The following is a 230,686-nucleotide window of genomic DNA, read 5'->3' on the forward strand; positions in this document are numbered from 1 at the left end:
CACACCACAATTTAGTGGCTACAAACGGTGGTACAAAAGAGGGCTGATCACCCGGAACCACAAGGAACCAGGGCGATCAGCCCACGTAACTTCGGGTTAAACAGAAGAACCGGGGCTGCAGAGGTTGGGGGGCTGTGCAGCGCCGGTTTTTCCGTCTCAGGCCTCTCGTTCAAAGACCCGGGATCAGACGAAGCGGGCTTCTTCCCAAGCCCGGCTTCCTCCCCTAGCCTATGCAATGGCAGATAAAACCGCGATGGGGAGAACTACCCATCGCGTCCGCTTGACCTCTGGCATGAATGCTGGCAGGACGGAGACAGCGCCAGATCCAGCACGCAAGCAAGGAGCCTCCATGCCGGCCCACGAACCATACGGGCAGCCACGGCGCCAGACGACTGTGCTGCGTCATCGCTACGATGAACGCGCTTTCCCCCTCCCACGCACATTGGCCGGTCCGGCGTCCGCTGCTCAAGGAATGTTTATCACGGCTGGAAGCCGACGTATATGCCCTGCAGGAAATCGATGCCACCGGAACCCCAAACGCAGCCGGCAAACTCATTGGCCCCGGGTACTACATCGTGCGGCACAACAGGAGGGCCCTGACGGCACAGCTGCTGTGGTTGCTTCCCGATGGCCCATGGTCGTGTTTCATGAGCTGGACTCGGATGTTTCGCCACGCACCTCTGCTGACAGCTGGTACTCGGCTGTGATTGCCGAAGTCCACGCTCCAGCGCCCGGGCAATTTCCTCATGGTCCATCACGAGCCCGTTTGGCAGGTCGGCGACGAACATGAACGTGAACTACAGGCAGTGGTGACCGCACGCGAGGTGGAAAGGCTGCTGGAGAGCACACATCGCCATGTAATACTCGCCGGAGACTTCGACGCCGCAGCGGACTCTGCCAGCATCAGGTTTTGGACCGGTATGCAGTCCTTGGAAGGGGTCAGCGTCGCCTACCAGGACTCCTGGACCGTAAGACATCCGCACCAAGCCGGCCACACATTCAGCCCGCACAATATTCCGGTCCGCCAAGGAGATATGCCGTTGGATCCGGCCGACGGATCGTTACATCATCAACCGGTTCGGCCTCCATGGTCGGTCCCTGGCCGTACCCCATTGCAGGCGGATAGCGGAGCCAGACGCCGCAAGGCAGCCAAGTGACCACTACGCCCTGTCCACGGACTGCCAACTTCCCGTGCGGCCCGTTGGCACTCCCCCGGTATAGCAGCAGGACGCAGGTCTCGCACTGACACCGTCAGGGATGCAACCATCCGCGGTGCCAGACCAAAGACGGGCGGGCTGCTGCGTGGAGATCCGCAACAGCCCGCCCGCCTTCGTGATCCGAGGACTTCTAATTCTGGCGAGCCTCAGGATGCTTCTGCAGGTATTCCCGGTGCGCTTCTTCCACGCGCAGATTGGTACCCTTGGTTTCCTTGACCACAGACACCGCCACCAGCGAGATCACACACAGCACCGCGATGTAGATTCCGATGGAAATGGTGGTGCCGGTCCACCCCAGCAGCAGCTCGGCGATCAACGGAGCGAAAGCGCCACCCAGAATCGCGCCGATGGCGTAACCGATCGAGACACCGGAGTAGCGAACGTTGGCAGGGAACATCTCCGCGTACAGTGCCGATTGGGGGCCGTAGGAGAGGCCGAGCCCGATGGTCAGCACAAAGGCGGCCACAGTGAACCAGATGATGCTGGCGGTGTCGATCAGCAGGAACATCGGAACGGCCCACAGCAGCACCCAAACGTAGCCAATCTGGAAGGTGCGGATCCGTCCGATCTTATCGGAAAGGATGCCGCCGTACATGGTGAAGGCCAGCCAGCCGAACGCGGCCAGGGTGCTCGCCAGCAGCACGGCGGAGCGGTCCATGCCCAGCCCGCCATCGGCGATTTCTTTGGTTGCGTAGGAGGCGAAGAAAGCGATCAGCAGGTAGCCGGCAGCGTTGTTGGCAATGAAGATCAATGCCGTCAGGATGACCTCTTTCCAGTTGTGCTTGAACAACTGGCCCAGAGGGGCAGCAGATTCCTTCTTGCGCTCCTGCATCTCCTTGAAGACCGGGCTCTCGTCAACTGTCCGGCGGATCAGATAGCCGACAACAATCAGCACCACGGAGAACAGGAACGGAATACGCCAGCCCCAGGTCAAGAAGGCTTCCTCCGTCATGAACGTGGTCAAGAGCCACATGACACCGGTGGCCAGGATCATGCCGCAAGGAACACCGATCTGGGGGAAGGCGCCGAAAAAACCACGCTTGTTGCGTGGAGCATGCTCCACAGACATAAGGGCGGCACCGCCCCATTCGCCACCCGCAGAGAAGCCCTGCAGGATCCGGAGGAAGACCAGGAGGATCGGGGCCCAGATACCGATCTCAGCGTACGTCGGCAAGACACCAATGAGGGTGGTAGCCAGACCCATCAGCAGCAAGGTGAAGACGAGCATCAGCTTGCGCCCCAGCCGGTCACCCAAATGGCCGGCAACGATGGCACCCAGCGGCCGGAAGAGGAAGCTGATGCCCAGTGAGGCCCAAGCCACAATCTGGGCGAGGCCCTCACTCTCCTGCGACAGCGGGGCGAAGTACAGGCCTGCCAGCACCATGCCAGCCGCTTGGGCGTAGATAAAGAAGTCGTACCACTCGATGGTGGTGCCGACCAGCGTTCCGGCAAGAACCTTCCGCTCCTCGTGCCGCGTGGCGGGAGGAAGGTTGCCAGCCAGTTCTTCTGACGTTGACATGAGAATCTCCGATTGTCCGAGCGAGAACATTACTTACAGAACGGTCGGTAATGTGACTCTGGCAATATTACACGACGGTGACCTAGAGCACAGGCCGGCGCCTAACGATTCGGCAACGGCGTTTTCCCCAAGCCCTGCCTGCGGATGAACGATGGCAGGCAACACCCGCGAGGCGACCGTCGGAACTTGCGGCTCCCTTGCGGGAAGGGGTGGGGAACCTTCGGGCACCAGTTGCGTGCCACCTATGGCATTCATCGAATGGCTGCTTGGAGTTCTATATTTAAACATCGCGTCCTGATATAGAACAATAAGAACGTGAGTACAGACACGTCCACTGTGTTCTGGTTCTGCCCGACAGAAAAGAAGATGTTCTGATGAATGAGCCTCGTATTGCAGCACCTGCGGATTCCGCTGTTCCCTCGGCGCGGGCGGAAAGATCCGCAAAAACCCCCGCCCACTCGCAGACTTTATCCCGCGGGATTCGAGCTCTTGAGATACTGGCCGAGGCGCGGTCCCCGATGACGATCGCTGAACTCTCGGAGGCTCTCGGCGTCCACCGTTCGATCGCCTACCGGATTCTGCGTACGCTGGAGGACCATGCGCTGGTGCTGCGTGATTCGGCCGGGCGGGTCCAGGCCGGACCGGGTCTGGCCGCACTGGCACGCGGGGTCTCCCGTGATCTTCAATCGGCAGCGCTTCCGGAGCTGACTGCCCTGGCTAATGGGCTAGCCATGACGGCGTTCCTCGCCGTATGGGACCAGCGAGACTGCGTCACGCTTATCACGGTGGAACCGCGCCATGCTTCAGCTACCTTGGCTCAGCGGCCGGGCACGCGACACTCCTTCAGCGCAGGCGGTCCAGGTATCGCCATCCAGTCCGCCCTAACCGAAGAGCAATGGGAGCAGCTGGCCTCGGGACAGCCGTACCGTCTCGAGGCCAGGAAAGCCCGCGAAGTCGGTTACAGCGTCAGCCACGAGGAGGTCATACCGGGAACCTCATCGGTGGCGGCGCCCATCCGCATTCCGGGACAGTTGCCGGCTGCGGTCGCCGTCGTTTATGTCCGAACTGACAAGCCGGAAGCTGAGTTAGGGGCAGAATTGATCCGGGCTGCTGCCGCAATAGAGGACGAACTCCGCTGATTAGCTCCGTTTGCGGACCAGCATGGCACCGAGACTGCTTACGGCCAGCATGGCCACGGATGCTCCGACGGCGACCAGGAACGCCCCTTGGTAGCCGTAGGTTTCGGCAATTGCCCCGGCTACTCCGGAGCCCAGAGCCGAGCCAAGCACTACTCCGCTTGCCAGCAGGGTCATGACTGTCCCCAGCCGCTCGTCCGGAGCGACCTTGCCTCCGATGGTGAAGATGGTGACCATGGTGGGTCCGACGGGCAGACCCACGAGCAGCAGGACAACCAGCATCGGCACCACTTCAGTGGGCAGGAGTAACAGCAGGCTCAGGACGGCCATCGCTGCCGCACTGGCGATCCAGCGCGAGGCATGGGAAAACGTCTCCGGCCAATAGGCCACAGACAACGCCGTCACCGCCGAGCTCAGGCCGAGCACGGCGTAGAGCAATCCTGCCGTGTCCGCCGCTCCAAAGCTGCCGCCGAAAGCGTTCAATGCATTCTGGGAGGCCCCGAAGAATGTCCCCATGGCGATCATCCCGGCCACTGGAATAATGACAACGCCCCAGTTCACTGGAGTCTTCGCCGCCGCGGCCGCCGCCTGCGGGTGCTGTTCTACCAGTTGCCGAGTCACCGGCTGCACAGTGCGGTATGTGGGGTGGACGGCGAAAGCCGAAACCATGACGATGGTCAGTGTCGCCGCCAGCGCAAACGGCAGCCAGGGTGCTACCAAGGCAGCCAGCAGTCCGACCAGTGCCGGACCCAGGACGAAGGTCAGCTCGTCGGCAGTACTTTCGTAGGACAGGGCCGTATCGAGTTCCTGCTTGTTGTTCCTCGTCATCGCCATCCACCGCACGCGCGCCAGCGGACCCACTTGCGGGCAAGTGGCTCCCATGAGCAGCGAAGCGCCGAGGGCGAAAAAGATTTCCGGCCCGTCGAAATTGGCGGTGAGGTAGGCGGCGACAAGGACGAGGCCAATGCTCAGTGTGTGGGCAACAGCCGAAATCAGCAGGACCGGGCGTTGGCCTGCTCGGTCGGCGAAATAGCCGATCGCCGGAGCGCCGATGGCGGATCCGATACCGACTGCGCCGGCGGCGAAGCCACCGATTGCGTAGGAACCGCTAACTGCGGTGAGCAGAGTCAGCGCTCCCACCGTGAGCATGGCCACGGGAAGCCGTGCGAGGAAGGCAATAGGCAGGAAGCTTGGTCCCGCCAAGGCTGGCAGGCGGGCGTAGCGGCCGAAAATGCTGCCTGACGATGATGCTTCCGGCACGTCGCCCGTGGCCTCAGCCGCTGGGGCGTTGGGAGTTGGAGTGGAGTCCGCACTTCGTGTCATGTCATTTTCCGATAGCAAGAACCGCGCATCGTCCCGCCTCCCGATGCGCCCAACCCGGATAACGGCCTAATCCTACACCGGTTGCAGGATGGGCGATTCCGCCGTCATCATCCGCACGGTGGAGCCATCGCGGCCTTTGCTAATCTGCAGCTGCGCTCCGATGCGCTGCTTCATTTCGGCCACATGGCTGACCAGTCCTACGACCCTACCGCCGTGGCGGAGGCCTTCGAGGGCGTCCATCACCTGTTCAAGGGCCTGTTCGTCCAGGCTGCCAAATCCTTCGTCCACGAAGAGGGTTTCGATATCGACTCCGCCTGCCTCAGCCTGAACCACATCCGCCAGCCCCAGGGCAAGGGCAAGCGATGCCATGAAGGATTCACCGCCGGAGAGCGTCGAGGTGTCGCGGCGTTGTCCGGTCCATTCGTCACTGACATGGAGCCCAAGACCCGACTTCTTGTTGCCCGACTTCGAGTCGTCATGGACGAGCCGGTAGCGCCCGTCCGTCATGGCATTCAGACGTTCCGAGGCCGCCGCGGCGATCTGCTCGAGCCGGGCAGCAAGGACATAGGTGGTGAGCGTCATTTTCCGTTCATTTTCGCCTAGGCCACGGACCGTGTCGGCAACGGACTGCACCAGTTCGAAGCGTGCCCGGACCGGCTCCAACGACACTGCTGCCGCCTCCAGCCGCCGGCAGTAGCCGAGCAGCTGTTCCGCGGAATCCTGCAGCACCCCGTGCCGCACTGCCACGGTCTGCAGTTCCTTTTCCAAAGCCAGCGCCTTGTGGCGAAGGTCCTCCAACTCCGCTTCGTCCGGCAGCGGTTCCCCATCCTTTTGGGCTTGGCGTGCACGCGCTACCCGGTCCGAGGCCTGCAGCAGTTCGACCCGCTGGCCGAGGGAGGCATATGTACGGTCCTGCAGCTGGGCCTGTTCCAGCTCGCGTGCCGAGAGGAGAGCGGCCAGGACGTCGGCTTCCGAGCCGAAATCCGAACCGGCTATGGCGTCATCAAGCTCACTACTGCACCGTTCCAGAGCGGCCAGCGCGTAGCTGTACTCGCCCAGCGACTGACGGCACTGCTTGAGCAGTCCGTCCAATGCACTCAACCCCTCCGCCAGCTCCTGCAGCGTGCCGCCCGACGGCAGAACCGATGCGATCTTGTGCGCCAGTTCGTCGGCCTGCCGGGCCGCTGCCTCGGCATCTGACCGGGCACCGGCAGCAGCGACCGCCAGTTCCGATCCCTGGCTCAGCAGTTCCGCGAGCTCGTTCCGGGTCTTTTCGATCAGGCCGCTCAGACGCTCACGGTTTCGCTCGGCCTCCTGTGCCTGGCCAAGGAGCTCCTGCAGCTCCTGTACAGCGGCAGCAGCGACGTCCGGGTCGGTTTCCCCGCCTTGGGCCGCCAGGGCCGCCAGCTTATTCTCAAGGGCAGCGCAGCTTTCCTGCTTCTTCGCGTAAGCGGTCTCGGCCCGGGCATGCTCCCGACGGGCTGCGGTTTCCTCCTCCCGGCTGACCATGGTGTTGCTGTCCGCCGTTGCCAGCCGGGGATGTTCGTCAGATCCGCAAACCGGACACGACTCACCTTGTTCGAGTGTGCGGGCAAGCTCAGCCGCTGATTGCTCCAGCCGCCGCTCCAGAAGGTCCAGCCAGTCCTGTTTCAGCTGCAGTTGCAGTGCACGGGCGTCATCCCGCGCCCTCTTGGCTGAGTCGACCCGGGAGCGGCATACCCTGTAGGCGGCCACCGTTTCTGCGACCGCTTCTGCGTCTTTCAACCGCTGCCCGAGCCGTTCGACGTCCGAGCCCGTACCGTCGGCAGCAGCCAGATCGACAGCGAGCTGTTCGCCGGCGGCGCGGGTAGCGTCTGCCTCGGCACTGATCTTTTCGTAGCGGCGGTCTAGCTGATCCGCAGTTTGCAGCAGCCTGTCCGCCTGGACCCTTGCCTCCTTCAGACGGGCTTCCTCGGGCACGAGGGCACGGATCCTGCCCAGTTCCCGGCCGATGGCGCCGCCAGCAAGTTCGATCAGCTCCTGGGCCCGGTCAATGCCTGTAGCCGGCAGTTCCAGCTGTCCGGATGCAAAATCCGGTGCATAAACGCCGCATAGCCGATGGCGCATTGCACGTTCGAAGGCTGTCTGTGCCGATTGAAGGCTTACCTCGGTCCTCGACGAGGCCTGGTCCCGGTGCCGGATGCTGGATTGCAGCAGTTCAGCGGCGCGGTGGTCCTTGAGTACCCGGGCGCGTCGGCTGGATCCGTCCGCCCCTGCCGCCTGCTCCGCGTCCAGCCTCTGCAGAAGCAGCAAGTCCGTGTGGTCCGCCAGGCGCATTTCCTGACGCGCAATTCTGCTCCTGAGTTCATCGAGTGCCGTGCGGCCGCTTCCGACGACGTCCCCTGCCTCCTGCGCCAGCCGCTCGACGGACGAGTGCAGATGCTGCAGCTTCTCGGTGGCCGGCACGCTGTCCTCCGGCAGTTGCTCCGGCGCCAGATGGCGGTTCGCTTCTTCCTCCGCTCGACGCAGCAGATGTCCCAGCTCCGATTCGGCGGCTGAAAAAGCGGTTCGTGCCGCTGCGGCGTCGGCAGCCAGGGATTCTTCGATCAGCTCATAGCGGTCCGTGTCGAACAGACGCTGCAGCAGCGGACGTCGTTCTTTGGCGTCCGCTCTCAGGAAGGCCGCGAATTCGCCCTGCGGCAGCATCACCACCTTGGTGAACTGGTCGAGGCTCATGCCCAGCACGTCGCCAAGTTCGACGGCGGCCTCGTCATTCCTGGCCGATTTCTCGATCCAGCTGCCGTCCACGAGTTCCCGAAGATGGGTACGCGCCTGCTCGGTAACACTGCCCTTGCTGGACCTGGTGGACGGCCGGTCCCATTGCGGCGAGCGCGTGACTTCAAAACGGCGGCCTCGGGCGCTGAATTCGCACACTACTTCCGGGGCCAACGCCGGGTCCGCGTGGTCGCTGCGCAACCGTTTGCCGGACTGCCGGGCACCGGGTACGGATCCGTACAGTGCGAAACATACCGCGTCCAAAATGCTGGTCTTTCCCGCGCCGGTTTTGCCGTTGAGCAGAAACAGGCCGTGGGCACTGAGCTCGTCAAAATCCACGCTCTGGCGTTGCGCGAACGGGCCGAAGGCCTGGATCTCCAGCCGGTGCAGTCTCATGCGGACACCTCCGCGGTCTGGACCTTGGCCAGGGTTTCCATCAGCAAGCCACATTCCGCATCCCCTGCTGACCGGGACCGCACATGGTCAAGAAAACCGCAGCAGACCTCCAGGTCATCCTGTGCTTTGGCGATACGTTCGCTGTAGGTCAGGCGGTCCGACCGCGGGCCTCCTTCCGGCTCGAAAGCGAGGACAAGCGTATGGGCGAAACGGGTGCGGAGCCGTTCCATCGCTTTCAGCGGCCGCTCTGCATCAGTGACGGTGATCTGGCAGTAGGAGTCTTCTGCGGCGGCGTGCTGGTCCGATTCCAGCAGGTCCGCCATGGTGCCGCGGAGCACTGCGAGCCGGCGCCCGGTGTCCCAGCTGATGTTCTCCGCTCCAGCCAGGCCCTCCTGGTCAAATTCAAGCAGGATCCCGCCCTTGTGGTGGCCTGCTTCGGAAAACGAATACGGCAGGGGCGAACCGGAATAGCGCACTGAACGGCTCAGCTCCTGGCGCCCATGTAGATGCCCCAGCGCCACATAGTCGAGGCCGTCGAAGAGGTCCAGCGGGATTGCCCCCACTCCGCCGATGCTCAGGTCCCGCTCACTGTCCGAGGTCAATCCGCCGCTGGCGAAAGTGTGTGCCATGACCAGCGAGCGGACCGGCCCGTGTGCCCTGCGGCTCTCCAGATCATGGTGGACACGTTCCAAGGCGGCACGCATCACGGCAGTGTGCGTGGGCGCGGCTGCCTCCAGTTCCCCCGCCGTCAGCCGCGGCTCCAAGTACGGGATACCATAAACGGCCAGGGTGGCGCCGGCCAGCTCAAGTTCCACTGGGGTGGCCAGCTCGGCAATCCGGGTCCTGAGGTGGACGCCGCCGTGGGCCAGAATGGCGCTGCCGAAGCCCAGGCGCGAGGCTGAGTCATGGTTGCCGCTGGTCAGGATGATCCGGGCGCCGGCCGACCGGATCCTGGACAGTGCGTCCGAAAACATCGTGACGACGTCCACCCCCGGCAGGGCACGGTCGTAGACGTCACCGGCAATGAGCACGACATCCACGCTGCGTTCCCGGACCGTGTCCACCAGCTGGTCGATAAAGTGCTGTTGCGCTCCGAGCATGCCGACGCCGTGGAAAGACCGGCCCAGGTGCCAGTCCGATGTGTGCAAAAGCTTCATGGCTTCAAAGCTACCTGCCGGCTCTGACAGTTTTTCGCAGACCTGCCGTTATCCACAGGTGTCCTTTTACACAGCTGTGTCCCGCCCCTGCGGCAGGGACGGGACACGCCTTCTCAAAGCGGGCGGTGGTAAGGCCTTACTCGGCGGAGTCCTTGCGGCCGGCGTCCTTGGGAGCCGGCTTCTGGTCGAAGAAGTCGCGGGCCTCTGCGGCACCGAGGTCGTCCCGGGCAGGTTTACCGTCGGTAGTGTTCTGGTTATCGTCGACAGTATCGACCACCGCATTGCCCCCGGCGACGCCTTCGCCGGGCGTGGCGCCCGTGGGTGTACCGGTAACGGAACCGGCAGCGGAGGTATCGGCAGCCGCCGAAGCCGGCCGTCCGGCGTCGTCCGCATTTTTAGTCTTGCCGGCAGGCGCGGTTTCAGCACTGCGGTACAGCAGCCCGGCAATGACCGCGCCCAGCACCGGAGCGACCCAGAACAGCCACAGCTCGCCCAGGGCGGCCGGTTCGGCGAAGTAGACCGCGGCTGTGGAGCGGGCCGGATTCATGCCCGCGTTGGAGATCGGCAGCAGGGCGGCCGTCAGCACGGCGAAGGCCAGACCCACGGCGTAGGGTGCGCTGCGCAGCCGGTCGCGCGAAGAGGTGGCACCGAGGTAGATAGCCACGAGCATCGCGGTGCCGATGGTTTCCGCGAGGAAGACGCCGGCCATCGTGAAGCCGAGGTCTTCGCCGGAAGCATACCCATTGGCAACGGAGGAGAACACCTGGGCGGCCTGGGATCCCACCGGGTGGCTGCGCATGATGACCCACAGCACGACGGCGGCCAGCGATGTACCGACCAGCTGGGCGATGATGTACGGCAGGACGTTCTTCCAGCCGGTCCTGCCCGCGAGCGCACTGCCCAGCGTGATCGCCGGGTTGAATTGTCCGCCGGAGATGTGGCCGAATGCCAGCATGCCGGCGATCACGGCCAGGCCGAAACCGAACGGCACGGCGAATCCGCCCTGCGGGTTGAACATGCCGATGCCCAAGGCACCGAAGAACAACAGAAAGGCACCCGCAATCTCGGCGGCGATCCGCGCCGACATCCCGTAGCCCTCCCCTAGCCGTGGAGGCAGTTCCCTCGCCGCCAGCGGTGCGGGACGTGGCTGGGGGTTCTCAGCCTGCTCTGTCGACATCTGGTTATTACCTCCTTGGGCCGGTGCTGGACCGGCGTCCGATCACAAAACGACTACAGCGTTTCACCTGATGCTGGGAATAAGCTGAACGTTTGCTGAATCGCCTGGGCGGCCATTGCCGGGGACCCGCTCCGGCACGCCGAACGGGAGTGGGGGCGCGGATAAGCTGGAGGGGTGACTATTGACTTCGCTTCCCGCGTCCGCGGCTGCCTGCTGGGCGGTTCCCTCGGCGACCAATTGGGCTATGCCGTTGAGTTTTCCAGCTGGAACCAGATCCAGGAACGCTTCGGACCCGACGGACTGCGGGATTTCTCGCAGCTGGACTTCCCCGGCCACATCTCCGACGACACGCAGCTGACCCTTTACACTGTGGATGCCGTGGTCGAGGCGTTGGAGTGGGCCAACGACGGCACGGCTGCTGACGAGACAGCCCTCCTGTGGCTGGCCTACCTGCGCTGGTATGCAGGCCAGGAAGGCGGCTTTCCCGATTCCGCCCCGCAGCCGGCGCCGCGCTGGATCGACGCCCAGCCGGTTCTTAAGCAGCGTCGCGACCCGGGCAAGGCACGTTTGTCGGGGCTGGCCACCGGCGAGATGGGGACACTGGCCCGGCCGGTGAATCCGCAGTCCAAGGGCTGCGGATCCGTGGTGCGCTCCGCTCCGTTCGGGCTGCTGCCGTTCGTCACCCCGGAGACCGTGTACACCTTCGCGGTCAACGGCTCGGCCCTAACCCATGGCCACCCGGCAGCCCACCACAGCGCCGCGGCCTTCGCCTCCCTCATCAGGCTGCTGGTCCACGAGAACGCCTCATTCTCCGACGCCGCAGCTGCCGTACTCACCCGCGCCGAGCAGGAAACATCCGTCCCCGAGCTCGCCGCCAGGCTCCGCGCGGCCATCGGTCTGGCGGAGCAAGGCGTCATCGCACCGGCGGAACTGCCCGCAGCGCTGGGTGAGGGCTGGGTCGCCGAGGAGGCACTCGCCGTCGCTCTTTATGCGGTCCTGGTTACCGCCGGGAGTACGACGCCGGAAGAGCACTTCCGCAGCGCCCTCACCATAGCCATTAATCACGACGGCGACAGCGACTCCACCGGGAGCATCGCGGGGAATATCCTCGGGGCGTTCTATGGGGAGGCGGCGCTGCCCCCATCCTGGGTTGACGCGGCAGAAGCGCCGGGGGCGGTCCTCGGCATGGCGGCCCGCTTCCTGACCCAGACCCAGGCCCCGGCTTAAGCAGCCGGAGCGGCCGATACGCTGGTTTCATGACTCAGGACTGGATCCCCAACGCATTGCCGCCCTTGCACGGAAAAACGGTGGTCGTCACCGGCGGAAACGCCGGCCTGGGTTATTTCGCCTCCGAACAACTGGCCGAAGCGGGCGCCGAGGTCATCATCGCCGCGCGGAATCCGCAGAAAGCCAAAGCTGCCATCACCGCGATCAAGGCCCGCATTCCGGAAGCAGACGTGACCTACCAGCATCTAGACCTGGCGAGCCTGGCCTCGGTGCGGCACGCGGCCGCGCAACTCTCGGACTTGGAGCACATCGACACTCTTGTGGCCAATGCCGGCGTTATCGGCTCTTCGCTGCGGCAGAACACTGTTGATGGCTTCGAGCTCCAGTTCGGCACGAACCATCTGGGCCATTTCGCGCTGGTCGCCGAACTGATGCCCGCGCTGGCCGCCCATGGCAGCCGCATTGTTCACGTGGGCAGCGTCAGCCACCGCTGGGTGAGGCCGGACTTCACCACGGCGGCGCACCCTCGCAAGTACTCGAGCTACCACTCCTATGCCCTGTCCAAGCTGGCGGTGATGAGTTTCGGTTTCGAACTGGCGCACCGGCTCGAATTGATGGGCTCTCCGGCCACCTCGATTGTGGCCCATCCCGGCTATTCCCGCAGCATGTTCACCCCGCGGCGGCCCGGTGTGGCCACCTATCGGCCAGCCTCGGCCGTGCAGCAACGGTTCAGCCGCCCCTTCGCCCAGGGCAAGGACGCCGGCGCCTGGCCGCTGGTGCGTGCCGCCGTGGACGATGAGGTCCGCAACGGGGACTACTGGGGGCCCGACGGGCCGTTCCAGCTCCGGGGACGGCCCGCACTGGTGCGGCCGCAGTCCCATGCCCTCGAACGGAACGCCGCGTCAAGGCTGATCGACCTGTCCCAGGAACTGACCGGGTTCCGGCTGGACCTTTAATACGGGATTCAGGCTACGCGGTTTCGGCTACCCAGCTTCAGGCGCTGGTGGACGGCCATTCGCCGCCGAGCATCTGCAGGAACTCTCCCTCGGAGAGGACCTCCACCTGTTGGCCGCGGCCGTGCAGCGCCAGGACCTTCTGTGCCTTGGTAGTGATCCGGCCCCGCTTGAGGTCCGCCGCGACGAAGCCGTCGCCCACCACGAGGACGCTGGTCTTGCGCGTCACGGTGCTGGCCGGCTGGGCGCCGAGCGCAGCTGCCCGGATCTTGGCCTGCTGGCGTTCAATCCCCAGGTTGCCGGTGAACACGATGGTTTGCCCGAACAGCGGATGTGTCTCGTCCGCTTCCGGATTGGCCGGCGGATTGGAGCCTTCCTGCGGCCAGTAAGTCCAGGCGGTGCTCGGCGCCGCTCCCCCGGCTGCGCCGGCCAGCTCCTGGCGGGTGCGGGCGTTGACTGTAGGTTTGGAGAGGCCGTCGCGGCCCGGGACGTATTCCTGCAGCCGCGACGCCGGCAGCTGCATGGAGACCAGAAGTTCGGCAATGCTGGCCGCCGAGTTCCGGGCGGCAATGTCGACCATAATGCCGGCGCACGCCCGGGCATCGGCAACCGCATCGTGGTGGTTCAGTAGCGGAACGCCTGCGGCTTCGGCGACGAACGGCAAAGAATAGGACACCAGCGAGTAGCTGCGCCGCGAAAGGATGACGGTGCACGCGTAGTCATAGGCAGGCCCGGAGAGCTCCGAGACTTCCAGCGCCGAACGGATCACGCCCATATCGAACGCGGCATTGTGTGCCACCAGGACATCCGCACCGATAAAGCCGGCCATCTCGGGAAAAATCTCCCCGAAACGCGGGCTGCCGGCGACCATATCAGCGGTGATGCCATGGATCTGGACGTTGCGCGGATCGAAGTGGTCGAAGCCCTCCGGCGGACGCATCAGCCAGGAGGCTTCTTCCACCACCTGCCCGTCACGGACCTTGGTCAGACCCACAGAGCATGGAGAGCCCCTGAACCCGTTTGCTGTCTCAAAGTCTATGGCCGTGAACTCGATTCCCACGCCCTCAAGAGTACCGGCCCGCCAGGACAGTTCCTGCCATAAACACGACCCGGCTGCCGGCACCAAGGCCGGCAACCGTCGTCGTTATTTTGGGTGTTCGCTGGAGCGTAGCTCAGTTCCCTACGGCTCGGCCCGCCGCAGTGTGAGGTAGGAACCCGCGGCGAGGACGGCGCAGAATAGCGCAACCCAGCCGGAGACACTCAGCGGCGTCTGCGCAACGAACCAGGCGCCGACCGCGGGCCACCAGCCCTGCCATGTGGTCAAGGCCACCAGGCCCAGCAGCACCAAGGCAATCGCGATCCAGACGATCAGCATGCCCGTAGCCCGCCAGCGTTTGTAGATGGTGGCGAACCAGAAGCCGACCATAAACAACGCCAGCATGGCGATGAAGTAGAACAGGATCTGGACCACGGCGTGGCTGCCCGCGACCCAGCCCAGGGCGTAGAGTTGCCCGTTCTGGCCCCAGCCGTTGGTCGCCACTTCGATCAGGCCGAGAATGTAGTAAAGAACACTGATGGCCAGGGCGACGACGGCGAATAAGCCTACGGTGCCGATGTAGAAGGTCCGGCGGCTGACACTCATGGCCTGCGAGAACGGGAAGGTGAGGGTCAGCGACTGGATCCCCAGGGCCAGGAAGTACCACATGACGGCCTGTGCAGCTCCGGAGTACACAGTGGGGCCGCCGTCCGGGATCAGTACCCAAATGAGATAGGTGACCAGGAAGGCGCCCGCCAAGATGACCGCCGGGATGCCCAGGAAGGTCCACTTATTGATGAGCTGCATCCGGGCGACGTTGACAATGCGGTTCACGGTGAGACCTCCAGTTCGGTAGCCGCCCCGTTCATGGACAGTTCGGGGCCAGGATCCATGGTCCGGCGGACGATGAGTTGCTGCAGGGACACCGGCGCCACCTCCAGGCCGAGCTCAGCGGCTTCGGCCCGCTCGCCTTCACTCAGCCGGCCCTGGACACTCACCGAAGCCAGCGAGGCCAAGGATTCCCGGTGGAGGATCTCGCGGCCGGCGGTAAAGGCGGCGACCCTGGTGCCCGTGCCGACTACGGTGAACGCCGAGCCGCGGATGGCCTCGGCGTCGTCGTCGATCATGATCTTGCCCTTGTCGATCACGATCACGTGCTCGAGCAGGTTCGCTACCTCATCGATCAGGTGGGAGGAAAGAATGATGGTGCGCTGATGCTCCGAATAATCCTCGACAAGCCGGTCGTAGAAAATCTGCCGGGCCACGGCGTCGAGTCCCAGGTATGGCTCGTCGAAGAAGGTGACTTCCGCCCGCGAGGCCAGGCCGATAATGACTCCGACGGCGGAGAGCTGGCCGCGCGAGAGCTTCTTGATCCGGCGCTTGAGCGGCAGCTGGAAGTCATCCGCCAGCCGTCGGGCAAAGGCCTTGTCCCAGTTGCTGAAGAACAGTGCGGCCGAGGCGAACGCCTGTTCGGCGCTGAAATCGTCCGGGTACTTCTGCGACTCCCTGATGAAACAGATCCGGCTCAGGACCCTGTCGTTTTCATAGGGATGCTCGCCAAAGACCCGGATCTCGCCGGAGGTCTGGAAGCCCTGTGCGGTCAGCACCGACATCAGGGTGGTCTTACCGGCTCCATTCCGGCCGAGCAGACCGTAGATCTTGCCGCCATAGATGTTCAAGCTGACGTCGTCGAGGGCTGTGGTGTCCTTGTAACGCTTGGTGACATTGCGGATTTCGATGATGGTCGACTCGCCTGGGGCCGTCACTGTGCCACACTCCTTTCACTGGTTTCTGTGCCTGTCTCGCTGCGGCTGAGCATTTGCGCCAGCTGCTCCTTGCCGATGCCAAGCTTGCGGGCCTCCCGGGCCAGCGGCTGGACATACTGGCGGAAGAATTCTTCCCTTCGCCTGTCCAACAGCAGAGCGCGCGCGCCGGTGGCCACGAACATGCCGATACCCCGCTTCTTGTAAAGGATGCCCTCGTCCACCAGCCGGTTGACGCCTTTGGCCGCCGTCGCGGGGTTGATTCGGTAGAAGGCGGCAAATTCGTTGGTGGAAGGAACCTGCGCCTCTTCTGCCAGTGCCCCATCGACGATGTCGTTCTCGATGAGCTCGGCAATCTGCATGAAGATCGGGCGCGATTCATCGATCACCTGGCCACCTGCCCTTCCAACCTCCATCTGCGTCGGCGAGGTTACGGGGTTCATTACTCATGTAGCTAACCATACAACACCTCCTGCACCGGCGGTCAAGAGATGTGGCTGGGGAAATGCGGAGGAGAAGCTTAATGAAGTGTTTACACTGGAGCCCTTAGAAGCCGGCAGGCGCAGCGCTACCCTTGAGACATGGCTACTCTCACCCCCGTGCCGCAGTGGTATCTGTTCGACTACGGCATGGTGATTTCCACCGCCCCGGAAGAAGCGGATTGGCTGGCGCTGGAAGAGGCGGCAGGCCTGAATCTGCGGCATACGGACAGCGCTTACTGGCTTCACCGGCTGGAGTATGACGAGGGTCGGCTCTCCTCGAGAGAGTACTGGGCACGGGTTGTCGGCTCGGCAGTCTCCGAGGGCAGGGCAATGGAACTGGATTCACTGGACGCGATCCAGTGGTCACACCTGAATCTGGACACGCTCGATGTCCTGGATCTGCTCAGTTCCCGCACCGCGCAGCTGGCAGTGCTGTCCAATATGCCGCTGGCCATGGCAGACGAATTCTCTTCCGCAGCATGGACCCGGTACTTTTCGCAGTGCTTTTACAGCTCCCGGATCGGCAAGGTCAAGCCCAATCCCGGCGCCTTCCAGCACGTGCTCTCAACCTTGAACGCGGATCCGTCCGCGATCGTCTTCATCGACGACAAGGCCGAAAACATTGCGGCCGCCGCCTCGCTTGGAATGATCACCGTGCACCACATCCCGGATACCGACCTGCTGCGCGAGCTGGGACTTTAGCTAGGAGTCAGGAAGCGGAATTCCGGCTGTTGCGGATCTTCACAATCTTGGAAATGAGCCAATAGGCACCCAAAATGACCACTGCGGCAATGACGATCTTCTGGAAGATGTCCGCGTACTGCTCCACAAAGTGCCAGTTTTCGCCGAGGTAGAACCCGGCAAGCACAAAGATAGTGTTCCAGATCAGGCTGCCGGCCGTGGTCAGGAGCAGGAACTTCCACACCGGCATTCGTTCAATACCGGCCGGAATGGAAATCAGGGACCGGAAGATCGGGATCATCCGACCGAAGAAGACTGCCTTGTAACCGTGCCGGTTGAACCAGGCTTCTACCTTTTCGACATCCTCGACGTCGACCAGCGGCAGTTTGTCCGCAATGGCATACATCCGCCGGCGGCCCAGCCAGGCGCCAAGCCCGTAGAGCAGCCAGGCCCCGAGCACAGAGCCCAGTGTGGTCCACAGCAGCGCCTCGATCAGCGTGAAGTTACCCCGGCTGGCGGTGAAACCGGCCAGCGGCAGGATGACCTCGCTGGGAAGCGGCGGGAAGAGGTTTTCCAACGCGATGGCCAGACCCGCACCGGGAGCCCCGATGGTCTCCATCATGTTCACGGCCCACTGGGCCACGCCCGTGAGGTTCGCGGCGGAGTCGGTGGACTGGGCGGAAACAGCGGCGGGGAAATGGATGCTCATGATGCCTTCAAGTGTGCCCTACGCTTCTCCGCTTCGCCGAACGCCACATCTGTACCGTGACGAAGACCACGGACTCAGCTCAGGGCTTTGACCAGGTGCGGCAGCAGTGCCCGGAAGGCCTGCCCGCGGTGGCTGATGGCGTTCTTTTCCTCCGGCGACAGTTCGGCACAGCTGCGGTCCATGCCCTCGGGCTGGAGGATCGGGTCATAGCCGAAGCCGCTGGCGCCGCGCGGTTCGGTCAGGAGCGTTCCGCGAAGCCTGCCCTCCACCACGGCGTTCATATCGGCCGAGACAACGCTCGCCGCGCAGACGAAGGACGCCGCGCGGTGTTCCGGTCCGATGTCTTCGAGCTGGGCCAGCAGGAGCTTCAGGTTGGCGGCGTCATCGCCGTGCAAACCGGCCCAGCGGGCCGAAAAGATGCCCGGAGCCCCGCCGAGGACATCGACTTCAAGGCCGGAATCATCGGCGACGGCGACCAACCCGGTCGCTTCCGCCACGGCCCGTGCCTTGAGCAGGGAGTTCTCTTCGAAGCTGACCCCGGTTTCCTTCACATCGGGCACGCCGGCGGTGGCTGCGTCGATAACCTGGGTGTCGACGTCGAGACCGGGGACTTGTCCTCGCAGCAACTCACGCAGTTCACGCAGCTTGCCGGGGTTCCTGGTGGCCAGGACCAGGCGGGCTGCACCTTCGTGCTGAGCCGAGCCGCTCATGCACTCTCCCCTAGCGTCTCGCGCTGGATCTGAGCCAGTTCGACGGTGCCCGCGAGAGCGAGATCCAACAGGGCGTTCAATTCGTCCCGGTCAAACGGCGCGCCCTCCGCGGTGCCCTGGACTTCGACGAACTTTCCGGACCCGGTAACGACGACGTTCATGTCCGTCTCGGCGCGCACATCTTCCACGTAGGGCAGATCGAGCATGGGCACGCCGTCGATGATGCCCACGCTGACTGCTGCCACCGTATCGATCAGCGGCTGGGCATTGCGGGCCACGAGCTTGTTTTCCTTGGCCCAGCGCAACGCGTCGGCCAGCGCCACATAGGCCCCGGTGATCGCAGCGGTACGGGTTCCGCCGTCGGCCTGCAGGACGTCGCAGTCCAGCACGATGGTGTTTTCGCCCAGGGCCTTGAGGTCAATGATGGAGCGCAGGGAACGGCCGATCAGCCGCGAAATCTCGTGGGTGCGGCCGCCGATCTTGCCCTTGACGGATTCGCGGTCGGAGCGGGTGTTCGTGGCACGGGGCAGCATGGCGTATTCAGCGGTGACCCAGCCACGGCCTTCGCCCTTGAGCCAGCGCGGCACGCCTTGGGTCAGGGACGCGGTGCACAGCACCCGCGTGTTGCCGAATTCGATCAGCGCCGAGCCTTCGGCCTGGTTGGACCAGCCCCGGGTAATGCTGATGGGCCGCAGCTGGTCCGGTGTGCGTCCATCGGCACGGACGATGGCGGTGGGCAGGGCTGAGCTCGAATCAACTGAAGTCATGAATCCAGCTTATCCGCACGGCCAACGCTCAGACGACGTAGCTGACTCCGGCCACGGCCACGGCCAAACCGCCCGAGTAGGTCTCACGGGCTTCTTCGACCGTGCGCACGGAATCGTTCCACACCGGCAGATGGGTCAGCAGCAGCCGGCTGACATTGGCCTTGGTCGCCGCGGCACCGGCCCGCTTTCCCGTCAGGTGGATTCCTTCAATGGCGTCATCTCGGCCCTCATGGTAGGCCGCCTCGCAGAGAAACATATCCGAATCCTGAGCCGCTTCGACCAGTGCGTCGCAGCTGTCCGTGTCGCCGGAATAGGTCAGGATCTTTGTGACCGGACCGTTGGGGCCCGGCTCGGTGGCCTCGACGCGCATGGCGTACGCCTCGTCCACCGGGTGGCGCACGGCGTACGGGGTGATGGTGAAGGGGCCCAGCTTAACGCTTTCCCGGTCCGTCCAGTTGTGAAAGTCGAACTCTTCGTGCATGCCCGGGTCCAGCTCGAGTCCGTAGGCTGTGGCCATACGGTCCGCGGTGGCGGCCGGCCCCCACACCGGGATGCGGCCCTTTGACCAGCCGTCCGGGTTCCAGCGCACGGCAACATGCAGTCCGCACAGATCCATGCAATGGTCCGGATGCAGGTGGCTCAGGAAGATCGCGTCGATGTCTTCCAAGTCCATGTAACGCTGTGCCGTTCCCAGCGCACCGTTGCCCAGGTCCAGCAGGATCCGCCAGGTCCTTTCGCCGTCGTGAGCCGACACCAGATAGCAGGAAGCAGGTGACAGCGGGCCCGGGAAGGAACCGGTGCATCCGATAATGGTCAGGTTCATATCCCCGAGTCCTCACGTCCGGCCCCGACGAAATGCGACAGTGGGGAGCTCCCGTTCCTGCCGTTCCTGGACTTCGCCGCAGCGATCATCTCGTCGGTGATCCGCGCCATGGCTCCAGTGGGGTATTGCGCCGCCACGCGGTCCACGTGTTCCACGGTGCGGACCTCGGGCCCCAGGAAGCGTCTGGCCAGAACCTCGAACGCGGCCGCGTCGCCGGTGGCAATGAAGTGGTGCTGCGGGGGCAGGCCATCCTGGCGAAGGAGGTCGTGGCGCACCAGCGCACGGTACACGTCCTTGGCGGTTTCCTCGGCGCTGGAGACCAGCGTGACGCTGTCCCCCATCACATAGGAGATGACGCCGGTCAGCAGCGGATAGTGGGTGCAGCCGAGCACCAGGGTGTCGATGTCCGCCGTTTTCAGCGGCGCAAGATACGCCTCGGCCGTGGACAGGAGCTGGTCCCCGGCCGTGACGCCGGCTTCCACGTATTCGACGAACCGCGGGCAGGCGACCGACGTGACATCCAGATGCGGCGCGGCGGCAAAGGTGTCTTCGTAGGCGCGGGAGCCGACGGTTGCGGAAGTACCGATGACGCCGATCCGGCCGCTGCGGGTCGACGCCACGGCGCGGCGGACCGCCGGCTGGATGACTTCGATCACCGGAATTCCGTAGCGGGTGGTATAGCGTTCCCGCGCATCGCGCAGCACGGCCGCGGAGGCCGAGTTGCAGGCGATGACCAGCAGTTTGACGCCGGAGTCCACCAGTTCATCCATCACGCCCAGGGCGTTGGCCCGCACTTCGGCGATCGGCAGCGGTCCGTAGGGGCCGTTCGCGGTATCCCCGACGTACAGCACAGACTCCTGCGGCAACTGGTCAATAACAGCACGCGCAACCGTCAGCCCACCGACTCCCGAATCGAAAATACCGATGGGGGCAGAGGGTTGGCTGTTCTTCAAAGTCGCACTCACGTCCGGGCTCATGATCTAACGAGGATAAGTCCTGGCCGTGCTATTGCAGAACTTCCGTGCAACAGCTGTAAGCCATCTCACAGTCCGATGACGCTGCACGAAGCCCGCCGGCGGACCTCAACTGCCCGATTCGGGCCTGCCCAGCCCGTCCAGCAACGCCTGCATCAAGGTCTCCTGCAGCCAGGTCATGAAGTTGTAGACCAGGGCCAGGTAGGTGTCCAGATCCTCGGCCTGGGACCAGTCGTCAATGCCGTGCAGGGCCTGGGCGTCTTCATCCGTTTCGATCTTGAGCCGGTCCGCCAGCACCAGCCGCACATCATTGACCGCGCGGGCGAAGAGCCGGGCCTGCTCGGCAGTCAGCTGGACGTGGCTCTGCTCCAGCAGCAGCGAGCTGGCGCGCAGCGCCGCCACTTTGTCTTCCCGCAGGGAACGTTCGGTGAGCCGGCGGAACTCGAGCGCCTCGCCGTCGTCGTTCTTCACCGCATCCGGCAGCAGGCGCAGCAGGGCGCTGTCCTCGGGCTTGACGGCCTTGCTGTCCAGCCCGACCATTGCTGCCAGCGGGTCCTCGTCGGCGATCCCCTCGCGCTCAAGCATGCTGATGATGTCCTCGAACAGGCGGCGGATCAGATCCCGCTCCGCTGCTTCCAGCTCGCCGGTAATGCCCTTGCGCGTGTTCCTGAATGCCTTGGCCATACTTACGCCTGGTCCGCCTTCTGGTACGTGGCCCATAGGCCGAATGAATGCATTGCCACGGTGTCCCGCTCCGCCTTTTCCCGGCTGCCGCTGGCCACCGCCGACTTGCCCTGCTGGTGCACCTCGAGCATCAGCTTGTTGGCCTTGGCTTCCGAGTAGCCGAAGTAGCTTTGGAAGACGTAGCTGACATAGCTCATGAGGTTGACCGGATCATTCCAGACAATGACCACCCAGGGCACGTCCGTTGCGGAGAGCTCCTCGACTTCGGCGTCCCGGGCAGTTTCTGCTTCGGCGTCGACGATAGTGTTGACCACCACCGCGGGCAGGGCGAAATCAGGGTAAATGCTCGACGTCATGACTTCCATTGTAGGCTTCACGACTCCCCGCGCCGCTTTGGCCGTGCCGGGTACTCAGACGGCGAACACCGGATTAGAGTTTGTGATGTGAGTACCGAATCCGGCTGGGTTCCTCCCAGCACGTCCTTGTATACCGACCATTACGAGCTGACCATGTTGCAGGCCGCCCTGCGCTCCGGAGCTGCCCACCGGCGCTCCGTCTTCGAAGCGTTCGCCCGCAGGCTGCCGGACGGCCGCCGCTACGGCGTGGTTGCCGGCACCGGCCGGATTCTTGAGGGCATCCAGAACTTCACTTTCCCCGAAGCCCAGCTCGATTTCCTGGCCCGTACCAACGTGGTCGACTCCCCCACTCTCGACTGGCTGGCGGATTTCAAGTTCAGCGGGGACATTTACGGCTATGCCGAAGGGGAAGCCTACTTTCCGTACTCGCCCATCCTCATCGTCGAAGCTTCCTTCGCCGAAGCCTGTGTGCTCGAAACCTTCATCCTCTCCGCACTGAACCATGACAGCGCCATCGCCTCGGCAGCGTCCCGGATGACCAGCGCGGCCGGCGCCCGGCCCTGCATCGAGATGGGTTCGCGGCGCACGCAGGAAGAATCCGCCGTGGCCGCGGCTCGCGCAGCGGTGATCGCGGGGTTCGCCAGCACCTCCAACCTGGAGGCGGGCTTCCGCTACGGCATCAAGACCGTGGGAACCGCTGCCCATTCCTTCACCCTGCTCCATGACAGCGAGCGGGCGGCCTTTGAGGCCCAACTCGCTTCCCTTGGCAAGGGCACCACGCTGCTGGTGGATACATACGACGTCGAAAATGCCGTCCGGACGGCCGTTGAACTCGCCGGCCCGGAGCTCGGCGGCGTGCGGCTGGACTCCGGCGATCTGGTCACCCAGGCCCAGTGGGTCCGCAAGCTGCTGGACGATCTGGGCAACCACAACACGCATATCACCGTCACGTCTGACCTGGATGAGTTCGCGATCGCGGCCCTGGCCTCCGCCCCGGTGGACTCCTACGGTGTAGGCACGGAACTGGTCACCGGTTCCGGAGCCCCGACGGCGAGCATGGTGTACAAGCTGGTTAGCCGCGACGACGACAACGGAAACCCGGTGCCGGTGGCAAAGGCGGCCAAAAACAAGGTCTCCGTCGGCGGACGCAAATACGCCCTGCGCCGGCTCAATGAACGCGGCACCGCCACCGCGGAAATCGTCGGCATCGGCCACCGGCCGAAGGACGACGGCAATGACCGCGCGCTGATCGAACAGTTCATGAAGAACGGCGAGCTGCTGCCGGGCTGGACCGGTGCCGAAGGCGTCGAACGTGCGGCCGAGCGGCACCACAAGTCAATGGCCGAGCTGCCCGGCACCATCCGCCGCCTGCAGCGCGGCGATGCGGTAATTCCCACTGAGTTCGAGGAGTTTGAGGAGGAATCATGACCCGTGCACTGGTAATTGTGGATGTGCAGAACGATTTCTGCGAAGGTGGCTCGATGGGTGTCGACGGCGGCGCCCGGGTTGCTGCGGACCTGAGCGAGCATCTTGAGGCCCACGGCATCAACTACGACTTCGTGGTGGCGACCCAGGACTGGCATATCGATCCGGGGACGCATTTCTCCGAAACGCCGGACTTTGTCGACAGCTGGCCGCCGCATTGCGTGGCCGGCACCAAGGGCGCGCAACTGCACCCGGACCTGGACACCGACGAGATCGACGCCTACTTCCGCAAGGGCGCCTATGCGGCGGCCTACTCCGGCTTCGAGGGCCTGCTTGCCCCGGAAGACGAGGTGGCCACCGGCGACCTGGAGGACGACGGCGACGAGGACGATGCGGAGGTACTCAGCCTGGATGACTGGCTGCGCCAGAACGAGGTGGACGAAGTGGTGGTCGCAGGCATCGCCACGGACTATTGCGTCCGCGCCACCGCCCTGGACGCTGTGCAGGCCGGCTACTCGACGTCAGTCCTGCTGGATCTGACGGCGGGTATCAACGAGGAGCGGGTGGCCGAAACCATCGCGGAGCTCGAAGACAACGGTATCGAGGTAGTCCAGGAACAGGTTCAGAACTGACCCTGCCAGCAGGGCCTACCTGACGCCTGCTTGCTACTTGCGGCCGATAAACCAGTCCTGGAGCTTCTTCAGCCGCTTGTTGAGCTGTTCCTCATTGGCCTGGGCCACTGCGGGGCCGCCGCAGATCCGGCGCAGTTCGGAATGCACCATGCCGTGCGGCATGCCGGAGCGTGCGGACCACGCCGAAACGTTCTTGGCCAGCTGGCCGCGCAGTTCCGTCAGCTGCCGGTGGTCCACCACCTGCGGCTCGGGTTCCGCGGCGCCACCGCTGCGCAGGCGTTTGCGGGACTGCTGCTCCTGCTGGCGCTGGCGCAGCAGCGTGCCCACCTGCTCCGCGTCCAGCAGTCCGGGAATGCCGAGGAAGTCCAGCTCGTCCTCGGACCCGATTTCGCCGCCAGTGCCGAATTCGCCGCCGTCGAAAAGCACCCGGTCGAACGAAGCCTGGGACTCCAGCGCCTCGTACTTGCCCTTGGTCAGCGAGTCCGAAGCCTTGTCCTCCCGGTTCGCGGCCTCCATCAGGCCTTCTTCGGGAACGAAGCCCTCGTCATTGTCTTTGTCCGGACGGTCCAGCGCGTGGTCGCGCTCCAGTTCCAACTGGTTGGCCAGGGCCATCAGGTTGGGCACGGAGGGCAGGAACACCGATGCGGTCTCGCCGCGCGTCCGGGCACGCACAAAGCGTCCGACAGCCTGGGCGAAAAACAGCGGCGTCGCGGTGGAGGTGGCATACACGCCCACGGAGAGGCGCGGCACATCAACGCCTTCGGACACCATGCGCACGGCTACCATCCAGCGGCTGTCCGAGGCAGAGAACTCTTCGATCTTCTCAGAGGCCCCCGCATCATCGGACAGGATCACGGTGGGCGATTCGCCTGTGATACGGCTGAGCTGTCCAGCGTAGGCACGGGCGTCCTCGTGATCCGTGGCGATCACCAGTCCGCCGGCATCCGGGACGGCGCGGCGGACCTCGGTCAGGCGCTTGTCGGCCGCCGCCAGCACCGAGGGAATCCACTGCCCCTGCGGGTTCAGCGCGGTCCGCCAGGCCTGCGCAGTGATGTCTTTGGTGACAGCCGCCTCGCCGAGAGAGGCCGCGTATTCTTCGCCCGCGCTGGTACGCCAGCGCATCTGACCGGAATACGCCATGAACATCACCGGGCGGACCACATGGTCGCGCAGCGCATTGCCGTAGCCGTAGGTGTAGTCGGACTTCGAGCGGCGGATGCCGTCCTTGTCCTCGGCGTATTCGACGAACGGGATGGCCGCCGTGTCCGAGCGGAAGGGGGTACCGGTCAGGGCCAAGCGGCGCGTGGCCGGTTCGTATGCCTCGCGGATGCCGTCGCCCCAGCTGAGCGCGTCGCCGCCGTGGTGGATTTCGTCCAGGATGACCAACGTCTTGGCGGCCTCAGTCTTGGCCCGGTGCAGCATCGGCTTCATCGCCACCTGCGCATAGGTCACAGCGACTCCGATGAAGTCGCGGCCATGGGCGCCGTCGGAATTCTTGAAGTTCGGATCGATGGACAATCCCACCCGCGCCGCGGCATCGGCCCACTGGCGCTTCAGATGGTCCGTCGGGGCCACGACGACGATGCGGTTGATCGTCCCGCGCTCCACAAGCTCGGTCGCAACCCGGAGCGCAAACGTGGTCTTACCGGCGCCGGGAGTAGCAACCGCCAGGAAGTCCTGCGGCGCCATGGAGAAGTACTTCTCCAGCGCTTCGGCCTGCCACTGGCGCAACTTGGGTGCGGTACCCCAGGCAGCCCGTTCGGGGTAGGCGGGGGGTAGCGCCGGTCCGGAACCGAAGAGAGTGTCTTGGCTCATACTTTGCGAAACTCCTTGCGGTTTGCAGCTAATGGATCCTGTTCAGCACTGCGCCAGCCAGTGTACATGGCGGCCGCGGCGAAGACGGCCAGTGCGAGCCAGATCACCACGTACACGCCGGTGTCCGCAGGGTTGTCCGGGTTCCGCAGCAGCGCGAACAAACTCCCGGCTCCCGCGGTGCCGACCACGCCGCCCAGCTGGTCCGCCAACTGCAGCGACGCCGAGTTCCGGCCCCGCTCGGCCGGAGCGGACATCTTCAGAATCATGACCGACGTGGTGGACAGCGCCACGCCCATGGAGAAACCGGCGATTCCCCACACGAGAATGAGCAGCCAGAACGGTGCCTCCGGGTTGGTCAGCAGCGACATCAGTCCCATGGCGGCCGCGAGCACGCCGGAACCGATGACCAGCAGCCAATGCCTCTCTGTCCGCACCCGCGCCTGCACGAACGAGCCGATGCTCCAGCCCACCGCGCCCGAAGTCAGCGCCAGGCCTGCCGTCGCCGGCGAGATGCCGTGGGAAGCAACCAGCATCAGCGGGATGAAAGCCTCGGCGCCGAAGAACGCGAGGTTGATGAACCCGCGGGTGGCGACGACACTGGGCAGCCCGCGCTTCAGGCGCAGTGTGCCGGCCGGCATGAGACCCGGCAGGGCCAGCAACGCCAGCACGGTACCGACGGCCGCCACGGCATAAAGTGCCGCGGCCGTTCCTGCCTCCGGCGTCTGGACTGCGCGGTACAGCGCCCATTGGGCCAGGAACACGCCGCCGGCCAGGACCAGTCCGCGGACAGCCTGCTGCTTGCCCAGGCGCCGGTCCATGGTCGGCTCTTCCGGCGCTCCGAGATGGCGCACCGAGGGCCAGATCACCAGCACCGCCAGCAGCACGATGGGTGCCACGCCGTAGAAGACCAGCCGCCAGGACAAGTACTGCGCCAGCAGTCCGGCCACGTAGGGACCGATCAGGGACGGCACCACCCAGGCCGCCGCGAGCCAGCCGAAAATGACCGGCTGCACCTGCTGGGGGTACGCCTGCCCGATGATCACGTAGACCGCCACGATCAGGAAGCCGCCGCCGAGCCCGGCAACGGCCCGCCCGGCGGTGAAGAGCCAGAACGTATCCGCCACGCCGGAGAGCACCAGGCCCGCCACCATCAGCGCCAGGCCAATCCCCAGCGAGGGCGTCGGGCCTCTGACGTCACACCAAATGCCCGCGATTACTGTGGCCAGCAGCGAAGCGGTCAGGAACATGGAGAACGCCAGCCCGTAGCTGGACTGCCCGTGCAGTTCCTGCGCGACCACCGGCATCGCCGTGGCGACCGCCATCGCTTCGAACGCGGTCAGCGTGATGATGGCCAGCAGCCCAATAGTCAGCGGCCGGTAGGCGGCGGACATCGCTCCCTGTGCGGCGGCGGGTGGTTCGGTCATCTGGTAATCAGTACATGCTTTCAGGCAGCGGGCAACGGCCGCCGGAAGGAACCTCCGACGGCCGCAGGTGAATCGAGGACAGGCTTACTTCTTGCCGGAATCGTCTTTTCCGGAACGCAGTCCTTCGTAGATTTCCTTGCACTCGGGGCAGACCGGGAACTTCTTGGGGTCGCGGCCCGGCGTCCAGACCTTGCCGCACAGGGCAATCACCGGCTCACCTGAGAGCGCGGACTCCATGATCTTCTCTTTGCGCACATAGTGGGCAAAGCGCTCCCGGTCTCCGGGCTCGAGTTCCTCGCGCTGCTCTTCGCGTTCAATGGTTGCGGTGGAACCGCCCGGCCCCGAAGGATCGCGGTACGGGTCGTTTTCGAAGGGATCAGGAGGCAAAGTCATGTGTCCATCTTACCCGCCGCTTCCCCGCACCCGAGGTGCTAACGACGGCGAAACCCAAGGCCCCGCCGTCGTTATTTGGACTTTTCCGTCCAGCGGAGGCTACTTGTTGACGGCCACGGCCTGCAGCAGTTCGGGGGCCCGGCGGTCATACCACTTCCCGCCGGCCCGCAGCCCGACAAAGAGCAGCACGGCACCCAGCAACAGGCCGACAGCCAGCGCCGCCCAGCTCCAGATTGCGTCGCCGGTGAGCATGGCGGCCAGCAGCAGGCCGGCCTCCGGGAGCACCAGCAGCAGCTGGACCGCCATGCCGCCCATCTGCACGATCATCATCCGGGCCGTCGAGCCGGGCGGAGTCTTGAAGGGGCTCTCCCCCGGCAGCGGGACGTTGTAGGTGTAGCGGGCCGACACCACGCTGGAGAGCCCGAAGCCGGTCAGCAAGGTGCCCAGCGACAGGCCCAGCACCCCGGGCAGCAGCTCCCAGCTGCCCAGCCAGAAGAAAGGCATGACGGCGAAAACCAGCGTCACCGGCAGCGCAAAGACCGCGCAGGCCACCACGCGCCCGGCCCGGTCCGCGAGGCCGCTGACGCCGGTGGTCAGGTGCAGGGCGAAGGCGGTGTTGTCATAGGAGATGTCGGCCGAGATGCCGAAAGCGAGCAGGAACGCCATGATCGGGCCGAGCCACATCATGAAGCTGAAATCACCGCCCTGCGAGAAGGCGAAGAACATCACCACGGGGATCAGCGGAACGGAGATCAGCGAAGCGCCGTAGCGCGGATCCTTGAACCAGTAGGTGAGGGCCCGTGCCGCGATGGCACCGGTGGGCGTGCCGGGAAAACGGGAGAAGAAGCCCAGACGGCCGCCGGCCCGGCGGGTGACCGCGTTGTACGGCGGCGTCACCAGCGCACGGGCCAGGCTGATTTTCCACAACCAGGCGATCAGGGCCAGGAACGCCGCGCCGATGGCGAAACGGGCCGCCGCCACGCCCCAGTTTCCCAGCGCCAGGTCGCCGGGCACTGCCCAGATGCTGCCCAGCGGCGTCCACGCGAGCGTTTCGGCCAGTGAGGGGAGGAAATCGCGGGAGCTCTGCAGTCCCTCGGTGACGCCGATGATGATGGGGCCCAGGAGCATCAGCGGAATGATGCCGATAATGCCGCTGAGGTCTTTGAACCGGCGTGAACTGGCCAGCGTGGTTGACGCTGACGTTGTTAGCCGGGAGAGCACAATGCAGGTCAGAACTGCGACGGCGGCGCAGGGTATGGCCGCGATCATCGCCACGGGCTGGCGCCACCACATGGCAGCCTGGCCCAACGCCGCCAGCAAGGTGACCAGGCCCGGAATACCGATAACACCGCCGATGGCCAGTCCCAGCAGCAGCTGCCGCATGGGCACGGCGAACGTGACAAAGCGGGCCGGGTCCAGTGTCATGTCGACGCCGGTGGCCACCATGGGGATCAGCGCCCAGCCCAGGAACGCGGCCGCACCGCCGAGGATGACGGCCATCCGTCCTATCCCTGGTTCGTGCGTGGCCAGCAGGACCAGCCCGGCGATGAGCAGCACCAGGACGCCCAGCGCATAGAGGCCGCCGAGGATGACGCCGACCAGCTGCCAGGGGCTGCGCTTGAAGCCGTTGCGCAGCAGGGTCAGCTTGAGCCTTACGAGGTGCGCAACCACTCGAGTCCCTCCGCCTGGTTCCGGCCGCCGACCAACTGCACAAACCGGTCCTCCAAGCTGGCCCCGGCCCGGACCTCGTCCACGGTGCCGGCTGCCAGCACGTTGCCGTTGGCGATGACGGCAACGTGGTCGCACATGCGCTGGACCAGGTCCATCACGTGACTCGAGACAATCACCGTGCCGCCCGAATCCACGTAATCGTGCAGAATGTCCCGAATGTTGGCCGCCGAGACCGGGTCCACCGCCTCGAACGGCTCATCCAGCACCAGCAGCTTCGGGGCATGGATCAACGCCGAAGCCAGCGCGATTTTCTTGGTCATGCCCGCCGAGTAGTCGACTACCAGCGTGCCTGCATCATTAGTCAGGTCCATCGCCCGCAGCAGGTCCGCGACCCGGCCGGCCACGGTTTCCCGGTCCATCCCGCGCAGCAGGCCCGCATAGGTGACCAGTTGCTCGCCGGTTAGGCGGTCAAAAAGCCGCACACCGTCGGGCAGCACCCCCATCAGCCGCTTGGCTTCCAGCGGCTGGGCCCACACGTCGACACCATGCACCCACACCTGGCCGTAGTCCGGACGCAGCAGCCCCGTTGCCATGGACAAAGAGGTGGTCTTACCCGCACCGTTGGGCCCCACCAGGCCGTAGAACGATCCCGTCGGCACATCCAGGTTCACGCCGTTGACGGCGATCTTCTCGCCGAAGCGCTTCGCCAGACCGCGGACGGCAAGAGCCGGTGCGCGTGGTGGAACCGAGGCTGTTTCGGCCGGCTGGACCGGCTCGGGATAGTCAGATGGTGCGGGAGAAGCCGTGCCGGAATCGGCAGGCGGCCAGGCGTCGGGGGATGTCATGAACCCACGGTAACAACGCCGGTTCCCTGTTCACATCATCCGCAAGGACTAAAAATTCTCCCGCACGGCTGCACGCTGGTACTGCGGGGCCCAGGGCAGATCATGACCGAGTTCCACGGCGGCGCGCTGCCACCAATGCGGGTCACGCAAGGCGGCGCGCGCGATCAGGACGGCGTCCGCGTCGCCGTCGGAAATAATGTGGTCGGCGTGGCTGGCCGAGGAAATCAGCCCCACCGCGCCGACGGGCAGCCCGGTCCGCTGCCGGAGCTCTGCGGCGAAGGGCACCTGGTAGCCGGGAGCCAGCGGAATGCGGACACCGGGCACGGCGCCGCCGCTGGAAACATCGACGAAATCCACCCCGTGTTCGCGTGCGGCCGCAGCCATCCGGGAAACCGACTCCGGGTCCAGCCCGCCCGGGGCCCAGTCCGAGGCCGAAACACGCAGCAGCAGCGGCATAGCATCGGGGATCACGCCGCGGACTGCGTCGATGACCGCAAGCAGCAGCTTTGACCGCTTCAGCTCGGACCCTCCCCAGGCATCGTCCCGGTTATTGACCAGGGGGCTGAGGAACTGGTGCAGCAGGTAGCCATGGGCGCCGTGGATTTCGATGGTGTCGAAACCGGCCCAGACGGCACGGGCCGCGGCATCCCTGAAGTCCGTAATGACCTGTTGGATTCCGTTTTCGTCCAGTGCCTCCGGTGCGTCCAGTCCGCCGAACGGTTCGCTGGTCGGGGCGAGAGTCTGCCAGCCGCCTTCCGAGCGCGGGACACTTCCACGCTCGACGGCGAAAGGCCAGTAGGTGGAGGCCTTGCGGCCGGCGTGGGCAAGCTGAATGCCGACCTTCGCACCGGCTGCCCCGTGCCGGTGGACAAAATCCGTGATCCGGCTCCAAGCATCTGCCTGCGCGTCGGTCCAGATGCCGGTGTCACGGCCGCTGATACGTCCTGCGGCGCTTACCGCCGTGGCTTCGGTCAGGATCAGTGCCGCTCCCCCCACCGCGAACTGGCCCAGGTGCATCAGATGCCAGTCGTTGGGCACACCCGGCGCATCCGCGCCGTCCACGGAGTACTGGCACATCGGTGCCACCCATCCGCGGTGCGCCAGCTCCAGACCCCGCAGGATGATGGGGCTGAACAGTCCCGTTGTTCCGTCGGCAGCCACCGGGCCCGCCTTTAAAAAAGTGCCCGGGCCAAGGCCTGGCGGGCTTTGGAAACCCGCGGGTCCGTCGCCCCGACAACCTCGAACAGGTCCACCAGGCGCGCGCGTGCCGCTTCGCGGTTATCGCCGGCGTTCCGGGCGACAAACTTCACCAGCCGCGCGAACGCATCTTCGATATGGCCGCCGGATACATCCAGGTCCGCCACTGCCAGCTGTGCTGCCAGATCATCCGGGTTCTCCGCCGCGGCGGTGCGGATAGCTGCGCCATCGGCACCCTCCAGGCGCTGCATCAGTTCAACCTGCGCCAGCCCGGTCTTGGCTTCATGATCGGCGGGCTGCTCGGCCAGCGCCTTGCGGTAGGCGGCGGCAGCGGCAGCAAAGTCACCGGCTTCGATCGCGTCGAACGCCTCCTGATGCAGAGGCGGCAGCGGCGGTTCGGCCGGGGCTTCCTCCTGTCCGTCGGCAGAACCGGCACGCCCGGTCACTCCGTTGGCTTCAGCTACCTTGAGCAGTTCCTCCACGAAGGAGCGCAGTTCCTCTTCGCTGGCGAGGCCCTGGAACAGCGGAATGGGCTGGCCCTTCAGCAAGGCCACGGCCGCAGGCACGCTCTGCAGCTGGAACGCCTGCCCGATGCCGGGGCTGGCCTCCACGTCAACCCGCGCCAGGATGAACCGGCCGGCGTATTCGTCCGCCACCTTCTTGAACACGGCGGACAGCTGCTGGGCGATGTCGCTGTATCCGGCCGTGAGTTCCACGATCACCGGAACCTGCGCGGAAAGCTGGACCAGGGACGAGAAGCTTTCCTGATTGACGTCCACGATGTAGGGTACGCGTGCGCCGTTGCCGTCCTCACCGGCGGGCGCCGCCGTACCGGGCGCGTTGCCCGCCGGTGGCTGCGGCCGCTTAAGCGCGGACAGATCCACGGCTCCGCGGAGATTAAGGGATGACGGCGCAGGGCCCTGCCCTGAAGCTGGAATGCTCATGACATCACACTAATACGGATCCTCGGGGCCTTCCGAATTCGGCGGGCAGGTGTTCGGACTTACTTCAGGCGGACGTCCACCAGGTCCTGGGCCACGCCGATAACGGTGATCGGCTCCTTGGATCCTGCCGGCGGAACATAGATGGCTACGGACTCACCGTAAGTGACGTCCACGCCTTTCGTGGTGGTCTGCTCCCCTGCCAGCGCCGCGAACTCATCGGAGAGTCCAACGGTGGCACCCGGCTCCGACGGAACGCTGCTCATAACGTTGCGCATGTATCCGTAGACCATGGCCCCGCCGTCGGCCGTCTTCAGTGCCCGTACGGATTTCCCGTCGACGCTGCGGCTGAAGGAGATGTCCGCATTGTCGTTGGACGCGACCTGGTCCTTCTGGAAGGACGTGATCTGTTCAGCGAAGGTATTCTCCGCGACGGCTTCCTTGTTCTTGCCGTCCGTCAGATGGCCGGCCAGCAGCTTCAGGGCCTCTTGCGGCGCGTGCAGCAGGCCGTCCTTGCTATCAGCCGGCACCGAGGGGGAGCCGCCCTTTTCGGTGGAGACCTGGGGGAAAGTTGTTCCGGGCAGCATCTGCACCGCGTGGACCATCTTGTAGTTCTCCCGCGGCGTTGCCTGGGAGAGCACCACTACCTGCGGAACCGGGTTGTCGTCGCCCCGCGTCACCGCCACAACGGTCCGGGGCCACTCCGGGCCGCTGTCGACCATGGAGGTCAGAACCGGATCCGCGGCAACGGGCACGAGTGCTGCCACATCGCCATTCTCTGCCCGGACCTTGTAGTTGGCCTCACGCAGTGCGAGTGCTGCACCGCCGACCCGGGCGTTAAGTTCGCCGGCGTCGCGAGCAGCGTCACCCGCGGTGACAGCTCCAGCCACTGCATCCATGATGCAGTTCAACTGCCCGTCCAGCACGACGGGGTAGGCAGCCGCTGCCGCCTCGGGCGAAGCGGCAGGCTCGCCGGCGTGCGCCGGCAGGACCTGCGCGGTCAGCGCCGTACCCGCAGCGAGCACGACGGCCAAGGCTCCAGCGCCGGAACGTCGTCCATCGGTACGGGATTCAGCCCTTCCGGCGGAGGCACCGGAGCCGCCCCCTGCTGCCACGCGGCGGCCGCTGACAACTGCGGTCTCGTCCAGGCTGCCGGCAGGCCGGTCACCAGGCCCACCGGCCGGGGCAGCTCCGCCACCGCGGCGGGAAATGATGGCGATGGCCAGTCCGAGCACTGCCAGCAACGCGCCAATAATGATCAGGGCGATGCTCCCGGGAGATGTGGTGTCGTTCGGCCAGCTGACCGTAACGTTCGTGGGGGCGGGCTTGGTACCGTCTGCAGCCAGCAGAATGGACCACTCGCCCTCGGCAGGTGCGATCCACCGGTGCTCGGTGCTTTGCGCGGCGGTCTCTTCGCTGACCCACAGATCCGATCCTGCGGGGTTGGGAACCTTCGCGTCTCCCTCTACCGCGCTGCCCTGCAGTTGCCCGTCCGCTACGGCGGAAATTGACGTATGCGCGGCTTCGCCGATCCAGGCATCAACGTCGCCGGCACGGCCCACTGCCAGGAAGAACTCTCCCTCGCCTTCAACCGTGATATCCACGCGTTCATCATCCACGCCAAGCACGCCGGGCTCGATCACCGTCACCGGCGCCGTGGATTCAGCTGCTGAATAGCTCGCGGAAACTGTCTCCGGAGGTGCCCAGACGGTTCGCAGGGCGATTCCGAGCACCACGGCGAGGAGGCCGGCTGCAATCAGGGCCACTGCAATTTTTAAACGCACAAAAATACCTATCAATCGTCGCTGCGGGGCATGACGCCCGCGTCAAACCGCGGCGGAACGGGGTCAGTCCGCGGGTGGAAATGTCATCGCTCGTCATCGGCCGATCTTTTATAACCCTATGGTAACGAAAAAGGCTGTTAGAGTGCCTTCTTGGTGACAGCCGCCACCCGGGCACCGGCGTTCGGCCCTGCCACCCGTGGTTGCTGCTGACAACCGCTGATACTCTTCGACAAAGTCCATCCCGTCTACGTTCGCGGGCTGAGGGAAACAGGTTCATACGCGTGAGGGAGCATACAGGAAATCCGGCCGGTGCCGAAGGCAACGATAACTCCAGCGAGCAGGAGGCCGCCCGCCCGGTTCCGGTCACGCCTGCCCGCCGGAAATCCGTCCTGACCGCCCTCGGCCGGATCGGCGCCTCCATTCCCCGCGCCCAACCGCGTCTGCGGTTCGAAATGCCGCCGGAAGCCCGGACACCTGATGAGGCTGACGACGTCGAACCGCCGCCTCCCGCCGCCGTCTCCGGTTATACCGCTGCACGCCACCCCATCCACTTCGGTTTCATGGCGACCGTCGGTGTCGGAATGGCGCTGCTGTTGTATTTCATCCTCACCAACATCGGCGAACTGCTTGGTTGGATCGCGGCCGCACTCTTCATCGCGCTCGGCCTGGATCCGGTTGTCCGGTGGCTGGAGCGCAAGGGCTTGCCGCGGCCGGCCGGAGTTGTCGCCGTCGTCCTTGCCTTGGCCGGGCTCCTGGCGGCGTTCTTCTCCACGCTCATTCCGACGATCGTCAACCAGACAACGCAGATCGTGGCCAACGCGCCCAGATACGTCGACGAATTCCTGGAGTCGCCGGTTTTCCAGTCCATTGACGAACGCTTCCAGGTCCGCAACCGCGTGGATGAGGAAGTGGCCAAGTTCTTTGCCAACTCCGACGCCGTTACCGGCATCTTCGGCGGCGTGCTCGGTGTCGGTAGCAGGGTCTTCCAAGGAGCCTTCGGTGCACTGATCGTGCTGGTACTGACCTTGTATTTCCTCGCCTCGCTGCCGGCGATGAAGGTCTGGGCCTACCGGCTCGCGCCGAGATCGCGGCGGCAACGTGTGCAGTTCCTGGCCGAGGAAATCACGGGAAGCGTGGGCAGTTATGTGATCGGGCAGGCCTGCGTTGCCCTCGTCAACGCCGTGGTGGCCTTCATCGCCATGTCCATCGCCGACGTCCCCTTCAGTGTCTTGCTGGCGTTCCTGGTAGCGCTGCTGGCCTTCATACCGCTGGTCGGCGGCATGATCGCCGGCATCATGGTCTCGCTCGTGGCGCTCACCGTGGACTGGCAGACCGCGGTGCTCTTTGCCATCATCTACTTCGCCTACCTGCAGTTCGAGGCGTATTTCGTCTCGCCCCGGATCATGCAACGGGCGGTCGCCGTGCCGGGTGCCGTGGCGGTCATCGCCGTCATTGCCGGCGGCCTGCTGATGGGCGTCCTCGGTGCCCTCATGGCGATCCCGGCAGCGGCCGCGGTGATGCTGCTGATCAAAGAGGTCATTATCAGCCGGCAAGACCAGCGCTAGCCTGCCGCGGGAACTCCCCGGCTAGCGGTAACGGAAACTCCGGGTCTTCCAGCAGTGCGGGTGCCAGTGCCGCCGTTCTGCCAAGGCTGTTTCCGCCCCGAAGAGCGAGTCCTGCCGCCATGCCACCAAGTGTTCCACTCCGGGACGGATCATCTGCCCGCACCCCGGGCAGGTGTAATCCTTGGCAGCGCTGCCCGGCGTGATCCGCCGCACGTTCCACTCCCCGTCCGGCGCGCTCTGCCGTTCCGGGATGCCCGCCCGGGCGCGGTCCAGGTCAAGCTCGGCGCCCTGCGCCCATTTACGTGACGCCGTCCCAGTGTGGCGGCGGGGTCGGTTTGAACGGGGCATGGATCAATTCTGCCCCACCACACAGGTGCCTGCACAAACTAACGTAAAGTGGCCTACTGTGCGTTTAGTTATTGCCCGCTGCTCAGTTGATTACATCGGCCGTCTCCGCGCCCATCTGCCGCTGGCCACACGCCTGCTGATGGTCAAGGCGGACGGCTCCGTTCTCATCCATTCCGACGGCGGCTCCTACAAGCCGCTTAACTGGATGAGCCCGCCCGCCAGACTCCGTGTCGAGACGCCGGACGAAACGGACGCTGCCGACGGCGTAGCCGAAGTCTGGCACGTCCAACATGCCAAGAGTGACGACCGGCTGGTCATCCAGATCCACGAGCAGCTCCACGAGTTCAGCCACGAACTTGGCGTGGACCCGGGACTGGTCAAGGACGGTGTCGAAGCCGACCTGCAGCGCCTGCTGGCCGAGCAGATCCACACCCTCGGCGAGGGCTACAGCCTGATCCGCCGGGAGTACATGACCGCCATCGGTCCGGTCGACATTCTGGCCCGCGATGCCACCGGCGCGACCGTGGCCATTGAACTCAAACGCCGCGGCGATATCGACGGCGTGGAGCAACTGACCCGCTATCTTGAACTGCTGAACCGCGATCCCCTGCTGGCCCCGGTGAAGGGGGTCTTCGCGGCCCAGCAGATCAAGCCGCAGGCCCGGGTGCTGGCATCGGACCGCGGCATAGACTGCCTCACCTTGGATTACGACGCCATGCGCGGGGTTGACGACAGCGAAGCACGCTTGTTCTGACCTCCGCCCGGCCGCCTTTGAATGAGTGCACCGCCTACCCGCAACCGCGGGAAAACATTTGCTTAACAAACGATTGAATGCCCCCACAGGCCGTTGACCTGCCCTTTTACGTATGTGATGCTTAACGCAGTCTTTGTGTATGTGTGTTTTTCATGCTCGCAGGACATGTTGCGAGTGTGAAGCTCCTCACCGCTTCGGCAACCAGCCGGACATGAGGTCTTCCACGGAGTGACCCCCGGTCCGGTACGAGGTGTGCCGGGCTAAAAAGTTCCACTATGAGGAGAAATAAATGGCACAGGGGACCGTCAAGTGGTTCAACGCTGAAAAGGGCTTCGGCTTCATCACCCCGGATGATTCCGACGGCGATGTTTTTGTTCACTACTCTGAAATCCAGACGGGTGGTTTCAAGACCCTGGACGAGAACCAGCGTGTGACCTTCGAGATCGGGCAGGGCGCCAAGGGGCCGCAGGCAACCGGCGTAACCGTCATCTGAGGTTTCGAATACCACCTCGCGGCACCGCTGCGACGGACTTGCACAGAGGTCCCCGGAGGAATCCGGGGACCTCTGACGTTAAGCCAACCTGCCGGCCAGCGCTCCGGGCTCCGGTTCGCTCCCCTGCCGGGCTACGGCAGCCCCCAAAGTACGCAGCTTCTCGTCGAAACGCTCATAGCCACGGTCTATATGGTCTACGCCCCGGACCTCGGTCACGCCGTCGGCTACCAGTCCGGCAATCACCAAGGCAGCGCCGGCACGGATGTCATTTGCCACTACAGGCGCTCCGGACAGCTGCGGCACTCCCCTGATCAAGGCATGATGCCCATCCAGCCGGACCACGGCACCGAGCCGGGCCAGCTCAGAGGTAAAGCCCCAGCGCGCCTCAAAAACGTTTTCGGTCACCATGCCGTTGCCATCCGCTACCGCGTTCAGTGCTACTACGAACGGTTGGAGGTCCGTGGGGAATCCCGGATACGGCAGCGTGGAGACGTTGATCGGAGCGGGACGGCCGTTGCCCTCGACGATGAATCCGTCCGCCCGGGTGGTGATTGTGCAACCGGCCTGGGCCAACTTGTCCAGCACCACGGACAGATGCTCCGGAACCGCATTGCAGACGTCCACGCACCCGCCGCTCATTGCAGCGGCAAACGCCCACGTGCCCGCAACGATCCGGTCCGGAACGGTCCGGTGCGTGACCGGATGCAAACGTTCGACGCCGGTTATCACCAAGGTCGGCGAGCCGATCCCTTCGATCTGCGCTCCCATGGCCACCAGCAACTCGGCTATGTCGCAGACCTCCGGTTCCCGTGCCGCGTTGTCGATGGTCGTGACGCCGTGGGCCAAGGTGGCCGCCATCATCAGATTCTCGGTTGCCCCTACGGACGGAAACGAGAGCCGATGGTGGGCCGCATGCAGGCCGTTGGGTGCACGCGCGACAAGATAGCCATGCGCAATGACTATTTCCGCCCCCATCAGCTCCAGGCCGCTGCGGTGCATGTCCAGGCCTCGGGAGCCAATGGCATCTCCACCGGGCAGGGCCACCTCTGCCTGGCGGCAGCGGGCGACCAGCGGTCCCAACACCGATATCGACGCGCGCATTGCCCGGACCAGGTCATAATCGGCCTGATGGGCGGGCTCGGCAGGAACGTCAATGTGCACGCAGGACGCATCGACGTCGTAATCAACGGTGCAGCCAAGCCTTCGCAACAGCTCCGCCATGATCCACACGTCCTGGATATTCGGCACGTTGGTGATCGTGGACTTTCCCTCGGCCAGCAGCACGGCGGCCATCAGTTTCAAGACACTGTTCTTCGCCCCGGCCACCTCAACACGCCCCGACAGGGTGCTGGGTCCGTTGACGACGATCACATCTTCCATAGTCCCCATCCTAATGAGCGGTCCGTAAAGAACAGCGGCGCGGCTCCGGTGAGGAGCCGCGCCGCGAAAGCATTTTCATCGCCAGGTACCGATCCCTATCACCGGACCGGCCTCCAACCAGGAAGACAGACCCGCGTAAACATCGAAGCTCATGGCGAGCAGCAGTTCCTGCTTGTCATGGCGAAGCATCACCACGATGGCCCCGGGCTGTATTTTCGCCCGCTCGGCCTCCGTAGGTTGGCGCCACCCCTGCAGCTCCAAAGCGCTGCGCCGGAATCTGTAGCGCGGCCTGGGGCTCAGGGAAAAGAGCCGCAGCCATTCCAGGTGTTTGTCCGCATAACGACAAACCCCCATCTGCCAGCTGCCAGGCAGCATGCAGATGGAGGCGTCAAAAGTGCCAAGGGCGCGCCGCAGTTGGTAGCGGCGCACCCCGAAGGCAAGCAGCGTCAGTAGCAGCAGCAGGAACAGTGCCGCCAGAATAGCGAACGTGTAACCGACTTCTTCCACTGGCGCCGCTAGCTGTACCTAAGCCGTGGCCAGGTCATTGACCGTGGCATTATCCGCCACGATGACCACGCGGTTACTGTCGACGGAGAAGAATCCGCCGTCCACGGTCACGTTGATCCGCTCGCCGTTGACCGGGTTGATCCCCAGCTCGCCGGGAGCCAGAATAGCCAGCACCGGCGAGTGGCCGGGCAGGATTCCGATCTCGCCTTCTGCGGTACGAGCCTTGACCAAAGTTGCCGCACCGGACCACACGAAATGGTCCGCCGCCACAATCTCTACTTCCAGTTCAGCCGCTTCGTTAGCCATTGGCTTACTTGCTCTGTTCCTGGATCTTGGCCCACTGGCGCTCTACGTCGTCCAGGCCACCGATGTTGAAGAACGCCTGCTCCGCAATGTGGTCCAGCTCGCCGTCGCAGATGGCCTTGAAGCCTTCAACGGTGTCCTTGATCGAAACGGTGGAACCCTCCACGCCGGTGAACTGCTTGGCGGTGTAGGTGTTCTGCGACAGGAACTGCTGGATACGGCGAGCACGCGCCACAACAATCTTGTCCTCTTCGCCCAGTTCATCAATACCGAGGATGGCGATGATGTCCTGCAGTTCCTTGTTCTTCTGCAGGATCTGCTTCACGCGGACGGCGACGTCGTAATGCGCCTGGCCGATGTACTGCGGATCCAGGATTCGCGACGTGGAGGTCAGCGGATCCACAGCGGGGTACAGGCCACGGGAAGCGATTTCACGGGAAAGTTCCGTGGTCGCATCCAGATGCGCGAACGTGGTTGCCGGAGCCGGGTCGGTGTAGTCATCGGCCGGGACGTAGATCGCCTGCATCGAGGTGATCGAGTGGCCCTTGGTCGACGTAATACGTTCCTGCAGCAGGCCCATTTCGTCAGCAAGGTTCGGCTGGTAACCAACGGCGGAGGGCATACGGCCCAGCAGCGTGGAGACCTCGGAACCTGCCTGGGTGAAACGGAAGATGTTGTCGATGAAGAGCAGCACGTCCTGGTTCTGCACATCGCGGAAGTATTCCGCCATGGTCAGCGCCGACAGTGCCACGCGCAGACGCGTTCCCGGCGGCTCGTCCATCTGGCCGAAAACAAGTGCCGTGTCCTTCAGAACGCCGGCTTCTTCCATTTCGACCCAGAGGTCGTTACCTTCACGGGTACGCTCGCCGACACCGGCGAATACCGAGGTACCGCCGAAGTTACGGGCAACACGGGTGATCATTTCCTGGATCAGCACGGTCTTGCCGACACCGGCACCGCCGAACAGGCCGATCTTTCCACCCTTGATGTACGGGGTGAGGAGGTCAATGACCTTGATGCCGGTCTCAAGGATCTCCGTGGAGCTTTCCAAATCGGCAAAGTTGGGAGCCTTGCGGTGGATCGGCCAGCGCTCGTTGATCTCCAGTTCGGAAGCTTCAACGTCGAGCGGTTCGCCCAGCACGTTGAAGATGTGACCCTTGACGCCATCACCAACAGGCACGGTAATGGGCGAACCCGTATCCGTAACGGTGGTGCCGCGGACGAGACCGTCGGTGGCCTGCAGGGAGATAGCACGAACGAGGTTGTCGCCAAGGTGCTGCGAGGTCTCGAAGGTGATGGTGTGGGTGTCGCCGTTGAGCGTGATCTCAGCGGTCAATGCGTTGTAGATGCCGGGGATGGCGTCAGCCGGGAACTCGACGTCGACAACCGGGCCGATCACACGGGCAATACGGCCAGTGGCGCCCGAGCCGACGGAACCGGTTCCGTGCTCGATAGTTTGGGCAGTCATCTCTCTCACTTCATTCAGTTAGATGGCGTGGGTTAAAGTTTACTTTGGCCTGAGGCGCCTTCGACGCCGAAGGTCAGGACGCGCTTAGCGCGTCCGCACCGCCGACAATCTCGGTCAGCTCCTGCGTGATTTCGGCCTGACGTGCGTTGTTCCGGAGCCTTGTGTACTTCTTGATGAGGTCCGAAGCGTTGTCGCCGGCAGATTTCATGGCCCGCTGGCGGGCGGCAAGTTCACTGGCGGCGGACTGCAGCATGGCTGCAAAGATACGCGACTCAATGTAGCGCGGCAGCAACGCATCCAGTACCTGCTCAGGTTCCGGCTCGTACTCGTACAACGGCAGCAGATCCGATTCCGATACAGCCTCCTCCTCCACGACTTCCAGGGGCAGCAGACGAATAACCGTCGGCTCCTGGGTCACCATGGACTTGAAGCGCGTGTAGACAACGTGGATCTCGTCGACACCGCCCTCTTCATAAGCAGTGTTGAAGTCTGCGAGCACGGCATCGCCGATCTCGCGGGCAACCTCGAAGGCCGGCGCATCTGTGCCGCCGGTCCACACCTGCTCGTACGAAAGACTGCGGAAATCAAAGTAAGCCTGCGCCTTGCGGCCAACAAGGTAGTGGCGCACTTCCTTGCCGTCTGCCCGCAGCAATTCGGTCAGCGACTGTGCCTGCTTCAGAATCGACGCAGAGTACGCTCCTGCCAGACCGCGGTCGGAGGTCATTACCACGACGGCCGCGCGCCGGATCTGCTCCGGCTCGGTGGTCAGCGGGTGTTCGATCTCCGACTGTGACGACACAGCAGAAACGGCACGGGTGATCGCATTGGCGTAGGGCAGTGACGCAGCCACACGAGTGCGGGCCTTTCCAATGCGCGAGGCAGCGATCAGCTCCATCGCCTTGAAGATCTTCTGCATCGACGTGGTCGAAGCAATCTTCTGGCGGTAGACCCGAATCTGGGCTCCCATACTTTTCCTTTCCTAATCCTCGCTGATTGAGCGAAGTCGAGTCCTATGCATGACGGCGTCAGGATTTCGACCCCGCTCAATCAACGAAAATGAATTAGCGCTTCTGCCGGACGATCTTTTCCTGATCCACGGCTTCCTCGGCCAGGGCGTCATACTCTTCTCGGCCTGCACCGACAAGCTGGTTGTCGCCTTCTCCGAAGAAGCCCTTCTTGAATTCCGTGATCTGCTGATCAAGTTCCTGGACCGTGGAGTCCTCAAGCAGGTTGGTCTGCGCGATCGTGGTCAGGACCGACGAGCGGTGACGCAGATGCTGAAGGAACTCGGTTTCGAAACGGTTGATGTCTTCGATCGGAACTTCATCCAGGTGACCGTTCGTACCGGCCCAGATGGAGACAACCTGGTCTTCGACCGGGAACGGCGAGTACTGTCCCTGCTTGAGCAGTTCGGTCAGTCGCGCACCACGGTTGAGCTGCTGCTTGGTAGCAGCATCGAGGTCGGACGCGAACATCGCGAACGCCTGCATGTCGCGGTACTGCGCCAGTTCCAGCTTCAAGGTACCGGAGACCTTCTTCATGGCCTTGACCTGCGCCGAACCACCCACGCGGGAAACGGAGATACCCACGTCGACAGCAGGACGCTGGTTGGCGTTGAAGAGATCCGACTGCAGGAAGATCTGTCCGTCGGTGATCGAGATGACGTTCGTCGGGATGTACGCCGAAACGTCATTGGCCTTGGTTTCGATGAGCGGCAGACCGGTCATCGAACCAGCACCCAGCTCGTCGGAGAGCTTCGCACAACGCTCCAGCAGACGCGAGTGCAGGTAGAAGACGTCACCCGGGTAGGCTTCACGTCCCGGCGGACGACGCAGCAGCAGCGACACGGCACGGTAGGCTTCAGCCTGCTTGGAGAGGTCATCAAACACGATCAGAACGTGCTTGCCGCCGTACATCCAGTGCTGCCCGATGGCCGAACCGGCATAGGGCGCCAGGTACTTGAAGCCGGCCGGGTCGGAAGCCGGAGACGCCACGATGGTGGTGTACTCCATCGCGCCCTTCTCCTCCAGCGACTTACGGACTGCAGCGATGGTGGAGGCCTTCTGGCCGATCGCGACGTAGATGCAGCGGACCTGCTTGTTGACGTCGCCGGACTCCCAGTTGGCTTTCTGGTTGATGATCGTGTCGATCGCGATCGCCGACTTACCGGTCTGACGGTCACCGATGATCAGCTGACGCTGGCCACGGCCGATCGGGATCATGGAATCGATGGCCTTCATGCCGGTCTGCATGGGCTCGTGGACCGACTTGCGCTGGGTCACGCCCGGTGCCTGCAGTTCCAAAGCGCGGCGGCCTTCGGATTCGATGGGGCCCATGTCATCCAGGGGCTCACCCAGCGGATCGACAACGCGGCCGAGGAAGTTGTCTCCCACGGGAACGGACAAAACTTCACCGGTGCGGTGAACTTCCATGCCTTCGACGATGCCGGTGAAGTCACCGAGGATGACGACACCGATTTCGCGGGTGTCGAGGTTCTGGGCGAGGCCCAGAATGCCGTTCTCGAAACGCAACAGTTCGTTGGCCATTACCGAGGGAAGACCCTCAACACGGGCAATGCCATCACTGGCGGTTGTTACGCGGCCAACTTCAACGCGCTCGGCGCTGCCCGGTTCGTAGGACGCCGCGAACTCGTTCAACGCATTACGGACGTCGTCGGCGTTGATGGTCAATTCGGCCATCTGCAGTCCCTGCTCTCCTATGTTGTGATCATCGCGTGGGCGACGACCGGTGTGTATATCAGTCTGTATTGAGGCTTCCGGCTCCAGCTCTTCGTCCCCGAAGGGACGAGTGCTAGGCCGCGAGCTTCCGACGAAGTTCGGACAGGCGGGTGACGACCGAGGAATCAACCACTTCGTCGCCTACCTGCACGCGGACTCCGCCAACTAGTGATGGGTCAACGTTGACATTGATCTTCAGCTCGCGGCCGTACAACCCATTGAGCCCTGCCTGCAGACGTGAGATCTGCTCCTGGGTCAGCGGACGGGAAACGCTGACGTTGGCGATCCAACGCTGCTGGCGCTGGGCAACCAGTTCCACAAAGCGCCGGACCAGAGCGGTCGGCTTGAGCCCGCGCGGGGCAGTAACTGCCTGGCGGATCAAGACCTGCGCCTCGGGTCCGACGTTCGGAACCAGCTTCAGAGCCAGAGCCGATTTAGCCTCGGCCGATGCCTGCGGTTCAACCAGCGCGCGCTGCAGATCGTGATCTGCCTCGACGAGCCGGATGAAATGGAACAGGTCGTTCTCCAGACCTTCGAGTCCGTCAACTCCAGCGCCCTTGCTCTCCGCAACAGCGATAGCAGTGGTAGCCGCGAGGGTTTCCAGAGCGTCACCAATGTCACGTGCAGAGCCCCAGCGGGATGCGGCCAGGCCTTCGGCTACGGCCCGGGCATCAGCCGAAACCTTGCCGCCGACCAACTGGGAAACCAGCTGCGCCTTGTCCTCGCCGCTGCGTGCCGGGTCCGTGAGGCTCCGACGCAGTCCGGCATTGCTGTCCAGCAGACCCAGAATTGCAAAGAGTTCCTCTGCCAGGGACAGCGGAGCGGTGGGAAGCTTTGCTTCCAGCTCCTGCTGTGCCGCTTTCAGTGACTCGCTCGATACACCTGCCATTAGTTCGAAGCACCTGCATTCTGGGATGCCGGAGCCGAAGCTTCAAGATCGGCCAGGAAGCGGTCAACAACACGTGCGGAACGCGCGTCATCGTTGAGAGATTCCCCGACAATCTTGCCGGCCAGTTCGGTAGCCAGCACGCCGACTTCGCTGCGCAGCGAAGTAACGGCTGCCTGGCGCTCGGCTGCAATCTGCACCTGCGCCTGCTCGCTGATGCGGTTGGCTTCAGCGGCGGCCTTGTCCTTCAGCTCTGCAAGGATCTGGGCACCTTCGGCGCGCGCGTCCTCACGGATGCGGTTTGCTTCGGTGCGTGCGTCCAGCAGCTGCTGCTTGTATTCGTCCAGGGCGGCGCTGGCCTCGGCCTGGGCGGCCTCGGCCTTGGCAATTCCGCCCTCAATAGCTTCGGCACGCTCTGCATAGGTCTTTTCGAAGGCCGGAACGACCTTCTTAGCGACGATATACATGAGGATGGCGAAGCCAATGAGCGTGACCGCGATTTCCCAGATATTAGGGACCAGAGGGTTGACGCCCTCTTCGGCGGCGAGGATAACTGCCTCTTTCATATCTCACCCGTCCTATCTACTCGGTTTGGAAAGTAAGCGTTGTCTGCTAGAGAACGAACGCGAACACCAGGCCGAGGATGGCGAGAGCTTCAGTCAGCGCCAGGCCCAAGAAGGCGATCGGCTGCAGCACGCGCTGTGCCTCGGGCTGACGGGCGACACCGTTGATGTAAGCGGCGAAGACGAGTCCCACGCCGATGGCACCGCCGATTGCGGAGAGACCATAACCTACGAGGTTGATATTGCCTTCCATTATTTTCCTTTCAAGATGCCCAGAGGGCAGGTTGTTTGGTTCAGGGGCTTCCCCAACGGGGAAATCTAGTGTTCCTCGGCCAGGGAGCCTTGGATGTAAATCGCTGTCAGCAGGACGAAGACGTATGCCTGCAGGACCTGGATCAGGATTTCGAAGAAGTACATAGCCACGCCACCCGCAATGGTGAGGACTCCAAGAGGCTTGAACCAGAAGTCGGCGTCCATAAGCAGGAATTCGGAACCCGCCGCGGACAGCATGATGATCAAGTGTCCCGCCAGCATGGTGGCGAAAAGACGGAGGCTGTGAGTGACGGGCCGAACCAAGAAGGTAGAGATGATCTCAATGATGACGATCAGCGGCAGAATCGCCTTCGGGACGCCTGCCGGTACCACAGCGAGCTTGAAGTAACCGATGCCGTGCTTCTTGAGGCCCAGCACGATCCAGGTGATGTAGACGATCCCGGCCAGAGCGTAGGCCGTGCCCACATGGGACGGAGTCGGAATCTGCAACAGAGGAACAGATCCGAAGAAGTTGTTCACCAGGATGAAGAAGAACAAGGAGAACAGCAGCGGCACAAATGGCCGGTAGTCCCGCTCGCCGATAATGTCCTTGCCCACGGAGTTGCGGACGAAGTTGTAGCTCATTTCGCCCAGGTGCTGAAGCTTGCCTGGCACCAGCTGACCGCGGCGTGACGCGGCCAGGAAGAACCAGGAAATCAGTGCAACAGAGAGCAGGACCAGCAGCATCTGCTTGCCGAAACCTGTTCCGTACTCGGCAGCCCAAGGGAGAATCTCCGGAAGGTGCATATCTTCGAGGGTCGGTGGGACGAAGCCACCTTCATTAGCGGCCGCCGGACGCGCAAGCGCGATCAACGCGTTTCCTCTCTGCAGTGTCCATCATTGGGCGTTTCAGGGTGGATTGCCGTCTCGGCACGCCACCGTATGAAGTTGTCTGACATTTAGATGTTGTTCCCTTGACCGTCCCCATGGCGGCGCTTAGCGCTGCGGGTGAGGTTGTGTTTTCGGGCCAGATAATATCCGCCGCCAGCGCCTAGAACGGCACCGACGATGAACAGCCACCGGGTATTCAACAGATAGTCCAGCCCCCAGCCTATCAAACCCCAGGCTATGATCCCGCCAACTATATAGGTCAAGACCGTGTTGCCGCCCTGGTAGCGGGAGTCGCCGCTGCCAGGATCTGAATTGCGGGAATTCTGCGCAGGCATTAACGGGCTTCCTTCCCGGCTGTAGAGCTTTCGCCGTCTTCCGGATCGTCGTAAATCTGGTATCGAACGCGGGAGAATGCGAAAACTTCCGCAATCTGCCACACCACAACACTGACGACGGCAGCAATGAAGAACCAGGTCGTTTCCAGCCAGTCCGGCGTGCCGATAATAAAGAGCGCAGCACCGAAACCAACAACCTTGAGCACGTAGGTGGCGATGAAGGCACCAATCGCGCCGGACGGATTTCTCCGCCCGACGACATGGCCGATCAAAAGGCTTATGGCGAAGAAAACTACTACCAGCACTGAACCGAGCACAGCGCTAAGGGCGCCCACACCCCCCGCCACGATGAATGCCAGCACTACCACCAGAAGAGTGGCTGCAGCGGCACCAAGGGACGAGGTCTTCAGGATCTTCAGCCATGGAGTGGCCGTGGGACCGGAGACAGGTACGGCACTGCCAGCGGCACTGTTGCCGTTGGAATGATGCGTGCTCATAGCTGTCCGATCGGGTGCACATGCGGGGATGATGACCGGTAGACCGGCCGACAAGAATTCTACACGAGATAGAAGTCAGCCTGTGAATGCATGTCCTGCTCCTGACGTTATCCGGTCGCGGCGTCGGCTGCGCGACGGCCGAAGATGCGTGGGGAGCGCAGATAGAAGAGTACGACGGCGGCGCAAACCAGCAGCGCAGATGCCTTGCCCGGTACGTTGCTGGCGGCAGCCACGAGTCCGCACAACCCGGTCAGCAGCGAGCAAGCCGCGACCAGCAGGGCCGACTGCACATGGCTGAGCCCAGCGTCCGTCAACCGTTGGTAGACGTGCTGACGATGCGCCGCGTACCACCGCTCCCCCGCACTGATCCGGCGCAGCAAAGTGGACATCGTATCGGCAAGATAGATGGTCACCGGCCCCAGCAAATACTCCGGTTGGACTCCGCTGAGAAAACCCGCCGCCCCCAGGACGGCCAGCGAAGCGCCCAACAAATAACTGCCGACGTCGCCAAGGAAATTGCTGCCGGAGAGGTTCCAGGGCAGAAAAGCCGCAAACGCGACGGCAACCACAAGCCCCGAGACCATCAGCCAGTCAAGCGATGACATCATTCCGGCCACTGAAAACAACAGTCCCACGACCAGCCCATGCAGGCCCGATATACCGTTGACCCCATCCATGAAGTTCGCAACATTGATGTAGCCGGCAATGGCCAGCGCGCCGACCGGAATCCATAACCAGGAGGTATCGGTCAGGACCACGATGATGGCTGTACCGGTGGCGCCGATTCCCAACTGCAGCAGGAAGCGTACGGAAATGGCCACACCGCGGAAGTCCTCCAGCCAGCCCAGTACAGAGGCGGCTGCGCAAACGCCGGCCACAGTAGCGATGATCGCCACGCCATCGGCAGCGGCCCCGGTCAGCACTGCCGTGAGCAGCCCGCCAAGAACGCCGACCGCCACAGTGATGCCCATGCCGCGGACAACTACTTTTGTGTGGGACGATCTCTCGTTTGGTATGTCCAGCACGCCCAGCTTGAGCAGCAGTGGTTTCAAGGCCAGGGGCAGCGACAGGCTGATGACGAAGGCAACAGCGGCTGAAAGCACTCCGGTCATTTGGCCGACTCCGGCTCGTTACTGGCCAGTGGCAGGTGCTGCCGGTTTTTCCACTCCTCAAGACTCATCTGGTGCGGATCCAGTGCGTCAATGGAAGCATGCGAAATCTTCGGGTGCAGCGGACGCGAATCGTCTTCACCGATACCGATGAGTTCTTCGTGCAGCTTTTCACCTGGACGCAGGCCGGTGAAGACGATATCAATCTCTTTGCCGGACATCGCGATCATGCGCTGGGCAACGTCGAGGATCCGTACCGGCTCGCCCATGTCCAGAATCAGGACCTCTCCCCCGCGTCCGATGGCTCCAGCCTGAATGACCAACTGGCACGCTTCCGGAATCGTCATGAAGAAACGGGTTGCGTCCGCATCGGTCACCGTCACCGGTCCCCCGTTGCGGATCTGCTGGTTGAACAGCGGCAGCACGGAACCGCGGCTACCCAGAACATTTCCGAAACGGACCGAAACGTACTTCAATCCGGTTTGTTGCGCGAGCCACGCCGTGATTTTCTCGGCAACCCGCTTCGAATGTCCAAGCACCGTCGTCGGATTAGCCGCCTTGTCAGTGGAAATATTGACGAACGTCTGAACATCGGCCAGCCGGGCGGCTTGGAGAACGTTCAGGGTGCCCAAGATATTCGTTTTCCAGGCTTCCTCGGGATACTGCTCCAGCAGGGAAACGTGTTTGAGCGCCGCTGCGTGGAACACCACCTCGGGTTTCCGATCCAGGAAGATCTCGTCCAGGGCAGCTGCGTCGCGGATGTCGGCCAGAACCGTGTCTTTGCCGTTAAGCAATCCTTGGCCGGTAATCGATATCTGGGTGGACTGCAGCCCGGTTTCGTCTCGGTCCAACATGATCAATTCACGCGGCTCGAATTCGTTGATCTGCCGGCACAGTTCCGATCCGATGGAGCCGCCGGCCCCGGTGATCAGCACGCGCTTTCCCTTGACATAATGAGCGATCTCATCAACGTGGATGTCGACGGGCTGCCGTCCAATCAGATCCTCGATTGCCACTTCGCGGAAGGAAAATTCGGACCCGCCGGTCAACATGTCCTTCAGCGGCGGGACAACCAGAACCTTGATGTTCAGGCCCGCGACTGCGTCGGAGATCCGGCGGACTTGCTTGGCATCGATGTCCGCTATGGCGATCAACAGGACCGTGGCGTTTGTCCGGGCAACGATGTCCGGCAGGTCCTCCATCCGGCCGAGCACCGGAACACTGGCAATCCGCAGGTGCTTCTTCGCTGGGTCGTCGTCAATCAGGCCGACAGGCAGCCAAGGCGACTGCGGGTCGTTGCACATGCGGCTCACGATGGACTTTCCCACAAAACCAGCGCCGTAGATCAGGGTCCTGGCGGCCTCTTCGCCGGGTTTGGCCTTGCTCTCAACGTACATCCGCTTCAGGTAACGGATAGCGGCCATGAAAAGGCAGGCGAACGGGAAGGCGATGATGCCTGTACCACGGGCGATACCCATGGAGATACCAAAGAACAGCAGGGCGACCGTGGTGATGGCCGAAACCGCCACCGTCACGATCACAAGCAGCTTTGCCTCATGGAAGCTGCCAAAGCTGTACCGCCCCTTATACAGCGCGAAGGCTGAACCCACTGCGAACTGTGCGGCGATCGCAATGGCGCAGAGGACGATGATGCCGGGGATCTTCGATGGATCCAGTACCATCTCGTACCGCAGGAAGACGGCCAGGACGATCGAAACAATCCAGGCGGATGAATCCAGCAGGAACTGCGACCAGAGCCAGAGTGCCTTGTCGCTGCTGGCAGTCTTACCGGATGCGGGGCCACGTCCAATGCTCATAGCTGGCTGCTCTCCCCTGGCGTCTCCGCTGCAAGGTCCGGCGTTAGCCCGGCCGGTTCCTCCCCAATGCCGAGGATGTCCGGCACGATTTCCCGCAACCGGGCAACGGGTATGGCTCCGTCACGGACCACACGGAAGGGTTGCGAAGTGCAGTCGACGATAGTCGACGGCAGGGACTGGCTGTCTTCGGTATCACCGCGCAGTCCGTCTTCCAGGTAGACCTCCACGGATTCAGCAAGCTGCACGTGGGCTTCGGCGGCTGTCCGGGATGCCGGCTGGCCGGTGCGGTTCGCGGACGAAACCGCCAGCGGGCCTGTCACCGCGAGCAGGTCCAGCGCCAGAGGGTCATCCGGCATCCGCAGGGCCACGGTGCCCTTGGTGTCACCCAGATCCCAGGTCAGCGACGGCTGGGCATGGAAGATCAGAGTCAGTCCGCCGGGCCAGAATTCGTCCGCCAGGCGCCGGGCCTGCTCGGCGATATCCACCGCGAGCCCGTCCATGGTCTGCGGACGGGGAATGAGGACCGGAGGGGGCATGGTGCGGCCACGGCCCTTGGCTGCCAACAGCGTGGCAACCGCCTGTGGCGAGAACGCGTCCGCGGCGATGCCATACACCGTGTCCGTCGGCATGACAATGCACTGTTTTGACGCGATCGCCGTCTGCGCGGCGGCAAGGCCTTCACTACGTTCGACATCGTCCGTGCAGTTGAATGTGGTGGTCACAGAATCATTCTTTCATTTCGGGGCAGCGCTACCGCCGGACGGCGGCGGTGGCCCGTTCGCGTCCGGTCAAATCGTAGACTGTGGCAACATCGTTCCAGCACCCGCCACTGTGCAGCAGGTGCGACACAGCTTCAGCCTGGACTTCCGCATGTTCCATGATGAAGTAGCCGCCGGATTTCAACAGCCGCGCGGCGGTGCTGGCCGTGGCGGCTGGCAACTGGAGACCGTCGGCGCCGCCACCATACAGGGCAATTTGCGGGTCATGTTCCGCCACTTCCGGGTCCCGCGGCACGGCTTCGGCGGGAATGTACGGAGGATTGGAAACAACGACGTCGAAGGTTCCGTCGTGTTCGGTAAGCGCGGTACGTAGGTCTTCCTGGACCAGGGTCACGCCCCACGGCTCCAGGTTGCGTGCCGCCCAGGCGTGGGCCAGATCACTCAGTTCCACGGCGATGACTTCCGCTCCGGGAACTTCCTGGGCAATGGACGCCGCAATGGCACCCGACCCGGTACCAAGATCAACGACCTTTGCACGCGGGATTTTCACAGCGCGGTCGATGGCGTACTGGGCAACGGTCTCCGTCTCCGGCCGCGGGATAAAGACTCCGGGCCCAACCTGCAGTTCGAGGTGGCGGAAGTACGCCTTGCCCGTAATGTGCTGGAGCGGAACCCGACGGGCCCGTTCCGCCACGAGTTCACCGAACTCCGGCGGGACCGTTGCACCGGTCAGGGCCAGCGATCTGATCCGGCCTAAGGACTCAGCCATGAGGTGAGCCGCCAGAAGCTCGGCATCCACGCGTGGACTGGGCACCCCCGCCCGCGCCAAAATCTGAGTTGCCTCGGCGAGAGCCTCGGCAAGCGTTTCTCCGGTCACTGGTGCCTAATGATCCTCGCCGACCGCCTCAAGCCGCGCCTGCTCGTCGGCCTCGATGGCCGACTGGATGACGGGCTCCAGTTCCCCGTTCATGACCGCATCCAGGTTGTAGGCCTTGTAGCCGGTGCGATGGTCCGCTATGCGGTTTTCCGGAAAATTGTACGTGCGGATGCGTTCAGAGCGGTCCATGGTCCGGATCTGCGACTTACGGGTCTCTGAGTTGGCTGCGTCGATCTGCTCCTGCTGGTGCGCCAACAGGCGGGCACGTAGCACTCGCATGCCCGCTTCACGGTTCTGCAGCTGGGACTTTTCGTTTTGCATCGCGACTACGATCCCGGTGGGAATGTGCGTGATGCGGACGGCGGAATCCGTGGTGTTGACGGACTGCCCACCTGGCCCGGAGGAGCGGTAGACATCGATCTTCAGGTCGTTCTGGCTGATGTCGACTTCTTCCGGCTCGTCCACTTCCGGCAGGACCAGGACACCTGCGGCGGAGGTGTGGATACGGCCCTGGGATTCGGTGACCGGAACACGCTGGACCCGGTGCACGCCGCCTTCGAACTTCATCCTGGCCCAGACGCCTTCTGCGGGATCGTTCGATGAACCCTTGATCGCCATGGACACGTCCTTGTAACCGCCCAGATCGGACTCGGTGGCGGAGATGATTTCGGTCTTCCAGCCGCGTTGCTCCGCATACCGGGTGTACATACGCAGCAGATCACCGGCGAACAAGGCGGCTTCGTCGCCACCTTCACCGCCCTTGACCTCGATGATGACATTGCGTGCGTCGTCCGGATCCCGCGGGATCAACAACCGGCGCAGTCTTGCCTGGGCTGTCTCGAGATCAGCTTCAAGCGCAGGGATTTCGGCAGCGAACTCGGGGTCCTCGGCAGCCATTTCCCGTGCCGCGCCCAGGTCGCCCTCCAGGTGGCTCCAGCGGTTGTATGCCTCGACAATACCGTTCAGCTGCGCCGACCGGCGGCCCAGCTTGCGAGCCAGTCCCTGGTCCGCGTATACGGCCGGATCGCTCAGCCGCTTTTGCAGCTCTGCATGCTCTGCGAGCAATCCCTGTACGGACTCAAACATTTCTCAAACCTCTTTCGACTTCTTCAATAAGTCTAGATAAGACACCAACCGGCCGCTTAAACAACGAACCGCCCAGGTTCCGCCGGTCCCGCATTGCGGGACCGGCGGAACCATGAGCGGTTAGGGCAGCTACTTGTCGTTGTCGGACTTCGCGCCCAGCGTCGTCTTCTGTACCTGCATCAGGAACTCGACGTTGGATTGAGTGTCCCGGATCTTGTTGGTGAGAAGCTCAAGCGCCTGCTGCGTATCGAGTCCGGAAAGAACCCGGCGCAGCTTCCACATGATCTTGACTTCCTCCGAGGAGAGCAAGTTCTCTTCGCGACGGGTACCGGAAGCGTTGACGTCCACGGCAGGGAAGATCCGCTTGTCCGCCAGATTGCGGGACAGGCGAAGTTCCATGTTGCCCGTGCCCTTGAACTCTTCGAAAATGACTTCGTCCATCTTGGAACCGGTTTCCACCAATGCGGTTGCCAGGATGGTCAAAGAACCGCCGTTTTCGATGTTGCGTGCAGCACCGAAGAAGCGCTTCGGCGGGTACAGCGCGGAGGAATCCACGCCACCGGAGAGAATACGTCCGGAAGCAGGAGCAGCCAGGTTGTAGGCGCGTCCCAGGCGGGTCATCGAGTCGAGCAGAACGACGACGTCCATTCCCATTTCCACCAGGCGCTTGGCGCGCTCGATGGCGAGTTCGGCAACCGTGGTGTGGTCGTCGGCGGGACGGTCGAAGGTGGAGGCAATGACCTCGCCCTTGACCGTGCGCTGCATGTCGGTGACTTCTTCGGGACGCTCGTCAACCAGAACCATCATGAGGTGGACCTCAGGATTGTTGATCGTGATGGCGTTGGCAATGGACTGCAGAATCAGCGTCTTACCGGCCTTCGGCGGCGACACGATGAGACCGCGCTGGCCCTTGCCGATCGGTGCTACCAGGTCGATAACGCGGGGGCCGATCTTCTTCGGCTCCGTTTCGAGGCGCAGGCGCTCCGAGGGGTAGAGCGGAACCAGCTTGGTGAAGTCGACCCGGTCCTTGTTATCTTCGGCAGGCTTGCCGTTGACGGAGGTCAGGCGCACCAAGGCGTTGAACTTCTGGCGGCTGTTCTGGTTGGCGTTTTCGCCGTCCCGCGGGGCCCGGATGGCACCAACAACGGCGTCGCCCTTGCGCAGGTTGTACTTCTTGACCTGTGCCAGCGAGACGTAGACATCGTTCGGACCGGGCAGGTAGCCGGAGGTGCGCACGAACGCGTAGTTCTCGAGGACGTCGAGGATGCCGGCCACGGGCAGCAGCACGTCATCGTCGGTAACCTCGGTATCGTCCACGTCCGGGTTCTGGCCGCGTCCGCGGCGGCGCTCGTTGCGGTCACGGTACCGGTTGCTGGTGTCCGTGTCGCGGTCGCGGCGGTTCCGGTTGCGGCGGTTGCGTCCGCGGCCGCCATCGTCGCCGTCGTCGCTGCGGTTGTCACTCCGGCTATCGCTGCGGTTGTCACTCCGACTATCGCTGCCAGCGGACTCGTTGTCGCGGCCGCGGGTCCGGCTGCGCTCACGCCGGTCATTACGGTCGCTACGGTCGCTGCGCTCGGTCTGGCCTTCCTTCGCGCCCTCAGCAGGAGCTTCGGACGGCTCCGCCTTGTCAGCGGGCTTTTCGGCCTGCTGCTCCGGCTGGTCCTCACGACGGCTACGGCCGCGGCTACGACGGCCCTCACGGCCGCCTTCGGACTCCGGCTTCGCCTCGGCGGGCTGCACTTCGGCTGGCTGCGCGTCGACGCGCTGTGCCTCTGCAGCCTTGGAACCGGCAACTTCGCCGTCCGTTGCCGTTTCGGCTGCAGCGGGTGCCTGCGCCGCTTCCGGCGCCACGCTGCCGTCGCTGGTCGCGCGACGGTTGCGGTTGCGGGTCCGGCTCACGCGTTCGGCGGCCTTGTTCAGGTCGCCGCTGTCTTTCGCGTCCGCCTTGTCCGCAGTATCAGCAGCAGGCGCTGCAGGGGCCGCGGGCTCTTCGGCTGCGGGAGCAGCTTCTTCTTTGGCACTTGCACGGCCGGTGGTCTTCTTGGCAGGACGGTCAGCTACTGCGGAACCACGCTGGTGGTCCGAAATAGCCGCCACCAGGTCGCTCTTGCGCATCCTGGAACCGCCGGTGATGCCGAGCTGGCCGGCCAAGGCCTGCAGCTGGGCAAGCTTAAGTCCGGCAAGTCCTGCGCTCTTCGGCGCAGCAGAGTCTGATGATGTATCCACACCTGCAGCCAGGTCAGTGGTTTCAGTCACGAAGGATCCTTCCCCCTCGTCGGGCGGTCCGCATGTGAAGTGGACCGCGTTGTTTGCGTCCCGGCCGATGCATAAGAAACAAGGCCGGGTCGGGGTTGCCCAAGTGTGAGACCAGGCAACGCCGAGTGACATGAGAAAACCTTGAATGGATCTCGTTCACCATGGTCTTAGGGATATGCTGCCCGCACTCTTACGCGCATTTACAGCACTCAGTAATTCCGTGACGGATCCTGGAAGGTTGCACCGATCTTTGGTTCGCTGCCGGATGTTGTATGTCCACGGTGGGACTTTCGACAGATCGCCAAGCCGGTTATTTCCGGCGGTGCACTTCCACTTTAGCACCATCTGTGTCAACCGTCAGTTTTAGGACACGCCAGCCATCCGGCATTTGCGACGACTCCAACGTGGCAGCAATATGCTGCTCGACCTCATCCGCCTGCGCGTGCCCTGCGGCCAGCGTCATCACGGTCGGCCCGGCACCCGAGACAACAGCAGCGAAACCGGACGCGCGAAGCGATTGCAGCAGTGCAGCGCTCGGTGCCATGGCTGGCGCCCGGTGGCTCTGGTGCAGCTCATCCACGGTGGCCGCGAGCAGCAGTTCCGGGTCACGCGTCAGTGCCTGAACCAGCAGGGCCGCCCGTCCGGCATTGGCCGCTGCAATATGGTGCGGTACCGAGACCGGCAGCAGGTTCCGGGCCATTTCGGTCGACAACTCATAGGAGGGAATGGCCACGACCGGGACAATCTCCGTCGCGACATCAACGGCAGTGCTGAAGAAAGAACCCGCGGTTTCCCAGGAGATGGCGAGCTTACCCGCCAGCGCCGGCGCCACGTTGTCAGGATGCCCTTCCTGGGCGGAACAAAGCTGCAGGACTTCCTGGGCAGTGAGCCTCGCAGCCGCGGGCAGCAACGAGTTGGCCAACAGCACCGCGGAGACGATGGCCGCAGCAGAGGATCCCAGTCCCCTGCCGTGCGGAATCACGTTCTCGGCCTGCAGCCGCAAGCCCTCCGCCCGGTAACCCGCACGTCCCAGCGTGTCCTGAATGGTGCGGATGATCAGATGGCTTTCATCCGTGGGCAGGTTGGCGGCGCCCTCGCCGGAGATCTCGGCATGGAAAACGCCGTCGTCGGTGGTTTCAACACTGACCGTGTCATACAGGCTCACGGCCAGGCCGAGGCTGTCGAAGCCGGGCCCGAGGTTAGCGCTGGTCGCCGGGACCCGGACGCTGACGCGCTGTCCGGGCACTACCGCGGTACGCTCTGCGGTCCTCACGGCGGTGTTATTCGAGACCAAGGGCTGCAGCCACGCTCACGACGTCGAAATCAACCTTGACGGGCGTAACCTCATGGCCGTCTTCGGTCTGCAAGGCCCATTGCGGATCCTTCAGGCCGTGGCCGGTCACCGTGATCACAATGGTTTTGCCCGCCGGGACTTCTCCGGCAGCGTGTTTCTTGATGAGGCCGGCAACGCCCGCTGCAGAACCCGGCTCGACGAACACGCCTTCCTTGGAGGACAGCCAGCGGTGCGCCTTGAGGATTTCCTCGTCGGTCACCGAATCAATTAGGCCGCCCGATTCGTCACGGGCAGCAATGGCGGTGTCCCAAGATGCGGGGTTGCCGATCCGGATGGCGGTGGCGATAGTTTCCGGCTCCGTGACCGGGTGTCCCAGCACCAGCGGTGCCGCACCCGCGGCCTGGAAACCCCACAGCGTGGGTGTTTTGGTGGCGACGGCTTCGAGGGTTCCGGCCGTTTCGGACTCGTAGGGCTTGGCGTACTCCTGGTAGCCCTTCCAGTAGGCCGTGATGTTGCCGGCGTTGCCCACGGGCATCACATGGATGTCCGGGGCGTCTCCCAGGAAGTCGACAGTCTCGAAGGCAGCGGTCTTCTGGCCCTGGATCCGTGCGGGGTTGACGGAGTTGACCAGGAAAACCGGGTACGCTTCCGACAGCTTCCGGGCAACTTCGAGGCAGTTATCGAAGTTGCCGTTGATCTGGATGATCTCCGCGCCGTGGGCGATGGCCTGGCTCATCTTGCCCATCGCAATCTTCCCGGCGGGCACCAACACGGCGCACTTCAGGCCTGCCTGGGTGGCGTACGCGGCAGCGGAAGCCGACGTGTTGCCTGTTGAGGCGCACACTACAGCCTTGGCCCCGGCTTCCACGGCGGCGGTGATGGCCATGGTCATCCCGCGGTCCTTGAAGGAGCCGGTGGGGTTCATCCCCTCCACCTTCAGGTACACACTGGAGCCGGTTAGCTCGGAGAGGGCCTTGGCATGGACCAGCGGCGTTCCGCCTTCACCGAGCGTGATGATCTCGGTCTGGTCCGTGACGGGCAGACGTTCGGCGTATTCGCGGATAACGCCGCGCCATTGGTGGGCCACTTAGACTCCTTCTACTCGCAGTACGGAAGTAACTGAATTAACAATGTCGAGATCCTTGATGGCTTCCACCGTTGCGGCCAGCGATTTCTCCGTGCCGCGGTGAGTGATGATGCGCAGCTCCGCAGATGCGGTTCCGTCCGCTATTGAGACCAGGTCTTCCGTGTGCATCGTCTGGCGCATGACTTCGATCGACACTCCATGGTCTGCGAAGACGTGGGCAATCTTGGCCAGGACGCCGGGCTGGTCGGCCGCGTCGATGCCGATGTAGTAGCTGGTGAGGATGCTGTCTTCGCCCAGGACCGGCAGGTGCTGGCCCGTGGTTTCGGTGCGTCCCCGGCCGCCGCTGACCATGCGGCGTGCGGCGCTGACCACGTCGCCGAGCACGGCTGAGGCCGTTGGACGTCCGCCTGCACCCTGTCCGTAGAACATCAGTTCGCCGGCGTTCTCCGCCTCGACGAAAACGGCGTTGAAGGCGCCGTGGACGGCGGCCAGCGGGTGGGTACGCGGCAGCAGGGTCGGATGCACACGCACGGACACCCCTTCGCCGCCGTCCTTGGTCGGCTGCTTCTCGGCGATTGCCAGCAGTTTGATGACGAAGCCGGTGTCTTTGGCCGCGTCGATGTCTGCGGAGGTGATGCCGGTGATGCCCTCGCACTTGACCGCGTCCAGCGGGAACATCGTGTGGAAAGCCAGCGAGGCAAGCAAGGTGCCCTTCGCCGCCGCATCCAGCCCCTCGACGTCGGCTGTTGGATCCGCCTCTGCATAGCCGAGGACCTGCGCGGCCTTCAGCGCGTCCTCGAAGGCTGCCCCGGTAGTGTCCATCTGGTCGAGGATGTAGTTGGTTGTGCCGTTGACGATGCCCAGCACCCGCTTGATCCTGTCCCCGGAAAGACTGTCCTGGATGGGGCGCAGAATCGGAATGGCTCCGGCCACGGCGGCCTCATAGTAGAGTTCGACGCCCGCGGCGGACGCCTTCTCGTACAGGGCGGGCCCGTCGGCCGCGAGCAACGCTTTGTTACCGCTGACCACCGAGGCCCCGTGCTCGATGGAGCGCAGAATAAGCGACCGAGCCGGCTCCATACCGCCCATGAGCTCTATGACTATATCCGCGTCCTTGACCAGCGTCTCGGCGTCGTCCGTGAAGAGATCACGGGGCAGGTCAACGTCACGCGGCGCGTCGACGTTGCGGACGGCGATTCCGGCAAGCTCCAGCCGGGCTCCCGAACGCGAGGCCAGTTCAGCGGCGTCGTCCAGGAGAATCCGGGCCACCTGGGATCCGACATTTCCGCATCCCAAGAGTGCCACTTTCAGCGTGTTCATTGCTGTTCTAACTCCCAAAGCCATTGTTGTTTCCAAAAAATCCGCCGCCCCGGAGCGGACGATCGGGCCTCAGCCCAGGTCGCGGGCCAGAAGATCCTCTTCTGTTTCGCCGCGGACAATCAGCCGTGCCTGGCCGTCACGAACCGCAACTACCGGCGGCCGCGCCACATAGTTGTAGTTGCTGGCCAGCGCCCAGCAGTACGCTCCGGTGCCCGGCACCGCCAGCAGGTCCCCGGCAGCTACGTCGCCCGGCAGATAGACGTCCCGCACTACAATGTCACCGCTTTCGCAATGTTTGCCAACCACGCGGGAAATAATCGGGTCTTCATCCGTCACACGGGAAGCCAATACCGCCGAATAGTCGGCGTCGTACAGCACGGGGCGGGCGTTGTCGCTCATTCCGCCGTCTACGGAAATGTAACGCCGCGGATAGGTCCGTCCGTCCTCGCTGTCCACGTTCACGGTCTTCAGCGTTCCCGTTTCATACAAGGTGAACGTGCTCGGCCCCACGATGGCGCGCCCCGGTTCGATCGAGATCCGTGGAACCTGCAGCTCCAGCCTGCGGCAAGTGGAACTAACGACGGCGGCCATCGCCTCCGCGAGTTCGGCCGGCGGGCGGGGCGTATCGGCCTCGGTGTAGGCAATGCCGTAGCCGCCGCCCAGATCCAGTTCGGGGAGCTCGACGCCGTGTTCGTCACGGATTTGGGCGACGAAGGTCAGCAGCCGCTCCGCCGCCAGGGCGAAACCTTCGGGCTCGAAGATCTGGGAACCGATGTGGCAGTGCAGTCCCAGCAAATTGATGGACTCGGATGCCAGGGCCTCGTTGACTGCCCGTGCGGCCGGGGAGTTGCCTGCGGAAGGCGACGCCCCGCCGTCGTTCGCTGTGCCGGACTCCGTGTCCGCTGCTGCCATGGAGAGGCCGAACTTCTGGTCCTCGTGCGCGGTGGCTATGAATTCATGCGTGTGGGCGTGCACACCGGGCGTCAGGCGCAGCATGACATTGGCCTGCTCGGACCGGCTGGCGGCAATGGCTGACAGCCGCCGGAGTTCATCCAGGCTGTCCACCACGATCCGGCCCAGCTTCATGTCCAGGGCACGGTTCAGTTCCGCATCGGACTTGTTGTTCCCGTGGAGGCCAAGCTTCTCACCGGGAATGCCGGCGCGGGCAGCCACGGCCAGTTCCCCGCCGGAGCAGGTATCCAGCCGCAGGCCTTCCTGCTCCACCCAGCGCGCTACCTCGATGCAGAGAAAGGACTTTCCGGCGTAGTAGACGTCCACTCCCCCGCACAGGTCGGCGAAAGCGGCGTCGAAGGAGTCCTTGAAGTCCCGGGCACGGGCACGGAAGTCGTTCTCGGACATGACGAAGAGCGGCGAGCCGAAACGGGCCTTGAGGTCGCTGACGCCAACGCCGTCGATCTCCAGCTCGCCGCTGGCACCGCGGGCCACGCCGCGGGCCCACATCTTGGGCTGCAGTTGGTTGGCGTCTTCCGGATAGCTCAACCACTGGGGAGCCAGCGGGGATGATTCGCGAATTGTTGAAGTCATGCTTACATCCGTTCCGGCGCGCTGACGCCCAGCAGGCCCAGGCCATTGGCCAGAACCTGCGTGGTTGCGTCATTGAGCCACAGTCGGGTGCGGTTCAGGTCGGTTACTTCGCCATCGCCCAACGGCGTCACGCGGCAGGAGTCGTACCAGCGGTGGTAGGCGCCGGCGATGACTTCCAGGTGGCGGGCCACCCGGTGCGGTTCGCGCAGCTTGGCAGCCGTGGCCACGACGGACGGGTAGGCGCCGAGATGGGCCAGCAATTCGTTTTCGGTGGCATGGTCCAGCAAGGACGCGTCGAAGGCGCTGCGGTCCACCCCTGCGGCTACCGCGTTGCGTGCAACGGCACAGGTACGGGCATGCGCGTACTGCACGTAGAACACAGGGTTCTCGTTGCTGCGCTTGGTCAGCAGGTCCAGATCGACGTCGATGTTGGAATCCGCGTGCGACCGGGTCAGCGCGTAGCGGGCCGCGTCAACACCAACAGCGTCCACCAGGTCCTCCATGGTGACCACCGTGCCGGCGCGCTTGGACATCCGGACCGGCTTGCCGTCCTTGACCAGGTTCACCATCTGGCCGATCAGGACCTCAACGCGGTCTGCGCTGTCGCCCATGGCGGCGGCAGCAGCTTTCAGCCGCGCCACGTAGCCGTGGTGGTCGGCTCCGAGCATGTAGATGCACAAATCGAAGCCACGGTCGCGCTTGTTCTTGAAGTAGGCGATGTCGCCGGCAATGTAGGCGGCGTGGCCGTCCGACTTGATGACCACCCGGTCCTTGTCGTCGCCGAAGTCCGTGGACTTCAGCCACCAGGCGCCCTCGTCGAAGTAGAGGCTGCCGGAGGTCTTGAGCTGTTCCAGCAGCGCGTCGACGGCGCCGTCTTCAAAGAGCGCATTTTCGTGGAAGTAGACATCGAAATCGACGCCGAACTCATGCAGCGATTTTTTGATGGCAGCAAACATCAATTCCACGCCGTGGCTGCGGAATTCTTCCTGCGGGTCTGCCGCGGAGAGCGCGTCCGGATTCTCGGCCAGCACGGCGTTGGCAATATCCGCGATGTAATCGCCGCCGTAACCGTCCTCCGGGGCCGGCTTGCCCTTGGCGCTGGCGAGCAGGGACCGGGCAAAGCGGTCGATCTGGTTGCCGTGGTCATTGAAGTAGTACTCGCGCGTAACGTCCGCCCCCTGCGCCTGCAGGATACGGGCCAGCGAATCCCCCAAAGCAGCCCAGCGTGTCCCGCCCAAGTGGATGGGCCCGGTGGGATTGGCGGAGACGAATTCCAGGTTGATCTTGGTGCCGGCGTACTCCTCACCGGTTCCATAGCTATCGCCGGTTTCGACGATGGTCTGGGCCAGTGAACCCGCGGCCGCGGCGTCCAGCGTGATGTTCAAAAACCCGGGACCGGCGATGTCAACCTTGGCAACGCCGTCGATCTTGGCCAGCCGTGCGCTGAGGATTTCGGCGAACTGGCGCGGATTCATCCCCGCCTTCTTGCCCAGCTGCATGGCCACATTCGTCGCCCAGTCACCGTGCTCGCGGCTCTTCGGTCGCTCCACCCGCACCTCGCGGGGCATCTCGACGGTGAAGTCACCTGCGTCGACGGCATCCTGCAGGCAGGCGGTAATGGCAGCGGAAAGTTCTTCTGGAGTCACTCGTTAAGCATAAGTGCAGTGCAAACCGGATTCTGCCGCCGCCCCGTGGCCTGTGGCTGCCACCACGGAAGACCTGGCGCACAGGTACGGTCACATGGTTTCTCCCACGGGTTTTCCAACGAGGTGGGCGTTCGCCGGATCCAGGACGCTGTCCTCGGATACTGACGGTTTGTGTCTGTGGGGGTAGTTCCTGATAAGCTCATTGACGTCCCAAAAAGGTGCTGGAAGATTTACCCGGTGCCGCGCCCTCGTAGCTCAGGGGATAGAGCGTCTGCCTCCGGAGCAGAAGGCCGTAGGTTCGAATCCTATCGAGGGCACCACAGAAAGCCCCGCCGCTGGAATAGCAGCCGGCGGGGCTTTTCCGTTCCGGCTGGCAGGCGGTACGTCTGGAGCCCGTCGCCGTTAATGGACAGCCATGGCCGCGGAGCTTCCACGGAATGTCCGGCGGTAGGCTGCAGGCGAAATGCTGAGTGCTTTAACGAAATGATGGCGCAGCAGCACCGCCTGCCCGAAGCCGGTGGCGCGGGCAATCTCGTCGACGTTCAGGTCAGAGGTCTCCAGTAACTCCTGGGCCAGCAACACACGCTGGGCATTGATCCAGGCAGCGGGCGTGGCACCGGTCTCGGCGCGGAACCGCCTGGCGAAAGTCCGTTCCGACATGTGCACGCGTTGGGACAGTTCCGCGATGGAGACCTCGCGGTCAAGATTCTCGCTGAGCCAGACCACGAGGTCCTTGAGCGTGCTGCAACCTTCCAGCGACAAGGGCCGCGCGATGTACTGGGCCTGGCCACCCTCCCGGTGCGGCGGCACCACCATGTCCCGGGCAATGGCTGCCGCCACTCCGGCACCGAGCTCCGTCCGGACCAGATGCAGGCAGGCATCAATCCCGGCCGATGTACCGGCGCTGGTGATGATCCGGTCATCCTGGACGTAGAGCACATTCTCGTCGACATGGATCTGCGGGTATTGCTGGGCAAGCTGCTGCGAGTACTGCCAGTGCGTGGTGGCGCGGCGGCCGTCCAGCAAGCCGGCTCCAGCCAGGACAAAAGCACCCGTGCACAATGACATCACCCACGCTCCACGAGAATGGGCGCGGCGCAGGGACTGCTTAACGTTTTGCGGCACCGGTGCGTCCCATTGATAAGGCGCCACGATAAGCAGATCCGCGTCCTCGGCCGCTTCCAGCCCCAGTTCGACGTCGATGGAAAACCCGGTCTTGGTGTCCACCTTCCCCGGCGTAGGTGTGCAGACCTTGAAGTTGAAGGCCGGTACCCCGGTTCCACGGGCGGAACGGTCAATGCCGAACACCTCGCATGCGACCCCGAATTCGAACGGCGAGGTACCCGGAAGTACCAGCACAGCTACGTTTTTAAGCATGGGTCCATTATGGCAGTTTTTTATCGTTAGTGGTCGTTTCTGCCACTCTTTTTTTGGTCCGTACCGGCGCACCATGAAGTCATGGAACTTCTTCTAGCTCTGGCTTTCATCCTCATCCTCGTTGCCACCGTCGCCATCATCCCCAGCGATGGACACGGCCATACTCCGGAGGAGCGGTCCCTGCAGGACTGGTCCGACGGCGTCCTGCCCAGCCGCCCGTTTTCGCAGCTGATGCGCTGGTAAGCGCCGCACTCCCCCAGTCGAAGACGACGCTGCCGAAACCCTCTACTGCCGGTGGGCAAAAAGGTCCCGCAGCAGCGCCACTTCGGCAAGATGATGGATCATTTCGCGGTTGATGTGCAGTACCAGCGCCGCCATGGAACGGTCCGCAAACTGCCCCTCTGCCGCCCCGCAGGGTTTCTCCAGGCCCGGCTCGCCCAAGGAACTCACGCCGTCGATCCAGCGGGCATAGTATTCGTCCAGCAGCGCCAGCGCACCGTCAGCGGTTCCCGGATAGTCAAAGCTTTCGTAGTCGACGGCCGGCCCGCCGAAGTGCGACGCATTCCTGGTTCCCAGCACTCCGACCAGGATATGGCCGAGCCGCCAGGCGATGGTGGTGACCGGTGCCGGATAGGGTTCGGGTATGGCGAAGTCGATCGTGTAATCACCCGAACCTACGGACATCGGCGCATGGCTGGTCCCGCGGTGGCGGACGTTCCAGCAGTCTTCCCCCGGTTCCCAGAAGTACTCCTCGTCGGTCAGCCCCTTTAGCCGCGGTCTGGCCTGGTTTTCCCAGTGCCACTGAACCTGGTCCAGCAGTTCGAATTCAGCGTTGAACACCTTTTTCCGCGCCCTTTCCCGATCAGCTCCGCCCACCGCGGCGCTGCAGCTTGTCTGGTTCCATCATGTCTGGCCGCCGCCGGTTTGCCCAGAGAATTCAGGACGGCCACTGTCCGCATTCGGGCGTAGATTTGTGTGCATGCTTGAAACGTCGGCACGGCTGCTTCAACTCTTGTCCCTACTCCAGATGCGGCGCGAATGGACGGGTTCGGCTTTAGCTGCGCGCATGAGTGTCACAGAGCGGACCGTCAGGCGGGACATCGACAAGCTGCGCAGTCTCGGCTACCCCATCAACGCGTCGCCCGGCGTGGCCGGCGGCTATCAGCTCGGCGCCGGCGCGCAGTTGCCGCCGCTGCTGCTGGACGATGACGAAGCCCTGGCCGTTGCACTGGGGCTCAGCGCCGTCACCGCCAGTCCCGTCTCAGGTGTTGCCGAAGCGTCGGTACGGGCGCTGACCAAGCTTGAACAGGTACTCCCGTCGCGGCTCCGGCCCAAATTCACCATGCTCAAGAACGCGGTCACCACATTGAGCAGCCCGCGGACTGTAGTGAACCCGGAGACGCTGACCAGCGTTTCCGCCGCCATTTCCGACCGCCGAGTGGTGGCGTTCCGTTACGCCAAGCCGGACAGCGAGTCCTCCCGGCGGATGGCCGAGCCGTACGGCCTGGTGGATACCGGACACCGCTGGTACCTGGTGGCCTGGGATCTGGGCCGCCAGGACTGGCGGACTTTCCGCGTGGACCGGTTCGAAAGCGTTCCTTCCGCACGGGAACGCTTCACACCCAGGCCGCTGCCGCAAAAGGATCTGGCAACGTATGTCCAGCGCTCGATCACACGCTCGCCCTACCGTTATGACGTCGTCGTACGCATTTTCGCACCGCTTCAAACGGTGGCCGAACGGATACCGCCCCAGGTCGCGGAGCTAACTAATGACGGCGGCAGTACTGTTCTGCATTCGGGTTTCGATTCGCTGGACTACCCCTTGATGCAGCTGGCCGCAATGGGGTTCGAGTTTGAAATCCTCCAGCCCGCCGAATTCAAGGACCGTGCGCTGGAGCTGGCGGGAAAACTGGCGAAGGCCGGACGCTAATGCGTCCGGCCTCCATCAATTCCGCCCAAACACTGGCCCGCAGCCCGTGTTCCGGCAGACCTACTGCAGCATGGTGCGGTCGTCCAGCGCGCCGCCCTTGATCTTTTCGAACTCGTGCAACAGGTCCTGGACGGTGGTTTTGCGCTTCTGCTCCTGGCCGATGTCCAGGATGATCCGGCCTTCATGCATCATGATCAGCCGGCTCCCGAGGCGCAGGGCCTGCTCCATATTGTGGGTGACCATCAGGGTGGTCAACTGGTGCCGTTCCACAACCTCCGCGGTCAAACGGCTCACAAGGTCAGCCCGTTGCGGATCCAGCGCGGCCGTGTGCTCATCCAGCAGCAGGATTTTCGGGCTGCTGAAGGTGGCCATGAGCAGTGAGAGCGCCTGGCGCTGCCCTCCGGAGAGGAGGCCCACTTTGGCTTTGAGCCGGTTCTCCAGGCCCAGTTCGAGCGATTTGAGCTCTTCCTGGAAGAATTCCCGCTTCTTCTTCGTGACACCGGGGCCCAGGCCTCGCGTCTTACCGCGCTCGTAAGCCATTGACATGTTCTGTTCGATCGTCATGTCCGGGGAGGTCCCGGCCATTGGATCCTGGAAGACCCGGCCAATGAATTTTGCCCGCTGGTGGTCCGCCAGTTTGGTCACATCGTTGCCGTCGATCCTGACCGAACCGGTGTCCGGTCGGAGCTTGCCCGAAGTGATGTTCAGAACCGTCGATTTCCCGGCGCCGTTGCTGCCAATCACCGTGACGAACTCGCCCGGCGTGAGCGATAGGTTGATCTCCTTCAGCGCCACCCGCTCATTGACAGTGCCGGCGAAAAAGGTCTTGTGCACATTAGTTATATCCAGCATGTCAGCCCTTAGCTCCCGCCCCGGTCAACGACTTCCTCATGTTGGCCAGTCCGCCGATCCGTTTGAAGAACTTCCATTGTGGCAGCACCAAGGCGGTGACCACCAGCACTGCGGAGATCAGCTTCATATCGTTCGGGTTCAGACCCGCCTGGAGGGCAAGCTGGATGACCACGCGGTACAAAACGGAGCCGAGAACTACGGCCAGCGAGGCAATGATGATGAGCCTCGAGCCGAAGATCGCCTGACCGATGATGACTGACGCCAGGCCAGCCAGAATCAGGCCGATGCCCATGCCGATGTCGGCGAACCCCTGATACTGGGCAATGAGTGCCCCGCACAGGCCGACCAGCCCGTTGGAAAGCGCGAGACCCAGGATTTTCATCCGGTCGGTGCTCACGCCGAAGCTGCGGATCATTTCTTCGTTGTCACCGGTGGCCTGCATGGCCAGACCAACGTCTGTGTGCAGGAACCAGTCGATAACGAACTTGACCGCCAAGGCAAACAGCGAGAAGACCACCACTGACATAGCGGTGCCAAGCAGACCGGCGTCGCGCAGGGGCGTAATGAGGGTTTCTTCGCGCAGCAGGGGCAGGTTTGCCCTGCCCATAATGCGCAGATTTATCGAATACAGGGCGATCATGGTCAGAATGCCGGCCAGCAATCCGTTGATCTTGCCCTTGGTATGCAGTATTCCGGTAATCCAGCCCGCAACCAGTCCTGCACCGAAAGCAGCGATGGTGGAGACCACGGGCGAGAAGCCGTTGATGATCATGATCGAGGCGACGGCAGCTCCGGTGGTGAAGCTGCCGTCAACCGTCAGATCGGGAAAATTCAGAATGCGGAAGGTCAGGTAGACCCCCAGAGCCATGATCGCGTAGATCAGGCCCAGCTCAACCGCGACAATCATGTGTCGGTATCCTCAGGTTCTACTCGATGACGCGGTCGGCGGATTCCAGCAGGGAAGCCGGAATCTCGACGCCCATGCGCTCAGCGGCTGCGGGGTTGACGACAACTTCCAGTTCGGAGGCCGTCTGGATCGGCATTGTTGCCGGGTCAGCGCCTTCGAGAACCTCGATGGCCATCATGCCCGTCTGGTAGCCCAGGTCCTCGTAGTTGATGCCCTCGGTAGCGACGGCACCGCCTTCAACGCTGGCGGCATCCGAGGCGATCACCGGGATCTTCTTGGATTCCGCAACGCCGATGAGCGACTTCAGGGCAGAGACAACATTGTTGTCCGTCGGTACATAGAACGCGTCGACATCCAACGACTGCGCGGCCTGCTGGACCTCGCTGGAGTTGCTGACCGTGGCTTCCTTGATTTCCAGCCCCATCTCGGCGGCGACCTTCTTCGCCAGGTCAACCTGGACCTGTGAGTTCACCTCGCCTGAGCTGTAGACGATGCCCACGCTCTTGGCGTCCGGGACCAGTTCCTTCAGCAGGCCCAGCTGTTCCTTGACCGGATTGAGGTCGCTCGTCCCGGTGATGTTGCCGCCGGGTGCCTCAAGTGATTCGACCAGACCAGCCTCGACCGGATCAGTAACGGCGGTGATGAGGATGGGGATGTCCTGGATGGCCTGGGCTGCTGCCTGGGCAGTCGGAGTGGCGATCGCGAGGACAAGGTCCTTCTGGTCGGTAGCGAACTTGCCGGCAATCGAGGTCGCAGTAGCCTGGTCGCCCTGTGCGTTCTGCTCGTCGTAGGTGACATTTTCACCCTCGGTGTAGCCGTTCTCGGCCAGGGCCTTCTTGAAGCCCTCCCGCGACGCATCCAGCGAGGGGTGGGAAACAATCTGCGTGATGCCGATTTCGACCATTTCGCCGGCTGCCCCGCTCTCGCCGGATCCGGCCTCGCCGCCGCCCCCGTTGCCACACGCTGTCATCAGCAGGGCCGAGGCGAAAAGCGACGCGCCCATGGTTGTGTATGTTGACCGTTTCATGCCAGTGATTCCTTTCAAATCGCAAACGTGCCGGATGCTCCCGGCCCGCTCCCCCAAGTCACAGCCGTCCATGCGCTCCACCACGTTGCTGACGGTGGAATTTGCCACTTGCCGGCGGCGTCATTACCCGGCTGCGGACACGGACAGTCATTCCCTGCGGAAAGTCCACTCTGATAGTACCTGTGAACAGCGTCACATTGTCTAATCTTCAGTGCAGGCTTAGGACAAGAGTCCACTCATACGGGCCTAAGAACGGACGATCCGTATCGAAATGCCAGTTCGGCTACGGTTCTGTCCATGGATGTGTGGATGCTTGGGAACCGATAAACTGGTGCGCAATCATGACACTGAAAATCACCTATCCCGAGATGTTGCCGGTTTCGGAACGGCGGGATGACATCATGGCGGCCATTGCCGCCAACCAGGTCACCATCATTGCGGGCGAAACCGGCTCGGGGAAGACCACCCAGATTCCCAAAATGTGCCTTGAGTTGGGGCTCGCGGAGAAGGGCTTGGTCGGCCATACCCAGCCTCGCAGGCTCGCCGCCCGCACCGTTGCCGAGCGGATTGCGGAAGAACTTGACGTCAAGCTGGGCGAGGAAGTCGGCTTCCAGGTGCGATTCACCGGTCAAGTCGGCCGCAGCACCCGGGTCAAGCTCATGACGGACGGTATTCTGCTCGCCGAAATCCAGCATGACAAGCTGCTGAAGAAATACAGCACCATCATCATCGACGAGGCGCACGAACGAAGCCTCAACATCGATTTCATTCTGGGCTACCTCAAGCGCATTCTGCCGCAGCGCCCCGATCTGAAAGTCATCATCACCTCCGCCACCATTGATCCGGAGCGCTTCGCCAAGCATTTCGGCGACGATGAACCGGCGCCGATCATCGAAGTTTCGGGCCGCACCTACCCGGTGGAAATCAGGTACCGCCCGCTCAACATGCCGGCCGGCACCATCGACTCGGACGACGAGCTGGAGGAGGACCGCGACCCTCTTGACGCGGTCTGCGATGCCGTGGACGAACTGGCCGGCGAAGCCCACGGGGACATCCTCGTCTTCTTCTCCGGGGAGCGGGAAATCCGCGACGCCGCGGACGCCTTGCGGGCTCGGGTGCAAACCAACCGCCGGTTGGCGGGAACCGAGATCCTGCCGCTCTATGCCCGGCTCTCCCTGGCCGAACAGCACAGGGTCTTTTCGCCCGGCACCGGCGGGCGTCGCCGGATCGTCCTGGCCACCAACGTGGCGGAAACGTCGCTGACTGTACCCGGGATCAAATACGTCATCGATACCGGCACGGCCCGCATCTCAAGATATTCGCACCGCACCAAGGTCCAACGTTTGCCGATCGAACGGATCTCCCAGGCCTCCGCCAACCAGCGCTCCGGCCGCTGCGGCCGTGTCAGTGACGGCATCGCGATCAGGCTGTATTCGGAAGAGGACTTCGAGGCCAGGCGCGAGTTCACCGATCCCGAAATCCTGCGCACCAATTTGGCCGCTGTTATCCTCCAGATGACAGCCATGGGTGTGGCCCGCAGCCCGAAGGACATCGAGAATTTCCCGTTCGTCGAGCCGCCGGAGACCCGGGCGATTAACGACGGCGTCAACCTCCTCCGCGAGCTGGGCGCCCTGGCTGACCCGGGCAATCCGGCGGACGCGGTCCGCGAACCGCAAGCCTCCGGCCGCGGCGGCGGCCGCGGCCCGCGCCGCGAACCCGGCCTGACCGCCGTCGGGCACCAGCTAGCCCAGTTGCCGGTGGATCCCCGTCTGGGCCGCATGATTGTCGAAGCAGGCAAACGCGGGTGCGTCCGCGAGGTCATGATCCTCGCTGCGGCACTGACCATCCAGGATCCGCGTGAACGGCCGTCTGCGGACAGCGGCAGCAAGCAGCAGCAGGCCGCCGAACTGCACAAGCGCTTCGTGGACGAGAACTCGGACTTCACCGGCATCCTGAACCTGTGGCGCTACGTGCAGGACAAACAGAAGGAACTTTCCTCCACCCAGTTCCGCAAGCTCTGCCGCACCGAGTTCATCAACTATCTGCGGATCCGTGAATGGCAGGACCTGTTTGCCCAGCTGAGGCAGCTCGCCAAGCCGCTCGGCATCACGCTCTCCGCCGGCAGCGAAGTAGACCCTGTGGGCAAAAATGACGACATCCACAAGAGCCTGCTGGCCGGCCTGCTCAGCCACATCGGCGCCTACGAGGAGCGCAAACGCGAATACGCCGGTGCCCGCGGCACCCGCTTCGCGATTTTCCCCGGTTCTGCCTTGTTCAAGAAGTCACCGGAATGGGTCATGGCGGCCGAGCTGGTGGAGACGTCCCGGCTGTGGGCCCGGGTAGCTGCCCGGTTCGATCCCGTGTGGGCCGAGGAAATCGCCCCGCAGCTGCTCAAACGAACCTATTCCGAGCCGCACTGGTCCCGTCGTCTGGGTTCGGTCATGGCCTATGAGAAGGTCACGCTTTACGGCGTCCCAATCATCCCGCAGCGGCGCATCCAGTACGGCAGGATCGACCGTGAACTTAGCCGGGACCTGTTTATCCGCCATGCCCTGGTTGAAGGTGACTGGCGTACGCACCACAAGTTCTTCCACCGCAACCGCGCCCTGCTGGCCGAGGTCGAAGAGCTGGAAACGCGTACCCGCCGACGCGGCCTGCGCGTGGATGATGAGGCGCTTTTCGAGTTCTACGATCAGCGCATCGGCGAGAACGTGGTCTCTGAACGCCACTTCGACAAGTGGTGGAAGGCGGCACGGCAGGAAAATCCAGCGCTGCTGGACTTCGACCCCGATGCGCTCCTGACCGAAGAAGCCGAAGAGCTCGATGCCGGTGCCTTCCCGAAAATTTGGCGCCAAGGCTCGTTCGAGCTACCGCTGAGCTACGAATTTTCGCCGGTAGCTCCCGGCGGCACACCCAATCCCTCGGACGGTGTCACGGCGGAAGTCCCGGTGCTGTTCCTGAACCAGCTCGATCCGGCGCCTTTCCGCTGGCAGATTCCCGGCCTGCGGGCAGACCTGGTCACCGCCTTGATCAAGTCCCTGCCCAAGCAGGTGCGCAAGAACTTTGTGCCGGCCCCCGATGTTGCCCGTACGGCTGCCGCGGCTCTTGCCGAGGAGTTTGTTCCGGAAGAAGACGGGCTGGAGCCCTCGCTGGAGCTGGTGCTCCGCCGGCTCAAAGGACACGTTGTCCCGCCTGGTTCATGGAACTGGGAGGTAGTGCCGCCGCACCTGCGGATGACGTTCCGTGTGGTGGACTCGCGCGGAAAAGTCCTCGGCGAAGACAAGGACCTGGCCCGGCTGCAGGAAGAACTTGCACCCCAGACCCGCCGCGCCATCGCCGAATCACTCGGTGCCACCCCCAAGACGGCCAAGCCGGCAAAGCAGGCGAAGGCATCGACGCCTGCTGCTCCTCAGACCACGGGGATCAGGGAACAGACAGGGCTGACCGAGTGGGCGGGCGGCACGCTTGAACGCGAGGTCAAGCGGTTGGTAGCGGGCCACACGGTCACCGGCTATCCGGCGTTCGTGGATGAAGGCCAGACGGTCGCGCAGCGGATCTATCCCAATGCCGCGGAGCAGGAGTCCGCCATGCGCTCCGGCGTCATCCGGTTGCTGGCGCTTCGGGTGCCGTCCCCGCAGCGCTACGTGCTGGACCATTTGAACAACACCGAGAAACTCACCTTCAGCCAGAACCCGCACGGCTCCGTCGCCTCGTTGATCGATGACTGCACGCTGGCGGCCATCGACAAGCTGGTGCCGCAGGAGCTGCCCTGGTCCAGGGAAGAATTCGACCGCCTGTATGAGGTAGTCCGTGCGGAACTGATCGACACCGTCTTCTCCGTGACGGCCGTCGTCGAAAAGATTCTCTCCGGCAACCGGCGGATCCAGAAATCGCTCAAGGCCAGCACGAGCCTGGCCCTGATCAGCGCGCTGAACGATATCAAGAGCCAACTCGAGCAGCTGGTCTACCCCGGTTTCGTCGCCCGCACGGGCTATGCCCAGCTGAGCCATCTTCCCCGCTATCTGGCCGCGATCGAGCGCAGGCTGGAGAAGCTGCCAACCAACGTGGCGCGGGACGGCCAGCAGATGGCGGCCGTGCAAAAGCTTGAAGACGAGTACGACGACGCCGTGGCGGCTCTGCGTCCCGGCTCGCGGCATCCCGGGGCGCTGCGTAAGGTGCGGTGGATGCTCGAGGAACTGAGGGTCAGCTTCTTCGCCCAGGAACTGGGAACGGCCTATTCCATTTCGGAGAAGCGCGTGCGTGCTGCCCTGAACGAGGCCCTCGGCCAGTGACGCCGGACGGACGGCCCGGCGTCACTGGCTAATCTGCCGGGACGAATTCGCCGTAGCCGGCGTCGCGCAGTCCCGTGCGCAGTTGCCGGGCGTTGTTCTCCATACGTTCGGGATCCGGGTTCTGCTCTGCCCGCTTGAAATCGAACTCGGCTTCCGAGCTGGCCGGCCACACGTGGAGGTGGAGGTGGTCCACCTCGAACCCGGCGATGATCATGCCTGCCCGCGGCACGCCGAACGCCTCAACCTGCACCTTGCCGATGGTCTGGGCAACGGCCGTCACCTTCTGCCACAGCTCCGCCGGCGCGTCCGTCCAGCGGTCCACTTCCTGACGCGGAACCACCAGCGTGTGGCCATCGGCCAGCGGGCCGATGCTGAGGAAAGCAACGACGTCGTCGTCCTTCCACACGAATTTGCCGGGGATCTCACCGTTGATGATTTTCGTGAACAGGGTGCTCATGCTGTCTCCTTCACAGATGCTATATCCAGGACAAACCGGTACTGCACATCACCGGCAACCATGCGGTCGTACGCGTCATTGAGCTGGTCGGCGGTGACCATTTCGATATCGGAAGTGATGTTGTGTTCGGCGCAGAAATCCAGCATCTCCTGGGTCTCGGCGATCCCGCCGATCATGGAGCCGCCGTAGGCGATGCGCTTGCGGATGAGCGCGCCAACCGGAACCGGTGGCATGTCATCCGGTGGCAACCCCAGCTGGATGAGCGCGCCATCCCTGCGGATGGTCCGCAGGTAGGGACCGAGATCGTGGGCAGCGGCGACGGTGTCGATGATCAGGTCGATGCTGTCCCGGACGTGCGCCATCGCGGCGCGCTCCGAGGAGAGGACTACCCGGTCTGCCCCCAGTACGCGGGCTGCCTCGGCCTTGCCTTCCGACGTAGTGAACACCGTGACCTCGGCGCCCATGGCCTTGGCGAGCTTGACGGCCATGTGCCCGAGGCCGCCCAGACCCACAACACCCACCGAGTCGCCGGCCTCCACGCCGAAGTACCTCATGGGTGAGTAGACGGTGATGCCGGCACACAGCAGCGGGGCGGTGGCCGCCGGGTCGAGGCTCTCCGGAACGCGCAGACAGTAATTTTCGTCGACGACGATCGAGGTGGCGTAGCCGCCCTGGGTAGGCTCGCCCCCGCGCCGCCGATCGGGCACACCGTACGTACCGGTGGAGCCGTTCTCGCAGTACTGTTCCAGGCCCTCTTCGCAGCTGACGCATTCGCGGCAGGAATCCACCAGACAGCCCACGCCTACCAGATCACCGATCGCGTGGAGCGTCACGTCCTGTCCAATCCCCGTCACCCGTCCGACGATCTCGTGGCCGGGCACCAGCGGATACCGCGACGGCCGCCACTCGCTGCGCACAGCATGCACATCCGAATGGCACAGTCCGCAGAAGGCAATCGCGATTTCCACGTCGTGGGGTTCGGGCTCACGCCGCTCGATCTGCAGGGGAAGAAGCCCCGACGTCGGCGATGTCGCGGCATAGGCCTGCGCGGTGCTCATGGATCTCCTTGGATTCGGCGCTGGCAGGGGCTGGCCCAACGGCGGCGGTTGGGGGCGGCCAAGACTCATACAGCGACGCTACCCTGTTGCCGCATCAGCCTGCCAGTTGCGAACGCGGCGCTGTCCCTGGTTCAGAGGTGGCGTCGACCGCGTGCCCGCCCGGCTCGCTTCCCAAAGCCACTGGCAGTTCCGAACGTTGCGACCACTGCGACCAGGAACCGGGGAACAAGGCCGCCTCGAGGCCGGCGTGGGCCAGCGCGGCAACCTCATGGGCCGCCGTAACGCCAGACCCGCAGTAGACTCCAATCGCCCGGCCCGGCAGCACACCCAGCTCGCCGAATCTGGCGGCCAGCCGTTCCGGGGGCAGGAACCTGCCCGCTGCATCCAGATTGGAGCCGGCCGGAGCGTTGACGGCGCCGGGGATATGACCCGCCTTCGGATCCACCGGTTCGTTCTCGCCGCGGTACCGCTCCGGTGCCCTGGCATCGAGCAGCAGCCCGTAGCTGGTAAACTCCGTGACTTCGTCGAGTTCCAGCACGGGCATGTGGCCCGGCTTCAAGGTGACGCAGCCGAGGCTTGGCATTTCGTCGCCGCGATCGGTTTCAAAGCCCGCATCCCGCCAGGCTGCCAGTCCGCCGTCGAGCAGGAAGACGTTGACAAAGCCGCCGTCTTTGAGCAGCCACCACAGCCGTGCGGCGGATAGCCCGCCCACATTGTCATAGGCGACCACAATATCCCCGTTGTTAATTCCCCATTCCCGTGCTGCTTCCTCGAAAGCGGCAGCGTCCGGCAGCGGATGGCGCCCGGCCCGCGGGGACGGCGGTGCGGCCAACTGCGTTTCCAGATCGACGTAGACAGCGCCGGGAATGTGCTCGCCAAGATAGTGTTCGCGGCCGTGGGGGTCGCCCAGCGCCCAGCGGACATCGAGTACAACCGTGCGGAGGCCGGAGGTCATCCGGTCCTGCAGGGTCCGTACGTCCATCAGAGTCCTCATGAGATCTCCTCCTGAACTGTTGCCGGCCCCGTTGCCGGCGGATGTGCTGCTGCCCAAGGGTTCGGGCAGCTGGGTTTTCACACTGTGACGCTCTGCCCCGGCTCCAGATGCTCGTAGCGCGTGCCGTACCGTTCGCCGAAAGACGTCACATGTTTTTCGACAATACCCTTGCCCGCGCTGTTCAGCAGGCCGTCATGAATCGGGAACGCCCGCTCTGCGCGCATTGCGGTGACAAAATCGATCACCTCACCGACTTTGGACCAGGGGGCGTGGATCGGCACCAGTACCGTTGAAACCTGCAGGCCATGGGGCACGATAAAGGAATCCCCCGGGTGGTACACCTCGTCATTAATCAGGTAACCAATGTTGGCCACCACGGGGATGTGCGGGTGGATCAGGGCGTGCTGCCCGCCAAACGTGCGGATGTCGAAGCCGGGGATCGAAAACCGGGTTCCGGAGTCCGATGCATGGATTCGCGCGGCGGCCTCGGGCACCAGCGCACGCAGTTCCTCGGCCACACCTGACGGGGCGTAGACCTGCAATTCCGGCATGGCAAGGATGGCGGAAGGCAGCCGCTCCCGGTCGACATGGTCCTCGTGTTCGTGAGTAATCAGGACGGTGCCGGCACCGTCCAGAGCCTGGTCGACTTCGGAAAGGTTTCCGGGATCGAGGACCAGCACCTGGCCGTCGCGCTCAAGCCTGACACATGCGTGGGTGTACTTGGTTAGCAGCATGGTCCCAGCCTACCCAGCCGGTGCCATCCGGCAACCGGTCCCGGGCCGGCTGATAGGCTGGAGATCAGCCTTCAGGCCGCACCACCCGCTGTCAAGGAGACCTCCCACGCAATGTCGACCCCCTCTGCCGATTCCCAGGCGCCCCGCCGCGGTTCCGAGCAACGAGTGACCCGGCAGCGGCTCGCCGTCAGCGGCGCGCTGGACAGCCTCGATGATTTCGTCAGTACCCAGGAACTGCACCGGCTGCTGCACGGCCGCGGTGACTCCGTCTCGCTGGCTACCACGTATCGGATTCTGCAGTCCATGGCCGAGGACGGGCAGGTGGATGTGCTGCGCAAGGACGACGGCGAGGCCGTGTACCGGCGCTGCGCCGTTGAGCACCACCATCACCACCTGCTCTGCAGGGACTGCGGCAAGGCCGTGGAGATCGAGGCGCCGGCAGTGGAACAGTGGGCCTCCCGTGTTGCGGCCGAACACGGCTACACGCAAGTCGCACACACCGTGGAAATGTACGGGCTCTGCCCGGAATGCAGCGCTAAGCGGCAGTAACTTTCACCGCAGCGATGTCCAGGGAAGCACTTCGACGTGTCCTGCCCAGCTTGTCGCGCCGTGCACCGATCAACCGGCAGACCAGGTAGATCAGGAACGAGATCGTGGTGACGTAGGGGCTGATCGGAATCCGCCCGCCCAAAGCCAGCAGAATGCCACCCACCACGGAAACCAACGCGAAGATTACGCTCAAGCCGACCACCAGGCGAGGCGAAGCGGTGACCCGAAGTGCGGCAGCAGACGGTGTGATGACCAACGCCAGCACCAGCAGCGCGCCCACTATCTGGATGGACAGGGCGACCGCCAGGCCCAGCAGGAACATGAACCCGATGGCCAGCTTGCCCACGGGCACTCCCCGGGCTTCGGCAAGATCCGGATCCGCGCTGGCAAACGTCAGGGGCCGCCAGATCGCCAGCAGGGCCACGATGACGAACAGCGAGCACCCCAGCATCACATTCAGTTGCACGGTGTCTACCGAGACGATCTGCCCGGTGAGCAGGCCGAACTTATTCGCGGACCTGCCCTCGTACAAGGACAGGAAAAGAATGCCCAGGCCCAGACCGAACGGCATGATGACCCCGATGATGGAGTTCCTGTCCCGTGCCCGCATGCCCATGACGCCGAGGATGACAGCGGCAACCACGGAGCCCAGCAGCGAGCCGAAAACCACGTTGGCGCCGATGAGGAGCGCGAAGGCGGCGCCGGCGAAAGACAGTTCGGCGATGCCGTGGACGGCGAAGGCCAGATCCCGCATCATGACGAAGGTTCCGATGAGCCCGCCGACCAGGCCGAGCACGGCTCCGGCGATGAGCGAGTTGGTCACCAGCGGAAGCAGCTGCGAGTAGTCTTCGAAGTTGAAGACCGCGTTCATGAACTCGTTGAGGTCCATGCTCAGTCCTCCCCGCCGTGGTGATGGGTGGTGGCGTCCGGCAATCCGACCACGATGATGCGGCCCTCGTTATGGATGACTTCGACGTGGCTGTTGTACATGTCCGACAGGACTTCGGTGGTCATAACATCTTCAGGCGCCCCGACCCGGAACTGGCCGCCCGCCAAATACAGCACCCGGTCCACGTAATCGATGATCGGGTTGATTTCGTGCGTCACGAACACCACGGCGCTGTTCTGCTCATGGCATTGCGTATTGATCAATGCACTCACTGCCTGCTGATGGTGCAGGTCCAGCGACAGCAGCGGCTCATCGCACAGCAGCACCTTGGGATCCGTAGCCAGCGCCTGGGCGGCCCGCAGCCGCTGTTGCTCGCCGCCGGAGAGCAAGCCGACCGGAGCCTCGGCATAGGACGCGGCACCCACCAAATCCAGCAGTTCGTCCACGCGCCGGCGGTGCTTGCGCCCATTGAGCCGGACGCCCCAGCGATGACCGTCCAGGCCGAGGCCAACAAGGTCCCTGGCGCGCAGGGGCGTGCCTGGGACAAATGACTTCTGCTGCGGGATGTAGCCGATATCGCGGCTCCCCCGCGCGACCGAACTGCCGTTGATACGCGCACTTCCGTGCGTCAGCGGCTGCAGCCCGAGCAGTACCCGCAGGAAACTCGTCTTGCCGGATCCGTTCGGCCCGAGCACTGCAAAGAACTCGCCCGGGTTGATCTCGAGGTCCAGATCATGCCACAGCACGCGGTTGCCAAAGGAAAGGGAGGCCCCCTGCAGGCTGACGGCGGGTGTTGTCACACGGTTCCTTGTACTCGGTCCGGTTGGCTGGGACAAGTCAATCACAGTACTGCTGGTCATGGTCGTCACTTAGGCCGCGAGCACGGTGGAAATATTGTCCAGATTGCTGCCCATCCACGACACGTAGTCCTGGCCTTCGGGCAGCGTTTCAGTGAAAACAACGACGGCGACGCCGGCCTCTTCCGCCAAGGCACGCAGCTGTTGCGTCTGGGGGCCTTCTGTCTGCTCGTTGTAGGCCACGAAGCTGACGGTTCCCCCGCTGATCAAGTCCTGGGTCTCCTTGACGGCAACCGGCGCGGCATCGCTGCCCTCTTCGACCGCCTGCAGGAAGTCGGCCGGAGTCTCGTTGTGCAGGCCGAGCGCCTCGAGCAAATAATGCGGCACGGGATCCGTGGCCGCCACCTCGGCATTGCCAGCGCGTTCGGCCAGCGCATCGCGCTCCTGCACTAAGGCGTCGATGTCCTCGTTGAAGGCGGCGCTGTTGGCCTCAAACGTCGCGGCATTGGCTGGATCCAGCTCGCTGAGCTTTTCGGCGACGACGGCGGCCATCTTGCCCATGGTTTCGAAGTCATACCAGACGTGTTCGTTCAGGCCTTCAACATGTCCGTGGCCTGCGTGCTCGTCGTCGGCTTCCGGTTGGGCCGATTTCCCGGTCTGCCCGGCCAAACCGGAGACGTCCACGGCGGTGACGACGTAGTCGTGGTCCTTGTCGGTTTCATCGACCAGACCGTGCAGGAAGGGGTCATATCCGCCACCGTTTTCGATGACGACATCCGCTTCGGACACGGCGAGCTTGTCTCTGGCGGTTGCCTCGTAGGAGTGGGGGTCCTGCGAGATCTTGTTGATGATGGAGGTCACCTCCACGGCCTCCCCGCCGATAGTGGCCGCCAAGTCGCCGTAGACATCGGTGGATGCCACGACCTGGACCTTTCCGGCTTCCCCGCCATCCGTCCCACCGGTTTCGGAGCTACCTTGGCCGCAGGCCGAAAGCATCAGTGCGAGTCCGGCGACACCGGAAATAGCAGTCAGACCACGGAACGGCCGCATGGACACCTCGATCTACTCATAATGAGAATCAATACCAACAGGGAACTTTTCCAGTGTAACGTAACGCGAACCGTTCGCATTACCATCAATGCCTACTGCTGCTGTCTGCTGCCTGATGGGGCCCGGAGCCGTGACGCTCCGGGCCGGAGTCTCCGGATCAGGCACCCAGTCGGCGCACACCCTGATTCTGGGTGGTGTCCCGGATTTCCCCCACCAGTTCCTCGAGCACGTCCTCAAGGAAAAGCACTCCGTGGGTCTGGCCGTCGAGTCCAATCACGCGGGCCAGATGGGAACCGGTGCGCTGCATGACAGCCAGCGCGTCCTCGATTTCCTCATCGCGCGACAGGTTGGCCAGCGTGCGCACCTTGGTCACCGGAATGGCTGTGGAATACCGCTCCTCGGGAATCGTCATGATGTCCTTCAGATGCAGATACCCGGTGAGGTTAGCGTCGCCGTCGGCAACCGCGAAGCGGGAGAAACCTGTCCGGCCCACTACCCGTTCGAACTCCGCCGGCGTGGTGTCAACGCCGATGGTGACCAGGTCATCCAGCGGAACCATGATGCTTTCCGCTGTCTGGCCGGAGAACTCCAGCGAGCTGGAGATCAACCCTGCTTCGTCCTCTACCAGGCCGTGCCGGGTGGATTCCTGCACGATGGACTGGACTTCCTCCAGGGTGAAGGTGGAGGTCACCTCGTCCTTCGGCTCAATGCGGATCGCACGCAGAATGTGGTTCGCGGACCAGTTCAGGACAACGATCACCGGTTTGACGATCTTGCCGACAAAGACCAGAGGCGGGGCCAGCAACAGGGCCGCCTTATCCGCGGTGGACACCGAGATGTTCTTCGGTACCATCTCGCCGAAGGTCACGTGCAGGAACGTCACCAGCAGGAGGGCGATCACGAATGAAGTTCCATAGGAGACGTCGTGCGGTATCCCGATCCAGCGCTCCAGCGGAATCAACAGGAGTTCCTTGATGGCCGGCTCGGCGACATTGAGGATGAGCAAGGAACAGACGGTAATGCCCAATTGCGCACAGGCCAGCATCAGGGAAACGTTTTCCATGGCCCACAGCGTGGTTTTGGCCCGCTTCGATCCGGCTTCGGCCAGCGGTTCGATCTGGCTCCGCCGGGCCGACATAACTGCAAATTCGGCACCGACAAAGAAGGCGTTGCCAAGCAGCAGCACAACAAGCCAGAAGATGCCCATACCCGCGCTCATCGGACGCCACCTTCGGCAGCCGCGGTCCCGGGCGTCGTCGTACTGCCGCCCTCGCCGGCCACCGGAGCCGGAATGAACCGGACCCGGTCCACCCGGCGTCCGTCCATGCGCTCCACTTCCAGCACGCCGCCGGGTACGTCGACGCGGTCGCCGGCAGCAGCTATGCGGCCCAGCTCGCTCATGATGAATCCGCCGACGGTCTCATAGCCTGCTTCGTCCGGAACCGTGAGTAGCGGGATCTGTTCGGAGACCTCGTCCGGGCGCATCAGCCCGGGGAAGTACCAGTTGCCCGCAGCACTCTGCAGCACGCCGGGCTTTACCCGGTCGTGCTCATCGGAGACCTCGCCGACGATTTCTTCCACCAAATCCTCAAGAGTGACGACTCCCGCTGTGCCACCGTATTCATCGAGAACGACGGCAAACTGCAGGTTTGATGCACGCAGCTCCGACAGCAGCGAATCCAGGTGCACAGTCTCGGGCACCCGCAGCGCATCGGACATGATGGTTGCGGCGGCCAGCTCAGGCCGTTTCCAACGCGGCACTCCAATGGCCTTTTTGATGTGGACAACACCGCGGACATCGTCCGGCGAGTCGCCCAGGATAGGGAACCTCGAAAAGCCGGTTCTCCGGGCAGCCGCCACGATGTCTTCGACGGTGTCGTCGGCGTCGATGAACTCGACCCGGATACGCGGGGTCATGACATCGGCGGCCGAACGGCCGGAAAACCTCAAGGTCCGGGACAGGAAGTTTGCGGTACCCGCATCCAGCGTGCCCATTTCGGCGGACCGGCGCACCAGGGAGGCCAGCTCGGACGGTGTCCGGGCGCCCGAGAGTTCTTCCTTGGCTTCCAGGCCGAACAGATGAAGCACCTTGTTGGAAAAGCCGTTAAGGACGATAATCGCCGGTTTGAATACTGCGGTGAACAGCAACTGCGGCCGGGCAACGGCCTTGCCGACTGCCATGGGCAGGGCGATGGAGGCATTTTTCGGAACCAACTCGCCGATCAGCATCGAGAGCAGGGTTGCCACCGTCATGGCGATGACCACGCCGGCGGTCTGGATGATGGCTTCGGGCAAGGCCAGCATCGCCAGCGGCGCACGAAGCAGGCTGCTGATGGCCGGCTCCAGCAGGAAACCGGTCAGCAAAGTGGTCATGGTAATGCCCAGCTGGCAGCTGGAGAGTTGGGTGGAAAGGGACTTCAGGCACTTCATCACCGCAACGGCGCCCTTGTCGCCCTTGTCAATGGCCCGCTGCACGGTGGCCTGGTCCAGCGCCACGAGGGCGAATTCAACCGCCACGAAGAAGCCGGTTCCGAAGATCAAAAGCATGCCGGTGGCAATCTGGATCCACTCCATCAGAGGACCACCACCGCACGCGGTGAAGTTATGAGCGCAGACTGCGCCGGCGGGGGCTTGTCGTCAGAGCCCGGACTGGAAGGCTCCTGTCCGGCCGCCGGGGCGTCAGGAAGTGAATGATGGGCACGTGTACGGGGTCTGCCGGTGCTGTGTGAGCCATCCGATTGCGTTGCCACTGCTGCAATCGTGCCCACGGACCGGCGCCTAGAATAGCTGTCCATTATTCGTTAAGCGTAGCAGGCGCTACCAGCTTTGCGGCAGCGGCCGGCCTTCCTCATAACCAGCCGCGGACTGCACCCCGACGATGGCCCGCTCACGGAATTCGGCCAGATCGGTCGCGCCCGCATAGGTCATGGAACTGCGCAGTCCCGACGTGATTTCGTCCAGCAGGTCTTCGACGCCGGGGCGGGCGGGTTCAAGATACATCTTCGACGAGGAAATGCCTTCCTCAAACAGGCCTTTGCGGGCACGCTCGAACGCCCCTTCGCGCTGCGTCCGGTACTGCACTGCGCGTGCGGAGGCCATGCCGAAGCTCTCCTTGTACTGCCGCCCGTTGCTGTCGGTCATCAGGTCTCCCGGGCTTTCGTAGGTCCCGGCGAACCAGGAACCGATCATGACCTGGCTGGCGCCTGCAGCCAAAGCCAGAGCCACGTCCCGGGGGTAACGGACCCCGCCGTCGGCCCAGACATGGGCGCCGAGCTCACGGGCGGCCGCCGCGCATTCGTACACGGCGGAAAACTGCGGCCGGCCGACGGCGGTCATCATCCGCGTGGTGCACATCGCGCCGGGGCCCACGCCGACCTTGACGATGTCCGCACCTGCTGCGACCAGATCGCGTACCCCTTCCGCGCTGACCACGTTCCCGGCCACCACCGGGACGGCAGGATCCAGCCCCCGTACAGCCCGCAGGGCGTCGAACATCTTCTGCTGGTGCCCATGGGCAGTGTCGACAACAAGAACGTCGACTCCGGCCTCGAGCAAGGCGGCGGCTTTGGCCTGGACGTCTCCGTTGATCCCGACGGCAGCTGCCACCCGGAGCCGCCCCTCATCGTCCACGGCAGGGCTGTAGATCGTTGAGCGCAGCGCACCGGTGCGGGTCAGCGCCCCGAGGAGGTAACCCTCGTCGTCGACGACCGGCGCGAAACCGACCCCGGCGCCGTCGAAAAGCTCGAAGGCCTTCCGAAGCGCAGGCTGGAGTTCACCGGAAAACATCGATGCCTGCAACGTCAGCGGGTGCTCTCGCATGACCGATTCCAGCGAGGCGAACCTGTCCACGCCTTCGCATTCGTCAGCCCGGACCACCCCGAGGCAACGCCCTTCGCCGTCGACAATCGCAACGGCTCCATGAGCGCGCTTGTTCATCAGGTGCAGCGCGTCGATGACGGTGTTGGAGGGCTGCAGTTTCAACGGGGTTTCGTAGACCGCATGGCGTGCCTTGACCCAGCCGGTGACTTCGGCCAGCACGTCGAGGGGAACATCCTGGGGCAGGACCGCCAGACCACCGCGGCGGGAAATCGTCTCCACCATCCGGCGACCGGTCACAGCGGTCATGTTCGCCACAACCAGCGGGATCGTGGTCCCCGTTCCGTCCCCCGAGGCCAAGTCCACGTCCAGCCGTGAGACCACTTCCGACCTTGAGGGGACCAGAAAAACGTCCGAGTAGGTCAGATCCGTCTGCGGCTGATTGATGAACTGCATGTTCTGCTCCTGAAATCGACGTGCAGGCAACGACAGCATGAGTCTACGACGCCGAGCCAAATCACCGCCGCACCGCTTCTGAGGGGTCTGTTGGTGCTTCGTCACATTGGTTTCAAAACAATCGTAGGAGATTGGCCTGCACAGTGGATGTGTCATTAGACTGGCTAGAGGTCCAGACCCGGTGCGTCCAAACGCACCTCACGCGCCCGTGACGACTGCAGCAGGTTATTCATGGGCCACAGCGTGTGGTCTGCAGGGCAAGCGGCAACACATGGAAGAGGCGTATAACAAGTGCCAGAGCATCCCAATCTTCGTCTACCCGAGGAATTCGGCGGTAACGAATGGCTCGTCGACGAAATTTACGAGCAGTACCTCCAGGACAAGAATTCGGTGGACAAGAAATGGTGGAGCATTTTCGAGTCGGCCGGCGCCGGCTCGGCTCAAACCGCTAATGGCAATGCGCCGCGCGCCGAAAGGGAGGAAACCGACCCCCAGACGCGCCAACTGCCGGTAGTCAAGGAGCCCAAGGGCACCCCAGCGGCTTCCGCCGAAACCACCGCGGACAACCGCAGTGCGGAAAAGCGGATCCCTGCGGATGCCGAGCCTGCACCCAACACTTCCAAGGACAAGGCAGTGCCCGCCGCCGCTGCCGATGCGGCCAGCAAGTCCGAGCCGAAGACGGCTCCCATCCCGGCCCAGCTGCCGAAGTCTTCGCCCAACTCCCAGACCGAGGATGACAAGGTCACGGTCCTGCGCGGTCCGGCCAAGGCCATCGCCACCAACATGGACCAGAGCCTGACTGTCCCGACGGCTACGACAGTGCGCGCTGTACCCGCGAAACTGCTGATCGACAACCGCGTGGTCATCAATTCGAATCTGGCCCGCGCCCGCGGTGGCAAGGTCTCCTTCACCCACCTCATCGGCTACGCAGTCATCAAGGCACTGGGCCAGTTCCCCAGCCAGAACGTGCACTACGACGAGGTCGATGGGAAGCCCGTTGCGGTCCAGCCGGCCCACGTCAACTTCGGCATAGCCATCGACATGCCGAAGCCCGACGGTACCCGCCTCCTTGTTGTTCCCAACATCAAGAAGGCTGAAACCATGAACTTCGCGGAGTTCTGGCATAACTACGAGGACCTCATCAAGCGCGCCCGCGCCGGCAAGCTGACTGCCGACGATTATTCGGGCACCACATCCTCGCTGACCAACCCGGGTGGCATCGGTACCGTCCACTCCGTACCCCGCCTGTCCAAGGGCCAGGCGACCATCGTCGGCGTCGGCGCCCTCGAATACCCCGCCGAATTCCGTGGGGCAAGCGAGAAGACCATCGCCGCGCAGGGCGTTGGCAAGATCATCACGCTGACCTCCACGTATGACCACCGCGTCATCCAGGGCGCCGGTTCCGGCGAGTTCCTGCGACTCGTAGAGTCGCTGCTGCTCGGCGAGCAGGACTTCTACGACGAGATCTTCGAAGCTCTGCGGATCCCGTACGAGCCGGTTCGCTGGCGTCCGGACAACCAGGTTGACGTAGAACTGCAGGTCAACAAGATTGCCCGCATCCAGCAGCTCATTCACGCTTACCGGGTCCGCGGACACCTCATGGCGGATACCAACCCGCTGGAGTACGTCCAGCGCAAGCACCCTGACCTGGACATCCTCACTTACGGCCTGACCATGTGGGATCTGGACCGCGAGTGGGTCACGGGCGGATTCGGCGGCAAATCCCGGCTGAAACTGCGCGACATCCTCGGCGTGCTCCGCGATGCCTACTGCCGCACCACCGGCATCGAGTACATGCACATTCAGGATCCTGAAGAACGTAAATGGTTCCAGGACGAGCTGGAGCGCCCGTATGCGAAGCCCAGCCGCGAAGAGCAGCTGCGCGTCCTGGGCAAGCTCAATGCCGCCGAGGCATTCGAAACGTTCCTGCAAACCAAGTTTGTGGGCCAGAAGCGCTTTTCGCTGGAAGGTGGCGAATCCCTGATTCCGCTGCTGGACGCAGTGATCTCTGACGCCGCCGACGACGGGCTGGACGAAGTGGCCATCGGCATGGCCCACCGCGGCCGCTTGAACGTGCTGACCAACATTGCCGGCAAGACCTACGCGCAGGTGTTCCGCGAGTTCGAGGGGACGCAGGATCCGCGCAGCGTTCAGGGCTCGGGCGATGTGAAGTACCATCTGGGCACCGAGGGTACCTTCACCTCCGACAACGGCAACGAGACCAAGGTCTACCTCGCAGCCAACCCCTCCCACCTTGAAGCCGTTGACCCGGTCGTTGAAGGCATCGTGCGTGCCAAGCAGGACCGTCTCGACCAGGGCGACGGTGCGTTCGGTGTGCTCCCCATCATCATCCACGGCGATGCTGCATTCGCAGGCCAGGGCGTGGTTGCGGAGACGCTCAACCTGTCCCAGCTACGCGGCTACCGCACTGGCGGTACGGTGCATGTCGTCGTCAATAACCAGGTCGGCTTCACCACCTCGCCGCACGCCTCGCGCTCCTCGGTGTACTCCACCGACGTAGCCAAGATGATCCAGGCGCCGGTGTTCCACGTCAACGGGGATGATCCCGAAGCCGTTGTCCGCGTGGCACAGCTTGCGTACGACTACCGCCAGCGTTTCCACAAGGACGTTGTCATCGACATGGTCTGCTACCGCCGGCGCGGTCACAACGAGGGCGACGACCCCTCGATGACCCAACCGATGATGTACAACCTGATCGAAGCCAAGCGCTCCACCCGCAAGCTGTACACCGAAGCCCTCGTCGGCCGCGGCGACATCACGCAGGACGAGGCGGACCAGGCGCTGCGCGACTATCAGGAACGGCTGGAACGGGTCTTCGCCGAAACGCATGCCGCCCAGACCTCGCCGATTCCGGTTGTCACCAAGGACGCGGCCGCCGTCTCGGACATCGAACGCCCGCTGTCCCAGCAGGCCGAAGACGAGGTCCGCGTACCGACCAGCACCGCTGTCAGCACCGAGGTGCTCGCCCAGATCGGCAAGGCGCACGTCAGCATCCCCGAAGGCTTCACCGTGCACCCGAAGCTCAAGGCCCTGCTGGAGAAGCGCGAGCAGATGTCGCGTGAAGGCGGCATCGACTGGGGCTTCGGCGAAATTGCCGCCTTCGGCAGCCTGCTGATGGAAGGCGTTCCGGTCCGTCTGGCCGGCCAGGACTCGCGCCGCGGTACGTTCGTCCAGCGCCACGCCGTCTTCCATGACCGGTCATCCGGTAAGGAATGGGCACCGCTGACGCAGCTGTCCGAAGACCAGGCGAAGTTCTGGATCTATGACTCGCTGCTCTCCGAATACGCGGCCATGGGCTTCGAATACGGTTACTCGGTGGAGCGGCCGGATGCGCTGGTCATCTGGGAGGCGCAGTTCGGCGACTTCGTCAACGGCGCACAGACCGTTATCGACGAGTTCATCTCCTCGGCCGAGCAAAAATGGGGACAGCGTTCCTCACTGGTCCTCATGCTGCCGCACGGCTATGAAGGCCAGGGGCCGGACCACTCTTCCGCACGCATTGAACGCTTCCTGCAGATGTGCGCTGAAGACAACATGATCGTGGCCAACCCGACCACCCCCGCGTCGCACTTCCATCTGCTGCGGCGCCAGGCTTACAGCCGTCCGCGCAAACCGCTGATCATCTTCACACCCAAGCAGCTGCTGCGCCTCAAGGCTGCCGCGGCCAACGTCGAGGACTTTACGGAAGGCCGCTTCCAGCCGGTCATCCCGGAGATCCAGGAACTGAACGCAGGGGAAGTCGACCGGGTGGTCCTGGTATCGGGCCGGCTGTACTACGACCTGCTGGCTGCCCGCCAGAAGAACGGCGACACCAAGACGGCTCTGGTCCGGGTCGAGCAGCTATACCCGCTGCCAGCCCAGGAAATCGAGGCCGAACTGGCCAAGTATCCGAACGCCGAGGTGGTCTGGGCCCAGGACGAGCCCGCCAACCAGGGACCGTGGCCGGTTATTGGAATGATGCTGCCGCAGAGGGTGGACACAAGCCTTCGTCTGGTTTCCCGTCCCGCGTCCGCCGCTACCTCAACAGGTTCCGCCAAACGGCACGCTGTCGAGCAAGACGTCCTTTTGAAAAAGGTGTTTGAGCGTAAATAAGTAAGATGTTGGGTGGGGTGCATAGACGCCCCACCCACTTCTTTTTAACCAGACGCCTGCCCTAACCAACCAGAAAGCATCTTGTGGAGCAACGCAAAATCAGGATCGCCGCTGTCGGCGATGAACTCCTTGCCGGTACCGGTGATCAGCGCGCCCTCGGTTGGCTCGGACGGACTCTGGCCCGTACCAATCCCGCTCCGGCCAGCCTCGAATCGTTCACTCTGGCATCCCCCAACGAGGGCACAGAGGAGCTTGCCGGACGCTGGCTGCAGGAGGCAGGACGGCGGTTTGATGACGGCTACGAAAACCGGCTCGTTATCGGGCTGTCCGACCGCGACCTGGATCTGGAGCTGACGACTGCCCGGAGCCGACTGAATCTGGCCAACATTCTTGATGGTGCAGCACAGTTAAGCGTCAAGGCTTTCGTCGTCGGTCCGCCGCCCGGGCTCGATGCAGAGCGCAACCAACGCCTTGCCGAACTGTCGGCCGCATTCGGCGATGTCACGACCCGGCGCAAACATGTCTACGTTGATACCTTCACTCCCCTGCTCAACCACGAACAGTGGCGCACGGATCTTGCCGCTAACGGCGGCGCTCCCGGACAGGCCGGCTACGGATTGATCGCCTGGTTGGTCCTCCACCGCGGCTGGTACAGCTGGCTGGAACTGCCCGAGCCCGCCTGACTCCGCTCCCCCGGCCGAGGTCCGCCCGTCAAACCGGTTCAGTAGCCGTCACCGGTTAGGCCTGCATGGGCGGATGTGGGAGACTGGTACGCAGTTCTTTTTCATCCAGGTAAGGAGGCAGCTATGAGCAAGCGAGCACGCAAGCGTCGTGACCGTAAGCGCGGCGGCGCAAACCACGGTAAGCGCCCCAACACCTAAGCAACCGGTTTTCCGGTATGGCTTACGGGTCACCCGCCAGCTGAATAAAGCAGGAACCCCCGCAGACCGTCAGGTTTGCGGGGGTTCCTGCTTTATCTATTCCAGCAGGCAGTTCTAGGCGTCGGCCTGTACCGGGTCAGCGGCTTCGAGATGCCCGATCCGGTCCAGAATCCGTTCCTTCAGTGTCTGCGGTGCAGCCTCTTGGCACGACCTCTTGACCACGCTTCGGATCAGGCACTCCAGGCTGTGTTCCTGGGCGCATTCCTCGCAGCCGTCCAGATGCTGTTTGATCTCGTTGAGGTCCTCGCGGGACAACGCGCCGTCAACGTACTCATAGATCCGCTTCATGCGGTCGTCTTCGCAGTCGCCCAAGCCGTGGCAGTCGCTCATTTGCCGTTCTCCTGTTTTGTCCCCACTGTGGTTTTGTCCGTCTTTTTGCCCATTCCGCGTTCGTGCGCGTAGTCGGCCAGCAGATCGCGCAATAGCTTGCGTCCGCGGTGGAGGCGGGACATAACCGTTCCGATCGGGGTGTTCATGATTTCCGATATTTCTTTGTAGGCAAAGCCTTCTACATCTGAAAAGTAGACGGCCAGCCTGAACTCCTCCGGGATTGCCTGGAGGGCTTCCTTGACGTCCGAATCCGGCAGGTGGTCCAATGCCTCGGCTTCGGCGGAACGAAGCCCCGTCGAGGTGTGTGAAGCTGCTTGGAACATCTGCCAGTCCTCAACCTGGTCCGTGTTGGACTGGAGCGGTTCGCGCTGCCGTTTGCGGTACAGGTTGATATAGGTGTTGGTCAGGATCCGGTAGAGCCATGCCTTGAGGTTGGTCCCCGGCTTGTACTGATGGAAGGCCGAAAACGCCTTCGTGTACGCCTCCTGGACCAGATCTTCGGCATCGCTGGGGTTGCGGGCCATACGCATGGCAGCTGAGTAGAGCTGGTCCACATACTGCATGGCGTCGCGCTCGAAGCGGGCGCTGCGTTCTTCTGGTGTCTCGGTGTCAGCGGCCGCTGCCGGCGCGGATTCCTCCGCAGCCTCCAGGGGGGCAGCCTCATCGGATTTGTCTGTTGTCATCGGCACCAAGTCTACGCTGGAGGTCTTCCGGGCAGGGTCCAACCGTAGCTGCTGGCCCGCAGCAGGTTGGAGGGTTGCTAATGGCACTGGTTGTCCTTTCGACACGTTGGCGCCGGCGCTATGTTCGAGAACCCGCACCTATTGCTCTTCTTCACAACGATGCAGACACTGTCCTTATTCCAGCTGCGGTCATCGCGGACGACGACGTTGCGACGCAGGATGTACACTGCGCGCAAAAGTGCCAGACTAGAGAACAGCGTCACCAGCAGCCCTAGAAACAGCTTCCGCATTGCGGACAGCGCCAGCCAGGAGGTACTTATGACCATCGTTCGCTTTGTTGCCCGCCCGATGCTTGCCGCAACGTTTGTGGCTTCGGGAGTCGATCGTTTGCGAAACGTGCAGGACACCGCGGACCAGCTCCAGCCGGCCCTGCGGCAGGTCCAGACCATGGTCCCCTCCGCAGCACCGGTAACAGGCAACGAGAAGCTGGTTGCCCAGGTCATTGGTGCCACTCAGGTTGGGGCCGGCGTTTTGCTGGGGATCGGCAAATTCCCACGCATCGCGGCACTGCTTCTGGCAGGAACGGCAGCGGCGAACGCACTGGTGGAATTCAACGCCGCGGACGCTACCTCGCCTGAATCCCGCCGGACCCGGCGCAACCAGTTGCTCAAGAACGTATCCCTCATCGGCGGCGTTTTGCTGGCGGCCGTCGATACCAACGGCCGCCCCGGACTGGTCTGGCGTGCCGAGCATCTCGCCTCTGACGCGCGCAAAAACGTGCAGTCCTTCAGCAAGGATGCCCGCAAGAACGCCAGCACCCTGAGCAAGGATGCCCGCAAGCAGCTGCAGAAGGCTGAACGGACAGTGCGTGCAGCTGCCTCCGATGTGGTGGGTTCCTAGTTTTCATGACTGAGCAAGCAAGCACCGGCAGCAACAGCACTAACTGGCCCGCACCTTTCGCCCACGGGCCGGTCGATGCCACCGTTTACGTACCGGCCTCGAAATCCCTGACCAACCGCTACCTTGTGCTCGCTGCCCTGGCGGACGGCCCGTCGCGGCTGCGGGCACCGCTGCACTCGCGTGATTCGGTTCTCATGATCGAAGCGCTGCGTGCGCTCGGAGCCCGTGTCGAGGAAACGCCGGGCGAAGGCCGATTCGGTCCCGACCTGCTGGTCACCCCTATTGAGCAGGACCGGCAGCTGGGCGAGACGCGCGTGGATTGCGGGCTGGCCGGTACGGTGATGCGCTTCGTGCCGCCCCTGGCAGCGCTGTGCACGGGAACCGTCACCTTCGACGGCGATCCGCAGGCAAGGCAGCGGCCAATGGGCAGCACCATCGACGCTCTGCGTGGCCTCGGCGTCCGGCTGGACGACGGCGGCAACCGCTCGCTGCCGTTCACGCTGGCCGCTTCCGGCGACGTCGACGGCGGGCATCTGGTCATCGACTCCGGAGCCTCCTCCCAGTTCGTTTCGGCGCTGCTGCTGGTCGGCGCCAGATTCGGCAACGGGCTGCACCTCGAGCATTCCGGCCAAAGCGTCCCCAGCCTGGACCACGTTGCCATGACCGTGGCGGTACTGCGCAGCGTCGGAGTGGAGGTGGACGATTCCCGGCAGAACCACTGGGTGGTCCGGCCGGGACGGATCAAGGCCTTCGACCTCACCGTCGAGCAGGACCTTTCCAACGCCGGCCCCTTCCTCGCGGCGGCACTGGCCACGAAGGGAACCGTTCGGATCCCGGGCTGGCCGGGGGAAACCACTCAGGTAGGTGATAAGTGGCGCAGCATCCTGGCACAACTCGGCGCCACCGTCAGCTACGAGAACGGCACTCTCACCGTGACCGGCGGGGCAGAGATCACCGGGGCGCAGCTCGCCGACACCAGCGAGCTTGCCCCCACCACGGCGGCGCTCTGCGCCCTGGCCGGCAGCGAATCCAGACTCACCGGAATTGCCCATTTGCGCGGACATGAAACGGACCGGCTGGCGGCTCTGGTCGCGGAGATCAACGCCCTGGGCGGCGACGCCGAGGAAACCGAGGACGGGTTGATCATCCGTCCGAGACCGCTGCATGGCGGGGTCTTCCATTCGTATGAGGACCACCGGATGGCTACGGCAGGAGCCATTATCGGGCTGGCAGTCGAGGGCGTGGAAGTCGAAGATATCGGCACCACGGCCAAGACCATGCCCGAGTTCCCCCGGCTTTGGCAGGAGCTGTTCGAAACTTCCGTCCGCCAGTCCGAGGCGGGAGCGCTCTAAGGTGGTACGCGGCAACCGTACGTGGGACGAGTCCGATGTCCGCATCCGTCCCAACAAGCGCGGCTCGCGTCCGCGCACCAAGGAACGGCCTGCCCACGAAGACGCCGTGATCGGCCGGATCATCACCGTGGACCGTGGCCGCTACACTGCGGTCGTCGATGAAGACACCGCCCAGGAACGGGTGGTTGTCGCCGCCCGTGCCCGGGAGCTTCGGCGCAGTCCGGTAGTGGCCGGCGACTTCGTGGCGCTGGTTGGAGACATCACCGGAGAACCGGACGCCTTGGCGCGGCTGGTGCGGATCGAGGAACGCAGGACGCTGCTGCGCCGCAGCGCCGACGACACAGACCCGGTAGAGCGCGTAGTCGTCGCGAATGCGGACCAACTGGTCATCGTTGTGGCCGCCGCCAATCCGGTGCCGCGCACCGGTTTTATCGACCGCGCCCTGGTCGCGGCGTACGACGCCGGTATCAGCCCGCTGCTGTGCGTCACCAAAGCGGATGTGAAGGATCCCGAGGAGCTGCTCTCCAATTACCGGCACCTCGATCTGCCCGTCATCGTCAGCCGGACCGCCGGCACGGAGGGCTTCGGGATTGATGCGCGGTCCGCCGACGGGCTTTCGGCCCGTCTCGACCGCGACGCCGTGGCCGAACTGAAGGGCTATCTGGACGGGATGGTCAGCGTCATGCTCGGCCATTCCGGCGTCGGCAAGTCCACCATGGTCAATGCGCTCACGGGCGCGGAACGCGCCACGGGCGGCGTCAACGCCGTGACCGGGCGGGGACGGCATACGTCCTCCTCCGCGCTGGCCCTGAAGCTGACCGATGCCCCGGCCGGCAGCTGGATCATCGACACGCCCGGCATCCGTTCTTTCGGACTTGCCCATGTGGACCCGGACCGGATCATTTCCGCCTTTCCCGATCTGGAGCCCGGGACCGCCGACTGCGAGCGGGGCTGCAAGCACGACGACCACGCCGTCAACTGTGGCGTGGACGCGTGGGTGGCTTCCGGGCAGGCCGGCGAATCAGGCCCGGCGCGGCTGGCGTCGCTGCGCCGTTTGCTGGGAACGGAAGAACGCGCCCAGGCGAAGGAACTCGGGTTCCAGTAGCGCCGCCGTCGTCGGTTAAGGACTTCACATCCCGCATCCGGCGGCCAAATAAGGATAAGTTGAAGCCTATGACCCGTGACGTTCAAAGCTATAACGACGATCTGCGCCTGGCCCACGTGATGGCCGATTCCGTGGATTCGCAGACCATGGCCCGCTTCAAGGCGCTGGACCTGAAAATCGAGACCAAACCGGATCTCACCCCTGTCACGGATGCGGACCGCACCGCCGAAGAGGCCATCCGCGGCCAGCTCTCCCGGGCGCGGCCACGCGACGCGGTCCTCGGCGAAGAGTACGGCAGCAGCGGCCACGGCTTCCGCCGCTGGATCATCGATCCCATTGACGGCACAAAGAACTTTGTCCGCGGGGTGCCGGTCTGGGCCACCCTGATCGCACTGGTGGACGAAGACCGGCCCGTTGTCGGGCTGGTGAGCGCCCCCGCCTTGGGCAAGCGCTGGTGGGCCGCGACCGGAACCGGCGCCTACATGGGACGCTCGCTGTCTGCGGCGACCCGGCTCCGGGTCTCGGACGTCAACCGGCTGGAAGACGCCTCGCTCTCCTACTCCAGCCTCACCGGCTGGCAGGAACGGGGCAACTTCCCGGAGTTCCTCGGCCTCACCGAGTCCGTCTGGCGCACCCGAGCCTACGGGGACTTCTGGTCCTACTGCATGGTGGCCGAGGGCGCCGTCGACATCGCCTGCGAGCCGGAACTCAACCTCTATGATATGGCCGCACTGGTGCCGATCGTCACCGAAGCCGGCGGACGGTTCAGCTCGCTCGAGGGCGAGAACGGCCCGTTCGGCGGCAATGCGCTGGCCACCAACGGCACGCTCCACGACGAGGTGCTCTACCGGCTCAATCCTGCGTTGCGCGGCCAACGTCCGGCCGCCCATCCGCGAGAGGCGCCCCTGCCGGAAACCGCTCCGGAGGCCTCCGTGGAGGCGGACGACCTGCGCTGACACCGCCTTTGTGACGAATTACGACGGCGGCCGTCCCCTTTTCCGGGGATGGCCGCCTTTTCGTTCCCGTAACAAAGATGCAGCGGCTCCGGCCGGGTAATAATCTCGATGGCAGGTCACGAGTGCCAGCGCTAAACCCCGGTTTGCTGGCCGGCAACCCTCCTACCGCGGCGGGGTGCCCCGGGTGACGACCTGGCCGTTCCGGACTGGTTCGGCAAGCGCGGATCCGCTCTGCCATGGGCACGGATCCCTCACCAGATGAGGTCACATGAGCACCACCGTTATCGACTCCGCCCTGTCCCCCGAACTGCTGGCAGCGGAACATCCGTTCCAGGAAGTTGCCGGCGCAGAACTCGCCGCTCCCCTGCTGGACGGCGGCACAGTCCGCTACGCCAATCTGGACTATGCCGCCTCGGCACCCGCGCTGGCTTCCGTCACCGCCTATCTGGAGCAGCTGCTCCCCTACTACGCGAGCGTCCACCGCGGTGCCGGCTACGCATCCCAGGTCTCCACCTCCGTTTACGAGCACTCACGCGAGGTCCTGCGTTCTTTTGTGGGCGGGCGGACCGATGACCTGGTCATCTTCACCCGCAACACGACCGACTCCCTGAACCTGCTGGCCGGCTGCATCCCGGACGGCGGCGAAGTGCTCTACCTGGACATCGAACACCACGCCAACCTGCTGCCCTGGCAGGCGGTACCGCACCGCAGCGTGGTGGCGCAGCGAAGTGTTGCCGCTACACTCGAAGCGATCGAGGCCGAATTGGCCGGCGGCCAAGTGGCACTCGTGGCCATCACGGGCGCGTCGAATGTTACCGGCGAGATCTTTCCGATTGCCGAAACCGCACGGCTTGCCCACCGGCATGGTGCCCAGGTAGTGGTGGATGCCGCGCAGCTCGCCCCGCACCGACGGATCGATATTGCCCGGGACAACATTGACTATGTGGTCCTCTCCGGGCACAAGCTCTATGCCCCCTTCGGCGCGGGAGCGATCATCGGGCGGGCCGACTGGCTGGACTCGGGCACACCGCACCTGGCTGGCGGCGGCGCGGTGAAACAGGTCCGGCTGGACAGCGTGGTCTGGACAACGGGGCCGGCCCGGCACGAGGCCGGGTCGCCCAACGTGCTCGGTGCGGCCACCTTGGCCCGGGCTGCCGAGCACATTGCACAGCTGGATGAGGAAGCCTGGCAGCAGCATGAGTCCGTGCTGCGTGGGTACCTCACCGAGCGGCTGGAGGCGGTGGACTCGGTCACCGTGCACCGGATCTTCAGCGAGGAGACCGCCCCGCTGGATGCCATCGGCGTCGTTAATTTTTCGGTGGCCGGCTACGATGCTGGCCTCGTGGCCGCGTATCTTTCGGCCGAGCACGGCGTCGGTGTGCGGGACGGCAAGTTCTGCGCCCATCCCTTGCTCAACCGCCTCGGGCTGCCGTCCGGTTCGCTCCGTGCCAGCTTCGGGCTGGGTTCCCGCCTGGAGGACGCGGCGCGGCTCGCGGACGGCGTGGCAGCACTGGTCCGCGACGGCCTGCGCCATGACTACGTCGTCGAGAGCGGACGCTGGGTGCCGGCGGTGGAAACACGGGTCTTCCCCGAGTGGGCACCGGCGACGCCGGGAACCGCCGGCGCGGCGCCGTGCTCCTTAGACTAATTGCTACTCCTGACTGCCGGATGGAGCATGATCTAATCGACCCGTCGTTTGCGAAGCCGCCTGTGCAGTGGCATGGGCGGCTGGCGGCGTCAATGACAGGTCAAGGAGAGCCCCCTGCCAGAGGGCAGAGGGTGCACGAGGAGTGTGGCAGTGGTTCGCGGCGGACCCCGGATGGATGACGAACGGCGCCGGGAGTTCGGCAGCAGCTTCCAGCAGGGTGGTGCGCATTATGACCGGGTCCGTCCCGGCTACCCTGATGACGCCGTCGATTGGCTGGTGCCGCCGTCGGCACGGGACGCCGCGGATGTAGGCGCCGGTACCGGAAAATATACGGCCGCGTTGCTCGCCCGGGGCCTGCGGGTGACCGCCGTGGATCCTTCGGCCGACATGCTGGAGCAACTGGCAACCAATTATCCCGCGGCCCGGATCCTGCTGGGGACGGCCGAACACACCGCTATCGCCGATGCCGCCGTGGATCTGGTCACCGTGGCGCAGGCCTGGCACTGGGTGGATCAGGCAGCTGCCAGCGCGGAGACTGCCCGGATCCTGAGGCCAGGGGGAACGCTGGGGTTGATCTGGAACCAGCTCGATGTCTCCATTCCCTGGGTCCACCGGCTCTCCCGGATCATGCACGCTGGTGACGTCTACAGGCCGGACTTCCGCCCCTTCATCGGCCCTGAGTTCATCCGGCATGAGGGCCACGAAACCCACTGGGCGGATCCGCTCACGCCCGCCGACTTGTTGGAACTGGTCAAGTCGCGCAGCTACTATCTGCGGGCCAACGAACAGACGCGTGCAAAAGTGCTGGGAAACCTTGACTGGTACTTGCATGAACATCTGGGCCATGCCCGGGAAGAGATTATCCGGCTCCCCTACCTGACCCTGACCTGGCGCGCAGTGAAGGCTGGCCGTTAGGTTCCAGGTTTTCTCCGTCAACTTTCCGTGCCGCTCCGCCAAGTAACGTGCAGAAATTTTTGCCGCACCCTATTTTTCCGGTGCACCTTTGCGATAAATTTAGGCATGCCGAAAAAATTGTGGTCCGTGGTGCTGGCCGTCGTGTCGCTGAGCATGCTGACGGCCTGCGGTCCCGTGGGCAACGGTTCGGCCGCCGTACCGGAGCCGTCCGACGAGCGGCCCATGGTGCTCACCACTTTCACGGTGCTTGCGGATCTGGTACGCCAAGTCGCCGGCGAGCATGTGCGGGTGGAATCGATCACCAAGGTGGGCGCGGAGATCCACGGCTACCAGCCCACTCCTTCGGATCTTGTCGGCGCCCAGGAAGCGGACCTGATTCTCGACAACGGCCTGGGGCTGGAGCGTTGGTTCGCCCGGTTTGTGACGGCGGTTCCGGCCCCGCACGCCGTCCTCTCCGAGGGGATCGACCCGGTGGATATCCGCTCCGGAAACTACGAGGGCAAGCCCAATCCGCATGCCTGGATGTCGCCGGAGGCCGCCAAGGTCTATGTCGACAACACCGTGGTTGCCCTGAGCGAACTGGATCCGGCGCATGCCGCGGACTTCCGTGCCAACGGCGAGCGGTATAAGGACGAACTGGACGGTGTCATGCAGGAACTGAAGGACGCCTTCCGTGACACCGGCTCCGTTGCCGCCCTGGTTACGTGCGAGGGTGCTTTCTCCTATCTGGCCAGGGACGCCGGCCTGAAGGAAGCTTTCCTGTGGCCGGTAAACTCCGATGCCGAAGGCACACCCCGGCAAATCAAAGACACGATCGCCTTTGTCCAGCAGAACCAGGTTCCGGCCGTGTTCTGCGAATCCACAGTGAATCCGGGCGCCATGGAACAGGTTGCCGCAGCTACCGGCGCCGAGCTCATCACCCCGCTCTACGTGGATTCGCTGTCCGGCCCCGAGGGCCCGGTGCCGAGCCACCTGGACCTTATCCGGCATGACATCGCCCTGATCAAAGAAGGACTGGCCTCATGAGCGTGCATGAACTTCCCACCGGCGCCGACGCCATTACCGTGAGGTCGCTGCACGTGGCGTACAACGAGGTCATAGCGCTGGACGGCGTGACGCTGACCATCCGGCCGCAGACGATTTGCGGACTGATCGGCGTCAACGGGTCCGGCAAGTCCACGCTGTTCAAGTCCCTCATGGGCCTCGTCCAGGCGACCAAAGGCGACGTGCGTCTGTTCGGCGTCGAGCCCAAGGACGCGCGGAAGCTCAACGTCGTCTCCTACGTGCCGCAGTCCGAAGATGTGGACTGGACATTTCCCGTATCCGTCCGCGACGTCGTCATGATGGGCCGTTATGGCCGGCTGGGACGGGCCCGCCGCGCGCACCGCGCCGACCGCGAGGCTGTGGCGGCAGCACTGGAACGTGTCGGCCTGTCGGAGCTCCAGCACCGACAGATCGGCGAGCTCTCGGGCGGTCAGCGGAAGCGGGCCTTCGTGGCGCGGGGAATTGCCCAGGATGCGGGGCTGTTGCTGCTCGATGAGCCGTTTGCCGGTGTCGACAAGGGCTCCGAGGGTGCCCTGATCACCCTGTTCAAGGAGCTGCGGAACGAAGGCCGGACCGTGTTGGTCTCGACCCATGACCTGGCCGGCATCCCCCAGCTCTGCGATGAAGCTGTCTTGCTCCACCAGCGGGTGCTCGCCCACGGCAAACCCGAAGCGGTCCTGACCAACGAGAACCTCGCCCGGGCTTTCGGAACTGCCCTCGCCACCGCCCCGGAAGGAGCGCCTCATGGACGTCATTAATTGGGTACTGGAGCCGCTGCAGTACGGCTTCTTGACCCGCGCGCTGCTGGTGACCCTGGCGGCGGCCGTGGTCTCCGCCGTGCTGTCCTGCTGGCTGATCCTGATGGGCTGGTCCCTCATGGGCGACGCCGTATCCCACGCGGTGCTGCCCGGCGTCGCGCTGGCGTACATTGTCGGTCTGCCGTTCTCGCTGGGCGCCTTCGTCTTCGGCGCCGGTGCGGTAGCGCTGATCGGCGCCGTCCGGTCGACCACGAAACTCAAAGCGGACACGGCCATCGGCGTCGTTTTTACCGGGCTTTTTGCCTTGGGTCTGGCCATCATTTCCAAGACTCCGAGCCAAACGGATCTGCAGCACATCCTGTTCGGCAACGTCCTCGGCGTGAACACCGCCGAACTGTTCCAAGTGCTCATCCTGGGCGCCATTACGCTGGCCGTGCTGCTCTACAAACGGCGCGACCTGACGCTGCTCGCGTTCGACCGGATCCATGCCCACGCCATCGGGCTGAACACCCGCTGGCTTTCCGCCCTAATGCTGGGCCTGCTGGCCCTGACCGTTGTGGTGGGCCTGCAAGCGGTCGGCATTATCCTGATGGTGGCCATGCTGATCACACCTGGCGCCACCGCATTCCTGTTGACCCGCAGCTTTGACACAATGCTGCTGATCGCGGCGTCGATAACGGCATCGGCCGCGGTTGCCGGCATCTATGCCAGCTACTACCTGGACATTTCCACTGGTGCGTCCGTGGTCCTGGCCCAGTCCGTGGTCTTCGTCGTCGTCTACCTGTTCGCCCGGCGCAACGGGGTAGTCTGGCAATGGCAGCGGCGGCGCAGCGCCAAGCGCAGGGTCTCCGAACAGCCGAGCATCCCCACGTCCGTCTAGAGAACAAGATGCCCCCCAACAAGCACAGTCCCGCCCTTAGCAGCGGATCCGCCAGTGTCCAGGACTACGTCAAGGTGATCTACTCCTTCACCGAGTGGCAGGACGAACCCATCAGCTCGTCCCAGCTGGCCAACAGGCTGGGCGTCGCCAACTCCTCGGTGTCGGAGATGGTGCGCAAGCTCGTCGAGCTTGGCCTGGCCATCCACGAGCCGTACAGCGCAGTGGAGCTGAGCGACGAGGGCCGCCGGCTTGCTCTGGCCATGGTCCGCCGGCACCGGCTGCTGGAGACTTTCCTGGTCCAGGAACTCGACTATGCCTGGGACGAGGTCCACGACGAGGCCGAACTGCTCGAGCACACCGTTTCGGACACGTTCATCGAGCGGCTATCAGCCAAACTCGGCTATCCCCACCGTGACCCGCACGGCGATCCGATTCCGGATGCACACGGCGCCGTGGACATCCCGCAGGCGCACCAGCTGGCGATTTTGGATGCTGGCCATACGGGCCGGATCACCCGCATCAGCGACTCGAACCCAGCACTCCTGAGGTTCCTCAGCGCCGAGGACATCGGCCTGGATGACCATGTGGAGGTCATCGGCCGGAAGCCGTTCGGCGGCCCCGTGGCAGTCCGCGTCGGCACCGCCGGGCGGGACCGGGAGCTGGATCTGGGCGACGAGGCCGCATCGGCACTATGGGTTTTCAGCGACAAACCGCACGCTGGCTGCGCCCTCGCCACATGAGAACGACGCCGGGGGCGCACCTCGAGCGGTCGGGGAAACCTCCGGTGCCGCCCGCCACCGCATGGATGGCCGTGGCTGTCGGCGGACTGCTCGGCACCGAGGCGCGCTACGGCCTGGGACTGGTCTTTCCCGAAGACGGCGGCGGTGTCCCCTGGACCACCCTGGCCATCAATATCGCGGGCAGCCTCCTGCTGGGGCTGCTCACCGCCTTCTGGGCGGAACGGGCGGCCGCTCCGTCCTGGCTCCAAGCCGGCCTCGGCCCCGGGCTGCTCGGCTCCTTCACCACCTTTTCGGCAGTGGTCATCGCCATCGACCAACTCGCCGCTGCGGGCAGTCACCATGTGTGGCTGGTGTATCTGGGCCTGTCCCTCGCCGCCGGGCTCGCCGCAGCCGTCGCCGGTTTGGCGCTCGGCCACGTGCTCGGCAGGCGCGCGGCCGGGTTAGCGGGTGGACAATCGTGACGGCTTTGGCCGCGCTGCTGGTAGGTGTCTTCGGCATGGCAGGGGCGCTGGCAAGATTCGCCGCTGATACCCTGTTCAGCCGTGCCGCGGCCTCCGGGACCGCGCGTACAGCCTGGCCCTGGTCCACCTTGCTGGTCAACGTGGTCGGCTCGTTCATCATCGGGCTGGTCTGTTCAGTGACCGCACAGAGTTCGCTGGCGGAGCCATGGAGTACTTCGGTGGCGACGGGACTGGCCGGAGGCCTCACCACGTTCAGCTCCTGGACGGTTTCCACCGTAAGACTGTGGGCCGAACGGCGGCCGGTTGCCGCCGTCGTCAATCTTGCTGCCAACCTGTCCCTGGGTCTGGGAGCGGCGGCGCTGGGACTGCTGCTGTTCAGGTGAGAAGGCTGTCATCAGCACACTGATAATTTGGGTAAGCTCAAGTTTGTCCGCTTCAGGCTAGGGAAGGGCGCTCTATGGCAACGCTGGGAATTGAGGAAGAGTACCTGCTGCTCAATCCGGCCACGGGACTGCCCGAGGCAGTTGCAGACAAGGTGGCCCAGAACCTGGAGTCCCTGCAGGTGGCCCGCGGGGACATCCAGCGGGAGCTGCTCAATTGCCAGATCGAGACCGCCACGGCCGTCTGCTCAACGCTGACTGAGGCCGAAGAATCGCTGCTGAACTTCCGCCGCCAGCTGGACACCGCAGCGCGGAAGGCGGGCGTCCGCGCCGCGGCCACCGGCACTGCTGCACGGATCCGCGAAGACTACCCGGAGGTGACAGACAAGCGGCGCTACCATGACCTCAAGGCCAGTGCCAAGGGGATTGTCGCGGACCAGTTCGTCAACGGCCAGCACGTCCATGTCTCCGTCCCCGACAAGGAGTCGGGGGTGCAGGCTCTGAACCGGATCCGGCCCTGGCTGCCCGTCATCGTGGCACTGAGCGCGAATTCCCCGTTCTGGCTGGACCGCGACAGCGGGTTCGCCAGCTGGCGGATTGTGCACTACCGCCGTTGGCCGGTCCAGGGCTGTCCGCCGCTGTTCGCTGATGCCGCCGATTACGAGCGGCGGATCCAGCGGCTGGTGGACACCGGGGTGGTTATCGATCGCGGCGTACTCACCTGGCTGGCGCGCCTTTCCGACCGCTACCCCACTTTGGAAGTGAGGGCGGCCGACGTGCAGCTGGAGGCCCAGGACGCAGTCCTCATCGCCGCCCTGATCCGTGGTCTGGTGGTCACGGCCCTCGCCGAAGCGCAGGCCGGCAAGGACTTTCCCGACCTCGACGCCGAACTCCTCGATGCGGCTGTCTGGCAAGCCGGACGGCAAGGGCTGGCCGATAAGCTGATCGACCCATTTTCCGGACTCCTCCTGCCCGCACGCGATGTGGTCAACCTGCTGGTTCGGCGCATCCGGCCTGCCCTTGAGGAAGCCGGCGACGCTGAGTGGGTGGACGCTTCCCTGGAGCGTTTATGGACCGACGGCATCGGGGCCGAACGCCAACGGCGGGTCATGGCCGCTGGCGGAATGCCGGCGCTGATGGACCTCTACGCTGATTCGTTGACCGCCGAGGCCTGAACGGCTGTGCTATCCGCGGCCCCCGCTCCGCCCTAACTGCTGCTCGCCATCCGATCCCTCCAAAAGCGAACTGATCAAGTCCGAAATGATAGCCGAGGGGGCAACACCGAATTCCTGGCGCAGCCTGATCCGGAAGGATTGGTAGGCCCGCAGCGCTTCCGCATTGTTTCCCTCCGCCAGGTAGCACTGGAGCAGTAACCGCTGTGCACTCTCGCGTAGGGGCTCTATGGTCGTCGCTGCGCGTGCCGCTTCCATCGCCGGATCGATCCTGCCCAGCAGCAGAAACTGCTTGGCCAGCCGTTCAAGCACCGACAACCGCAGTCGCTGCCACCTCTCCTGCTCGGAGATGACCCAGTCTTCGTACCAGCCCGGCAACAATTCGGCATCCTGCACCGCATGCAACAGGCTCTGCTGGAGGCCGGGATTGGCATGTTCCTCCAGGCGGGCTGCCTGCGCCCTGAGATCGCGGACGTCAACGCTGGCGTGCTCGTCCAAGTCCAGCGAATCCTGAGTCGATGACAGGAGCTGCGGTAATGTCCGATTAACGAGGAAAACACTCTCCCGAAGACTGCCCGCCGCCTGATGCTCGGAGCTGTCCGGCCACAGCAATCCGGCCAAAAAAGTACGGGACTGCCTGCCGTACAGCGCCAAGGCCGCAATAAGGCGCTGCTGGCGCAGTGCTACCTTCACAGGCGGACCCCCGCGATGCAGTTGCCAGCCCCCCACAAGCCGCAAATCCCAAGGTTGATCGGTAGCCATATCGCAGTGATCCCCACAGTCCACTCCCCACAGAGCCAGCCGGACCCTCCGGCCGGCTCCCCTCGCGGGCCCCACCGCTTGGAGTCTTCAGGATCGCTAATGCGCGCGGCAGTGTCAATGAATTGTGCAATCGGTTTCAGGAAAGCCCAAGGTTCTACCCCGGGAACGGCGGCGTTTCGTTAGTGCGGCAGTAACGAAAGATCGCAGCCGCTGCACTCAACTGAAGCTGTCACCCAGGAGGCGTCATGGAACGACAACCGGCCCACGGCAAGGCCTATATCGTCGGCTACGGCCCGCTGCGGCTTCGCACGGTCCTGAACCGCGGGGAAATACCCCTTGTGGCTGGTTTCCACGGCAAGGGACTGAAGTCCAAGGAAACTACGACCTGGGGCCCAGGCGGTTCCGACCTCACCGCCATTGTGCTGGCCGCCGCCCTCGGCGCCAGCGTGTGCGAGATCTACACGGACGTCGACGGCGTGTACAGCGCCGGCCTCCGGTACGAAAACAGCACGGCCAGTATCCGGTGGAATCGGTTCCGGAAATTCCGGGCAAGGCCGCCCAGATCATCGCCGCCCAGTCTGCCGTTGGCGCCAGCGCCGACATGGTTGCCCAGAGTATCGTGGCCGTACCGGCTGCACGGATATGTCCCTGGCGCTGCCGGCGGCCGAGGCGACGGCAGCGTGCAAAGCCCTCCCAAGCAGCAAGACAGACCATAGGCTTCAGCCCCCTGCACTGGAACGAGCGTATGGGCATGCTCTCCCCCACCGGCTCTGGGATGCGGCTCGGCCCGGAAATTTCCTACCGGTTCTTCAGAGCACTGACGGAGGCGGGTATCCCCATCAGCCTCACTTCCACCTCTGACTTCAAACTGAGCGTGCTGACACGCTCCGAACTGCTCGATGCTGCCGTCCTGGCCATCCGCAGGACATTCGGCTGGAAAATCCGTAGACGCGGCGCAACGACGCCCAGCTCGGATGTCATGGTCGGAGTGGGCGGTTTCGTGCACTACGGCGTGACCATGCAGGACGGTTCCGTATTGGATGCCGACGCGTTCCTCATGAAGAGCAGCGAGGTTCCTGCCGGGGCCGCTACAGCGGCAACCCTGCCCGGGAAATCGAGATTCCCCGCTGCCACCGGCGTATCGTGATCGCTCTGGAACCGGCCTTACCGGGGTCAGCGTGTTCCGCGGCTTGTTTCGAATCGGCGCCAGTGGCGGCGTTGGCCTATTGTTGATGACGATGATTACCAGACGAGATGCAGCCCTGGCCCTTGACATTCCGCTTGAGATGGCGCGGCGGCACGGTATACCTTCGCGGCTTACCGAAGAGGACCTCGCCGAGATTGTGGCAAATCCGCCACAGTGGCTGCTACAGTCCCGCGCCAACCGCACAGGCAAGCGACCGGTATGGGTCGAATTGCGGTGCTGTGTCTGCGGCTTTTCGGAGGCAGCACGGCCAAAGAAGTGGTGGCCTGAGTTCACTTATGTCATCTGCGAATTCCATGATCCAATAGAGTTGCCCGAACTCGGGCCCGGCATGCGCCGGAGCGAATTCGATGGTGTGGGCAGCCGCTTCATCGGCATAGTCGAGGATCCTGTAGAAGGTTCCTGACGCCGTTCGGATCAAGCGGCCAACATGCTTAAGCGACAAACAGGCCGGAAGCGTTACGCCTCCGGCCTGAATCTGATTCGTGGAGGTAACTGTCAGAAAGTCGGTGTCTTCCTTGTCGTTGTCTTCCATATCTCGTCATCATAAGAATGACTCAGGATCTTCCGCTACAGATGGCACCACAGAACTTAAGACCCACGTTCTCCTTCGCTCAGCGGTTCCCACATTTGTCTGTCAGCTAAGGCAAGGACCCGTTCTTGCCACTCCCGAACCGATAACCTGCAAGGACAACGCAACGGTCAATTGTTCAAATGCGCGATCCTTCTTCGCACAATTATGGTGGTAGCAGGAAACTACTCAGGAAGAGCTCCATGGCCGTCGACTATCCGCTGGAACAGCTCAGCCCCGCTTTCGGAGCCGGGGCTGACGGAGGTCGCGAAGCCACATACGACGGAAAGGTCACTTGGTCAGCAACAACTGGCTTCGGGTCCGACTCCTGGCATGGATATGTCGTCATTCAAGCCAAGCAGCGCCAGGAAAACGACACGGCGCGCGTCTCGAAACGCCGCCTGGCTTCGCGCTCAAACCCACTCAAAACGGGCTGTGGCCTGAATTGCCGGATCCTGCCCTTGCCTGGCCCCTGACAACTGAAGCCTTGAAGGATCCTGAAGCGAACTCGACCTTTGAGCTCCTCTGCGGAAACCTTGGGCCGGATGAATGGCAGGCTACGGCGTTCCTCGCACGGGCCCTCTGGCCGTCCCTCACACGCCGTCCGGTAGGGGAAATACTGCAAGAGTTTTCCTAACTCTGCTGTCGTAAACGTTGTCCGGTCAGGGCGGAAGCCCAGCTGCTGAGGCCAGATAAAGCGCAATGCCCGTCTGCAGCAGGAGTCGGCAGGCTTCTCGGCACGCCAGCACGGGCCGCACCGGACGAGTGCCGGCCCGGCTTCGATTTCAGAGCTGGACGCGCCGGAGGGGCTGGTTCGGTGACAAGGGAGCGTTGGAGTTTGGCTGCACTGCGACCCTTAAGGAAAGGGCTTCGATCGCGCGCCTGCGCACTCACCGTATCGACTGACACCAATAGTCCGGTGAATCCACACGGTGGCCTGGATGGCCGCCGAAGGGACTTTACCCCGTGAGATGACTCACAAGGCTGCAACCTAGACGCAACCTTCCCGTCCCTAGGCTAAGGACAACGGCCATCGCCCGCTCACAACAAGAGTGAACGATGCTCGTGCTTCGCACCGCAGACCACGACGGTCGGAGTGAGGTTCCACAATAGCGACACGGGCTAGAACGCTGACAGGTTATCCCTGGCTTGACGTTCCGTCCACCTCAATCGCCTACCCGGCCGATGAGGTGCCTCGGCAGCGGCTGTCCTCCGGCATCGGGCGTGAAACCCACCCATGATGCTGTGACCGACGGCTACTCAGCATCCAGCCCGGTTTCTTGCGTGCCGTTCCAATTCATGCCCGGCGCTCTCCGCTGCCGGCACTAACGACGAAGGAATATCGACAATGACGACGATGCAAGCAGCAGTAGTAACCGAATTCGGCAAGGATCTTCAGATCCAGGCCCTCCCCGTTCCCGTCCCCGGCCACGGGCAGGCCCTCGTCAAGGTACTCACCACAGGTGTTTGCCACACCGACCTGCACGCCGCCGAAGGGGACTGGCCGGTCAAGCCGACACCGCCGTTCATCCCCGGCCATGAGGGCGTCGGCGAGGTCGTTGCCCTCGGCGAGGGCGTCACAGACCTGGCCGTCGGTGACCTCGTGGGCAATGCGTGGCTCTGGTCCGCCTGCGGCGCCTGCCAGTACTGCCGCACCGGCTGGGAGACGCTGTGTGAAGCGCAGCAGAACGCCGGCTACAGTGTCGACGGTTCCTTCGGCGAATACATGCTGGTGGACAGCCGGTTCGCGGCCAGGATCCCGGCCGGCTCGGACCCCGTCGAAGTGGCCCCGGTGCTCTGCGCCGGAGTGACCGTCTACAAGGGACTGAAGATGACCGAGACCCGGCCCGGCCAATGGGTCACCATCTCGGGGATCGGCGGACTCGGGCACATCGCCGTCCAGTACGCGGTGGCCATGGGCCTCCGCGTCGCCGCGGTAGACATCGCCGACGACAAGCTCGCCCTGGCTAAAAAACACGGAGCCGAGCTGACGGTCAATGCCCTGCACGAAGATCCCGCCGAAGTCATCCAGCGCGAAACCGGAGGTTGCCATGGAGTCCTGGTCACTGCTGTACACCCGTCAGCATTCGGGCAGGCGATCGGAATGGCCCGCCGCGGCGGCACCATCGTGTTCAACGGCCTGCCGCCGGGCGACTTCCCGGCACCCATCTTCGAGATTGTGCTCAAGGGCCTGACAGTCCGCGGTTCCATCGTGGGAACCCGGCAGGATCTCGAGGAAGCCCTGGACTTCTACGCCCAGGGCAAGATCCACCCGACAATCTCGACCCGGGAGCTGTCCGAAGTGAATGCTGTCCTCGACGAGATGAAGCACGCCAAGATCGACGGCCGCGTCGTTATCAAGTACTGATCAGTCCCGCTGCCAGCGGCGGCGGAGTATCCCGGACAGCTTCGGTACCCCGCCGCCACAGGGCGCTGATGCCCAGCGAAGAAACCCAATAGTTCAAAGAACACCCAGGAGTCAGCCCGTGGGCGAGGTGCCGCAGACGGCGCCTCGCCGGCGGGAACTCTGGACGCCTTGCGGCTGCGAAGCCGTGCAATACGGCACCGGAACCGCCGACCAGACCCGCCAAGAGGCAGGAAGAACCAACCCGGGCCTATGACCGCGACGGCCGTCACCACAGAGCATCTTTAGAGGAAGAACAGTCATCCATGTCCAACCCACCCACCGCGGCACCCTTCGGGCCGCTCCAGCACGGCGACGCCCTTGAGAACCTCTCTTACGAGGACAGCAAATTCGCGCCCTCCGCTGAGTTCGCGAGGAACGCCGTCGTTGGCGCGGAAGTCTACGCGGAGGCCGATGCCGACCGCCCCGCCTTCTGGGCCAGGCAGGCGCGGGAGCTGCTTACCTGGTCCAGGGACTTCACGCAGACGCTGGACTGGTCCGACCCGCCCTTCGCGAAGTGGTTTGTCGGCGGGGAGATCAACGCCGCATATAATGCGCTGGACCGGCACGTGGAGAACGGGCTCGGGGACCGGACCGCGATCTTCTTCGAGGGCGAACCGGGCGACACCCGCACCTACACCTACGCCCAGCTCACCGAGGAGGTCAAGAAGGCCGCCAACGCGTTCGAGTCCCTCGGCCTCGCCAAGGGCGACCGGGTCGCGGTGTACCTGCCTATGATTCCCGAGGCGGTCATCACCCTGTTGGCCTGCGCCCGGATCGGGGCGGTGCACTCGGTGGTGTTCGGCGGCTTCTCCGCGGACGCGCTGCGCTCCCGGATCGAGGACGCCGAAGCCAGGCTCGTCGTCACCGCCGACGGCACCTGGCGCCGCGGCAAGCCCAGCGCACTGAAGCCCGCCGTGGATGAAGCACTGTCCGGAGGCGGGCACACGGTGGAAAATGTCGTGGTGGTCCGGCGCAACGGCCAGGAGGTGGACTGGCATCAGGGGCGGGACCACTGGTGGGCGGACACCGTCGGGGCCGCCTCCAACCAGCACACCGCCGTGGGGCACGACGCGGAGCACCCGCTGTTTATCCTCTACACCTCCGGCACCACGGGCAGGCCCAAGGGCATCCTGCACACCACCGGCGGGTACCTCACCCAGACCGCATTCACCCACCAGGCCGTCTTCGATCTGCACCCGGACACGGACGTGTACTGGTGCACGGCCGACATCGGCTGGGTCACCGGGCACTCCTACGTCGCCTACGCCCCGCTCATCAACGCCGCCACCCAGGTTATGTACGAGGGCACCCCCGACTCCCCGCACCAGGGCCGCTGGTGGGAAATCATCGAAAAGTACAAGGTCTCCATCTTTTACACCGCCCCCACCGCGATCCGGACCTTCATGAAGTGGGGCAGGGACATTCCGGACAGGTACGACCTCTCCTCCCTCCGGGTCCTGGGCTCGGTAGGCGAATCCATCAACCCCGAAGCCTGGATGTGGTACCGGGACGTCATCGGCGACAATGTCGGCAAGAACGGCGAGAAGAAGGACAACCCCGCGCCCATCGTGGACACCTGGTGGCAGACCGAAACCGGCGCGCAGATGATCGCCCCGCTGCCCGGGGTGACCGCCACCAAGCCCGGCTCGGCCCAGGTCCCGCTGCCCGGAATCGCCGTGGACGTCGTGGACGAGGCCGGCGAGTCCGTGCCCGACGGCCACGGCGGGTTCCTCGTGATCCGCGAACCCTGGCCGGCGATGCTGCGCGGCATCTGGGGCGACCCGGAACGCTTCAAGGACACCTACTGGTCCCGGTTCCAGACCATGTACTTCGCCGGGGACGGCGCCAAGAAAGACGAGGACGGCGACATCTGGCTCCTCGGCCGGGTCGATGACGTCATGAACATCTCCGGACACCGCCTCTCCACCACCGAAATCGAATCCGCCCTGGTCTCCCACCCCGCCGTCGCCGAAGCCGCCGTCGTCGGGGCCGCGGACGAGACCACCGGCCAGGCCGTCGTCGCCTTCGTGATCCTCCGCTGCGACGCCACCGACACCGGAGACGCGATCGTGCAGGAACTCCGCACCCACGTCGGCAAGGAAATCGGTCCGATCGCCAAACCCAAAACCATCCTCGTGGTCCCCGAACTTCCCAAGACCCGCTCCGGCAAAATCATGCGCCGCCTGCTCAAGGACGTCGCGGAAGGCCGCGAGGCCGGCGACGCCACCACCTTGGCCGACAACACCATCATGCAAACCATCACCGACTCCCTCAAGATACGCAAGTGAAGCATCTGCCCAATCCAGGACGACCTACACAGGAGGTAGTAGTGATCAAAAGACACGCTTCAGGTCCAGGAATGGTCTGCACGGGAGAGTGTGTTTGTCTGGCCGGAGCGGTCGTGGACGTCTATCTCCACGATGACTTTCACCGGCGGGGCACTGTCGAGGACGTCATGCCCGACTCTTCCGGCCTGTGGATCACCGGCCAGGGTCCTTGTTCCCGCGAGTTCGTCGACAAGGCGAGCGGATATACCGTGCGGACCGAACACTCGACACTGCTGAATCCTGCCGCTACGGCAGCGCCCGGAATGAAAGATCAGGAGATGTCCCAGACTGCCTTCGCCGCTTCAGCATGAGGCCAGCTTGCAGGAACACCGGCAGGTTCTGTTCGCTTTTCGAGCGGGTGGGCGCCCCCGGCAGCCGTTCGTGGAAGCTGCGCGCCGACCTCGACCTTCTGTGGGTGTCGTCAAGCGTCCGGCGGTCAGGTGCGAGCGTGTTCGGACAATCCCTCGCTTTGGCCCGTCGCCCGATGTAAGTCTGCCGCTACGCGCGCCGTTCGTGTGTTTGCCCGTAGGGGACATCGCCGCTGACGGCGACGGTATAGCTGGTGTAGCCGTGTTGGGTGACCAGGGTGCCGTGTGCCGTGGCGGCGTTCCGTCATGGCGTGTTCGCGGGCGGTTTCCACGGCAGTGTTCAGGTCGTTTTCGACGGTGTTCGGGTCGTGGGCGCTTGATCATCGTGGCCTCCTTCTCGATGGGATGTGCCTGGCCTCTCGGCGGGCACAGGCTTTTAGAGGACGGGCAGGCCCGGAGGGGCGGAAAGCGGTGGTTTGAGGGGGTGCAGGCATGCAGGACGAAGTCCGAAAAAGTCGGCTGTTTGGTGACGCGCGGCTGCCGCGGCACCCATGGATCAGGCCGGAATTGGACGGCAACGGTAACGCCGGCCGTGACCGGCCTGGATTTCCTGCGCCGCCCGGTACGGTACGCGGCGTTGCCGGTGCCGTTGTCGGACCAGGCCGGGGCGCCGAGTGCCTACAGGAGCCATTGGGCCTAGACAGGCCTCCTAATAGGAACTAATAGCAACGTCCAGGCCAGAATGGCTGGGAGCACGAAGATATTGTCCCCGGACCGTCAGGCGGAGTGGCGTCGGAAATCGAACTGTTCCGTATAGCCAAAGGGGACCGAATCGCTGAGGCTGACGACGAAGTGTCCGTCTCCGAGCCGTGTCACAAGGATGCCATGCGCCCGTTGCCGGAGCGCGCACTCAATCATCCGGTTGACCGCAGTGGTGATGCACTGGTCCATGGACGCTCTGTTACGGACCTTGATTTCGATGGGTTTGACAGCTGGCATGTTCATCGAGCTCGTGCGGAGCCTGGTAGGGCCGTATACCCTTGCGCCTCTTCATATAAGGCTCGAGGTTCGGTGCCGCAGGCTTCAATCCTGAGAACGCCTGCAGAAACGGCTACCTCCTTCACATACCCGGTCCGGATAGTTCGCCCATTTTTGTGAACCTGAACCTGCCGGCCGGTCAAGTTCTTCCGTTCTCCGCAGTGTCCCATGACGTTGCCTTTCGTATCGCAATTCACTGTCTTGCTTATGTCTGGAGCTCAGAGCCCCGGAATCCTCAACCACCGGTCGACTTCAACTATCTAACTGTTGCCAGCGGGCATGGTGTGATCAAGCTACGCCAAATTGGGAGACACGCCCTAGCTGACGGCGTCATGCTGATCGCTGAACCCTGCTACCGGGACCACGACCACGAGGCCGAAGATTTCCTCCTGGAAGATGCGCATCCTGTTGTGGCCTTCAACAATGATCTGGTGGACGCAGAAGCCGCCGGCGAAGACCGGGGCGCCCCAGCCTGGAAGGACGGCCGTGGACACTGATTCTTCTCGATTCGATTACCCTTAGGATCCTTGTTTTGAAGAACCGGGGCTGTTCAGGAAGTCTGTGGCCGGTGCACGCTGGGGCGACGGAAGCACGCGCCACGGGGGTAGTCGAGCCTGCCGGATTCCGCTGGTGGTTTCCGACAGGCTCGATCACCGTTGCAGGATCACCGGTGCAAGCGGCGGAAGTACTATCGTCCGTTTCCGGCAGAGACCTTGAGGAGATCTTCGAGGATGCTCATCACTCTGTCCGTGACCTCGCCGATCCCGCCGATCCCGTCAACACTGGCCAGGATTCCGCGGGCTGCGTAGCTGGCCACCACGGCTTCGGTCTGCTCGTGGTAGAGATCCAGGCGGTGGCGGATGACAGCTTCGTTGTCATCGCTGCGCCCGGTCTCCTGGGCACGACCCAGAAGGCGGGCCACGAGTTCCTCGTTGTCGGCCGTGAGCTGCAGGACGACGTCGAGCTCGTTATACTTGCCGGCGATGATGTAGTCCAGGTAATCGACCTGGGCGGTAGTGCGCGGGTATCCGTCGAGGAGGAAACCGTCCTGAACGTCGGCTTCGCTGAGGCGGTCCCGGACCATTTTGTTGGTCACGCTGTCCGGAACGAAGTCCCCGGCGTCCAGGTACTTCTTGGCTTCGATTCCTAGCGGGGTCTGGCCTTTGACGTTGGCACGGAAGATGTCGCCGGTGGAGATCGCGGCCACGCCGAGGCGCTCCGAGATCCGTTCCGCCTGCGTTCCCTTGCCCGAACCTGGAGGTCCGATAATCAACATTCTCGTCATTCAAAAGCCCTTCGTGGTGCCTGTTTGTTGAACGCTTGCGGTGGTCCCGACCGGGCTTAGAAGAAGCCGAGTTTGTTTTCGGAGTGGCTGACAAGGAGGTTCTTGGTCTGCTGGTAGTGGTCCAGCATCATGGAGTGGTTTTCACGTCCGATGCCGGAGGACTTGTAGCCCCCGAACGCCGCCCCGGCCGGGTAGGCGTGGTAGTTGTTGACCCAGACCCGGCCGGCCTGGATCTCCCGTCCCGCGCGGTAGGCCACGTTGCCGTTGCGGGACCAAACGCCCGCGCCGAGACCGTAGAGCGTATCGTTGGCGATGCCCATGGCGTCGTTGTAGTCGCTGAACTTTGCCACGGAGACCACCGGGCCGAAGATCTCCTCCTGGAAGATCCGCATCCTGTTGTGGCCCTCGAAGACGGTGGGCTGGACGTAGTAGCCGCCGGCGAGATCGCCTTCCAGCTGGGCCCGGGCGCCGCCGGTGAGCAGCTTGGCGCCTTCCTGCACTCCGATGTCGATGTAAGAGAGGATCTTTTCGAGCTGGTCGTTAGAGGCCTGGGCGCCGATCTGGGTGTCAGTGTCCAGCGGGTTGCCCTGGATCATCTTCTCCACCCGGGCCACGGCGTCGGCCATGAAGGAGTCGTAGATGTTCTCCTGGACCAGGGCCCGGGACGGGCAGGTGCAGACTTCGCCCTGGTTGAAGGCGAAGAGGGCGAAGCCCTCCAGCGCCTTGTCGTAGAACGCGTCGTTGGACTCCGCGACGTCGGAGAAGAAGATGTTCGGGCTCTTGCCGCCGAGTTCCAGCGTGACCGGAATCAAGTTCTGGCTGGCGTACTGGCTGATCAGCCGGCCGGTGCTGGTTTCGCCGGTGAAGGCGATCTTGCGGATCCGCGGGCTGGACGCCAGCGGCTTGCCGGCCTCGACGCCGAAGCCGTTGACCACGTTGAGGACGCCGGCGGGCAGCAGGTCGCCGATGAGTTCCATCAGAACCAAGATCGACGCCGGCGTCTGCTCAGCCGGCTTAAGGACGACGGCGTTGCCCGCCGCCAGGGCGGGGGCGAGCTTCCAGACGGCCATCAGGATCGGGAAGTTCCAGGGGATGATCTGGCCCACGACGCCGAGCGGCTCGTGGTAGTGGTAGGCGGTGGTGTCCTCGTCGAGCTGGGACAGCCGGCCCTCCTGAGCCCGGACCGCGGAGGCGAAGTACCGGAAGTGGTCCGCGGCGAGCGGGATGTCCGCGTTGAGCGTCTCGCGGATGGGCTTGCCGTTGTCCCAGGACTCGGCCACGGCCAGCAGTTCGAGGTTCGCGTCGATCCTGTCGGCGATCCTGTTCAGGACCGCGGCCCGTTCGGCGACGGAGGTCCTGCCCCACGACGGCGCGACCTTGTGGGCGGCATCCAGCGCCAGCTCGATGTCCTCAGCGGTGCTGCGGGCCACCTCACAGAAGGCCTTGCCAGTCACGGGGGTGATGTTCTGGAAGTACCGGCCCTTGACCGGGGCGACCCACTCGCCGCCGATCCAGTTCTCGTAGCGGTCCTTGAACGTGACCTTCGAACCCTCAGTACCGGGCTGGGCATAAACAGTCATAGTAACTCCTCTGGATAACAGACGTCTTCTTCTGGCCCCATGCTAGAACTTCAAAGGTTGCGACCAGGCTGCAACGGGGATCCGCCAGTTGCTGACCAGCCCCCGATGGGACGCTTCTGGTCCCGATGCATCTGCACAGAGAAAGCACCGGACCAGAACATCCTGAATCAAGGGGAACGGCTCGATCCCGATTCCCGTCATCAGGAAGTGGCTGATTGAAAACCCTGGTACGGCATCCTTCCATGCACCATCACGGCGGCCATCAGCTGGTGTGCGCCAGATTCAGGAGTCCTCCGGTGGCGTGTGATGAGGCCGTAGATTGAAGGGGCATTCGCGGCCGGGGAGCTAATGGACCGCGGAAGAACTGTTTGCGCTGGCGTCCGGAGCCAGCGCCTACCGGACCAAACCATTGTGGCTCAGACGGCTGCTGGATTTAGTCAGTCACCTCTAACCGACGATGGAAACCGTCGGGATGGCGGGGGTACGCAAATATTCCGCTAACCTGAACGATGCAACCTGCAAGAGGCCGGTATGCTTGTGATTGGGGCCACACCTGCCCCTTTCCTCCTGTCGACTATGGAGCCACCGTGCCTAATTCCCGGCCGCTGTTGCCCAGCCTGTCTCCCAGCGTCGCGGCGACGACAATTGTTCCCGTTACCCTGCCTTTCCCGGCGTCGAAGCAGCTTGGTGTCAGTTCCGGGCAACGGGCCCTTCGCAGCATCATTGAGGAGTCCTGGCAGCGTTCGTTGCGTCTGCAGGCCGACCCCGATATGCCCCCGTCTGCGCTGACGCTCGACGGCGAGGCACTTAAGGAGTACCGCCGGGGCCACCCCTTAGCGTCCATCATGCCGGTGATCCATAAACTGCTGATTCAGCCCGGTTCCGAACAAGGGCTGCTCGTCGCTGTCGGGGATGAACTGGGCCGGCTCCTGTGGGTCGATGGCGATACTGCCCTGCGCCGGCGTGCCGAGCGCATGCTGTTCGTTGAGGGTGCGGACTGGTCCGAGGCCAGCGTCGGCACGAGCGCACCCGGGACCGCCCTGGCGCTGGGCCGCAGCGTCCAGGTCGCCGGTGCCGAGCATTTCAACCGGGCTGTTCACCCGTGGAGCTGCACGGCGGTGCCCTTCCATGATCCGGACACAGGGGCCGTGATCGGAGTCCTGGACATTACCGGCACGGAGATGGCGGTCGCCCCGCATACCCTGACCCTCGTTGAGGCCACCGTGGCGGCCGCGCAGGCGCAACTGCGGGTGGAGCGGCTTCAGTTGGCCGCCACGCAGCGGGACCGGCCCGCGGATCGGCGCATGCCGGCTGCGGCTGCCGGACACAAAACCATCCACCGGACCAGCAGCCCGGTCCAGAGTCTGTATCGCAACAGCCTGCGGTTGCTCGGCCGGGACCACGCTCTGCTTAGCATTGAAGGCAGGACGGTATCGCTGTCTCCAAGGCACAGTGAGTTGCTTGCCCTGCTGAGCATCCATCCGGATGGCCTCAGCGCTGAGGAACTGTGCAGCCTACTCTTCGGGGAAGTTCCGGCCATGACGCTTCGGGCGGAGATGGTCCGGTTGAGGAAAGTCCTTCAGCAGTTCAATCCTGCCGCCGTGCCGGAATCCCGCCCCTACAGGCTCACCGTGGACGTCCGGTCGGACGCTGGCCAGGTTCTCAGCTGCCTCCAGCGCGGGGCACACCGGCTCGCCCTGGAAATTTATCGCGGTCCGGTGTTGCCGCACTCCGAGGCTCCAGGTGTGGTAAAGCTCCGGAGGCGCGTCTCCACACTCCTTCGGGAGGCCCTATTAACGGACGGCAGCGCGGAAGCCCTGCTTCAGTACGCGGAACTTCCTGAAGCGAGCGATGACGTGGCTGTTCGGATGGCGGCGCTGAAACGACTGCCGCCCCGCTCACCCAAGAGGGCTGCGGTGGTTGCTGATCTGGAGCGTCTGGAATCCGAACTCGGAACACACCAACGTCCGTGAGATGACCCGCAAGGCTGCAACCTCGGTGCAACCCTCCCGTCCCTAGGCTAAGGACAACGGCCATCGCCCCGCTCACACCAAGAGTGAACGATGCCCGTCGCCGACGCCCGCGACATCTTCGAGGAGGTCACCCTTGACCCTAGGCTCCCGGCCTTCCTGACAGTTCCCGCCTACGACCGGTTCCTGTACCAGGGCTGGAAGGGATCCGGTCGCTGAGCCCGTGCTTATGGAAACCTGATCCTCGGTAGTCGAGCCTCTCGAGATTTCTGTCGCCGGGTTGCTACGCCCTCCGCGGGACGGGCGGCCGACGACGGCTTGAGCCGTAATCCCGTCATAAACCGGCCCTTCCCGCTTTCGGGTCAAGCGCAAAACGCGAAGGATGACGACGGTAATCGGGGACAGAGGGAACTCAAGCAGATAACCTCCGATCCATCGTCAGGCCCCACGAGCGAGTCAAGAGCGCTTTGTCAGGCTCTTTGTGAATTCCACCCGCTCGACTTTAGGCACATCGGGCCTGACGCTTTACTACTATTCCGCCAACACTTACGGTGGCGGCGTCCTGCTTCAGAAAGTACCCCCTGGTAGATCTCGGTGTCCGACGGCACGACGCCAGCGAGCGAGAAAAGAGACATTTCATGACCACCTGGCGGATCAGGGATTTTCATTCGGCCGACCTTGACGGGATCCTGCACCTCTGGGAATCCCTCAAGGCCACCAACATCGAGCCGGTCTACGCCCTTTCCGAGGTGCTCGCCTCCTGCGAGAAGGACCACGCCGTCGTCGCGGTGCAGGGCGAGACGGTGGTGGGAGCCGCCATCGGACGCGCCGCGCATGACCAGGGCTGGATCGTCTTTCTGGCTACGCTTCCGGAGTTCCGGGGCCGCGGGATCGGCACCTCGCTGCTGGCCGCGGTCGAAAACCGGATGGCCCCGCACGGGCTCGACAAGCTCTCCGCGCTGATGCCCGAGGCCGAAACCCGGGTGGAAGCCTTCCTGGGCCGCGGCTTCGTGCTCAAAAAGAACCTGCGCTACTTCGAGCGCAGGATCCCCGTCCAGCGCCAGGAGCTCGGCGCGCTGGGCCAGCTCGGCGGCCGCATCCTGGCCCGGGACCTCTGGGAAAACGTCGCCGGCATGCGCAAGGAGAAGGAACTGCTGGAACGGCGCCTGGTCCTGCCGCTGGCCGAGGCCGACCTCGCCGACGAATACGGCGTGGTGCCCCCACGCGCCGTCGTCCTCTTCGGCCCTCCCGGCACCGGAAAGACGACCTTCGCGAAGGCGATCGCCTCCCGGCTGGAGTGGCCGTTCGTGGAGGTTTTCCCGTCCCGGCTGGCCTCGGACCCGAAGGGGCTGGCCGGCGCGCTGCGCGAGACCTTCCTGGAGATCGCCGAGCTGGAGCACGCCGTCGTGTTCATCGACGAGGTGGAGGAAATCGCCTCCCAGCGGTCGGGCGAACCGCCGTCGCCGCTGCAGGGCGTCACCAACGAACTGCTCAAGATCATCCCGGCCTTCCGCGAACAGCCCGGCCGGCTGCTCGTCTGCGCCACCAACTTCATCCGCGCCCTGGACACCGCGTTCCTGCGCCACGGCCGGTTCGACTACGTCATCCCCATCGGACTGCCCGACCGCCAGGCCCGCGAGGCCATGTGGCAGCGCTTCATCCCCGCCGCGGTCGTGGACGAGGTGGACGTGGAGCTGCTGGTGGACCGAACCAAGGGCTTCTCCCCGGCGGACATCGAGTACGCGGCCCGGAGCGCCTCCCAGCGGGCGCTGGAAAAGGCGGTGTACGACGACGGCGGGCTGGCTTCCGGCGGCGACCTCGCCGTCCGCGCCGCGGTCCGGAAGGGCCCGGCCACCCAAGATTACCTCGACGCGATCGGGGACACCCGGACCACGGTCAGCGACGAGGTCCACGAGCAGTTCCTTGAGGACATCGACGCGCTGGGCCGGGTATAAGGCTGATCTTGCAGGGGCTTCGCTAATTGTTACGTGGCAGATGAATTCCCCTCTGCGGCCATGTTAACGGGCTGGCTTGTCAATTTGTCGAGTATCCGACGCGAGGCCTCGGCACGCCCGGTAACGATCGTCATCGTACGCAATCCAACAATGGCTTATCGCTACTTTAACGCGCAGTGGTCCCGCCCCCATCTCGGCGGGGTCCCGCGCTGGCTAGGCTAGGTCCAGCGAGTCGAAGTCCTCGTCGACCCGGATCGGGTTGTGGAGGTTCAGCACCGTGGAGCCGGCGCTCCGTTTGATGGTATTTGTCAGTACGGCGATCGTGGCAATCCTCACGGCGGGGACAAGACGTCAAACTCCTCGTGTTGCTAATTAATCGCCATGGCTGGCTAACAGCGCCCAAACCCGGCAGATACAGGCCACCTCGGCGCTCGGCAAAACCTTAGCGTTGGATATTTCACTTTTCACGAGCCATCCCATCCAGGCAATGGCACGATGCCGGTCTCCAGCCGCTGCGACTGGCTTTGCGGTCATAAACACTCAGGATCCTCTCTTGTTCGACACGCGATTCCTGAGGAGGTCGATCAAGGCCTGCCCGGACGCTCCTTCGCAAGTTCGATGACCCATTGCGGGGTCTCGCGGCCCAGTCGCTTATCGAGTTCGCAGCGCAATCGTGCTGCCTCGATCTTGACCCTCTTCTCCGCAGCCGCTTGCTGGACAGGAGTCCGTCGGCGTTGACGCCGAGTTGTCTCTTCACGTCGGTCCGGGTCGGCAGAACTGGTCCCGGCAGCCGGGTCGAAGTCACTACGACTTGGCTTTGGAAGCTCGGCGTCTGACAGGGCCGCGATGAGGTCATAGTCCTCAACCATGTAGCCATCGCCGACATTCAGACGGCGCTGCAGATTAGTGACGTATTGAAAGAAGCGCTGATCCGATCCGGTGCGTTTCCAATCAGCGGCGATCAGCCCGAGGAGCAGGTCGATGCGGTCTCTTGGCCGTTCCGGTAGACCAGCGAATAGATCCTCCGTCATGCCTACTTCCTTCCTGTTTCAAGCCAGAGACGGATGTCCTTCTCACACTCGTCTGCTGCAGGGACCGGCGACCGCCACGCGCCTTTCCACTTGCTTTTGACAGGCCAGTGTGGCCGGTACATACGCCAGCTCTCACCATGGACCTTCAGCGCGACGAGAAAATCCTCCGGCATCGCGCCGCAGAGGATCTCGTACTCAGCGGCCAAAGCGTCAACAATTCCATTCAGCCTTCGGGTCCGAACCGACAGGCCAGGAACCTCCGGCACGTCAGCAATCCACCAGACGCCGGACTTATGCACCCGCGCGGTCAGTTCCATCGGAGCTTCACGTCTCCTCGATTCTCGTAATTGCGGTTACGGGCGTAGTAGCCCGGAAAGTTGGAATACCGTCTTCCCGCACGTCGACGAGTAGTGCACCAGGCCGGCCGAGCTGGAGTCGATATATCGATAGCAGCCTCAAAGCTTCCCCGTCTCTCCTCAGGCCATCGGCGGGAATCCGACTGAAATCTCCGTACGGGACTTCATGGCCTGGCAAACGGGTCATAGTCCGATTGCCATGCGTAAGGTCGAAGACGTAGAGCGTCCCAGAGGCGGTGCACACCCGCCAGCGGCCCTCCTCGCGGTCAGTCAGCCGGTCCGTCAGTTCAACCATGGTCAGCAGGGCTTGACGATGCGCCGCATCACCCATCCCGTCCAGGTCCTCGACGGTGTCCACGCGGATACTGGCACCCGGCAGGATCCGCTCCAGCGCGGACCGCAACAGCTGGCGCGCTCTTTCCCCGACCGTCCTTGCCGAGCGTGACTGCACGAGCAGATGCACTTCGACGGGCTCCTCGGCAAGCCCAGTAGACGAGCCGGGAACGACCCAAACCCTGTCGATGCCCACCACCCGTGCCTCGCGGAGAACAGCTCCCAGGTGCTCCCCGCTCCCCTCCAGCATCATTCAGTTCCTTTGCATAGCCGAGTACCGCTTAGTGCCGTCGTTCCTATCCAAGAGATATTCCCCAGGTGCCGCGTGGCACTTTTCCCGGCTTCGGTCCAACGCGCATCTTTATTGAGATGAGCGTTCTCCGGCGCACACTCTAGGAACTGCTGAAGGTCGCGGGCACTAGCGGATCCGGCGAGGTCGACGAAGACATGAGTAAGGACGGTCAAGATTAACCCGCCCTCGACACTAGTGCCGGTGCCCTCTGAAATTCAATGCCTCTACCGGCAGAACAAGCGCCGGTTACCAGTCTCAGGTCGAGAGTACAGATCACGCCACGGGCCCTCGGAGTCTGTTGACTCTACTTCGTTGCAGGGCTTTCCTCTCGCGCCGGCAGGGAGGGCCACGAAGACCCGTCAGGGGGCAACTACGAAACAACGGTGGGAGTCAATAGCGGTGCCGTTTCTGGCGGCGCATGGGAACCGCGCCGTCCGATTCGGTGCTCGGGTTGTCCGCCAGGTAGTGCGCGAAGAGCGTCATGGCGTAGCGGTCGAGCTGTCGGTTGAGTTCGCCGACCTGCTGCTTGAGTTCGGCGATCCGCTGTTTGTCTTGATGCTTTTCCTCCGCAGCGGGGCTTCGCCGACCGGTTCCGAGCGGGGCGATGAGTTGGTTGAATTTCTCGTTGAGCCGGTATGGGTTGTCCGGCTCGTGAGCGTCCTGCCGGAATGCCCGGGCCACGGCGTCATGGCCGAGTCCGCTGAGGATTTCGATCTGCCGTTTCGTCCGCGGCGCGTTTCTATCGGTGGAGAGCACCTCGATTGCACCGGATACACGGGTCATCACGTCATCGGAGACGCGCTTGCGCTTCGCGGGCATCATTCCTCCTTCAGGGTGGACGGGTCGTAGCCGAGATCACGCAGGGTGCGGATGAGGTTGGCGCGGTCGCGCCGCATTCGTTGCGCCATGGCCTCGTCTTTTCTTTCGCGGTCAAGGTATGCATCGATACGGTTGATGCCATTGTGAAGAACGGGTGTGTGCGCCTGAGTCAACAGCGCATTGGCGCAGTCGAGACCGACGCAAATGTGGTCGCCCAGGTGGGGGCCGTCGCTTCCGCAGCCGCTGGTCGAGGCGTTCCACATGCAGTCGTTTGTCAGGCCGAAATGGAGGCGGCCGGCGACGGTTTCGGCGATATGGTCGGCCCGGGTTGGGTCGGAGACGACTTGTGCGCGGAAGGCCGTGATATGCCGGGCTGCGGGCCCCACGACGGGAGCCCCGTCCAGGATCAGGGCTGCGGCCTGCTTACGCAGGATGCCCTTGCGTGTTGCGTCGAGGTGCCTGACTGCCTGCTGCTGTCCGTCGCTGAAGTAGCCGCTGGTCATGCGCCAGGCGGAGTGGCCCAGTTGTATACCGAGACCAAGTTCGGCTCCTGGCTTGGTCGTGGCATAGACGGCGAAGGAGCGGCGCAATGTGTCGGCGTTGATGCTATCGGCGCCCATTGTGTTAATCGGTCGGAGGCCGAGGCCCGAGCCCCGTCCGGGGCGCGTCTGCGGATCGTCGTTGACAAAGGCGATGAGGCGAGGGATGTCGCGGTCCCCACTGTAGGAGCCGGCATTGGTGGCGTTGCGCGCGAACAGATAGTCGGGATGAGGGCTAACCTCAGCCAGGACCTGGCAGGCTCGGATCACCGGCTCTGGGGCCCACCACGTACGCGCTTCTCCTTCCAGATCGTCGTTGCCCTTATGCTGAATGGCCGCCAGTGCCGGCAGGCCGTCCCGCATCGTGACCGAGTCTCGCCTCAGCTCCTGAATCTCGCCGTCGCGCATGCCCGTCAGGCAGGCGATGATGATGTAGCAGGCAGCCCGCAGAACGCTGGCGAAGTGCTCGGCCTCTCCTTGCCCAATTTCTTCAATCCAGGGCGTTTGCGTACCGTCCTCATGGGCAACATGAATCGCAGGGGTGACGAGTCCGCCGGAGATGCCTCGGGCGGGGTCGCGGGCGGCTACGACAAGGATGTCGGCTGCTGCCTGTCGATAGTTGTGGTTGGCGCGGTTGAAGATCGAGTCGTTGATGCGCAATTGCCGGCAGAGCAATCTCGTATTGACGTCTCCGCACTGCCCTGGGCTGCGTCCAAACCCGGTATGCAGCGGCAGTTGGCCTCCGTTGGCATCCCAGGCGGCAATGATCTGCATGGCATTGCTTCCCCCGGGTCCGGCGGGCTCTGCCGGCAGGTCCCGCCGGGTTCTTGCCGCGGCGATGATGTCGGCTGACCACTGGTCCAAGACGGTCCATGATGCGGCGAGCAAGGGTGCCCATAGGCCCCATTCAAGCGGGGCAGTATCGTTATCGACGCCGCGCTTCTCCTGCCCGGAAATGTCTACGGCGTAGCGCATCCCCCATGGCCGGAAGGACAGGCCCGCGGGCAGCACGGCGTAGCAGTCGCGCACGAGCCTGAGCAGCTCGATGTAACCGCGGATTGTCCCCGGGGAAAGCCCAAAACCGTTCTGGCGGTGTCGCCCCGCCTGAAGGTCGGCCAGAAGGGCGTCGCAGTCCGGCTGCATCCAGGCCCCGAATGACTGAAGGGACCGGGCAGTGCCCCAGCGCGCGAGGATGCGCAGTTTGACGTAGGCGTCATAGACAGCGGAGGTGGGGGCGGGGCCGTCGCGGCGGACGACCCCGGCCTCGACAACGGCCGGGTGGTCGGGTTGGGCGAGGACCATCAGCAAGTCTGCGGCGTCAGTGCGGTAGCTAGACGGGATTTTCCTGAAGTCGATTCTGCGTTCGGCTTGAGACTTGCGCTTTTTCAGAGGACCGAAGTCCCAGACGGTTTGGCCATAACGTGGTCCGTCTGGCTCCAGTGCCCAAACCGGCTCGCCCGGGATGAAGATGCCGGGGCTTGTGGCAGGTACGGGTTCAGGCTTCGTCATCGGTGCCCCGCATGTCGTTGCGTGTGCCGAGGTCGAGCGGCACCGACGCCATCCGGCGGCGGGCTGCCTCCACGTCCTCGGGCGGGAACGCGGGCAGGATCATCTGGGTGATCATCTCGTAGATCGGCTTCCAGTGGTCGAGCCAGACCTGCGGATCGGCGGCGCGGGCCGGGTCGGCGACCTCGGCGATGGCCAGCGCCGCCGGCAGGTGGTGGCGGGTGATCAGGGCGTTGCCGCAGCCGAAGCAGGTTCCGGTCATCGACCTGGTGCAGATGTCGCCCAGTGCCTCGAACGGGCTGTCCCTGGAGTCGCGGCACGCGGCCTGGGGTCCGTCGAGGTCGCCGCGCAGCAGGGCTGCCGCGGTGGCGGCGTCGAGGCCGGGAGCTTCCTGACCCGCGGCAAGCAACTGCTCGGCCTCGGGTGTCACCACGGTGGGCCCGGCCAGCGAGGCCTCGAACATCTCGTTGGCGCTCTCAAGCAGCAGGCGTCCGGCTTCGGCGCGGAGGACCTCGCTGTTGGTGTAGTGCCGGAAGAACGTCTCGGCCCGGTGCCGCCGCTTGCTGTTGAGGTAACGGCGCGGGTTGGCCAGCGCCTCGCCTGCCACCACGGTCTTGCGGAACCGTCCCCAGACCTGTGGCTCGCTCACCACCAGACCCGATTCATCGACCCAGTGGCGGATCCGGAACAGGTCCGAGTTCCAGACCGGCTGTGTGATGCGCCCACTCGCCTGCTCCTGCTGCCAGAGAGCGGAGAGGTTACTGCGTGCCCGCAGCGGTGCCGTCAGCCGGATGAGTGCCGTGAGTGCCCGGTGGGCGGCGTGGTCGTGCCGGGTGTAGACGTCCTGATAGCTCTCCCGCGCCCGGTTCTTCGTCCAGGTGACGGCGTAGTGATCTATCAAGTTCCGTTCGGCCAGCCAGGCGAGCCGGGCTGCTGGCGTCATGCCATCGACGGCTTGGTCGTAGTCAGCCGGGGCGGTCGCGGTAACGTCGTCCACCTTGAGGGCGCGGATGACCTCCGGCGGTTCTCCGGTGGCCAGACTCAGCAGGATGTGGGCGGCGACCAGCACCGGTGGAGGTGGCGGTGGAGCGGGTCCCGGCTTCCCGTCTGCCCCGAGGCGGAGGTGGCCGTAGACGAGCCGGTGGGCCCGCGACCGCATGTGCCTGACTTCAGCGGGGGCGAAGGCGGGCAGGCCCTCGTTGCGGTGGTGGCGCAGCCGCGTGTCGCTCTCCAGGCGGCGTACAACTTCAGGGTGCAGTACCTCGGGAGTGTCATCCTGGATGCGGTCGAGCAGGGCAAACAGGTAAACGGCGTAGCGGTAGTGGGTGTCTGTTTTCGCTTCCCGGTGCGCGGCGAGGAGGTCCATCTCCCACGCGTCGAGGTGCCGGCGGCGCAGGTCCCCGAGCCCGAAGGGCTGCGCGCGGTCTGCTGCACGGGGCTGGCTGCCGACATGCGTGAGAAACCTGCGGACGGATGCCGTCAGCGTCTGCATCGACTGTCCGTTCTCGCGGGCAACCTCCAGCCACTTGTCGGCGAGCTGGGCGGCGAGCACGGGCAGTAGGAACTCCGAGGGGGTGATGGACGATGTATTTGTATGCCCGTAGTCGTGCCAGATGTAGGTGCGGGGGTCACTAACGGTGAGGTCGGCTGCAGGGGGCCGGCGGTTAGAGCTGGCAGGGGTGCTGTAAGAACCCCGTGTCATGACTCCTCCTCATCAGTGTCCTGTACCTCATCGCCGGGGTCCTCGGCGGTGTGTCCGACAAGTCCAGCGGCCAGGGAGCGCAGGGCGCGCGGCACCTCCCCCTGCCAGGTTTCGGCGGCGTAGAGGTAGTGGTAGGTGGTGGCTACGCTGGCGTGTCCGAGCAGCGCCTTGACGGTTAGCACGGGGTTGGCCAGCAGCAGGTAGGGATCGCCGGACCGTTCGCGTCCCTCCTTCATCAGCGCAGCCAGCATGGTCACCGCGAAGGTATGGCGGAAGGTGTGGGGCGTGACGTTGATGTGCTCAGGAGGCCGGTCGTGGCTGCCGAGTTCGAACACGCGGTCTCGTGCATCGGAGAAGAGGTGGTTCCAGTATTCCAATACCGGGGGCAGCCCTCGGGCCACGAACAGTCCGAGCGGTTCAATGCTGCCGTCGTCCAGGATCCGGACCACGCGGGCACGGTCCTCGTCGGTCAGGGCGAGGGTCGGACGGGCGTGCCCGTCGAAGACGACGGCGGGCTGTCCGCGCAGACGGGTGAGTCCGTCGACGATGAGCAGCCGCCCCTCGCGGCGGAATTTGCGCAGGACCGTCTGGTGGCGCCGGATGACGGCGGCCCGTTCGGTCTGCCGGTAGAGGTCGACGGCGCGGGCGACCTCGGCGGTCACGTAGATGGAGCGGGTGATGCCCATCTTGCCGGTGCGGTCGAAGACGTGCACGCCGTCGGCGGGCATCCCGGACAGCGGCGGTATCTCGTTGTCGAGCAGGAACGCTCCTTCCTCGCGGCGGAGGCCGGTTGCGGCGAGCAGCAGCCCGTAGACGTAATCCCGTTCCGGTGCGGCGGGGCGGGACTCCGCGTCGGATCCATCGCCGCGCAGTCCCGCAGCCAGGAAGTGCGCAGTCTGTGCAGCCGTCAGGAAACGCGCCTGCCGGTCTTTCCGTTTTCCCGATGTGAGCGTATTCCGGCCGGCCCAGAAGGGAAACGGGTTGGCCTTGATCCAGCCCATGGCCGTGGCATAGCGGAAGAAGGAGGACAGGCAGCCCAGTTCGGTGTCGAGGGTGGTGAACTCGACGGTACCTTGGCGGCTGTCCCGGTAACCCACGAGGTCCTTACGGGTCGTGTGGATCAGGTCGATCTTCGGCTCGCCATTGTCTGCCAGCCAGTCCTCGACCGGCTGGCCGGCCAGTTCGGCAAGTCTTTGTGCCCGCTGCCGGCGGAGATAACGCAGCAGCCGCGCCAGATGGTAGACGTGGAAGCGGCGCATGTTGGTCAGGTCGAAGGCGTTCTGTTCGTGGGCGTCGAGCAGGTACTGGTTGAGGTAGCGGCAGCCGGTGGCGCCGCCGTCGTCGTCCACGACGAACGGGAAGCCGTCCGGCAGCCCCCGCTCGTCGAAGACCGAACATGCCTGGGAAACGTCGAAGGCCTGCCCCTCGGGAAGGGACAGGCCTTCGATACCCAGCCGATGCCGGTCGATAACCACGGTCCTCACTGCTGCCTCCCCTCGATGGCCCCGATGACTAACCGGTGGCACCTCTCGTGTGGAAGACACTAACAGACCGCCTGCGATACAGGGAGTGAGAAGACACTTCCTGAATCTCATCCGTGGAGATGGGGGGAATTGAACCCCCGTCCGATGTTGCGTTGCCAGGACTTCTCCGGGCGCAGTTTGCTTCGGGATTTCTCGGCCCCAGCCATCCTGCAAACAAGTGGCTGACCCGGGCCCAGCCGTCTAAAAGTCCCGGACACTCCAACGGCGAAAGTGTCCAGCAGTGGCCCTCTAAATGACGCCAGAAACCGGGTCGAGAGCGTACCCGGGCTGACGGACTATGCCCGCTGCTTAGGCAGCGAGAGCGAAGTCGTGCTGTTTAGAATCAGCAGTTATTTTTTTGCAGAGAGCGTTAACGAGATAGCCCTGCATCCTCGGCCCGCTTCTCCTGGCGCGACTAACATCGTCGAAACCTGTCATCCCCATATTGAATTACCAAACCGGTTCACACCGGACTATCTATTCTAACCACAACATCGGCGAATGTATTCCCCGAGGTCCCTGGTGTTTTGTGGCCCTCCGGCCGCGGGCTGATTTGCGCTGTATTTAAGTTCGTCAGCGGCCGCCGCGACCGCTGACGGCCTCCTCGCTGAGCCCAGGAGCTTCTCATGCTTGCGTTCGGGATCGACGAAGAATTTCTGCTGATGGATCCTGCTACAGGACGGCCCCGTCTGGAGGGCCGCAGATCCCTGCCCGGCTGTCCCTGCGGAGGGACCTGGCAGGGGCCGCTACTCAGCTTGGTTCTTGGCGGCCGGCATCGGATCCATCTTCGATCCGGGCAACACGCCAGCGGTCGTCACACATAGCGAAGCTACCAGGGCACGCTCCTGATGAACGCCGATCAGGCAGAACGGCGGTTGCGCTCACGCATGACACGCAGCGCTTCGCGCTTGTCCTGCTGTTCGCGCAATGTCTGACGCTTGTCGTAGTCCTTCTTGCCTCGGGCGATCGCAATTTCGACCTTGGCCCGCCCATCATTGAAGTAAAGCTGAAGCGGCACAATTGTGAAGCCTGATTCGCGGATCTTGTGTGAGATCTTGTTCAGCTCTTCGCGGTGCAGCAGGAGTTTCCGCCGACGCCGGGCAGAGTGATTGGTCCAGCTGCCATTGAGATACTCCGGGATATAGACGGCTTCCAGATACAGCTCATCGTTATAGAAAACGCAAAATCCGTCTACGAGGGATGCTCTGCCCTCGCGCAGCGATTTGACCTCGGTTCCCATGAGCGCCATGCCGGCCTCAAAGGTATCCATAATGTGATAGTCATGCCGGGCCTTGCGATTGGTGGCCACTACCTTCCGGCCACTTTCCCTGGGCACGGGGCGACTCCTTCTGGTTCAAATCCTCTTAGGTGGAAACACCTAGTATACCGGCGCGGGACAAATCCCTCGTGGGCTACAGCAGACCCATGGGGTTGACCAGCGAGCCGTTCAGGATGGTTTCAAAGTGTAGATGGCATCCAGTCGAGTTGCCGGTTGTTCCAACGTAACCGATGACATCCCCTTGGCTGACCCTCTGGCCAACGGACACGGCGGACCGCGTTAAGTGGAAGTAGTTCGTTGCCAAGGCACTGCCCGAAACCACCCCGTGGCTGATCACCACCATGTTTCCGGCGGCACCGCCCCACCCGGATGTCCATACTTCGCCGCTGGCAGGCGCGCGCACCGGGGTCCCGCAGGCTGACCCATAGTCCAGTCCGGTGTGCATGTAACCGCCGGAACCGCCAAAATCGATCGTCCCGGCGGGTGTAGCCCTCCATCCGTATCCGGAGGTCACCGGGCCGGACACCGGCGAGGCGAGACCAAACGAGGACGACTCGCTCGGCGCGGCGGGCGGCGGTTCGACCGTGGGTACAATCTGCGGGACCGGCTGGTTGGCTGCCGCGGCAGCCGCCTTCGCGGCCTTGATCCGCGCCTGTTCCTTCTCCCAGGCCGCTTGGGCCGCCTTGCGCTCGGCTTCTTCCTTCTTGCGGCGCTCTTCGGCTTCGCGCCGGAGCCTTTCCTGCCGTTCGGCGATATCCGCCTGCACCTGCTGGTGCTGTTCTTCGACCTCAGCCAGCTGCTGCTGGATCTTCGGTTTCTGGGCCTGCAGTTTGTCCGAAAGGGCAGAGGTATCCGCGATCAGCGCGTCCACCTTCTCCTTCTCCGCTGCGGCCTCATCGCGGGCAGCCTGCTCGGCAGCCAATGCCTCTTCGGCCTGCTGCTTGAGGTCCCGGATTTCTTCCTCGACCGCCTCGAGGCGGGCCTTCGAGTTCACGTTCGTGGCGTTCTGCTGGGAAAGCTTGTTCAATGCGGCGTTCTGGCTGCGCAGGGCCTGGTCCGCCAGACCGATTGTATCGGCCAGGCCGGAATCACCCTCAGAGCCAAAGAAGAGCGTCAGGTTAGACGGGACTCCGCCCTGCTTGTAGGCCTGGGTGGCAATCTGCCCTATGACTTCCCGGGTTTCAGCGAGCTCTTCCTTGTCGTCATCGAGCTGCTTATTGATGTTGTCCTTGGTCTGCAGCGCCATGTCCACACGCTGGGCCAGAGCGGCGACCTTGTTCGCCGCTTCCTCGACCCGTCCCTGCGCATCTGCCAGTTTCTGCTGGGCCGCGGGCAACTGGCTCTGGTACTCCTTGAGCTGCTTGACCGTCTCTATGATGTCGGCGTCCAGGAACTCCAGGGAATGCTCAACTTCGGCCATTTCCTGCTCGAGCGCTTCTTTGCGATCGTCCAGTTGATCCGCTTGTACCGGACCTGCGGTGCCGAGGGAAAACGCCAAGAAGGCGGCCAGCGCGGCGCTGATAATCCCCTGCGGCAGACACGACTTCCTACCCGCGTGTAAACGGTTCACTGTCCGGTTCCCCAACCTGTTGTTCTGCTCAGTAGACATGATTCTAGACCTTCAAATAGCGTCGGAGGGTAAGAAGAGAGGAAATTCCTGCCAGCACGGTACCGAGCAGGATCAGCGCAGGTGCGATCAGGAGCACCGATCCCTCCGATATGAAGGCCGTATCCGGATATTGCTGTGCAAGCCAGTCGCCGATAAAGAACCGCGCCACTGCCCACAACGTGACCGAGGCCAGCAGCGCGCCGATGACCGCGGCAATGACGCCTTCCAGCACAAACGGCAGCTGGATCACCGCCTTCGAAGCTCCTACCAGGCGCATGATGCCCGTCTCGCGACGTCGGCTAAACGCCGAGAGACGGATGGTCGTCGCGATCAGCAGGATTGCACAGACAATCATGATGGCGGCAATACTGACCGCCACGAGTGACGCTATATTCATCACATTGAAGACCCGTTCCAGGATCTCCCGCTGGTCCACAACGACTTCGACGCCGGGCAACGAGGAGAAGATCTCGTTAATAACCTCGTACTTTTCCGGGTCCACGAGGCTGACGCGGAAGGACTCCGGCAGCTGATCCGCCGTTACGGAATCTACAATCGGCGAGTTTGCGAACTGGTCGCGGAAGTGTCCCAACGCGTCCTCTTGCGACTCGTACAGGTAGGTGTCCACGTACTGAGCGACAGCAGGCGAGTCAAGCGTGTTTTTGATTTCCGCCCGCTGCTCGTCAGTGACCGGCCCGGAGGCGCAGCTGGCCGCCGTCGACGTATCGACGCAGAGGAAGACCGCGACCTGGACCTTGTCGTACCAGTAGCCCTTCATCTGGTTGATCTGCAGCTGGAGCATGCCGGCGGCACCGACGAATGTCAGTGAAATGAAAGTGACCAGGATGACGGAGACGACCATGGAAAGGTTCCGGCGCAACCCCGAACCGATTTCACCGAGAATGAATGCGAGTCTCATTTGTTATCACCCTGGGCGCCAATGTAGATGCCTTCGGCTTCGTCACGGACCAATACGCCGTCGACCAGCTCGATCACCCGTTTGCGCATGTCGTTCACGATCACATTGTCGTGTGTGGCCATGACCACGGTGGTGCCGTTTTGATTGATGCGGTCCAGGACCTTCATGATGCCCATCGAGGTGGTGGGATCAAGGTTTCCGGTCGGCTCGTCGGCCAGCAGGATACCCGGCTTATTCACGATCGCCCGGGCGATAGCCACACGTTGCTGTTCGCCGCCGGAGAGCTCATGGGGCATCCGGTGGTCCTTGCCTTCCAGACCGACCGTCTTGAGTACTTCGGGAACCGTCTCGCGGATCATCGCCCGGCTCTTGCCGATCACCTGCATGGCGAACGCTACGTTGCCGGCTACGGTTTTGTTCGGCAGCAGCCGGAAATCCTGGAAGACAACGCCGATGCCGCGGCGCAGCTTGGGCACCCGCCAGCTGGGAATGTTGGCGACGTTCTGGCCAGCCACGTACACAGAGCCGCGGGTAGCCCGATCCTCCTTGAGGACCAGCCGGATGAAGGTGGACTTCCCTGACCCGGAGGCTCCGACCAGGAACGCAAAATCCCCGCGGTCCACTTCAAGGCTGACCTTGTCCAGAGCGGGTCGCGTGTTCTGGTCGTAAATCTTAGTGACGTTGTCGAATCTAATCATGACTACTTCGTGCCCAAATACAGCTGCCGATGGCTCGGGCCTATGGTTGAAGGAAAAATCATCGGCGTTCTGACTATATGCAGTACGCCTTGGGATTTACCTGCAGGCCCCTACGGGCGTGTCGTTCAGGCAAGGCCATCGGCAGGAAGCCGACGGCGTTCAGCGAGCACCATCGCCAGCCGCGTTCGCCGTGGCTGCAGCAAGTGCGGGCCGGACGGCCGCAGCAACAGCGCCGGCACCTCGCGGTTCCATCACGATTGTATAGTGATTCACGTCATCCACGGTGTGCACCCTCAGCGCCGAAACCTGCCGGCCCAGGAACGCACGTAATCCGCTGTGTAGAGGGCGGCATATCCATCCATCAGCCCGCAGGAGCCCGGAGGAGCGCTGTGGGAACAGCCAGTTGCGCGAGCGCGGCAGCAGCTCCACTCCACGGCTCAGAATCCGAGGTGTCGTGGCCATGGTGTCATGGCAGGTCGCCAGTGCGTGCCCGGTCAGGTCATGATCCGCATATCCTTCCGAGCGGGTCACGGATGTACTGCCCGACCTTAAAGCATCCGGGCAACAAGCAACACGGACCGTCCCTTGACAGGGTGGCCCGGATTTCTTAGCGGTAAGTCGTAGTGCGGCCGGACCTATTCCGCCGCGTTTCGCGTGTTCGCGCGCCAGCGGATACCCGCGTCGATAAAGTCATCGATCTCGCCGTCGAATACGGCAGAGGTATTGCCGACTTCGTGTTCCGTTCGCAAGTCTTTGACCATCTGGTACGGGTTGAGCACGTAGGAACGCATCTGGTCGCCCCAGGAGGCCTTGACGTCCCCGGCAAGGGCCTTCTTCTCCGCGTTTTGCTGCTCCTTTTTCAGCAGCAGCAGCCGGGATTGCAACACCCGAAGCGCGGCGGCGCGGTTCTGGATCTGTGATTTCTCGTTCTGCATTGAGACGACGATGCCGGTGGGAAGGTGCGTCAGCCGCACGGCCGAGTCCGTTGTGTTCACCGATTGCCCGCCCGGTCCGGAGGAGCGGAAAACGTCAACCTTGATCTCGTTGTCCGGAATATCGATGGAGTCCGTCTGCTCGATCAGCGGGATTACCTCGACCGCGGCAAAGGACGTCTGGCGCCGGCCTTGGTTGTCGAAAGGACTGATCCGCACCAAACGATGGGTGCCTGCTTCGACCGATAAGGTACCGAAGGCGTAAGGCGCTTTGACTTCGAACGTCGCCGACTTCAGCCCTGCTTCCTCGGCATAGGAGGTGTCCAGTACCGACGTGGCGTACCCGTGGCGCTCTGCCCAGCGCAGATACAAGCGCATAAGCATTTCCGCGAAATCCGCTGCGTCAACACCGCCGGCACCAGCGCGGATGGTGACAACGGCTTCCCGCTCGTCGTACTCGCCCGAGAGCAAGGTAACGACTTCGAGCTGGGCGAGCGCCTTTTTCAATGCCGCCAGCTCATTGGCTGCCTCCGTCATGGAGTCGGCATCGTCCTCGCCCTGGCCCAGCTCAACGAGCACCTCCAGGTCGTCGATCCGTGCCTCGAGTTTTTCCAGCCGCTCAAGATCGGACTGGCGGTGCGAGAGCTTGGAGGTGATCTGCTGGGCTGCGGCGGGATCGTCCCAGAGATCGGGCACTCCGGCCTGCTCGCTCAGCTCAGCGATGTCCTTGCGGATGGTTTCGACATCGGTGACTGCCTCGATGGAGTCATATGTGGCGCGCAGGGCGCGGATTTCTGCGGGAAAGTCGATCTCAGCCATGGTTCTCCAAGCCTACGCCATGGTGGGAACACCCTTGCGCTTCCTGCCGCTAAGCATCCGCCCCGGCGCTGGCACTCGCGTCTCAGCGGCGCAACTCCGAACGGGCATCGCTGGACACGGTGATCAGCACTCCGTCCGGAACCAGGAAATTCACCATCGGGGGGTGCACTACGGCGGACAGGACAACGTGGGCAGTCCGGCTCTCAGGCGAGCCGGTGCCGGGACTGATGGACAGACTGGTGAATCTGCCCGCAGCACCGGTGTCGGCAAGGTAGCGTTGGACGGCGCTGTAAACGGTCCCGTCGCTCAAGGTCGGAACGGGAGCCCCGGCAGAGCCTTGAACATCAGCCAACGCAAAAGTGTCAGCTGCGGCCAAGGAAGCTCCGTCCGCCACCGAGAGCAACTTTTTACGCTCAACGTACACGGCGGACGCAGCCATGACCACAGTGAGTATCAGCAGGCTCAGCATCACAAATCCGATGATCAGTACCGCTACCTGTCCGTCATCGTCCCGCGCCTTCCGCCCGATACGGGTCAGGCCGGTTGGTGTAAGGGCCCTGACGGGTCGCCGCATGGCTCCCGGCGTTTTCATCCGTAACGCTCGACGATCTGGGTCGCGGTGGAAGTCACCGTGGCGAAGGACAAGTCCAAACCCGACGTCAGCGGCAACGGAACCTCCAGAGAGACGTTCACGGTCACGGTTGAACCGGGATCGAGGCATGCGCCGCCGCCGCAGCTGATAGCCATCCCGAGATCGCCGGGTCCGAAGCCGAAATCCTGTACGGAAAGCAGCGCTGCCTGTTCAGCCTGGCCATGAGCGGCTGCAGGGGTGTCTGCCGCGACGAAAACCTTGGCTGCATGGTCGGCCGCGCTAACGACGGCGAAGGAACCGCCCTGAACCTGGGCCACTGCGATGACGAAGTAGACCACAGGTACCAGCAGCAGTGCGCCAAGGAAGACGAACTCCACCACAGCGCTGCCCCGCGCCGCAGGATCATCAGGACCCGCCGCCGCTGCCAAGCGCCGGCGAAGTTCGACCAGTGACCTGGACGGCCGGTATTTGCTACCGCGACAGTGCCGCATGGCCCTCCACCTCCAATCGGCCTGCAGGACCCACCAGTCCGACCGCCGGCAACGGAGCGTTCACCGTCACGCGAAGCGTCCTGATTCCACCACGCTGGATCTCTTCCACCTGGACGTCCGCGGCATAGTCAGAGTTAAGGGAACCCGTAATCAGGGACACCGTGCGGCCGCGGGCGTCTTCTGGTCCACGATCTGCCAAAGCGCCGTAGCGGGCACCGGAACCAGCAGCATCGATCAGAGTGTTGCGGACATGCAGAACAAGAGCCAACTGCATGATCGAGACGAAAATCAGCGTCAGGACCCCGCCGACCAGCACGAAGTCCACGGCGGCTGAGCCGCGCTCAGAACGAAGTCTGACCGGAGCGCGCAGCAGCATTATCAGGTGGCGCATATCAAGGCTGGCTGACGCGTCCCATGGCATCGTTGAAAAGGCCTTCGAGCGCCGGCTTGGCAATGGCGAGGATCCCTGCCACCAGCACGGCCGACATCAGTGTGATCATGACCCACCCGGGTACATCACCACGCTCGGGGTCCTCGCCGGACACGACCGTCCGGAACCGACCGGCGAGCTGTGCCAGCATCATCGACAGCAGTACAGCAGCTTTCAGAGTGAAGGAATACTTGTTCATTTTCCGCCTTCTTTACCTATGATCCGTTGTTGGAATTCTCATTGCTTGCACCTTCACCAGCCCAGGTTGATCAGGGCCAGCCCCGGATACACTGCGAACAGGACGGTGAGGGGCAAGACGCCGAACACGAGCGGAACCATCATGGCGATCTCCTTTTTGCCTGCGGATTCCATGAGACTGCGTTTGGCCATATCCCTGACGTCCTGTGCCTGTGCCCGAAGCACTTCCGCGAGCGGGGTACCCCTTTCAACTGCCACGGTGATCCCGTCCACGAACCGCACCAAGGCCTGCAGCCGGCTCCGCCGCGAAAAGTCCTGCAGCGCCGCCAGCAGCGGAGTCCCCGACCTAGTATCAGCCAGGACAGTCGCGAATTCGTCGGCCAGTTCTCCCTGGGCGCTGCGGCAGATACGTTCGAGCGCACCAGTGGTGCTCTCCCCCGCGCTGACGGCGAGCGCCATCAGTTCTGCCAGGCTGGGAAATTCCGCCAGCATCTTGGTTTCCCGGCGCTGTATCTGCACGGTCAACATGTAGTCGCGCAGCAGGAATCCACCCGCGGCGAGGCCGATTGTGAGAACGATGCCGGTGACCGGGTCCAGTCCTCCCCCTGCCGCGGACACCAGCGCCAGCAGAATTCCGATAGCAAGTCCGAGGACCGCCCACAGCAGTTGCTCCGCCCTGAAGTCGACGGCTGTTTGGCGGCGGCCGGCCTGCGCCAGGCGTTTGGATAGCACGGTCGTTCCCAAGTTGAATCTTCCGAGCCAGGAAACGGCGTCGAGAAGAACCGGCCGGATGATGCGCTCCAAGGGACCGAACGGAGTCACGTTGACCGGTCCTGCAGCCAGCAGCCTGGACTGGACGTCGACCGATTTCAGCTGAGGGGCGATCCTGTCGACGAACCGCGTCCTGCGCATGGATGGGAGCCGCGCCAAGACCAGCCACAACCCGGCACCCAGCCCTGTACCCGCGAGGACACCCATGGTCATCAACTGGGTCATTGCATCACCCGTTCGTCTTCCGGCAAGGCGCCGATGCGGAGCATGAGCCGGTAACAGACCTGTGACACGACAAGACCGCCGAGCAGCACCATGGCTCCCGCCGTCGAGTTATAGGCGGCAACAGCTTCGGGCCGCGTAGCCAGCAGCATCAAGATAATCCACGGTGCGGCGACGGCCAGCCTGGCTGCGCTGACTGTCCACGACTGGCGGGCCTCCAGTTCGCTGCGGGTACGGGCACTATCGCGAAGGAAATCAGCCAGCGTACCCAGCAGCCTCCCCAGGTCGGAACCGCCGACCTCCCTGGTCATTCTGAGGGCTTCGATAATCCGATCCGCCACGGGATCCGCAAGCCTGTCCTTCAGCCGCTCCAACGACTGGTCGAAGCGCCCGCCGGCGCGGTAGTCTGCCCCGAAATCAGTAAACGCGGGACGCAGCTCCACCGGCCCCCGGATGCCGAGCTGAACCAGGGCTTCCGGCAACGAGAGTCCCGCACGAATGGCAGAACGCAGGTGATCGACTACGTCCGGCCAGATTTCGCGCATCGCCGCCACGCGGCGCCTTGCCCGCCAACGCACCAGCACCAACGGCAGCCATCCGCCAAAGAGCGCGAAACAGCCGGCGATCGGAGGCGATTGCGTGATCACCAGGATCAGCAAGAAGGTAAAGCCGGCTGTTCCGGCGCAGCTGGCGATAAGGCCGTTGACCGAGACTTTCTCAATACCCGATTGGTTGATGACCTCCTGCAGGCGGGTGAACCGTGGACTGCGGGGGCGCCTGGGACGGGGTTCCGGCAACTCCCAGCACGACCACCAGATCAGGAATAGACCGAATCCACCTGCAAGACCTGCGGCAGCAGTCATGACATGCCGCCGAGCAACTGCATGACGTTGTACCCGGCACGGGCAAATTTCTCATCTCCCGGACTGGCCGAACCGCTTGCCAGCAGATCTCCGTTCTGCCGGCTGAAGAGCGTGGATGTCTCGATAATGCCGTTTTCGACCCGGCGGCCGAGCGAGACTATTTCGGCGACCTGCCGTTGACCGGAGGCACTGCGCGTGCAGTGGACGACCAGATCAATGCAGGAAGCCACCGTCGGCAGGACGAAGGCACTGGAGATATTCTCGCCAGCCAACAGGGGCAGCGTGCACACCTTTGTAATGGCGTCATATGCGCTATTAGCGTGGATAGTACACATCCCTGGCAGGCCGCTGTTCAGGGCAATAAGCATGTCCAGGCTTTCGGCTTCGCGGACTTCGCCGACGATCAGGCGGTCCGGCCGCATACGCAAGGCTTCCTTGACCAGGCGCCGCAGGGGGATTTCACCCTCGCCCTCCAGATTCGGTTGGCGGCATTGCAGGCCCACCACGTCACGTAACGGCAGCTGAAGCTCGAAAATTTCCTCGACCGTCACCACGCGCTCGCGGCTGCCGATGCTTGCCGCAAGGCAATTGAGCATCGTCGTCTTACCCGCTTGGGTTGCTCCGGAGACCAGGATGTTCAGCCCGCTGGCTACCGCGGCGGAGAGGAACCGCGCTGCCTCGGGCGAGAGCGAGCCCAGTTCCACCAAATGGTCCAGTTTCGAGGCTCGGGCAATGAACTTACGGATGTTGACTGCCCAGTGCCGTTTGGTGATGTCAGGGATGACCACGTGCAAGCGGGAACCATCGGGCAAGGACGCGTCAACGAACGGCGACGACAAATCCAACCGCCGGCCGGAGGACTTGAGCATCCGTTCCACCAGGTCCCTTACCTGCTGCTGGCTTAGCGTGACCGAAGTAAGCTCGGACTCTCCCCCGCGTGCCACGTACACTTCGGCCGGAGAATTGATCCAGATTTCCTCAACCGTGGGATCATCCAGCAACGGCTGCAGTGCGCCGAACCCCGCGACTGCATCGAAGACATACTTCCTGGCAAAGTCGAGGTGCCCCAGCGGCGGCAGCGTCCCCAACAGGGACCGCTCGTCATAATCATTGACCGCGGCCTCCACCAGTCGGCGCACTTCCCCGCCCTGGTGGGCCGGGTCGATGCCCCTGCGGCGGATGAGCTCGCGCACCTCATCTTCGACAATGCGGATAGCGTCCATCCGTATCCCCCTGGCGCACAGCGCCGTCCTGACGCCGGAACTTTTTGAGACTGGATCCGCCGTCGGTGTACGTATTCTCTCCCGAGAGTAGGTGAAACGTTTGCAGCAAGCTAGGTCTGTGACGCGGCTTGTGGATAAACAACTAGTCTTAGTGCCAGTATGAATAGCATTCTGAAGGTCCTCGGGCCGCTGTTGAAAACGCTGCCCGATGGCAGCCGCCGATTCCTGACCGGCTACGCCGTTGCTTCCGCGGCCCTGGCGCTGCTGGATATCGTGGCCCTGGGGCTGGTGGCCGCACTGCTCCCGGGACTGGTCAGCGGGCAACCGATGGTGTGGCCGGTTCTGGGCGACATCACGGAAAAAGGCCTGGTCCTGCCGCTGCTGATCTTCATCTGCCTGCTGATTGTCCTCAAGGGCATTCTCGCGGTGCTGCTGCTGCGTTTCGCCACCAAGCGGTTCGCCCGCCACGAAGTCGCCATCGGGGACCGCCTCTTCGCGGCCTATCTTGCCTCGCCCTGGGAGAAACGGCTGGGCCGCAACTCCGCTGAAATCGTCCGCTCTGTTGATGTGGGCGTGGGCATCACGGTCTCGGGCGTGCTGATGCCGGCCATGACGCTCTTCGGCGAGCTGGGCACGATGGTGGCTGTCGTCGTCGTACTTTTTATTGCCCAGCCGCTGATCGCTATTGTCACCATGTTGTATCTGGGACTGGTGGCGCTGCTGCTGGCCAAGGTGATTTCGCCCCGGGCGGTGGCGATCGGACGTCAGAACCGCGAGTGGTCCAACCGGACGGCCAAAACCCTCTACGAGGCCTTGGGCGCGCTGAAAGAAATCACCCTCGCGGACCGCGGACCGGAGGTGCAGGAGCAGGTCCACGGCACCCGGACCAAGTCGGCCATGGCCCGGGCCGGCGCCATCCAGATTTCGCAGATTCCGCGCTATGTGTTGGAGACCGCCTTGGTGGTCGGCTTCGCCCTGGTCGGCGGTGTTGGCCTGCTTGTCGGCGGTCCCGCCGGAGCCGTGAGCGCCATCGGGCTGTTCGCCATCGCCGGATTCCGGCTGATCCCTTCGCTGACCCGGATGCAGGCCGTGCAGTCCTCGGTCAACACCAGCGCATCCTTTGCCCGCCAGGTCATCGAGGACATCCGCGAGGGTGACGAGGAGATGGCGCGCCAGAGCAAGGAACGGCCGCAGCACGACCTCGCCGATGCACCGGCGGATATTGTGCTCAACGATGTCTCCTTCAGCTATCCGGGTGCCCAGGCTCCTGCGCTGGACCGGATCAGCATCCGGATTCCCGCCGGCAGCCATGTGGCCTTTGTGGGGTCATCCGGTGCCGGAAAATCAACCATGGTGGATATTCTGCTCGGGCTGCTGGAGCCAACCGCGGGCCACATCGAAGTGGGCGGCGAGCGGCTCGAATTCGTGCTGACTTCCTGGCGCAAGCGGATCGGTTATGTCCCCCAGGAAGTGTCCCTCTTCGACGCCTCCGTTGCCCAGAACGTGGCCCTGGCCTGGGACGAATCCAACGTTGACCGGGAACGGGTCGAAACCGCGCTGCGCCGGGCGCAGTTGCTGGACACCTTGCTGGCCCGCGACGGCGGCATCGATGCGGTAGTCGGCGAGCGCGGCATGGCCCTTTCCGGTGGCCAGCGGCAGCGGCTGGGCATCGCCAGGGCGCTCTACGACAACCCGCAGGTACTTGTGATGGATGAGGCCACTTCGGCGCTGGATACCACCACAGAGGCCGCAGTGACCAAGGCGATCAATGAACTCCACGGCAACGTCACGGTCATCACCGTGGCACATCGCCTCGCCACCATCCGCCACGCCGACATCGTTTTCTTCATGCGCGACGGCGAGGTGGCCGCCTACGGAACCTTTGACGACGTTGTTGCCCGGGTCCCGGATTTCGCCGAGCAGGCGGCGTTGGCCGGACTCACACCGCAGGAACTGGCGGCCGACGAACGTTTAGAGACCTAGACGAACGTTTAGAGACCTAACGGTCGGCCATAACTTCGCGGTATACCCCGGCGAGCTGCCGCACCGCTTGGTGGGGTGAGTGGTTCGTGTTGATCCAGCCCCGGCCGTCCAACGAGGTGGAGACGGCCGGCGGATCTGCGAGCGCGGTCAGCACGTGGGCGATGAGGCCATCGACGGTATCGGCCTGCAGCACGGGTGACGGTCCGGGGTAATAGCCGGCGCCGAGTTGCATCACCACGGGGACGCCGATGGCCACGGCCTGCAGCTCGCTCATGGCCAGGATTCCGGCGCTCTGGCCGACCACAGCGTGTGCCCCGGCCAGCCAGCGCAGGTAGTCCGGTTTGGCCATTTTCGGTGCCAGCTGTACGCCCAAAGCAGCAGCCCGGCCTGCCTCGGTGCCCCAGTCCAGTCCCATGACTTCCGTTCCGGGTACGACGGCGGCGAGCAGTGTGCGCGCGAGTTCCAGTTGCGCCTGGCCTCCTTTCGAGCCGTCCCAGCGGGAGGCGAAAACTACGCGCGGCCGGTCCACCGGGGCCCAATCCGGAATTTCCTCCATGTCCACCGGGTTCGGCAGGTACCGTGCGCCGGGATGCGCCGTCTGGGCGTGCTCGGCCAGATCAGGAGTGGAGTACAGGACCGCCGCGGCATGGTCCGCGCCCCACTGGATCGCCGGTCTGCGGGCCGCATCGTAATACTGTGTCCTGATGTCGGTGCCGTGGAAGTGCAGCACAAAGGGCTTGTACGGGCGGGACCGCACCACGCCTACACGGGAGCCGGAGTGGACATGGAGCAGATCGGCCTTCAGAATCCCCGCCGCCCGCCCAGCCTGCCAGGATACACCGGCCAGCAATCGCCGGGCTTTTCCTGCGGCGCTAGCTGGGGGGGCCGTATCCGCGGGCGGCGTGCGGTTGAACTGCCGCCAGGGGTGCCCGTCCATCCTGCCGTACTTGACCAAAGTGCGGCCGACATCTGCGGCATCGTAGAGATGCAGGACCTTCGGGTCTGCTTCCGGATCCGCTCCGGACCCGGTTGCGCGGGGAGCTGTCCTTGAACCCGTCACGTATCAGGCCTCCGCCGGTTCCAGGAGGGCCTCGATCGCCCTTTCCCAGGCCCTGTTCTGGTGCTCGGAGGACAACTCGTCGGCGGCCTTGTCCGCGTTCGCCTTCCACTGATCGATCTGTTCACGGGTCAGCGACTGCAGCACCGCCCGCAGACCTTCCGCGGTGAAATCCTCGGTCACCGCGCCGAGGCCGTGCCGTTCGAGCAGCGTCTGCATGGCCGGCGACGGACCGATGATGAGGGCCGTCCGGGCTTGGACGGCCTCGAAAAACTTGTTCGGGAGGGCCTGGGCCAGATTGAAGTTGGTCGGCGGAATGACAGAGATGGACACGTCGTACTCGCTGATGGTCTTGACGAGTTGGGTGTAAGGCACCGGGTCGCGGAACCGGACGTTTGGCCGCGGCTCTGCCTGGCTGCGCAGCTGGTCCACGTACTCCGGTTCGTTGGGCATGACGATCAGGTCCAGTTCCAGATCCTCAGGCACTCCGTCCATGGCCGCAATGATGTCTTCGATCCGGCGGTAGCGCTGGCCGGCCGAACTGTAAATAAGGCGGATCTTCTCCCCGGTAGGACGCGGTTCCAGCTCGGCGTACGGTGCGGCGTTGGTGACCACGCCGACGTCGACGCCGAAGTCCTTCTGGTACTGCTCGGCGATACCTTCCGAGACCGTGGTCACGGAGCTGACCGCGGGCAGGTAGGTCCGGCACAGCCAACGGACATAGGGGGCCACCAGGACGCGCCACGCCGGCTTGTTGAAGTGCTCCTTGGGGGCGAATTCGTGCAGGTCCGCGTGCACACCGCGCACGGGCTCTAGGCTCAGTGCCAGCGGCACGGTGTTCGCATCGTTGGCCAGGACGGCGTCGAAGTGCTGTCCGCGCAGCATCCGCGAGGCCTCCGCCACCGCTGCGATGTTCCAGTACACCTGGCGGTACCGCCGCGCGGCCAGCCGTTTCGGATCACGCGGCCAGCTGGGCAGGACACGGTCCAGTTCGAAGTGTCCGGCTACCCCGTCCGGCGCGGGGCCGAACCCGCAGGTGAGTACCTGGTACTTGTCCCGGAACAGGTTGATCTGCTTCAGCACGCGTGGATCGCTGCGCAGGGGCGAGAAGGACAGGATCAGCAGTCTGCTGGCAGAGCGGTTCATGCAGCATCCTTTCGGCGTTGCGGGCTGGACCCGTGGCGCCGGGCAGCCGGCGGCAGGGCGGAAAGTACAGTGTCGGTGCCGGCGGCCAGCAGCGAGTTCAGATTGCTCCGCAGGGGTGCCTCAACGCGGAAATTATCCTGCCAGCGCAGCGTCAGGGTGCGCCGGAGCGCATTGGCCGCCTCCCGCCGTCGTAATGATTCCTGGACGGCTTCGACGTTGCCTGCGTCGCGCAGTTCCAGCAGCAGCCGTTCATCGGGCGCACTGAGCACCTTCGGCGCGGCCGGAGCCAATCCGGTCACCAGATCAATGACGCGGCTTAGCTCCCGGCGGTCCGCCGCCGGCCAGCTGAAGTCCGATCCCCGCCGCACTGCGGCGCTGATGACATGGCCTCGCAGGATTTTGACCGCGACGGCGGCGCGCTTTCGCTCGGGCAGCGCGGCGAACCACGTTCCCGCTACGAGTGACCGCACATCGCGGAACTGCTCTGCCAAGGGCAGCACGGCCGAAGTCACCCGTTCCGCCGCGTCATTCCCAACCTCGTAGGCCGGCCCCTGCGCCGGGTAGACGATCCGTTCGCCCGAGAACCACAGCTTCAGTCCGAATTCCAGGTCCTCGCCGGTCCGCAGTCCGGGGGTCAGCGCCAGGCCGTGTTTGGCAAGCAGGTCCCGGCGGAACAGCCCCAGCGGAGCGGTCCGGTAGGCCAGGCGGTCCCGCACCGGATCCACCAGCATCCCGCGGAGCACGCGTGCCCGCGGGGTCAGGATCCGCCGTCCTCCTCGGAGCCGCAGCGCTGCCATAACGACGGCGGCGCCGGCACCTTCCGCGGCGGCCAGCCAGGCGTCCACCGCTCCGGCTTCCAACGTGTCGTCGGAGCCCATGATTCCCACGAATCGGGCTACTGCGTGTTCGAGCCCATAGTTGAACGGTCCGGCCGGCGAACGGATTCCGTCCGCCAGGGCCAGGACCCGGACCTGCTCGGCGGGCAGCCCGGCAAGCGCGTCGCGGAGGGGCGCGGGATCGAGATTGTGGCACACAACCGTGGCCAGGACACAGCCAGGGGTTGCCGCGGCCAAGACGGACTCCACCGCGCGGCGGAGCGGGCGGTCGGCACTGTGGACGGCGATGATCAGTTCGGCCGCCGGCGCCTGCCGGTCAGTCATGCCCGCGGCCTTCCCCGGCTGCGGCGTCCGGACGCGGCGCCTCGTCCAGGGCAATCCGACGGGCCAGCTTGGTGATCCGGGCTTCCAGCTGGCGCGTTCGGTGGTATGAGCTGGCCATGAAGATCAGGAAACACACAATCAGCCCGTACAGCACCAGGTCTGTCCCGCGGCCAATGCCGAGGAGATTGGCCACGCGCGTGAGCAAGCCCGGGAAGAACACGGACAAAGCCGCAACACCGGCGAAAAGCACCAGCAGAATGCGCCGTACGGCCTGATGCCGGGCATTGCCTGCGCCGCGCATCAAGGCCAGTGCGCCGACGATGACGGCCAGGACCAGGACAATTTGGACAACTATGATCATGAATTCACCTGAAGAAGAGATCCGCGAGGATGTTGACGCCGTTCAGCAGCGACTGCCCTTTGGCCTTGGAGTATTCCGTATAGACGATCTTGACCGGATGCTCCACCAATACTGGTTTCAACTCGGCCAGCTGGTGGATGAGTTCGGAGGCGTGCGCCATCCGGTTCTGTGTCAGCTGGATCTTGCCCGCGATCGGGGCCGAGATCGCCCGGAGCCCGTTGTGTGCGTCCGTAAGCCGCAGCCCGGTGGAGAAACGGGACTGCATTGCGGCCGTGCGCAGCACCAGCCGCTTAAGCCGGGAGACGTCGGCAGTACCTTCGAGGAAGCGCGACCCGAGCACCACTTCCGCCTCGCCCGAACGGATCCGTGCCAGCATGGCGGCGGCATCTTCGACGCGGTGCTGGCCGTCGGCGTCGAAGGTGACAATGGCGTCCAGTTGCGGGTCCTGGAGGGCGAATTCGATCCCCGTTTGCAGGGCCGCTCCCTGCCCCAGATTTACGGGATGTTCAACCACGACGGCGCCGGCGGAGCGTGCGATGGCCGCGGAACCATCCGAGCTGCCGTCATCGACACAGACCACGTACGGAAATTCTTCGCGCAGTCCGGAAACCACCGAACCGACAACGGTAGCCTCGTTATACATCGGCACGACTACCCAGCAACGACTCACCTGCCTAGTATTCCACAACGGGCATAGGCCGCGGCGCAGCCTCAGCAGCCGCTCAACCGAGGCCGGACACCTGCCGGAAATGGGTGTCCAGCTCTTTGCTGCTGCCGGCGAGGCTGCGATGTTCGACGACGAAATTCCGGGCCCCGCGCCGCATGGCCAGGTACTCGCCGCTGCCGAGCTGGAGCAGCTGCAGCAGCCGGCTCTGGAGCTGGGAGAAGTCCGCTTCGCTGGCAAGCAGGCCGGTGGTGCCGTCGTCGAGCATCTCGGGAATTCCGCCGCTGCGGTACGCGAGCACCGGCGTACCGCAGGCCTGAGCCTCCAGCAGCACCAGGCCGGCAGCCTCCCGCGCTCCCCCGGCCTCTTGGCTCGGCGCCACCAGAACGTGCGCCTGCTGCATCCAGCCGCGGATGGCTGCCCGGTCCAGCCGGCCGAGGAAATCAATGTGCGGGTGGCTGGCGGCCTGTTCCTCGACGGCGTCCCGCAAGGGTCCGTCCCCGATCACGACCAGCCGGTGATGGGCCTTCCGCCAGACGGCGAGCGAGGCATCGATCAGGTCCCTGATGCCCTTCTGAGTGTTCAAGGTCCCCACGAAGAGCACCACGGGAATGCCCTCGCTGTCGTGGCTGCCCGGGACAAAGTAGTCCGTGTCAACGCCCTGATAGTGCACCTCGATCTTCTCCGCGTCCAGTCCGAGCGCCGTCGCACGGCCCGCCAGGTAGTTGCTGACGGCCAGAATCCGCTTGCTCTGGGAGGCGGCTGCCAGCACATTGCGGTGGTGCCACTTGGCCATGAAGGTATCGGCAGGGTTGCCCAGCGAGACCACGTCGGAACCGTGCAGGGTAGTCACCAGCGGAACCCCTTGGCGTGATGCATGCACGGCCGGCTGCGACCACGTGCCGAAGTGCTGGTGGATCAGATCCGGTTTGAAACGGCGAATGGCCAGGGTCATGGCGGGCATGAACGCGGGCATGACCAATTCACGACGGCGGAAACCCAGCAGCTGCCCTGGCACAAAGTCGGTTACGGGGACGGTAACGGACCTGTCAGTGATCTCGGCGACCAGGGTGAAGACGTGGAAATCGTGGCTGGCCTTGAGCTGCTCGGCGTGGGCCGTGGCGAAGTACGTCGGCGGTACGCGCAAGGTGCTCTTGGTGATCGCGATCTTCACGTGGCTTCCTGACCCGGCTGTTGGCTGGTGCGGCGGCCGTGGCCGCGTCTGACACAGCCATAGTAGCCCGGCAACATGGACCTGCCGCAGACCGGGTGGCAGGTAGGCTGGTCACGGTCCGGATACGGTCCGGGCAGGCACCGGGCCCACGCGTGCCGCTTCCCAGCACTGAGGTAAGGAATGACGGTGCCCCAACAGATACTTTGTATCTCCTTCTCCGACATCGAGGCGGATTCCCGGGTCTTGCGCCAACTGGCCTTGCTCGCGGAGGCCGGCGAGGTGACCACACTCTCCTACGGCAACCGCCCGCCCGGCTCCACCACACATTTGGAAATCGATTCCGCCCTGCCCTCCCTCCCGCAGACCCTGTCCGGCGTTCTGCGCCTGGGACTCCGCCGGCACGCATCGGTGGAACTGGCGGCCCCCGCCGTCAAGCAGGCGCTTGCCCTGGTCCGCGGCCGGACCTTCGACCTGATCGTGGCCAACGAGGCCCGCGCCCTGCCGCTGGCCCACGCCATCGCCGGCGGTACCGGTACCCCCGTATGGGGCGACATGCACGAGTGGGCCCCCGAAGAACGCGCGCACGTGCTGCCGTGGCGGTTGCTCGTCAAGCCCTACATGTGGGCAATCTGCGCCAAGTACCTACCACGGACGACGGCGGTGACCGCCGTTAACGCTTCGATCGCCACCTTATATTCGGAACAGTTCGGGATCGACACCGAGGTGGTCCGCAACGCCGGCCCGTACCGGGATTTGGAGCCGTCGGAGCCGGTCGCCGGCAAGATCCGCTTGGTCCACAGCGGCGCGGCAATTCCGGGCCGGAACCTGGAGGGGACCATCGAAGCCTTCCGGGCCCTGGACGATCGCTTCAGCTTGGATCTGTATCTGGTCAAGGCGCGCGACGGCGGACGGTACTGGCAGCAGCTCAAGGAGCTGGCGGCAGGAGACCGCCGCATCACCTTCCACGATGCCGTTGCCCCCGACGAGCTGCCGGCCACGCTGAACAAGTACGACGTCGGCGTCTTCAGCCTCCCGCCGCGCACCACCAACCACAGGCTCATGCTCCCCAACAAGTTCTTCGACTTCGTCCAGGCCCGTCTGGCCCTGGTCTTCAGCCCCTCCCCCGAAACCGCCCGGCTGATGCACCAGTATGATCTGGGTGCCGTGACCGAGGACTTCAGCACCGAATCCCTGTCCCGCACCCTGGCTGCGCTCACCGCCGAGGAAGTTGAACGGTACAAGGCGAATGTTCACCGGGCCGCGCAAGCCCTCAGTTCTGCGGAGGACGAGGCGGTCACCCGCGGTCTGCTGACCCGCCTACTAGGCTGACGATCCTTCTTCCCGGGCAAGCCCGTTCAGTGTCGGTCCCGTCCGGCTGCGCAGGCAACAGCATCAGCCGCGCGTGTCCCGACGCGGCGCAGTGAGTAGTTCTGCTCAACCCAGCTCGACAGCCGGCGGCGTTCGTCCTGGTCCGCGGGCTGCTCCAACACTTCGCTCATGGCGGCTGCCACGGCTCCTGCGTCCCAGTCGACGCTGTGTCCCAGCGAATTTTCCGCGACGATCGCGCGCAGCGGGCCCACGCCGGAGTAGATGACCGGTGCGCCGCAGGCCAGGCTGGCAAAGGCCTTGGTGGCGAACGCGAAGTCATAGCCCCGTGCCGGCCGGACGGAAGCCAGCCCGGCTGCTGCCCGGCTCATCGCTGCAGCTATCTCCTCGCCGCCGGCCACGCCCATGAAGCGGATGCGGTTCCCGGCCGGAGCTGCCCTGCGTTTGAGCTCTTCAAGCTCCACGCCCTGCCCGTACATCAGCAACCGGACTTCCGGACGGCTGTCCAATATCTTCAGGAAGCCGTCCACGAAAACGCCGGCGCCCTGGATCTCGGACATGGTGCCCGCGTAAACGAACGTTGCCGGACCGGTGGTCACTTCCTGCCGCTCCGCGCCCTGCGGTGCAAAGGTGTCGGTGTCGATTCCCGTGCCGACTTCGGTCACGGCGGCACGGCCGTCCGTCAGTTCCCGAACGGCATCGCTGACGCCGGATGAAACGCTGAGCACTCCTGTTGCCCCGGAAAGCACCCATTTCTCTCCGGCGCGCAGCACTTTGACCACAACCGGATTCACGCCGATCCCCGCGGCCGCATTCGAGCTGACGTCGGCGGCAAAATAAATGTACGGCCGGCGCCGTAGCCACGAGGCCACGCGGACCACCACGCCAGTGGTGGGGGGCGGCTCCACCAGCACGGCGTCAAAGCTTCGTGCTGCCAGCAGGCGGAAAAACAGCGGGATATCAAAACTGGCGTACTGCACGTAGCCTCGGACGGCACCGGTTTTGTCGCGCAGTACCGGCCAGCGTTTCAGCTTGGCGGTCCGTGCTGCCGGCGTGCCCGCCATACTGCGGGACGCAGCGGCACCGCGGGCAGAGCCGCCGGAGTCCTTCGGAGCCCGGGTGGTCAGCACAGTGACGTCGTGCCCGGCTTCGACCAGTGCCCGGACGGTAGCCGCAAGCCGGTAGGCTGCGGCCCCCGCTTCCGGGGCATAGATCCGGGTAGCGACCAGGATACGCACGCCCGGTCAGTCCTGCAGCCGGATGGTCCTGGCCTCGCGGCTGGAGTCCACCATGGCTTCGGCAACGCGCAGGGTGTTCAGGCCCTCGCGCATGGTGACGATCTGCGCGGCAGGCGTTTCCGGGGCCGTCGAAGATTCTCCGCGGGCCGCCAGCACTGCGTCGCGGAAGGCTTCGTGTTCCACCTTCAGCGGCTCCCGTTTCGGGATGGCCAGGCGTGTGACATTGCCTTCGGAGACGCCGCGGAAGTTGGCCACGGAGTCCCACTGCGTGCTGATGGTGCCGTTTTCGTAGAAGGTCAGGTCAGCGGTGAGCGTATCGGCGAGGAAGGATCCGCGTTCGCCGGTGACAACCGTGACGCGTTCCTTCATGGGCGAGAGCCAGTTGACCAGATGGCTGGTGATAATGCCGTTGGCCAGCTGCCCGGTGGCAGCAACCATGTCCTCGTGCTCGCGTCCGGACCGGGTGGTCGCGCGGGCGCTGACTGACTGGTATTCGCTTTGTGCCAGCCAAGCCGTGAGGTCGATATCGTGCGTGCCCAGGTCCTTGATCACTCCGACGTCGGCGATTCGCGCCGGAAACGGTCCCTGCCGGCGGGTGGCGATCTGGTAGACGGTTCCCAGGTCGGCGTTTTCCAGCCGCGCACGCAGCGACTGCAGGGCGGGGTTGTAGCGTTCGATATGTCCGACGGCGCCGACCAGGCCTTTGGCCTCGAAGGCCTCGGCCAAGCGCAGACCGCCGTCGACGGTGGAGGCGATCGGCTTCTCGATCAGGGTGTGGATGCCGGCCTCGGCCAAGGCCAGGCCGACCTCCTCATGCAGCCCGGTGGGTACCGCGCAGACCACCATGTCCAGCCCATGGGCGATGAGTTCTTCCACGGTGTTCCGAAGCGGCATGTCCGCGGCCACCCCATGCGGATCACCGTAGGCATCCGCCACGGCGACTAGTTCGACCCCGTCGGTTTCGCCCAGCACGCGGGCATGGTGGCGGCCCATCATGCCCAGCCCGATCAGGCCGGCCCGTAGTTTGACCATCGCTTACGCACCTGCCTTGGCCAGCGCGTTGACCGCGGTGACGATGCGGTCCAGATCCTCGGCGTCCAGTGACGGGTGGACCGGTAGCGAGAGCACTTCGCGCGAGGCCTGCTCGGTGTGCGGCAGGTCCGCGTCCCGGTTGAAGGACGGAAGCCGGTGGTTCGGGATGGGGTAATAGACGCCGGAACCGATGTTGTATTCCTCCCTCAGTGCGGCGGCAAAACGGTCCCGCTCCCCCGCCGGCACCCGGACGGTGTACTGGTGGTAGACGTGCTCGGCGCCGTCGGCCACCGCCGGCGTGCCCACTCCGTCGAGGTTGCCGGTCAGGAACGCGGCGTTGGCCTGGCGGCGTTCGGTCCAGCCGCCTACCTTCCTCAGCTGCACCCGCCCGATAGCGGCATGCAGATTGGTCATCCGGGCGTTGAAGCCGACGAGTTCGTTCTCGTACTGGCGTTCCATGCCCTGGTTCCGCAGCAGCCGCAGCCGCCGCGCGACGCCGTCGTCAGCGGTGGAGACCATCCCTCCTTCCCCTGAAGTCATGTTCTTCGTCGGGTACAGGCTGAACATGGCAAACGTGCCGAAGGTGCCGACCTTCTTCCCGTTCAGGGCGGCGCCGTGGGCCTGGGCTGCGTCCTCGAACAACGCAAGCCCGCGGGAGCTGGCCAGCGCGCCGAGGTCATCCATGTTGGCCGGATGCCCGTACAGGTGGACGGGCATGATGGCCTTGGTCCGCTCGGTCAGGACCGCTTCGGCAGCTGCCGCGGACAGGCAGTAATGGTCAGGTTCGATATCAGCGAAAACCGGAGTTGCCCCGGCAAGCGCCACTGAGTTTGCCGTGGCCGCGAAGGTGAAGGACGGCACGATGACTTCGTCGCCCGGACCGATGCCGGCCGCCAGCAGGCCCAGATGCAGCCCCGAGGTACCGGAATTCACCGCGACTGCTGCGCGGCCGTCCAGCAGGACCGAGGAAAACTCCTCTTCGAAAGAAGCCACTTCGGCGCCCTGGGCCAGCATGCCGGAGACCAGCACCGCGTCGACGGCCGCCCGTTCATCCTCGCCGACGATCGGCTTGGCTGCCGGAATAAAGTCCTTGCTCAATTAGCTCTCCTCGTTTGCCGGGTCCGCGTGGGCGCCGGCGGATCCGGTTTCCCGCAGCGTTCCGCCCTCTTCGATGTAGGTTGCCCCGGTCTCGGGACATACCCACGAAAGCGGGTCGCCGCCGTCGTTCTGCCGCAGCGGGTGGCCTGCCCGGCCCACCCAGCCAATCCGCTTGGCCGGAACGCCGGCCATCAGCGCGAACGCCGGGACGTCCTTGGTCACTACGGCGCCGGCCGCGACGGTCGCCCATTGCCCGATGGTCACCGGGGCCACACACACTGCACGGGCACCGATCGAGGCGCCGTCTTCAATGGTCACGCCCACCGGAGTCCAGTCATCGGCACTCTTCAGGGAACCGTCCGGGCCCACCGAACGGGGGTAGGTGTCATTGGTCAGCACCACGGCCGGGCCGATGAAGACCCCGCGGCCCAGCCGCGCCGGTTCGTAGACCAGGGCGTAGTTCTGGATCTTGGTGTTGTCCCCGATCTCTACGCCGGTGCCGATATAGGCGCCCCTGCCCACGATGCAGTCCGTCCCCAGCACCGCGTCCTCGCGGACCTGAGCCAGATGCCATACCTTGGTTCCGTCGCCCAGCCGCGCGCGGTCCGAGACGTCCGCCGTCTCAGCGATGAAGCTCACAGGTGACTCCTTTCCCTGGCGGTGCCGGCCGCCGTCGTTATCTTGATCGTCCGCAACCGCTCAGGCCTTGCCGATGACACGGTAGGTCACGCCGGGCCACTGCTCGGAGGAACTGATCCGCCGGCCGTCGATGAAAACCTTGACGCCGGGCAAGTCCGCCGGCCCGAGATCCCGGTATACGGCATGGTTGGCCTGCACCACGGCAGCGTCGGCGGGCTCGCCCAATTGGTAGGGGGCAAATCCCAGCTGCGCCAGTTCCTCGTCGCTGTAGAGCGGATCGTGGACCAGCGCCTTGCCGCCGCGGGCCGTAATCGCTTCCACGGCACCGAACACACCGGAGAACGCCGTTTCTTTCACCCCGCCCCGGTAGGCAGCACCAAGTACGACGACGCGCGCGCCGGCCAAATCGCCAAAGGCCCCTTCCAGGAGCCCGATGGTGTAATCAGGCATGCCGGCATTTGCCTCGCGGGCTGCGCGGACCACGGTTGCCTCCGGGTCATTCCAGAGATACAGCCGCGGATATACCGGAATGCAGTGCCCTCCCACGGCAATGCCGGGCTGGTGGATGTGGCTGTAGGGCTGTGAGTTCGACGCCTCAATTACCCGGTAGATGTCGATCCCGGCTGTGGCAGCGTAACGCGCAAACTGGTTGGCCAGTCCGATATTGACATCGCGGTACGTCGTCTCGGCCAGCTTCGCCAGCTCGGATGCCTCGGCGGAGCCCAGGTCCCAGACGCCGTTGGGCCGGGGCAGATCGGGACGCTCGTCGAAGTCCAGCACAGCTTCGTAGAACTCTGTGGCCTTGGCGGCACCGGCTTCGGACAGGGCGCCGATCAGCTTGGGGTACTTGCGCAGATCCTCAAACACCCGCCCCGTCAACACCCGCTCCGGGGAAAAGACCAGATGGAAGTCCGTACCCTCGCTCAGCCCCGATCCTTCCTCCAGCATCGGCTTCCACCGGGTGCGGGTGGTACCGACCGGCAGCGTCGTTTCGTAGGAAACCAGCGTGCCGGACCGTAAATGCCGCGCCAGCTCCGCCGTCGCCGCATCCATCCAGCCAAAGTCAGGGCGTGCCTGGTCGTCAACGAACAAGGGAACCACCAGGACGACGGCGTCCGCCTCCGGCACCGCGTCGGCATAGCTGGTGGTGGCCCGCAGCCGGCCTGACGGAACCAGCTCGGCAAGCTTTTCCTGCAGGTGCGCCTCGCCCGGAAAGGGCTCCTGTCCGGCATTGATCTTCGCCACCACGTCGGCATTCACGTCAACGCCGAGAACTTCGTGCCCCTTGGATGCGAACTGGACAGCCAGCGGCAGACCGATCTTTCCCAAAGCTATGACAGCTATCTTCACCAGAGGGGAACCTTTTCTCATCTCTCGAATCTCCCGCCATACGGCGGCCCACGTCCAAGCGTATCGCTTCTGGGCCCGTCGCTTTGGATTGAACGTTCGTTATCCACAGGCAGGTGCAGCACGCAAGCGCAAGCCCCGTCCAGCGGCCTATGGTGCTGGTGAACGACACGTCAGCCGTCAAGGAAAGCCGATGCCCCTGCACCTCACGCTTGCCGCCGCAGAAGGTCTGCCCGAATCCACGGCCCGCTGGATTGCCGACCATCGCGAAATCGTCGTCGAAAGCAGCGGAACCTCGTCAGGGAGCGTCCTGGCGACGTGGCTGCAGGATCAGCTTGGGAGTAGTCAGCTGGTGCTGAGCATTGGCGGCGAGCCGTTGGAAGGCCTGAGGACCCACAGCTTCCCGCTGGTGAACGGTGCCGTTGTGGTCTGCAGCGTCGCGGCTGCGTTCCGGCCCCGGCATCGGTCGTCCATTTCGGACCCCCGCGGTGCAGGCGTCGCCTCAGGTGGTGCAGCTGGCATCACTTTGGCAGTGACGGGAGGACCGGACTCAGGCCGGATATTCGAACTCCCGCGAGGAAACCATTCAATTGGCCGGGAAGGCTGCGCCGTGGGCATAGATGACCCGGCGCTGTCGCGAAAGCATGCAGTGCTCAGCATCACCGAGCGCGAGATCTGTATTACGGATCTCGGGTCCGCCAACGGCATCGAGGTGGACGGAAACGCGAGGAAGTCCTCCGCGTTGACGTCCGGGATGGGTATCGGGGCGGGCAACAGCAGGCTCTCGTTGTGGGTGGGCAGCGAACCGCCCGAAGCACTCACCCCTGACGAGGACCTTGCAGCACCGGTGCCGGTTAATGCACGGGCGCCGGAGGGCCGAGGAAAAATGACCCTGCTGCTGGCGGGGCTCCCGCTGGTAGCGGGTGTGGCCCTGGCTGTACTGACCGGAATGTGGTTCTTCCTCGCGTTCAGTGGCCTGTCCCTGCTGACGGCTGCCATTCCTTATGCGGCGGGAAAATCGCAGCGCAAACGCTTCAAGGCGGCCGTGGACCGGGCCGTTGCACACGACGCCGTGCGGCGCTTTCTGAGCGCACCGGATCCGGCGAGATTGTTGTACGGCGTGCTTCTGGGCGAGCCTCTTCCCGTCACGCCGGCGAGGCCGGAGCATCTGTGGCTTCGCCTCGGGACAGCAGAAGACACGCCGAAGATCGAATTTCCTGCTGGAACGGACAACCGGGAGCTGCCGGCCTTGCCTGGGTTGCCGGTGGCATTTGATCTGATGGCGGAGCGCAGCATCGTCTTCAGGGGCAGCAATGGCGCGCTGCACCGGATGCTCAATTCCTGCTTACTGCAGCTGGGTGCCCGGGCTCTACGTTCGCGGTTTCGGGTAATCTGCTTCGGCGATCCGCAGTCACTGCCTGCAGCGGCACGGTTCCTCCCGAGCACAGCGCTCTGCAGCCGTCCCGGTGCGCTTGCCGAGCTACTGGGGTCCGCTCCGGATGAAGCGGTCGTACTGATCGTCGGCCGGCCGGATGAAGCCGAGTCCGTCCTGGAGGGACTTGAAAACCCGCCTGCAGTGCTCTGGTTCGCAGGCGGAGCCGATGTCGGCCTACGGATCGAACTGTCTTTCCAGCAGGGCTTGCTGCACGAGGGCTCGGACCGGCGTGGTTTCGTGCCGGACCTCGTTTCAGACCAGACACTTGAGCGGTTCGCTCGCTTGTCTGCGGCCGCCGTACCAAGCGGCACCGACGCCGTGCTGGCCGGGCTTCCGGACATGTGTGCGCTGGAGTCCCTTCTACCGCGGACTTCCACGGGCCCACGATGGGCCGTCAATGCATCGGTACACGGGCTGCGTGCCGTACTGGGCGTCGGCGAGTACGGCCCGCTCGAACTTGACCTGACCGTTGACGGTCCCCATCTGCTCGTCGCCGGCACTACCGGTTCAGGCAAATCGGAACTGCTTCGGTCGCTGGTCCTCGGTCTGGCGCACCGGCACCCGCCGCAGAAGGTTCACTTCCTCCTGGTGGATTTCAAAGGAGGAGCAGGGCTCGGGCTCCTCTCGGACTTACCGCACAGCATCGGCCTCCTGACAGACCTTTCCGCGGAGAACGTCAACCGCGCCCTCCTCTGGCTGCGGGCCGAGGTACAGCGGCGCGAAACGGAATTAGCTGGCTTGGGGGCAACGGACATCAGCGAATGCCGGCCTGGCGTACTGCCGCGGCTCGTCGTCGTCATTGATGAATTCCGGATGCTCGCCGACGAGGTGCCGCGGGCAGTTCCGGAACTCATGCGAATAGCAGCGTTGGGAAGGTCGCTCGGCGTCCACCTGGTGATGGCAACACAGCGGCCGCAAGGCGCCATCACCTCCGATATCCGCGCCAACGTCACGACGGCGATCGCCTTGCGTGTGCAGACAGCGCTGGAGTCGTCCGATGTGATCGACTCACCCGCCGCGGCCGCCATCGATGTCGGTTCACCGGGACGAGCCTTCCTAAGGACCGGATCAGGAGCACCGTACGAATTCCAGTCAGCCTCAGCGACAGTCCGCAGCATCGGGACGGACTTTTTGGCGATGAGCCTTGAGGACTGGCTTGAGCGGGGAAACGATCTGCCTACTGAAGACGGTGAAGGTAACGTTGCCTGCCGGCAGACGTGGTCCCCTGCCCTTGACCCTGCCAAGGCTCTCGTCGAGGAACTGCGCGGTGCCGCTGCCGCGACGCAGCTGCCCGAACCCCTCCGCCAGTTGACGCCCCCGTTGCCGGATGTCATCGTTCCGGAGGATCTCGTATCAGGGAATGCTGGCACTGGCGCCGTGGATCTGGGACTGCTGGATCTACCGGAGGAACAGTGTCAGCGCGTCCTCCGGTGGCACCCTGAGAAGGACGGACATCTAGCTATTGTCGGTGTGGACGGCAGCGGAGCCTTGGAGCTGGTCTGTGCTCTGTCCGCGTCGCTACTCGCCGGAGATCCGGAACGCCATTGCTACGTACTTGACGGGGATGGCTCGCTGGTTGCATTGGCAGGAGCCGGACGGACGGGTGCATACACCGGCCCCCAAGACGTCGAACGTGCCGCACGTCTCCTGCGCAAGCTCGCCGATGTGGTCGCTGACCGTCTTGGCCGTCTGTCGGCTGCCGCACCCATCGGGTCTAGACCTGCCCCAATTCCTCTGGTGGTCCTTGTCACCGGGTGGGGCCGTTGGGCCTCTGCCTTTCGGAACAGCCGCCTCGCCTGGGCAGAGGAGTGTGTACAGGACATTGCCAGGGACGGCGCCAGGACGTCTGTCATCCTAGTGATGTCCGGGGAACGGGAACTCATGACCGGCAGGTATTTCGGGCTGCTGGGCAACAAGCTCTTCCTTCCGGCCGGCAGCAGCCCGGAGAACCTTATGTCCTGGCCGAAACTCCCGCCGATGGAATTCGTTGCCGGCCGCGCCATGGTCCAAGGACGGATCGGCGCTAAATCCCCGGCCGTTGCCCAGTTGTTGAGCGCCGGTGTCCGCCTTCCGCCATTGCCGCCTCGAAGCCGCCCGTTCAAGGTGGAGCCGCTGCCTGCGTGCATCGGCCTCTCTTGCCTGCCGGAAGCTATCCTGCCCGATGACAAGCATCTCGTCATCGGCGTCGAAGGCGATGAACTGGAAGCATCGTTCGTGAAGATAGTCCCCGGAGAGGCCTTGCTGGTCCTCGGTCGGGCCGGGAGCGGCAAAACCAACTTACTCCAGGTTCTGAATCGCCAGTCCACCGGACAGTTCCGGTGCCATTGGCCGCCGGCCGGAATTGAGCCAGAGCGGTTCTGGGAAGAGCTGGATATCGGGGGACCCGGTGCCTTGATGCTCGTCGATGACGCCCACAGGTTGGGTCCGACAGCACAACGGCGCCTCACTGAATTGGTCGCGGCAGGCGCTGCCGCGGTTGTGACCGCTGTTCCGGGCCCAACGTTGCTGCAGCAGGTCCCGCTGGCCTCCGCGGCGCGGGTCACCGGAACAGGCATGGTGCTTTCGCCGCAATCTCCAAGCGACGGCGATTTTTTCGGGATCCGGCTTGACCAGTCACAGTCCCCGCCAGGGCGGGCCTGGTCAATCCAGAGTGGCCGGAACGTGACGCTGCAAATAGCCTTCGCAGATTGAGGCAAGTCCCGGTTATAGAGCCGTCGGCGCGGCCCCCTTGGTCAGGAATTCCGTCACCGGACGGGTAAATATCAGCAGCATCACCACGGCGGCCGGCAACAGCAACGCCAGCCCGGGACCGAGCAGTCCTCCGGAGAGAGTGGGCACCGCGATGACAATGATAAACAGCTGCCACACCAGGGCTGCGGCTCTCGTCCATCGGTAGCCGCGAAAAAGAAAATGGCCTACGGCCAGAAGCCACCCGGCAAGGAGCACCAACAGCACTAGTTGGAACACGGCTCCGCCGAAGGAGGTCGGCGTTTGCGTCAGTAAGCCGTAGACGAACCACCCCGCGACCGCCAAAAGTGCCAGTGCCTCCAGGACGACAACTCCGGCGATGACGATGATCGCAATCGGACGCTTGATAGGTGCTGAAGAGGCCGGAGGTATTGACACATAGGCACCCTACCTTAGATAGTCGGTACTCAGCCGGTTGCCATAAATCAGAGCAAAAGCGGCATCGTATCAAGCCTGTGATGAATGACTCACGTTCCTGAACGATTAAGTCAGCAGAACCCCTTGTTTACACGGATTTAACGTGAAACTCTTGATCTGAAGCGAACGGGGGCCATCAGAGCCCCCTTTACTATGAGTCCGTTCGTGAACGTTTTCACAAGAGAATTCCATCGGACCCCATTTAAAAGGAGTATGTGATCAGCATGGATTGGCGTAGCCGCGCGGCGTGCCTCGACAAGGACCCGGAGCTGTTTTTCCCCGTGGGAAACACCGGTCCGGCGCTGCTCCAGATCGAGGAAGCAAAGAGCGTTTGCCGGCGCTGCCCCGTGATCGACACTTGCCTCCAGTGGGCGCTTGAGTCCGGTCAGGATGCCGGCGTCTGGGGCGGCATGAGCGAAGACGAGCGCCGTGCTCTCAAACGCCGGGCTGCACGGGCCCGCCGCGCTTCCTGAATCGCAGTGCCTAGGCAAGAGGCCGTCACCCAAAAGGTGGCGGCCTCTCCTATGCCCGGACTCAACGAGGGATCGTAGGGTCGAGGATCAGTTCGATGTTGACGCACGTTCCACCGCCCTCCCTCGGGCTCCACTCAATGGTTCCGCCCAGCTCACTGGTAACCAGTGTCCGCACAATCTGCAGACCGAGACCGTCGCTCTTGGCCTCTTCGGGCAACCCGACGCCATCATCGGCGATGGTGACTTTGAGGAGTTCCGTCTCCGCTTCGCTGGGCTCCCGCTCAGCCGTCAGCCAGACCGTACCCGTCCGGCCGTCCAAGCCATGCTCGACGGCGTTTGTCACCAACTCGTTGATGACCAGCGCGAGCGGCGTTGCAAATTCACTCGGCAGGTCGCCAAAATCGCCGCTGCGTTCGGTGCTGACCGTCTGCGTAGGAGAGGCTACTTCGGCCGAAAGCCGGAACTGCCGCCCGATCAACTCATCGAAATCCACATTCTGCGCTAACCCCTGCGACAATGTCTCATGCACCAGGGCGATGGTAGAAACACGGCGCATGGCCTGCTCCAGCCCCTGTTTTCCTTCCTCACTGACCATCCGCCGTGATTGCATCCTGAGCAGTGCAGCCACGGTCTGCAGGTTGTTCTTGACACGGTGGTGGATTTCCCGGATCGTCGCATCCTTGGAAACCAGTTCCATTTCCCTTCGCCGCAGTTCCGAGACATCCCGGCAAAGCACCAGCGAGCCGAAGCGCTCCTGCTCATTGCGTAGAGGAATGGCTCGAAGGGTCAGGGTTACGCCGCGTGATTCAATTTCAGTCCGCCACGGCATCCGTCCCGTGACGACCAGCGGAAGGGTTTCGTCGACCATCCGGCGGTCTTTGAGCAGCCCCGTCGTGATCTCAGCCAGCGATCGGCCTTCCAGCGATTCCACGTCGCCAAGCCTTCGGAAGGCTGAGACGCCGTTCGGGCTGGCATACTCAACGATTCCCTCGGCGTCCATGCGAATGAGGCCATCGCCAACACGGGGAGCACCTCGGCGTGAGCCCGTGGGCGAGGCGAAATCCGGCCATAGACCGAGTGTGCACATGTGCAGCAGATCATAAGCGCACTGCCGATAGGTCAGTTCCAACCTGGACGGCATCCGGGAACTCGACAAATCCATGTGGGAAGTGACAATGGCCAAAGTCCTGCCATTTCGCACCATGGGTACGGCTTCGACGCGCATGGCCATCTCGGTGGTCCAGTTGGTCTCGCCGGAACGCTCAATGACCTGCGATTCACGGGCAGCGTCAACCAGAGGCTTCAGATCCGCCCGGATACGCTCACCCACGAAGTCGCTGTGGAAGACGGTGTGCGTCGTTGATGGCCGGACGTGCGCCAACGCGACATACCCGCCGTCGGGGGTTGGAAACCATAACGCCAGATCGGCGAACGCCAAATCGGCGATTAGCTGCCAATCCCCTACCAACAGGTGAAGCCACTCCGCGTCCCCCGGCCCAAAATCTGCATAATCCTTTATCGGGTCCGTAAAGATGGCCAAATTAGCTCCGTACGGTCGAACGCATCAGTCGCAGGGCAACTGATAGGGAGGCCATGTCATCATGCTCCAACTGGCTGATTTCCTCGAACATTTTCTTTGCTCGTTCAATGCTCTCGGAATTGGCTTTTACCCACTTCTGCATTCGGTCATCGGCGTCAAGATTCGCTTCTGTGCTCTTCATGACGGCGAGCGTCATATCCGTGATGGTCGAATACAGATCATCACGCATCGCGGCTCGGGCCAGTGCCTGCCACCGGTCTTCGCGCGGCAGTTTAGTAATGCGGTTTAGCAGGGCGTCGACTTCGAACCTGTCGTACACCGCAAAGTAGATCTGCGCAACTGTATCGACCGGTTCCTCAGCGCGGACTGCAATGCGTGCCACATCCAGCAGTCCAAAGCTTTCGAACTGCTCGGCCCACTGATGGGCGATCGTCTCGGGAAGTCCCCACTGCTCGCCCTGCTGCCGCCACTCCTGCACCCGCTTCAGGTCATTGCCGCGCAGGTACTTGACCAGCCTGGTCCGAAGCGGATCAATCAGCGGCTTGAAGGCCGCAATGCCTTCGCCGACCGGAGTGCCGCTGTCGGCATGGTTGACCCACCAGCGCACTGCCCTGTCGAGCAGCCTGCGTATGTCGAGATGGATGGTCGACCAGACCTCGGTCGGGAAATTGGCTGGCAACTGGTTGAGCTGAGCCACCTGCTCGTCCAGTTCGTAGATCTCGCGAAGCGTGACGAACGCTTTGGCGACCGCAGCTTCGTCAACCGATGTCTCTTCCATCACCCGGAAGGCAAAAGTGATGCCCCCCATGTTGATCATGTCGTTGGCGACTACCGTAGCGATGATTTCACGCCGCAACGGATGCAGGGCCAGGTCCGACCCGAACCGCTCGACCAGCGGGACCGGGAAGTAGCCGCGAAGAACTTTGTCGAAGTACGGATCGTCAGCAAGGTTGCTAAGAGTCAGCGCGCGGGTCAGCTCGATTTTGGCGTAGGCGGCGAGGACCGCCAACTCAGGCGATGTCAGACCCTTGCCCTTGTCAATGCGCTCGTGAAGTTCGCTGGTGGTCGGCAGTGCCTCGAGCTCACGGTTGAGTTCGGCTGTCTTTTCCAGCCAGTCCATCAATCGTTCATAACTCGGACTCCACTCGACGACACGTTGACGGTCGTTGAGCAGCAGGACATTCTGGTCGATGTTGTCCTCAAGCACGAGCCGGCCGACCTCGTCGGTCATGGACTGGAGAAGTTGCGTGCGCTCTGCTGCCGGCAGTTTGCCTGCTGCCACCAGTTGGTCGACGAAGACCTTGATGTTGACCTCATGGTCCGAGCAGTCCACACCGGCAGAATTGTCGATGGCATCCGTATTCAAGATGACTCCGTTGAGAGCAGCCTCGATACGGCCTCGCTGGGTCATACCAAGATTGCCGCCCTCGCCGACGACTCTGGCACGCAGGTCTTGTCCGTTGACCCGGATGTTGTCGTTGGCCTTGTCTCCGACCTCCGCGTTGGACTCCGTGGACGCCTTGACGTAAGTACCGATGCCGCCGTTGTACAGCAGATCTACGGGGGCTTGCAAAATAGCGCGCAGCAGTTCCGGCGGGCTGATCGCGGCCATGCTCTCATCCAGTCCTAGAGCCTGACGGACTTCCCGAGAAAGCTCAATCGACTTAATAGACCGGGAATATACCCCGCCTCCCGCGCTGATCAGTGACGTATCGTAGTCGGCCCAGGACGACCGGGGCAGTTCGAACAGTCGCTTACGCTCCGTGTAGGACGATGTCGGATCCGGATTGGGATCCAGGAAAATGTGACGGTGGTCGAAGGCTGCCACGAGGCGAATGTGCTTCGAGAGCAACATGCCGTTGCCGAAGACGTCGCCGCTCATATCGCCTACGCCGGCAACCGTGAAGTCTTCCTGCTGGGTATCGATGCCCAGCTCGCTGAAGTGACGCTTAACCGATTCCCATGCCCCGCGAGCGGTAATGCCCATGGCCTTGTGGTCGTAACCAACGGAACCGCCGGAGGCGAATGCGTCCCCCAGCCAGTGACCATACTCTGCCGATATTTCGTTGGCGATGTCGGAAAAGCTCGCCGTGCCTTTGTCTGCGGCAACAACCAAATACGTGTCATCCCCGTCTAGGCGGACAACGCGTTCGGGTGGGACAACCTGCTGGCCGGCAGGCGTCCGGACAAGATTGTCGGTGATATCGAGCAGACCGCGGATGAATGTCCGGTAGCTCGCTTGGCCTTCTGCCATCCAGGCAGCTCGGTCATTCGCGGGGTCAGGCAGCTGCTTCGCATAGAAGCCGCCCTTGGCACCGGTCGGCACGATGACGGCGTTCTTGACCGTTTGCGCTTTAACCAATCCGAGGATTTCCGTGCGGAAGTCTTCCCTGCGATCGGACCACCGGAGCCCGCCTCGTGCAACTTCGCCGAAGCGCAGGTGCACTCCTTCGACCTGCGGTGAGTAGACCCAGATCTCGAATTTCGGCCGCGGGAACGGTGCTCCTTCGATGGCCTCTGGACGCAGCTTAAAGCTTAAGTAAGGCTTGTTCTGAAAGTAGTTGGTCCGCAAAGTGGCCTCAATGACGTTGGCCAGCGTCCGAAGCACGCGATCCGCGTCCAGAGTCGGAACAGCCTGAAGTCCGTCGGCAAGACTTGCGCGCGCTTGATCGAGGGAAGCTGCCCGGGAGTCCTCGTCCAGGTCGGGATCGAACCGGACCTTGAACAACGTGATCAACGCGTGGGCTACCGCCGCGTTTGCAAGCAAGGTATCGGCGGTAAAACTATACGACCCTGCATAGCCCAACTGCCGCACATACCGGGCGTAGCTGCGCAGCATCGAGACCTCTCGCCAAGGCACCCGTTCCTGCACGACCAGCCGGTCGAACCGGTCGGATTCGCTCCGCCCTGTGACAACGGCGCCAAAGGCGTCCTGCACGAGCCCACCGGTGGCGAGCGGGTCCACTTCAGGCGGATACTTCAGACCCAAATCGTAAAGAAAGAAATCCTCGCCGTCGGCCGTGATGATTTCGAACGGCCGTTCATCCAGAACCTCCAGACCGAGGTTTTGAAAGACTGGCAGAATCTGGCTCAGCGACTGCGGCTCCGGCAAATAGAGTTTGAGTCGGGCGTCCTCGACCTTCGTCTGCACGTCCGCAGGGATGTACACGTGCATGATCGGGCTGACAGCTGCCTTTTCGCTATAGCTCTCGAAGCGCTCGATGTCCTCAAGCGCATCTTCGACCTCATAATCGACGCGGTAACTGGCAGGGAACGCTTCAGCCCACTTCGCCGAAACCTTCTCGGCGTCCTCACCGTCAAACTTCGTCCGCACAATCTGGTCGATGCCCTCCGACCACGACCGTGCCGCAGCCGCCAGCCGCCGCTCAAGGTCCGCGACGTCGATCTGCGGCACTTCGGAACCGTGCTTGAGCCGGATCCGGAAGAACAACCGTGCCAGGGAAGACTCGGTCATCCGGGCTTCATAGTCAATGGCCTTCGCTTCGAAGGTCTTGCGCAGCTCGTCCTGCATCCGCAGTCGTACTGCCGTGGTGTAGCGGTCACGGGGCAGGTAGACCAGTGCTGAAACGAACCTGCCGTACACGTCCTGGCGGAGAAAGAGTCGCGTCTTCCGGCGTTCCTGGAGCCGCAGGATGCCCATGGCAATGTCCGCCAGTTCCTGAGTGCCCATCTGGAATATCTCATCCCGGGGGTACGACTCAAGAATGGAAAGCAGGTCCTTGCCCGAATGCGAGTCCGGCGCGAAACCCGAATGCCTGAGGACTGCGTCGACCTTTTCGCGCACGATGGGAACGCTGCGTACTGAACGGTTGTAAGCGCTGCTGGCAAAGAGGCCGATAAACCTGCGCTCGCCGTTGACGTTGCCCTGAGCATCAAAGCTCTTGACTCCGATGTAGTCCAGGTACGCCGCCCGGTGCACTGTGGAACGTGAATTCGCCTTGGTTATGACCAATGCGCGCTTCTCGCGGGCGCGAGCGCGCCCCTCCTCGGTCAGATGCTGGACATGCCGATCCTCCGGCAGCTCACGCATAATGCCGAGCCCAGTGCCCTCGCGCAGCAACAGCACGTCCTCCCCTGCCTGATTGGCAAGGTCATATTCACGGTATCCCAGGAAAGTGAAGTTTCCGTTGTCCAGCCACTCCAGGAGCTCCTTGGCCTCGTCAAGGTCCGGTATCTCCTCGGCGCCGGCAACAGATTCCAACGATGCGGCAATCTGCCTGACGCGACTGCGCATGGAAGACCAATCCTCCACAGCGACGCGAACGTCTCCAAGCACCTTACGGATTCCATCAATGACCTGCTGTGCCTTCTCGTCGCCGGAGATACGTACAGTCTCCACTGAAATCCAAGACTCGATATGCGAGGCTTTGTCCCCGGTGGCGATGAACTCGGCGAGATTCGGTAACGCGGCGGTGTCGCCACTGGAGGCTCCCAAGTGAGCCGGTACACGTTTAAGCTCTACGAGTTCGTGGCTGGTCCGATCGCGGATGGCAATAAAAGTGGGATGCATGAGCATCCGGATAGCCAGATCCTGGCGCACGATTTCTGCAGTTACGGAATCGACCAGGAACGGCATGTCGTCGGTCGCTATCATGATGACACTGGAATTGCGTTCATTGCGAATGCCGATGACTGCTTGCCCGCTGGGCCGGCTCAGGGCGAGCTCTCGATGCGCCATGGCCCGGGTTTCCAAAGTGTCGCCGCTATAACTTGCAGCATCCTCGGCAGCCAGGTGCTCGTAATAGTTCCCGAGGAAGTCCCCGGGATGCTTGCCTGAAGTGGAAAGATCCGTAGCACTGGATCCTGACGACATGAAAAACGCCTCCGATAGGTGGTCCAAGGCCGCCCCATTGCGGCCACACCTGCAAGCCTAACGCCAGCCGGCCAAAACTACACTTTGAGGCGCCTGCGTTTGCGCGAACCGTTGCGGCGGACAGGAAGGTCGCGGCCAGCGAGCAGCGCGATGGCGTGGCGCAGGGGTGAATCCGGGGCGCTTTCGAGAAGTACGGAGCCACTGAGCAATGCTGCGTCCGCGACCTCAAAGTCGGCCGGCAGGAATGACTGCACCTCTTTAACAGGCCCGAATCGCTCCCAGGAATGCCGGAGCTGGTCGACGGGTGCTGATCCAATCGATGATGCCCTCACCTTGTTCAGGACGACACGGGGCGCGGCGCTGGGAACGGCCTGTTCAATCTCTGCAAGCGCCCGGACCAGTCGGGGGACTCCAACGGCGTCGGCGGCGCCGACGGCAAAGATGGTATCGGCGAGTTCCAGGCAACGAAGGGTCGCGCCGTTCCGCCGCGGAGCCATCGTGTCGAAGCTGAGTTCTTCGTCAGCCTCGAGGCAGAAACCGCAATCGATAATGGTGTAGTCCGCGAGGGATCTCGCCAGTGCCACTACCGTGGCGACGGCTCCGGGCCGCAGTTCGGGCCACCGCTCGGCCCTCGTGATGCCTGTCAGTACCTGGAGGAGCGCCCCCTGTACCGCTACTTTGACGCTTACCCGTGCCAGGGCCGGTCCGTCCAAGATGCCCTGATCTGCCAGCCTGCAGGCCTGGGCCAGTGCGGCGGACTCGTCCATCAGGCCGAGATATGCCGCTACGCTCGCAGAATAGGTGTCGGCATCGATCAGTAGCGTCGTCTTGCCCGATGCCGCATATTCTGCCGCCAGATTCACCGCGACCGTCGTTCGGCCGGGCGCGCCGGCAGGTCCCCAGACAGCGATCACCTGACCGTCGGCCGATAGTTCGGCGGGGTCGTTGTCCGGGATCCCGACCGGCAACAACGCATGCGCCGGGTCGGCATAACTTCCCGCCATCTGGGTGCCTGTTTCGGGAAGGTTCGCTACGGCTTCGGCGATAAGGTCGGCCAGCTGCAAAGGCTCTATCAGGACCGTTCCTTGGGCAATCCCCAGTGCATCGAATCGGCGGCGCTCCCCTTCATCGTCTGTGAGCACGACGACGGCAACTTGTGAGCTGTGAAGCCGCTCCAGAACGCTGATGCCAAGCTCCGATGTGTCGCCGGCAACGATTGCGGCACGGGCGAGCCCCGTCTGGCAGGCTGCAATCAGTTCAGCGAGGGCACTGCATCTGCGCACGACAGTAACAGGACCGTGCAGTCGTTCCAACCCGCCAACGAAGTCAGTAAACGTATCGCCGTAGGTAATAACGGGGATACTCATGAACCACTACCCGGGTTCAGGACCACGTTGATCCGTGCACCGTTGGACAGGGCATTAAGCAAGCCCGGCATTTTTTCATCGGTGACCAGTACATGCAGCTGTTCTATCTGCGTCGTCCCCAGGGCAGGTCCTGTCTCCGTAAGCTGGGAAATTTCGGCACTTTCCAAGAGCCGTTCGGGCGGATTGAAGCCGTTTCTGCCGTCGGGCATGGCGACCCAAACGTCTACCCTGGCCCCAGCGGTAGCGCCCTCGGGAAGCGCACTGTCGATGGTCAACGCAACCGGTTTCCGGTCCAAAGCGTCGGCTGTGCCCAGGCTCGCCCCCGGGATCAGCTCACCCTTGCGTATGAAGGCTGTCGCGACCGCATTCTCAGGAAGGCCGGTTTCCGCACTGAGATAAGCGTGCTCGACGTCGCCTAGTCTGACGTTCACAACGGAGAGATCGTCCGAAGTTATTTGCTGGCCTACGCTGATATCCTCCCCTGCCGCGTACGTTTCAACCGTCTTGTCCGCATTGCCCAGCAACGCGGTCACTGAAGCGACTGAAACCAGAACCAGCAGGATACCGATGAGCAGCCGCGGGTCCTTCCATGATGGCTTCTTCAATCGTGCTGCGGGAACAGCAAGGTCAGTAACAGCGCTCAAGGTACTCCCCCTGTTGGAATAGCAAATGCACCGAAGACAAATCCTCTGATCTGCTGAGACATTCGGCTGACATCGCGGGCTCCGACCATTCTTATGGAGACGGCTTGAAAAACAAACCTCCAGATTGCTAATGCCACCTATTGTGGATAAAAATCTGTCATCCTGCGCCAGTCCACAGCATCTTGCGGCAGATCGCGTCAAAGTGCATCAACCGATGCCATAATGAACTTGACCCCTGCACAACAACTGCCGTCGAGGAGGACCTGATGCCTCGGTTTCTGACTTTGACCGATGTCGCCGAAATACTTCAGATATCGTCTTCCCAGGCCTACGCACTAGTGCGCAGCGGTGAGCTGCCTGCCATCCAGATTGGCGGCCGTGGCCAGTGGCGCGTGGAACAGCTGATGCTGGACCAGTACATCGACAATAAGTACGCAGAGACTCGTCGTCTGGTAGAAGAAGCCAGATTAGGAAAGAACAGCTAGGAATTCCTGCCTTTGCGCTGAACGGGAGTGGAACCAGCGCTCCGAATTAGGCTGGGCCGATTCAATCTCCTGCGCGGCTTGAGGTCAGGGCCCCAATCGCAGTAAATGGGACGGCATAAACAGTCCGCACGTTACCGGCTCGCCGTGCCTCGCCTGAAGGAACAGCCGCAAGCTCCAAAAAATCACTGCCAACGCGATCGATCATGCCATTGACGGTCCTGCCCGTCGAGCCCGACGCCAGATGCAGTACGACGTCGGCTCGGTCCCGTGCCAGCGCGCGCAGCGCCGAGCCCATGCCGAGCCGCTTCGCCGCGGATGACTTCTCAACTGACGCGCTACGGGTTAGCCCTTCCAATAGCTGAATGGCCGCCAGCGGCACGAGAATGCTCCTGCCTCGTTCGTTAAGGACCAGCCAGCTGGACCCAACGTGCGCCAAGGCCCCGGTGAACTGCAGTCCGCCGGATACTGTCAGCCGGATCCCCGAACCGAGTTGCCCCCGCAACCGGTCCCCTAGCGATGTCTCGGCTTGGTTCAGCCGCGCAATCTCGTTGGCCTCGGACTCAAGCCCCCGCTGGCCGGCGGCATGCAGTTGCGCTTCCATGTCGGCAAACAACGAGTCCCATCGCACTGCTCCAGCCTAGAAGCAGCATCAAAGAGGGTCAAACTGCGCCAAAGGGGTTTACAGTGCCGCGCTCTGATGTCATCATCATGAGTCATAGCAGGTTCAAGAGCATCAAATGAAGCCAAACGACATCAAACAGAACAATCTTAGCGTGGAGCGTGACATGAAGAAGATGGGAACGGACACAGTCGTCACCGTGATGATTCCGCTCTGCGGCACCGCGCTGCTGTGGTCGGGAGGGCGCATTAGCTTCGACGACGAGGGAATATGGCGTCCCTTGCTCTTGCACACTTATCCGGAATTGCTAGCTTCCGGCGCGGCGCTCATTGGCTTGGCGATTGTCGCTTGGTGGCTGGTTGGCATCGTCTGCGCTGTCGTCGGCGCCGTGCTTGAGCGTGCCGGACATGCCAGCCTCGCGGCTGTTTCCTTTTCCTGCAGCCCCGCATTCATGAAGCGGCTCGCTACTGCCGTTATCGGACTCAACGTCCTGGCCGCACCGGTGGTGGCCAATGCTGCGGCTCCGGTAACGGGCACGGACACCGTATCCCAGTCGGCGGCACTCCAGAACAGTGCAGTTTCCCCATACTTCCGGATGGCCCCAGCCTCGGCCTCAGCAGGTGAATCCCGATCGGTCAGCCCTTTGTGGAAGCCGACTGCACCTCCGGTGTCGCCGGGCCTCATTGCCAGGCCGATCAGCCAGACGAACGAGGAAAGCCGGGCCGTGACTGTGGGACACGGAGACACGCTGTGGGATATCGCCGCCAAGGATCTGGGCAAGTTTGCCACCGACACCGAGATAGCGGCCCATTGGCCTAGATGGTATTCCGCCAACAAGGATGTCATCGGGCCGGATCCGGCCGTACTTCTGCCCGGACAAGTCCTTCTAGCCCCCGCCAACCGTTGAACTCGCAATCGCACCGTCAGATGAGGAAAGGCCATGCCATGAACAACGTCTCCCCTTTGCGGCAGGATAAGCCGGAACACTCGGACCGTGAGCTAACCGAGGTACAGGCGCTTGCGCCTGCCAGCGGAGCACCTCGGCCGCTCACGGTCCGCCCTGTGAGGTCGCCGGACCCGGAGGATTACTTCGCACCCGTTATCCGGCTGCAGCCACGCAGTCCTTCGAAGCCGGCTGACCAGGCAACGGATCGGGCGCCGGGCGGGCCGGTAGCAGAGCAAACCCACGGGACGGACGCCCAGGAACTGCGGCAGGTAACTGCTACCGCGAGATCCGTGGCTCAGGCCGCGATGGAAGCGATCGGTGGCACCCGTCCCGTCCAGCAGCTGGCTCGCTGGCTTGATCCTGTCTGCTACGAAAAGGTCGCCCGGCGCGCAGGACTGGTCAGGGAACGGCAGGACCGCCGCGCTGCCGCTGGACAAACCGTCCTACGGCTCCACCGCAGTGCCACCATCCGTTCCTCCCGCGTGTGCCAGGTCTCGGACAGCGCCTACGAAGCATCGCTGGTGATCGCCGAAGCATCCAGAGTCCGCGCCGTGGCGCTGCGCCTTGAATTCAGGCGCGGACTCTGGAAGGTCGCCGCGTTGGAAATCGGGTGACGACAGGTCAGGAGCGATTTACTTCCGTCGACGTTTGGCGTCCTTTGCTGCCTTTCCGCCTTCGGAAGCTTGAGTCTGGCTACCCGGCTTGCCCGAGTTCTGCCGCTCGACCCGGGTCACTGCTTCGCCGGTAACAGTGGGAGCTGTGAACTGCAGAGACGCCGGCCGCTGAGGCGCCTCCAGACCTGCTGCGGTTATTTCCGGTGCCCGCACTGCGCTGCGGCCATCCGTTACACCGGGAAGACCTGTCGGAGCAGGTTCTTTGACCTTGACTTCAAGGTTGAACAGATACCCAATGCTCTCTTCGCGGATGGCTTCCATCATCGCCTGGAACATGATGAAACCTTCACGCTGGTATTCCACCAGAGGATCGCGCTGTGCCATCGCGCGGAGGCCGATACCTTCCTTGAGATAGTCCATCTCATAGAGGTGTTCCTGCCACTTCCTGCCGATCACGGACAGTACGACCCGGCGCTCCAGCTCGCGCATGGTTGCGGCTCCAAGAGCCTCTTCACGCTGAGCGTATGCGACCTTGGCATCCGAAACGATTTCTTCGCGGAGGAAGTCTGCCGTGATTTTGGACTTGCCGCCGGCTTCCTCGACCACTTCGTCGATGGTCAACTGGATCGGGTACAGCTGCTTGAGGTTCGTCCAGAGCTGCTCGTAGTCCCAGTCATCGCCGTGACCTTCCTGGGTCGCCTCATCCACCATGGCCGTGATGACGTCTTCGAGGAAGAACGCGACCTTCTCATGCAGGTCATCGCCTTCGAGAATGCGGCGCCTGTCGCCGTAGATTGCCTCGCGCTGGCGGTTCAACACGTCGTCGTACTTCAACACGTTCTTGCGTTGCTCAGCGTTGCGTCCCTCGACCTGGCCCTGGGCATTTTCGATTGCCTTGGAGACCATCTTGGATTCCAGCGCAACATCGTCAGGCATACGGGACGAATTCATGATGCGTTCGGCTGCACCGGAGTTGAACAGGCGCATCAGGTCATCCGTCAGTGAGAGGTAGAAGCGCGACTCGCCGGGATCGCCCTGGCGTCCGGAACGTCCCCGCAACTGGTTATCGATCCGGCGCGACTCGTGGCGCTCGGTACCGAGCACGTAGAGTCCGCCTAGCTCCTTGACCTCGTCATGTTCCGCTTTCACAGCCTTCTGCGCGGCCTCAAACGCCGCAGGCCAGGCCGCTTCGTACTCTTCGGGGTTTTCCGCAGGGTCAAGTCCGCGCTTCTCCAATTCGGCCACCGCGTTGAATTCCGCGTTGCCGCCAAGCATGATGTCCGTACCACGGCCGGCCATGTTCGTTGCTACCGTGACCGCACCCTTGCGCCCGGCCTGGGCGACGATGGCGGCTTCACGCGCATGGTTCTTGGCGTTCAGCACCTCATGGCGTACCCCCTGTTTCGCCAGTTGCTTGGACAGGTACTCGCTCTTTTCAACGCTCGTGGTACCGACGAGGACCGGCTGTCCCTTTTCGTGGCGCTCGGCAATGTCCTTGACGACGGCGTCGAACTTGGCCAGTTCGTTCTTGTAGATCAGATCTGCTTGATCAGCACGGGCCATCGGTTTGTTCGTAGGAATGGGAACGACGCCGAGCTTGTAGGTGCTCATGAATTCGGCGGCCTCGGTTTCGGCCGTACCCGTCATGCCCGACAGCTTGTCGTAGAGCCGGAAGTAATTCTGCAGCGTGACCGTGGCCATCGTCTGGTTCTCGGCCTTGATCTCCACACCCTCTTTAGCCTCGATGGCCTGGTGCATACCCTCGTTATAGCGGCGGCCGGCGAGAATTCGGCCCGTGTGTTCGTCGACAATGAGGACTTCGCCGTTCAGGATGACGTAGTCCTTGTCGCGTTTGAACAGTTCCTTGGCCTTGATGGCGTTGTTGAGGAACCCGATCAAAGGAGTATTGGCCGACTCGTAGAGGTTGTCGATGCCGAGGTAGTCCTCGACCTTTTCGATGCCGGATTCCAGCACACCGACGGTACGCTTCTTTTCATCGACTTCGTAGTCGTCCTCAACGTTCAGCCGCTTCACCACGCGGGCGAACTCTGTGTACCAGCGGTTTACGTCCCCCGCGGCCTGCCCGGAGATGATCAGCGGGGTACGGGCCTCGTCGATCAGGATCGAGTCCACTTCGTCAACGATTGCGAAATGGTGCCCTCGCTGGACCAGTTCGTCCTTGCTCCAGGCCATGTTGTCGCGGAGGTAGTCGAAGCCGAACTCGTTGTTGGTTCCATAGGTGATGTCGCCGTTGTACTGTTCGCGGCGGACGGAGGGGTTCTGGTTGGACAGGATGCAGCCGCTGGTCAGCCCGAGGAAGCGATAGACACGGCCCATCAGGTCGGACTGGTATTCGGCCAGGTAGTCGTTGACCGTGATCACATGGACGCCATTGCCGGTCAAGGCATTCAGATAGGCAGGAGCTGTCGCGACCAAGGTCTTGCCTTCACCGGTTTTCATCTCGGCGATATTGCCCAGATGAAGCGCAGCGCCGCCCATGAGCTGGACATCGAAGTGGCGCAGGCCCAATGTGCGGCTGGACGCCTCCCTAACGGCGGCAAACGCTTCGGGCAAGAGATCATCGAGATGCTCGCCGTCCTGGTAACGCTGTTTCAGAGTGTCAGTCTCGCCGCGAAGCTCAGCATCCGAGAGGGCTTTGAAGTCTTCTTCGAGAATGTTGATCGCGTCAGCATAGTTGCGAAGCCTCTTCAGCGTCTTCTTGTCGCCGGTTCTTAGGACTCGCTCGAGAATCGATGGCACTACATTGCTCCCAGTCGTTTGCACAGAATTCTGGCTTCATCAGTCTACGGGAGAGACGTATCAACCTCTGCTTTGGTTCCCGCAGGGCGGACAAGTGAACTTCGGCGGTGGACCGCCAGCAGATTTGTAAGCGGCCCAGCCAAATCCCCGCGGTCCTCGACCCGGACGCCCTCCAGACCAAGCCAGCGCGACATCAGCTCCAATTCGGCAGCAAGTTCGACGGCGGTATCAGCAGGTGCATCCGCCTCGCTGAACGCGCCCTTGACTAACAGTAGGCCGGCCGACCGGTCTGCCTTGAGGTCCACCCTGGCACACAAGGACTCCCGCAGCAGGAACGGCAGGACGTAGTACCCGTAGCGCCGCTGCGCGGCAGGGGTATAAATCTCGATCCGGTAGTGGAAGTGGAAAAGGCGTTCCAGCCGGCGCCGTTCGAAGACCAGCGAGTCGAAAGGCCCGAGCAAAGCGCGGCCTCTCGCCGTACGAGGACGGAGCGCCCCGGTGTGCAGATAGTGCGGTCCCTGCCATCCGTCGACAGATACTTCTTCCATTTTGCCTTCGGCCAGGAGCTGCTGCAGGGCCGCTGCGGCCGGCTGAACCGGAATCCGGAAGTAATCGGCGAAGCATTTGAGCGTACCGATGCCATGGGCTCTTGCGGCGGCATCCATCAACCGAACCATCGCGTCGTGTTTCTCAGGTCGTGTAGCGGGATCGATGCCCTTGGGCATCACTTTCCCGGTCAAAGCGTAGAGCCGCTCGAACTGGGCGTTTCTGCCAGCAGCGCTGATGTCACCGCGCTCGAACAGGTCTTCAAGCACGCGTTTGGCCGCGTTCCAGTTCCACCCCCACTGGGTTGTGGAACGGATTTCGGCATGACCAATCCGTTCGGCAACGGCTCGGGCGGTCAAGGGACGCGACGAGGCGAGAGCCTGCATGATCCGCTCCGACAGGTCATCCCGTGTTTCCGGGTCCATGGCAGAGGCGCCAACCCACTTTCGTTTCTGCCACACGCGCAGGTCGTTGAAATGGTCCGGCCGGATGTAGCTGGCTTCGTGCGCCCAGTACTCAACCATGCGTCTCGGAGCCTTGCCCGCAAAGCGATGCAGGATTTCGACGTCGTAATTACCCAACCGGGAGAACAAGGGCAGGTAATGGGCCCGGGTCAGCACGTTCACTGAGTCGATCTGCATCAGTTGCAGCCGGTCAAAAGTGCGGCCCACCGTTCTTGCCGAAACAAGACCGGTGGGCCGCTCCTTGTGGAGGGACTGTGCAGCGAGCGCAATGCGCCGGGCCTGGCGGAGACTTAGGGGTGCAGCCATCCACCTATCCTAGGCACCGGATTGCGCCGGGCCGCAGGTTCTAGGCGTTTGCGCCTTCTGCTGCCCTGTACGCCAGAAGCTCTTCCTTCGCGGTGGATTCCTCTTTGCAATCGGCGTCCAGCGAAATCACGCCGTAGGTCCAGCCACGGCGCCGGTAGACCACACTCGGCGAGTTGGTCGCGGAATCGATGAACAAGTAGAAGTCGTGCCCGACGAGTTCCATGTTGTCGACGGCGTCGTCGAGAGTCATCGGCGGGGCCGGAAAGACCTTCCGGCGGATGAGGACCGGCGAATCACCGGCAGGAATATCATTCTCTATTTCATAGGCGTTGGATTCGTCCGTCTGCGCCGACGGAGTGGAGCCATTCAAGTTTGCCTCCGACGTCTCGACATGCAGCGGCTTGGTAGTGCTAGCAGGCTCAAGCGACGCGGTCGCTTCGTGGACTGCCTTGGGGTTGTGGCGTCCGTGATGGACCTTGCGGCGGTCACGGGCCCTGCGAAGGCGTTCCATGAGCTTGCCGTAGGCCAGATCGAAGGCGGCGAATTTGTCGGCTGCAGAGGCTTCCGCACGAACTACGGGGCCACGGCCGAGCACTGTGAGTTCGACGGTCATGGAGCTGTCCGCCTGACGAGCGTTGAGTTCCTTCGTGATTTTGGCATCCAAGCGCTGGACCTTGTCGCCCAGCTGCTCTATTTTGGAGATCTTCTCTTCGGCGTATTCCCGGAACCGGTCGGAGACCGAGAGGTTGCGGCCGTTGATATTGAATTCCATGGTGCCCTCCATAACTGCTTTAGATGACACAACAGCGACTGAAGAAAATTTCTCCTCCCAGTCGCTGAAGACGGGTTCTCGTCCTTTTTGCGGAGCCCATACTTCACGTTAAGGCAACGTCATCCTTTATTCACCCCCTCCCCCGCGGAATTTTCCCAAAAGGCCGCAGATTGTTGTCTTCTGCCTTGCAATGGCGCGGATCCGCGCCCATTACGCCTGCGGCTGATTCCGGTTCGTGTCGCGATATTTCAGGCCGTTCCAGAGGGCGCGGTTGTCGCGGCCACAACCACGCCTGCATCGACCACTGCGCCTGCCTCCTGCAGGACCCTCGTCAACTCGGCCAGGGTCGCTCCGGTTGTGAGCACGTCGTCGACCAGAATGCAGTGATGGTTCTGCAGGGACGCGGAGTACCGCTGCTTGATCCGCATGGACGAGGAGACGTTGCTGCGCCGGCCGGATTTGCCCAGCGACTTCTGCGAAGCTGCCGGCAGGATGCCTTTCGCCAATCCGGCCATACCGGACCGGACGCAGGCCGCGCGCAGCACGGACAATTCAGGCGGCAGGAGTTTCTGCCGTTCCAGCCGGCGCAGCAGCAGGTCCAACGGGTCGTAGCCGCGCCGTCTGCGCGAACTGGAGCGGGAGGGCACCGGAACCAGAAAAACTCCTGGACGGCCGCCGTCGATGTGCGCCGCGGCGTGGACAGCGGCTGCGAGCGCCGGGGCCAGCACGTGCAAAAGGTCCGTCCGGCCTTGGTTTTTGTAGGCCAGAATCGCTTGGGACAGCTCGTGCCGGTAGCGGCCGGCAGCCATGACCGGCAGAACCCAGGTCAGGTCCGTCCCTACGAAGGGCAACGACTCGGCTCCGTCCTCGGCACGGTAGGGCCGCACGGTCGCCCTGCGCAGCCTGCTTCGGCAGGGCGGACACAGCGTGTGGTCCTCGGCCCCGCAGCTGACGCAATCGGTAGGCAGCACAAGGTGTCCGAACTCCGCGGTCCACCGCAGCACCCGCTGTACTGCGGAGTGGAAGTACACAGCATCAAACACGGTGGGGAACCACATGCTTCCAGCCTCGCGCACCCTTGACAGCCCGGCAACGCCCGTGCGCCGCTTGTGGACAACGAGCCACTCCCTGCCGAACGGACAGCCCTATTGGACTGCCTGGCGGCTTATCCCGGGAACGAGGGGTCAATCACCAGCGGCGGCGGCTGCGGCGCCCAGCTGTTGCCGACCCGGATATACAGCGCTTCCTCCGTCTGAGCATAAACGTCCTGGTCTCCGTTGCCGGCACTGATGTCCAGCATTCCGGTCAGCGGCGCCATCTGCTGCGAGCCGCCGTCGAGCCTTAAAATTTCGGTTTCCACCGGCTCGTCCGCCGATGACTGCATGACGATCACCGTTGATTCGTTGGCCCACACTCCTGAATCCGCGGGGACCGAGGCGTCCAGCTCGATCGGCGTGCTGATGCTGCGCGGCTGTCCATTCTGGTCCCGGACCACGCCGGCAACGTAGACCTTGGACTCGTCCCCTTCACGAGCGATGACCAGGGCACGTGCTCCTTCCCGCGAGATCCGCAGTTCCTCGATGGTCCGCTCGGAGAACCATTGGGCGGTGACGTCGACCCGCGTTCGCGCCTCATCAGGGGCGATGGCATACACCGCCCCGCTTTGGTCGCCGGCGGCAGTCCAGGTCCAGCCGAACGGATCTACGCTGGGGGCCGTCAACTGTGTTCCGGCCACCGCCTGATGCGCAGTCCTGTCCGCGCCAATAACGTACATCCGGTTGCGCTCCGCGTTCAGGAATCCGAAGTGCTCCTGGTCCAGGGACATGGCCGGATCACGGGGGTTGAGTTCTGCGACGGCGGGCAGGTTCTGCGGCTCGACGGGACGGGAACCTTCGTAGAACGTCAGCTCGTTGTCCAGCACGCCGATCTGGAGGCTGCCGACCGCGGGATTGGTCACGGCGGCCTGGAAGGCAGGATCCGGGGACGGCCCAAGATCGACTTCGCGCTGGTCCACGGTCATGTGCACGGTGCTGACCGTGTTCAGTCCGCCCAGCGTCAGCTCCAGCTGCTGCTGCATCTGCTGTCGGCGCAGGAAGGTGGTGCCGGTCAGGACTTCGGCGGACAGGTCCACCGTGGCCGCCCCGCTTTCCACCGGCACCGAGCGCCTGACCAGCGTGGATCCCTCGGGGAAAGCGCTGATCACCGCGCCGCTGAGGTACGGGGCCGGCCCTTCCAGCAGCGAGGAGACAATCGCCGCCGATACCCCCTGGCGGCTGGCGTACCAGCGCACATCGGGTACCGCGTAAGTATAGGTAGCGTCGTAGAAGTAGAGGTTATAGGCGGAGAACAGCGTCTGGAAATCGACGTTGGAGACCATCGTCCCGTCCGGGATCTTGGAGATCCGCCATTGCCCGTCCACCTCGGTCAGCACCACCGGCACCGACTCCGTGGCGCCCTCCGCCGCGGGCTCACGGATCCCGTGTTCGTCGATGACCGAGGCCACTTCGAGCTGCACAACAAATTCGGTGTCTGTGGGAGAGCCGACGACGTTCGCCGCATTCCGGTAGACAACTGTGCGCTCCACCGGCTGCCATTCGCCCGCCAGCGACGGTGCCAGGAATTCGCGCGCCGTGCGGTAGTCGTCCTGGGCGGCGGTCCCCGCGAGCAGGAAGCCCTCAACGATGGCCTTCGGATTCGCGCCCTTGACAGGTCCCGGCGGAGTGAACGTGTACTCGGCTGCCTGGGTCTGGGGCTCTTCGCCCTGGCTGGTTCCCACCGGCCCCGACATCGGAATCGAGGAACAGGCGCTGAGCATGACCAAAGCGGTAAGAAGTACGACGACGGCGCGCAGCAGTGCACCCGGCCCGCCGTTGCGCTTACCCAACGTCCGTTGCATGGTGTTCCCCCTCCATCGTGACCTGCACATCCTGCCGTTCCGGTGCGGAGATTTCCGCGGGCCCGCCATGGGCCTCTGCGGGCGGCAGCGGCAGCGGCGACCGCGTCAGCACTGTGTCCCGCCGCCGCGGCAACGTCAGCCGGAAGCAGGATCCTTTCCCGGGTTGGCCCCAGGCCTGCAGCCAGCCGCCATGCAGCCTGGCATCCTCGGTCGCGATGGACAGCCCGAGCCCGCTGCCGCCGGTGGTCCGTGCCCTGGCCGGATCGGCCCGCCAGAACCTGTCGAAAACCCGGGAGGCTTCCATCGGGGTCATCCCGATGCCGTGGTCGCGCACCTCAACGGCAACGGCATCCTCGGAGGAAGCCACAATCACTTCCACCGGCTGCCCCTCGCCGTGCTCCAGGGCGTTGACAAGCAAGTTGCGCAGGATCCGGTCGATGCGGCGAGGATCCATCTCCACGACACAGCTGGTTTCGGCGGAGACCAGCTCAAGGTCCGAACCGGAGTTCTCCGCCAATGGCTGGGCACCTTCCATGGCGTGGCGGACGACGTCGAAAATTTCGGTTGGCTCTGCTTCCAGCACCGCCACGCCGGCATCGAAACGGGAGATCTCCAGCAGGTCCGCCAGGAGCGCCTGGAACCGCTCCACCTGGTGGTAGAGCAGTTCGGCAGAGCGGGAATTGATCGCGTCGAAGTCGGAGCGGGCGTCGTAGAGGACCTCGGCTGCCATCCGCACCGTGGTCAGCGGGGTCCGCAGTTCGTGGGAAACGTCGGAAACGAACCGCTGCTGCATTTCCGACAGCGTGGCGAGCTGGGTGATCTGTTCCTGCAGGCTGGCCGCCATCCGGTTAAATGACTCGCCGAGCCGCGCCAGTTCGTCCTCGCCACGCACCTCCACCCGTTCCTGCAGTTGACCCGCCGCCAGCTTCTCGGCCGCGATGGCGGTCTGGCTCACGGGATGCACCACAGCGCGCGTCAGCAGCCAGACGATCCCACCGGTGAGTATCAGCAGCAGGCCTCCGCCGATCCAGAGGATGCCGTGGATGAAGTCCAGAGTCTGCTGGACTGCGGACAGGTCGTAGATCAGATAGAGCGCGTAGGTGTTGCCCGGCGGCAACGACACCTGGGTGCCGAACGCGATTGCCGGTACATCGTGGTCTCCCCGGGGCAGTGCCATGGGCTGGCGGTACTGCCCGGTCCCGCTGGCGACTGCCTGGCTGAGCCCTTCAGGAATGATGCTCGCGGTAATGCTGGTGTTTGACCGGCTGGCAACGTAGAGGTTCTGCGCGTCCTTCATGGGGGTCAGCAGGTAGTAGCGTGGCGTGCCGCCGCCGGTGCTCTCGAGCAACTTCAGGGTGTCCGCCACCATGCTGGTGACAGTGGCCCGGTCGCTGGCTGCGGAGCTTTCGAAAATACCCTTCACCCGGTTCAGTTCCTGCCGGGACTCCGCTTCCGCCTGTTGCAGCCGGTCCTGGTAAAGGCCCGAGGCAATCTGGCTGGAGAGGAAGGCGCCCACGCCAAGAAACGCAAAGGCGGTCAGCAGGACGGTTGCCGTCACCGTACGGAACTGCAGCGAGCGCCGCCACCTGGCCGCTATCTTGTCGCGGCCAGCCAGAACGGCGCGCCAATACGGGGCGGCTGCCGCCTTCAGCCCCGATAACCACCGCGTGAGCGCGGGATTCAACTAACCTTGGCCAGCCTTGTATCCCACGCCGCGGACGGTCAGGACCACCTCGGGCGCTTCCGGATCCCGCTCGATCTTGGAACGCAACCGCTGGACATGGACGTTGACCAACCGGGTGTCTGCGGCATGGCGGTAGCCCCAGACCTGCTCCAGGAGAAGTTCGCGGGTAAATACCTGCCAGGGTTTACGCGCCAGCGCAACCAACAGGTCGAATTCCAGCGGCGTCAGCGAAATCTTCTCGTCACCGCGATGCACCACGTGGCCTGCCACATCAATAACGACGTCGGCAATCCGCAAGGTTTCCGGCGCGCGTTGGTCTCCGGGCCGCAGGCGGGCACGCACGCGGGCAACGAGTTCGGCAGGCTTGAAGGGTTTGGGCACATAATCGTCGGCACCGGATTCCAGTCCGCGGACGACGTCCGAGGTGTCGGATTTTGCCGTCAGCATGACAATAGGCACGTCGGACTCGCCGCGGATCAGCCGGCAGACTTCAATGCCGTCCATACCGGGCAGCATGAGGTCCAGGAGCACAAGGTCCGGCTTGGAACTGCGGAAAACCTCCACCGCTTGGCTTCCGTCCGCGCAGAACACCGGATCGAATCCGTCATTGCGCAGGACAATGCCGATCATTTCGGACAAAGCCTCATCATCGTCTACGACAAGTATGCGTGCCTTCATATCTCCATATTCCCCTATTGGCCCTTGCCATGTCGCGTCGGGCACAGTGCGGTACAGCGCTACATTCCCTCCCGGTGACCCTTCGGCCGAGTGCTGAGTGAAGTTGGGAGACGGAAACTATAGGCTGTTGTGAGGCTAGCACTTCGTACGGCCGGTAAGCCTGCCGGCCGACACGCCACGACGACGGCACTTCGGCTCTCGCCGTGCGTTCCGGGTGGTCAACAAGCGACAAGGGGAACTCCATGGCTCAGGGATCAGACGGCGCCGCGCAGCAGCCGGAGCAGCCGGCCCCGGGGCCGTCCCAGCAGCCGGGCCCTTGGGGACAGAGCCAGCCCGGCCGGCCCCAGTGGGGCCAGCAACCCCAGTGGGGTCAGCAGAGTCCTTACGGTCCGGGCGGTCCGCCACATTACGGGCAGCCCGCCGGCTGGCAGACTCCGCCGAATCCGTACGGCGGCCACAACGGTTATGTGGCTCCGCCGAAACCAGGGGTCATTCCGCTGCGCCCCCTCGGCGTGGGCGAGATCCTGGACGGCGCCTTCCAGGCGGCCCGCAAGAACGCGGCTGCTGTCTTCGGCACGGCCGTCCTGTTCCAGATCGGCATCAGTATCCTGGCCTGGCTCGCCGGCAGCCTGATCATTTCCCTGCTGGGCGGGCTCCAGGTCATGACCAATGAAGAACTGTCGGACGAATCGGCCATCGCGCTGGTGCTGTCCCTGGCGACCTCCTCGTTGGTGCTGGGGCTGCTTTCCAGCGTAGGGATCCTGCTGCTGCAAGGCTTGCTGGCCATTCCGACCGCCCGCGCTACGGTCAACCAGAAAACGAGCTTCGGCCTGATGTGGTCACTGGCACGAGGCCGGATCTGGGCTCTCATCGGCATGGGCCTGTTGTACCTGGTCCTGACCGTAGTGGCGCTGGTGGCCGTCATTGCAGGCTCGTTCTTCCTCGCCGACCAGCTCGGAGTGACCTCGGTATGGATCATCGTCGGGATCATTCTGGCGCTGACGTTCCTGAGTATCTGGATCGGCGTCAAGCTGATGCTGGCTCCCGCCGTCGTCGTTATGGAGCGCAAGGGCATCTTCGGCGCTTTCGTCCGGTCCTGGCAGCTGACCAACCGCAGCTGGTGGCGGACCTTCGGCATCGTGCTGCTGTGCACCATCATTGTCGGCGTCATCACCTCGATCATCAGCATGCCGATCTCCTTCCTTCTCGGCTTGGCCGGCCCGGCCATGGGAGACCCGTCCGACCCGGAAGCCATGCTGACCGCGATGGGCCCCCTGACGCTGGTGTCCATGCTGGTTTCCTCCCTGTTCTCCGCGATCGGCTACGCCTTCCAGGCAGCGGTCATCGCCTTGGTCTACACCGACCTGCGGATCCGCCGCGAGGGATTCGACGTTGTCCTGCTGCGTGAACATGAGCAGGCCGCGGGCCGCGAAACCCGGACCATCCCCGGCCTCGGCTCCGGCCCCGGAAACGCCGCAAGCTTGGATGCCTCCGGACCCTTCGGCCCGGCCGGCCCGTCCGGCCAGCCTGGCCAGCCCGGCCAGCCCGGTCCGTCCGGGTATCCCGGCAGTCCCGGAGCGCCGTGATCGCCGGCTATTTATCGGTTCCGCCGGTTTTCGCGCTACTTCCGGCTCCGGCCGCCGTCCCTCCGGTGACTCCGGGAGAGGACGAAGCGCGCGAACTGCTTATCCGTGAGCTGGCCAAGGAGCCGTACCAGGAGGCCAGACCAGGCCTGCTCGAGCGGATGCTTACCGCCGTCTCCGATTGGTTTACCGATCTCATCGAGTCCCTGGAGGGAGTGAACCCGAACCTGGGGACGGCGCTGATCGTCCTGGCGGCAGTCCTGGTCATCGGCGCCGCCATCTGGCTGGTCCGGCCGCGGCTGAATGCCCGCAAACGCGGCGCCGCCGAGGTTTTCGACGGCGCTGCCCGGCTCTCTGCTGCCGAACACCGCCAGCGGGCAGCAGCTGCCGCGGCCAGCCAGGAGTGGAACACGGCCGTCGCCGAGGAATTCCGCGCGCTGGTCCGGGCGATGGAGGAACGCGTCATCCTGCAGCCCCAGCCCGGCCAGACGGCAGACGAAGCCGCTGCCAGCATCGCGCCGGCTTTTCCCGGGCACGCTGCGGAAGTCCGCCGCAGCGCAGCGCTGTTCGACGGCGTGCGCTACGGCAACGTCCCGGCATCGGAGCAGGACTACAACGCGGTGCACAGTCTATTCGGTGCCCTTGCAGGTACCAGTCCCGTGTTCGGCCCGCGCGCACCGTCGGATCTGGCGGTGCCGCGATGAGCCAGGCAACGGCCGCGCGCGCATCGGCAGACATCGGGGAGGCCAGCGGCGAGCAGACCGCGTGGTCGGTGGCGAGGCAACGGCTGCGCCGGTGGAGTTTCTGGCTGCTGCTGGGCGTGCTGCTCATCGCCGCTGTCCTCGTCCAACTGCTGCGCTCGCCTCCCGCCGACCGCGAGGACCTCTCCCCCGCCAACCCTGCCCCGAATGGCGCCATGGCGGTGGCCGAAGTACTGCGGCAGCAGGGCGTTGAGGTGATCGCCACGGATTCGCTGGACGAGACGCTCGGCGCTTTGGAGGACGGCGGCACCCTGCTGTTCCACGATGCCAACAACTATCTGGAACCGGAGCAGCTGGCCCGGCTGTCCGACCATGGAGGGCCCACGGTCCTGGTCCGGCCCGGATTCCAGCAACTGCAGGAACTGGCGCCGGAGGTCACTGCGGCCGGGCGGGTTCCGGAGGAGGGCGGCCCGTTGGCTGCGGAATGCATGGCCAACGACGACGGCGGGGGCAGTCCGGCGCCGGACGCACAGGATTCCGTTACGCAGCCTGCCGGGAGCATCAGTCGCGGTGGCCTGGGCTACCGCGGACCCGTCATGTGCTTTCCGTTCGAGACCGGGGCCGAGCCTGCGGCCTCCTATGTCACTTCGGCGGACGGCGGAACGGTGGTGCTTGGCGCCGGCCATGTCCTGAGCAATGAGGAAATCGTCGACCGGGGGAATGCCGCCCTGGCACTGAACACCCTGGGCAGTGCCGACCGGCTCGTCTGGTACCGGCCTTCGCTGTCGGACCTCGCCGTACCGGACGAGCCGCAAAGCCCGCTGGCGCTGTTGCCGGCCTGGGTCACCCCCGTCACGCTGTGGCTGCTGGCCGTGGGTGTGCTCGCCATGCTGTGGCGGGGACGGCGCCTGGGCAAGCTGATCCAGGAGCCGCTGCCCGTCGTCGTACCCGCCGCGGAAACCGCCGCCGGCCGAGCCCGGCTGTACCAGGACTCCAAGTCCATCCGGCGCGCAGCCGCGAACCTGCGTGCGGCAACCCTGACCCGGCTGGCTGCGAAGCTGCGCCTGGGCGCCGGAAGTAGTGCGGCCGCCGTCGTCGATGCCGTGGCCCGGCACAGCAACCGGCCCGCCGTCGAGCTGGACCGGTTGCTGCGGACCTACATTCCCGAAAGCGAATCCCAGCTGGTGGACTGGGCACAGACCCTGCACTCCCTAGAGAAAGAGATCCTGGACCAATGAGCGACTATCCGCAGCAGGCAGCCGATTCCATGGCGGGCACCGCGGCGCGGCGATCCACCTCGGCAGATGGACCTACGGCGCCACACTCTCCGACTGGTCCGGGCACCTCCGACGACCGCCTCCGCCAGGCGCTGCTGGATGTGCGCAGCGAGGTAGCCAAGGCGGTGGTCGGCCAGGACGCCACAGTTACCGGACTGCTCATAGCCCTGCTTTCCCACGGCCACGTCCTGCTGGAGGGCGTTCCGGGTGTGGCGAAAACACTGTTGATCCGCACCTTGTCCGCCGCGCTGAGCCTGGATACCAAACGCATCCAGTTCACCCCGGACCTGATGCCCGGCGACGTGACCGGCTCGCTGATCTACGACGCGCACACAGCCGAATTCACCTTCCGCCACGGCCCGGTCTTCACCAACATCCTGCTGGCCGACGAGATCAACCGGACGCCGCCGAAGACCCAGGCTTCCCTCCTGGAGGCGATGGAAGAGCGCCAGGTGTCCGTGGACGGCGTGGCCCGGAAGCTGCCCCAACCGTTCATTGTCGCCGCCACGCAGAACCCCATCGAGTACGAAGGCACGTATCCGCTGCCCGAGGCACAACTGGACCGGTTCCTGCTGAAAATGACCATGAACCTGCCGGACCGTGACGCCGAGATCGAAATCATCCGCCGCCACAGCATGGGCTTCGACCCCCGCGATCTGCAGGCCGCCGGCGTACGGCCCGTTGCCTCCGTCGAGGACCTGGCCCAGGCCCGTGCCGCCGTCGCGCGGGTCAGCATCTCCGCGGAAGTGCTCGGCTACATCGTCGACATCACCCGCGCCACCCGTTCCGCCCCGAGCTTTCAGCTGGGAGTTTCGCCGCGTGGTGCTACCGCCTTGCTCAATACGGCTAAAGCCTGGGCCTGGCTCTCCGGCCGCAGCTACGTCACACCGGACGATGTGAAGGCCCTCACATTGCCGGCCCTGCGGCACCGCGTCGGGCTGCGCCCCGAAGCCCAGATGGATGGGGTGCAGGTCGATGATGTGCTGCACAGCATCCTGGCCACCGTTCCGGTTCCCCGCTGACGTGATGGGGCTCCAATGGCGCTGACCGGACGGTTCATTCTGCTGGCACTGGCCGGCATTTTCCCGCTGATCCTGTTCCCCACCGGACAGACGGCCCTGTGGTGGTGCCTGTTTCTGGCCGTGCTGCTGGCGGCCGATATAGGTTTGGCCGGCTCGCCGCGGAAGGTCGGTCTGGAACGCCGGATACCCTCGAGCGTCCGCCTGACAGAAGAATGCACCGCGGAACTGCTGCTGACCAACCATGGGACCCGCCAGCTGAAAGCGGTCCTGCGGGACGGCTGGCAGCCTTCCGCCGGTGCCGTAAACCCGGTGCAGCGGATCACCATTCCGGCGGGCGAGCGGCGGTTGCTTGCGGTCCGGCTCCGTCCCGAACGGCGCGGCGATCTGCTGGCGCACCATGTAGCCGTCCGGTCGCTGGGGCCGCTGGGCCTGGCCGCCCGGCAGCTCTCCGTGCCCGCCCCCGCCCGGCTGCGCGTGCTCCCGCCCTTCCACGCCAAACGGCACCTGCCCTCGAAACTGCGCAAGCTGCGTGAGCTCGACGGCAAGGCCGCGGTCCAGATCCGGGGTGCCGGGACCGAGTTCGATTCCCTGCGCGACTACGTCCGAGGCGACGACGTCCGTTCGATCGACTGGCGCGCCACCGCCAGGCGGCAGGCCGTCGTCGTACGCACTTGGCGTCCGGAACGCGACCGCCGCGTGGTGATCGTGCTGGACACCTCCCGCACCGCGGCGGCCAGGATCGACAACGAACCCAGGCTGGACACCGGCATCGAAGCGTCCCTGCTGCTGGCGGCACTGGCCGAGCGGGGCGGTGACCGCGTGGATTTCGTCGCGTTCGACCGCAGGGCCCGCGCGACGGTCAGGTCGGCGTCCAAGGGGAACCTGCTTAATCAGTTGGTCAACGCGATGGCCACGGTGGAGCCGGAGCTCATCGAAGCGGACTGGTCGCAGATCCCCGCGCAGGTCCACAACATTTCCTCCCACCGATCGCTGGTGGTGCTGCTGACGTCCCTGGATTCGGGCTCGGCCGAGGAGTCTCTGCTGCCGATGCTGGCCCAGCTAACCGCCAAGCACGTGGTGGTGGTTGCCTCCGTCCGGGATCCGCTGCTGGATGCGCTGCGGGCTGAGCGCGGCACCGCCACCGATGTCTTCCGGGCAGCCGCCGCGGAACGGGCGCTCCTGGACAGGGCCGCCATCACCCAGCAGATCAAGCAGCTCGGGGCCGAAGTGGTGGACGCCGATCCGCACCAGCTGCCGCCGCAGCTGGCCGATACGTACATCCGGCTCAAAGCCGCCGGCCGGCTTTAGGGAACCCGGATGGTTTCGGTCTACCAGCTGGCCATGGGCAAGGACTTCGCACTGCTGCAACCCGAACTGCAGGAGTATTTCAGCTTGGCGGCGGGATCCGGCCCGGCCGCTGCCGGCGGTCCCGCCGTTGGTCTCGGCACCGGGATTTTCGACGTCGCCGGCTGTCCGCGCCCTGTGCTCCGTCCGCTCCTGCGGCTCGCCGGCCGGGACCATGCGCTCTTCCCGGAATACCAGCGGGACGTGCCTTTCAGCATTGAAAACCGCGCCCATCTGGATGCATCCGGCTGGCCAGCCCTGACCGCCGTCCGGACCATCGACTTCGACGGCGGCACTCGCACCATGCAGGACACGACGGTGTGGGAGGACGCGGCCGGGCTGACGGACGTGCTGGGTCGCAGCGGCACGGTGCGGACCGACCTGGCTTGCTCGGTGGGAGCAGACGGACGGATGCGGCTGGTCTCCCGCCGGACCAGTTTTGGCGCCGGCAGGATCCGGCTGGGCCTGCCGCGGCTGCTGGAAGCCGCCGCCTTCACCGAGCAATGGTGGGACCGCTCCGAAGACTGCTTCCGGATCCGCACCAAGGTACTGCAACGCCAAATGGGCACCGTGCTTGAATACCAGGGATCGTTCTCCTACCGGATGGTGCCATCCCAGGGCTGACCGCCCGGTCCGCGAGGCGGTCCGGGCGTCAGGCCGGATGCCGGGCAGTTGGCCGGCCGGAGCTATCCTTCGGCGACAATCTGGTTCAGTGCATCCACGCTTTGGCTTAGCCGCGTCAGGATCCGGCGGGCCGCCTCAGGCGACTGGCCGGCCAGTCCGGTTGACGGCGTGAGCCGGAGCTGGGGCAGCCTTGACAGCGGAAGCCCGAGCTGCCGCCAGGGCCGCAGGACGGAATCCACGATGGCGGTGACGCGCGGAGGCTCTTGGACGGGACGGCCGACCTGCACCGCCCCCAGCCAGATGCCCTTGTCCGCTTCGGCCGCTGCTGCCAGCGCCTCCCATTGGACGGTGGTCAAACCCTCAAGCGCAACGGCGACGCCGTCCATGCCGCCGTCCAGGACCAGATCGAACGGAGCATCCGCCCCGGGCAGCGCCACGACTACTTGCCGGGCACCGGCGGCGTGCAGCGACTCCACCAGCTGGCGCCACTGCGCACTCACCTCGTGTTCGGGAACAGCCCGCAGGGTGCGGTAGCCGCTGGCAGTCGGAATGGCTCCGGCCAGGACCTGTGCGATCTCCGGCTCTTCCACCTGGATGATGATGTCCGCGCCGGGCACCGCCGTGCGGACCCGCTGCAGATGTTCGACGACGCCGGCCGCCAGGGACTCGGCAATGTCACGGCGCGCACCGCTGTCCAGCAAGGCCCGTTCGCCGTTGTGCAGATAGAGATTGGCTGCCATGGAGAGCGGTCCGCGGAACTGCAGTTTCAACTGTGAACCCGGATCCTCTTCCGCGCCGGCAACGTCTGCAAGCACGTTGACATCGGTGCTCAGCGCAGACGCCGCCCGGCGGTGGTCCAGCCCCGGTCGGTCAACCAGACGCCAGCCGTGGGGCTGGAGGTCTACGGCCAGTTCCAGCAGCATGGCTGCGGTACGGCCCACCGGGTCGGAGCCGACACCCCTGTCCGGCAGTTCTACCAGATGCGGCAGGTTGGGCTCCCCCAGCTCGCCGCGGATGGTCCGTGCCGCCTCCGTCGGGTCAGTGCCCGGCCAGCTGCCCAGCCCGGTCGCGGTGACGGACAGTGCGGTTTGCTCCGGTGCAGCCGGAGGTGCTTCTCGTGGGCTGGTCATACTCCGGCTGACTCGTCCTGGTCAGCGTCGCGGCTTGTGGAGCCGTTGTGTTCGTTGGAAATGGCCTGGTGGTGCCTGATGACCTCGGAAATGATGAAGTTCAGGAATTTCTCGGCAAAAGCCGGGTCGAGGTGCGCCTCCTCTGCCAGGCGCCGCAGCCTGGTGATCTGGGCAGCCTCCCGGTCCGGGTCTGCCGCCGGCAGCTTGTAGCGCGCTTTGAGATATCCCACCCGCTGCGTGGCCTTGAACCGCTCCGCCAGGAGGTACACGAGCGTCGCATCGATGTTGTCGATACTGCCCCGCACTGACAACAGTTCCGCCATGATCTCAGGGGCAACCTCTCCGGACAAGGAGCTGGCCGACGGATCGAAATCTTCAGCAAGGCGTGGTTCAGTCATGCGTCCAGTCTAGGGTTTCGCCGTCGGGCTTTGCGTCCTCTGGACTCTGTATGAAGCCGCCGGGCGGAACTGGCCGGCAAGCCCCAGGGCCATGATCAGCAGCAGCGGCAGGATCCAGCCTGACCAGCCCAGCACGCCGGCGTGGAAGGTGGAGAATCCGGTGCCGGCCATCACGAAGACAAACATCAGCCCGGCGGACGCGTTGAGGGCGCCGTGGGCCAGCGCCGCCGGCCAGACCGAATCCGAGCGCAGCCGCAGCCAGGCAAAAACACCGCCGAACACAATGCACATGCCGCACATGGCCAGGACGCCCAGCCAGCCGGGTCCGTCCGGGTAGTTGTAGCCGAGCAGGATCAGCGGGGCATGCCACAACCCCCATACGACGCCGGAAACCACGATCGCGGCCGGCGCACCGAGCGGCATCAGCCGCGGCAGCAACCAGCCGCGCCAGCCGAGCTCTTCGCCGAGGGCCGGAACCGTGTTGATGATGGTCCCGATGAACATATTGATGAACTGCGCGGCCACCAGGACGCCGATGGGGATGGCCGGCAGCGGTGCGCCGACAGCCTCGGTCTGCTCGCGGAGGGCAGCTTCGAATCCGGAGAAGTTCTGGAAGTCAGCCGGGTAAACGCCCAGCCAGGCCCCTATGGTCAGTGCCCCCATGACAAGGACAACCGGGACCACCAGGCCCAGGCCGAGGTAGAGCAGGAAGCGTCCCACCGGGCGCACATGGACAAGTCCGAGTTCCCGCGGAATCGACGCGGGCCGGTCCACGAAACGGCTGACGATCAGGGCGGCGACCGCCGGCGTGAACATCATCAGTACCGCATAAACCCCGAAAAGCGGGTCCCGCAGACCGCCGCCAAGCCACAGCGGCAACGCCGCCAGCCACGCGAGCGCGTACGCGAGCACAATGAAGACGATAACGGGACGCCATTTAACCGCTGCCATAAGGCCAGCGTAATAGCTCAGGAAACCTGTGCCGGATCCCAGCTGAGTGAACGTGCCGAATCGATGGTGGCCTGTCCCAGCACGCGGGTGCCCTGGTACAGCACCATGGTCTGCCCCGGCGCCACGCCGCGCATCGGCTCCACCAGTGTGACCACCAGTTCGGGCCGGCCGTCGTCGGCGGGCTGCACCTGTGCGCGGGCCGCAACCGGATCGCCATGGGCGCGGACCTGGACCATGCAGTCGAAATCGGTCCGGGACGCGACCTCGGCGATGGGCACGCCGGCCCAGGAAACCTTGATGCCGCGCATCTGGTCCACAGCCAGCAGCGCCTCCGGGCCAACCACAACCTTGTTTTCCTTGGGCCGGATCTCCAGCACAAAGCGGGGCTTGCCGTCCGCTGCCGGGCGGCCCAGCTTCAGGCCGCGGCGCTGGCCCACGGTGAAGGCGTTGGCGCCGTCGTGCTCCCCGACCACTTCGCCGGTCTGGTCCACGATCTGCCCGGTTTCCATCTCGATCTTCTCGGCCAGCCAGCCGCGGGTATCGCCGTCGGAAATAAAGCAGATGTCGTGGCTGTCCGGCTTGTTGGCCACGGAGAGCCCGCGCCGCTCGGCCTCTGCCCGGACCTCGGCCTTGGACGGGGTCTCGGCCAGCGGGAACATGGAATGCTTGAGCTGCTCGTGGGTGAGTACGCCGAGCACGTAGGACTGGTCCTTGGCCCAGTCGGCGGCACGGTGCAGCTCCCGGTTGCCGTCCGCGTCCTCGATCACCTTGGCGTAGTGGCCCGTGCATACGGCGTCGAATCCCAGCGCGAGCGCCTTCTCCAGCAGCGCGGCAAACTTGATCCGCTCGTTGCAGCGCATGCAGGGGTTCGGGGTGCGCCCGGCGGCATACTCGGCGATGAAGTCATCCACCACGTCTTCCTTGAACCGCTCCGAGAAGTCCCAGACGTAGTACGGAATACCCAGGATGTCGCAGGCCCGCCAGGCGTCGCGGGAGTCCTCGATGGTGCAGCAGCCGCGGCTGCCGGTGCGCAGCGTGCCCGGCATGCGGGACAGCGCCAGGTGGACGCCGACCACATCGTGTCCGGCCTCCACCGCGCGCGCTGCTGCCACGGCGGAGTCGACTCCGCCGCTCATCGCTGCCAATACCTTCATGAAAAATCCTTATGTGTTGTGTTCAATTTCAGTTGCCCAGGCCCCGGCGGGTTCGAAGGCGCCCCGGCGGCGTTGCTATTGCCAGCGCTCGGTGCCGGCCGTGACAATGCTTGACATGTGCCCGGCCATGCCGGCTTTCCTGGCCCGTGCGTAGGCGTCCGGCAGCACCTTCAACAATGCATCAACGTCTTCGGCGGTCGATGTATGCCCGAGGCTGAACCGCTGTGCGCCGCGCGCTTCGTCTTCGCCGAGCCCCATGGCCAGCAGCACGTGCGAGGGCCGGGGCACGCCGGCGGTGCAGGCGGAGCCGGTCGAGGACTCAACCCCGGCCAGGTCCAGCAGGAACAGCAGGGAGTCGCCTTCGCAGCCGGGGAAGGTGAAATGCGCATTGCCCGGCAGCCGTTTTCCCGCCAGCTGAGGATCCGGCGTGCCGCGCAGCACCGCCTCGGGAACCGCACTTACGACGCCGGCAATCAGCTGCTCGCGCAGCCTCGCCAAACGTTCGCTTTCCTCGGCGAGATTCCCGACGGCGGCCTCCGCCGCCGCGGAAAAGGCAGCGATGGCGGGGGTGTCCAAGGTGCCGGAGCGGATGTCCCGTTCCTGCCCGCCGCCGTGCTGGACCGGCGTCAGCTTGACGCTGCGCCCGACCAGCAGTGCGCCAACACCCACCGGTCCGCCGATCTTGTGTCCACTGATGGCCATCGTGTCCAGCCCGGACTCTTTGAACGACACCGGCAGGGAGCCAAACGCCTGGACGGCGTCGGAATGGACCGGGACCCCGTGGGCGTGTGCCGCCGCGACAATCCCGGCGATGGGCTGGACCGAGCCCACCTCGTTGTTGGCCCACATGACCGCAACCAGCGCCACGGAGGAGGCATCGGCGTCGAGCTCAGCCTGCAGGGCCGGAAGCGAAACGACACCGAATTCGTCGACGGGCAGCCAGACGATTTCCGCGCCCTCATGCGCGGCCAGCCATTCAACGGTGTCCAGCACGGCGGGGTGCTCCACCGGAGAGCAAATGATCTTCCGGCGGCTGGGATCAGCGTCGTGCCGGGCCCAGTAGAGCCCCTTGACGGCGAGGTTGTCCGCTTCGGTGCCGCCGGAGGTGAAGATGATCTCGCTCGGGTGCGCGCCGGCGGCCGCGGCCAGGGATTCGCGCGCATCTTCGACCACCCTGCGGGCACGGCGGCCGGAGCCGTGCAGCGAGGAAGGATTGCCGCTGCGGCTGAGTTCAGTGGTGAGTGCGGCCAGGGCCTGCGCCGAAATGGGCGTGGTCGCCGCGTGGTCTAGGTACACGGGCACACCAGAATTCTACCGGTCGCACGAAGAGTTCACGAAAATCACCTCCATTGACTTCCATCAACGCCCTTTCTAAAGTCATAAATACCCGTTTTAGAGCAATTGCAATCCGGAACCAGCACCGCACACCACGCAGTCAAGGAGCGCCATCATGGGGACCACATCAATCGTTATTGCGGGTGCGGGCCTGGCCGGCGCCACCGCCGCCGAGACCCTGCGCAGTGAAGGCTTCACCGGCGATATCATCCTGGTCGGCGCCGAACCCCACGAACCGTACATCCGCCCGCCGCTGTCCAAGGCCTATCTGGCCGGGAGCGAGGACGCGTCCGCTGCCCTGGTCAAGGACCCCGGCTGGTATGCGGAGAACAAGGTTGATCTGCGGCAGCAGACATCAGTGGAGTCCCTCGATCCGGCGGGCCACTCCGTGACCCTGGCAGACGGCACGAAACTCGGTTACGGACAGTTGCTGCTGGCTACCGGCGCTTCATCCCGCCGGCTGGACATCCCCGGCGCGGACCTGGACGGCATCCATTACCTGCGCTCCCTCGAAGAGAGCAGCGCGCTGCACTCCGCGCTGGCCGGAGGCGGCAAGAAACTCGTGGTCATCGGACTCGGCTGGATCGGCATGGAGGTCGGCGCCACGGCCCGGCAGCTGGGCAATGACGTAACGCTCGTCGGCCCCGAGGACGTGCCGCTGGGCCATGCACTGGGCACTCTCATCGGCAACCAGTTCGCGGACCGGCACCGGCGGGAAGGCGTTATTATCCGTACCGGCATGACGCCGCTGGAGTTCACCGGCGGGGAAGGCACGGTCGAGGAAGTGGTCCTCGAGGGCGGCGAACGCCTGCCCGCTGACCTGGTGCTCGTTGCCATCGGCGCCGTCCCGAACACCGCCCTGGCCAAGGCGGCCGGGCTGGCCGTGACCAACGGTATCGATACGGACCAGAGCCTGCGCACTTCCGCAGCGGACGTGTTCGCTGCCGGGGATGTCGCCAACGCCTACCATCCGGCTCTTGGCCGCCCGTTGCGCAGCGAACACTGGGCCAACGCGATCGCCCAGGGCAAAACGGCGGCGCGGGTGATGCTGGGCCAGGATGCGGTCAACGATGACATTCCCTACTTCTACACGGACCAGTTCGATATCGGCATGGAGTATTCCGGCTACTTCCCATGGGCCACGGCCGAACCGGTCATCCGCGGGGACCTGGACGCCATGGAGTTCATAGCGTTCTGGTTGCGGGAAGGGCGCGTGGTGGCTGGTATGAATGTAAATGTCTGGGATGTGCAGGACGACATCCAGGAACTGATCCGCTCCGGCCGCCCCGTTGAAGCGGTGGACCTATCCAACACTGCAAAGGAGTTGAAGAGCCTGTGACGGAAACTGCGCTACCCGGCATCTACCTGCCGACCCTCGACCATCCGGTCCACACCTTCGGCGACCGGAAGATCGATTTCGACAACCAGGTAGCGCTGATGGCCATCATCAACCGCACGCCCGATTCCTTTTTCGACGGCGGGCGGACGTTTGCGCTGGAAGCGGCGGTGGACGCGTGCCTGCAGGCAGTCAACGACGGCGCCGACTGGGTTGACATCGGCGGTGTTCCGTTTTCACCGGGGCCGGCTTTGAGCGCCGTCGAAGAGGCAGAACGGATCGTGCCGGTCATCGAGGCCGTCCGCGCGCGGTCCAACGTCATCATTTCGGCCGACACTTTCCTGCCCGAGGTCGCAGAAGCCAGCATCAAGGCCGGCGCCAACGTCATCAATGACACCACCGGGCTGCAGAACAAAGACCTCGCCGCCGTCGTGGCCGCGAGCGGCGCCCACCTGGTCATCACGCATTCGCTGGCGGCGCCGCGGACCGTCTATCCGCGTCCCCGATACAACGACGTCGTCGTCGAAATTGCGGACTTCCTGCGGCGCAAAGTGGATTTGGCCGTGGAGCTGGGCATCGCGCCCGAGAAGATCGTCATCGACCCGGGCCATGACCTGAACAAGAACACCCTGCACTCGCTGGAAATCACCCGCCGTTTCCAGGAAATAGCCGCTCTCGGTTTCCCTGCGCTGGCCGCCGTTTCGAACAAGGACTTCATCGGCGAGACGCTGGACCAGCCCAAGAAGGACCGCCTGTCCGGATCCCTTGCTGCCGCAGTCATGTGCATTATGAACGGGGCCAGAATCGTCCGGATGCATAATACCGCCGAAGCCAACTCGGCCGTGCGCTTTACCGAAGCCGCGCTCGGCTGGCGCGAACCGGTATATCTGAAACACAACATGGGCGAGTTCAACGAACCGGCGCAGCCGTGACGGAAGGGAAGAATCTATGACTGAAGGCTCAGTCACCCGGACTGCCGCACCGCTTGCCGCGATTAACCGGATCTTCCCGGAGGCCGCCGCTGGCGCCACCGACGAGCAATTGCTGCAGTGGTACGGCGAACTGCCGCACAACGGACCTTGGGTGCGCTTCAATTTTGTCTCCAGCCTCGACGGTGCCGCCACCTACGAGGGCAGGTCCGGTGCGCTGGGCAACGAGGTGGACCAGCACGTTTTCTCGCTCCTGCGCAGGCTTGCCGACGTCATCGTCATCGGAGCCGGCACCATCCGCGCCGAGGGATACGGCGGAGAACTGCTCTCGGCCGAGAGCCGGCAGTGGCGGATAGAACACGGCATGCCGGCCCGCCCTGCGTTCGCCGTCGTTTCCGGTTCGCTGAATCTGGACCCGGAGAGCGAACTGTTTGTCCAGGCACCGGTCCGTCCGCTGCTGCTCACCACGGCCAGAGCTGATGCCGGCCGCCGGCGGGCGCTGGAGGAGGTTGCGGATGTCGTCGACGCCGGGGACCAGCGGGTGGAACCGGTCAGAATCGTCGAGATCCTGACCTCCAGGGGACTGACCCAGATCCACAGCGAGGGCGGGCCCACTCTTCTGGGCTCCTTTGAAGCCGCCGGACTGGTCGACGAACTGTGCCTGACCATGAGCCCCATCCTGGCCGGCGGGACCGGCAAACGGGTGGCGGACCATGTGGCAGAACATGCACCGCAGGCCATGAGGCTTGCCCATATCCTCGAGTCGGACTCGATGCTGCTGCTGCGCTACCTCTCCGTTGCTCCGGCTTCCCAGCGGTGAGGCGCTGCCGGAGAAGCCAACGGCACCCGGAACCCGGTCCGCCTCCGGTTCGTTGAAATCCCGACAGAGCAACAGGAGCCGGCAGCGCTAGACTTGCGTTCGGACAGCGCGATTTCGACGGACTACAGGAAGGCGGCAGGTGACTCCCCCATCCCACTATGAGACTTTGGGGCTGCCTGCCAATGCCACCGCACAGCAGATCAAAGCGGCATACCGCCGGGCCGCGCGTGCCACCCACCCGGACCACGGCGGCGACCCGACAGCGTTCCGGCAGGTGACGCTCGCCTATGAAGTGCTCAGCAATCCCCAGGCCCGAGCGCGGTACGACAGGTCCTATGGGACGGCGCCGGTTCCCAATGCACCCGCGGACAGCGCCGAGGCCTTTGCCGCCGGCTCCAATTTCACCACCGCTCCTCATCGCCGTCCCGGCGAACGGCGCGCGGCCGCTGCAGACGCCGCCGTCTATGTTCCGCCTTATGACTCGGCCGAGGCGTCAAGCCTGGTGCCGCTGTCGCTGGCGGGCCAGCAGATCCACGGGGCGCCCCGGAAACGCGGCGTCTTCGGCGCGGCATCACGGCTGCAGCGGGAAGCCCGGACGGTCCGGCTGCTGTCCCAGCAGATCCTGCCCGAGATGCCCTCTGCCCGCCTGGTCAACGGCCTCCACTCCCCCGCCGACCGCGGTTTCATCGACCATGCCCTGCTTGCCGGCTACCGGCTGGCCCTGATTGATTCCATGCTGCTGCCCAAAGGGATCTTCCGGTGGGATGGCTACACCCTGCGCAAGGACGGCCGCGTTGTCGAACCGCCCCAGCTGGCGCCCGCGGTCCGGCGCATGCAGGATCTCTTTCCGGAACTGAATGTGCAGGGCTGGACAGTCATCCATTCGCCGGACGGGAACCTGCACGAGCCTGTGGTCGACTATGCGCGGGGCTATGATCCCCACTCGCATGCTCCGGTCCATGTGGTGAACGCAGCACGGCTGATCCGCGAGCTGAAAAAGTTCCTGGGCAGCGGACCCGCTCCCAATACCGTGCATGTCCCCTCGCTGGGACGCCTGCTCTCCGGCATGCACAAATAACCCTTCGCGCCGCGGCGTGCATAGGATGGAGAGCGTGTTCCGCATTCTCTTCTACACCCCTGAAATCCCGGGCAACACGGGAAACGCCATCCGTCTGGCCGCAATAACCGGCGCCGAACTGCATCTGGTGGAACCGCTCGGCTTCTCCTTCGACGACGCCAAGCTCCGCCGCGCCGGACTGGATTACCACGATCTGGCGGTGGTCCACGTACACAAGTCGCTGCAGGCCGCCTGGGACGATCTGCAGCCCCAGCGTGTCTACGCTTTTACGTCCGACGGCGAACAGGCCTACACGGACATCGCGTACGCTCCCGGCGACGTGCTGCTTTTCGGCCCCGAATCGGTGGGGCTGCCCGAGGACGTCAAGCACGATCCCCACGTCACTGCCCGCCTGCGACTGCCCATGCGGCCGACGCTGCGCTCGTTGAATCTCGCCAACTCGGCGTCCATCGCCATTTATGAGGCCTGGCGGCAGCATGGTTTCGCCGGCGCACAGCTCTAAGACGTCATCCCCATTCACCCCGCCGCCCTTCTGCAGGCCGCGGCACTATGCTAAGGAATTATGGAAACGCCACTGCCCCGAGACGACAAGGCCTCTTCATCTACTCCGGATTACGAGCCTGACTACGAACCCGAGCAGAACGCCCCGGATACCGGCGCTTCCGAGGACCCGTCGGTGCTGCACGCAGACCAGCTGACGGCGGAAGACGATATTCCGGCGCGCAGGCCGATGCCGGCCGCGACCAAGTGGATCCTCGTAGCCGTCGCCGTCGTTGTTTTGATTATCGGGGCTATCGCCGCCGTACAGACTCTGGGCCGCTCGGCCGAGCAGGATGTCCTCGATGCGTCGGATGTAGTTACCGCCACCGTGGAAGGCGACGACGGCGCCAGTGCCGACGTCGCAGTGTCCACCGACAGGAACGCCGCCGTCCTGACGTTCCGGAGCCTGTCTGCTGCCGGCGACGGCCAGATTTACCAGCTCTGGAAAATCCCCGCGAACGGTTCCGCACCGCAGTCTGTGGGGGCGCTCAGCAGCGAAAACGTCTCCGGCGAGGAACCCGTCATCATCGAAAATGTGATCGGTTTCAGTGAGATTGCCTTGACCCTCGAGGCCCGCGGCGGCGCGCAGTCGCCAACGCCGCCGTTCACCCTGTCCGCCCCGCTGGACCAGTAGCTCCACGAGGGGCCCTTCGCCGCGCCTTGCCCGGCAAAGGGTCCCTCGGAATCCTAGAAACCGGCAATGGTGGCCGGGGTATTGATGCCGACAACGTGGAACGCCTCGGCACTGCGGCCTTCCTCCAGGCCGCCGCGGCGCGCGTTGGTGCGCAGCATCGAACGGACCCTGGCATCCATCCGTTCTACGTCCGGGTGCTGGCTCGCATGGATCCGGATGGCTTGCACTTTGGTATCGACAAACTCGGTGATGTCGACGAAATGGTTTTCCCGCTCGGCCGGTCCGCCGAAGAACCAGAGATACGGCACCTTGTAGGCAGGCAGGCCGGCTTCGGCAAGTTCCGGATAGGCAAACGGATTTTCTACCGCAGGATAGACCGCACGGGTAACTGCCTCACCGCAGGCGAGATGGTCCGGATGGCTCTTCTGGATCCGGTCCCAGGCCCGTTCCGGGTGCATGGCCAGCACAATGTCCGGACGGATTTTCCGCATGAGTTCCACCACCATGCCGACAACCTTGTAGCTCGGTTCCAGAAAACCGTCGCGCTGGTGAAGGAAATGCAGGTCCGACACGCCGCAGATCCGCGCTGCTTCGGCCTGTTCGGCCGCGCGCATCGCCACGATTTCCGGCCGGTGCGCCTCGTCGAATCCGCCGGCATCGCCGTCGGTCATGATGCAGTAGCTCACCTGCGTGCCGGCGGCGGTCCAGCGTGCAATGGTTCCGGCGGCGCCGAAATCCAGGTCGTCAGGATGGGCCGCGAAGACCAGGACCCGCTCAGGTGCGGTGACTGACCCCTCGGCTTCCGTGGACAAAGCTGGCATGTGTTTCCTCAACCCTTCCGCTTGCGGATTTCCGCGGCTGCCTGCGGTCGCGCAGTGCTCTGCCGGTACAACTTAGCTAACCATACCGGCGGCGTCCAGGGAGTCGTGCCACGGGCTGTGCAGGCCCGGAAGCGACGTAAAAAAGAACCGGCCGCGGAGCCCACTGGAGGTTCCGCGACCGGTCTGGTTCTTTACTTCAGGGAGATTCAGTTTTCCGGATTCTCGCCCACTGTTACGTCGATGCTCTGCTCCTCGCCGCCGCGCAGTACCTTCAGGGTAACGGTGTCACCCACGGGCTGCTCACGGATGGCCGCCGTCAGTGAGAGGCTATCCTCGATGACACGTTCCCCAACCCCCGTGATGACGTCTCCTTCGCGCATTCCGGCCTTGTCGGCAGGTGATCCCCCGCTGACGCCGGCGACCTCAGCCCCGACGGAGAACTGTGTGCCCCCGCGTGAAGCCTCCGCAGCCTTGGCCGTGACGGTGACGCCTAGATAACCGTGCGTTGCTTTGCCGTCGGCAATCAGATCCTGGGCGATCCGCTCTGCATAGCTGCTCGGGATGGCGAAACCGACACCGATGCTCCCGCTGTCCTGGCTGGCGGATGCGATGGCAACGTTTACGCCGATGACTTCCCCGTTGGTGTTGACGAGGGCGCCGCCCGAATTGCCATGGTTGATGGCGGCGTCAGTCTGGATGACATTGAGGTAGATGCTGCCCTTGCCTGAGGGCTGGTTGCCGGAATCTTCGGGGAACTGGAAGTTCCACTGGTCGCCGGGATTGGGTGTTTCCTCTTCCTCGGGCACTTCCGAAGAAGACACGCTGATGGTCCGGCTCAGCGTCGAGATGATGCCGTCCGTCACCGTCCCGCTCAGGCCGAGGGGAGCCCCGATGGCGATGGCGGTGTCCCCGACATTGAGCTCGCTTGAGTCGGCGAAGGAAGCAGGCGTCAGACCCTGCGCTTCAATCTTGATCACGGCCAGATCGGACAGCGGGTCCGTTCCCACGATGCTGGCCCGGTGGACTTTGCCGTCGCTGGTGCGGACCTCCACGTTCGCGTCCGCAGCCTGCCCGCCCAAAGTGACTACGTGCGTGTTGGTGAGGATGTGGCCTTCCTTATCGAGGATGATGCCCGAACCGGAACCGCCCGAATTTCCCGAGGCGACGGAAATCGTCACGACGCTCGGGGATGCCTTGGCCGCGGCAGCAGTGATTTCATTGACCGAGTCGGTGTTGTTGACGATCAACTGCTCCGCTGAACCGGAAACAACGGACGACGGCGGGACGTCACCCGCCAGCGACTGCGCTCCCACCGCGACTCCGCCGCCTGCCAGCCCGGCTAGGAGCATGCCGGCTACCAGCGTGCCGCTTCCGAACCGCTTCCCGGCGGCTCGCTTGGGTGTCTGGGTGCCCGTAGACGCAGCCGATGCGTAGTAAGGGGTGGAGCCGTGCTGCCCGTAGCCGGCCTTCGATGATGCGTCGGACTGGCCGTAGCTGCCGGAATGGCCGTACGCACTTTGCTGGCCGTAGGGATTGTGCCCGCCGTACTGCTGCTGCCCATAGGGGTTCTGCTGGCCGTAGGGGCTGGCATCGCTGTATCCCGTTGGCGGTGAAGCCGCGCCGTGCCGCGTCTGGCTGGCGGAGTCCTCGTCGGTGGTTTCGCCGAATGTCCCCGACTGGCTATGGTCCGAACCATCCGGCCGGTGCCAGCCCGTAAGCGGCTCGGTCGGCTGCGATGACTGAGGAAGCGACTGAGTACGCGGATTCTGCTCAGAACCTGCTGGCTCGCCCCTATCCGATTCGCCAGCTGGGGTGCGGTAATCAGCGTTGGCGTCCGCTGCAGTCGGTGGCTTCGCCGGCTGCGGCGGGACCTGGGGCCGGAAGGTGGCTTCCGGATCCTGGTTGTGCTCAGTCATAGTTTCCCTTTCCTTGGACTGTTACCACTATGCCTTCTCTATCTGGGACCCGGGCCGATATTCGCTGGAAGAAAACTGGGAATACGCCGAATGCCCGGTGCAGCATGGGTTCCGCTCCGGCTGGCATGCCGGAATGGGTCCGAACGAGACATTGCGCTTCCGGCGTACCCGCTCCCGACACAGTAGATTCGGGTGGACGCTCCCACTACCGCCCCATAGAATCAAAAACGGGGCGGATCAACGGTGCGCTCCGGTATCCGCCACGATATCAACCGGGCCTCCGGACGATACTGAAGGGTTCTACATGCGATCACTGCTCACTCGCTTGGGGGCCGCTGTTGGGCTCTCGGCGGTCTTCATGGCTCCGGCCGCGGCCAACGCCGAACCACCGGTGGAGATCCCGCCCGGCGAGTTTGTGATTGACAAGGCAGGCGTCCTTGGTGCCGAACAGGCCGAAGTGGAGGATGCCATCAGCAACCTGCGCCAAGAAGAAGGCCTGGGCTTGTACGTCATCTACGTCGACGAATTCGAGAATCCTTCCGATGCGAGCGCCTGGCTGCTGGAGACCGCAGAGCAAAAAGGGCTGGGAAGTTCGGACAGCATGCTCGTCGTTGCGGTGGAATCACGTGATGCCCACTTCCAGTCTGCGGAAGGAAGTCCTGTTGCAGCCAGTGACCAGCAGATCTTCCAATCGCTGAGCCCCGCGCTCGCCCAGAACGAATGGGCGGAAGCAGGCGTGCTGGCGGCAGAGGCCATCGCCGACGTGGCCTCCGGTGGCAGCGGAGACGTCGGTTCTTCCTCCGGCGGCGGTTCGCTGGCGCCGGTGCTCTTGATGGGCGGTGTCGTCGCAGCGGGCGGAGTCGCCACCTATTTGTATGTGAAATCCAAGCGGCGCAAGGGTTCCGGCCGCGGAGAACCACAGATTCAGCGTGGACCGGATGGCAAACCGATTGATCCGCATGACGCGATGAGCGTCGAGGATCTGCGCAAGAAGGCCGGCAGCCTGCTGATTGCCGCCGATGACGCCATCAGGTCCAGCGAGCAGGAAGTCGGCTTTGCCATGGCCCAGTATGGCGAGGCAGCTGTCAAGCCGTTCCACGAGGACATCACCGCGGCCAAAGCGCACATGATGGAGTCCTTCAAGCTCCAGCAGCAGCTCGATGACCACATTCCGGATACCGAGGAACAGCAGCGGGCGTGGCTTGGCGACATCATCCGTCGCTGCGAAGCGGTCAGCGCATCGCTCCAGGAACACAAGGAAGATTTCGACGCGCTGCGGGAACTGGAAAAGAACGCTCCCGGAGCCTTGGCCAGCGCCCGTAAAGGTGCCGAGGCGGCCCGTGAAAGGTTGGATGCGGGCCGTGCCGACCTTGACCGGCTCCGCGAACGGTACGCGGACTCCGCTCTTGAGCAGATCCGCGACAACATCGATCAGGCGCAGGAACGGCTTGATTTTGTGGACAATGCTGCAGCCACCGCGCAGGAGAAGCTCGACGCCGGAGACCGCAGCGCCGCGGTTGTCGCCGTCCGGGCGGCCGAAGAAAGCGTCTACCAAGCTAATGTCCTCCTCGATGCGATCGGCAAAACGTCCAAGGACCTGGACGCCGCGAGATCGGCCATGGAAAGCGCAATTTCGGATACGGCCCAGGATCTTGCCCATGCCCGTGCCCTCATCGCCAACGGACAACATCCGGAGCTTGCAGGGCCGGTCGCCGAAGTCGAAACGGCCTTGGAAGGCATCCAGCGCGACATCGCCGGCGGCCGGATCGATCCGATCAGCATCGTCCAGCGCCTCGACGCGGCGAATTCATTGGACCGCTCGCTGACCGGCATCCGCGATGCCCAGGAACGCGGCCGCAGGGCACGCGACTCGCTGCAGCACACCATCATGTCGGCACAGGCGCAGATCTCAGGAACCTCGGACTACATCCAGGCCCGCCGCGGCGGCGTCGGCAGTGAAGCCAGGACCCGGCTGGCTGAAGCCGAACGCAACCTTGCCTACGCTCTGCAGATCACCGAATCGGATCCCGAACAGGCCCTCAACTATGCCCAGCAGGCTAATGCCCTCGCGCAGCAGGCCAGCCAGATGGCACAGCAGGATGTAGACGGTTTTGGCGGCATGGGCGGTATGGGCGGCTTCGGCGGCGGCGGCATGTTCGGTGGCCGCGGTGGCGGCCTCGGTGGCGCCATCCTTGGCGGAATCCTGATCGACTCCATCCTGCACGGCGGCCACGGCGGCCACGGAGGCGGCTTCGGCGGCGGTGGCGGTGGTGGGGACATCTTCGGCGGCGGCGGCTTCGGCGGCTTCGGCGGTGGCGGTTTCGGCGACGGCGGAGGTGCCGGCGGCAACTTCTAACTGGATAAGAAACCGGGCAGCACAAGGGCTGTAGTCAAGAATCAGATAGCAGGACGAAAGGTATCACAGTGGTTAAGCAGTCAATCTTTGGCCGTATCGCACAGCTGGCAAAGGCCAACATCAACGCAGTTCTGGACCAGGCCGAAGACCCCCAGAAGATGCTGGACCAGATGGTCCGCGACTACTCGAACAACATTGCCGAAGCCGAGAGCGCCGTCGCCCAGACCATTGGCAACCTGCGCATGCTTCAGGACGATCACAACGAAGACATGGAAAACGCGCGCAGCTGGGGCAACAAGGCCTTGGCTGCCAGCCGCAAAGCCGACGAGTACCGCGCCGCGGGCAATCCCGCCGATGCGGAAAAGTTCGACAACCTCGCCAAGGTCGCCATCCAGCGCCAGATCTCTGCCGAGAATGAGGCCAAGGGTGTCGAGCCCACCATTGCCTCCCAGAATGAGGTTGTCGAAAAGCTCAAGACCGGACTCAACCAGATGAAGGGCAAGCTGACCGAGCTCCAAAACAAGCGCAATGAACTCGTGGCGCGCGCCCGTACGGCTGAGGCCCAGACCCAGGTGCATGACGCGCTCAAGAGCATCGACATCATGGATCCGACCAGCGAAGTGGGACGGTTCGAGGAAAAGGTCCGTCGGGAAGAAGCGCGGGTCCGCGGCGCTCAGGAACTGGCATCGTCGAGCCTGGATTCACAGTTTGAGAGCCTGGAGGATCTGGGCGAGCAAACCGAGATCGAAGCCCGCCTGGCCGCATTGAAGTCCGGCTCAAGCTCCGCCTCAATCGAATCCGGCCAGTAGCAGCATAGGACGGCCCTTAAGACGGCCGTCCTATGCGGGGCTGTGGTGAAGGATGTCGCCACAGCCCCGTAGGGGCTTCTTCCCGCTGTCTTCGGAACCACTCTTAAGTCTTAATCTAAAAGGTCCCGACCGGATGTCTCCGGTCGGGACCTTTTCTTTGTTGCGGGGAGAGGATTTGAACCTCTGACCTCTGGGTTATGAGCCCAGCGAGCTACCGAACTGCTCCACCCCGCGGCGCGGTCTTTACTCTACCGGCCGCGGGGTTGCTACGCAAATCGGCTGGGTCAGCCTTCGGGTGCCGGGGCCGGCGTTTCCGCCGGAGCCTCTTCGCCACCCTCGGCGGGAGCCTCACCCGACACAATGCCTTCAGCTTCGAGCGCATCCTGCAGTGCCCGGTTCAGCTTCTCCTGGGCTGCACCATAAGCCGCGAAGTCGCCTTCTGCCAGAGCCGCCTCGCCCTCGCGGATCGCGGCATTCGCCGCTTCGAGTGCCGCCCGCAGATTGGCCTCCCCGTTGCCGCCGCCACCTTCCGCCGGCGGGGCAGCCGGATCGTCCGGTGTCTCGCCGACGTTCCCGGCGTCGCCGGTCGTCGCACCGGAGTCGCCGCCGAAGACCTGGTCAAGGGCTTCGTCCAAGGTGGGAGCGAAGCCGACAACTTCGCCGAAGCTGACGAGTACGCGGCGGAGCGTCGGGTAAGCCGAGCTGCCCGAGGACTGGACGTACACAGGCTGGACGTACAGCATGCCGCCGCCGACAGGCAGGCTGAGCAGGTTGCCCTTGAGCACTTCGGTAGCACCCTGCTGCAACAGGTTCAGCTCAGTCGACACCGCGGTGTCCGAGTTGAACAGGTTCTGTGCCTGGCCTGGTGCGGGAACCGACAATGATCGTGGAATATCAAGCAGCCTCAGCGTGCCGTATTCCTCGCTCTTGACGCCGTCCTCGCCGGTTCCGGCATCACCCTCGGCAGCCAGGAAGCCGTAGAGCACGTTTCGCGCTTCCTCACCGGCAGGAACGAACGGAATGAACGGCGTGGTCAATGAGAACGCAGCGCTTTCCTGCTCGGGCATCTTCAGGGACAGGTAGAACGGAGGCTGCTTGACGTCGGAATTCGCGCCCAGCGTCGGATCGGTAGGCACTGCCCAGGCGTCGCTGTTGGTGTAGAACTTATCAACATCCGTCACATGGTAACGGGCCAGGAGTTCACGCTGGACCTTGAAGAGGTCCTCCGGGTAGCGCACGTGGTCCATCAGCCCGGCTGACATTTCGCTGAACGGCTTGAGCGTCGTCGGGAACACCTTCTGCCAGGCCTTGAGAATGGGATCCTGATCATCCCAGGCGTACAGGTCCACCGAACCGTCGTAGGCATCGACGGTGGCCTTGACAGCGTTGCGGATGTAATTGACCTCTTCGGGCGGCAGAGCCACGCTTTGTCCGCCTGCGGTCGAAGAATCTGCCGTTGCGGACTGGAGCTGCTGCGGAGTCGAGTACGGGAAGTGCTTACTGGTGGTGTAGCCGTCAACGATCCATTTGACCCGGCCATCAATGACGGCGGGATAAACATTTCCATCCACCGTCAGGTACGGTGCAACTTTCTCCACCCGTTCCCGCGGATCCCGGTCGTAAAGAATCTGTGATTCGGAATTCACCTGATCCGAGAGCATCAGGTCTGTGGACTGGAATTTCAGCGCGTAGACGAGACGGTTGAAGGCGTTGCCCACGCTGGGCCCGCCTTCGCCTTCGAAGGTGTTCCGGGACTCCGTCTCGGACTCCTCGCTCTGCGGACGGTCGATCTCGATCGGGCTGTCGCCTTCGGGTGCGCCAACGACGGAGTACTCGGGAGACTCCTCGCCGAAGTAGATCCGTGGTTCATAGTCCTCTTCATTACCCAGCACACCCGTGGTCGGGATGCCGGACTGGATAAAGGTCGGCTTGCCATCGGGCTCGACGCTGGAACCGGCGGCGGCGACGACGCCGTAGCCGTGGGTGTAGAGGACGTGCTCGTTGACCCAGCCTGCGGGCACGCCCGCGGTGTTCAACTCACGCACCGCAATGACGGTGTCCTGGATCTCGCCGTCGATCTCGTAGCGGTCCACGTTCAGGATTTCCGGGAACTGGTAGTACTGCCGGAACTGCTGCAACTGGCTAAAGGCATCCGAGACCAGATTGGGATCAAGGAGGCGGATGTTCGCCGTCGTTTCGGCATCCTGACGCAGGGCGCCAGCTTCGGCCTCAACGGTAGCGTTGTAGGTTGTGGTCTGGACCTCGTCGAGTCCATAGGCCTGACGCGTCAAGGCAATGTTGTGCTCGATGAACTCCGCTTCGCGGCTCAGTTCGGACGGCTCGACCTGGAAGCGCTGGATGACCCATGGGTAGACGCCGCCGGCCAGAATAGCAGTAATGATCAACATGGCGGTACCGATGATCGGCAGGCGCCAGCGGCCCGAGAACACGGCGACGATGAACAGGATGGCCACAATGATGGCGGCCACGGCCAGAATCGCCTTGGTCGGGATGACGGCATTGACATCCGTGTAGAGCGCGCCGGTCCATTTGCCGGAATCCGACTGCAGGGTGCTGTAGCGGTCCAGCCAGTAATTCACACCCTGCAGGAGCAGGAAGAGGCCGGCGAAGACGGCTACGTGGATACGGGCAGCGTTGGAAGCGAAAAAGCCCTTCTCCTCCAGCCGGATCCCGCCGTAGAGGTAATGGGTCAGGAGACCGGCGATGCCTGCGATCAGCACCACGCTGACCAGGAACCCCGTCAGGAATCCCAGGAAGGGCAGCGTATTGGTGTAGAAGCTGTAGTCCAGGTTGAACTGGGGATCAGTTTGCCCAAAGGAAACCTGGTTGAAGAACAGCAGCACGGTCTGCCAGGCGGAGGCCGCCGCTGTACCGGCGAAACCACCGAGCACAATCGGAATACCGATCATTAGCAGCTTGCGTACGGGCTCGAGCTGCTCCTGGTACCGGTTGAGGTTGTCCTGCAGAGCACTGTCCGGTGCATAGACCGGACGTGCCCGGTAGGCGAGGCGCAGGCTCAGGTACACCGCAGCAGCCATGATCAGGAATGCGATCAGGAAGACGGCGATTTTCGTGCCGTTTTCCTTCAGGAATACTTCCAGATAGCCAAGCTGGTTGTACCAAAGGATGTCCGCATAGATCTGCGAGAAGAAGACGAACCCGACCACCAGCACGGCCACCACAATGAGGGTGGGTATAAGCGGGGAGCGTTTCCGTGTTAATTGGGTGGGCGCGGTTGGCCGGTCATCACGGGGCCGGTCTTGTCCGAATGTCACTCTTTACCTCATTGTCAGCGTGCGTTGTGCTTGACGGCGGATCCATGCCTATGCATGAGGCCCCTCCATCTAAACCACGAATGAGCAGCCCAGGAGGTTCCGCTTTCCTTCCATTCTGCCTTGTGGGAACGCCACAACGAAGTCGGGAGCGACGCCCGCCGCCTTCTGACGCACGATTGTGACACGTCAGCCGCAGGCAGGAAGCGCTGAGCCGTCCTTGCCTTCGCCGAGCAGAGTCACGGCTTCTACGGCGTCTTCGAGAGTCGCCACCTTGACCACCTGCATCCCATCGGGCGCATTGCCGACGACATCGCCACAGTTGGCTTCCGGAGCAAGGAAAACGGTCGCGCCGCGTTGATGCGCGCCATACATCTTCTGTTCGATGCCGCCGATCGGACCGACGTTTCCGGACGAGTCGATGGTGCCGGTGCCGGCGACGTGCAGCCCCCCGGTCAGTTCCCCTGGCGTCAGTTTGTCAACGATGCCCAGTGCAAACATCATGCCAGCGCTGGGCCCGACGACGTTTTCAAGCTGAATTTTGACGTCGTAGGGGAACTCAAAATCGGTCTCAATCGTGACGCCGAGCTGATACGTGCCCTGGGCGTTTGCTTCCGGAGCGACCTGGACGGTCTCAGGCTCGCCGTCGCGGAGGACCTTGAGCTCCACGGGCTCGCCACCGCTGGCATTGAGCTCATCACGAAGAACATCGATGTCCGTGACCGCGGTGCCGTTGATGCTTTCGATGACGTCATCCCGTGCCAGTAGATCTGCCGCAGCTGCACCCTCGGCGAAACCGACAACGGACAGGTCTTCCTCGAAGTCGACACCCATGTGGCTCAAGGCTGCCGCAACGGACGTTTCCTGCGAAGAGTCCATGGCCGCCGCGTTTCGGTTCTGGATCTGCTCGCCGGAGACACCCGGAGGGTATACGAGTTCTTCCGGCGTGACGCTCTTGTGTGGATCCAGCCAGGCAGAGGCTACTTCGAACAAACGCACAGAGCCACTGGGGCCGCCACTCATGTACACGGTAGTCATATCCAGTGCGCCTGAAGTGGGATAGGTCTTTTGGCCGGGGATTTCGATCAGCGGGACGTCGTTCACTGCGCCGATCGTGTTGAAGGTAGGACCGGGAGACTCGACGATGTAGGGCGATGGCAGAGCCAACGCAAGCAGGCCAAGGACGACGGCGACGACGCCAGCGCCAATCATGACCGGATGCCGTCGGTTGTTTTGCTTGCGCGGCGTCGGCGGTGCTAGCTCCCCGAGGTCGGTCGGCTCAGTCAACTGTGGTTTCCTTCTCTCATCGTCTCCCGCGGCATACTCCAGGCACGGCAGGAAAGGCACCGGTCAAACCGGAGCCCTGCACCAGCCTACGCGCTTTGCCTGAGAGAACGCCCGCAACCGGAGCCATCCACCTGGACGCTTCATGGCGCAACGAGGCCGCGCATCTCATTTGCCTAGAGCGAACCGGGCTCAACAAGCACGACATGGCGTGAAAACTAGCGGTAACGTGTAGTCAGAAGCAACAATCCGGCGACGGCCCAGGCCCTGTTCCAGGCCCGCATGCCCCAGCACACCCTCACAAGGACCGGTGGTATAGATGACCTCCAACCCATCCAACAACGGCGACGATCCGAAGGATCCGCTGTCCGAAATGTTTGCCAAACTTTTCGGCGCTGAGGGAGCCGGCATGGATCCCGCAGAAATAGCCAAGGCGGCAGGCCTGCCGTCCGATCCCAACGTCCTGGCGCAGATGATGCAGCAGGTCCAGGCCATGATGAGCGCCGAAAATGAAGGCCCGGTCAACTGGAAGCTGGCCCGCGAGAGCGCCCGTAAGGTTGCTGCCTCGGACAGCGACCCCTCGGTTACTCCCGCCCAGTCCCGCGAGGTGGACGAAGCGTTGCGCCTGGCCGAGATGTGGCTGGATCCGGTCACCGATTTCGCCGGCACGGGACTCATGGGCACGGCATGGTCACGGGCCGAATGGGTCGAGGCGACGTTGCCGACCTGGAAGCGGTTGACCGAACCGGTGGCCAACAGCATTGCTTTCGCCCTCACGAGCGCGCTCTCCGAACAGGTGCCGGAGGACATGAAGGCGATGATGGGCGGGGCCCATTCGATGCTGCAGAACATGGGCGGCGCCCTGTTCGGCATGCAGCTGGGACAGGCCGTCGGAGCTTTGTCCAAGGAAGTTGTCGGCTCCACGGATATCGGCATCCCCCTGGCAGAAGGCAAAATGGCGCTGTTGCCCGCCAACGTCAGGGCTTTCGGCGAGGGCCTGGATATTCCCGAGTCGGAGATCCGGCTCTTCCTCGCGGTCCGGGAGGCGGCCCACGCCCGCTTGTTCATCCATGTTCCCTGGCTGGCTGGACACCTTCTGGGTGCTATCGAAGGCTATGCCCGAGGCATCCATATCGATATGTCCCGTATTGAAGAAGTAGCACGGGAAATCGATCCCACCAATCCCGAATCCATGCAGAACGCTCTCTCCCAGGGCGTGTTCATGCCGCAAAGGACACCGGAGCAAGACGCCGCCTTGGTGAAGCTGGAGACGACTTTGGCGCTGGTCGAAGGCTGGGTCGATGAACTGACAGCCGCGGCTACGGTGAATCTGCCCTCCGCAGGTGCATTACGGGAAACCGTGCGCCGGCGCCGTGCAACGGGCGGACCGGCCGAGCATGCCTTTTCCGCCTTGGTCGGATTGGAACTGCGTCCCCGCCGCCTACGGGACGCGGCTGCTCTCTGGGCTGCTCTGGCCGAGGAACGCGGCATCGAAGGCCGGGATTCCATCTGGCACCACCCGGACTTGCTGCCGACGTCTGACGATCTGGACGACCCGGCAGGTTTCAGTTCCCGGCGCCAGCTGCTGGAAGCCTCGGATACCGAGGTCGACGAGGCCCTGCAAAAGCTGCTGGCGGGCGGGTTTGATGAGCCTTCCGACGATGCTGATACGGATACCGGCGAGGATGAGAACGGCGACTCCACGGATGGGCGTCAGGACTCCTAGTCCTCCACATCGTCGCCTAGTGGATCCCCGCCGCTATCGCTGAGGCCCCGGCCCATCGCAAATGCTGCCCCGTCCAGAAATGCCTTGGCCCGGGCAAGGTCAGGATATGGCTCCAGCATGTTCCAGAAATCCGGCCCGTGTCCGGGAACCACCAGGTGGGCGAGTTCGTGCAGGATCACGTAATCGATGACCCATTGCGGCATGCCCTCAATCTTGTCGGAAATCCTGATAGTGCCGCGGGCCGGAGTGCAGGATCCCCAGCGCCCGTTCTGGTTGGACACCCAGCGGATGCTCTCCGGGCAGGGATTCCCGGAAATGTATCTGCCGGACAGCATGGTGGCGCGGTGCATAAGTGCTTCGTCGCTGCGGGCCTTCCGCTTTCCGACGTCGGCGTCCGATTTCGCCTCGAGCCGGGCGACCATCCTGGCCACCCACTCACGTTCCTGGGCCGCTGTGAAATGACCGGGAATGGAGATGATCATTTCGCCGTCGCGCCAGCCCGCAGATACCGTACGCCGTCGCCGGTTGGAGCGCTTGACCACTACCGGTTTACCGTCCTTAGTGGTCAGCGCGGCCGGGCCGTCTCCTGCCCGTAAAGCTGTACTCTTCTGTCCGTCCCGCATGGCAACGACGTTACCGTGAATGGGCCTTCCCAAGAATCGCGCACTCGCCGCACCTCCGATTATGTGGATAACTCCTCCCCCGCCACTGCCGGCATGCCAGCATGGAATCCCGGAACTTCGAAAGGAGAAAGCTGTGGCGGAGATGAAGATCAATCCCGGTTTGCGCCTGATCGAGCGCCCGGGCACGGTGCAGATAGGCCTGGGCCCCACCGGTCTGGTTCTGGAGGGCACCGGCCAGGGGGATCTGGAATTTTTGTACCGCCTGCGGACCGGTCTCGACAACACGGAATTGGAGCGCACTGCGGTGGACTGTGCCATCACCCCGGAAAGGGCGCAAGCGTTGGTGGCGGCGCTGGAAAGTGTGCTGGTAGATCCGCCGGCCAAGTCAGAGCAACTCAGCGGATTGCGTCTGGACCGTCTGGCGCCTGATCGGGCGCACTGGTCAGCGGTGTACTCCGTCGACTCGTCATCGCTGCTGGCGGACAGGGCAAGGGCAGCCGTGCATTTGATCGGGCTGGGCAGAACGGGCGGGGCTGTCGCCTGTGCGCTGGCCGCTGCGGGCGTCGGCACACTACTGCTGGAAGACCGGGCCAGTGTGGGGCCCGCCGACGTAGGATCGGGAGCGTTCAGGCTGGCCGACGTCGGGCTGAACCGGGCGCAAGCTGTCCGGAAGATGATCCGCAACATTGACCCGACGGTTTCTACGCACATCCTGTCCAACAGTATGGACCCGGAAGCGGCCGCGGGTCGCCCGCGCTTCCTGAACCTCGTTATCTACACTGACCGTGATGTGCCCAACGCACGCATCAGCCGCGGCCTCTCGGAGGGGGACAATCCCCACCTGTCGTTGCTGCTTCGTGAGCGGGACGCGTTGATTGGCCCGCTGGTGGTACCCGGGCAATCCGCGTGTCTGGACTGCTTGGACCGGCATCACGCCCAAACGGATCCCGACTGGTATGAGCTGTGTTCACAGTTACACGGCGCCAGCGCGGAGACCGGCGCCGTTGATGAAGTAGCCCAGTCTGTTGCCGCGGCGGGACTGGCAAGCCTGCAATCGCTGCTCTTTCTGGATGGCAGGAACCGCCCGGCAGCCTGGTCAGCGGTCCTGCAGTTGCGTTCAGCCGATGGCGCCGTAGGCCGGCACGAGTATCGGCCCCACCCCGAGTGTGCCTGCCAGCTGCAGCCGGCCCTGCAGGACAGCGGGCCAAGGGGCTTTGGAGCTAATTAGCGGAAAGTATGCGCAACACGTCTTCGCCGTAGCGTTCCAATTTGGCGGGGCCGACACCGGCGAGACGCGAGAGTTCCTGGATGGACTGGGGTCGTGCTTCGGCAATAGCCACCAGCGTCGCATCGGTGAACACGACGAACGCCGGCACCGAAGACTCCAGGGCGATTTCCTTGCGCCACTGCCGCAAAGCCTCGAAGGTCGATTCCTCATACGTAGGCGGGCAGTTTTGGCAGCGGCCGACTTTGCGTTCGGCGCCTGAATTGAGCAGAGTTCCGCACACCCGGCACACCGCGGGTGCCGCCTGCTTGCGGCGGGAAGGCTTGGCGCCCGTCCGGCTTTGCACTGAGGACGATGATTGCGGCCGCAGCCCGTCCAGGAACCGTGAAGGCTTCCGGTTGGCCCGGCCCCCGGGTGTACGCGCCAGGGACCAGGACAGGGCAAGATGCTCGCGTGCCCGGGTGATCCCGACGTAAAGCAACCTGCGTTCTTCGTCCACGGCGTCATCCGTGTCCGCGAACGAGATCGGCATCAGGCCTTCGCTGAGTCCGACCAGGAACACGGCATCCCATTCCAGGCCCTTGGCCGAATGCAGCGAGGCCAGGGTGACGCCTTGGACAGTCGGCGCATGCTGGGCTGCAGCACGCTCTTCCAACTCGGTGACCAGATCCTGCATCGTGAACACACCACCGGACGCACTCCCGCGCGCCTTGTCCAATTCATCAGCCAGTGCCACGAGCGCCGCCAGGGATTCCCAGCGTTCGCGTACGGCACCACCGGATTGAGGAGCCTGGGCGGTGTATCCAAGGTTGGCAAGGATGTCCCTGACCAGCTGCGGCACAGGATCCGTCCCTGCGGCCCGGGCGCCGGCGCGCAGCTGCAGCATGGCATCCCGGACTTCCTTCCTGCGGAAGAACCGCTCGCCGCCGCGCAACTGGTAACCGATATCCGCCGAGGCCAGAGCCTGCTCGTAGGCTTCCGACTGGCCGTTGGTCCGGTACAGCACGGCGATCTGACTTGCGGCTACGCCTTCATTCAGAAGCGTCCGGATCCTGACGGCTACCTGTGCGGCCTCGGCCTCGTCGTCGGCGCATTCCGTGAACGAAGGCTCCGGGCCGGTAGGGCGCTGGGCGATGAGTTCCAGCGGGGCGGGCCAGGGGTCGTTGCCGCCGCGCCGTGGCTGCTTGGTACGTGCCGCCAGCAGCGAGTTGGCCAGGTTCACTACCTGCGGGGTCGACCGGTAGTCCCGTACCAGCTTGACCACCTCGGCCTCGGGGAACCGCTTGGTGAACTCCAGCAGATGCCGCGAATTAGCACCGGTGAAGGAATAAATGGTCTGGCTGGCATCGCCTACCACGCACAACTCGTCCCTTGGTCCCAGCCACAAGTCCAGCAGCCGTTGCTGCAGCGGGGACACGTCCTGGTACTCATCAACGACGAAGTGCCGGTACTGGTCCCGCACGGTGGCGGCGACCTTGGCATCTTCCTGCAGGATGCCAACCGTGATCAGCAGGACATCTTCAAAATCGATGATGTTGCGGTCCGTCTTGACGTCTTCATAGGCCTGGAAGAGCCGGGAAATGGTCGTCAGATCAAACCCTGCCGGCTCGACCCGGCCTGCCGCAGCCTTGAGGTAGGTGTCTGGGGTCAGCATGGACACCTTGGCCCACTCGATCTCCGCGGCCAGATCCCTGATCGCGGCCCGGTCCGTGGTCAACCGCAGCCGCCGCGCGGATTCGGCGATGACCTGGGCTTTGTGGTCCAGCAATCCCGGCAACGGGCCGCCCACAGCGTGGGGCCAGAAGTACTGCAGCTGACGCAATGCGGCAGCATGGAAGGTGCGTGCCTGCACCCCGCCCACGCCCAGGTCACGCAGCCGCGTGCGCATTTCGGCCGCCGCGCGGGCGGTGAAAGTCACCGCCAGCACCTGCTGCGGCTTGTAAACTCCCGAATGAACCCCGTAGGCAATGCGGTGGGTGATGGCCCGGGTCTTGCCGGTGCCTGCACCTGCAAGCACGGACATAGGCCCGGTCAGCGTCGACGCAACGTGGCGCTGCTCCTCGTCGAGTCCGCCGAGAATTCTGGCTTCGAGATTGTCAGTGACATCCACAGGTGGTTCCAGGCTCACTTCCCGCCCAGCGGTTCCGGCAGCGCGCTGCCGTACCAGTGTTCGATTAAGGCCCGGGCGATCGAGATGCCGCCCGCGACCTGGATCTCGCCGGATTCAATCCCCTGGGCGAGTTCGGCCCGCGTGAACCAGCGGACGTCCCTGATTTCCACACCGTCCGGGACCGTTTCGGTTCCCGTTGCGACTGCGGTGAAGCCCAGCATCAGAGAAGAAGGGAAGGGCCACGGCTGCGATCCCAGGTACTGCGGCGAGTGCACCACAATCCCGGATTCTTCCTCGATCTCCCGGATCACGGCCGCCTCGAGGGACTCCCCGGGTTCCACGAAACCGGCCAGCGTCGAGTATCGCCCCACGGGCCAACTGGCCGAGTTGCCCAGTAACAGCCGGTCGTCTGCATCCACGACCGAAACAATGATGGCCGGATCGGTGCGGGGATAGTGCTCGCTGCCGTCGGCCGGGCAGCGCCGGACCCAGCCACCGCTTTCCAACGTGGTCCGTGTCCCACAGCGCGGGCAGTGGGTATGGACAGCGTGCCAATTTGAGATCGCGGCTGCTTCCGCGAACAGGCCCGCGTCCTGAGGCGACAGCGAAGTTGCGACGTCGCGCAATCCCAGCCACTCGCCGTCGTTCTTTGCTTCAGCAGTTATCCCCGTCAGGTCTTCCAGCACAATATCCGTTCCCTCGGGAACATCAGCCCCTGCCACTGCCCGGCCTAGATAGACGGGGTTTTCCGGCATGCGGCGCCCGAGTGAAGGCTGCAGCACGATCTTGTTGCCCCGCACGAGCGTTTTACCCGCATCCATGAGCATGACCCAGGTGGATTCCAAGCCCCAGATATCGTCGAACAGAACCGGCTGGCTGCGGCGCTCACAACCCCGGTCCATGGCGCTGCGGGCAAGGGTCAGGCCGCCCAACGGAGGACAGCCTGTGGCGTGGGTTGTGGTGCTCATACCTCTACCGTACTAAGCGCGGCGGACCAATTGATATTTGGGCCCGCAATCTGGGGAGAACAGGGGGCTCGCGCTTGCTCTGCGTCACGTTCTAGCGACTCGCCGCGGCATCCGCCATGGCTGGGGCAACATTCCAATTACGGTGGACTACGTGAGAAAGACTCCTATGGAACTGGCTGCCATGGCCAGCGCGGCCGTACCCGGACTGGCGCCTGCCGGCGTTTCCGGGGCTCCCGACGACGCGGCGGACTTCACTTCCGCGGTGGTGGTCGACGACGCCGGCAAGCAGTGGCGCGTCCGCTCCCCCCGCCATCCGGAAGCCAGCATGAGGCTCGAAACGGAGTTGCTGGTCCTGCGGTCCTTCTCCCCCGGCATCCGGGCCGAACTGCCGTTCCAGGTGCCGTCCGTGGCTGGCACCGTCCAGCAAGGGGAGCTGCGCACGTTTGTCTACAACCACGTCCCCGGGGCTACTTTGGAACTCGAGATGCTCGTCGCGGAGGGCGGCAGAGTGCCCACCGAAATCGGCCGGGCCATGGCCGGAATCCATGACCTGCCGCAGGCCATGGTGGATCGCGCGGATTTACCGAGCTACACCGCTGATGAGTTCCGTCAGCGCCGGCTCAACGAACTCGACCAGGCCGCTACGACCGGCAAGATCCCGCCGGCTTTGCTGCGCCGTTGGGAGCATGCGCTGGAGGATGTCACGCTCTGGAAGTTCAACCCGTCCGTGGTCCACGGCGACCTGCACGAGGATAACCTCGTCATCTGGGATGGTGCGGTCAGCGCCGTCACCGGATGGACGGATCTGCGGATCGGCGATCCGGCGGATGATTTTGCCTGGCTTATCGCCGTCCACGAACAGTCTTTTGCCGACGTCGTGCTGGAATCCTACAACAAGTACCGCAAGGAGCCGGTGGATCCCCACCTGATGCGCCGTGCCGCGCTGGCCGCGGAATTCGCCTTGGCACAGTGGCTGGTACGTGGTGTCGCTGCCGAGGATGCCGCAATGATTGCCGAAGCCGAGGAGATGCTGCAGGAACTTGAGTCCGATATCCACGAATACGGCGGCCAGGAGCTCAGCAGCGAAAAGCTTCCCGTGCCCGCTGCACCGGCTGGTCCGCCCGCTGCGCCGTCCGAACCTGAGCGAGCCGGCACGCAGTCCGCAGAGCAGCCCGTCGCCGCACCCCGGATCAGCGGGCGTGTGACGGCGGAGCCGATTGTTCCTGCGGTACCCTCGAAAACGCCAACCGCTGATGCTGGGCGTATGGATGATGCCGACACTGGGCTTGACGATAAGGAATCCGGCACGGACAAGGAAGCCGGCGGTTCCGGCCCGAACCAGCCAAAGGAAGACGAGCCGAAGCTAGGCCGGCCAGCTTCGGCGGAGGCGAAACCGAAGACTCCCGCAGAGAAGACCGACGGCGGCGCCTCCGGCACGGAGACCGCTGCCGCTGATGATTCATTGACAACCACAGCGATCCCCATCATCGAGCCCCGTTCAGGTTCCTAGACGTTCGGAACCGGCGTACGCCGCGCGCACGATGGCTTCGAGTTCGGCTTCACCGGCCAAATCGTGCGGCCGCACGGTCTTATCCGCCGCCACATAATAGAACGCGGCCTTGACCTCCGCAGGGTCGATTCCCTGCAACCGGGCCCAGGCCAGCCGGTACACCGCGAGCTGAATGGCCCGCACACCCAGCTTGTCCGGCGAGGGCGGCGAACCAGTCTTCCAGTCCACCAGGTCCCAGGTACCGTCCTGGTCCCGGAAGACAGCGTCGATCCGGCCTCGGACTACAACCTCATCCACTCTGGTTTCGACCGGCACCTCGATGGCCGCCGGCGCCTTCTCCGCCCATTCGGAGGCCTTGAACGTGGCTTTCATCGTCTCCAGGTCGTAGGCCTCGTCAACATAGGAGTCCGCGGGCGAGGACAAGTCGTCCAGATCCAGCATGCCGGCGGTGCCGAAGTGCTCCTCCACCCAACTGTGGAACGCGGTTCCCTTGCGCGCGGCCATGCCCGGCCTGCGCGGCACGGGCCGACGCAAGGACCGCGTGACCTCGGCAGCGTTGTCCTTCAGCTCCACGAGCATGGAGGCGGAGATATGCGCCGGCAACTCGATCTCGTTGGCTCCACGCGCAGCGTTGTGCTCCTGTAGCAGCAGCTCCGTTTCCCTTGCCCACGGTGCCCCCGGCTCAAGCTTCCGGTCCTCCGCAATGGCCTGCAGCACGGCCTGGCTGCCTGCCTCCATGGCAGCACGGCGGCCGGGACGGGCCGGTTCCGGCTCTCCACCGCGGAATATCAGCGGGCCTTCCAAGGGATCGTAGGGCCAGAAGGCCGTCTCGGTTTCCTCGCGGAACGGGTTGGTATCGCCAAGTTCCTCATCGGAGATCCAGGTACCGACCTGCACCGTCGCCGGGTTCTGCTGCGCCAGTTCAGCCAGCTCGGTGAGGAATATGGACGGTGCGGAGGGTTTGACCTTGCTGCCGGCCCAGCCCGAGGAGCTGCAGACAAGCAGGTGCTTTGCCCGGGTGTACGCCACGTAGGCCAGGCGCCGCTCCTCCTGTTCGTTGTGGGCCTGGACCTCGCCTTTGTAGACTTCTTCGGCGGTGAACCAGGACAACTGGTCCGGCTGCTCGGTGTCCCACTGCGGCAGGTCCGCCCCGTCGCCACGCAGGGGCCAGGGCAAGGCCTCGTTTCCGCTGCTCCAGCGGTTGTCGGATCCGTTGGGAAAGGCGCCGTCGTTGAGCCCGGGGACAAACACGGCGTCCCATTCCAGTCCCTTGGAAGCGTGCACGGTCAGTAACTGCACGGCGTCCTTGCTCACGTCTATCTGGACGATGTCCAGCCCGCCTTCTTCCGCCGCGGCGGCTTCGAGCCAGCCCAGGAAAGCCAACAGGTCAACCCGTTGCGCGGTCTGCATGAAAGTCGCGGCGGCATCATGGAAGGCATCCAGATGCCGGCGTGCCTGATGAATGGTAACGCCGGGTTTGGACGCCACTTCGATGTCGAGCAGCATGGCCCGTTCGACTTCGCCCAGCAGCAGGGGAAGCTCGTCCCCCACGAAAGTCCGCAGCTGCCGGACCTCCGCCGACAGCCGCTCCAAGCGGGCCAGCGCTTCGGGGGTCAGCGAGCGGCCGTTGCGGGACGTCCAGCCAGGTTTTGGCAGCCGGTCCAGGGCCTCCACCAGGGAGGCCGCCTCCGCCAGATCCTGCTGGACAACCTGAGGGGATGCCTTTTCGTCGGCGTCCAGGTCCACCGACTGCCGGTCCTCGGCCGCCCGGCGCCGCTGTGACTCCAGAAAGCGGGACCAATCAGCAAACGCCATCAGGTCCGCGGGCCCTATGCGCCAGCGGGCACCCGCCAGCAGGCGCATGAGAGAGTCGGAGCGGCCGGGATCGGCCAGCACGCGCAGCGTAGCGACGAGGTCGATTATCTCCGGTTGGCTCAGCAGCCCGGCCAACCCGACGATCTCGTAGGGAATGCCCTTGTCCGCGAGTGCTTTGGCGACGCCGGCGATCTGCGCCCGCCGGCGGCACAACACGGCCGTGGTGACAGGCTCGGCCCTGCCGGTCTCCGGATCCCGCTCGAACACAGTCCGGCGCGCCCTTGCCACGCCGGCAGCCACCTGTTCCGCTTCCTCTGACTCGCTGCGGTAGCGGGAGAGGATCACCGTGCCCTCGACGGCGTTGGGCCGCGGTTTGAGTGCAGGTACCTCGAGCCGGCCCGGCTTCGGCCGGTTCGGGTCCACCCTGTTCAGCGGCGCCGAAATCGTGTTGGCCATGGCGAGCACGTTCACGGCGTTGCGCCAGGCTACAGTCAGGAAGCTGGCGGGAGCGACGCTGCGCTGCCCGTCCTCGCCAACGAGCGGGAAATGCTGGCGGAAAGCGAAAAGTTGTCCGGCCGAGGCTCCCCGGAATCCATAAATTGACTGGTTCGGGTCCCCCACCGCGGTAACGGGATGGCCGTCACCGAAGAGTTTGGAGAACAGCACCATTTGCGCATGCGAGGTGTCCTGGAATTCGTCCAGCAGCACCACTTTGTATCGCAGACGTTCCAGCTCGCGGGCCTGCGGAACGTCCTTGGCGATCGCTGCCGCCAGTGAGACGAGATCGCCGTAGTCCAGCACTCCGCGCTCACGCTTGGCCCTGCTGTATTGTGCGGCGAGTTCGGCAACGGTGATCCTGGTGCGCAACCGGTTCAACAGAGATACGACGGCGGCTTTTGGCTGCCGCGTGCTGCCTTCAACGTAGGGCAGCGAACCGATCCTCTCGACGTCGTCCTGGAGGAGGCCGATGGCGTCCTGCGGCGTTGCCAAATGCTCCGAGCACTCCGAGGCGAACTGCATGACTGCCTTGACCAGAGTGGACTTGGCCGCCGTCAGATGTCCGATATCCCCGTCATAAGCTTCCACCACCTGGCTGGCAAGCTGCCACGACTGCGCGCTGCCCAGCAGGACGACATCGCGTTCGATGCCGAGCCGGAGCCCGTAGTCGGAAACCAATCCGTTGGCGTACGAGTGGTAGGTGGACACCTTGGGTTCCAGCAGTCCAGCCGCGTCATCCGCGCCCTCCGGCAGCAGCCCGTGGCGGGCGAGCTTGTTGAGCTGGACGCGGATCCTCGCCGCCAGCTCGCCAGCCGCCTTCCGGGTAAAAGTCACACCGAGGATCTCCTCCGGCCGGACCATCCCGTTGGCCACCAGCCACACCACACGGTCCGCCATTGTGGCCGTTTTGCCCGAGCCCGCGCCCGCAATGATGAGGAGCGGCTGCAGCGGCGAACTGATGATGTCCGCTTGCTCGGGGGTGGGCAGATGCTGGCCCAGCATCCGGGCAAGTTCATCCGGGGCGTAGGTTGTGAGGACCTGTTCGACGCTCACTCGGTTACCTGCTTTCCTTCGGCGCACAGCGGGCAGAGTTCGGGGACACGGCACCCGTGCGAACCACCGCGTGCTTTTTGCGGATCGTGGCGGGCTTCAAACTGATTAGCGGACATCAGTCCGGCCGCCTTATGGATCATCGGGGTAGCCCAATCTTCGGCGGTGTCCAGTCCGTTCTGGTGCTGGACCTTGACGTTCTTCAAGTCCTTGCCTAGCTGGACCAGCGCGGCTCCGCCGGGATGGCGGCTGGCATTCAGTTCCCGGGATCCGGCCCCGTCAAAAGCGCCGGCCTTGACCGCGGCCTGGTAGCTGCCCAGCTGCGGATGCCGGTCCAGATCGGCCGCGTTCGGCGCCGATTTGCCCGTCTTCAGGTCGATGATCACGAGCCTGCCTTCGCGGTCCAGTTCCAGCCGGTCAACCTGTCCCCTCAGCCTGGCGATGCGTTCAGGGCCTTCGATATCGATGGAAAAGTCCTGCTCAACGCCTAACAGGCTCCTCCCCTCGGACCGCATATGGAGTACGTACTGGGCCAGCCGACGCACCATGCCCTCTGCCCGCTGAAAGTCCAGGCGGCCTTCCCAGTTTTCCTTCATGCCCAGCGCCGGCCACCGACGGGTGAGTTCCTGAACGTATTCATTTCCGGTCGCATCGGGCATGTCCTGGGCAATGGCGTGGACCAGGTTGCCTAGGCTTCGGGCAAAGTCCGTGGCGGCCTCGCCGCCGGCCGCCTGAACGAACCAGTCCATCGGTGAAGCGTGCACCGCTTCCACCCGCGACGGCGACACCGGCACCGGATGGTCCGGCGGCACGATCGGTGCATCAGTGGTCAGGGGCAGCAATCCCCACCATTGAGATGGATGCGCCCCCGGTACGGGAACGGGGCTTGAGGCCAGCATGGCGAGCCCCGCCGCTGCCTGGGCAGCGTGTTCGGGCTCCTTGGCTCCTTGCTGTGCCCACTGCCGCAATTCGGCGGCCAACGCACGTACCGTCCGCGGCCGCATGACTGTGGTCACGGGCCGCGCCACTTCCTCGTCCAGCCACGGATCCACCACGTCAAGGAACCCGGAAGGCTGGGCGTCCTCTGACTGCACGGCAATGCAGATCAGTCTGCGCTCGGCACGAGAGATAGCGGTTGAAAAGCTTCGGAGCTCGTCGTAACGCGTCTCCCGAAGCCTGGATACGACGTCGATTTGTCCCGCCTGCTCGATGCCATGCTCGAGGACATCCACGAACTGCGTACTGCCCAGCAGCTCTCCACGCAACCGGGTGTTGGGCCAGATACCCTCCTGGACACCTGCCACGATGACCATCGGCCAGCCGCGTCCCGCTGCGCTGGCCGGCGTCATCAGTTCCACGGCTTCACGCAATTGCGCGCGGGGAGCAAGGTTATCCATCGGCAGTTCCTGGTTCAGCAGATAATCAAGGAATTGGGCGGGGCTGGAGCCGGGCAACTGGTCAACATACCGCTCCGCCGTTTGGAACAGGGCCATGAGAGCATCCAGATCCCGGTCTGCCCGGACACCCGCCGGACCGCCCTGAAGTGCCTGCGCGGACCACCTATCGGCAAGTCCCGCGGCGGACCATAAGGCCCACAGCACAGTCTCCGCATTGGCGCCGGGCTCCTGTGCCGCCTGCGAACCTGAACTGAGCATCGCCGCGATCCGCTTTGCCGGCCCGGCTTCGCGGCCCAGAGTCTGGAGGCTCGCCGGATTCTGCAGCGCCTCCACCAGCAGTGCGTCGCTGGACCGGCCGCCGCCGCCGAGCCGCTCTTCACGGCGCAGCGACTGGCGGAGCCTGCGCAGGTCAATGGCGGTCGCGCCGCCTATCCGCGAGGTCAAAAGTTGGACTGCCGTTTCTGCGTCCAGCCGGTCCGGTTCCAGCACCATGGCAAAGGCATCCAGCAGCGGCCGGACGGCGGCTTCGTCCCGGACCGCGGTTTCCGCCACTGGAACCTTCACAGCGATACCCTGCCCCGAGAGGTAACGTGCCAGCTGCGAAAGCTGGCCGCCGGTGCGGACGATAACTGCCATGTCGCTGAGCTTGAAGCCGTCAAAGAGCCGGGCTTCAAGAATCCGCTGGGCAACGTAGCGCTGCTCGTGGACCGGTGAATCAACCAGATGAGAACTGGCCTCCGAAGCCAGCCCCGAACGGGCCGGCTCCGTCTGCCGCCCATCAGACTCCGGAATTGTCAGTTCGCGTGCCTTTTGTGCCCCAGCGACCAAGGAAATCCGCGAGGCAACCCGTTGCCAGGCTGCCGACACCGTCGGCCCCATGCGGTGGGAATCGGTCAGGGCCATGGTCCGAAATGGTCCTCCGCCGGATGCCAACAGCTCGGACAGGCGCGCCAGCAGATCCGGCCGAGCGCCACGGAAGCCCTGGACAACGGTGTCCGGGGAGGCCGTGACAATGGTGTCTTTGCCCTCGGCGAGGACGGCCAGCAATTCGTAGACGGCAGGATTGGCCTCCTGCAGGTCATCGACCAGAATCAGCCCGAGCCGCTGCCGTTCGCGGTCCAGGAAATCCTCATCGTCCATGAGCAGTTGTCGCGCCGCAGTGATAATACCGGCCGGGTCGAATGCCTCCGGCATGCGCAGATCGATCAGGTCACGGTACTCCCGGAACAACCGCGCCGCCGACTGCCAGTCTTCACGCCCGCCGGCGACCCCCATCGCCTCCAGCTGTTCGGCGGTGCTGCCGTATTCGATGACGCGGTCGAACAGTTGCCGGATCTCGTGCCGGAATCCTCGGGTTCCGAGCGCCTCATCAAGCTCGCTGGGCCACCTGACGGCACCGCTGTGCCCGGTGCGGTGGCCCTGCAGCAGTTCGGCAATGATCTGATCCTGCTCCGGGCCGGACATCAGTCGCGGAGCCCGCTCCAGCAGCGGCAGCCGGCCCTCGGCCCGGGCTCTCCGGATCAGATCGAAGGCGTAGGCAGCCCAGGTCCTCGCCGGCGTTGTGCTGAGGCTTCGGTTCAGCCGCGCCGTGAGCTTGTCCCGCAGACGTGCAGCGGCCAGGCGCGACGGAGCCAGCATCAATACCCGCGCAGGATCCAGGCCGGTTTGTTCGACCCGGCGGACAGCGTGTTCGACCAGCACCGTGGATTTGCCGGTGCCCGGGGCACCATAAACGAGCACCGGCCCACAGCCTTGGGGCAGCGAGATGACGGCATTCTGGTCCGGACGTTCGGCCGGCTGCTCTGCCCGGGACCGGTTCGGCCGCACCAGTTTGAGTTCCGGTGCTTGCTGCATTGGTTTGATCACGGTTCCATTCCATCAGCCGGCAGTGACATTTTTCGGCGGATATCTTCAATGCGATCAAAGTCATCGTCATCCGGAAACCACCGGGCCAGCTGCATCCTGACCTTCGGCTCGGGTCCGGCCTCCCGAATTATGAGCGGCGTGCGCTCCCGTTGATAACGGCGCACCGCCCGGCCCATCAGCTCGTTGGGCAACGTCCCGTCCGCTCGGATAACGCGCCACCATGCCACCGCCGCGCCGTGGAGCGACATGACACGGCCAACCTGGCGGGCACCGCCGGAGCCAAGCAGCTCCGCTATGTCCCCATAGGAGAGGACCCGGCCGGCCGGTATAAGTGCCGCCACTTCCAGAACGGCATTCACAAACTCCCGGCGCATGCGATCTACTCTAAATGGCAGCCGATGTGTTTTTTATCCACAGGCGGCGGGGCTGCCCTGGAAATGTCGGTGCCGGCCGGTAGCGTTACCGGCATGAGCAGCTGGCATGAACTTCCCCGGGCAGCATTCGACGTCGAAACGACCGGACGGGATCCGCACGAAGCACGGATCGTCACCGCATCCATTGTCCTTGTCAACGGGCTTGGGCGGCCGCTGCAAGAGCTGGAATGGCTGGTCAACCCCGGTATTTCCATCCCGGCCGAAGCCTCTGCTATTCACGGCATCACCAACGACAAAGCCACCAAGGAGGGAATGGACGCCGCCCAGGCTGCAGCTGAAATCGCCCAGACACTCGGCAGCTATTTCGACGCCGGCATCCCGGTCATGGCGTTCAACGCACCCTACGATTTCACGGTCCTGGCCGAAGAATGCGGACGCCACGGGATGGACATGCCGGAGCCCACACCCGTTATCGACCCGTTTGTCCTGGACAAGCAGATGGACCGGTACCGGCGGGGCAAGCGGACCTTGGTAGCGCTGAGCGAGTTTTACCAGGTGCCGCTGGAAAACGCCCACACTTCCGCCGCAGATGCCATGGCCACCATCGGCGTTGCCGATGCGCTGGCCAGGAAATACCCAGAACTTCAGGTCGATCCCTCTGAGCTCCACGCATCGCAAGTGGAGTGGTGCGCCAAACAGGCGACGAATTTCCAGGAGTGGTTGCGCCGGACCAAACCGGACGCGGTGGTCGATGGCGTCTGGCCGCTGCGGGAGGGTGTTGTGCACGCGAGGCCCACAGCTGCGGCAGGGCAGTCAATTTAGGGTCTGAATATTACGAATCTTTGCCCGGGTTCGGGAGCGCCGCCAGTCCTGTCATAATTTAAGCTGTCCGCTGCCCGTGCTGGCCGCCGCAGACCAGGACCCCGTCCCCAATCAGCCGAGGATTCATGTGATCACTGTTTCTGACCTGCGCAAGGTCTACCGCCAAGGCAACCGTGAAATTGTTGCTCTTGACGGAGTCAGCCTTGAGGTCCCGAAGGGATCAATTCACGGCATCGTGGGACATTCCGGGGCGGGCAAATCGACTTTGGTCCGATGCCTGACCCTGCTGGACTCCCCCACGTCGGGGTCGGTGAGCATCAACGGGGCCGAACTGAGCGCGGCCCGGGACGCTGATCTGCGCAGCGCACGCCGGCGCATCGGCATGATCTTCCAGCATGCCAACCTGATGGATTCCCGGACCACTGCGCAGAACGTTGCGCATCCGTTGGAGATCGTCAACACATCCAAGGACGCCATCAGCACAAAGGTGAATGAACTGTTGAAGCTGGTGGGACTGGAAGGCTTCGAAAACGCCTATCCTTCCCAGCTCTCCGGCGGCCAGCGCCAGCGCGTAGGCATTGCCCGCGCCCTCGCTTCCGATCCGGACGTCCTCCTCTGCGACGAGCCCACGTCTGCTTTGGACCCGAAAACTACCGAAGAAATCCTTGTCCTGATCAAGGACCTCACCAAGCGCCTGCAGCTGACGGTGCTGATCATCACGCACGAAATGCACGTGGTCAAGCGCGTCTGCGACTCGGTGTCCTTGCTGGCCGCCGGCCGCATCGTCGAACACGGCCCGCTGCGCGAGGTGGCAGCCAATTTGGGCAGCGAGCTGTCCCGAACGTTGCTGCCGCTGCCCTCAGCGGAGCCGCTGGGCACCGGCGTCGTTCTTGAAATCCTTTTCTCCGGTGACACTGCCTCCGAACCAGTTCTAACCGCCGCCGCCCGCCGATTCAACCTGGATCTCAACGTACTCGCAGGCAGTGTCGAAACGTTGGCAGGCACGCAATTCGGCCACCTGCGCATCCAGCTTCCGGCAGGCACCGACGCCGGCCCCGTCGTCGAATATCTGCACAGCCAGGGAGTCTCGGTGCGTACCGCAGGAAAGGACGCCGCATGAACCTATTCGAGGACTTGTTCTCTAATCCGGCCATCACGAAGGCATTGCCGGAAGCCATCGGCGAAACACTGCTCATGGTGGGAATTTCGGGTGTCTTCACCGTGCTGATCGGACTGCCTCTCGGCATCTTCCTCTATACCAGTGCGCCCGGAGGGTTGCGCCCGCTCCCGGTAACCAACCGCATCGTCTCAGACATCGTGGTGAACATCACCCGGTCCATTCCCTTCGCGATTCTGATGATTTCGCTGATCCCGCTCGCACGGATCATCACCGGAACCTCCATCGGAGCCCTGGCCGCCACGGTATCCTTGACTATCGGCACCGTCCCGTTCTTTGCCCGTCTCGTCGAGACGGCGCTGCGAGACATCAGCTCCGGCAAGATCGACGCGGCCCTGGTCATGGGCTCCACCAGGATGCAGATTGTCCGAAAGGTTCTGGTACCGGAGGCTCTGCCGGGCCTCGTCGCGGCGCTGACGACGACAATGGTTACGCTGGTTGGCTACTCCGCCATGGCAGGCCTGACCGGCGGGGGTGGACTGGGACAGTTGGCCTACAACTACGGCTACCAGCGGTTCAACACGACAGTCATGATCGTCACCATCGTGCTCATAGTCATACTGGTCCAAGCCATCCAGTGGATCGGGGACGCCGTCGCCCGCCGGGTCGATCACCGCACCGCCGCCACAGCCGGTTCGAAGAAATCCCGTCGGCATGAACCGGCCACCGTGGTCGGCGTCTAAAGCCAACATTGCCAGCTTCCCGCCCCGCTCTACAGCATGGCGGAAGAATGCAGCCAGTAGCCGCTAGCTGCACCACGTCCGGAGAGGTCGAACACCGGCTCCGGGTTATTCGAAAGGAACGCACGCAGATGCGTAAAGCACTTACCCTCGTGGGCACCGGCCTTGCCGCGGCCCTGGCGTTGACGGCTTGCGGTGGATCGGATTCTGCCTCCAACGCTACTCCCGACCCGGCCAATCCTGTGACCGTCACGGTCGGCGCTGGCCCTGTTCCGCACGCACGGATCCTTGAGTTTGTAGACCAGAACCTTGCCCAGGACGCAGGCATTGATTTGGAAATCGAAGAGATGACCGATTACCAGACGCCGAATATCGCCCTGAGCGACGGTTCGATCGATGCCAACTACTTCCAGCATCTTGCTTTCCTTGAACAGCAGATCGAGGACAAGGGCTACGACTTTGAGCACGGTGCCGGAATCCACATCGAGCCGTACGCAGGTTTCTCTTCCAAGCATGACGACGTCTCGGAGATCCCGGATGGTGGCACTATCGCCATCACGAATGACCCCGCGAACCAGCCCCGTGCCCTCAAAATGCTTGAAGAGGCGGGCCTGCTCAACGGCATCGAGGAAGATTCCGCGGCCCTGACCCTGACGGAGGAGCAGAACCCCAAGGGACTGAAATTCGAGGAAAACCAGCCGGAAATCCTGCTTCCCCTCATCGACGATCCCAAGGTGGACCTGGCGATCATCAACGGCAACTTCATCCTGGAAGCCGGCATGAGCACGGATGACGCCCTCGTAGTTGAGTCCGTTGAAGATAATCCGTATGCCAACTTCCTGACCTGGCGCGCGGGCGAAAAGACTGAAGCCATCACCGTCCTCGAGGAGCTCCTGCACTCCCCCGAGGTCAAGGACTACATTGTGGAGACCTGGCCGAACGGCGACGTCACTCCGGCGTTCTAGCTTTCCCGGCCAGCAAGGCCGCACCAGCCACGCTTAACCACAAGGGAGCCGGCAGCACACGCTGCCGGCTCCCTTGTCAGTTCCGCCCCAAGGCTTGTTTGTCGTGTCGGGTCAGGACACCGTCTCCACAGCCTTTTCCTCGAGCCGCACCCGCCGGCCTGACGCTTCCGGCTTCGTATCGCCCGTCCAGACCTGAATGACGGCCCAGGCCACCGCCGTCAACGGCACGGCAAGAATGGCTCCGACAATACCGCCCAGGATGGTGCCAGCCGTCAGGGCGAGCAGGATGACCAGGGAATGGAGGCTGACGGAACGGCCCATGACGACGGGTTGCAGGAAGTTCCCTTCCAGTTGGTTCACCAGGACCACAACGCCGATCACCACCAGCGCGGCCACGGGACCGTTCGCCACCAGTGCCACGAGGGCTGCCAGCACGCCGGCCACCGTGGCACCCACGATCGGCACGAAGCCACCGATGAAGATGAGCACGGCCAGCGGCAGCGCCAGCGGCACCTGCAGGATGATTAAGGCCAGACCAATAAAGATGGCGTCGACCGCCGCCACAATGGCGGTGCCCCGGACGTAATTGCCCAGGACGTCAACGGCCCGCGAGCCGGCCAGCGCCATCTTCGCCCGGCGGCGGTAGGGGAACCAGCGCAGCAGGAATGTCCAGATCCGCTCGCCGTCTTTGAGCAAGTAAAACAGCACCACGGCCATCAGGACCGCGCCGGTGATGAACTGCGTCGCCGTGGACAGGCCGCTCAGCGCGCTGCGGCCCACGGCCGCGCTGGTCAGGAAGTCCAGGACGCCGGCCAGCGCTTCGTCTATCTGCGCCTGGTCCACCGGGAGCGGGAAATCAGCCAGGAAGCCCTGCAGTTGTGCCCAGCCTTCGGTAGCCGAACTGATGAGTTCGTCCAACTCGTTCCGGACGGCGACAACGATGCCGGTAATGACGCCGCCAAGCACCACAAGGATGCCCAGGAACGCCGTCGCGGTGGCCAGCACGCTGGACCAGCCCCAGCGCCTCAGGACGTTGACCACCGGATAGACCGCGGCCGCCAGGATGAGGGCAATCAGCACCGGGATGACCAGCAACTGCAGTTGCAGCATCACGTACACGCTGACCGAGAGCAGCGTCAGGATCAGCAGCAACTGTGCGGAGCGCGTGCCAACCCGGCCCATACCATCGGTCCACAGATTTTGTTCCTGAACTTGGTCCCGCCGGGCAAACAACGCCATCAACATGCTCCTTGAAGTGGTTGGAAATCAGGCTTCAGGTGAGGCCGCGGCCGCCGCCTTGGCTGCCGCCGGAAGGGCAGCATAAATCCGGTCCATGGCCTTGTCGTCATGCGCCGAGGAAAGGAACCACGCTTCGAAGACCGACGGCGGCAGGTAGACGCCCGAGTCCAGCATGGAATGGAAGAACGGTGCGTACCGGAAAGCTTCCTGCCCTTGGGCGTCCTCGTAGTTGTGGACTCCGTTAGCCGAGGTTCCAAAGGCCACGCTGAAGAGGTTACCGGCACGCTGGATGCTGTGGTCCACGCCTGCTTCGCCCAGCGCGGCGGAGACCGCGCCGGACAATTCCAGGGACCGCTTGTCGATCCCGGCGTAGACCTCGGGCGTGGCCGCGGTCAGGGTGGCCACGCCGGCCGCCATCGCGATCGGGTTTCCGGACAGTGTGCCGGCCTGGTAGACCGGACCCACCGGGGCAAGGTAGTCCATCACTTCGGCCCGGCCGCCCAATGCTGCCACCGGCATGCCGCCGCCGATGACCTTGCCGAAAGTCAGCAGGTCCGGCGTGAACGGAGCGTCCGTTCCCTCGGCTCCTCCGGTCAGGCCCCAGTAGCCTGCATAGCCGGTCCGGAAGCCGGTCAGGACCTCGTCCAGAATGAGCAGGGCGCCGTGCTGTGCGGTGATCCGGGAAAGCGCGGCGTTGAAGCCTGCGCCTGGTTCCACGACACCCATATTGGCCGGCGCAGCCTCGGTGATCACCGCGGCGATGTTGGGGCCGTGGGTTTCGAACGCGGCTTCAACCGCGGCCAGATCGTTGTAAGGCAGGACCAGCGTCTCGGCAGCCGTTGCCTCGGTGACACCGGCGGAGCCGGGCAGCGCCAGCGTGGCAAGACCCGATCCCGCGGCCGCCAGCAGTCCGTCCAAATGGCCGTGGTAGCAGCCGGCGAACTTGATGATCAGGTTGCGGCCGGTAAAGCCGCGGGCCAGCCGCACGGCGGTCATGGTGGCCTCGGTGCCCGTGGATACCATGCGCAGCCGCTCGACGGCGGAAACCCGCTCCATCACGATGGCCGCCAGTTCGGCTTCCGCGGGCGTGGACGTGCCGAAGGACAGACCGCGGTCCACGGCAGCGTGGACGGCTGCCAGCACCTCGGGATGGGCATGGCCCACCAGTGCCGGGCCCCAGGAGCAGACCAGGTCAACGTACCCGCGGCCGTCGGCGTCGGTGAGGTAGGGCCCCTTGGCGGAGACCATGAAGCGCGGCGTTCCGCCCACGGATCCGAAGGCCCGCACGGGCGAGTTCACTCCCCCGGGCATCAGATGGCGTGCGCGTTCGAACAGTTCTTCAGAGCTAGTCATTGCTTAGTTGCTTTCTTTCAGCCAGCGGGCAATCTCGGCAGCCCAGTATGTCAACACCATATCCGCCCCGGCCCGCCGGATGCCCAGCACGGACTCGAGGATGGCAGGCTTGCGGTCGATCCAGCCGTTAGCCGCCGCCGCCTCGATCATCGCGTATTCGCCGGAAATCTGGTAGGCGGCCACCGGTACCGGCGACATGGCCGCAACATCGGCCACGATGTCCAGGTAGCTCATGGCGGGCTTGACCATCACCATGTCCGCGCCCTCTTCGAGATCCAGCTCTACCTCCAGCATGGCCTCGCGGCGGTTTGCCGGATCCATCTGGTAGGTCTTCCGGTCACCGCTCAGCTGCGAATCCACTGCCTCGCGGAAGGGTCCGTAGAAGGCAGACGTGTACTTGGCCGCGTAGGCCAGCACCGCGGTGTCCTTCAGGCCTGCCTCGTCGAGGGCCTGGCGGATCACGGCGACCTGGCCGTCCATCATGCCGGAAGGGCCGAGGACGTCGGCGCCGGATTGTGCCTGGATCACGGCCATCCGCGCGTAGATCTCCAGCGTGGCGTCATTGTCCACCGCCCCATCCGGGGTCAGGACACCGCAGTGGCCGTGGTCCGTGAACTCGTCGAGGCAAACGTCGCTCATAACCACCAGATCGTTGCCTACCTCGGCCTTCACATCCGCGATGGCCTTGTTCAGCACGCCGTCCGGGTCCACGCCTGGGCTGCCGGTGGCGTCGCGGGTGGCCGGCACGCCGAAGAGCATGATGCCGCCGAGGCCAAGCTCCACCGCTTCGGCCGCGGCCCGCTTGAGGGAATCGGTGGTGTGCTGGACGACGCCGGGCATAGACTGCAGCGGCGCCGGCTCGGAGATGCCCTCGCGGATAAACGCCGGCAGAATCAGCTGCGAGTGCTCGATCCGCACTTCAGCGGTGAGTTTGCGCAGGGCTGCGGTGGCGCGGAGTCGGCGCGGTCGGTGGCTAGGAAAGCTCATCATCATCCTTCGGCTTTGGTGCGGTGCGGGTCTTGAGGGCCTCGGTCAGCGCGTCCGCGATCCCGGCCGGCGTCGGTGCGGTGGCGGTCGCGGCGATGTCCAGGCCGAGCGATCCGGCTTCCCTCGCGGTGCTGTTGCCGATGGCTACCAGCAGCACATGCAGCGGCAGCTCGGGCGAGAGATCATGCAGCCGGCGGGCTACGCTCGGAGACGTAAGAACGACGGCGTCAATCGCCTTTTCGGCGACGCCGCGGTTGAATTCTTCCACCGTCATGGGATTCAGGCCGGCCCCGGCCGGGGCAGGAGTAACGGACTCCAGCACAGCGGTCAGGCGCCGCTCCGCCCGTGCCGGATGGTCCACCGTGTGGTAGGCAACCACGGGCAGCACCTGCCAGCCCTTGTCCATCAGGCCCTCGAAAATCGTGTCCGCCGCAATGTCCGCCTGCGGCAGGAAGACGTTGGTGCGCAAGGCCGTTTCCGGACGGGGTTCGCCCGGCGGGGGCCAATCCGCCACCAGTCCGACGGCGTCCATGGTGCCTTCGGGAACAAGGTCAACATGCAGGCCCTCGGCTTCCAGGACGGTGGCCGTACCCGACCCGACGGCCGCGATCTTGGTGTCACCGGACAGCGCCTTCAGCGTGGTGCCGAGTGCGGCGGCCCGCTGCTTCAGCGCCCGCACGGTGGTGATGCTGGTGATGACCATCCACTCGAAGCGGCCCTGGCCCAGCATGCGCAGCGCTTCGTCCAGCTCACGGCTGGACTCGGGTTCCTCGAAGTCGATCAGCGGCATCAGTTTCGGTTCGGCGCCTCTGCCGGACAGCTCGGCCACCATGGCACCCGCGCGGTCGGCACTGCGCGGCAGCACCACTACCAGCCCGGCGAGCGGACTCCCGGGGTTGCCTCGCGGCCGCAGCAGGGGCATGCTCAGCTGCCTGCCAAGGGGGTCAGTTCTCCGGCTCCCCGGGCCAGCAGGTCCTCGGCCAGCCGGGCTCCCAGGCTTGCCGCGGCTTCCATATCCGGGCTGTTGGTCTCCAGGCTGCTGCGCAGCAGGCGGCTTCCGTCAGGCCGGCACACTACCGCTTCGAGCCGGAGCACACTCCCGGCCAGCGTCGCCAGCGCACCGATGGGCGCACTGCAGCCGGCCTCAAGCCGGGCCAGCAGCGCACGTTCGGCGGTCACCGAGAGGCGGGTGGCCTCGTCGTCGTAATCCTGCATCGCCTTGGCCAGCGCGCTTCCGTCCGCGGCGTCGGCTGTACGGCACTCCACGGCCAGCGAGCCCTGTCCCGGGGCCGGCAGCATGACGGCCGGATCCAGCAGTTCGGTGATGGTCTCGGTCCGGCCCAGCCGGCTGAGGCCTGCGGCTGCAAGGACCACGCCGTCGAGGTCGCCCTTTTTCCCCTCGATGACCTCGGGGCCGTGCATCCCCCGGACGCGGCCGAGCCGGGTCTCCACGTTGCCGCGGATATCGATGACCTGCAGGTCCGGCCGGGCGGCACGCAGCTGGGCGGCGCGGCGCGGGGAACCGGTGCCGACCTTCGCACCCGCGGGCAGCCCGGACAGGGTCAGTCCGTCCCGGGCACACAGCGCATCCCGCACATCGACGCGTGCCGGATACGCCGCGATCCGGAGGCCATCGGCCGCGCCGGTGGGCAGATCCTTGAGCGAATGCACGGCCACATCACAGCGGTCATCGAGCAGGGCCTCGCGCAGGGCCGCAACGAAAACGCCGGTACCGCCGATCTGCGCCAGCGAACCCTTCAGAATGTCGCCCTCGGTCTTGATCCGGACCAGCTCGTAGTCCACCCCGCCGGATGCGGCAAGGGCTTCGGCCACGGTGGTGGTCTGGGTGACGGCCAGGGCGCTGCCCCGGGTTCCTATGCGGACGGTGCTTGTCACGGTGCGGGTACTCCTACGGTGGAATCCATGCCGGCAACCGTGGGTTTTTCGCCGCGGCGGTTGGTGCAGCAGTTGGGGAAACACACATCCATCCACGGCCCCAGCTTGGTGGTGGCGGCGCGTTCGGCAATGTTGTTCTCGGCGGTCCGTTCGCAGACCAGGTCGACCAGGCCGGCAACGAACTTCTTGTGCACGCCCGGAGTCGGCACGCGGGCGGCGGCGAGGCCGAGCTTGCCGCAGGTCTCCAGCGCCTCGGTGTCCAGGTCCCAGATCACTTCCATGTGGTCGCTGACAAAGCCCAGCGGGACAATGACTACGCCCTTGACGCCCTGCGCGGCCAGCTCTTCGAGGGCATCGTTGATGTCCGGTTCCAGCCAGGGCACATGCGGCGCCCCGGACCGGGACTGGTAGACCAGCGAATGCGCGACGCCGGCGGCCTCCGGAATCCGGTCCAGCACGGCCTGGCCGGCAGCCAGGTGCTGCGCAACGTAAGCGCTGCCGCCGTCGTACTCGGCACCGTCAGCCAGGCGCGGCCCGGCTGCCTCGGCGTCCCCCATGGGAATGGAGTGGGTAGCGAACATGATGTGCACAGGCGCGTCCGGCTCGCCCTTGGCGGCGAGGTCGGCGCGCACCGCGGCGAGCCCCTCGGCGACGCCCTCGACGAACGGCTCCACGAAGCCCGGGTGGTCGAAGTACTGGCGGACTTTGTCCACTTCCAGCTTGCCTTCCAGCCCGGTCTCCACCAGCGCCACGCCGAAGTCCTCGCGGTACTGGCGGCAGCTGGAATAGCAGGAGTAGGCGCTGGTGGTGACGGCCAGCACGCGGCGGTGGCCGGCGTCGTACGCTTCGCGGAAGGTATCGGCGATGAAGGGCGCCCAGTTCCGGTTGCCCCAGAGCACCGGCAGATCGATCCCGCGGCTGGCCAGCTCGGCCTCCATAGCCGCCTTGAGCGCCCGGTTCTGCGCGTTGATCGGGCTGATGCCGCCGTTGGCGCGGTAGTGGTGGGATACCTCTTCGAGCCGCTCATCGGGGATGCCGCGTCCGCGTGTGACATTGCGCAGGAACGGGATGACGTCTTCCTGGCCCTCGGGGCCGCCGAAGGACGCCAGGATGATGGCATCGTAGTTCTTCGGCGCCATCCTGCCGTTTTCGTCCACGCCCGCGCGCGGATCGAAGTTTGTTTCGGCGGTGGTCACCGCAGTACCTCGGCAATCTCGGCGGGGCTGATGCGGCGGCCGGTGTAGAACGGGATTTCCTCGCGGACGTGGTTGCGGGCGTCGGTGTAGCGCAGGTGCCGCATCAGGTCTACCAGGTCGATCAGTTCCGGTGCTTCCAGGCCCAGGATCCATTCCCAGTCGCCCAGCGCGAAGGACGCCACGGTGTTGGCGAGTACCTGCGGGAAATCGCGGCCGAGCATGCCGTGGTCGCGCAGCATCTTACCGCGCTCCTCGGCCGGGAGCAGGTACCACTCGTAGGAGCGCACAAACGGGTAGACGCAGAGCCAGGCTTCGGGTTCCTTGCCGAGCGCGAAGGACGGCGAGTGGTTCTTGGTGAACTCGGCGTCGCGGTGGACACCCATGGCGGACCAGACGATGTCCGTCTCTTCGAACAGCGCGGTGCGGCGGATGATGCGCACGGCCGCCTGCAGCTCATCCGGCTTGGAGCCGTGGAGCCAGATCATGACATCGGCGTCTTCGCGCATGGCGGAGACGTCGTAGGCACCGCGCAGGGTGACGCCGGCATCGCCGAGGCGGGCGACGGCGGATTCGAAGTCGGCAACGGCGGAGTCCGCAATGTCCGCACCGGACCGCTTGAACACGGTCCAGAGGGTGTAGAAAAGCTCTTCTTCGCCCGGGGTTTCGACGGCGTTGGCGGATCCGGACGTGGACGTTTCACTCATGCTTACAGTCTGCCTTCTTCAGTAGTTATTAGTCGAAAACGGATCTTCTACCCATTGTAGAAGAAATTCAGGACGACGACGGCGCCGCGGCTTTCAGTTCTGCCGCGAGCTGGCGTGCGCGGGTCCGGCTGTCGGCCACCACGGCCACCAGCCCTGTTCCGGCCAGCCAGGCACCGGTCAGCTGCAGGTGGCTCCCGTCGGCAGCAAGCTCACGCACTTGGGCCACCCTGTCCCGATGTCCCACGGTGGCGGACGGCAGCGCGCCCACCCACCGGACCACCTTCCAACCCAGCACATCCGGATCGGTGATCGGAGTGTCCATCAGCGCCGTGGCATCGCTCAGCGCCTGGCGGTACAGCTTCTCGTCCGGCCAACCGGTGAAGTCTTCCGCTTCCGCGGTGCCCGCCTGTCCAACCGCCCTGCCGTAAGACAGGCGCAGCACGTGGCTGCCCGGGCCGGTTTCGTCCGCGAGCCAGGGCCACTTGGCCGTGGCATGCGTGAGTGCCTTCGCCTTGATACCTTCGACCCCCGGCGCTACCAGCAGCCCGGTGCCGCGCGGCTTGGCATCCAGCTCCGGCTGGTCCACCACCAGCGTCACTAGTGCCACCGAGGGCCCTGGGGCAGGCTTCAAGTCAGCGATCCCGGGGATGGATTCCTGCAGCAGCGTCACCGCGGAGACGCCGTCCGCCGCCATCACCAGCCCGGCAGCGTCAAAGGTCCCGTCCGCGGTTGCGACCCGCCAGCCGCCGTCGTGCTTTGCAATTGTTTTCACCGGCGAGGAGGCGTGCAACTGGACTTTGCGCCGCTTCAGATCCGCCAGCAAGGCCTCGGTCAGCCGGCCCATGCCGCCCGCTATTCCGGCCACCGCTGAGCCCGCCGGGGCCGCTTTGCGC

General features: G+C 64.1%; 205 protein-coding genes, 2 tRNA genes, 1 other RNA gene and 1 riboswitch (1 of these 209 cut by a window edge). Of the genes, 69 read left to right on the forward strand and 139 right to left on the reverse strand.

The window, feature by feature from the left end; genetic code table 11:
- Positions 1 to 1,347: 1,347 nt before the first annotated feature.
- Positions 1,348 to 2,736 carry an MFS transporter gene (locus tag B0G38_RS08785; protein WP_264669096.1) on the reverse strand — a complete coding sequence of 463 codons (1,389 nt, stop codon included), beginning with the start codon at positions 2,734 to 2,736 and terminating at the stop codon, positions 1,348 to 1,350.
- Between the two features lie 374 nt (positions 2,737 to 3,110).
- Here B0G38_RS08785 and B0G38_RS08790 point away from each other — a divergent pair, with 374 nt between their 5' ends.
- Complete coding sequence (locus tag B0G38_RS08790) at positions 3,111 to 3,875, forward strand: IclR family transcriptional regulator (RefSeq protein WP_264669097.1); 765 nt, start codon at positions 3,111 to 3,113, stop codon at positions 3,873 to 3,875.
- Here B0G38_RS08790 and B0G38_RS08795 read toward each other — a convergent pair whose 3' ends face one another.
- The 4 genes from B0G38_RS08795 to B0G38_RS08810 all read right to left on the reverse strand — a co-directional run bounded on the left by B0G38_RS08795 (position 3,876) and on the right by B0G38_RS08810 (position 10,679).
- On the reverse strand, positions 3,876 to 5,195 hold the full coding sequence (locus tag B0G38_RS08795) for an MFS transporter (protein ID WP_264669098.1): 1,320 nt from the start codon (positions 5,193 to 5,195) through the stop codon (positions 3,876 to 3,878).
- A 72-nt stretch (positions 5,196 to 5,267) separates the two neighbouring features.
- Positions 5,268 to 8,345 (reverse strand): AAA family ATPase, encoded by a 3,078-nt coding sequence (locus tag B0G38_RS08800; RefSeq protein ID WP_264669099.1) that lies wholly within the window; start codon positions 8,343 to 8,345, stop codon positions 5,268 to 5,270.
- Positions 8,342 to 9,502 carry an exonuclease SbcCD subunit D gene (locus tag B0G38_RS08805; protein WP_264669100.1) on the reverse strand — a complete coding sequence of 387 codons (1,161 nt, stop codon included), beginning with the start codon at positions 9,500 to 9,502 and terminating at the stop codon, positions 8,342 to 8,344. Before B0G38_RS08805 ends, B0G38_RS08800 begins: the two co-directional genes overlap by 4 nt.
- A 136-nt stretch (positions 9,503 to 9,638) precedes the next feature.
- The gene (locus tag B0G38_RS08810; RefSeq protein WP_264669101.1) at positions 9,639 to 10,679 is read right to left on the reverse strand and encodes an MIP/aquaporin family protein; all 1,041 of its coding nucleotides are present in this window, start codon (positions 10,677 to 10,679) and stop codon (positions 9,639 to 9,641) included.
- Between the two features lie 174 nt (positions 10,680 to 10,853).
- Here B0G38_RS08810 and B0G38_RS08815 point away from each other — a divergent pair, with 174 nt between their 5' ends.
- Together B0G38_RS08815 and B0G38_RS08820 are read left to right on the forward strand one after the other, a co-directional pair.
- Positions 10,854 to 11,906, forward strand: coding sequence for an ADP-ribosylglycohydrolase family protein (locus B0G38_RS08815; protein ID WP_264669102.1), 1,053 nt, complete (start codon positions 10,854 to 10,856; stop codon positions 11,904 to 11,906).
- 29 nt (positions 11,907 to 11,935) lie between these two features.
- Positions 11,936 to 12,862: an SDR family NAD(P)-dependent oxidoreductase gene (locus B0G38_RS08820; protein WP_264669103.1), complete on the forward strand. Its 927-nt coding sequence runs from the start codon at positions 11,936 to 11,938 to the stop codon at positions 12,860 to 12,862.
- A 37-nt stretch (positions 12,863 to 12,899) separates the two neighbouring features.
- Here the strand turns inward: B0G38_RS08820 and B0G38_RS08825 are convergent, their stop codons facing one another.
- The 4 genes from B0G38_RS08825 to B0G38_RS08840 form a co-directional block, all read right to left on the reverse strand.
- The gene (locus B0G38_RS08825; protein ID WP_264669104.1) at positions 12,900 to 13,919 is read right to left on the reverse strand and encodes a 3'-5' exonuclease; all 1,020 of its coding nucleotides are present in this window, start codon (positions 13,917 to 13,919) and stop codon (positions 12,900 to 12,902) included.
- Positions 13,920 to 14,039: 120 nt separating this feature from the next.
- Positions 14,040 to 14,729: a hypothetical protein gene (locus B0G38_RS08830; RefSeq protein WP_264669105.1), complete on the reverse strand. Its 690-nt coding sequence runs from the start codon at positions 14,727 to 14,729 to the stop codon at positions 14,040 to 14,042.
- Positions 14,726 to 15,661, reverse strand: a complete 936-nt coding sequence (locus B0G38_RS08835; RefSeq protein ID WP_264669106.1) for an ABC transporter ATP-binding protein — start codon at positions 15,659 to 15,661, stop codon at positions 14,726 to 14,728. Before B0G38_RS08835 ends, B0G38_RS08830 begins: the two co-directional genes overlap by 4 nt.
- The gene (locus B0G38_RS08840) at positions 15,658 to 16,101 is read right to left on the reverse strand and encodes a GntR family transcriptional regulator (RefSeq protein WP_264669107.1); all 444 of its coding nucleotides are present in this window, start codon (positions 16,099 to 16,101) and stop codon (positions 15,658 to 15,660) included. Before B0G38_RS08840 ends, B0G38_RS08835 begins: the two co-directional genes overlap by 4 nt.
- A 138-nt stretch (positions 16,102 to 16,239) precedes the next feature.
- Between B0G38_RS08840 and B0G38_RS08845 the strand changes: the two genes are divergently transcribed.
- Complete coding sequence (locus B0G38_RS08845; protein WP_264669108.1) at positions 16,240 to 16,842, forward strand: HAD family hydrolase; 603 nt, start codon at positions 16,240 to 16,242, stop codon at positions 16,840 to 16,842.
- A 7-nt stretch (positions 16,843 to 16,849) separates the two neighbouring features.
- On the opposite strand, the gene B0G38_RS08850 is transcribed toward B0G38_RS08845, so the two are convergent.
- From B0G38_RS08850 to clpS, 7 genes are all read right to left on the reverse strand, one after another.
- Entirely contained in the window at positions 16,850 to 17,530 is a 681-nt protein-coding gene (locus B0G38_RS08850) for a DedA family protein (protein WP_264669109.1), read from the reverse strand.
- A gap of 74 nt (positions 17,531 to 17,604) precedes the next feature.
- Positions 17,605 to 18,240 carry an RdgB/HAM1 family non-canonical purine NTP pyrophosphatase gene (rdgB, locus tag B0G38_RS08855; protein ID WP_264669110.1) on the reverse strand — a complete coding sequence of 212 codons (636 nt, stop codon included), beginning with the start codon at positions 18,238 to 18,240 and terminating at the stop codon, positions 17,605 to 17,607.
- Positions 18,237 to 19,007 carry a ribonuclease PH gene (rph, locus tag B0G38_RS08860; protein WP_169994353.1) on the reverse strand — a complete coding sequence of 257 codons (771 nt, stop codon included), beginning with the start codon at positions 19,005 to 19,007 and terminating at the stop codon, positions 18,237 to 18,239. Before rph ends, rdgB begins: the two co-directional genes overlap by 4 nt.
- Positions 19,008 to 19,035: 28 nt before the next feature.
- Complete coding sequence (locus B0G38_RS08865) at positions 19,036 to 19,830, reverse strand: MBL fold metallo-hydrolase (protein ID WP_264669111.1); 795 nt, start codon at positions 19,828 to 19,830, stop codon at positions 19,036 to 19,038.
- Entirely contained in the window at positions 19,827 to 20,795 is a 969-nt protein-coding gene (gene murI / locus B0G38_RS08870; RefSeq protein WP_264669112.1) for a glutamate racemase, read from the reverse strand. Before murI ends, B0G38_RS08865 begins: the two co-directional genes overlap by 4 nt.
- Positions 20,796 to 20,912: 117 nt before the next feature.
- Positions 20,913 to 21,488 carry a DUF2017 domain-containing protein gene (locus tag B0G38_RS08875; protein WP_264669113.1) on the reverse strand — a complete coding sequence of 192 codons (576 nt, stop codon included), beginning with the start codon at positions 21,486 to 21,488 and terminating at the stop codon, positions 20,913 to 20,915.
- Positions 21,489 to 21,490: 2 nt separating this feature from the next.
- Positions 21,491 to 21,844 (reverse strand): ATP-dependent Clp protease adapter ClpS, encoded by a 354-nt coding sequence (gene clpS, locus B0G38_RS08880; RefSeq protein WP_264669114.1) that lies wholly within the window; start codon positions 21,842 to 21,844, stop codon positions 21,491 to 21,493.
- 87 nt (positions 21,845 to 21,931) lie between these two features.
- On the opposite strand from clpS, the gene B0G38_RS08885 reads away from it, so the two are divergent.
- Positions 21,932 to 23,272, forward strand: a complete 1,341-nt coding sequence (locus B0G38_RS08885; RefSeq protein WP_264669115.1) for a nicotinate phosphoribosyltransferase — start codon at positions 21,932 to 21,934, stop codon at positions 23,270 to 23,272.
- Positions 23,269 to 23,901 carry an isochorismatase family protein gene (locus B0G38_RS08890; protein WP_264669116.1) on the forward strand — a complete coding sequence of 211 codons (633 nt, stop codon included), beginning with the start codon at positions 23,269 to 23,271 and terminating at the stop codon, positions 23,899 to 23,901. Before B0G38_RS08885 ends, B0G38_RS08890 begins: the two co-directional genes overlap by 4 nt.
- Positions 23,902 to 23,934: 33 nt before the next feature.
- Here the strand turns inward: B0G38_RS08890 and B0G38_RS08895 are convergent, their stop codons facing one another.
- The 8 genes from B0G38_RS08895 to B0G38_RS08930 all read right to left on the reverse strand — a co-directional run bounded on the left by B0G38_RS08895 (position 23,935) and on the right by B0G38_RS08930 (position 33,971).
- Positions 23,935 to 25,716: a DEAD/DEAH box helicase gene (locus B0G38_RS08895; protein ID WP_264669117.1), complete on the reverse strand. Its 1,782-nt coding sequence runs from the start codon at positions 25,714 to 25,716 to the stop codon at positions 23,935 to 23,937.
- Complete coding sequence (locus tag B0G38_RS08900) at positions 25,713 to 27,140, reverse strand: MFS transporter (RefSeq protein ID WP_264669118.1); 1,428 nt, start codon at positions 27,138 to 27,140, stop codon at positions 25,713 to 25,715. Before B0G38_RS08900 ends, B0G38_RS08895 begins: the two co-directional genes overlap by 4 nt.
- Positions 27,141 to 27,224: 84 nt before the next feature.
- Positions 27,225 to 27,533, reverse strand: coding sequence for a DUF3039 domain-containing protein (locus B0G38_RS08905; RefSeq protein ID WP_264669119.1), 309 nt, complete (start codon positions 27,531 to 27,533; stop codon positions 27,225 to 27,227).
- A gap of 99 nt (positions 27,534 to 27,632) precedes the next feature.
- Positions 27,633 to 29,204 (reverse strand): transporter, encoded by a 1,572-nt coding sequence (locus B0G38_RS08910; protein ID WP_264669120.1) that lies wholly within the window; start codon positions 29,202 to 29,204, stop codon positions 27,633 to 27,635.
- Positions 29,186 to 30,049 (reverse strand): ABC transporter ATP-binding protein, encoded by an 864-nt coding sequence (locus tag B0G38_RS08915; protein ID WP_264669121.1) that lies wholly within the window; start codon positions 30,047 to 30,049, stop codon positions 29,186 to 29,188. The genes B0G38_RS08910 and B0G38_RS08915 overlap by 19 nt, the downstream gene beginning before the upstream one ends.
- 48 nt (positions 30,050 to 30,097) lie before the next feature.
- Complete coding sequence (locus B0G38_RS08920) at positions 30,098 to 31,210, reverse strand: NADH:flavin oxidoreductase/NADH oxidase (RefSeq protein ID WP_264669122.1); 1,113 nt, start codon at positions 31,208 to 31,210, stop codon at positions 30,098 to 30,100.
- Between the two features lie 11 nt (positions 31,211 to 31,221).
- Entirely contained in the window at positions 31,222 to 32,190 is a 969-nt protein-coding gene (locus B0G38_RS08925; protein ID WP_264669123.1) for a tetratricopeptide repeat protein, read from the reverse strand.
- Positions 32,191 to 32,249: 59 nt separating this feature from the next.
- The gene (locus B0G38_RS08930; RefSeq protein WP_264669124.1) at positions 32,250 to 33,971 is read right to left on the reverse strand and encodes a hypothetical protein; all 1,722 of its coding nucleotides are present in this window, start codon (positions 33,969 to 33,971) and stop codon (positions 32,250 to 32,252) included.
- Positions 33,972 to 34,252: 281 nt separating this feature from the next.
- Here B0G38_RS08930 and B0G38_RS08935 point away from each other — a divergent pair, with 281 nt between their 5' ends.
- Positions 34,253 to 35,536 (forward strand): AI-2E family transporter, encoded by a 1,284-nt coding sequence (locus B0G38_RS08935; RefSeq protein WP_413542049.1) that lies wholly within the window; start codon positions 34,253 to 34,255, stop codon positions 35,534 to 35,536.
- 21 nt (positions 35,537 to 35,557) lie between these two features.
- Here B0G38_RS08935 and B0G38_RS08940 read toward each other — a convergent pair whose 3' ends face one another.
- A complete protein-coding gene (locus B0G38_RS08940; protein WP_264669125.1) occupies positions 35,558 to 35,884 on the reverse strand; it encodes a hypothetical protein in 327 nt (108 codons plus the stop codon).
- A gap of 58 nt (positions 35,885 to 35,942) precedes the next feature.
- Here B0G38_RS08940 and nucS point away from each other — a divergent pair, with 58 nt between their 5' ends.
- Positions 35,943 to 36,638, forward strand: coding sequence for an endonuclease NucS (gene nucS, locus B0G38_RS08945; protein WP_169994324.1), 696 nt, complete (start codon positions 35,943 to 35,945; stop codon positions 36,636 to 36,638).
- 289 nt (positions 36,639 to 36,927) lie between these two features.
- Positions 36,928 to 37,131 carry a cold-shock protein gene (locus tag B0G38_RS08950; RefSeq protein WP_074701697.1) on the forward strand — a complete coding sequence of 68 codons (204 nt, stop codon included), beginning with the start codon at positions 36,928 to 36,930 and terminating at the stop codon, positions 37,129 to 37,131.
- A 78-nt stretch (positions 37,132 to 37,209) separates the two neighbouring features.
- On the opposite strand, the gene murA is transcribed toward B0G38_RS08950, so the two are convergent.
- The 23 genes from murA to argS form a co-directional block, all read right to left on the reverse strand.
- Positions 37,210 to 38,511 carry a UDP-N-acetylglucosamine 1-carboxyvinyltransferase gene (gene murA / locus B0G38_RS08955; RefSeq protein ID WP_264669126.1) on the reverse strand — a complete coding sequence of 434 codons (1,302 nt, stop codon included), beginning with the start codon at positions 38,509 to 38,511 and terminating at the stop codon, positions 37,210 to 37,212.
- 75 nt (positions 38,512 to 38,586) lie between these two features.
- Positions 38,587 to 39,018, reverse strand: a complete 432-nt coding sequence (locus tag B0G38_RS08960) for a DUF2550 domain-containing protein (protein ID WP_074701694.1) — start codon at positions 39,016 to 39,018, stop codon at positions 38,587 to 38,589.
- Between the two features lie 18 nt (positions 39,019 to 39,036).
- Positions 39,037 to 39,324: a F0F1 ATP synthase subunit epsilon gene (locus B0G38_RS08965; RefSeq protein ID WP_074701693.1), complete on the reverse strand. Its 288-nt coding sequence runs from the start codon at positions 39,322 to 39,324 to the stop codon at positions 39,037 to 39,039.
- A 4-nt stretch (positions 39,325 to 39,328) separates the two neighbouring features.
- Positions 39,329 to 40,789: a F0F1 ATP synthase subunit beta gene (atpD, locus tag B0G38_RS08970; RefSeq protein ID WP_264669127.1), complete on the reverse strand. Its 1,461-nt coding sequence runs from the start codon at positions 40,787 to 40,789 to the stop codon at positions 39,329 to 39,331.
- A 73-nt stretch (positions 40,790 to 40,862) separates the two neighbouring features.
- Entirely contained in the window at positions 40,863 to 41,756 is an 894-nt protein-coding gene (locus B0G38_RS08975) for a F0F1 ATP synthase subunit gamma (protein WP_264669128.1), read from the reverse strand.
- A 94-nt stretch (positions 41,757 to 41,850) separates the two neighbouring features.
- Positions 41,851 to 43,488, reverse strand: a complete 1,638-nt coding sequence (atpA, locus tag B0G38_RS08980; RefSeq protein WP_169994314.1) for a F0F1 ATP synthase subunit alpha — start codon at positions 43,486 to 43,488, stop codon at positions 41,851 to 41,853.
- Positions 43,489 to 43,600: 112 nt separating this feature from the next.
- Positions 43,601 to 44,416: a F0F1 ATP synthase subunit delta gene (locus tag B0G38_RS08985; RefSeq protein WP_169994313.1), complete on the reverse strand. Its 816-nt coding sequence runs from the start codon at positions 44,414 to 44,416 to the stop codon at positions 43,601 to 43,603.
- Positions 44,416 to 44,979 (reverse strand): F0F1 ATP synthase subunit B, encoded by a 564-nt coding sequence (locus tag B0G38_RS08990; protein WP_264669129.1) that lies wholly within the window; start codon positions 44,977 to 44,979, stop codon positions 44,416 to 44,418. Before B0G38_RS08990 ends, B0G38_RS08985 begins: the two co-directional genes overlap by 1 nt.
- Positions 44,980 to 45,025: 46 nt before the next feature.
- Positions 45,026 to 45,229 (reverse strand): ATP synthase F0 subunit C, encoded by a 204-nt coding sequence (atpE, locus tag B0G38_RS08995; protein ID WP_074701684.1) that lies wholly within the window; start codon positions 45,227 to 45,229, stop codon positions 45,026 to 45,028.
- 65 nt (positions 45,230 to 45,294) lie between these two features.
- Positions 45,295 to 46,101 carry a F0F1 ATP synthase subunit A gene (gene atpB / locus B0G38_RS09000; protein WP_264669130.1) on the reverse strand — a complete coding sequence of 269 codons (807 nt, stop codon included), beginning with the start codon at positions 46,099 to 46,101 and terminating at the stop codon, positions 45,295 to 45,297.
- 86 nt (positions 46,102 to 46,187) lie between these two features.
- Positions 46,188 to 46,454 (reverse strand): AtpZ/AtpI family protein, encoded by a 267-nt coding sequence (locus tag B0G38_RS09005; protein ID WP_264669131.1) that lies wholly within the window; start codon positions 46,452 to 46,454, stop codon positions 46,188 to 46,190.
- Positions 46,454 to 46,951 (reverse strand): hypothetical protein, encoded by a 498-nt coding sequence (locus tag B0G38_RS09010; protein ID WP_264669132.1) that lies wholly within the window; start codon positions 46,949 to 46,951, stop codon positions 46,454 to 46,456. The genes B0G38_RS09005 and B0G38_RS09010 overlap by 1 nt, the downstream gene beginning before the upstream one ends.
- A gap of 107 nt (positions 46,952 to 47,058) precedes the next feature.
- Complete coding sequence (locus B0G38_RS09015; protein WP_264669133.1) at positions 47,059 to 48,063, reverse strand: MraY family glycosyltransferase; 1,005 nt, start codon at positions 48,061 to 48,063, stop codon at positions 47,059 to 47,061.
- Complete coding sequence (locus B0G38_RS09020) at positions 48,060 to 49,877, reverse strand: polysaccharide biosynthesis protein (protein ID WP_264669134.1); 1,818 nt, start codon at positions 49,875 to 49,877, stop codon at positions 48,060 to 48,062. Before B0G38_RS09020 ends, B0G38_RS09015 begins: the two co-directional genes overlap by 4 nt.
- Positions 49,874 to 50,599, reverse strand: a complete 726-nt coding sequence (locus B0G38_RS09025; protein WP_264669135.1) for an L-threonylcarbamoyladenylate synthase — start codon at positions 50,597 to 50,599, stop codon at positions 49,874 to 49,876. The genes B0G38_RS09020 and B0G38_RS09025 overlap by 4 nt, the downstream gene beginning before the upstream one ends.
- A 28-nt stretch (positions 50,600 to 50,627) precedes the next feature.
- Positions 50,628 to 51,473: a peptide chain release factor N(5)-glutamine methyltransferase gene (gene prmC / locus B0G38_RS09030; RefSeq protein WP_264669136.1), complete on the reverse strand. Its 846-nt coding sequence runs from the start codon at positions 51,471 to 51,473 to the stop codon at positions 50,628 to 50,630.
- 6 nt (positions 51,474 to 51,479) lie between these two features.
- On the reverse strand, positions 51,480 to 52,559 hold the full coding sequence (gene prfA, locus B0G38_RS09035) for a peptide chain release factor 1 (RefSeq protein ID WP_264669137.1): 1,080 nt from the start codon (positions 52,557 to 52,559) through the stop codon (positions 51,480 to 51,482).
- Between the two features lie 129 nt (positions 52,560 to 52,688).
- Positions 52,689 to 54,815 (reverse strand): transcription termination factor Rho, encoded by a 2,127-nt coding sequence (rho, locus tag B0G38_RS09040; protein ID WP_264669138.1) that lies wholly within the window; start codon positions 54,813 to 54,815, stop codon positions 52,689 to 52,691.
- A 310-nt stretch (positions 54,816 to 55,125) separates the two neighbouring features.
- Positions 55,126 to 56,088, reverse strand: a complete 963-nt coding sequence (thrB, locus tag B0G38_RS09045) for a homoserine kinase (RefSeq protein WP_264669139.1) — start codon at positions 56,086 to 56,088, stop codon at positions 55,126 to 55,128.
- 7 nt (positions 56,089 to 56,095) lie between these two features.
- On the reverse strand, positions 56,096 to 57,196 hold the full coding sequence (gene thrC / locus B0G38_RS09050; RefSeq protein ID WP_264669140.1) for a threonine synthase: 1,101 nt from the start codon (positions 57,194 to 57,196) through the stop codon (positions 56,096 to 56,098).
- Positions 57,197 to 58,516: a homoserine dehydrogenase gene (locus tag B0G38_RS09055; protein ID WP_264669141.1), complete on the reverse strand. Its 1,320-nt coding sequence runs from the start codon at positions 58,514 to 58,516 to the stop codon at positions 57,197 to 57,199.
- A 69-nt stretch (positions 58,517 to 58,585) separates the two neighbouring features.
- Positions 58,586 to 60,061, reverse strand: coding sequence for a diaminopimelate decarboxylase (gene lysA, locus B0G38_RS09060; RefSeq protein WP_264669142.1), 1,476 nt, complete (start codon positions 60,059 to 60,061; stop codon positions 58,586 to 58,588).
- A 2-nt stretch (positions 60,062 to 60,063) separates the two neighbouring features.
- Positions 60,064 to 61,707, reverse strand: coding sequence for an arginine--tRNA ligase (gene argS, locus B0G38_RS09065; protein WP_264669143.1), 1,644 nt, complete (start codon positions 61,705 to 61,707; stop codon positions 60,064 to 60,066).
- Between the two features lie 244 nt (positions 61,708 to 61,951).
- On the opposite strand from argS, the gene B0G38_RS09070 reads away from it, so the two are divergent.
- Positions 61,952 to 62,027: transfer RNA gene (locus B0G38_RS09070), tRNA-Arg, on the forward strand.
- An 82-nt stretch (positions 62,028 to 62,109) separates the two neighbouring features.
- On the opposite strand, the gene B0G38_RS09075 is transcribed toward B0G38_RS09070, so the two are convergent.
- A complete protein-coding gene (locus B0G38_RS09075; protein WP_264669144.1) occupies positions 62,110 to 63,084 on the reverse strand; it encodes a GlxA family transcriptional regulator in 975 nt (324 codons plus the stop codon).
- Between the two features lie 81 nt (positions 63,085 to 63,165).
- Here B0G38_RS09075 and B0G38_RS09080 point away from each other — a divergent pair, with 81 nt between their 5' ends.
- Positions 63,166 to 63,327, forward strand: coding sequence for a hypothetical protein (locus tag B0G38_RS09080; protein ID WP_169994281.1), 162 nt, complete (start codon positions 63,166 to 63,168; stop codon positions 63,325 to 63,327).
- Positions 63,328 to 63,369: 42 nt separating this feature from the next.
- Here the strand turns inward: B0G38_RS09080 and B0G38_RS09085 are convergent, their stop codons facing one another.
- Positions 63,370 to 63,924, reverse strand: coding sequence for a DinB family protein (locus B0G38_RS09085; protein ID WP_264669145.1), 555 nt, complete (start codon positions 63,922 to 63,924; stop codon positions 63,370 to 63,372).
- 139 nt (positions 63,925 to 64,063) lie between these two features.
- Between B0G38_RS09085 and B0G38_RS09090 the strand changes: the two genes are divergently transcribed.
- Entirely contained in the window at positions 64,064 to 65,014 is a 951-nt protein-coding gene (locus tag B0G38_RS09090; RefSeq protein WP_264669146.1) for a helix-turn-helix transcriptional regulator, read from the forward strand.
- Positions 65,015 to 65,074: 60 nt separating this feature from the next.
- Here the strand turns inward: B0G38_RS09090 and B0G38_RS09095 are convergent, their stop codons facing one another.
- The 3 genes from B0G38_RS09095 to B0G38_RS09105 are packed head-to-tail and all read right to left on the reverse strand — an operon-like array spanning position 65,075 to position 67,800.
- The gene (locus tag B0G38_RS09095; RefSeq protein ID WP_264669147.1) at positions 65,075 to 65,866 is read right to left on the reverse strand and encodes an ABC transporter ATP-binding protein; all 792 of its coding nucleotides are present in this window, start codon (positions 65,864 to 65,866) and stop codon (positions 65,075 to 65,077) included.
- Position 65,867: 1 nt separating this feature from the next.
- Entirely contained in the window at positions 65,868 to 66,773 is a 906-nt protein-coding gene (locus B0G38_RS09100) for an ABC transporter permease (protein WP_264669148.1), read from the reverse strand.
- 19 nt (positions 66,774 to 66,792) lie between these two features.
- Entirely contained in the window at positions 66,793 to 67,800 is a 1,008-nt protein-coding gene (locus B0G38_RS09105; protein WP_264669149.1) for an ABC transporter substrate-binding protein, read from the reverse strand.
- A 341-nt stretch (positions 67,801 to 68,141) separates the two neighbouring features.
- On the opposite strand from B0G38_RS09105, the gene hrpA reads away from it, so the two are divergent.
- The gene (gene hrpA, locus B0G38_RS09110; protein WP_264669150.1) at positions 68,142 to 72,092 is read left to right on the forward strand and encodes an ATP-dependent RNA helicase HrpA; all 3,951 of its coding nucleotides are present in this window, start codon (positions 68,142 to 68,144) and stop codon (positions 72,090 to 72,092) included.
- Between the two features lie 28 nt (positions 72,093 to 72,120).
- Here hrpA and B0G38_RS09115 read toward each other — a convergent pair whose 3' ends face one another.
- The 4 genes from B0G38_RS09115 to B0G38_RS09130 form a co-directional block, all read right to left on the reverse strand.
- Positions 72,121 to 72,549 (reverse strand): HIT family protein, encoded by a 429-nt coding sequence (locus tag B0G38_RS09115; protein ID WP_264669151.1) that lies wholly within the window; start codon positions 72,547 to 72,549, stop codon positions 72,121 to 72,123.
- Positions 72,546 to 73,676, reverse strand: coding sequence for an NAD(P)-dependent alcohol dehydrogenase (locus B0G38_RS09120; RefSeq protein WP_319801234.1), 1,131 nt, complete (start codon positions 73,674 to 73,676; stop codon positions 72,546 to 72,548). Before B0G38_RS09120 ends, B0G38_RS09115 begins: the two co-directional genes overlap by 4 nt.
- A gap of 25 nt (positions 73,677 to 73,701) precedes the next feature.
- A complete protein-coding gene (locus B0G38_RS09125; protein ID WP_264669153.1) occupies positions 73,702 to 74,601 on the reverse strand; it encodes a sulfurtransferase in 900 nt (299 codons plus the stop codon).
- 77 nt (positions 74,602 to 74,678) lie between these two features.
- A complete protein-coding gene (locus tag B0G38_RS09130) occupies positions 74,679 to 75,335 on the reverse strand; it encodes an MBL fold metallo-hydrolase (protein ID WP_264669154.1) in 657 nt (218 codons plus the stop codon).
- Between the two features lie 111 nt (positions 75,336 to 75,446).
- Between B0G38_RS09130 and B0G38_RS09135 the strand changes: the two genes are divergently transcribed.
- Positions 75,447 to 75,884 carry a Fur family transcriptional regulator gene (locus B0G38_RS09135; RefSeq protein WP_169994263.1) on the forward strand — a complete coding sequence of 146 codons (438 nt, stop codon included), beginning with the start codon at positions 75,447 to 75,449 and terminating at the stop codon, positions 75,882 to 75,884.
- On the opposite strand, the gene B0G38_RS09140 is transcribed toward B0G38_RS09135, so the two are convergent.
- From B0G38_RS09140 to guaB1, 6 genes are all read right to left on the reverse strand, one after another.
- A complete protein-coding gene (locus tag B0G38_RS09140; protein ID WP_264669155.1) occupies positions 75,871 to 76,773 on the reverse strand; it encodes a metal ABC transporter permease in 903 nt (300 codons plus the stop codon). The genes B0G38_RS09135 and B0G38_RS09140 overlap by 14 nt on opposite strands.
- Positions 76,774 to 76,775: 2 nt before the next feature.
- Entirely contained in the window at positions 76,776 to 77,573 is a 798-nt protein-coding gene (locus B0G38_RS09145; RefSeq protein WP_264669156.1) for a metal ABC transporter ATP-binding protein, read from the reverse strand.
- 69 nt (positions 77,574 to 77,642) lie between these two features.
- Positions 77,643 to 78,491 carry a metal ABC transporter solute-binding protein, Zn/Mn family gene (locus B0G38_RS09150; protein ID WP_264669157.1) on the reverse strand — a complete coding sequence of 283 codons (849 nt, stop codon included), beginning with the start codon at positions 78,489 to 78,491 and terminating at the stop codon, positions 77,643 to 77,645.
- Positions 78,492 to 78,777: 286 nt separating this feature from the next.
- Complete coding sequence (locus tag B0G38_RS09155) at positions 78,778 to 79,839, reverse strand: hemolysin family protein (protein ID WP_264669158.1); 1,062 nt, start codon at positions 79,837 to 79,839, stop codon at positions 78,778 to 78,780.
- Positions 79,836 to 81,194 carry a hemolysin family protein gene (locus tag B0G38_RS09160; RefSeq protein ID WP_264669159.1) on the reverse strand — a complete coding sequence of 453 codons (1,359 nt, stop codon included), beginning with the start codon at positions 81,192 to 81,194 and terminating at the stop codon, positions 79,836 to 79,838. Before B0G38_RS09160 ends, B0G38_RS09155 begins: the two co-directional genes overlap by 4 nt.
- A gap of 243 nt (positions 81,195 to 81,437) precedes the next feature.
- Positions 81,438 to 82,892 carry a GMP reductase gene (guaB1, locus tag B0G38_RS09165; protein ID WP_264669160.1) on the reverse strand — a complete coding sequence of 485 codons (1,455 nt, stop codon included), beginning with the start codon at positions 82,890 to 82,892 and terminating at the stop codon, positions 81,438 to 81,440.
- A gap of 291 nt (positions 82,893 to 83,183) precedes the next feature.
- Between guaB1 and B0G38_RS09170 the strand changes: the two genes are divergently transcribed.
- From B0G38_RS09170 to B0G38_RS23325, 3 genes are all read left to right on the forward strand, one after another.
- Positions 83,184 to 87,005 carry a multifunctional oxoglutarate decarboxylase/oxoglutarate dehydrogenase thiamine pyrophosphate-binding subunit/dihydrolipoyllysine-residue succinyltransferase subunit gene (locus B0G38_RS09170; RefSeq protein ID WP_264669161.1) on the forward strand — a complete coding sequence of 1,274 codons (3,822 nt, stop codon included), beginning with the start codon at positions 83,184 to 83,186 and terminating at the stop codon, positions 87,003 to 87,005.
- Between the two features lie 83 nt (positions 87,006 to 87,088).
- Complete coding sequence (locus B0G38_RS09175; RefSeq protein ID WP_074701639.1) at positions 87,089 to 87,688, forward strand: GDSL-type esterase/lipase family protein; 600 nt, start codon at positions 87,089 to 87,091, stop codon at positions 87,686 to 87,688.
- A gap of 123 nt (positions 87,689 to 87,811) precedes the next feature.
- Positions 87,812 to 87,886: a 50S ribosomal protein bL37 gene (locus B0G38_RS23325; protein WP_369299106.1), complete on the forward strand. Its 75-nt coding sequence runs from the start codon at positions 87,812 to 87,814 to the stop codon at positions 87,884 to 87,886.
- Positions 87,887 to 88,000: 114 nt separating this feature from the next.
- Here B0G38_RS23325 and rsrA read toward each other — a convergent pair whose 3' ends face one another.
- Both rsrA and B0G38_RS09185 read right to left on the reverse strand, forming a co-directional pair.
- Positions 88,001 to 88,276 (reverse strand): mycothiol system anti-sigma-R factor, encoded by a 276-nt coding sequence (rsrA, locus tag B0G38_RS09180; protein ID WP_169994250.1) that lies wholly within the window; start codon positions 88,274 to 88,276, stop codon positions 88,001 to 88,003.
- Positions 88,273 to 88,959 carry a sigma-70 family RNA polymerase sigma factor gene (locus tag B0G38_RS09185; protein ID WP_169994249.1) on the reverse strand — a complete coding sequence of 229 codons (687 nt, stop codon included), beginning with the start codon at positions 88,957 to 88,959 and terminating at the stop codon, positions 88,273 to 88,275. The genes rsrA and B0G38_RS09185 overlap by 4 nt, the downstream gene beginning before the upstream one ends.
- 318 nt (positions 88,960 to 89,277) lie before the next feature.
- Here B0G38_RS09185 and B0G38_RS09190 point away from each other — a divergent pair, with 318 nt between their 5' ends.
- The 13 genes from B0G38_RS09190 (at position 89,278) to B0G38_RS09250 (ending at position 101,273) form a co-directional block, all read left to right on the forward strand.
- Positions 89,278 to 89,859 (forward strand): DoxX family protein, encoded by a 582-nt coding sequence (locus B0G38_RS09190; RefSeq protein WP_169994247.1) that lies wholly within the window; start codon positions 89,278 to 89,280, stop codon positions 89,857 to 89,859.
- A 5-nt stretch (positions 89,860 to 89,864) separates the two neighbouring features.
- Positions 89,865 to 91,211 (forward strand): 3-phosphoshikimate 1-carboxyvinyltransferase, encoded by a 1,347-nt coding sequence (aroA, locus tag B0G38_RS09195; RefSeq protein ID WP_264669162.1) that lies wholly within the window; start codon positions 89,865 to 89,867, stop codon positions 91,209 to 91,211.
- 1 nt (position 91,212) lies between these two features.
- Entirely contained in the window at positions 91,213 to 92,316 is a 1,104-nt protein-coding gene (rsgA, locus tag B0G38_RS09200) for a ribosome small subunit-dependent GTPase A (RefSeq protein ID WP_264669163.1), read from the forward strand.
- A gap of 68 nt (positions 92,317 to 92,384) precedes the next feature.
- Positions 92,385 to 93,272: a histidinol-phosphatase gene (hisN, locus tag B0G38_RS09205; RefSeq protein WP_264669164.1), complete on the forward strand. Its 888-nt coding sequence runs from the start codon at positions 92,385 to 92,387 to the stop codon at positions 93,270 to 93,272.
- 114 nt (positions 93,273 to 93,386) lie between these two features.
- Positions 93,387 to 93,499: riboswitch (SAM riboswitch) on the forward strand.
- A 41-nt stretch (positions 93,500 to 93,540) separates the two neighbouring features.
- On the forward strand, positions 93,541 to 94,920 hold the full coding sequence (locus tag B0G38_RS09210; RefSeq protein WP_264669165.1) for an aminotransferase class V-fold PLP-dependent enzyme: 1,380 nt from the start codon (positions 93,541 to 93,543) through the stop codon (positions 94,918 to 94,920).
- 150 nt (positions 94,921 to 95,070) lie between these two features.
- Positions 95,071 to 95,835: a class I SAM-dependent methyltransferase gene (locus B0G38_RS09215; RefSeq protein ID WP_264669166.1), complete on the forward strand. Its 765-nt coding sequence runs from the start codon at positions 95,071 to 95,073 to the stop codon at positions 95,833 to 95,835.
- A gap of 105 nt (positions 95,836 to 95,940) precedes the next feature.
- Entirely contained in the window at positions 95,941 to 96,861 is a 921-nt protein-coding gene (locus B0G38_RS09220) for a metal ABC transporter substrate-binding protein (protein ID WP_264669167.1), read from the forward strand.
- Positions 96,858 to 97,637 carry a metal ABC transporter ATP-binding protein gene (locus B0G38_RS09225; protein WP_264669168.1) on the forward strand — a complete coding sequence of 260 codons (780 nt, stop codon included), beginning with the start codon at positions 96,858 to 96,860 and terminating at the stop codon, positions 97,635 to 97,637. The genes B0G38_RS09220 and B0G38_RS09225 overlap by 4 nt, the downstream gene beginning before the upstream one ends.
- Complete coding sequence (locus tag B0G38_RS09230) at positions 97,624 to 98,517, forward strand: metal ABC transporter permease (RefSeq protein WP_264669169.1); 894 nt, start codon at positions 97,624 to 97,626, stop codon at positions 98,515 to 98,517. The genes B0G38_RS09225 and B0G38_RS09230 overlap by 14 nt, the downstream gene beginning before the upstream one ends.
- A gap of 8 nt (positions 98,518 to 98,525) precedes the next feature.
- The gene (locus B0G38_RS09235; protein WP_264669170.1) at positions 98,526 to 99,257 is read left to right on the forward strand and encodes a metal-dependent transcriptional regulator; all 732 of its coding nucleotides are present in this window, start codon (positions 98,526 to 98,528) and stop codon (positions 99,255 to 99,257) included.
- A 65-nt stretch (positions 99,258 to 99,322) separates the two neighbouring features.
- Positions 99,323 to 99,718: a fluoride efflux transporter FluC gene (locus B0G38_RS09240; RefSeq protein ID WP_264669300.1), complete on the forward strand. Its 396-nt coding sequence runs from the start codon at positions 99,323 to 99,325 to the stop codon at positions 99,716 to 99,718.
- A complete protein-coding gene (locus B0G38_RS09245; protein WP_319801235.1) occupies positions 99,715 to 100,101 on the forward strand; it encodes a fluoride efflux transporter FluC in 387 nt (128 codons plus the stop codon). Before B0G38_RS09240 ends, B0G38_RS09245 begins: the two co-directional genes overlap by 4 nt.
- 74 nt (positions 100,102 to 100,175) lie before the next feature.
- Positions 100,176 to 101,273 (forward strand): carboxylate-amine ligase, encoded by a 1,098-nt coding sequence (locus tag B0G38_RS09250; protein ID WP_264669171.1) that lies wholly within the window; start codon positions 100,176 to 100,178, stop codon positions 101,271 to 101,273.
- Between the two features lie 9 nt (positions 101,274 to 101,282).
- Here B0G38_RS09250 and B0G38_RS09255 read toward each other — a convergent pair whose 3' ends face one another.
- The gene (locus B0G38_RS09255; protein WP_264669172.1) at positions 101,283 to 101,963 is read right to left on the reverse strand and encodes an AfsR/SARP family transcriptional regulator; all 681 of its coding nucleotides are present in this window, start codon (positions 101,961 to 101,963) and stop codon (positions 101,283 to 101,285) included.
- Between the two features lie 314 nt (positions 101,964 to 102,277).
- Here B0G38_RS09255 and B0G38_RS09260 point away from each other — a divergent pair, with 314 nt between their 5' ends.
- The 7 genes from B0G38_RS09260 (at position 102,278) to B0G38_RS09290 (ending at position 108,852) form a co-directional block, all read left to right on the forward strand.
- On the forward strand, positions 102,278 to 102,748 hold the full coding sequence (locus tag B0G38_RS09260; protein WP_264669173.1) for an amino acid kinase family protein: 471 nt from the start codon (positions 102,278 to 102,280) through the stop codon (positions 102,746 to 102,748).
- A gap of 35 nt (positions 102,749 to 102,783) precedes the next feature.
- Positions 102,784 to 103,179, forward strand: a complete 396-nt coding sequence (locus B0G38_RS09265; protein ID WP_264669174.1) for an ACT domain-containing protein — start codon at positions 102,784 to 102,786, stop codon at positions 103,177 to 103,179.
- A gap of 91 nt (positions 103,180 to 103,270) precedes the next feature.
- Positions 103,271 to 103,642 carry a hypothetical protein gene (locus tag B0G38_RS09270; RefSeq protein ID WP_264669302.1) on the forward strand — a complete coding sequence of 124 codons (372 nt, stop codon included), beginning with the start codon at positions 103,271 to 103,273 and terminating at the stop codon, positions 103,640 to 103,642.
- Between the two features lie 368 nt (positions 103,643 to 104,010).
- On the forward strand, positions 104,011 to 104,283 hold the full coding sequence (locus tag B0G38_RS09275; RefSeq protein ID WP_264669175.1) for a hypothetical protein: 273 nt from the start codon (positions 104,011 to 104,013) through the stop codon (positions 104,281 to 104,283).
- An 881-nt stretch (positions 104,284 to 105,164) separates the two neighbouring features.
- Entirely contained in the window at positions 105,165 to 106,175 is a 1,011-nt protein-coding gene (adhP, locus tag B0G38_RS09280; protein ID WP_264669303.1) for an alcohol dehydrogenase AdhP, read from the forward strand.
- A gap of 302 nt (positions 106,176 to 106,477) precedes the next feature.
- On the forward strand, positions 106,478 to 108,502 hold the full coding sequence (gene acs, locus B0G38_RS09285; RefSeq protein ID WP_264669176.1) for an acetate--CoA ligase: 2,025 nt from the start codon (positions 106,478 to 106,480) through the stop codon (positions 108,500 to 108,502).
- A gap of 113 nt (positions 108,503 to 108,615) precedes the next feature.
- A complete protein-coding gene (locus B0G38_RS09290) occupies positions 108,616 to 108,852 on the forward strand; it encodes a hypothetical protein (protein ID WP_264669177.1) in 237 nt (78 codons plus the stop codon).
- A gap of 774 nt (positions 108,853 to 109,626) precedes the next feature.
- On the opposite strand, the gene B0G38_RS09295 is transcribed toward B0G38_RS09290, so the two are convergent.
- The 4 genes from B0G38_RS09295 to exaC form a co-directional block, all read right to left on the reverse strand.
- Complete coding sequence (locus tag B0G38_RS09295) at positions 109,627 to 109,854, reverse strand: hypothetical protein (protein ID WP_264669178.1); 228 nt, start codon at positions 109,852 to 109,854, stop codon at positions 109,627 to 109,629.
- 350 nt (positions 109,855 to 110,204) lie between these two features.
- A complete protein-coding gene (locus B0G38_RS09300) occupies positions 110,205 to 110,381 on the reverse strand; it encodes a hypothetical protein (protein WP_264669179.1) in 177 nt (58 codons plus the stop codon).
- A 194-nt stretch (positions 110,382 to 110,575) separates the two neighbouring features.
- Positions 110,576 to 111,163 carry an adenylate kinase gene (locus B0G38_RS09305; protein ID WP_264669304.1) on the reverse strand — a complete coding sequence of 196 codons (588 nt, stop codon included), beginning with the start codon at positions 111,161 to 111,163 and terminating at the stop codon, positions 110,576 to 110,578.
- Positions 111,164 to 111,228: 65 nt separating this feature from the next.
- Positions 111,229 to 112,752: an acetaldehyde dehydrogenase ExaC gene (exaC, locus tag B0G38_RS09310; protein ID WP_264669180.1), complete on the reverse strand. Its 1,524-nt coding sequence runs from the start codon at positions 112,750 to 112,752 to the stop codon at positions 111,229 to 111,231.
- Between the two features lie 659 nt (positions 112,753 to 113,411).
- Here exaC and B0G38_RS09315 point away from each other — a divergent pair.
- The 3 genes from B0G38_RS09315 to B0G38_RS09325 all read left to right on the forward strand — a co-directional run bounded on the left by B0G38_RS09315 (position 113,412) and on the right by B0G38_RS09325 (position 116,677).
- A complete protein-coding gene (locus tag B0G38_RS09315) occupies positions 113,412 to 114,725 on the forward strand; it encodes a GAF domain-containing protein (protein ID WP_264669305.1) in 1,314 nt (437 codons plus the stop codon).
- 90 nt (positions 114,726 to 114,815) lie between these two features.
- Complete coding sequence (locus B0G38_RS09320) at positions 114,816 to 114,941, forward strand: hypothetical protein (protein ID WP_264669181.1); 126 nt, start codon at positions 114,816 to 114,818, stop codon at positions 114,939 to 114,941.
- Positions 114,942 to 115,360: 419 nt separating this feature from the next.
- Positions 115,361 to 116,677: an ATP-binding protein gene (locus tag B0G38_RS09325; protein WP_264669182.1), complete on the forward strand. Its 1,317-nt coding sequence runs from the start codon at positions 115,361 to 115,363 to the stop codon at positions 116,675 to 116,677.
- A 213-nt stretch (positions 116,678 to 116,890) separates the two neighbouring features.
- On the opposite strand, the gene B0G38_RS09330 is transcribed toward B0G38_RS09325, so the two are convergent.
- The 11 genes from B0G38_RS09330 to B0G38_RS09380 all read right to left on the reverse strand — a co-directional run bounded on the left by B0G38_RS09330 (position 116,891) and on the right by B0G38_RS09380 (position 127,477).
- The gene (locus B0G38_RS09330) at positions 116,891 to 117,013 is read right to left on the reverse strand and encodes a hypothetical protein (RefSeq protein WP_264669183.1); all 123 of its coding nucleotides are present in this window, start codon (positions 117,011 to 117,013) and stop codon (positions 116,891 to 116,893) included.
- A gap of 248 nt (positions 117,014 to 117,261) precedes the next feature.
- Positions 117,262 to 117,708, reverse strand: a complete 447-nt coding sequence (locus tag B0G38_RS09335; RefSeq protein ID WP_264669184.1) for a hypothetical protein — start codon at positions 117,706 to 117,708, stop codon at positions 117,262 to 117,264.
- A 2-nt stretch (positions 117,709 to 117,710) separates the two neighbouring features.
- Positions 117,711 to 118,025: a hypothetical protein gene (locus tag B0G38_RS09340; RefSeq protein ID WP_264669185.1), complete on the reverse strand. Its 315-nt coding sequence runs from the start codon at positions 118,023 to 118,025 to the stop codon at positions 117,711 to 117,713.
- A gap of 7 nt (positions 118,026 to 118,032) precedes the next feature.
- Positions 118,033 to 118,650, reverse strand: coding sequence for a hypothetical protein (locus tag B0G38_RS09345; RefSeq protein WP_264669186.1), 618 nt, complete (start codon positions 118,648 to 118,650; stop codon positions 118,033 to 118,035).
- A gap of 429 nt (positions 118,651 to 119,079) precedes the next feature.
- Complete coding sequence (locus B0G38_RS09350; protein WP_264669187.1) at positions 119,080 to 119,511, reverse strand: hypothetical protein; 432 nt, start codon at positions 119,509 to 119,511, stop codon at positions 119,080 to 119,082.
- A complete protein-coding gene (locus B0G38_RS09355; RefSeq protein WP_264669188.1) occupies positions 119,508 to 121,556 on the reverse strand; it encodes a hypothetical protein in 2,049 nt (682 codons plus the stop codon). The genes B0G38_RS09350 and B0G38_RS09355 overlap by 4 nt, the downstream gene beginning before the upstream one ends.
- Positions 121,543 to 123,255, reverse strand: a complete 1,713-nt coding sequence (locus B0G38_RS09360; protein WP_264669189.1) for a hypothetical protein — start codon at positions 123,253 to 123,255, stop codon at positions 121,543 to 121,545. Before B0G38_RS09360 ends, B0G38_RS09355 begins: the two co-directional genes overlap by 14 nt.
- Positions 123,252 to 124,739: a tyrosine-type recombinase/integrase gene (locus B0G38_RS09365; protein WP_264669190.1), complete on the reverse strand. Its 1,488-nt coding sequence runs from the start codon at positions 124,737 to 124,739 to the stop codon at positions 123,252 to 123,254. Before B0G38_RS09365 ends, B0G38_RS09360 begins: the two co-directional genes overlap by 4 nt.
- A 111-nt stretch (positions 124,740 to 124,850) precedes the next feature.
- Positions 124,851 to 125,220: a transfer-messenger RNA gene (gene ssrA / locus B0G38_RS09370) on the reverse strand.
- 417 nt (positions 125,221 to 125,637) lie between these two features.
- Positions 125,638 to 126,114, reverse strand: coding sequence for an SsrA-binding protein SmpB (gene smpB / locus B0G38_RS09375; RefSeq protein ID WP_169994215.1), 477 nt, complete (start codon positions 126,112 to 126,114; stop codon positions 125,638 to 125,640).
- 76 nt (positions 126,115 to 126,190) lie between these two features.
- Positions 126,191 to 127,477 (reverse strand): peptidoglycan DD-metalloendopeptidase family protein, encoded by a 1,287-nt coding sequence (locus tag B0G38_RS09380; protein WP_319801236.1) that lies wholly within the window; start codon positions 127,475 to 127,477, stop codon positions 126,191 to 126,193.
- On the opposite strand from B0G38_RS09380, the gene B0G38_RS23230 reads away from it, so the two are divergent.
- A complete protein-coding gene (locus B0G38_RS23230; RefSeq protein ID WP_319801237.1) occupies positions 127,460 to 127,618 on the forward strand; it encodes a hypothetical protein in 159 nt (52 codons plus the stop codon). The two genes, B0G38_RS09380 and B0G38_RS23230, sit on opposite strands and share 18 nt — an antisense overlap.
- A gap of 52 nt (positions 127,619 to 127,670) precedes the next feature.
- Here the strand turns inward: B0G38_RS23230 and ftsX are convergent, their stop codons facing one another.
- The 10 genes from ftsX to B0G38_RS09430 all read right to left on the reverse strand — a co-directional run bounded on the left by ftsX (position 127,671) and on the right by B0G38_RS09430 (position 135,824).
- A complete protein-coding gene (ftsX, locus tag B0G38_RS09385; RefSeq protein WP_264669192.1) occupies positions 127,671 to 128,585 on the reverse strand; it encodes a permease-like cell division protein FtsX in 915 nt (304 codons plus the stop codon).
- Positions 128,582 to 129,283: a cell division ATP-binding protein FtsE gene (gene ftsE, locus B0G38_RS09390; protein WP_264669193.1), complete on the reverse strand. Its 702-nt coding sequence runs from the start codon at positions 129,281 to 129,283 to the stop codon at positions 128,582 to 128,584. Before ftsE ends, ftsX begins: the two co-directional genes overlap by 4 nt.
- Positions 129,284 to 129,918: 635 nt before the next feature.
- On the reverse strand, positions 129,919 to 131,034 hold the full coding sequence (gene prfB / locus B0G38_RS09395) for a peptide chain release factor 2 (RefSeq protein ID WP_169994205.1): 1,116 nt from the start codon (positions 131,032 to 131,034) through the stop codon (positions 129,919 to 129,921).
- 82 nt (positions 131,035 to 131,116) lie between these two features.
- A complete protein-coding gene (locus B0G38_RS09400; RefSeq protein WP_264669194.1) occupies positions 131,117 to 131,608 on the reverse strand; it encodes a Tad domain-containing protein in 492 nt (163 codons plus the stop codon).
- Between the two features lie 14 nt (positions 131,609 to 131,622).
- Positions 131,623 to 132,117, reverse strand: coding sequence for a hypothetical protein (locus B0G38_RS09405; protein ID WP_264669195.1), 495 nt, complete (start codon positions 132,115 to 132,117; stop codon positions 131,623 to 131,625).
- Positions 132,098 to 132,508 carry a TadE/TadG family type IV pilus assembly protein gene (locus tag B0G38_RS09410; RefSeq protein WP_264669196.1) on the reverse strand — a complete coding sequence of 137 codons (411 nt, stop codon included), beginning with the start codon at positions 132,506 to 132,508 and terminating at the stop codon, positions 132,098 to 132,100. The genes B0G38_RS09405 and B0G38_RS09410 overlap by 20 nt, the downstream gene beginning before the upstream one ends.
- A 1-nt stretch (position 132,509) precedes the next feature.
- Positions 132,510 to 132,701, reverse strand: a complete 192-nt coding sequence (locus B0G38_RS09415) for a hypothetical protein (protein WP_240974549.1) — start codon at positions 132,699 to 132,701, stop codon at positions 132,510 to 132,512.
- A 98-nt stretch (positions 132,702 to 132,799) separates the two neighbouring features.
- Positions 132,800 to 133,741: a type II secretion system F family protein gene (locus tag B0G38_RS09420; protein ID WP_264669197.1), complete on the reverse strand. Its 942-nt coding sequence runs from the start codon at positions 133,739 to 133,741 to the stop codon at positions 132,800 to 132,802.
- Positions 133,738 to 134,601, reverse strand: a complete 864-nt coding sequence (locus tag B0G38_RS09425) for a type II secretion system F family protein (protein WP_264669198.1) — start codon at positions 134,599 to 134,601, stop codon at positions 133,738 to 133,740. The genes B0G38_RS09420 and B0G38_RS09425 overlap by 4 nt, the downstream gene beginning before the upstream one ends.
- Positions 134,598 to 135,824, reverse strand: coding sequence for a CpaF family protein (locus B0G38_RS09430; RefSeq protein WP_264669199.1), 1,227 nt, complete (start codon positions 135,822 to 135,824; stop codon positions 134,598 to 134,600). Before B0G38_RS09430 ends, B0G38_RS09425 begins: the two co-directional genes overlap by 4 nt.
- 159 nt (positions 135,825 to 135,983) lie before the next feature.
- On the opposite strand from B0G38_RS09430, the gene B0G38_RS09435 reads away from it, so the two are divergent.
- Complete coding sequence (locus B0G38_RS09435) at positions 135,984 to 137,807, forward strand: ABC transporter ATP-binding protein (protein ID WP_264669200.1); 1,824 nt, start codon at positions 135,984 to 135,986, stop codon at positions 137,805 to 137,807.
- Between the two features lie 16 nt (positions 137,808 to 137,823).
- Here the strand turns inward: B0G38_RS09435 and B0G38_RS09440 are convergent, their stop codons facing one another.
- The 6 genes from B0G38_RS09440 to B0G38_RS09465 are packed head-to-tail and all read right to left on the reverse strand — an operon-like array spanning position 137,824 to position 143,369.
- Entirely contained in the window at positions 137,824 to 138,867 is a 1,044-nt protein-coding gene (locus B0G38_RS09440; RefSeq protein WP_264669201.1) for a glycosyltransferase family protein, read from the reverse strand.
- A 3-nt stretch (positions 138,868 to 138,870) separates the two neighbouring features.
- Complete coding sequence (locus tag B0G38_RS09445) at positions 138,871 to 140,010, reverse strand: glycosyltransferase (RefSeq protein WP_264669202.1); 1,140 nt, start codon at positions 140,008 to 140,010, stop codon at positions 138,871 to 138,873.
- Complete coding sequence (locus B0G38_RS09450; RefSeq protein ID WP_264669203.1) at positions 140,007 to 141,170, reverse strand: glycosyltransferase family 2 protein; 1,164 nt, start codon at positions 141,168 to 141,170, stop codon at positions 140,007 to 140,009. The genes B0G38_RS09445 and B0G38_RS09450 overlap by 4 nt, the downstream gene beginning before the upstream one ends.
- Positions 141,163 to 141,531, reverse strand: a complete 369-nt coding sequence (locus tag B0G38_RS09455) for a DUF2304 domain-containing protein (RefSeq protein ID WP_264669204.1) — start codon at positions 141,529 to 141,531, stop codon at positions 141,163 to 141,165. Before B0G38_RS09455 ends, B0G38_RS09450 begins: the two co-directional genes overlap by 8 nt.
- A gap of 4 nt (positions 141,532 to 141,535) precedes the next feature.
- Positions 141,536 to 142,201, reverse strand: a complete 666-nt coding sequence (locus B0G38_RS09460; protein WP_264669205.1) for a glycosyltransferase family 2 protein — start codon at positions 142,199 to 142,201, stop codon at positions 141,536 to 141,538.
- A gap of 52 nt (positions 142,202 to 142,253) precedes the next feature.
- Entirely contained in the window at positions 142,254 to 143,369 is a 1,116-nt protein-coding gene (locus B0G38_RS09465) for a glycosyltransferase (RefSeq protein WP_264669206.1), read from the reverse strand.
- Positions 143,370 to 143,549: 180 nt separating this feature from the next.
- Between B0G38_RS09465 and B0G38_RS09470 the strand changes: the two genes are divergently transcribed.
- Positions 143,550 to 144,698, forward strand: coding sequence for a glycosyltransferase (locus tag B0G38_RS09470; RefSeq protein ID WP_264669207.1), 1,149 nt, complete (start codon positions 143,550 to 143,552; stop codon positions 144,696 to 144,698).
- Between the two features lie 26 nt (positions 144,699 to 144,724).
- Here B0G38_RS09470 and B0G38_RS09475 read toward each other — a convergent pair whose 3' ends face one another.
- Genes B0G38_RS09475 through B0G38_RS09495 form a run of 5 tightly spaced genes read right to left on the reverse strand, consistent with a single transcriptional unit; the run spans position 144,725 to position 150,052 of the window.
- Positions 144,725 to 145,933 carry a glycosyltransferase gene (locus B0G38_RS09475; RefSeq protein WP_264669208.1) on the reverse strand — a complete coding sequence of 403 codons (1,209 nt, stop codon included), beginning with the start codon at positions 145,931 to 145,933 and terminating at the stop codon, positions 144,725 to 144,727.
- 6 nt (positions 145,934 to 145,939) lie between these two features.
- Positions 145,940 to 146,965: a Gfo/Idh/MocA family protein gene (locus tag B0G38_RS09480; protein WP_264669209.1), complete on the reverse strand. Its 1,026-nt coding sequence runs from the start codon at positions 146,963 to 146,965 to the stop codon at positions 145,940 to 145,942.
- A 3-nt stretch (positions 146,966 to 146,968) separates the two neighbouring features.
- Entirely contained in the window at positions 146,969 to 148,063 is a 1,095-nt protein-coding gene (locus B0G38_RS09485; RefSeq protein WP_264669210.1) for a DegT/DnrJ/EryC1/StrS family aminotransferase, read from the reverse strand.
- The gene (locus B0G38_RS09490; RefSeq protein WP_264669211.1) at positions 148,064 to 148,702 is read right to left on the reverse strand and encodes an acyltransferase; all 639 of its coding nucleotides are present in this window, start codon (positions 148,700 to 148,702) and stop codon (positions 148,064 to 148,066) included.
- A gap of 60 nt (positions 148,703 to 148,762) precedes the next feature.
- Positions 148,763 to 150,052, reverse strand: coding sequence for a nucleotide sugar dehydrogenase (locus B0G38_RS09495; RefSeq protein WP_264669212.1), 1,290 nt, complete (start codon positions 150,050 to 150,052; stop codon positions 148,763 to 148,765).
- Positions 150,053 to 150,242: 190 nt separating this feature from the next.
- On the opposite strand from B0G38_RS09495, the gene B0G38_RS09500 reads away from it, so the two are divergent.
- Positions 150,243 to 154,175, forward strand: coding sequence for an FtsK/SpoIIIE domain-containing protein (locus B0G38_RS09500; protein WP_264669213.1), 3,933 nt, complete (start codon positions 150,243 to 150,245; stop codon positions 154,173 to 154,175).
- Between the two features lie 12 nt (positions 154,176 to 154,187).
- Here the strand turns inward: B0G38_RS09500 and B0G38_RS09505 are convergent, their stop codons facing one another.
- Positions 154,188 to 154,610, reverse strand: coding sequence for a hypothetical protein (locus B0G38_RS09505; protein WP_319801238.1), 423 nt, complete (start codon positions 154,608 to 154,610; stop codon positions 154,188 to 154,190).
- 263 nt (positions 154,611 to 154,873) lie between these two features.
- Here B0G38_RS09505 and B0G38_RS09510 point away from each other — a divergent pair, with 263 nt between their 5' ends.
- A complete protein-coding gene (locus B0G38_RS09510) occupies positions 154,874 to 155,122 on the forward strand; it encodes a WhiB family transcriptional regulator (protein ID WP_026818945.1) in 249 nt (82 codons plus the stop codon).
- Positions 155,123 to 155,183: 61 nt separating this feature from the next.
- Here the strand turns inward: B0G38_RS09510 and B0G38_RS09515 are convergent, their stop codons facing one another.
- The 4 genes from B0G38_RS09515 to B0G38_RS09530 form a co-directional block, all read right to left on the reverse strand.
- Positions 155,184 to 156,662 (reverse strand): sensor histidine kinase, encoded by a 1,479-nt coding sequence (locus B0G38_RS09515; protein WP_264669214.1) that lies wholly within the window; start codon positions 156,660 to 156,662, stop codon positions 155,184 to 155,186.
- A 1-nt stretch (position 156,663) separates the two neighbouring features.
- A complete protein-coding gene (locus B0G38_RS09520; protein WP_264669215.1) occupies positions 156,664 to 161,496 on the reverse strand; it encodes an NAD-glutamate dehydrogenase in 4,833 nt (1,610 codons plus the stop codon).
- 77 nt (positions 161,497 to 161,573) lie between these two features.
- Positions 161,574 to 162,863, reverse strand: coding sequence for an AAA family ATPase (locus B0G38_RS09525; RefSeq protein WP_264669216.1), 1,290 nt, complete (start codon positions 162,861 to 162,863; stop codon positions 161,574 to 161,576).
- Positions 162,860 to 163,507: an SAF domain-containing protein gene (locus B0G38_RS09530; protein WP_264669217.1), complete on the reverse strand. Its 648-nt coding sequence runs from the start codon at positions 163,505 to 163,507 to the stop codon at positions 162,860 to 162,862. The genes B0G38_RS09525 and B0G38_RS09530 overlap by 4 nt, the downstream gene beginning before the upstream one ends.
- Positions 163,508 to 163,773: 266 nt before the next feature.
- Between B0G38_RS09530 and B0G38_RS09535 the strand changes: the two genes are divergently transcribed.
- Complete coding sequence (locus B0G38_RS09535) at positions 163,774 to 163,992, forward strand: helix-turn-helix domain-containing protein (protein ID WP_264669218.1); 219 nt, start codon at positions 163,774 to 163,776, stop codon at positions 163,990 to 163,992.
- Between the two features lie 61 nt (positions 163,993 to 164,053).
- Here the strand turns inward: B0G38_RS09535 and B0G38_RS09540 are convergent, their stop codons facing one another.
- Entirely contained in the window at positions 164,054 to 164,620 is a 567-nt protein-coding gene (locus B0G38_RS09540) for a hypothetical protein (RefSeq protein WP_264669219.1), read from the reverse strand.
- Between the two features lie 109 nt (positions 164,621 to 164,729).
- Between B0G38_RS09540 and B0G38_RS09545 the strand changes: the two genes are divergently transcribed.
- Both B0G38_RS09545 and B0G38_RS09550 read left to right on the forward strand, forming a co-directional pair.
- Positions 164,730 to 165,518 carry a LysM peptidoglycan-binding domain-containing protein gene (locus B0G38_RS09545; RefSeq protein WP_264669220.1) on the forward strand — a complete coding sequence of 263 codons (789 nt, stop codon included), beginning with the start codon at positions 164,730 to 164,732 and terminating at the stop codon, positions 165,516 to 165,518.
- 38 nt (positions 165,519 to 165,556) lie between these two features.
- The gene (locus B0G38_RS09550; protein ID WP_264669221.1) at positions 165,557 to 166,171 is read left to right on the forward strand and encodes an Rv3235 family protein; all 615 of its coding nucleotides are present in this window, start codon (positions 165,557 to 165,559) and stop codon (positions 166,169 to 166,171) included.
- Positions 166,172 to 166,189: 18 nt separating this feature from the next.
- On the opposite strand, the gene secA is transcribed toward B0G38_RS09550, so the two are convergent.
- The 7 genes from secA to mtrA all read right to left on the reverse strand — a co-directional run bounded on the left by secA (position 166,190) and on the right by mtrA (position 176,277).
- The gene (gene secA / locus B0G38_RS09555; RefSeq protein ID WP_264669222.1) at positions 166,190 to 168,931 is read right to left on the reverse strand and encodes a preprotein translocase subunit SecA; all 2,742 of its coding nucleotides are present in this window, start codon (positions 168,929 to 168,931) and stop codon (positions 166,190 to 166,192) included.
- A gap of 44 nt (positions 168,932 to 168,975) precedes the next feature.
- Positions 168,976 to 170,247 (reverse strand): winged helix-turn-helix domain-containing protein, encoded by a 1,272-nt coding sequence (locus B0G38_RS09560; protein ID WP_264669223.1) that lies wholly within the window; start codon positions 170,245 to 170,247, stop codon positions 168,976 to 168,978.
- Positions 170,248 to 170,287: 40 nt separating this feature from the next.
- On the reverse strand, positions 170,288 to 171,019 hold the full coding sequence (hpf, locus tag B0G38_RS09565; RefSeq protein ID WP_264669224.1) for a ribosome hibernation-promoting factor, HPF/YfiA family: 732 nt from the start codon (positions 171,017 to 171,019) through the stop codon (positions 170,288 to 170,290).
- A 248-nt stretch (positions 171,020 to 171,267) separates the two neighbouring features.
- Entirely contained in the window at positions 171,268 to 172,077 is an 810-nt protein-coding gene (locus tag B0G38_RS09570; RefSeq protein ID WP_264669225.1) for a ComF family protein, read from the reverse strand.
- Positions 172,078 to 172,184: 107 nt separating this feature from the next.
- Positions 172,185 to 173,915 (reverse strand): LpqB family beta-propeller domain-containing protein, encoded by a 1,731-nt coding sequence (locus B0G38_RS09575; protein WP_264669226.1) that lies wholly within the window; start codon positions 173,913 to 173,915, stop codon positions 172,185 to 172,187.
- On the reverse strand, positions 173,896 to 175,599 hold the full coding sequence (gene mtrB, locus B0G38_RS09580; RefSeq protein ID WP_413542050.1) for an MtrAB system histidine kinase MtrB: 1,704 nt from the start codon (positions 175,597 to 175,599) through the stop codon (positions 173,896 to 173,898). Before mtrB ends, B0G38_RS09575 begins: the two co-directional genes overlap by 20 nt.
- Positions 175,600 to 176,277, reverse strand: coding sequence for an MtrAB system response regulator MtrA (mtrA, locus tag B0G38_RS09585; RefSeq protein ID WP_169994053.1), 678 nt, complete (start codon positions 176,275 to 176,277; stop codon positions 175,600 to 175,602).
- A gap of 242 nt (positions 176,278 to 176,519) precedes the next feature.
- Here mtrA and B0G38_RS09590 point away from each other — a divergent pair, with 242 nt between their 5' ends.
- Genes B0G38_RS09590 through B0G38_RS09615 form a run of 6 tightly spaced genes read left to right on the forward strand, consistent with a single transcriptional unit; the run spans position 176,520 to position 182,828 of the window.
- Entirely contained in the window at positions 176,520 to 177,863 is a 1,344-nt protein-coding gene (locus B0G38_RS09590) for a glycerophosphoryl diester phosphodiesterase membrane domain-containing protein (RefSeq protein WP_264669227.1), read from the forward strand.
- Complete coding sequence (locus tag B0G38_RS09595; protein WP_264669228.1) at positions 177,860 to 178,564, forward strand: DUF4129 domain-containing protein; 705 nt, start codon at positions 177,860 to 177,862, stop codon at positions 178,562 to 178,564. Before B0G38_RS09590 ends, B0G38_RS09595 begins: the two co-directional genes overlap by 4 nt.
- Positions 178,561 to 179,799: a DUF4350 domain-containing protein gene (locus B0G38_RS09600; protein ID WP_264669229.1), complete on the forward strand. Its 1,239-nt coding sequence runs from the start codon at positions 178,561 to 178,563 to the stop codon at positions 179,797 to 179,799. The genes B0G38_RS09595 and B0G38_RS09600 overlap by 4 nt, the downstream gene beginning before the upstream one ends.
- Positions 179,796 to 180,860: an AAA family ATPase gene (locus B0G38_RS09605; protein WP_264669230.1), complete on the forward strand. Its 1,065-nt coding sequence runs from the start codon at positions 179,796 to 179,798 to the stop codon at positions 180,858 to 180,860. The genes B0G38_RS09600 and B0G38_RS09605 overlap by 4 nt, the downstream gene beginning before the upstream one ends.
- Positions 180,861 to 180,875: 15 nt before the next feature.
- On the forward strand, positions 180,876 to 182,168 hold the full coding sequence (locus B0G38_RS09610) for a DUF58 domain-containing protein (protein WP_264669231.1): 1,293 nt from the start codon (positions 180,876 to 180,878) through the stop codon (positions 182,166 to 182,168).
- A 9-nt stretch (positions 182,169 to 182,177) separates the two neighbouring features.
- The gene (locus B0G38_RS09615) at positions 182,178 to 182,828 is read left to right on the forward strand and encodes a DUF4166 domain-containing protein (protein ID WP_264669232.1); all 651 of its coding nucleotides are present in this window, start codon (positions 182,178 to 182,180) and stop codon (positions 182,826 to 182,828) included.
- A 62-nt stretch (positions 182,829 to 182,890) separates the two neighbouring features.
- On the opposite strand, the gene B0G38_RS09620 is transcribed toward B0G38_RS09615, so the two are convergent.
- The 5 genes from B0G38_RS09620 to B0G38_RS09640 all read right to left on the reverse strand — a co-directional run bounded on the left by B0G38_RS09620 (position 182,891) and on the right by B0G38_RS09640 (position 187,763).
- Entirely contained in the window at positions 182,891 to 183,958 is a 1,068-nt protein-coding gene (locus B0G38_RS09620) for a uroporphyrinogen decarboxylase/cobalamine-independent methonine synthase family protein (protein WP_264669233.1), read from the reverse strand.
- Entirely contained in the window at positions 183,955 to 184,356 is a 402-nt protein-coding gene (locus B0G38_RS09625) for a chorismate mutase (RefSeq protein WP_264669234.1), read from the reverse strand. Before B0G38_RS09625 ends, B0G38_RS09620 begins: the two co-directional genes overlap by 4 nt.
- A 9-nt stretch (positions 184,357 to 184,365) precedes the next feature.
- Positions 184,366 to 185,307 (reverse strand): CPBP family intramembrane glutamic endopeptidase, encoded by a 942-nt coding sequence (locus tag B0G38_RS09630; RefSeq protein WP_264669235.1) that lies wholly within the window; start codon positions 185,305 to 185,307, stop codon positions 184,366 to 184,368.
- A gap of 17 nt (positions 185,308 to 185,324) precedes the next feature.
- Positions 185,325 to 186,461: a tRNA 2-thiouridine(34) synthase MnmA gene (gene mnmA, locus B0G38_RS09635; RefSeq protein ID WP_264669236.1), complete on the reverse strand. Its 1,137-nt coding sequence runs from the start codon at positions 186,459 to 186,461 to the stop codon at positions 185,325 to 185,327.
- A gap of 75 nt (positions 186,462 to 186,536) precedes the next feature.
- A complete protein-coding gene (locus B0G38_RS09640) occupies positions 186,537 to 187,763 on the reverse strand; it encodes a cysteine desulfurase family protein (RefSeq protein WP_264669237.1) in 1,227 nt (408 codons plus the stop codon).
- A 148-nt stretch (positions 187,764 to 187,911) separates the two neighbouring features.
- On the opposite strand from B0G38_RS09640, the gene B0G38_RS09645 reads away from it, so the two are divergent.
- The 6 genes from B0G38_RS09645 to B0G38_RS09670 all read left to right on the forward strand — a co-directional run bounded on the left by B0G38_RS09645 (position 187,912) and on the right by B0G38_RS09670 (position 193,133).
- On the forward strand, positions 187,912 to 189,135 hold the full coding sequence (locus B0G38_RS09645; protein WP_264669238.1) for an NAD(P)/FAD-dependent oxidoreductase: 1,224 nt from the start codon (positions 187,912 to 187,914) through the stop codon (positions 189,133 to 189,135).
- Positions 189,132 to 190,064 (forward strand): dihydropteroate synthase, encoded by a 933-nt coding sequence (folP, locus tag B0G38_RS09650; RefSeq protein ID WP_264669239.1) that lies wholly within the window; start codon positions 189,132 to 189,134, stop codon positions 190,062 to 190,064. The genes B0G38_RS09645 and folP overlap by 4 nt, the downstream gene beginning before the upstream one ends.
- A 16-nt stretch (positions 190,065 to 190,080) precedes the next feature.
- Positions 190,081 to 190,881: a pyrimidine reductase family protein gene (locus B0G38_RS09655; protein WP_264669240.1), complete on the forward strand. Its 801-nt coding sequence runs from the start codon at positions 190,081 to 190,083 to the stop codon at positions 190,879 to 190,881.
- 139 nt (positions 190,882 to 191,020) lie between these two features.
- Positions 191,021 to 191,959, forward strand: a complete 939-nt coding sequence (locus B0G38_RS09660) for a J domain-containing protein (protein ID WP_264669241.1) — start codon at positions 191,021 to 191,023, stop codon at positions 191,957 to 191,959.
- Between the two features lie 34 nt (positions 191,960 to 191,993).
- On the forward strand, positions 191,994 to 192,461 hold the full coding sequence (locus B0G38_RS09665; RefSeq protein WP_264669242.1) for a tRNA (cytidine(34)-2'-O)-methyltransferase: 468 nt from the start codon (positions 191,994 to 191,996) through the stop codon (positions 192,459 to 192,461).
- 60 nt (positions 192,462 to 192,521) lie between these two features.
- Positions 192,522 to 193,133 (forward strand): anti-sigma factor, encoded by a 612-nt coding sequence (locus tag B0G38_RS09670; RefSeq protein WP_169994006.1) that lies wholly within the window; start codon positions 192,522 to 192,524, stop codon positions 193,131 to 193,133.
- A gap of 53 nt (positions 193,134 to 193,186) precedes the next feature.
- Here B0G38_RS09670 and B0G38_RS09675 read toward each other — a convergent pair whose 3' ends face one another.
- Positions 193,187 to 193,954, reverse strand: a complete 768-nt coding sequence (locus B0G38_RS09675; protein ID WP_264669243.1) for a PIG-L deacetylase family protein — start codon at positions 193,952 to 193,954, stop codon at positions 193,187 to 193,189.
- 206 nt (positions 193,955 to 194,160) lie between these two features.
- A complete protein-coding gene (locus B0G38_RS09680; protein WP_264669244.1) occupies positions 194,161 to 195,870 on the reverse strand; it encodes a S1C family serine protease in 1,710 nt (569 codons plus the stop codon).
- Positions 195,871 to 196,174: 304 nt separating this feature from the next.
- On the opposite strand from B0G38_RS09680, the gene B0G38_RS09685 reads away from it, so the two are divergent.
- Complete coding sequence (locus tag B0G38_RS09685; protein WP_264669245.1) at positions 196,175 to 198,226, forward strand: TPM domain-containing protein; 2,052 nt, start codon at positions 196,175 to 196,177, stop codon at positions 198,224 to 198,226.
- Between the two features lie 68 nt (positions 198,227 to 198,294).
- Positions 198,295 to 199,035, forward strand: coding sequence for a PspA/IM30 family protein (locus B0G38_RS09690; protein WP_169993996.1), 741 nt, complete (start codon positions 198,295 to 198,297; stop codon positions 199,033 to 199,035).
- A 160-nt stretch (positions 199,036 to 199,195) separates the two neighbouring features.
- Here B0G38_RS09690 and B0G38_RS09695 read toward each other — a convergent pair.
- The 3 genes from B0G38_RS09695 to B0G38_RS09705 form a co-directional block, all read right to left on the reverse strand.
- A tRNA-Met gene (locus tag B0G38_RS09695) sits at positions 199,196 to 199,269 on the reverse strand.
- Positions 199,270 to 199,319: 50 nt separating this feature from the next.
- A complete protein-coding gene (locus B0G38_RS09700) occupies positions 199,320 to 202,331 on the reverse strand; it encodes a UPF0182 family membrane protein (RefSeq protein ID WP_413542051.1) in 3,012 nt (1,003 codons plus the stop codon).
- 186 nt (positions 202,332 to 202,517) lie between these two features.
- Positions 202,518 to 203,615: a YlbL family protein gene (locus B0G38_RS09705; RefSeq protein ID WP_264669246.1), complete on the reverse strand. Its 1,098-nt coding sequence runs from the start codon at positions 203,613 to 203,615 to the stop codon at positions 202,518 to 202,520.
- Positions 203,616 to 203,931: 316 nt separating this feature from the next.
- On the opposite strand from B0G38_RS09705, the gene B0G38_RS09710 reads away from it, so the two are divergent.
- A complete protein-coding gene (locus B0G38_RS09710) occupies positions 203,932 to 205,338 on the forward strand; it encodes a zinc-dependent metalloprotease (RefSeq protein WP_264669247.1) in 1,407 nt (468 codons plus the stop codon).
- Here B0G38_RS09710 and B0G38_RS09715 read toward each other — a convergent pair.
- Positions 205,335 to 205,961: a M48 family metallopeptidase gene (locus B0G38_RS09715; protein ID WP_264669248.1), complete on the reverse strand. Its 627-nt coding sequence runs from the start codon at positions 205,959 to 205,961 to the stop codon at positions 205,335 to 205,337. The genes B0G38_RS09710 and B0G38_RS09715 overlap by 4 nt on opposite strands.
- Positions 205,962 to 206,103: 142 nt before the next feature.
- On the opposite strand from B0G38_RS09715, the gene B0G38_RS09720 reads away from it, so the two are divergent.
- Entirely contained in the window at positions 206,104 to 207,189 is a 1,086-nt protein-coding gene (locus tag B0G38_RS09720) for a TOMM precursor leader peptide-binding protein (protein WP_264669309.1), read from the forward strand.
- Here the strand turns inward: B0G38_RS09720 and B0G38_RS09725 are convergent.
- On the reverse strand, positions 207,182 to 209,296 hold the full coding sequence (locus tag B0G38_RS09725; protein WP_264669249.1) for an ATP-dependent DNA helicase UvrD2: 2,115 nt from the start codon (positions 209,294 to 209,296) through the stop codon (positions 207,182 to 207,184). The two genes, B0G38_RS09720 and B0G38_RS09725, sit on opposite strands and share 8 nt — an antisense overlap.
- Before the next feature lie 14 nt (positions 209,297 to 209,310).
- Positions 209,311 to 210,264: an NAD(+) diphosphatase gene (gene nudC / locus B0G38_RS09730; protein ID WP_264669250.1), complete on the reverse strand. Its 954-nt coding sequence runs from the start codon at positions 210,262 to 210,264 to the stop codon at positions 209,311 to 209,313.
- A 151-nt stretch (positions 210,265 to 210,415) separates the two neighbouring features.
- On the opposite strand from nudC, the gene B0G38_RS09735 reads away from it, so the two are divergent.
- A complete protein-coding gene (locus B0G38_RS09735) occupies positions 210,416 to 211,774 on the forward strand; it encodes a macrolide 2'-phosphotransferase (RefSeq protein WP_264669251.1) in 1,359 nt (452 codons plus the stop codon).
- Here B0G38_RS09735 and B0G38_RS09740 read toward each other — a convergent pair.
- The 3 genes from B0G38_RS09740 to B0G38_RS09750 are packed head-to-tail and all read right to left on the reverse strand — an operon-like array spanning position 211,763 to position 218,774.
- On the reverse strand, positions 211,763 to 215,089 hold the full coding sequence (locus B0G38_RS09740) for an ATP-dependent helicase (protein ID WP_264669310.1): 3,327 nt from the start codon (positions 215,087 to 215,089) through the stop codon (positions 211,763 to 211,765). The two genes, B0G38_RS09735 and B0G38_RS09740, sit on opposite strands and share 12 nt — an antisense overlap.
- A 47-nt stretch (positions 215,090 to 215,136) precedes the next feature.
- A complete protein-coding gene (locus tag B0G38_RS09745) occupies positions 215,137 to 218,388 on the reverse strand; it encodes an ATP-dependent helicase (protein ID WP_413542052.1) in 3,252 nt (1,083 codons plus the stop codon).
- 8 nt (positions 218,389 to 218,396) lie between these two features.
- Positions 218,397 to 218,774 carry an MGMT family protein gene (locus B0G38_RS09750; RefSeq protein WP_264669253.1) on the reverse strand — a complete coding sequence of 126 codons (378 nt, stop codon included), beginning with the start codon at positions 218,772 to 218,774 and terminating at the stop codon, positions 218,397 to 218,399.
- A 93-nt stretch (positions 218,775 to 218,867) separates the two neighbouring features.
- On the opposite strand from B0G38_RS09750, the gene B0G38_RS09755 reads away from it, so the two are divergent.
- From B0G38_RS09755 to B0G38_RS09770, 4 genes are all read left to right on the forward strand, one after another.
- Entirely contained in the window at positions 218,868 to 219,596 is a 729-nt protein-coding gene (locus B0G38_RS09755; RefSeq protein ID WP_264669254.1) for a 3'-5' exonuclease, read from the forward strand.
- A 127-nt stretch (positions 219,597 to 219,723) separates the two neighbouring features.
- Positions 219,724 to 220,716 carry a methionine ABC transporter ATP-binding protein gene (locus B0G38_RS09760; protein ID WP_264669255.1) on the forward strand — a complete coding sequence of 331 codons (993 nt, stop codon included), beginning with the start codon at positions 219,724 to 219,726 and terminating at the stop codon, positions 220,714 to 220,716.
- Entirely contained in the window at positions 220,713 to 221,456 is a 744-nt protein-coding gene (locus B0G38_RS09765; protein WP_264669256.1) for a methionine ABC transporter permease, read from the forward strand. Before B0G38_RS09760 ends, B0G38_RS09765 begins: the two co-directional genes overlap by 4 nt.
- 128 nt (positions 221,457 to 221,584) lie before the next feature.
- Positions 221,585 to 222,418: a MetQ/NlpA family ABC transporter substrate-binding protein gene (locus B0G38_RS09770; protein ID WP_264669257.1), complete on the forward strand. Its 834-nt coding sequence runs from the start codon at positions 221,585 to 221,587 to the stop codon at positions 222,416 to 222,418.
- A 111-nt stretch (positions 222,419 to 222,529) separates the two neighbouring features.
- On the opposite strand, the gene B0G38_RS09775 is transcribed toward B0G38_RS09770, so the two are convergent.
- From B0G38_RS09775 to hemG, 8 genes are all read right to left on the reverse strand, one after another.
- The gene (locus B0G38_RS09775; RefSeq protein WP_264669258.1) at positions 222,530 to 223,657 is read right to left on the reverse strand and encodes an AI-2E family transporter; all 1,128 of its coding nucleotides are present in this window, start codon (positions 223,655 to 223,657) and stop codon (positions 222,530 to 222,532) included.
- Between the two features lie 27 nt (positions 223,658 to 223,684).
- Complete coding sequence (hemL, locus tag B0G38_RS09780) at positions 223,685 to 225,010, reverse strand: glutamate-1-semialdehyde 2,1-aminomutase (RefSeq protein WP_264669259.1); 1,326 nt, start codon at positions 225,008 to 225,010, stop codon at positions 223,685 to 223,687.
- Positions 225,011 to 225,013: 3 nt separating this feature from the next.
- Complete coding sequence (gene hemB / locus B0G38_RS09785) at positions 225,014 to 225,997, reverse strand: porphobilinogen synthase (protein ID WP_264669260.1); 984 nt, start codon at positions 225,995 to 225,997, stop codon at positions 225,014 to 225,016.
- Positions 225,984 to 226,919, reverse strand: a complete 936-nt coding sequence (locus B0G38_RS09790; protein ID WP_264669261.1) for a uroporphyrinogen-III synthase — start codon at positions 226,917 to 226,919, stop codon at positions 225,984 to 225,986. The genes hemB and B0G38_RS09790 overlap by 14 nt, the downstream gene beginning before the upstream one ends.
- A 2-nt stretch (positions 226,920 to 226,921) precedes the next feature.
- The gene (gene hemC, locus B0G38_RS09795; RefSeq protein WP_264669262.1) at positions 226,922 to 227,893 is read right to left on the reverse strand and encodes a hydroxymethylbilane synthase; all 972 of its coding nucleotides are present in this window, start codon (positions 227,891 to 227,893) and stop codon (positions 226,922 to 226,924) included.
- A complete protein-coding gene (locus B0G38_RS09800; RefSeq protein WP_264669311.1) occupies positions 227,890 to 229,032 on the reverse strand; it encodes a ferrochelatase in 1,143 nt (380 codons plus the stop codon). Before B0G38_RS09800 ends, hemC begins: the two co-directional genes overlap by 4 nt.
- A 53-nt stretch (positions 229,033 to 229,085) precedes the next feature.
- The gene (gene hemQ / locus B0G38_RS09805) at positions 229,086 to 229,793 is read right to left on the reverse strand and encodes a hydrogen peroxide-dependent heme synthase (protein ID WP_264669263.1); all 708 of its coding nucleotides are present in this window, start codon (positions 229,791 to 229,793) and stop codon (positions 229,086 to 229,088) included.
- A 67-nt stretch (positions 229,794 to 229,860) separates the two neighbouring features.
- Positions 229,861 to 230,686 carry the 3' portion of a protoporphyrinogen oxidase gene (gene hemG / locus B0G38_RS09810; protein WP_264669264.1) on the reverse strand. The gene runs 695 nt beyond the window's last position, so the window shows 826 of its 1,521 coding nt (coding positions 696-1,521); the start codon falls outside the window, past its right edge — the gene reads right to left on this strand; it ends in the stop codon at positions 229,861 to 229,863.

It is taken from the genome of Crystallibacter permensis, assembly GCF_025960875.1.
Lineage (GTDB): Bacteria > Actinomycetota > Actinomycetes > Actinomycetales > Micrococcaceae > Crystallibacter > Crystallibacter permensis.

Bases quoted from the DNA above. Each gene is read 5' to 3' on its own strand.
- B0G38_RS08785 (WP_264669096.1), bottom strand. From the start codon at position 2,736: ATGTCAACGTCAGAAGAACTGGCTGGCAACCTTCCTCCCGCCACGCGG.
- B0G38_RS08790 (WP_264669097.1), top strand. From the start codon at position 3,111: ATGAATGAGCCTCGTATTGCAGCACCTGCGGATTCCGCTGTTCCCTCG.
- B0G38_RS08795 (WP_264669098.1), bottom strand. From the start codon at position 5,195: ATGACACGAAGTGCGGACTCCACTCCAACTCCCAACGCCCCAGCGGCT.
- B0G38_RS08800 (WP_264669099.1), bottom strand. From the start codon at position 8,345: ATGAGACTGCACCGGCTGGAGATCCAGGCCTTCGGCCCGTTCGCGCAA.
- B0G38_RS08805 (WP_264669100.1), bottom strand. From the start codon at position 9,502: ATGAAGCTTTTGCACACATCGGACTGGCACCTGGGCCGGTCTTTCCAC.
- B0G38_RS08810 (WP_264669101.1), bottom strand. From the start codon at position 10,679: ATGTCGACAGAGCAGGCTGAGAACCCCCAGCCACGTCCCGCACCGCTG.
- B0G38_RS08820 (WP_264669103.1), top strand. From the start codon at position 11,936: ATGACTCAGGACTGGATCCCCAACGCATTGCCGCCCTTGCACGGAAAA.
- B0G38_RS08840 (WP_264669107.1), bottom strand. From the start codon at position 16,101: ATGAACCCCGTAACCTCGCCGACGCAGATGGAGGTTGGAAGGGCAGGT.
- B0G38_RS08845 (WP_264669108.1), top strand. From the start codon at position 16,240: ATGGCTACTCTCACCCCCGTGCCGCAGTGGTATCTGTTCGACTACGGC.
- B0G38_RS08850 (WP_264669109.1), bottom strand. From the start codon at position 17,530: ATGAGCATCCATTTCCCCGCCGCTGTTTCCGCCCAGTCCACCGACTCC.
- rdgB (WP_264669110.1), bottom strand. From the start codon at position 18,240: ATGAGCGGCTCGGCTCAGCACGAAGGTGCAGCCCGCCTGGTCCTGGCC.
- rph (WP_169994353.1), bottom strand. From the start codon at position 19,007: ATGACTTCAGTTGATTCGAGCTCAGCCCTGCCCACCGCCATCGTCCGT.
- B0G38_RS08865 (WP_264669111.1), bottom strand. From the start codon at position 19,830: ATGAACCTGACCATTATCGGATGCACCGGTTCCTTCCCGGGCCCGCTG.
- B0G38_RS08875 (WP_264669113.1), bottom strand. From the start codon at position 21,488: ATGGCCAAGGCATTCAGGAACACGCGCAAGGGCATTACCGGCGAGCTG.
- clpS (WP_264669114.1), bottom strand. From the start codon at position 21,844: ATGACGTCGAGCATTTACCCTGATTTCGCCCTGCCCGCGGTGGTGGTC.
- B0G38_RS08890 (WP_264669116.1), top strand. From the start codon at position 23,269: ATGACCCGTGCACTGGTAATTGTGGATGTGCAGAACGATTTCTGCGAA.
- B0G38_RS08895 (WP_264669117.1), bottom strand. From the start codon at position 25,716: ATGAGCCAAGACACTCTCTTCGGTTCCGGACCGGCGCTACCCCCCGCC.
- B0G38_RS08900 (WP_264669118.1), bottom strand. From the start codon at position 27,140: ATGACCGAACCACCCGCCGCCGCACAGGGAGCGATGTCCGCCGCCTAC.
- B0G38_RS08905 (WP_264669119.1), bottom strand. From the start codon at position 27,533: ATGACTTTGCCTCCTGATCCCTTCGAAAACGACCCGTACCGCGATCCT.
- B0G38_RS08915 (WP_264669121.1), bottom strand. From the start codon at position 30,049: ATGACATCCCCCGACGCCTGGCCGCCTGCCGATTCCGGCACGGCTTCT.
- B0G38_RS08925 (WP_264669123.1), bottom strand. From the start codon at position 32,190: ATGAGCATTCCAGCTTCAGGGCAGGGCCCTGCGCCGTCATCCCTTAAT.
- B0G38_RS08940 (WP_264669125.1), bottom strand. From the start codon at position 35,884: ATGCCCCGTTCAAACCGACCCCGCCGCCACACTGGGACGGCGTCACGT.
- B0G38_RS08950 (WP_074701697.1), top strand. From the start codon at position 36,928: ATGGCACAGGGGACCGTCAAGTGGTTCAACGCTGAAAAGGGCTTCGGC.
- murA (WP_264669126.1), bottom strand. From the start codon at position 38,511: ATGGAAGATGTGATCGTCGTCAACGGACCCAGCACCCTGTCGGGGCGT.
- B0G38_RS08965 (WP_074701693.1), bottom strand. From the start codon at position 39,324: ATGGCTAACGAAGCGGCTGAACTGGAAGTAGAGATTGTGGCGGCGGAC.
- atpD (WP_264669127.1), bottom strand. From the start codon at position 40,789: ATGACTGCCCAAACTATCGAGCACGGAACCGGTTCCGTCGGCTCGGGC.
- B0G38_RS08975 (WP_264669128.1), bottom strand. From the start codon at position 41,756: ATGGGAGCCCAGATTCGGGTCTACCGCCAGAAGATTGCTTCGACCACG.
- atpA (WP_169994314.1), bottom strand. From the start codon at position 43,488: ATGGCCGAATTGACCATCAACGCCGACGACGTCCGTAATGCGTTGAAC.
- B0G38_RS08985 (WP_169994313.1), bottom strand. From the start codon at position 44,416: ATGGCAGGTGTATCGAGCGAGTCACTGAAAGCGGCACAGCAGGAGCTG.
- B0G38_RS08990 (WP_264669129.1), bottom strand. From the start codon at position 44,979: ATGAAAGAGGCAGTTATCCTCGCCGCCGAAGAGGGCGTCAACCCTCTG.
- atpE (WP_074701684.1), bottom strand. From the start codon at position 45,229: ATGGAAGGCAATATCAACCTCGTAGGTTATGGTCTCTCCGCAATCGGC.
- B0G38_RS09005 (WP_264669131.1), bottom strand. From the start codon at position 46,454: ATGCCTGCGCAGAATTCCCGCAATTCAGATCCTGGCAGCGGCGACTCC.
- B0G38_RS09010 (WP_264669132.1), bottom strand. From the start codon at position 46,951: ATGAGCACGCATCATTCCAACGGCAACAGTGCCGCTGGCAGTGCCGTA.
- B0G38_RS09015 (WP_264669133.1), bottom strand. From the start codon at position 48,063: ATGACCGGAGTGCTTTCAGCCGCTGTTGCCTTCGTCATCAGCCTGTCG.
- B0G38_RS09020 (WP_264669134.1), bottom strand. From the start codon at position 49,877: ATGAGCATTGGACGTGGCCCCGCATCCGGTAAGACTGCCAGCAGCGAC.
- prfA (WP_264669137.1), bottom strand. From the start codon at position 52,559: ATGTTTGAGTCCGTACAGGGATTGCTCGCAGAGCATGCAGAGCTGCAA.
- B0G38_RS09055 (WP_264669141.1), bottom strand. From the start codon at position 58,516: ATGAACACGCTGAAAGTGGCACTCTTGGGATGCGGAAATGTCGGATCC.
- lysA (WP_264669142.1), bottom strand. From the start codon at position 60,061: ATGACTTCAACAATTCGCGAATCATCCCCGCTGGCTCCCCAGTGGTTG.
- B0G38_RS09075 (WP_264669144.1), bottom strand. From the start codon at position 63,084: ATGCTTAAAAACGTAGCTGTGCTGGTACTTCCGGGTACCTCGCCGTTC.
- B0G38_RS09080 (WP_169994281.1), top strand. From the start codon at position 63,166: ATGGAACTTCTTCTAGCTCTGGCTTTCATCCTCATCCTCGTTGCCACC.
- B0G38_RS09090 (WP_264669146.1), top strand. From the start codon at position 64,064: ATGCTTGAAACGTCGGCACGGCTGCTTCAACTCTTGTCCCTACTCCAG.
- B0G38_RS09095 (WP_264669147.1), bottom strand. From the start codon at position 65,866: ATGCTGGATATAACTAATGTGCACAAGACCTTTTTCGCCGGCACTGTC.
- B0G38_RS09100 (WP_264669148.1), bottom strand. From the start codon at position 66,773: ATGATTGTCGCGGTTGAGCTGGGCCTGATCTACGCGATCATGGCTCTG.
- B0G38_RS09105 (WP_264669149.1), bottom strand. From the start codon at position 67,800: ATGAAACGGTCAACATACACAACCATGGGCGCGTCGCTTTTCGCCTCG.
- hrpA (WP_264669150.1), top strand. From the start codon at position 68,142: ATGACACTGAAAATCACCTATCCCGAGATGTTGCCGGTTTCGGAACGG.
- B0G38_RS09115 (WP_264669151.1), bottom strand. From the start codon at position 72,549: ATGAGCACCCTGTTCACGAAAATCATCAACGGTGAGATCCCCGGCAAA.
- B0G38_RS09120 (WP_319801234.1), bottom strand. From the start codon at position 73,676: ATGAGTCTTGGCCGCCCCCAACCGCCGCCGTTGGGCCAGCCCCTGCCA.
- B0G38_RS09125 (WP_264669153.1), bottom strand. From the start codon at position 74,601: ATGAGGACTCTGATGGACGTACGGACCCTGCAGGACCGGATGACCTCC.
- B0G38_RS09130 (WP_264669154.1), bottom strand. From the start codon at position 75,335: ATGCTGCTAACCAAGTACACCCACGCATGTGTCAGGCTTGAGCGCGAC.
- B0G38_RS09135 (WP_169994263.1), top strand. From the start codon at position 75,447: ATGTCGACCCCCTCTGCCGATTCCCAGGCGCCCCGCCGCGGTTCCGAG.
- B0G38_RS09140 (WP_264669155.1), bottom strand. From the start codon at position 76,773: ATGGACCTCAACGAGTTCATGAACGCGGTCTTCAACTTCGAAGACTAC.
- B0G38_RS09155 (WP_264669158.1), bottom strand. From the start codon at position 79,839: ATGAGCGCGGGTATGGGCATCTTCTGGCTTGTTGTGCTGCTGCTTGGC.
- B0G38_RS09160 (WP_264669159.1), bottom strand. From the start codon at position 81,194: ATGGAGTGGATCCAGATTGCCACCGGCATGCTTTTGATCTTCGGAACC.
- guaB1 (WP_264669160.1), bottom strand. From the start codon at position 82,892: ATGCAGTTCATCAATCAGCCGCAGACGGATCTGACCTACTCGGACGTT.
- rsrA (WP_169994250.1), bottom strand. From the start codon at position 88,276: ATGAGCGACTGCCACGGCTTGGGCGACTGCGAAGACGACCGCATGAAG.
- B0G38_RS09185 (WP_169994249.1), bottom strand. From the start codon at position 88,959: ATGACAACAGACAAATCCGATGAGGCTGCCCCCCTGGAGGCTGCGGAG.
- B0G38_RS09190 (WP_169994247.1), top strand. From the start codon at position 89,278: ATGACCATCGTTCGCTTTGTTGCCCGCCCGATGCTTGCCGCAACGTTT.
- aroA (WP_264669162.1), top strand. From the start codon at position 89,865: ATGACTGAGCAAGCAAGCACCGGCAGCAACAGCACTAACTGGCCCGCA.
- hisN (WP_264669164.1), top strand. From the start codon at position 92,385: ATGACCCGTGACGTTCAAAGCTATAACGACGATCTGCGCCTGGCCCAC.
- B0G38_RS09210 (WP_264669165.1), top strand. From the start codon at position 93,541: ATGAGCACCACCGTTATCGACTCCGCCCTGTCCCCCGAACTGCTGGCA.
- B0G38_RS09220 (WP_264669167.1), top strand. From the start codon at position 95,941: ATGCCGAAAAAATTGTGGTCCGTGGTGCTGGCCGTCGTGTCGCTGAGC.
- B0G38_RS09225 (WP_264669168.1), top strand. From the start codon at position 96,858: ATGAGCGTGCATGAACTTCCCACCGGCGCCGACGCCATTACCGTGAGG.
- B0G38_RS09230 (WP_264669169.1), top strand. From the start codon at position 97,624: ATGGACGTCATTAATTGGGTACTGGAGCCGCTGCAGTACGGCTTCTTG.
- B0G38_RS09235 (WP_264669170.1), top strand. From the start codon at position 98,526: ATGCCCCCCAACAAGCACAGTCCCGCCCTTAGCAGCGGATCCGCCAGT.
- B0G38_RS09240 (WP_264669300.1), top strand. From the start codon at position 99,323: ATGGCCGTGGCTGTCGGCGGACTGCTCGGCACCGAGGCGCGCTACGGC.
- B0G38_RS09250 (WP_264669171.1), top strand. From the start codon at position 100,176: ATGGCAACGCTGGGAATTGAGGAAGAGTACCTGCTGCTCAATCCGGCC.
- B0G38_RS09260 (WP_264669173.1), top strand. From the start codon at position 102,278: ATGGAACGACAACCGGCCCACGGCAAGGCCTATATCGTCGGCTACGGC.
- B0G38_RS09265 (WP_264669174.1), top strand. From the start codon at position 102,784: ATGCTCTCCCCCACCGGCTCTGGGATGCGGCTCGGCCCGGAAATTTCC.
- B0G38_RS09270 (WP_264669302.1), top strand. From the start codon at position 103,271: ATGATTACCAGACGAGATGCAGCCCTGGCCCTTGACATTCCGCTTGAG.
- B0G38_RS09275 (WP_264669175.1), top strand. From the start codon at position 104,011: ATGGCCGTCGACTATCCGCTGGAACAGCTCAGCCCCGCTTTCGGAGCC.
- adhP (WP_264669303.1), top strand. From the start codon at position 105,165: ATGCAAGCAGCAGTAGTAACCGAATTCGGCAAGGATCTTCAGATCCAG.
- acs (WP_264669176.1), top strand. From the start codon at position 106,478: ATGTCCAACCCACCCACCGCGGCACCCTTCGGGCCGCTCCAGCACGGC.
- B0G38_RS09295 (WP_264669178.1), bottom strand. From the start codon at position 109,854: ATGAACATGCCAGCTGTCAAACCCATCGAAATCAAGGTCCGTAACAGA.
- B0G38_RS09305 (WP_264669304.1), bottom strand. From the start codon at position 111,163: ATGTTGATTATCGGACCTCCAGGTTCGGGCAAGGGAACGCAGGCGGAA.
- exaC (WP_264669180.1), bottom strand. From the start codon at position 112,752: ATGACTGTTTATGCCCAGCCCGGTACTGAGGGTTCGAAGGTCACGTTC.
- B0G38_RS09320 (WP_264669181.1), top strand. From the start codon at position 114,816: ATGCCCGTCGCCGACGCCCGCGACATCTTCGAGGAGGTCACCCTTGAC.
- B0G38_RS09325 (WP_264669182.1), top strand. From the start codon at position 115,361: ATGACCACCTGGCGGATCAGGGATTTTCATTCGGCCGACCTTGACGGG.
- B0G38_RS09335 (WP_264669184.1), bottom strand. From the start codon at position 117,708: ATGACGGAGGATCTATTCGCTGGTCTACCGGAACGGCCAAGAGACCGC.
- B0G38_RS09340 (WP_264669185.1), bottom strand. From the start codon at position 118,025: ATGGAACTGACCGCGCGGGTGCATAAGTCCGGCGTCTGGTGGATTGCT.
- B0G38_RS09345 (WP_264669186.1), bottom strand. From the start codon at position 118,650: ATGATGCTGGAGGGGAGCGGGGAGCACCTGGGAGCTGTTCTCCGCGAG.
- B0G38_RS09350 (WP_264669187.1), bottom strand. From the start codon at position 119,511: ATGATGCCCGCGAAGCGCAAGCGCGTCTCCGATGACGTGATGACCCGT.
- B0G38_RS09355 (WP_264669188.1), bottom strand. From the start codon at position 121,556: ATGACGAAGCCTGAACCCGTACCTGCCACAAGCCCCGGCATCTTCATC.
- B0G38_RS09360 (WP_264669189.1), bottom strand. From the start codon at position 123,255: ATGACACGGGGTTCTTACAGCACCCCTGCCAGCTCTAACCGCCGGCCC.
- B0G38_RS23230 (WP_319801237.1), top strand. From the start codon at position 127,460: ATGCTCAACTTCGGCCATTTCCTGCTCGAGCGCTTCTTTGCGATCGTC.
- B0G38_RS09380 (WP_319801236.1), bottom strand. From the start codon at position 127,477: ATGGCCGAAGTTGAGCATTCCCTGGAGTTCCTGGACGCCGACATCATA.
- ftsX (WP_264669192.1), bottom strand. From the start codon at position 128,585: ATGAGACTCGCATTCATTCTCGGTGAAATCGGTTCGGGGTTGCGCCGG.
- ftsE (WP_264669193.1), bottom strand. From the start codon at position 129,283: ATGATTAGATTCGACAACGTCACTAAGATTTACGACCAGAACACGCGA.
- prfB (WP_169994205.1), bottom strand. From the start codon at position 131,034: ATGGCTGAGATCGACTTTCCCGCAGAAATCCGCGCCCTGCGCGCCACA.
- B0G38_RS09400 (WP_264669194.1), bottom strand. From the start codon at position 131,608: ATGCGGCGACCCGTCAGGGCCCTTACACCAACCGGCCTGACCCGTATC.
- B0G38_RS09405 (WP_264669195.1), bottom strand. From the start codon at position 132,117: ATGCGGCACTGTCGCGGTAGCAAATACCGGCCGTCCAGGTCACTGGTC.
- B0G38_RS09410 (WP_264669196.1), bottom strand. From the start codon at position 132,508: ATGCGCCACCTGATAATGCTGCTGCGCGCTCCGGTCAGACTTCGTTCT.
- B0G38_RS09415 (WP_240974549.1), bottom strand. From the start codon at position 132,701: ATGATGCTGGCACAGCTCGCCGGTCGGTTCCGGACGGTCGTGTCCGGC.
- B0G38_RS09420 (WP_264669197.1), bottom strand. From the start codon at position 133,741: ATGACCCAGTTGATGACCATGGGTGTCCTCGCGGGTACAGGGCTGGGT.
- B0G38_RS09425 (WP_264669198.1), bottom strand. From the start codon at position 134,601: ATGACTGCTGCCGCAGGTCTTGCAGGTGGATTCGGTCTATTCCTGATC.
- B0G38_RS09430 (WP_264669199.1), bottom strand. From the start codon at position 135,824: ATGGACGCTATCCGCATTGTCGAAGATGAGGTGCGCGAGCTCATCCGC.
- B0G38_RS09435 (WP_264669200.1), top strand. From the start codon at position 135,984: ATGAATAGCATTCTGAAGGTCCTCGGGCCGCTGTTGAAAACGCTGCCC.
- B0G38_RS09445 (WP_264669202.1), bottom strand. From the start codon at position 140,010: ATGAACCGCTCTGCCAGCAGACTGCTGATCCTGTCCTTCTCGCCCCTG.
- B0G38_RS09450 (WP_264669203.1), bottom strand. From the start codon at position 141,170: ATGACTGACCGGCAGGCGCCGGCGGCCGAACTGATCATCGCCGTCCAC.
- B0G38_RS09455 (WP_264669204.1), bottom strand. From the start codon at position 141,531: ATGATCATAGTTGTCCAAATTGTCCTGGTCCTGGCCGTCATCGTCGGC.
- B0G38_RS09470 (WP_264669207.1), top strand. From the start codon at position 143,550: ATGACGGTGCCCCAACAGATACTTTGTATCTCCTTCTCCGACATCGAG.
- B0G38_RS09480 (WP_264669209.1), bottom strand. From the start codon at position 146,965: ATGGTCAAACTACGGGCCGGCCTGATCGGGCTGGGCATGATGGGCCGC.
- B0G38_RS09500 (WP_264669213.1), top strand. From the start codon at position 150,243: ATGCCCCTGCACCTCACGCTTGCCGCCGCAGAAGGTCTGCCCGAATCC.
- B0G38_RS09510 (WP_026818945.1), top strand. From the start codon at position 154,874: ATGGATTGGCGTAGCCGCGCGGCGTGCCTCGACAAGGACCCGGAGCTG.
- B0G38_RS09520 (WP_264669215.1), bottom strand. From the start codon at position 161,496: ATGTCGTCAGGATCCAGTGCTACGGATCTTTCCACTTCAGGCAAGCAT.
- B0G38_RS09525 (WP_264669216.1), bottom strand. From the start codon at position 162,863: ATGAGTATCCCCGTTATTACCTACGGCGATACGTTTACTGACTTCGTT.
- B0G38_RS09535 (WP_264669218.1), top strand. From the start codon at position 163,774: ATGCCTCGGTTTCTGACTTTGACCGATGTCGCCGAAATACTTCAGATA.
- B0G38_RS09545 (WP_264669220.1), top strand. From the start codon at position 164,730: ATGAAGCCAAACGACATCAAACAGAACAATCTTAGCGTGGAGCGTGAC.
- B0G38_RS09550 (WP_264669221.1), top strand. From the start codon at position 165,557: ATGAACAACGTCTCCCCTTTGCGGCAGGATAAGCCGGAACACTCGGAC.
- B0G38_RS09560 (WP_264669223.1), bottom strand. From the start codon at position 170,247: ATGGCTGCACCCCTAAGTCTCCGCCAGGCCCGGCGCATTGCGCTCGCT.
- hpf (WP_264669224.1), bottom strand. From the start codon at position 171,019: ATGGAATTCAATATCAACGGCCGCAACCTCTCGGTCTCCGACCGGTTC.
- B0G38_RS09570 (WP_264669225.1), bottom strand. From the start codon at position 172,077: ATGTGGTTCCCCACCGTGTTTGATGCTGTGTACTTCCACTCCGCAGTA.
- B0G38_RS09575 (WP_264669226.1), bottom strand. From the start codon at position 173,915: ATGCAACGGACGTTGGGTAAGCGCAACGGCGGGCCGGGTGCACTGCTG.
- mtrA (WP_169994053.1), bottom strand. From the start codon at position 176,277: ATGAAGGCACGCATACTTGTCGTAGACGATGATGAGGCTTTGTCCGAA.
- B0G38_RS09590 (WP_264669227.1), top strand. From the start codon at position 176,520: ATGGCTCAGGGATCAGACGGCGCCGCGCAGCAGCCGGAGCAGCCGGCC.
- B0G38_RS09600 (WP_264669229.1), top strand. From the start codon at position 178,561: ATGAGCCAGGCAACGGCCGCGCGCGCATCGGCAGACATCGGGGAGGCC.
- B0G38_RS09605 (WP_264669230.1), top strand. From the start codon at position 179,796: ATGAGCGACTATCCGCAGCAGGCAGCCGATTCCATGGCGGGCACCGCG.
- B0G38_RS09610 (WP_264669231.1), top strand. From the start codon at position 180,876: ATGGCGCTGACCGGACGGTTCATTCTGCTGGCACTGGCCGGCATTTTC.
- B0G38_RS09615 (WP_264669232.1), top strand. From the start codon at position 182,178: ATGGTTTCGGTCTACCAGCTGGCCATGGGCAAGGACTTCGCACTGCTG.
- B0G38_RS09620 (WP_264669233.1), bottom strand. From the start codon at position 183,958: ATGACCAGCCCACGAGAAGCACCTCCGGCTGCACCGGAGCAAACCGCA.
- B0G38_RS09625 (WP_264669234.1), bottom strand. From the start codon at position 184,356: ATGACTGAACCACGCCTTGCTGAAGATTTCGATCCGTCGGCCAGCTCC.
- B0G38_RS09630 (WP_264669235.1), bottom strand. From the start codon at position 185,307: ATGGCAGCGGTTAAATGGCGTCCCGTTATCGTCTTCATTGTGCTCGCG.
- mnmA (WP_264669236.1), bottom strand. From the start codon at position 186,461: ATGAAGGTATTGGCAGCGATGAGCGGCGGAGTCGACTCCGCCGTGGCA.
- B0G38_RS09645 (WP_264669238.1), top strand. From the start codon at position 187,912: ATGGGGACCACATCAATCGTTATTGCGGGTGCGGGCCTGGCCGGCGCC.
- B0G38_RS09655 (WP_264669240.1), top strand. From the start codon at position 190,081: ATGACTGAAGGCTCAGTCACCCGGACTGCCGCACCGCTTGCCGCGATT.
- B0G38_RS09670 (WP_169994006.1), top strand. From the start codon at position 192,522: ATGGAAACGCCACTGCCCCGAGACGACAAGGCCTCTTCATCTACTCCG.
- B0G38_RS09675 (WP_264669243.1), bottom strand. From the start codon at position 193,954: ATGCCAGCTTTGTCCACGGAAGCCGAGGGGTCAGTCACCGCACCTGAG.
- B0G38_RS09680 (WP_264669244.1), bottom strand. From the start codon at position 195,870: ATGACTGAGCACAACCAGGATCCGGAAGCCACCTTCCGGCCCCAGGTC.
- B0G38_RS09685 (WP_264669245.1), top strand. From the start codon at position 196,175: ATGCGATCACTGCTCACTCGCTTGGGGGCCGCTGTTGGGCTCTCGGCG.
- B0G38_RS09710 (WP_264669247.1), top strand. From the start codon at position 203,932: ATGACCTCCAACCCATCCAACAACGGCGACGATCCGAAGGATCCGCTG.
- B0G38_RS09715 (WP_264669248.1), bottom strand. From the start codon at position 205,961: ATGCGGGACGGACAGAAGAGTACAGCTTTACGGGCAGGAGACGGCCCG.
- B0G38_RS09720 (WP_264669309.1), top strand. From the start codon at position 206,104: ATGAAGATCAATCCCGGTTTGCGCCTGATCGAGCGCCCGGGCACGGTG.
- nudC (WP_264669250.1), bottom strand. From the start codon at position 210,264: ATGAGCACCACAACCCACGCCACAGGCTGTCCTCCGTTGGGCGGCCTG.
- B0G38_RS09740 (WP_264669310.1), bottom strand. From the start codon at position 215,089: ATGCTGGGCCAGCATCTGCCCACCCCCGAGCAAGCGGACATCATCAGT.
- B0G38_RS09745 (WP_413542052.1), bottom strand. From the start codon at position 218,388: ATGCAGCAAGCACCGGAACTCAAACTGGTGCGGCCGAACCGGTCCCGG.
- B0G38_RS09750 (WP_264669253.1), bottom strand. From the start codon at position 218,774: ATGCGCCGGGAGTTTGTGAATGCCGTTCTGGAAGTGGCGGCACTTATA.
- B0G38_RS09755 (WP_264669254.1), top strand. From the start codon at position 218,868: ATGAGCAGCTGGCATGAACTTCCCCGGGCAGCATTCGACGTCGAAACG.
- B0G38_RS09765 (WP_264669256.1), top strand. From the start codon at position 220,713: ATGAACCTATTCGAGGACTTGTTCTCTAATCCGGCCATCACGAAGGCA.
- B0G38_RS09770 (WP_264669257.1), top strand. From the start codon at position 221,585: ATGCGTAAAGCACTTACCCTCGTGGGCACCGGCCTTGCCGCGGCCCTG.
- B0G38_RS09775 (WP_264669258.1), bottom strand. From the start codon at position 223,657: ATGGCGTTGTTTGCCCGGCGGGACCAAGTTCAGGAACAAAATCTGTGG.
- hemL (WP_264669259.1), bottom strand. From the start codon at position 225,010: ATGACTAGCTCTGAAGAACTGTTCGAACGCGCACGCCATCTGATGCCC.
- hemB (WP_264669260.1), bottom strand. From the start codon at position 225,997: ATGAGCTTTCCTAGCCACCGACCGCGCCGACTCCGCGCCACCGCAGCC.
- B0G38_RS09790 (WP_264669261.1), bottom strand. From the start codon at position 226,919: ATGCCCCTGCTGCGGCCGCGAGGCAACCCCGGGAGTCCGCTCGCCGGG.
- B0G38_RS09800 (WP_264669311.1), bottom strand. From the start codon at position 229,032: ATGGCGCCGAAGAACTACGATGCCATCATCCTGGCGTCCTTCGGCGGC.
- hemQ (WP_264669263.1), bottom strand. From the start codon at position 229,793: ATGAGTGAAACGTCCACGTCCGGATCCGCCAACGCCGTCGAAACCCCG.